The organism is Streptomyces sp. NPDC031466, from assembly GCF_055581265.1.
This window is the reverse complement of record NZ_JBVIJT010000003.1, coordinates 1-230,686: the sequence shown is the minus strand read 5'-3', so window position 1 is coordinate 230,686 and position 230,686 is coordinate 1. Positions and strand designations below refer to the sequence as shown.

Below are 230,686 nucleotides of genomic sequence, written 5' to 3'. Positions count from 1 at the left end.
TACAGGAAGTCGCCCGCGCGGCCCGTCACCCACTTCTCGCCGTTGTACAGCTCCAGTTCGCCGGAGAGGACGTAGAAGGACTCCGACATCGCCTTGTGGAAGTGGGTCTTGGCCCCGGCGGACCGCGGGCCCAGGTCCACCTTGTACAGCCCGAATTCGCCGCCGGTCGACTCGTTGGTGGCGAGGTAGTGGGTGGAGCCGCCGGGTGAGGAGATGTCCGCCGGGCTGTCGGCCGGGCGGAAGACCGCGTTCACTTCGCCCTTGTCGCGGTGGTAGCGGGCTTCCGGGTACTGCAGGTGTTCCGGGTACGACATGATGCGCTCCTCTTGGCAGATTCCACCAGCATGGTGGCTCCCGTCTCGCGAAGAGGGCATCGGACTTGCGGATGATCTTGAGTTGGCCCGGGCTGAGGGCTGGGGACCTAGTACCGCGGTGCCAGGTGGTGGGCCGTAGGGCCGCCGGGCGAGACGTTCGTGTGCGGACGTCGGCCTTCATGACCACAACGGGTCATGGAGGCCGACGTCACGCTCGCCCCGGAATTCGCCCACGGTGTCGCGCTGTCGGCGGGGGCGTCCGTGTCGCGTGTGCCGCGACTAGTTGTAGGTGATGTCCGACGCCGTGAACTTGCAGTACCTGCCGTCGGGGCCGCTGCCGGTCTGGACGGGCTCGGCACCGGTGTTGTTGCCGGTGAAGCGCAGGCAGGTCTTGATCTTCTTGTTGCCGTCACCGTGGACGCGGATGTTCCGCAGCGCGGCGGTGTCGCCGTAGTTGGTGTTGATGCCGACGATCGACGTGCCGGGGGCGGTGATGTCGGTGTCGTTGACGATGACGTCGCGCCGGTACTGCTTGGAGCAGTTGCCGCAGGTCCGCACGAGCTTGCCGAAGTCGGAGACCTGGAACTTGTTCACGACGAGCTTGCCCGCGCCGTTGAACTGGAAGACCTTGTCGTCGGCCTTCCGGGCGCCACCGCCCTGGACGGCGTACGTCGAGCCCGCCGAGGTCCCCTTGAACGTCGCGGCGTCCTCGCCGACGTCCTCCCACCAGACGTTCTGCAGCGTGCAGCTGCCCTGGCAGTGGATGCCGTCGGCAGCGGGCGCGCCGATGATGACGTTCTTCAGGGTCGCCCCGTCCTTCAGTTTGAAGAGGGGGTCCTGGCCCTCGTCCTGGCCGTCGCCGCCCAGCTCGCCGCTGCCGTAGTAGCGCTTGAGGCCGCCGTCACGGGTGCCGGAGACCTCGATGGTCTTGGAGACGGGCTGCTGCCCCTTGGCCTCGGGCCAGGTGCTCGCCGCCCCGGCGGTCGACATCAAGGAGGTGGTGACGAGGGCGGCGCCGGTCAGGCCGAGCGCGGCCGCCCCGCCGATGACGGCGCGGCGGCGGGTCCGGCCGCGACGGTGGCGTACGGGCCCGTTCGTGGTGGGGGTCATGTCCGGATTTCCTTCGGTGGACAGAAGTGTGCGTCTCCTGGTCGCCACCGGAAGCGGAAAGGTTGCCCTCATCCTCGCGGGTCCGCCGCGGGGGCGAAGTCGCCCTTCCATTCGTCGCGTTCGTCTGCCGTGCCGGCCCGGACCGTGTAGCGGTCGGCGTACGCGTCACGGTTGCCGCCGGGGTGGTTGTACTGCCCGGCGAAGACGTGCTCGCCCACCGGTACGGTGCGCCCCGCCTTGAGCGTCCACCGGTAGAGAAGGAAGCCGCCGCGCTCGGCCACCGTGACGTCGAAGTCGCCGACGGGCAGCGAGCGCCAGTTGCCGGTGTCGGCGACCTCGCCGGGCCGGGCGACGCGCAGCTCGACGGTGAGCGCGGTCAGCGGCTTCCTCGCCTTGACGGTGATGTCGCTCTGCGACCAGTACGTGCTGGAGCCGGGGTCGATCGAGCCGTCCGCCCACACCAGGTCCGCCCCGGGGCTCGGGGCGCCGGACCTCGGGGCGCCGGGCGGGGGCGTCTGGCCCGTGGACGCCCCCGCCGAGGGGCCCCGGGAGACGGGAGGCGCGGCCGGGGTGCTGTGCGGCGGCCGGGAGGGCGGGGGCGGGGGCGCGGTCCCGCCGGGTCGCGTGGCGGCGGGCGGCGCGTCCGGCGTCGCGCTGGTGGCGACGGACTGCGGGTCGGGGTCCCCGCGCAGCGCCGACGCCACCCCGTACCCGGCCACGGCGCAGACGGAGGCGACGGCGGCGGTCGCGGTGACCACGCGCAGCCAGGGGGCGCCCGCCCGGAGCGGCTTCGGCGCGCGTTCGGGCCGCTCGCCCGCCGCCATGCCCTGCTCGACGCGGGCCCGCATCCGCTCCCGGTCGGGGCGGTGCGCCTGGGCGGCGCCGCGCAGCTTCCTGCGCACTTCGTCGTCGTCCCTCATGTGCTTCCCCCCGTGTCCGCCGTGACCGCGCGCACCTGTGACCAGGCGGTGTGCGGACCGAGGCGTCGTTGCAGCTCGGCCATTCCCTTCGACGTCTGGCTCTTCACGGTACCCACCGAGATGCCGAGGGCCTGCGCGGTGTCCTTCTCGGAGAGGTCGAAGGCGTGCCGCAGCACCACGCAGGCCCGCTTGCGGAAGGGCAGCGCGCGCAGCGCCTCCCGCACGTCGACGACGGCCGGTACGTCGGGGTCCGCGACGTCCTCGCCGCGGCCCGACCAGAAGAGGGTGACGCGGCGGCGTTCCCGTACGGCGCTGCGGATGCGGCTGCGCGCCATGTTGGCGACGACGCCGCGGGCGTACGCGGCCGGGTGGTCGGCGGCGCGCACCCGGTCCCAGCGGTGCCACAGGGCGAGCAGCGCGTCGGCCGCCAGATCGTCCGCGCCGTCCGCCTCGCCCGTCAGCAGATGGGCCAGGCGGGCGAGTTCGGCGTAGTGCCGCTCGAAGAAGGCATGGAACTCGGCGGCCGCGTCGTCGGCGGCCGAAGGCATGGGTGTCCTCTTTCCCCCGGGCCCCGGCGCACCGCCCTCCGCGGTCCCGGGTGCCGTCTCCCTGTCGGAACCGGGCACTCTAACGGGTCGTTCCGTCCGCGAGGACACCGGGCAGGGTCACCTCCCCCACGCCGTCGGCGCTCGCGCGGCCGTCCACGGTGCGCACCTGGAAGGAGCGCCGGGTGCCGAGGGCGAGGACCGTGACGCCGTCGCCGTGCCGCCTCGCGCGAAAGACCGTCGCGGGCCGTCCCTGGAGGTCGGGGACGGTGGCCTCGGTGCCGTCGGCGGTGCCGGGTGCGGCGAGGAGGGGCAGGCCCTCCGGCCAGTCGCCGTCGGGGCGTTGCTCGTCGGCTGCGAGCGGCAGCAGGGCGCCGGGCCTGACGTACCGGGGCAGGCTGTCGAAGCCGTGGTTCTCGCGGCGCCGGCCGGGGCCCTGGACGCGCTCCCGGGTCAGGAGGTGGGTCCAGGTGCCCTCGGGGAGGTAGAACTCCACGTCGCCCTCGACCGTGAAGGCCGTGAACTTCATGGGGCGTCCTCCCGTGGTGCGGCGGCGGTGAAGGCGAGCCGGGCCAGGCGGACCGGGCCGCGCAGCCGTACGCGCAGGTCGCGCACCCCGGACACGACGAAGCGCGCGGCACTCTCGGCGTAGTGGTACGTGCCGCCGGTGGGCGCGACAGTGACGGTGGTGGCGGTGGCGCCGGCGATGAGATCGACGGCGCCCTCGCCCGCGGCCTCGATCCGTACGGCGTCGGTCCCGGGCCCGAAGTCGCAGTCCTCGAAGAGCAGTTCGCCCACCGTGCCGCCCACGGCCCGCACCGCGTCGCCCGAGGTCCTGGTCCGGTCGACGATCTCGGTGCCGCGCTGCGTGTCGTAGTCGGCCGCCGCCAGGCCGGCCCCCAGTACCGGCCTGGCGGCGAGTGGATCACCGGTGATCTCGACCGGCGCGTGCAGCCGGATGTCCCGGCTCGACGCCCCGGCGAACAGTTCGTGCGTGCCGGGCGCCACGCTCCAGTGGCCCCGGCGTACGTCCCAGAAGCCCAGGTCGCTCACGGGGAGCCGGAATTCGAGGCGGCGCGAGGAGCCGGGCGCCAGGTGGACGCGGCGGTGCGCGGCCAGCCTGCGGTGCGGGGTCACGACGGGGCCGCGGGGCGCGCGGGTGTAGAGCTGCGCCACCTCGTCCGCCGCGACGGCGCCGGTGTTGGTCAGGGTGAAGGCGACGCACAGGGTGTCGCCGTCGCGCTGGCAGGTCAGCTTCTCGTAGGCGAAGGAGGAGTACCCGAGGCCGTGCCCGAACGGGTACAGCGGGGTGCCGTCGAAGTACAGGTAGGTCTGCCGGGAGCCGATGATGTCGTAGTCGAGCAGGTCCGGCAGGTCGGTGTCGGCGGCGTACCAGGTCTGCGGGAGCCGTCCGGCCGGGGAGACGTCACCGGCGATGACGCGGGCCAGCGCGGTGCCCGCGGCCTGCCCGCCGTGCGCGGTCCACAGCAGCGCGGGCAGCTCGGCGTGGGCGTCGGCGACCGCGTACGGGTAGGCGCTGACCAGGGCGAGCGCGGTGCGGGGGTTCGCGGCGCGGGCCGCGCGCCACAGCCGTTCCTGGTGGGGCGGCAGGGCGAGGGTGGTGCGGTCCTGGGTCTCGCGGCCGTTGATGTGCGGGTCGTTCCCGGCGACGACGAGCACGGTGTCCGCGGTCGCGGCGGCGCGGGCCACGGCGTCCTCGCCGCGCTCCACGTACTCGACCGTGAAGCGCTCGGCGCGGTCGGCCGCGAGGGCTTCGCCCTGGACGGCAACCCGCAGGCCGTCGGCGGCGACACAGACATGGCCGCCCGTTCCCGTGTGCCTGAGGAGGTACTCGCCACCGTGCCCGCCGTCCTGCCCGTCCCGGCGTTCGCCCTCCGGTGCGACCAGTGCGAACGTCTCCTGGACGACCCAGCCGCCGGGCTGGTCGGCCGACGCGCACACGAAGCCGTCGTCGGCGACGGACAGGTAGCGCCCGTCGGGGGCCCGCAGCGTCCAGGCGCCCTCGCCCCAGTCGACGAGGGCGAACTCGGTGGCCCACGTTGCGTCCGCGCAGGTGCCGACCGGCGGCAGGTCGGTGCGGCCGGACAGGAGCGCCGGGTCGAGCGCGCCGGCGGCCACCCGCGCCTGAGCGGCGGCGGCGGAGGGCTCGGGCACCCGCAGCCAGCCTCCCGCGCACTTCAGGCGCACCCGGTCCACGCCTTCGGCGAACGTGACCCGCTCGGCGCCGAAGCGGGCGCGCAGCCCGTCGAGGACGGTGCTCCGGTGGATCAGCGTGCCGCTGTACCAGTCGGTCTTGCACTCGTCGGCGAGGAGTCCGACGACCGCGACACGGCCGCCGTCGGCGGACGGCGTGAGCGGCAGCAGGCCGTCGTTCTTGAGCAGGACCACGGCCTGTTCGGCGGCCTCGCGGGCCAGTTCCCGGTGCTCGGCCGTGTCGGCGTCGCGCGGGCTCGCGCCGCCGTAGGGCCCGCCGTCCGGGTCGAACTCTCCGAGCCTCAGGCGCACGGTGAGGTGGCGGCGTACCGCCGCGTCGATGTCGTCCTCGGTCAACAGCCCTGCTGTCAGGGCGCGGTGGACGCGTCCGATGATGATGTCCGAGTCGGTGCCGTGGTCGGTGAAGCTGTCGACGCCCGCCTTGAGCGCCGCGGCGACGGCCTCTTCGTGGGTGTCGAAGTAGTACTGGCTGTCCACGAGGTTGCTCGGCGCGCCCGCGTCGGAGCACACGAGCAGCTCCTCATCGGTCCAGCGCCGCAACTGCTCATCCAGGTGGGGCGATACGTGGTTGGGGCGGCCGTTGACGAGGTTGTAGGCGGGCATGACCCCGGCGACCGCGCCCGCCTCGACCACGCCGCGGAAGGCGCGCAGGTCGTACTCGTGCAGGACGCGCGGGCGGACCGAGGAGTTCGTGGTGTCCCGGCGGGTCTCGTTGTTGTGGGCGAGCCAGTGCTTGAGGACGGGCGCGGTGCGCCAGTACGTCGGGTGGTCGCCGCGCAGGCCGCGGGTGAAGGCGGCGGCCAGGGCCGAGGTCAGGTGCGGGTCCTCCGCGTACCCCTCTTCGTTCCTGCCCCACAGGGGGTGGCGCAGGAGGTTCACCGTCGGCGCCCAGACGTTGAGGCCGACGCGGTCGTCCCCGGCGCGCAGGGCGCGGGCCTCCACGGCGACGGCCTCGCCGACCTTGCGCAGCAGGTCGTCGTTCCAGGTCGCGCCGAGCCCGACGGCCTGTGGGAAGACCGTGGCGGGTCCCATCCAGGCGACGCCGTGCAGGGCCTCCTGGCCGGTGCGGAACGCCTCGACGCCGAGCCGGCCGAGAGCGGGCGCGAACTGGTGCAGGAGCGCGACGCGTTCGTCGACGGTCAGCCGGGACAGCAGGTCGTCCACGCGCTTTTCCGGCACGAGTCCCGGGTCACGGAACGGCGGCGGGCTCTCGGTCACGTGCGGGTCCCCTCGACGGACGGTGAAACAGCAGCAAATTTCTCGAAGCGCTTCGATGCTGGGTGTTACTCGATGTCCATGTCAAGGCAGGTGCATGGGAACACCCCGTGAACCCGCTTTATACCGGCCCCGGGTCAACACGGCGCGTCCGCGGGACAATTCGGCACGCACCCTTGTGAGGATCCCGGCGTTCACTTGATCTCCCCACAGGCATCGAAGCGCTTCATATCCGGCCGGCGATCACCGCCGTGTGTCCGGGCGCGCGCCACGAAGGGTTGACGCAATGGCGCCGAACTCCCCCTCCAGCGGCTCCGGTTCGCACCCCGCCGACTCCAGGCCGAACCGGAGAACCTTCCTCGGCCCCGTGAGCGCCCCTCACCGCGGCCGAACGATGCGGACGCCGGCGCTCAGGCGGGCGCGCTCCCCGTGCTGGCCCGCACCGTCAGCTGCGGGGCGATCAGCGTGACGTCGTCCTCGCCGTGTCCGGCCAGCTTGGCGACGATCCGCTCGACGGCCCTGCGCCCCATCTCCTCGGCGGGGATGGAGACCGAGGTGAGCCGTACGGAGGCCTGGAGGGCCACCTGGTCGGGGCAGACGGCGATCACGGACACGTCCTCGGGCACCGCGCGGCCCTGCTGGCGCAGCAGGCCGAGCAGCGGCTCCACGGCCGACTCGTTCTGCACCACGAAGCCCGTGGTGCCCGGCCGCTCGTCGAAGACCCGGGCGAGCGTGGCGGACGTCGGCCCGTACCCCGCCTCGCAGGGCCGGTGCAGCAGCCGCACCCCCAGCTCGCGGGCCCTGACGCGCAGTCCGTCGAGGGTGCGTTCGGCGAAGCCCGTGTGGCGTTCGTAGACGGCGGGGGCCTCGCCGATGACGGCGACGTCGCGGTGGCCGAGGCCGGCCAGGTGCTCCACGCACAGCGCACCCGTCGCCACGAAGTCGAGGTCCACGCAGGTGAGCCCGGCCGTGTCGGCGGGCAACCCGATGAGCACGGCCGGCCGTTCGCTCGCCCGCAGCAGCGGCAGCCGCTCGTCGTCCAGCTCGACGTCCATCAGGATCATGGCGTCGGCGAGGCCGCTGCCGGTGACGCGGCGCACGGCCGCCGCGCCCTCGTCGCCGGTCAGGAGCAGGACGTCGTAGCCGTGGCTGCGGGCGGTGGTGGCGACGGCGACGGCGATCTCCATCATCACCGGCAGGTACATGTCGGTGCGCAGCGGCATCATCAGGGCGATGACGTTGGATTTGCTGCTCGCGAGGGCGCGGGCGCCCGCGTTCGGGTGGTAGCCGAGCTGCTCGATGCTGCGCTCGACGCGTTCCCGGGTGCCGGTGGAGATCGACCGCTTGCCGCTGAGGACGTAGCTCACCGTGCTGGCCGAGACTCCGGCGTGCTTGGCGACCTCGGCGAGGGTGACCATGCGGCTCTCCTGGGTTGGGCGAAAAGGCGGTGCGACCGACCCTAGAGGGGAGCCCCTGGCCTGTCCATACGTTGAGTCGAAGCGCTTCGATTCGGTGGGGCAGGGAGGGGGTGCCCCTCCGCGCCCCTGTGCACCTGCGTGTCCCAACACCGGCGGATCAGCGTTCCTCATGACATGTAGTCACCGCCGCGGCGAGAAAAGGTTGCCGGGTTTCCGGAAAATCTCGGCGCGTTCGCCAGTCGAATGGATTCGACGACTCGGTTTCCGCGAACACCCTTGACAAGCCCAAGAGGCACAAGGATTTTGGGAGCGCTCCCACCCCCCATCGGAAGAAGGACATCGGCATGCGTTCTTTACCCGACCACGGAGAATCAGGGCCGGAACCGAGCCGTCGCAGAGTTCTGGCCATCGGCGCCGCGGCAGCCGCCATCCCGGTCGCCGCCGCCCTCGGACCCGCAGGTCGGATCGCGCACGGTCGAGGCCCCCGATCACGGCCATGAATCGACCTCGGAGACGTACAGCCATCTGATATGGCTCCAGGCCATGTACGGCAAGATCACCGGTGACTGGTCCCGGTCCAACTCGGCGTGGCAAACCATGCAGAAATTCATGATCCCCACCCGCGCCGACCAGCCGACGAACAGTTTCCACAATGCGGCGAAACCGGCAACGTACGCGCCCGAGCACGACACGCCCGCGCAGTACCCGGCGCGCCTGGACCCCTCGGTCGCCGCCGGGGCCGACCCGCTCGCGGCCGAGCTGAAGAGCGCGTACGGCACCGACGACATCTACGGCATGCACTGAAGCGCCCTCGGCGCGTACGCGGAGCTGCTCGAAAGCTGAGTGCCGCTCCCCCTTCCCCCCACCCGACGTGCGAAGGAACCCCCCATGCCTCCTGTGCTCCGCGCGCACAGAACACGCGTGCTCCCCGCCCTGTGCGGTTTGATCGGCGGGCTGCTCGTCGCCGGCCCGGTCGCGAGCGCCGACGACCACACTCCCGTGTCCGTGTCCGTGAAGGCCACTCCGTACGACTGGAAGAACGTCCGCGTCGACGGGGGCGGCTTCGTCCCCGGCATCGTCTTCAACCGCTCCGAACGCGACCTCGCCTATGCCCGCACCGACATCGGCGGCGCCTACCGCTGGCAGGAGTCGTCCGCGTCCTGGACGCCGCTGCTCGACTCGGTCGGCTGGGACGACTGGGGCCACACCGGGGTGGTGAGCCTCGCCTCCGACTCCGTGGACCCCGACCGGGTGTACGCGGCCGTCGGCACCTACACCAACGACTGGGACCCGGGCAACGGCGCCGTACTGCGCTCCACCGACCGGGGCGGGACCTGGCGCAAGGCCGACCTGCCGTTCAAGCTCGGCGGGAACATGCCCGGCCGCGGCATGGGCGAGCGCCTGGCCGTCGACCCGCACGACAACGACGTGCTCTATCTGGGGGCGCCCAGCGGCAAGGGCCTGTGGCGCTCCACGGACGCGGGTGCCACCTGGCGGCAGGTGACGAACTTCCCGAACCCCGGCAACTTCCAGCAGGACCCGAGTGACACGAGCGGCTACAACTCCGACAACCAGGGCATCGTCTGGGTCACGTTCGACGAGTCGACGGGCACGGGCGACGGGAAGACGCAGACCCTCTATGTGGGCGTCGCCGACAAGGCCAACTCCGTGTACCGGTCGACGGACGGCGGCGGCACCTGGTCGCGCGTCGCGGGCCAGCCGACCGGACTGCTCGCCCACAAGGGTGTCCTCGACGCGGAGAACGGCTACCTCTACCTCGCCTACAGCGACCGGGCCGGGCCCTACGACGGCGGCAAGGGCCAGGTCTGGCGGTACGCGACGAGGACCGGCGAGTGGAAGAACATCAACCCCGTCGCCGAGGCCGACACCTCCTACGGCTTCAGCGGTCTGAGCGTCGACCGGCAGCACCCGGGCACCGTCATGGTCACCGGCTACAGCTCCTGGTGGCCCGACACGCAGATCTTCCGCACCCGGGACAGTGGCGCCAACTGGACGCCGGCGTGGAGCTATTCCTCGTACCCGACCCGGCAGAACCGCTACACCATGGACATCTCCTCCGTGCCGTGGCTCTCCTGGGGCGCGCACCCCGCGCCGCCCGAGCAGAGCCCGAAGCTCGGCTGGATGACGGAGGCGCTGGAGATCGACCCGTTCGACTCCGACCGCATGATGTACGGGACGGGGGCCACGGTCTACGGCACGGAGAACCTCACCCGGTGGGACGCCCCGGGCGGCACGTTCACCGTGCGGCCCATGGTGAAGGGCCTTGAGGAGACGGCCGTCAACGACCTCGCGGCACCCGAGTCCGGGGCGCCGCTGCTGAGCGCGCTCGGCGACATCGGCGGCTTCCGGCACACGGACCTCACCAAGGTGCCGGCGCAGATGTACACCTCCCCCACCTTCTCGTCCACGACGAGCCTCGACCACGCGGCGGCCAGGCCGAGCACGGTGGTGCGTTCCGGCGACGCCGACGCGGCGCCCCACGTCGCCTTCTCGACCGACAACGGCGTCACCTGGTCCGGCGGCCAGGAGCCCCCGGGCGTCACGGGCGGCGGCACGGTGGCCGCGGCGGCCGACGGCAGCCGCTTCGTGTGGAGCCCCGCGGGCGCGGGCGTGCACACCGCCGCCGGACCCGGAGCCGCCTGGACAGCGGCGGGCGGCATTCCCCAGGGCGCGGTGGTCGAGTCGGACCGGGTCGACCCGAAGCGGTTCTACGGCTTCAAGTCCGGCACGTTCTACGTCAGTTCGGACGGTGGCAGCACCTTCACCGCGAAGGCGTCCACCGGTCTGCCGACCGAGGGGCCCGTGAAGTTCCAGGCCGTGCCCGGCAGGAAGGGCGACATCTGGCTCGCGGGCGGCAAGGCGGGCGGGACGTACGGCCTGTGGCACTCCACGAACGGCGGGACGAGCTTCACCCGGGTCGCGGGCGTCCAGGAGGCCGACACCATCGGCTTCGGCAAGGCGGCGCCCGGCGCCTCCTACCAGGCCCTCTACACCAGCGCGAGGATCGGCGGCGTGCGCGGCATCTTCCGCTCCACGGACGCGGGCGGGAGCTGGGTCCGCGTCAACGACGCCGGACACCAGTGGGGTTGGACGGGCGGCGCCATCACCGGCGACCCGAACGTCTACGGCCGGGTGTACGTGGGGACGAACGGCCGCGGCATCGTCCAGGGCGACACCGCGGCACGCTAGCCCCGCACGGCGGCGGGCTTCAGCCGCCGCGGAACTGGACGGCGTGCGCCGAGTCGCCCTGCTCGACGCCGCCCACGACGGCGCGGACCGTGTAGTCGGCCGAGTCGGGCGCCCCGGCGTGGAAGAAGTTGGTCGAGTCGGTGACCGGCGAGGCGTTGGCCTTCGTGGCGCCCCGGTAGACGTTGAAGGCCACACCGTCCGGGTCGGTGGCGAGCCAGCGCCAACTGAGCAGGTTGCCGCTGCCGTCGGGGACGCTGACGGCGCCGCGGTCAAGTCGCTCGGCCTGTCGGGCGGCCGGGGCGGCGGACGCCGCGGAGGACGCGCCGGGCAGTGCGGCGAGCCCGGTGGCGGCGACCGCCCCGGCCGTCGCGGCGCAGCACGCCAGGCGCCTCGACCTGCGTCCGCGGTGTGAAGGGGAGTTGCGCACGGGGGCCTCCCGGCGGCTGGGGTGAGGGGTTCAACCGGTCAGTCGCCGCCGTGCGCCCCCGGGTTGCCGCCGCTTGCACGCGCGGACCGTCAGCGGAGCCTTCCGGCGCCCGCCCGGTGACCCACCACGTACGGCACCGCCCGCGGATGGTCCACGTGCCGGCGCAGGTGCGGGGTCCAGCCGGCTCCGGGGCGCAGCGCCTCGTCGGGGAACTGCGCGTTGTGGGCGACGATCAGGTCGGTCCGTTCACCGTTGACGTAGTTGTGGTCGGCGGTGACCGGGGCCTCCTTCCACTTCTTCAGGACGCGCCCGGCGCCGATGCCGTCCGGCAGGGTGAACGCGTTGGCCTGGGCGACCAGTTGGGACTCGGCGCCGATCCCGAAGGCGTACTGGTAGCCGTCGCGCGGCGCGACGTAGTGGTTGTTGTAGACGTCGACCTTGCCGAAGCGCACGCGCGGAGCGCGCTCGACGATGTTCCGGAAGAGGTTGTGGTGGAGTGTGACGCGGAGCTTCCCGCGGTCGGTGCCGCCCGCGCCGTCGCTGTTGCCGATCATGAGCGTCTTGTCGTGGTCGGCGAAGACGTTCCAGGAGACGGTGACGAGGTCGGCGCCCCGCACGATGTCCAGCTCACCGTCGTGCCGCTGGTAGAGCTGTCCGTAGTAGGAGGGCAGCGAGCTGTCGGGGTGGGCGCCGTCAGTGAACGTGTTGTGGTCCAGCCAGACGTGCGTGGAGCCGTACACCACCGCGCTGTCGTACTCCGAGTTCCAGGCGCCCCGCTCGCCGTCCGTGGGGTCCCACTGCGGGAAGCAGTCCAGGGGGCTCTCCAGCGTGAGGCCGCGGACGACGACGTTGTCCACGCCCTTGATCTGGAGGCTGCCGCCGATGATCCGCGCGTTCCCGCCGACCCCGAGCACGGTGGTGTCGGAGGGGATGTACGCCTTGACGGCCGCCGCCTGCCGGGCCGCCGAGGCCGCGCGCAGCTCCTCCTGCTCACCGCTGACCGGTCGGTCCCTGCCCCACACCGCGGGGTCGTACGCGGCGAGGTACTTCGCGAAGTCGTACCCCTCGGCCGCGAACGCGCCGCAGCCGCCGATGCCGGTGGCGTCCAGCGTCCCCTTGACCCTGATGACGCGGGGCCCCGCGCCGCCGGCGGTGAGGGCCGTCGTGAACTGCTGCCAGGTGGTGACGGTGTGGGTACGGGCGGCGCCCGCGTCCGCGCCGCCGGTGGTGCCGCCGTCGGCGGAGGCCCAGCCGTCGCGTGCGGGCAGGACGTCGTGGGCTGCCGGGACGTGCCGGGCGGACGCCGGGTGCGCCGCCGCCGTGGACACCGTGGGCGCCGCGAGGGCGAGGGCCGCGCAGCTCGTGAGCAGGGTGGCACGAACACGTGTCGTCATGCGTCTTCCTCCGTCGGCCAGGTGATCCAGGACTCCGGCACCGTGGCGTCGAGGCGACGCAGGTCGCCCGGGGCGAGCACCCTGCGGTGCAGCAGTTCCACGGCGACCAGGCGGGCCACGGCGATCGCGCCGGGTGGGTTGAAGTGGGTGTTGTCCTGCTCGGACGCGGTCCAGTTGAAGTACCGCTTCGTCTCCTCGGGCCCGAGCTTTCCCCACAGGGCGAGGGAGAGCGCCTGGATGTCGAGGAGCGCTGCGCCCTCCTCGACCGCGAGGGCGCGCACGGCCGCCGGGTAGTCGCCGTGGGTGGGCACGGCGGCGCCGCCCGCGTCGAAGCGCCGGCGTTCCACGGAGGTGAGCAGCACGGGGCGCGCCCCACGCGCCCGGGCGCCGGCGACGTACTGGCGCAGGTACTCCTGGTAGGTCGACCACGGTTCGGTGTACCGGGCGGGGTCCTCCCGCTTCTGGTCGTTGTGGCCGAACTGGATCAGGAGGAGGTCGCCGGGGCCGATCGCTTCGAGGAGCGCGGCCAGGCGGCCCTCGTCGACGAAGCTCTTCGAACTGCGGCCGTTCACCGCGTGGTTGGCGACGGGGAACGCGGGGCGCAGGAAGAAGGGCAGGGCCATGCCCCAGCCCGTCTCGGGTGCGGCGGGGCGGTACTTCTGGGCGGCCGTGGAGTCACCCGCGATGAACAGGGTGCGGCGGCCGGGTCCCGCGGCGGTCACCGGTTCTGCTCCTTCCACTCCGCCTGCGCCTCGTTGAGCTGCTCGGCGAGGGAGTCGAGGAAGTCCTTCGCCGACATCTTGCCGAGCAGGACCTTCTGGAAGGCGGGCTCGTTCTCGGCCTTGCTGATGGTGTTCCAGTCGGGCAGGTAGTAGGGCAGTTGCACGATCTTGAGGGAGCCGTCCTGGAGGGCCTCGGCCGCCAGCTTGGTGGGCTCGGACTTCTTGACCCAGGGGTCCTTGGCTGCCTCGGCGTTGGCGGGGATGGCGCCCGCCGACTCGTTCCACTTGCTGTTGGACTCGTGCGAGGCGGCGAACTCGATGAACTTCCAGGCCGCCTTCTTCTTCTTGCTGGACTTGAACAGGCCGAGTCCGTCGACGGGGTTGGACACCTGGACGCGTACGCCCGCGTCGGTGGTGGGGTTCGGCAGGCCGCGGAACTTGTTCTCGCCGAGTGCCTTCACGTGGTCCTGGTAGGAGCCGAGGTTGTGGCTGAGCATGCCGATCTGGCCGCTGTCCCACTGGGCGACCATCTTGGTGAAGTCGTTGTTGAGGTCGGCGGAGGGCGTGGCCTTCTTGTAGAGGGACACGTACTTCTGCAGCGCGGCGACGTTCTTCGGGTCGTTGACGGTGGTCTCGTCACCGTCCCAGAAGTCGCCGATGCCCGACTGGCCGTACATCGCGTCGAGGGCCTGTGCGATGGAGCCCTCGCCGCCGCGGATGGTGTAACCGAAGCGGTTGTCGGCTCGGTCGGTGAGCTTGTCGGCGGCTTTGTAGAACTTCTTCCAGGTCGTCGGCGCGTCCAGGCCGGCGGCCTCGAAGAGGTCGGTGCGGTAGTACAGGACGCCGTTGCTCGCGGAGGTGGGGACGGTGTAGAGGTCGACGCCGCCGCCGGCCGCGCGGACGCTGTCGACCATCGCCGGGTTCAGCTCGTCGGTGAGGGGACTCTTCTCGACCCGCTCGTCCAGCGGCTCCAGGGCGTCCTGCGCGGCGATCCCGGCGAGCATCGCGGCGCCGACGCCGCCGACGTCGGGCAGGCCGCCGCCCCGGATGGCGGTGTCGTACTTGGACTGGACGTTCTCGGCGGGCACCCCGACGTACTTGACGTCGATGTCGGGGTTCTCCTTCTCGAAGTCCTCGATGATCTCCTGCCAGATGTCGTGCCGGACGGCGGTGTTGTTGTCCCAGAAGACGATCTCGCCCTTGCCGCTGCCCTCGCCGCCCTTGTCGCCCGCCGCGCCGCTGCCGTCGTCACCGCAGGCGGTGGCGGTCAGGGCGAGCGCGGTGGTCAGGGCGAGGGCGACACCGGCGCGGCGTCGGGTGCGGGGACTCTCGGGGGTGCGGGGGCTCTCCTGGGTGCGCTTGGAGTCGGTGGGCATCAGCGGCTCTCTTCTCGGGTTGCGGAGTGATTCAACGGGTGATCCGGAAGCGGGTGAACAGGGCTGTCCCGGTGGGTCCCTCGCCCGCGGGCGCCGCCGCGAACAGGCCGAGGAGCGCGCCGACCCAGCGCCAGGGCGTCGCGGCGAAGACCGGCCCGCCGGTGGGCCGCGGGCCCTCGCCCGTGTCGGCGGTGAAGCGGCAGCGGGCGCCCTCGGTGATCTCCACCCGCAGCCGGGCGGCGGCGCCGGGTGCCGGGCGCGGGGGCGCGGCGTCGCGCTCGGCCGCCGCGCCCGCTTCGGCGAACCGGTGCACGAGCCGCACCGCTCCGCCCTCGTCCCGCTCCAGGCCGACCCACGAGTACGCGTCCCCCAGTACGGCCAACCCAGCCCGAGCACCGGGAACTTCGGCGTCCAGACGCAGCTCGACCTCGACGGCGCAGGACCGCAGGGGCAGGCGCTGGGTGAGGGTGTGCGGCAGGGCGCGTACGTCGTCGGCGTGCGCCGAGCGGACGCAGGCCAGCCGCAGCCCGTCCCCCGAGTGTGAAGTGGCCCAGCCCGTGCGGGGGTTGGCGGTCCACTGCCACTGGGGGCCGTACCGTCCGCCGGGGAAGTCGTCACCGGTGGCGGGGGCGGACGGTGGCTGGGCGGGCAGGTCCGGTTTGCGGTGGACGGCGACGGGCTCGCCGTCGTTGCCGAGCACCGGCCAGCCGTCCGCGTCCCAGCGCATCGGCTGGAGGTGCACGACGCGGCCGTAGGCGCCGCGCTGCTGGAAGTGCAGGAACCAGTCCTCGCCGGTGGCGGTGCGCACCCAGCCGCCCTGATGTGGCCCGTTGACGTCGGTGGCGCCCTGTTGGAGGACGACGCGCTCCTCGTAGGGCCCGTGGAAGGCGCGGGAGCGGAAGGCGCCCTGCCAGCCGCTCGCGACGCCGCCGGCCGGGGCGAGGATCCAGAACCAGCCGTCATGCCGGTAGAGCTTGGGGCCCTCGACGGTGAACCAGCCCGGGATGCGGTCGCCGTCGACGAGGGTCCGCCCCTCGTCGAGCAGTTCGCGTCCGTCCGGGCTCATGCGGTGGCCGGTCAGCAGGTTCTTGACGCCGGAGCGCGACTTGGCCCAGGCGTGCACGAGGTACGCGGCGCCGCTCTCCTCGTCCCACAGGGGGCAGGGGTCGATGAGCCCCTTGCCCGCCTTCACGAGGTGGGGGCGGCTCCAAGGTCCCCGGACCCGGGGGGCGTTGACCTGGTACACGCCGTGGTCGGGGTCGCCCCAGAAGATCCAGAAGCGTCCGTCGTGGTGGCGCAGGGAGGGGGCCCAGACGCCGCGGTCGTGCTGCGGGGTGGCGTAGGCCTCGGCCGGTTCGAGGCGGTCGAGGGCGTGGCCGATCAGCGTCCAGTTGACCAGGTCGCGGGAGTGCAGCAGCGGGAGCCCGGGGGCCCGGCCGAAGCTGGAGGCGGTGAGGTAGAAGTCGTCACCGACCCGCAGGACGTCCGGGTCGGACCAGTCGGCGGCGAGGACGGGGTTGCGGTAGGTGCCGTCGCCGAGGTCGCCGGTGGCCTCGGAGCCCGTCGTCCCCGGGCCCGTGCTCACGCCGTCACCGCCTTGCGGACGAGGGCCGCCGCCTCGTCGCGGCCGAGGGCGCCGTCGGCCACGACGGTCACGATCCGGCGTACGAGTGTGTCGCGCGGGGCGAGCGGCAGCCGGTCCTCGTACGCCAGCGAGGAGCCGACGCCCGGGTATGCGGCGGCGCGCACGAACCACGGGTCGTGGCGGGTGCGTGCCGTGGCCCCGGCGAACACCAGCGTCCAGCCGTCCCCGGCCAGCGCCAGCCACGGCGCGCGGGCGGTGTGGGCGGCCGCCTCCCCCTCGCCGTGCGGGGTGCTGACCCGTGGGGGCGCCGCCTCCTTGGGCGCGCGCCAGAAGAAGCCGCCGTAGGCGGCGCCGGGGCGGCCGTTGGTGGCGGGACTGCCGAGGGACAGCTCGGCGCCGGTCGCGTTGGTCAGCGCGAAGGTGAGGTCCAGCGCCCAGGCGGTGTCCGTGAGGGCGACGGCGGCCACGGTGCGGCGCTCGCGCAGCAGGACCTCGTCGTGCGCCGTCCACGCGATGTCCTCGACAAGGCCGTCCGGGTCGCGCAGCTTGAATTCCTGGTGGCGCTGGACCCCGTGGTTGTCCAGCTCGGTCGGCCCCTGGCCGCGTACGAAGGTGCGCCCGCCCCAGAAGTTGCGTCCCGCCACGTCGGGCACGGCGACGCCGGCCCCGAGGTGGTGCGGGTGGTCGGCGGGGCTCAGCTCGGTGACGGGTGTCCCGGCGAGCGTGGTGACGGGGTGCAGGTGGGGGCGGGGCGACAGGCCCGGGGCCAGCTCGGGGCGGACGACGTAGCGGGCGACCGGGCGCCCGGCGCAGCGCAGGGTGACCGATCCGCCGGGCTGTCGCCCGGAACCGTTCGTGTGCCGCTGGGAAGTGCTCATGACGGGTTCACCTCGTCGTGAAGGTCGCCGTGGCGGGACGGCCGGGCCCAGGAGGCGCCCAGTTCGGAGTAGAGGCACTGGGTGTCGGCGGCGAGGGCGACCAGCCCTTCGATGCCCGGCACCACGCGGCGCTCCGCGCTCTCGCCGGGCGCGCCGTGCCACGCGTCGGCGGGCAGCGCGGCCGGGTCGGGCGCGAGCCGCACCGCTTCGACGACCCGCATGAAGGCGCCGGTGGCGGCGGGCGGTACGAGGAGTTCGGCGCGGCCCATGAGGTGCTGGACGAGGTTCTCCAGGAGGTCGGTCCTGCCGTACAGGGTCTGGGAGTCTTCGCTGTCGTCGGCGCCGCGCCGCACCTGCACGCGGTCCTGCCGGTACCAGCAGGTGACGCGTCCCTCGGTGCCGTGCACCACGACGTACGGCTCCTGCGAGGCGGGCGCGCAGAGTGTCGCGGCGACGGTGACGCGGCCGCCGCCGGCCGTGGAGATCCGTACGCAGGAGGTGTCGTCGGACTCGATGGCGTGGGCGCGGAAGAGTTCGCACTCCACGTCCGTGACGTCCTCGGCGGCGGTGCTGCCCGCCAGGGCGAGGGCGCCGGCGACGGCGTGCGCGAGGGGGTTGGTCAGGACGCCGTCGACCACGTCGAGGCCGTCGAGGCGGCGCCGGCCCGCCCAGGGCGCCCGCCGGAAGTAGGCCTCGTCCCGGACCCACAGGCCGGCCCCGCCCACGCCGGTCACCTCGCCGATCGCGCCGTCGGCGATCAGCCGCCGGATGGCGGGGAGCGCGTGGGAGCCGAGCGACTGGAAGCCGATCTGGACGGCGGTCCCGGCCGCGGCGGCCCCGTCCGCGATCTGTCGGAACTGCGCGTAGGAGGGGGCGGGCGGCTTCTCCAGGAGCACGTGGACGCCGCGCCGCGCGGCGGCGAGCGCCAGGTCGGTGTGGGTCGGGATGGGCGTGCAGATCACGGCGACGGCGGCACCGGTCGCATCGAGGAGCGCGGCGAAGTCGCCGGACTGCTCGACCGCGCCGAAGCCGACGAGTTCCTCCCCCATCAGCGGCTTCAGCTCGCAGACGCCCACCAGGCGGACCAGGCCGGCGCGCTGGAGGCGGCGGATGTTCTCCAGGTGCGCGCCGCCGTGGCCGCGTGCCCCCGCGAGGACGACGGGCAGCGGGAGCCGCAGACCCCCGGTCGCGGCGCTCATCCCTTCACCGCCCCGGCGCTGAACCCGGTGACGAGCCACTTCTGGATGAACGCGAAGACGATGACGACGGGCACGGCGGCGACCACACCCCCGGCGGCGAGCGCGCCGAGGTCCACGCTGTCGGCGCCCATCAGGGTGGCGAGGCCCACCGGGATCGTCTGCTTGCCCTGGTCGCTGAGGAACATCAGGGCGAACAGGAAGTGGTTCCAGCTGTGCACGAAGGCAAAGGAGCCGACCGCGATCAGACCGGGCCGCAGCATCGGCAGGACGACCGCGCAGAACGCCCGGAACCGCCCGCAGCCGTCGACCCAGGCGGCCTCTTCCAGGACGTAGGGCACGTTCTTGATGAACCCGCTGATGAGGATCATCGACAGGGGGAGCTGGAAGACGGTCTCGGCGACGACGACGCTGGCCAGCGAGTTGATCATCCGCAGCTCGGCGAAGATCTCGAAGAGCGGTACGAGCATCAGCGCGCCCGGGATGAACTGCGAGCACAGCAGCGCCAGCAGGAAGGCGCGCTTGATCCGGAAGTCGAAGCGGGCCAGGGCGTAGCCGCCCGCGAGGGCGACGAGTGTGGTCATCACCATGGAGACGACGCCGACGAGCAGGCTGTTCTGGAAGAACGTCGCGAAGCTGCGCTCGGTCCACACCTTGTCGAAGTGGTCGAAGGTCAGCGGCCAGGGCACGAGGGAGGTGGAGCCGGTGGGGCGCAGCGCGAAGAGCAGGATCCAGTAGAAGGGCACGAGGGTGAACAGGAGGTACAGCCCGAGGGGCGTGTAGATCTGCCAGCGGGGCGTACGGACGAGGGCGGTGGCGGTGGCGGTCATTTGTCCTGGCTCCCGAACTTGCTGAGCCGCAGATACAGCAGCGAGCAGAAGAGAAGGATCACGAAGGCGATGGCGGTCAGCGCGGACGCGTAGCCGAAGTCGTGCGAGTCGACGGCGATGGACGCGATGCGCAGGGGCAGCGTCGTCGTCTCGCCCGCCGGGCCGCCGCCGGTGAGGGTGTAGAGCAGGTCGACGTTGTTGAACTCCCAGACGGCGCGCAGCAGCGTGGAGAGGATGATCGCGTCCTTGAGGTGGGGCAGCGTGATGTGGAGGAACTGCCGCCAGCGGCTCGCGCCGTCCACCTCGGCCGCCTCGTAGAGGTCCTTCGAGACGGACTGGAGGTCGGCGAGGATGAGGATCGCGAAGAAGGGGACCCCGCGCCAGAGTTCGGCGACGACGACGGCGGGGAAGACCGTGCCGGTGTCCGAGAGCCAGGACGTCCCGTACGAGCCGATCCCGATGTCGGCGAGGTAACGCGTGACGCCTGTCTGGGAGTTGAGGATCAGCAGCCAGATGGTGGAGGTGAGGACACCGGAGACGGCCCACGGTGAGAAGACCAGGGCGCGGGCCGCCGCGCGGCCGACGAAGGTCTGGTTGACGAGCAGCGCGAGCACGAGGCCGAGCAGCAGTTGCAGCACGATCTCGACGGCCACCCACTGGAGGCTGAAGCCGAGGGTGGGCCAGAACTCGGGGTCGTCGGTGAAGGCGGTGACGAAGTTGTCCAGGCCCGCGTAGCCGTCACGCCACGGCTTGGTGGGGTTGTAATGCCGCAGGCTGTAGTAGAAGACGCTGACCACCGGATAGGCGATGAAGCCGAGCATCAGCAGGGCGGCGGGGGCGATCAGCAGGTAGGGGAGGCGGCGCGGCGTCGCCCCGACCCGCCGGCGGCGCCGCCTCGCCGGGTCGGGCGGCGGCTGGGCGGTGCTCGGCGGTGGCTTCGCCACGGCTGCGGCCTGGGCCATGACAGTTCTCCGATCGTGGAGGTGCGGGTGAAGCGCTTCGCGCACGGCGTTCGAGATGCCGGACGGGCGAGGGCGGACACGGACGGACGGTGACGAGCAGACGGTGGCGAGCAGACGCTGACGAGAGGTCAGCCGACGTACGGGTCCGGCACGGTGCCCGGCCTCGCCAGGAACGCGAAGTCGCAGCCCGTGTCGGCCTGGGTGATCTGCTCCGCGTAGAGCGCGCCGTACCCGCGCTCGTGGCGGGCGGGCGGCGGCGTCCACGCGGCGCGGCGGCGGGCCAGCTCCTCGTCCGGCACCTCCAGGCGCAGGCTGCGAGCCGCGACGTCGAGGGTGATCAGGTCCCCGGTGCGCACCAGCGCGAGCGGCCCGCCGACATGCGACTCGGGTGCGACGTGCAGCACGCACGTCCCGTAGGAGGTGCCGCTCATCCGCGCGTCGGAGATCCGCACCATGTCCCGTACGCCCTGTTTGAGCAGGTGGTCGGGGATCGGCAGCATCCCGTACTCGGGCATGCCCGGGCCGCCCCGGGGGCCCGCGCCGCGCAGGACGAGGACGTGGTCGGGCGTGATGCGAAGGGCCGGGTCGTGGATGGTGCGCTGCATCGTGCGGTAGTCGTCGAAGACGACGGCGGGGCCCGTGTGCCGCAGCAGCCGGGGCTCGGCCGCGATGTGCTTGATGACGGCGCCGTCCGGGCAGAGGTTGCCGCGCAGGACGGCGACGCCGCCCTCCCGCGCGACCGGGTCGGCCCGGGTGCGGATGACGTCCGCGTCGTGCACGCGGGCCCCGGCGAGCTGTTCGCGCAGGGTGTCGTGGGCCACGGTGGGCCGGTCCAGGTGCAGCAGGTCGGTGATGCGCGACAGGAAGCCGGGGAGCCCGCCGGCGAAGTGGAAGTCCTCCATCAGGTAGCGCTCGCCGCCCGGTCTGACGTTGGCGAGCACGGGCACGGTGCGGGCGGTCCGGTCGAAGTCGTCCAGGGTGAGCCGCACCCCGGCGCGCCCGGCCATCGCGATGAGGTGGATGACGGCGTTGGTGGAGCCGCCGAGCCCGAGGACCGTGGTGACGGCGTCCGCGAAGGCGTCGGGCGTCAGGATGTGGGACAGCCTGCGGTCCTCGCGTACGAGGTCGACGATCCGCAGTCCCGACGCCGCCGCCATCCGCTCGTGCCCGGAGTCGACCGCCGGGATCGAGGAGGCGCCGGGCATGCTCACGCCGAGTGCCTCCGCCGCCGCGGTGAGCGTCGAGGCGGTGCCCATGGTCATGCAGTGGCCCGCCGAGCGCGCCAGGCCGCTCTCCAGTTCGCCCAGCTCGCAGTCGCCGATGAGCCCGGCGCGGTGGTCGTCCCAGTACTTCCACATGTCGGTGCCCGAGCCGAGGGTGCGGCCCCGCCAGTGGCCGGGCAGCATCGGGCCCGCGGGCACGAAGACGGCGGGCAGGTCGACGCTCGCCGCGCCCATGAGCAGCGCGGGCGTCGTCTTGTCGCAGCCGCCGAGCAGCACGGCGCCGTCCACGGGATAGGAGCGGAGCAGTTCCTCGGTCTCCATGGCGAGGAGGTTGCGGTAGAGCATCGGGGTGGGCTTCTGGAAGGTCTCGCTGAGGGTGGCGACCGGGAACTCCAGCGGGAAGCCGCCCGCCTGCCAGACGCCGCGCTTGACGGCCTGTGCGCGCTCCCGCAGATGGGAGTGGCAGGGGTTGATGTCGGACCAGGTGTTGAGGACGGCGATGACGGGCTTGCCCAGGTGTTCCTCGGGGAGGTAGCCGAGTTGGCGGGTGCGGGCGCGGTGGCTGAAGGAGCGCAGCCCGGCGGACACGCTGTCGCCGAACCACTGGGCGCTGCGCAGCTGCCGCCCTTCGCCCTCGCCGTCCGCCGACGCCGTCACAGGGACCACCCCGCGACGATCGCGGCGACCTCGGCCCGTTCGGCGTCCGGCAGCAGGCTGCTGGGGGCGCGCACGTCGCGGCGGCACAGGCCGAGTACGGCGAGGGCCTCCTTGACGACGGTGACGTTGTGCGCGGAGCCGTCGGCCGCGCGCAGTTCCTCGAAGCGGCGGATCTGCTCCCACACCTTCATGGCCCGGGGGTGGTCGCCGGACCGAAGCGCTTCGATCATGTGCAGCGAAAGGCCGGGGGCGACGTTCACGAGCCCCGAGGTGAAGCCGGTGGCGCCCGCCGAGAAGTACGAGGGCGCGTACGGCTCGGCGAGCCCCGCGACCCACACGAAGCGGTCGAGTCCCGCGTCGCGGGCGAACCCGGCGAAGCGGGCGGCGTCCGGCACGGCGTACTTCACGCCGATGACGTTGGGGCAGTGGTCGGCGAGTTCGGCGAGGCGGGCGCCGGGCAGGCCCGCGTCCCGCAGATAGGGGACGACCCCCAGATCCGGAACGGCCTCGGCGATTGCCCGGTGGTAGGCGACCCAGCCCGCGTCGGAGACGTAGGGGTGCACCGGCTGGTGGACCATGACCATGCTCGCACCGTGTTCGGCGGCGTGCCGGGCGCCGGCGACGGCCGTGGGGAGGTCGTGCCCCACCCCGGCGAGCACCTCGGCCCGCCCGCGCGCCTGAGTTGCCGTCAACTCCATGACCTCGCGCCGCTCCTGGGGGGAGAGCGCGTAGAACTCGCCGGTGTTCCCGTTCGGGGTCAGGGTGCGCACCCCGCCGTCGAGCAGCCGTCGCAGGATCACCTCGTGGGCGGCCCGGTCGAGGGTGCCGTCCCGCGTGAAGGGCGTCACCGGGATCGCCACGACGTCGGCGAGTGCGGTGCGCTGCGTCTCGAACGTCACTGGAGTTCCCCTTCTCCGGGAAAGGCACGGCTCACGAACGACTCGATGTGGTCGTGCAGGGCGCGCGCGGCCCCGTCCTGGTCGCCGGCGACGGCGAGCCGCAGGATCTGCTCGTGCTCGGTGGCCTCACGCGCCCACGAGGGGTCGGCGGCCCAGGCCACGGCGGAGACGAGCGCCGCCTGGTCCCGGACGCCGTCGAGCAGCCGCCCGAGCAGCGGGTTTCCGCAGTCGACGTACAGCGCACGGTGGAACTCCCGGTTGGCCAGGGAGCGTTCGGCCGCGTCATCGGCGGCGGCGGCCCGCGCCAGGGCCTCGCGGGCGGCTTCGAGGGGGGCGCCGCGCAGCACGGTGCGGCGCAGCGCCTCGGGCTCCAGGAGCAGCCGTACGTCGTAGACCTCGCGCGCCATGGCGGCGTCGACGGTGCGTACGGTTGCGCCCTTGTACTGGCTCATCTCGACGAGCCCGGTGCCCGCGAGGGTCTTCAGCGCCTCACGCACGGGCGTCTTGGAGACCCCGTACGCGCGGGCCAGCTCCGTCTCGATCAAGGGCTGGCCCGGTCTCAACTCGCCCGTCAGGATGCGGTGTTTGATCGAGTCGAGCACGAACTGCGTGCGCGAGGGGATCGGGACCGGGGGCGGCGCCGAGGCCGGGGCGGGAGTCGGGACGGACGTCATGGGCACCCTCAGATCTCGCATATCGCGTCTCATATATGACGTACGAAGTACGACGCGTCGAAGCTAAGAGGGCGCCCGGGGTTCGTCAACGCTTCCGACAAAAGAAGTGCGACGGATTCCGCTGGGAGCCGGTGGTTCAGCGGTGTCCGAACAGCCGCGCTGCGGGCAGGAGTTGTCGGCCGTAGCCGAACAATGCCTGGTTCTCCCAGGCGTTGCCGGACACGGGGTCGGCGGGGTCCCAGCCGCTGCCCTCGACGGCGGTCCAGGCGGGCTCCCAGTACACGACGCCGAGTCCGCGCCCGCCGGGGACGGCCTCCACGACGTTCATGACGTCCCGGAGGTTCGCCGCCTGCCCGGCGGGGGTGGCGGGGTAGCCGGCGGCGAGCTGGTCGGGTCGCGCGACGTTGTTCTCCAGGTCGTCGGCGTTGGCCAGCGTGTGCGCGTAGGCGGTCTCCACGACCAGGACGGGCCTGCGGTAACGGGCCGCCGCGTCGTCGAGGTTGGCCTGGAGGGCGTCCAGGGGGCCGTGCCAGTAGCCGTAGTAGGACAGGGCGATGACGTCGAAGGGCACTCCGTGGGAGAGCGCCTGGTCGAACCACCAGCGCGTGCCCGCGTTGTCGCCGCCCTTGGCGAGGTGCAGGGCGACGCGTGTGCCCGAGGAGACGTCCTTCGCGGCCCGGGCCCCGGACTTCAACAGGCCCGCGAGCTGGGCCCAGTTGTCGGTGGAGCCCTCGGGCCAGAGCATGCCCGCGTTCAGTTCGTTGCCGATCTGCACCATGTCGGCCGTGGTCCCCTGCGCCTTCAGTGCGGCGAGGACGTCGTACGTGTGGTCGTACACGTCCTTCGTCAGCCGGTCGTACCCGTGCGCGGCCCAGGCGGCGGGCTTGTACTGCTTGCCCGGGTCGGCCCAGGTGTCGGAGTAGTGGAAGTCGATCAGCAGCTTCATGCCGCGCGCCTTGACCCGCCGGGCGACGGCGAGGACCTTCGCCCTGCTGTTGTAGCCGTCGGCGGGGTTCACCCATACCTTCAGGCGCGCGTAGTTCATGCCCGCGGCGCCCAGGATCGCCAGCGCGTCGCCGCTCGTGCCGTCCGCGTAGCGGTAGGTCGCGCCGTGCGCCTCGTTCTTCGCGAGCGTCGACACGTCACCACCCTTGACGGCCAGGCCGGTCGACCCAGGGGTGAGGGTGATGTCGTCGAAGTTGGCCCACTCCCCCGCGTGCGCGTCGGACACGAGGCGGACGGTGCAGGCCCCGCCGGTGACCCGGACCGAGGTGACCAGGCGGATCCAGCCGCCGTTCGAGGTGGGCGGCAGGTCGGCGCGCTGTTCGGAGCCGCCGCTCTTGAGGGCGATGTAGGCGGAGTTCTGCCCACCGCTGGAGCGGACCCACGCCGTCAGCGTCCAAGGGCCGTCGGCCAGACCGGTGAGGTACTGGTACGTCTCGGTCCGGTAGGCCGAGGACGCCCAGTGGGAGAGCCGCAGCCCGCCGCCGCGGCCCTGCGCCTCCGTGAACGCGGCGCCACCGGCGCCGTACGCCGACCAGCCCGCGAGTCCGCTCTCGAACCCGCCGTTGGCGAGGCCGCTCGCGGCTCGCGCGCCCTGCGCGGGCAGCGCCAGGGCGGCGGCACCCCCGAGGGCGGCGGCCAGCACGGCTCTGCGGGCCGGGGCGGTGGTGGGTGTTCCGTTGTTGCCGTGCATCGTCGATGTCCCTTCGACTTCGCGGTACCTGAGGAGTACCCGCGCCGCGGTCGGCGATCGGGGAGAGGAGGGGTGCGGCGGCGCCGTACGAAGGTCGGGTGCGGCGCCGCCGCCGTCCGGCCGGCAGTCCCCCACGGACCACGACCGGAGCAAAGGGGAGGGCCGGTCAGCCGTCCAGGCGCACCACGCGCACGGCCCCGGCGGGCACCGCGAGCCGGCCCGCCACGCGCTCCCCGGTGAGCAGCTCGCCGCCGGGGGCCGTCAGCGGCACCTTCACCTCGTCGCCGGTGTGGTTGATGGCGAAGAGGTACGTGCCGCCGTCGCCCGTCCGGGTCACCACCTCGACGTCGCGCGGGAGTTCGGGGCGCGGCTCGATCCCGGCGTCCGCGCAGGCGGCGGCCAGGATCGTGTCCAGGTCGCGCGCCGGGAGCCGCGTCGAGACGTACCACGCCGCGCCCGCGCCGAGCGCGTGCCGGGTGACGGCGGGCTGCCCGGCGGTGAGCCCGTCGGCGTACGTCCACACCGTCTCGGCGCCGCGCGGCACGACGCGCTCGCTCCACACGTCGCCGGACAGCTCGGCGCCGCCGGGGCCGGTGATCCGCGTCCGCTGCCCCGGGAGCAGCGGCGAGAACTCCTCGACGGTCAGCCCGAGCACGTCGCGCAGGGCGCCGGGGTAGGGGCCCGGGTGCACGGCGTCGTGCTCGTCGACGATGCCGGAGAAGTACGAGACGACGAGCGTGCCGCCGCCCTCGACGTACGAACGGAGGTTGCGCGCGGTGGCCTCGGTGGCGAGGTAGAGGGCGGGCACGACGACCAGGGGGTAGGCGCGAAGGTCGGTCTCCGGGTGCGCGAAGTCGACCGTGAGGTGCCGGTCGTACAGCGCCTCGTAGAAGCTGTCGGCGCGCTCGCGGGCGTCGTGGTCCTCGCTGGGCCGCCACTCCAGGGTCTGCGCCCACCAGGAGTGCCAGTCCCACAGCATGGCCGCGTCGGCGACGGTGCGGGTGCCGCGCAGCCCGGCCAGCGCGCCGACGTCCGAGCCGAGCCGCACCACCTCCCGCCACAGCCGCGAATCGGTGCCCGCGTGCGGCAGCATCGCCGAGTGGAACTTCTCCGCGCCGCGCCGGGACTGCCGCCACTGGAAGAACAGGGCGCCGTCGGAGCCGCGCGCGATGTGCCCGAGGGAGTTGCGGGCCATCTCGCCCGGCGCCTTCGCCGGGTTGCGGGGCTGCCAGTTGACGCCGCCCGCGGCGTGTTCCATGAGCAGCCAGGGCGCGCCGCCCGCCACGGAGCGCGTCAGGTCGGCGGCCATGGCGAGGTTGACGTGGGTGCGGCGGCCGTCGGTGATCAGGTAGTGGTCGTTGGAGACCAGGTCGACCTCGCGGCCCCAGGCCCAGTAGTCGACGGAGTCGCACTGGCTGAGGGCGGTCATGAAGTTGGTGGTGACGGGGATGCCCGGCGCGAGGCGGTGCAGGATGTCGCGCTCGCGGACGAAGTTCTCGCGCATCGTCGCGTCGGCGAAGCGCCGGTAGTCCAGGGCCTGGGCCGGGTTGCCGACGGTGGGCGTGGCGCGTGGCGGGTTGATCTGCCCGAAGTCGGCGTACCGCTGGCCCCAGAAGGCCGTTCCCCAGGCCTCGTTGAGGGCTTCGACGGTCTGGTAGGTGTGCTCCAGCCAGCGGCGGAAGTGAGCGGCGCAGCCGTCGCAGTAGCAGGCGGAGACGGGCACCCCGTATTCGTTGTGCACGTGCCACAGGGCCAGGGCGGGGTGGTCGGCGTAGCGGACGGCGAGCCGGGTGGTGATGTCCGCAGCGGCGGCGCGGTAGGCCGGGTCGCTGTGGCAGATGGCGCCGCGTGAGCCGAACTCGTGGCGGACGCCTTCCGCCGTGACGGGCAGTGCTTCGGGGTGTGCGCGGTAGAACCACGCGGGTGGCGCCACCGTCGGCGTGCCGAGGTCGACGCGGATGCCGTGCGCGTGCAGCAGGTCGATCAGGCGGTCGAGCCAGCCGAAGTCGTGGACGCCGGGGGCCGGTTCGAGCAGGGCCCAGGAGAAGATCCCGACGCTCACCATGGTGACGCCGGCCTCCCGCATCAGGGCGACGTCCTCGTGCCAGACGGATTCCGGCCACTGCTCGGGGTTGTAGTCCCCGCCGAAGGCAAGGCGGGCGAGGCCCTTGGGGGCGTGGTCCGGCATGGATCTCTCCCGAAGATGCGAACGACTGGCCCGATGGGGCCGTTGGATCTGTGAACGTACACATACGCCGTCAGCGGCGTCGGGCCAACATAACTGCAGAGTTACAACCATTGACAAGTGTCCTGGATGTTTCTCTACTGTGAACGCTCACAGAAGCATGGCAGGCACCCGCAGCAGGCGGGGCCCAGCTCAGGGGAGAAAGATCCATGCCGCAGAACACGCCACGCCGCCTCGCCGCGACCGCCGTCGTCCTCGCCCTCGGCGCCACCGCCCTCGCCGGCTGCGGTTCGTCCGACGACGACGCCGGCGGGGCCGGCGGCGGCCCGGTCTCACTGACGTACTGGACGTGGGCGCCCGGCATGGACAAGGTCGTCGACCTCTGGAACAAGGGCCCGGGCAAGGACGAGCAGATCAAGGTCACCGTCAAGAAGCAGGCCTCGGGCGACAACCTGGTCACCAAGATCCTCACCGCGCACAAGGCCCACCAGGCACCCGACCTCGTGCAGGCCGAGTACCAGACCCTGCCCACCCTCGTCAGCAACGACGCCCTCGCGGACATATCGGGCGAGGTCGGCGACGTGAAGGGCGAGTTCGCGCGGGGCATCTGGCAGCAGACCACGCTCGGCACGGACGCCGTGTACGCGGTGCCGCAGGACGCCGGGCCGATGATGTTCTACTACCGCGCCGACCTCTTCGAGAAGTACGGCCTCAAGGTCCCGAAGACCTGGCGGGAGTTCGCCGACACCGCCCGGGCGCTGAAGAAGAAGGCCCCGGACAAGGACCTCACCACCTTCTCCGCCAACGACGCGGGCCTCTTCGCCGGACTCGCCCAGCAGGCCGGCGCCCGGTGGTGGACCACCAAGGGCGAGAAGTGGAAGGTCGGCATCGACGACGCGGCCACGCGCAAGGTCGCCGACTTCTGGGGCGGCCTCGTGAAGGAGGGCGCCATCGACAACCAGCCCATGTACACGCCCTCCTGGAACAAGGCGCTCAACACCGGCAGGCAGCTCGCCTGGGTCAGCGCCGTCTGGGCGCCCGGCACCCTCACCACCGCGGCGCCCGACACGAAGGGCAAGTGGGCCATGGCCCCGCTCCCCCAGTGGGACTCCGGCGACACGGTGACCGGCAGCTGGGGCGGCTCCTCCACCGCCGTCACCACGGACTCGGAGCACAAGGTGGCCGCCGCGAAGTTCGCGAGCTGGCTGAACACCGATCCGAAGGCGCTCGCCGCGCTCGTCGAGGAGAGCGGCGTCTACCCCGCCGCCACGGACGCCCAGACCGGCGGCGCGCTCGCGAAGGCCCCGGCGCACTTCGCGAACCAGCCCGGCTTCTACGCGAAGGCCGCGGACATCGCGAAGACCACCGCCCCCGGCGCCTGGGGCCCGAACGTGAACGTCGCCTACACCACCTTCAGGGACGCCTTCGGCTCGGCCGCCAAGAACAAGTCGGACTTCGGCGCCGCCCTGCGGACCATGCAGGACGGCACGGTCGCGGACCTGGAGAAGCAGGGCTTCGAGGTCGCGCGGTGACGACCCCGACGCGAGACCAGCCGCACGGGGCGGCGCCCCGCCGCGGGCCGTCCGAAGCCGCCGGGGTCTCCAAGGCCTCTGCGTCCTCCGGGGATTCGGAAGCCGCCGGGGTCTTTGAGGCCTCCGGGGCTTCCGAGGCACGGGCGGCCCCCCGCGGGCCGTCCGGAGCGAGGGCGGTTCGCCGGACGTCGTACGGGCTGAGGGGCGCCCCGTACGGCTTCCTCCTCCCCGCGGCCCTCCTCTTCGCCCTCTTCTTCACCCTGCCCATCGGCTACGCGCTCTGGCTCAGCCTGCACAAGGTCGAGGTCTCCGGCCTCGGCCTCGGCCGCAATGCCCGCAGCGAGGTCTGGGCGGGCGTGGAGAACTACACCGCCGCCCTCACCGACCCCGAACTCCTGCACGGCGCGCTGCGCGTCCTCGGCTACGGCGCGATCGTCATCCCCGTGATGCTCGGCCTCGCCCTGCTCTTCGCGCTGATGCTCGACAGCGAGCGGGTACGGCTCACCTCCTTCACCCGGCTCGCGATCTTCCTGCCGTACGCCGTGCCGGGCGTCGTCGCCGCGCTGCTGTGGGGCTTCCTCTACCTGCCGGACGTCAGCCCCTTCTCCTACGTCCTCGACAGGCTCGGGCTGCCGCAGCCGGACCTGCTCGACGGCGGGCCGCTCTACCTCGCGCTCTCCAACATCGCGGTCTGGGGCGGCACCGGCTTCAACATGATCGTCATCTACACCTCGCTGCGGGCCATCCCCGCCGAGGTGTTCGAGGCGGCGAAGCTGGACGGCTGCTCACCGCTGCAGACCGCGTTGCGCATCAAGATCCCGATGGTGGCGCCCTCGCTCGTGCTCACCTTCTTCTTCTCGATCATCGCCACGCTCCAGGTCTTCAGTGAGCCGACCACGCTCAAACCGCTCACCAACTCCGTGCCCACCACCTGGAGTCCGCTGATGAAGGTGTACCAGGACGCCTTCGGCAAGGGCGACATCCATTCGGCGGCCGCCACCGCCGTGCTCATCGCCGTCGTCACGCTCGTCCTGTCCTTCGGCTTCCTGCGCGTCGCCAACTCCCGCACGAAACAAGGGGAAGCACGATGAGTTCTCCTGTGCTCGACAAGAGCCGCAAGTCCGCGCCGGCCGCGGGCGCCACCCCGGGAACCGCCCAGGGCCCGCCCGCGCCCCGCCGCGTCGCCCTCGTGCCGACCGCCGCGCTGCTGCTCGGGGCCCTGTACTGCCTGCTGCCCGTCGCCTGGGTGGTGGTCGCCTCCACCAAGTCGGGCAGTGAGCTGTTCTCCACCTTCACCTTCCTGCCCGGCACCGGATTCACCGGGAACATCGCCGATCTGAACGCCTACCGCGACGGCGTCTACTGGCGCTGGATGCTCAACTCCGCCCTCTACGCGGGTCTCGGCGCTTTGCTCTCCACGGCCGTCTCGGCCCTCGCCGGCCACGCCCTGGCCGTCTACCGCTTCCGCGGCCGCGAGAGCGTCTTCAACATCCTGCTCGCCGGCGTCCTGATGCCCCCGGTCATCCTCGCCGTCCCCCAGTACCTGCTGCTCGCGAAGGCGGACCTCACCGATTCCTACGCGTCGGTCCTGCTGCCGCTGGTCCTGTCCCCGTACGGCGTCTACCTCGCGCGGATCTACGCCGCCGCGGCCGTGCCCGGTGACGTGGTCGAGGCCGGGCGGATGGACGGGGCCGGCGAATGGCGGATCTTCACGCGGATCGCGCTGCCGATGATGGTGCCGGGGCTCGTGACGGTCTTCCTGTTCCAGTTCGTCGCCGTCTGGAACAACTTCCTGCTCCCCTACATCATGCTCAGCGACGACGAGAAGTTCCCCATCACACTCGGCCTCTTCACGCTCCTCGAACAGGGCTCCAACACCCCGGCGCTCTACACCCTCGTCATCACGGGCGCCCTGCTCGCCGTCATCCCGCTGATCGCGCTGTTCCTGGTGATCCAGCGCTTCTGGAGCCTCGACCTGCTGTCGGGCGCCGTAAAGTCATGACCATGAGCAAGCCGGAGCAGCGCCGCAAGGCGCCGACCATCCATGACGTGGCGCGGGAGGCGGGCGTCTCGCGCGGCACCGTCTCCCGCGTGCTCAACGGCGGGCACTACGTCAGCCCCGCCGCGCGGGAGGCGGTCGACTCCGCCATCCGCAGGACGGGTTACGTCGTCAACCGGCACGCCCGCTCCCTGATCACCGGCCGCTCGGACTCCGTGGGCTTCCTGCTCACCGAGCCGCAGGAGCGCTTCTTCGAAGACCCGAACTTCAACGTCCTGCTGCGCGGCTGCACCCAGGCGCTCGCCGCGCACGACATCCCGCTGCTCCTGATGATCGCGGGCACCGAGGGCGAGCGGCGGCGCATCACGCGCTACATCACCGCCGGCCACGTCGACGGTGTCCTGCTGGTCTCCAGCCACTCCGGGGACCCGCTGGCCGCCCGGCTGCGCGAGGCGGGCGTACCCCTGGTGGCCTGCGGAAAGCCGCTCGGCCAGGCGTCGAAGGTGGCCTATGTCGCCGCCGACGACCGGGACGGGGCCCGCGACATGGTCCGCCATCTGCTCTCGCTGGGACGCCGCAGGGTCGGCATGGTCACCGGCCCGTTGGACACCCCGGGCGGCACGGAACGCCTCGCCGGTTACCGCGAGGTCCTCGCCGAGGCCGGGGTGCGGGCCGACGACGCTCTCGTGGCCTCCGGCGACTACACCCGGGCCGGCGGCGAGGCGGGTGCCGTCGAACTCCTGCGCCGCGCCCCGGACATGGACGCCCTGTTCGTCGCCTCCGACCTGATGGCGCAGGGCGCGGTCGGGGCGCTCCAGCGGGCCGGGCGCCGGGTGCCCGAGGACATCGCCGTCGGCGGGTTCGACGACTCGTCGGCGGCCCTCGGCGCCCATCCGGAACTGACCACGATCCGGCAGCCGTGGGACCGGATCAGCTCGGAGATGGTGCGGGTCCTGCTCGCCCAGATCGCCGGCGAGGAGCCCGCGGCGGTGATCCTCCCGACGGAACTGGTGCGGCGGGGCTCCGCCTGATGTCCGCAGGGGGCGGCGGCCCTCGGCGCCCAGAAGGCGCTCTGACCCGCGGAGGCCGCAGCGGCTCTTTCCTCGCGCGTGATCACACGGAGGCCGCCCCCGCGTCCGGCGAACACCCGGGTGGGCGACCCGGGCGAGCGACGCGGGTCGAGACTTCTTCGAACACCGGCAGGCTCACCGGGTCCCCGTTCCCCGCCCTGCCCGCAGAAGACCTCGCGCGGCGTGCACGAGCGCGGCGTTGTCCCCGGCCGGGGAGCCGTCGGGCAGTACCAGGACGTCCTCGAGGCCGATCCGGGCGTCCAGACCATGCTGTGCGGCAATCCGCAGGACCGGCCATGCCCCGCCTTCTTCCCCGTGCAGCAGCACGGGCGTCGCCAGTTCTTCGCCCAGCTCCTTCACCAGGTCCGCGGCGGTGGCCCCCGCCGTTCCGGGGTCGGTGTCGGTGACCTCGGCGAGCACGCGCAACACCCTGACTGCAAGCGGGGAGGCAAGGAATCCGCGGGCCGCTTCGGTACCGGAGTAGATGCCTGCCTCGACACCGATGCCAAGGTCCAGCAACACAGAGGCCACCTCCTCGGCGCCTTCCTCGTGCCAGTTCACCGAGGCGTGATCGGGCAGCACCGACCACGAGCGGATGAGGCGGACCCGGTGCTGCGGATCGGGGGCCGCCCACGCCCCCGTGGTCACTCCGACCCGCACTTCCCTCGGCACAGCGGCACGCACAGCGGCGACCGCCTCGGCCACCGACTCAGGGGCCAAGGAATCACGGCCGTCGGCATCTTTGGGGTGCAGGTGAACGTCCTCGGCACCAGCTGCCACAGCTCTCCTCGCCTCGGCGGCCAGCTCTTCGGCCGTCACCGGAAGAGAGCGGCACTCGCTCCGATCACGGGCCCCGTTCAAACACACTTGAAGCATGGGCGAGACTCTGCCATGTGCCGCCGACATCCACCTCGGCGGACGGCCCGGACGACGTCCACGACGACGGTTTCTCAGGGCCTCAGGGAGTCGTGAGGACTCGTGAGGACGACGAGCTGCTGCGTCGCGCGGGTCATCGCGACGTAACGGTCGACCGCTCCCGCGATCCCCTCGCCGAACGCGTCGGGGTCGACGAGGACGACCAGGTCGAATTCCAGCCCCTTGGCCAGCTCGGGCGTCAGCGACCGCACGCGGGGCCTCTCCCGGAACCCGGGGGCGCCGATGACGCAGGCGATGCCGTCGGCGTGCGCGGCGAGCCAGGTACCGAGGACCTGTTCCAGGTCGGCGGCGGGGCCGTGGACGACGGGAACACCGGCGCTGCGGACGGACGTCGGCACGTTGGCGTCCGGGAGCGCCGCCCGGATCGCGGGCTCCGCCTCGGCCATGACCTCGGCGGTGGTGCGGTAGTTGATGCTCAGTGAGGTCACACTGACGCGGCCGAGCCCGGCCCGCCGCAGCCGCTCCTGCCACGACTCCGTGAACCCGTGCCGGGCCTGGGCGCGGTCGCCGACGACGGTGAAGCTCCGGGACGGACAGCGCTGGAGCAGCATCTGCCACTCGGCGTCGGTCAGTTCCTGCGCCTCGTCCACGATGATGTGCGCGAACGGGCCCGCGAGCAGGTCCGGTTCGGCGGTGGGCAGCGCGCTCTCGTCGATCAGGCTGTCCTGGAGGTCGCGTCCGCGCAGCATGCCGAGCGCGCCTTCGCTCTCGTCGATCTCGACGTTCTGGAGCAGGCTGTCCATGACGTCGGCCCGGCGGGCGCGTTCGGCGGCGACGGCGGCGTCCTGCCGCCGCTTGCGCGCGGAGGCCTCCGGGTCGCCGAGGCGGCGGCGTGCCGCGTCCAGGAGGGGCAGGTCGGAGACCGTCCAGGCCGCGGGGTCCGCGCGCTGCAGGCTGCGGACCTCGTCGGGGGTGAGCCAGGGGGCGCACTTGCGCAGATAGGCCGGCACCGTCCACAGGTCGCCGACGAGGTCGCTCGCCTCCAGCATGGGCCAGGCGCGGTCGAGGGTGGTGACCAGCTCGCGGTCCTGGAGCAGCGAGCGGCGCAGGAGGTGCGGCGGGGCGTCGCTGTCGTCCTTGTCCAGCAGGATCGTGATCAGTTCCTCGCGGATCTGCTCGCGCGCCTCGTTGTGCGGGGTGCCCGGTTCCACCGCCGCGAAGGCCGCCGCCCAGTCGTCGGGGCTCAGCCAGAGGTCGGACCAGTGGCTGGAGACGGTCATGCCCTCGGTGGGCGGCTCCTCGTAGATGCCGACGGCCGGCTCGATGGCCCGCACCATGTCCGCGGACGCCTTCAGGAGGGCCACCCGCGGGTCGCTCTCGGTGGCGGCCGTGGCGCCCTCGGCGACCAGGTCGCGCAGGACGCAGGTCTGCACGCCCTCCTCGCCGAGGCTGGGCAGGACGTCGGCGACGTAGGCGAGGTAGGGGCGGCTCGGGCCGACGAACAGCACCCCGCCGCGCCGGTGGCCGAGGCGGGGGTCGGCGTAGAGGAGGTGGGCGGCGCGGTGCAGGGCGACGACGGTCTTGCCCGTGCCGGGGCCGCCGTCCACGACGAGGGCGCCGCGGGAGCCCGCGCGGATGATCGCGTCCTGGTCGGACTGGATGGTGGCGAGCACGTCGCGCATCCGGCTGGAGCGGCTGGAGCCGAGGCTCGCGACGAAGGCGGACTGGTCGTCGAGCGCGGCGTGTCCTTCGAGGCCCCCGGCGGTGAACACCTCGTCCCAGTAGTCGCTGATCCGGCCGCGGGTCCAGCGGTATCTGCGGCGGCTGACAAGACCGGCGGGGTGGGCGTGCGTGGCCGCGAAGAACGGCTCCGCCGCCGGGGAGCGCCAGTCGACGAGCAGCCGGCGCCCCGTGCCGTCGGTGAGGCCGAGCCGTCCGATGTACACGGGCTCGGCGTCGTCCTCGCCGACGACGCGGCCGAGGCACAGGTCCAGGCCGAAGCGGCGCAGGGCCCGCAGGCGTGCGGTCAGCCGGTGGATCTCCGCGTCCCGGTCCATCGCCTCGCGGCCGATACCGCCGGGTGCCTTGCGGGTGGCCTCCAGGCGCTCGGACAGCTCGGTGATCGTCTCTTCGAGGCACGCCGCCACGGCGGCGAAGTGCCGCTCGTCGCCGGCGATCAGTGCCGGATCGGCCTTCGGGGCGAGGTGGTCGGGAAGATCGAACGCGCTGTCGTTGGTGGAGACGGGGGCAGGCGGTGTGACAGGGGCTTCGGCAGGCGAGCGCACTTCGTGGTTCTCCCGTTTTCGCAGGTCGTGGCGTGAGAACCGGGATTTTGCCGCACCGAGGGGGCCTTGCCGCAAGCCCCCTGGTGCGCTATAAGTTGAGAGTGGCGAGGAGTGTGCAGGCGCCTTTCACCCTCCCGCCGGTTCTCCGTGAGCCAGACGTCCCGCCGGGTGAGCCGGCCCTCCCGCGAGCTCCCCGTGCACCAGTGCCGCGAACTCCGTGGCTCCCAGCACCGACGTGTGCGTGTTGTCCCGTGCCTCCCGGTAGAGGTAGAGCGGTTTCGAGGCGTCGGGGCCCAGCCTCTCGACCCGTTGCCCGGTCAGTGCCGTCAGGTCGATGAGCGGCACGTCCAGCCGCGCTGCGGGGGAGCGCAGCTGCGCGGGGAGGTCCACGGCCCGCCAGGAGGCGATCCGCCCCTTCCCCCCGCGCCGCGCCCCGTGCTCTCCCGCACCGCACCCCCGCGACTTCCCGCACCGCACCCCGCAACCTTTCGGGCCCCGGCGGCAACCACTGACCGTCCCCTCGAAGCCCCCCCACCCCAGGAGTGGTTCATGGACCGCCCAGCGACCGTCCCGCCCGCCTCCCCCACCGCCCGCCGCCGGTTCCTCACGGGCGGCGCCGCCGCGCTCGGCCTCGCCGGGCTCGGCGTACTGCGCGCACCCGGCGCCCGGGCCGCCGGGCACCCGGCCGCCGCTGCCACCACCCTCTACATAGCGAGCGACTCGACGGCGCAGACGTACAACGCCTCCTCCTTCCCCCAGGCGGGCTGGGGCCAGCTGCTGCACCGCCACTTCACCCCGGCGGTCACCGTCGCCAACCACGCCATCGGCGGCCGCAGTTCGCGCTCCTTCATCGAGCAGGGGCGCCTCGCCACCATCCACCGGCTGATCAAGCCGGGCGACCATCTCTTCATGCAGTTCGGGCACAACGACGCCACCGCGAGCAGGCCCGAGCGCTACACCCCTCCGGCGGACTACAAGGAGTACCTGCGCGAGCACTACATCCGCGCCACCCGGGCCCGCGGGGCGACGCCTGTCGTCGTCACCCCCGTCTCACGCCGCGACTACAACCCGTCCACCGGCCGGTTCAACGTCTCCTTCCCCGCCTATGTGGCGGCCGCCAAGGCCGTGGCCGCGGAGGAGAACGCCCCGCTCGTCGACCTGTCCGCACTCTCCCGCGCCTACCTGGACGGGATCGGCGCGGAGGCCGCGAAGAAGGTGTTCCTGTGGCTCACGCCCGGGCAGTACCCGAACTACCCCTCGGGCGTGCAGGACAACACGCACTTCCAGGAGTACGGAGCCGCGCGGATGGCCCGCCTGGTCGCGCGGGCCGTCGCCGGGCTCGGCCTGCCCCTGTCCGGTGAGGTGGTGCCCGCGGCTCACGTCGGGTCCCATTGACACCTCGTCATATCGCGCGACCCACCACGAGCCACTTCGACGGCAGTTCGATGCGCGTGCCGTCCGCGGTGAACTCCGTCGTGTGCAGCGGGAGTTCACCGGACGCCACAATGTGCAGGCCGGCGCCGGCGACGTACGCGGGCACGTCCTCGTCGGTCACCTCGGCGGGCGTGAGGCCGTGGGCGAAGACCGGGGCGAGCTTCGGCGGCACGCCCTCGGGGCGCCGCGCGAGGCCCAGCAGGACGGGCCTCGCCGCCTCGGACAGCTCGACGAGGAAGGCCCTGCCGCGCTCCCCGACCAGCGTCGCGACCCCGTCGAGGAGCGGCTGGCGGTCGTCCGGTTCGCACTGGTGGAGGACACCGCGCATATAGACGTTCACATCGCCCAGCTCGGCGTGCAGCTGCTCCGCCTCGCCCTTCTCCACGGCGTCGAGCTGCCGGAAGTCCACCTGCCCCGCGGGATCGGCGAGCCGGGCGTGCGCGAGGGCGGCGGCGGACAGGTCCACGCCGAGGACGCGCGGGAAGCGGTCGGCGAGGAAGCGGGTCTGGGTGCCGTTGCCGCACCCCAGGTCCACCAGGGGCAGTCCGGCCGCCGCCAGGCAGGGCTCGAACAGGGCCAGCTGGGGGCCGACGGTCAGAGCGGGCTCGGCGTCCCAGAAGACGGACCCCGGTTCGTCGGGCGCCGCCCGCCAGAACGCCTCCCACGCCTCGCGATACCGCCTCGTGACACTCATGCCAGCTCCCCAGGGTGCGACGACAGCCGCCGAAGCCGACGACAAGATCGGTCTACCGCTCCCCGGGCCCCCGGGCAAGGCACCCGTACAATCCCGTACCACCTCGCACGGCGCACTCGGCCCCTCCCCCGCCGGGCCCGCGCTCCGCACGCCCCGCTTCAACCGGCTACCGGCGGGGCAGCGCCAGTTCGAACCAGACCGTCTTGCCGGAGTTCGTCCGACTCGTGCCCCACTCCTTGGCGAGCGAGCTGACGACCCGCAGGCCGCGCCCGAACTCGTCGCCGGGGCCCGCGCCGAGCAGCGTGGGGAGGGTGTGGTCGTCGTCCTCGACCTCGCACAGCAGCGTTCCGGAGCGCACCAGGCGCAGGTCGAGACGGCTGCTGCGGGAGTGCCGCACGACGTTGGTGACCAGCTCGCTGACGAGCAGCTCCGCGCTGTCGCCGAGGGCGTCCAGGGCCCAGGTCCGCAGCTGGGCGCGGATCAGCCGGCGGGCCCGGCCCACCTCGCCCGGGTCGGGGGCGAGGCGCCAGTGGGCGACGTCGTGCGCGGCGATGCCGTTCAGCCGGGCCATCAGGAGCGCCACGTCGTCCTTGCGGCCGCCGCCGGCCGTGTCGGGGAAGGTCGCGGCGAGCGCCCGGATGATCGTGTCGCAGGCCTCGTCCATGGAGGCGGCGGGGTGCGCGGCGGATTCGGTGAGCGTGGCGAGCCCGACGCCGATGTCCTCGCCGCGCACCTCCACGAGGCCGTCGGTGCACATCAGCAGCCGGTCGCCGGGCGCCACCCGCACGCGGACGGACTCGAAGGGGACGCCGCCGACGCCGATGGGCGCCCCGGTGGGCAGGTCGAGGAGTTCGCTGCGGCCGTCCGCCGCGCGGACGAGCACGGGCGGGATGTGGCCGGCGTTGGCGAGGTGGAGTTCCCCCGCGATCGGGTCGTAGACCGCGTAGAGGCAGGTGGCGAGGTAGTGCTCGCCGAGGCGCTGGGCGAGGTCGTCGAGGTTGCGCAGGAGTTGCTCGGGCGGCAGGTCGAGGGCGGCCATGGTCTGTACGGCCGTGCGCATCTGGCCCATCATCGCGGCGGAGTTCAGGCCGTGGCCCATCACGTCGCCGACGACGAGCGCGGTGCGGGAGCCGGGCAGCTTGACGGAGTCGAACCAGTCGCCGCCGACGCGGCCGAGGAGCGTGCCGGGCAGGTAGCGGGTGGCGATGTCGCAGCCGGACATGCGGGGCCGGATGTGCGGCAGCATGCTGTCCTGGAGGGTGTCGGCGACGGACTCCTGGTAGGTGTACATCCGGGCGTTGTCCAGCACGAGGCCTGCCCGCGCGGCCAGTTCGGCGCCGGTGACACGGTCCATGTCGTTGAAGACGGGCCGCTCGCGGTGGCGCAGCAGGATCATGAAGCCGAGCACCACGTTGCGGGCCTTCAGCGGTACGACGAGCATCGAGCGGTGGTTGATCAGCGGACGGATGTCACGCTTTTCGAACTGGGAGGCGATGGCGTTGCCCATCTCCTCGGTGATGCGCGGTACGAGCACCGGGTCGCCCGAGGTCATGCACTGGAAGAACGGCGTGTGGGCCGGGAAGGGCATGGACTCCCCGACCGGCACCACGTCGTCCCAGCGGCCGGGCTCGTCGGTGTGCTCCACGGCGACCCGGTGCCAGAGGGTGGTCTCGTCCGGCGGCCCCTCGGGGAAGCCCTCGCCCGCGACGACCTGTTCGCGCAGATAGGTGCCGGCGACGTCCGTGAACCGCGGCACGACGGCCCGGCTGACCTCCAGGATGGTGTGCGAGAGGTCGAGCGAGGAGCCGATGCGGCCGCTGACCTCGTTGAGGAATTCCAGGCGCTCGCGCACCGCCGCGTATTCGAGGTCCTCGCCCTCGTCGTCCACGCCGCTCGCGCCGTGCGCGTCCGTCGGCAGTCCGCGGGCGGCGGCCTGCTCGGCGCGCCGCTTGCGGGCCTTGCGCTCGGCCCGGCGGGCCACGCCCCAGTCGGGGGTGACGGGAATCCGGTCCTGCCGGCTGAACTCCAGGACCGGATAGCCCAGTTCGAGCACCTGGGCGACGATGCGGGAGCTCTCGTCCACGCTCATGCTCGGCAGGATCTCGGGCAGCCGGCCCGCCAGTTCCGCGGCGCCGGGGAAGTCGGTGTGCAGGGCGAAGCCGGGCGTGATCCGCTCGACCTGCTCGCCGCGCTCGTCCGCGCCGTCCTCGCTGTCGGACGGCGCCAGTCGGGCGGTGTCGGCGGCGAGCACGAGGAGCCGCTCGGGGCCGGGTCCGATCAGCGGGTAGGCCCACCAGAGCACGTCGACCCGCCCGTCCGCGCGCCCCGGTCCGGCCAGCCGGGCCCGTCCGGCGGCCGGGTAGCAGATCCCTCCGCCGAGGGAGGTCTCCAGGTCGGGGCCGAGACCGTCGTACGCCCCGCAGGGCTCGCGGTCCTCGGGGAGCGCGCCGTGGACGGGGAGCAGGTCGCCCGCGGGGCGGCCCACGGCCTCCTCCTTGGGGTACCCGAACAGGCGGCGCGCGCCGACACTCCAGTGCGAGACGAGACCCGCGCCGTCCACGACGACCACGGCCAGCGGGATGCGGCCGGCCACGGCACCCGTCGTCACCGGCTCGTCCGGAGTGCCTCGCTCCATGGCGCATGCTCCTTCCCGCGGCGGCGCAAGATCTGGGCCACCGGCAACCACCGTACGGCCGTCGCGGGTTGTCGTGCGGGGCAATGCCGGAATTGACCTCGGCCGGAATTCCCCCCGGCGTACGCCCCCCGCGGGCCGTCTTTGCCCGTACGTCAGTCCTCGTGCCCCAGTTGCAGGTCCCGCTCGGTGCGGCCGCCGCCCGCGACCTGGAGGACGGTGGCGACCGGCGGGTAGCCCGCCGCGATGACCGTGTACTCGCCGGACGACAGGTCGACGAAGCGGAAGGTGCCGTCCGCGCCGGTGGTCAGGGTGTCGACGACGTTGCCCGCGGCGTCGAGCAGTGTCACGCGCGCGTCCTCGACGGCCCGTCCGCCGCCCGCCCGCACGGTGCCGCGCAGCACGGCGCCGCCCGCCAGCTCCACGTCCTGGCGGGTCTCCCGCGAGGCCTGCACGGTGACGGGCAGCGCGGCGGGCCGGAACGCCGGGGCGCTCGCCGCGAGGGTGTACTCGCCGGCCACCAGCTCCGTGATGACATAGCCGCCCTCGCGGCCGCTGCGGGTGGTGGCGACGACCTCGCCGCGGACGTCGGTGAGGGTGACGGCGGCGTCCCTGACGGGCGTGCCGTCGGCGGTCACCACCGTCCCCGCGAGGCGTCCCGCGCCGCCGAGGACCACGTCCAGCTCGACGGGCCGCTCGCCGACGGTGACGGTGACCGCCTGCGGCTGGTGGCCGCCCGCCGCCGCGATCAGCACGTACGAGCCCGAGCCCGGCGTCGACAGGGCGTACCGCCCGTCCGCGCCGCTGGCGCCGCGCCCGATCTGCTGCCCGGCGACGTCGATGAGGGTGAGGGCCGCGCGGGGCACCACGCTCCCGTCGGGGTGCTGCACGGTGCCGCAGACCGGGATCCCGGCCGCGTACGCCGTCGTACGGGCGTGTGGGATCGGGGCGGGCTCGGCGGTGGGCGCGTCGGGGGAAGGGGCGCTGGACAACAGGGGGGTCTCCTTGAGGAAGAAGGCGAGCAGCGTACCGAGGACGAGCACCGGCACCAGGTAGAGGAAGATCCGCGGCATCGCGTCGGCGTACGCCTGGATGTAGCCCTCGCGCAGGGGCGCGGGCAGCGCGTGGACGAGCTGGGGGGTGACGGACTCGGGGTCGGGCAGGGAGGTGTGCGATCCGGCGGGCAGCCGGTCCTTCAGCGCGTCGGCGAGCCGGTCGGCGAAGAGGGTGCCGAAGATCGCGGCGCCCACGCTGCCGCCGATCTGCCGGAAGTAGTTGTGCGCGCTGGTCGCGGTGCCGAGGTCGGCGGGGCGGACCGCGTTCTGCACGGCGAGGATCAGCACGGGCATGACGAGGCCGATGCCCGCGCCGAGCACGGCCATCCAGACGCTGTATTCCAGCCGCGCGGTGCCGGTTTCGAGCCGGGAGAGCAGCCACATGCCGACGACGGACAGGACGCCGCCGAGCACGGGGTAGATCTTGTAGCGCCCGGTCCTGCTGATGAACTGTCCCGAGAGGATCGAGGCGCCCACGACGCCGCCCATCATGGGCAGCATCAGCAGGCCGGACTCGGTGGCGCTCGCGCCGTCGACCATCTGGAGGAAGGTCGGCAGATAGCTGGCGGCCCCGAAGAGGCCGACGCCGACGACCATGCCGATGAGCGAGGTGAGGTTGAAGACCGCGTCGCGGAACAGGCGCGGCGGGATGATCGGTTCCGGGGCGCGCCGCTCCACGACGAGGAAGAGCAGGCCCGTCACGACGGCGCCGGCGCCCAGGCCGAGGATGACGCGGTCGTCCCAGGCGTACCGGGTCCCGCCCCAGCTGGTGAGCAGCACCAGGCAGGTGGAGGCGGCGGCGAGCAGCAGCGCGCCGAGCACGTCGAGCCGGGCCCTGGCGGTGGGCTTGGGCAGGTGCAGCACCAGGGTGATCACGAGGAGGGTGACCAGGCCGAACGGCACGTTGAAGTAGAAGCACCAGCGCCAGGAGGCGTGGTCGGTGAAGAAGCCGCCGAGCAGCGGGCCGGCCACCGAGGCGAGGCCGAAGGCGGCGCCGATGAGGCCCATGTAGCGGCCGCGCTGCCGGGGCGGCACGATGTCCGCGATGATCGCCTGGACGCCGATCATGAGGCCGCCGGCGCCCATGCCCTGGAGGGCGCGGAAGGCGATGAGCTGGTCCATCGTCCGCGACCACCCGGCGAGCGCGGAGCCGACGACGAAGACGACGATGGCGAACTGGAAGACGCCCTTGCGCCCGAAGAGGTCACCGAGCTTGCCGTAGACGGGCAGGGTGATGGTGGAGGTGAGCAGGTAGGCGGTGATCGCCCAGGACATCCGGTCCAGGCCGTGCAGCTCACCGACGATCTTGGGGAGCGCGGTGGCGACGATCATCTGCTCCAGGGCGGCGAGCAGCAGGGCGAGCATCAGCCCGCAGAAGACCAGGCGCACGTGGCGCGGGCCCAGCTCGCGCGCGGGCGGGCCGGGCGCCGGGGGCGGCTGCTGCCCCGCTTCCCGTGCGCCGGGGGCCGGGGCCGCCTCTTCGCCCCGCCCCGCGGCCTTCACCAGCGTCGTCCCACCCACGTACCGCTCCCCTCGTCGCGCCTGCGCCGCCTGCTTTCTCGCATTGCGCGACAACGGTGAGCAAGCGCGACGAGTCGGCCTTTTCCCGGGCTACGCGGGCGTATGCGCCGGTCGGAGCCCTACGGCGTACAACGGAGCCGAACAGAAGACCACTCGAAACGGTGAGCGTGAAAAGCTACTTCTCCACCTCGGCGGCGAGGTTGGCGAGGACCGTGTCGTAGATCCGGCCGAGGCCCTTGGGGGCGAAGGTCCGCTCGAAGAAGCCCCCGATACCGCCCGCGCCGTTCCACACGCTGGTGACGACCACCCGTGCCTTGCCCTCGCCGGCCGGGGTGACCCGCCACGTCGTGACCATGGAGGAGTTGCGGTCCTTCTCGACCAGCTCGCCGTCGGTGGGCTCGGTGACCTCCAGGAGGCAGTCGCGGATCCGCTTGCTGGTGGCCTGGAGCTTCCAGTGGACGAGGGTGCCCTCGCCGTCGCCGCCCTCGCGCACCTCGTACTCGCTGAAGTGCTCCGAAAGGATCTTTTCGCGCGTGCCGTTGTAGTCGGCCAGTGCGTCGAAGACGTCGTCCGGCTGTGCCGCGATGATCCGCTCCGTGGTCGCCTCGACCTGCGCCATTGCTTCCTCCAGCACTTGGTTTCTCGGGGAGTTCAGGGAGAGCCAACCACCCTGCGCTCCGGCCCCCCAAATCGGGTCCCCGCCAAGGGCGCGCTCAGCCCGGCAGGAGGCGCAGCGAGACCCACAGCGCGAGGGTCGAAAGGGCGAGGGCGGCGGGCGTGGTGAGCAGGCCGAGGACGGTGAACTCCCTGAGCCCGACGCGGTGTTGGTGCTGATGGGCGATGCGGCGCCAGAGCAGGGTGGCGAGGGACCCGGCGTAGGTGAGGTTGGGCCCGATGTTCACGCCGATGAGCACGGCGAGGACCGCGCCGGGACCGGAGGGCGCGGCCAGCGGGACCAGGGCGAGGACGGCCGGCAGGTTGTTGATGACGTTGGCGAGGAGCGCGGCGAGGGCCGCGGTGCCCAGCAGCGCGGGCAGGGCGGTGCCGTCGGGCAGCACCCGCCCGAGCGCGTCGCCGAGGCCGTTGTCGACCACGGCCCGCACGACGACGCCGAGAGCGAGGACGAAGGCGAGGAACGGCAGCGAGGTGGCGCGCACGAGCGCGGCGGGGGTCGTGCGCCGCCGCACGAGGGCGCGCACGGCGAGCACGCCCGCGCCGGCCGCGGCGGCCCAGGCCGGATCGACGCCGAGGGTGGAGGCGACCGCGAACCCGGCGAGCGTCGCCGCGACGGTCACCAGGGCGAAGCGCGGCATCCGCGGGGGCTCCCCGCTCTCGTCGGCGTCGGTCGGGGCGTCGAGGTCGGCGGCGAAGAAGCGCCGGAAGACGGCGTACTCGACCGCGATCGCGACCAGCCACGGCAAGGTCATCAGGAGCGCGAAGCGCGTGAAGCTCAGGCCGGTGGCGGTGAACGCGAGGAGGTTCGTCAGGTTGGAGACCGGGAGCAGCAGGGACGCGGTGTTCGAGAGGTGGGCGCTCGCGTAGACGTGCGGCCGGGGCCGGGCGCCCATGCGGGTGGCGGTGGCGAAGACCACCGGGGTGAGCAGGACCACGGTGGCGTCCAGGCTCAGCGCCGCGGTGATCACCGAGGCCAGGCCGAAGACGGCGGCGAGCAGTCGGCGGGGCCGCCCGCCGGCCCGGCGCGCCATCCAGGTGCCGCAGGCGTGGAAGAGCCCCTCGTCGGCGCAGAGCTTGGCGAGCACGAGCACGGCGGCCAGGAAGCCGATCACCGGCCCGAGCCGGGCCGCCTCGTCGCGCACGTCGGCCGTCGTGATCGCGCCGGCCGCGATCACGACGGCGGCGGCCGGTACGGCGAAGACGGCCTCGGGGCGCCCGAAGGGACGCACGACGGCACAGATCAGGACGACGGCCAGGGCGGCGACGGACAGGAACTCGACGGGCATGCGTCCGATCATGCATCGTGCGTTCGCCCCGCCCGTCACCGGACCCGGCGATTCCGCTAGTGCGTGTCAGCGATCGGGCGGGACGCCGCCGGCGCGGTGGCGCGGAAGCGGGCGGTCGTGCCGTCGTCGCTCCAGCGGTGCAGCCCGGCCTTTTCGAGGACGCGGACGGATGCCGGGTTGGCGAGTTCCACCTCGGCGTGGACCGCGGTGATGTCCGGCGAGGCCAGGGCGTACGCGACGAGGGCGCGGGCGGCCTCCGAGGCGTGGCCGAGGCCGCGTCGGGAGGCGACGACGCCGTAGCCCAACTCCACGGAGCCCTCGTCCGGCGGCAGGAACAGGCTGATGGAACCGACCACCAGACCGCTCTCCCGTTCGACGATCAGCCGGTGGCCGTACGTGCCCGGGTCACCGGCCGCACCGGAGCCCCCGGCGATCTGCTCCGCGACGACGCCCGCGATCACGCGGTCGCCCTCCGCGGGGAAGTCCGGCGCCCACCCCGGCGACCGGCGGCCGGCGAGGACGTCGGCGACCTCGCCGCGCGACCAGGCCCGCAGGACGAGGCGCTCGGTGACCGGCTCGGCGGGGACGCGGGATCGGGCCGAGGAAGCCGAGGGAGCTGAGGGAGCCGAGGAAGAGGCAGCAGAAGAGCGAGAAGAGGACACGCGACACTCCAGGTCGTTTCGGGGACGACCGGGCCGCTCGTGGTGAGCCCTGCTTCTGTCAGGCTCGCGCGACCCGGACAAGGGCATGGCGACGAAGCGTCCGGCGGGCCATATTCATCGACCTCCCTCGTCGTCGCGGGTCGTCGCGCGGGTCGCGCTTGACGGGACGCTATCAAATCTCGGTGCGCAGACCTCCGGGTCGCACGATCAAGGGAACATGTGTTCTATTCTGGGGTCAGTGCTACCGAGGAGGCGTCATGCGCTGGGAGAATCTCTCCGACGGGCCGCGTCAGGGCACCGCCGATCCCGCGCTGTTCGGCGCGGACGCGGTGACGACGCGGACCTTCGACACCCCCGAGTTCGCCGGGATCACCTTCCACGAGATCCGGGCCCGCTCGATCGTGAACCGCGTGCCGGGTGCCTCCCGCATGCCGTTCGAATGGACGGTCAACCCGTACCGGGGCTGCACGCACGCGTGCGTCTACTGTTTCGCCCGCAAGACCCACAGCTATCTGGACCTGGACACCGGCCTCGGGTTCGACAGCCAGATCGTCGTCAAGGTCAACGCCGCCGAGCTGCTGCGGCGCCAGCTGGCCTCGCCCCGCTGGCACGGCGACCACATCGCCATGGGCACGAACGTCGACTGCTACCAGCGGGCCGAGGGCCGCTACCGCCTCATGCCGGGGATCATCGAGGCGCTGCGCGAGAGGGGCAACCCCTTCTCCATCCTGACGAAGGGCACGCTGATCCTGCGCGACCTCGATCTGCTGCGGCAGGCCGCCGCGGTGACCGATGTCGGCATCTCCGTCTCCGTCGGCTTCATCGACCAGGAGCTGTGGCGCACCGTCGAGCCGGGCACGCCCGCCCCCGAGCGGCGCCTGGACGTCGTGCGCACCCTGACCGGCCACGGCATCGACTGCGGGGTCCTGATGGCGCCGGTCATCCCCTTCCTCGGCGACCACCCCGATCAGCTGCGCGCCACGGTGCGGGCCATCGCCGCGTCGGGGGCGACCTCCGTGACACCGCTCGTCCTGCACCTGCGGCCCGGCGCCCGGGAGTGGTTCATGGCGTGGGTGGGCACACACCACCCCCACCTGGTGCGGCGCTACGAGCGGCTGTACGCGGAAGGCGCCTACGCCCCCAAGTGGTACCAGCGGCGCATCACACGGCAGGTGCACGAACTGGCGGAGGAGTTCGGCATCGGTCCCACGCGCGCGAGTGCCCCACGCCGCGTACGGGCACCCGAGGAGCCCGCGGCCGGGCCCACGCAGCTCACGCTGCTGTAGGCGGCGGGGCCGCCGCGGCACCGGCGTGCTCCTTTCAGGTAGTTCATCGGCGCAACCGCACCCCGTCGCCGTGATGTCCGGGACGATGCGCCAGAGGTCGTGGCGGGCACGGCCCGCACCCTCGCACTGGGAAGCCGATGAAGAAAAGCGCCATCGCCCTCTGTTCCCTCACCGCGCTCACCGCGCTCGTGGGGCCGGCCGTCGCCGCGCCACCCCTTGCCGAGCGGGCGCGCGCCGCGCACGCCCCGCTCGCGTGGCAGGCGTGCTCCACGAAGGCCCACCCCTCGCTGCAATGCGCCTCGCTGAAGGTCCCGCTCGACCACAGGGAGCCGGACGGCGAGCAGATCACCCTCGCCCTGTCGCGCGTACCGCACACCGCGGACACGTTCCAGGGGCCGCTTCTGGTGAACCCGGGCGGTCCGGGGGCCGGCGGCCTCGCCATGGCCGGCTTCGTGGCGAACGCGCTGCCGAAGAACGTGGCCGCGCAGTACGACGTCATCGGCTTCGACCCACGCGGCGTCGGCCGGAGCAGGCCGGCCCTCAACTGCCGCCCCGGGCACTTCGCCCCCGTCCGGCCCGACAGCCTTCCGCGCACGCCCGCGCTGGAGCGGGCCAACCTCGACCGGGCCCGCGCCTTCGCCCGGGGATGCGCATCGAAGCACGGGCACGTCCTGCCGTTCATCGACACGGTGAGCACGGTGCAGGACATGGACGCGATCCGCGCGGCCCTCGGCGCCGAGCGGCTCAACTACTTCGGCTACTCGTACGGCACCTACCTGGGTGCCGTCTACGGAAAGCTGTACCCGCACCGGGTGCGCCGCATGGCGCTGGACTCGCTGGTCGACCCCACGGGCGTCTGGTACGAGGGGAACCTGCGCCAGGATCACGCCTTCGACGCCCGCCACAAGGCGCTCATGGCCTGGATCGCCCGGCACGACGCGGCGTACGGACTGGGCAAGGACCCCGCCGGGATCGAGGCCAAGTGGTACGCGATGCGCGACGCGCTCGCCCGGAAACCCGCGGGCAAGAAGGTGGGCGCCGCCGAACTGGAGGACACCTTCATGCCCGGGGGCTACTTCAACGGCTACTGGCCGCGCCTGGCCGAGGCGTTCGCCGCGTACACGAACGACAAGGACGCCGGTCCGCTCCTCAGGGCGTACGAGAGCCTCGGCGCCACCGACGCGGCGGGCGAGAACAGCTACAGCGTCTATACGGCCATCCAGTGCCGCGACGCGCTGTGGCCCCACTCCTGGGAGACGTGGCGCGAGGACAACGCCCGGACGCACGCCAAGGCACCGTTCTCCACCTGGAACAACGCCTGGTACAACGCGCCGTGCGCCTTCTGGCCCACGTACCACCTCAGCCAGCCCGACGTCTCCAACTCCGCCCTCCCGCCGGTCCTGTTGCTCCAGGCCACCGACGACCCCGCCACGCCGTACGAGGGCGCCGTCACCCTGCACCGCAAGCTGGGCGGCTCCCGCCTCGTGGTCGAGCGGGGCGGCGGCAACCACGGCGTCTCACTGCGCGGGAACGACTGCCTCGACCGGCACTTGACGGCCTATCTGGCGAGCGGCGAAGTACCGGACGGGGGCGGCGCGCCGACCGCCGAGGCGGACGCCGTGTGCGACGCGCCGCCCGAGCCGAAGCCGGCCCGCGCCGGGCACGGCCCCGCCGGCGGCGGGCGCGGGGCGTCGGCGGTGCCGTGGCCCATCATGCGGGTCCGGGCGGACTGACCCACGTCGGCGCCCCGGCGCGCGGCGGGCCCGGCAGGCCGTCGGGGGAGGGCGCCGGGCCCGCCTCACTCCGGCAGTCGCGCCAGTGCCGCCGCCGCTGCCGCCGCCAGGCGGGGGTGGGCCCGGGCGTCGCTCAGCACCGGGCGGGCCCGGGCGTCACCCAGGGCGCCGAGGCCCTCCACGCAGGCGAGGGCGATCTTGCCGTAGGGGTCGTGCGGGGCGAGCCTGCGGCGCAGGGTGGTGATCAGCGCCGGGGCCGACTCGGGGGCGCGCAGCTCCGTGAGCAGCCGCACCGGGTGGAGGGCGTAGGCGACACGGAGTTCGTTCGTCGCGAGGGCCGCGGCCGCGCGGGCGGTGCGCGGGTCGCCGAGGCGGGCCAGGGCGTGGGCCGCGGCGGCGCAGCGCGGCGGATCCCGGTGGTTGAGGAAGAGGACGAGCGACTCGAAGGCCCTGCGGTCACCGGCGACACCGAGCCGCACCGCCGCCAACTCCCGCGCCCACAGCGGGCGGCCGGGTGAGACCAGTACGTCGGCCAGCTCGTCGAGGTCGCCGGTCGCGGCCAGCTTCTCGTACTCCCGCGAGGCCCCCGCCTCACGGCGTAAACGCTCCACTACCGTGCGCAACTCCTCATCCATGGCCGCGAGCCTAAGCCTTACCCGCCGGTCGCGACGTAGATCACAGAGGTCGGGGATCGGGACGGGCTGGCGCGCTCGTTACCCGGCGGTTAATCTCATGTGAGCGGGGCACACTCCCCGTGAGCACCTCCTCATGACGGCCTGGTGACGCAGCCGTCATGGATGCAAGTCGGTTCGGTACCGCGGGTATCCCGGATCTTCCGGTTATCCGCCCCAGTACGGCATGGCTCCGGGACAGAGCCGGCCGACCTCACCGGGCGTGGGCGCAGCGACGCCGCCCGGACACGACACCCGCCTTCCCGCACGCCCCGCGACAGTCACGTGTCCGCGTGCGCCCCTCAGTCGTCACTCTCTTACCAGGAGTCCACGCATGGACACTCCCCTGAACACGGTCGCCGTCATCGGTCTGGGCACCATGGGCACCGGAATCGCCGAGGTCCTGGCCCGCGCGGGCCGCGAGGTCATCGGCATCGACATCAGCCAGGCGGCGGCCACGCGGGCGGTGGCGTCCCTGGAGGCCTCCACCGCGCGCGCCGTGCGCCGCGAGAAGCTCACCGACGAGGAGCGGCGCGACATCCTCGCCCGCTTCCGCACCTTCACCGACCCACGGGCCGCGGCCGAGGCCGATCTGGTGATCGAGGTCGTCCCGGAGTCGTACGAGATCAAGCAGCAGGTCATCCGGGAGCTGGACGGCGTGGTGCGCCCCGAGACGATCATCGCGACCGGCACCAACGCGCTGTCCGTGACCCGGCTGGCCGCCGAATCGGCTCGCCCCGAGCGTGTGTTGGGCCTGCACTTCTTCAACCCGGCGCCCGCGATGAAGCTCGTCGAGGTCGTCTCGTCCGTGCTGACCTCCCCCGCCGCCGTCGCCTCGGTGACCGAGCTGGCGCAGGCCCTCGGCAAGGAGCCGGTCGCGGTCGGCGACCGGCCCGGCTTCGTCGCCGACGGGCTGCTCTTCGGCTACCTCAACCAGGCCGCCGCGATGTACGAGGCGAAGTACGCCTCCCGCGAGGACATCGACGCGGCGATGCGGCTGGGCTGCGGTCTGCCGATGGGCCCGCTCGCGCTGCTCGACCTGATCGGCGTGGACACGGCCCGTACGGTCCTCGAGGCCATGTACGCCGAGTCGCACGACCGGCTGCACGCGCCCGCGCCGATCCTCAAGCAGCTCAGCGAGGCCGGCCTGACCGGCCGCAAGACGGGCCGCGGCTTCTACACCTACGCCGCGCCCGGCAGCGCGGACGTGGTGCCCGACGCCCTGACCCCGCTGGCGGGCGAGGGACGCGTCGAGGGCCGCCCGGTGCGCTCCGTGGGCGTCGCCGGTTCGGGGACGATGGCGTCCGGCATCGCGGAGGTCTTCGCCAAGGCCGGCTACGACGTGGTCCTCGCCGCCCGCACCGACGAGAAGGCGCAGACGGCCAAGGCCCGGATCGGCAAGTCCCTCGCGCGCTCCGTGGACAAGGGAAGGATGACGGCCGAGGCCGCCGCCCTGACGCTGGAGCGGATCACCCCGGCCGGGTCCTACGAGGCGTTCGCCGACGTGGATCTGGCGCTGGAGGCGGTCGCCGAGGACCTGGAGGTCAAGCAGCAGCTCTTCCAGGCGCTCGACAAGGTCTGCAAGCCGGGCGCGATCCTCGCGACCACGACGTCCTCGCTGCCGGTGGTGGCCTGCGCCCGCGCCACCACGCGCCCGCGCGACGTGATCGGCATGCACTTCTTCAACCCGGCCCCGGCGATGAAGCTGGTCGAGGTGGTCCGCACCGTGCTGACCGCGGACGACGTGCACGCCACGGTCCGCGAGGTGTGCGCACGCGTCCGCAAGCACCCGGTGGACTGCGGCGACCGCGCCGGCTTCATCGTGAACGCGCTGCTGTTCCCCTACCTCAACAACGCGATCAAGATGGTCCAGGAGCACTACGCCTCGCTCGACGACATCGACGCCGCGATGAAGCTCGGCGGCGGCTACCCCATGGGGCCCTTCGAGCTCCTGGACGTCGTCGGCCTGGATGTCTCGCTGGCCATCGAGAAGGTGCTGCACCGCGAGTTCCGCGACCCGGGGCTGGCCCCGGCGCCGCTGCTCGAACACCTGGTGGCCGCGGGCTGCCTCGGCCGCAAGACGGGCCGTGGCTTCCGCGAATATGCCCGGCGCTGAGCCGGCCGGAGGGCGTCTGGGGGCGCGGGCGGACTGGGGCGGGCTGCTCGGGCCCTCAAGCGGCCCCGTCCCTCCGGAGCACCGCACCGCGCGTATGCAGTACGTTCGTGGCATGTCCAAGGCCGCCAAGTCCTCGCGCACGCCCGCCACGCCCGACGCCCCGGAGAGCGCCGCGGGCAGCCGTGCCGCCGCCCAACGGCTCAAGATGCGCAGGGAGCTGGCGGCCGCGGCCATGGAGCTGTTCGCGACCAAGGGGTACGAGGCGACGACGGTCGACGAGATCGCCGCGGCCGCCGGCGTCGCCCGCCGGACCTTCTTCCGGCACTTCCGCTCCAAGGAAGAGGCGATCTTCCCGGACCACGACGACACCTTGATCCGCGCGGAGGCGGTGCTCAACGCGGCGCCTCCGCACGAGCACCCGCTGGACACGGTGTGCCGCGGCATCAAGGAGGTCATGAAGATGTACGCGGCCTCCCCCGCGGTCTCCGTGGAGCGCTACCGCCTCACCCGCGAGGTCCCCACGCTCCGCGAGCGCGAGATCGCCTCGGTGGCCCGCTACGAGAGGCTCTTCACCCGCTATCTCCTCGGCCACTTCGACGAGCACGCCCACCACGACGGCAACGACGACCCGCTGCTCGCCGAGGTGGCCGCCTCCGCGGTGGTCACCGCCCACAACCACGTCCTGCGGCGCTGGCTGCGGGCGGGCGGGCAGGGCGACGTGGAGACCCAGCTGGACCACGCCTTCGCGATCGTGCGGCGCACCTTCGGCACGGGCATCGGCGCCGGGCGCGACTCCCTGCCCCCGGCGGGCGCGCCGACGGCGTCCGCACAGGGTGAGGTCCTGGTCACGGTGGCACGGACGGACGCCCCGTTGGACGAGGTCATGCGGACCATCGAGAAGGCGCTCAGAGAGCGTGCGTCTTAGCCCTTTTTGCCTAGTTCGTCCTGAGCTTTTGAGGGGCCGCTACCGGCTGGTAGCGGCCCCTTCGTCATGCAGTCACCCCCTCTGACCTGCACTGATCGATCATCGGTCAAAAATTAGTGGCACCCAGTGTCTTGCCGACTGGCACGCGGTGCCATACGTTGATGTTGTCCGGGCGGCCGGTGTACAGAGATCCTCCGTACACCGGCTGTCCCCGCAAGCCCCGGCTTGTGCGCCCGGACGCCTGCGTCACAGGCACCTCCCACGCCCCACCAAGGCGTCGCCGAGCACCACCCTTCGCCGAACCGACGGCACACCTCCCCCGCACCACCAGCACCCCGACGCAACCCTCAAGCAGCGCTACCGCAAAGCGCTTCTTCGCCGGAGGCAACACCGTGAAGGAAATCCTGGACGCGATCCAGTCGCAGGACGCCAAGTCCGCCGACTTCGCCGCTCTCCCCCTGCCCGACTCGTACCGCGCGATCACCGTGCACAAGGACGAGACGGAGATGTTCGCCGGTCTGGAGACCCGCGAGAAGGACCCGCGCAAGTCGATCCACCTGGACGACGTGCCGGTCCCCGAACTCGGCCCCGGCGAGGCCCTGGTGGCCGTCATGGCCTCCTCCGTGAACTACAACTCCGTGTGGACCTCGATCTTCGAGCCGGTCTCCACCTTCAGCTTCCTGGAGCGCTACGGCCGCCTCAGCGAGCTGACCAAGCGCCACGACCTGCCCTACCACATCATCGGCTCCGACCTGGCCGGCGTCGTGCTGCGCACCGGCCCCGGCGTGAACTCCTGGAAGCCCGGTGACGAGGTCGTCGCGCACTGCCTGAGTGTCGAGCTGGAGTCGAGCGACGGCCACAACGACACGATGCTCGACCCCGAGCAGCGCATCTGGGGCTTCGAGACCAACTTCGGCGGCCTGGCCGAGATCGCGCTGGTCAAGTCCAACCAGCTGATGCCCAAGCCGGACCACCTGAGCTGGGAGGAGGCCGCCTCCCCCGGCCTGGTGAACTCCACCGCCTACCGCCAGCTGGTCTCCCGCAACGGCGCCGGCATGAAGCAGGGCGACAACGTCCTGATCTGGGGCGCGAGCGGTGGACTCGGTTCGTACGCCACGCAGTTCGCCCTGGCCGGCGGCGCCAACCCCATCTGTGTGGTCAGCAGCCCCCAGAAGGCGGAGATCTGCCGCGCCATGGGCGCCGACGCGATCATCGACCGCAACGCCGAGGGCTACAAGTTCTGGAAGGACGAGCGCACCCAGGACCCCAAGGAATGGAAGCGCTTCGGCAAGCGCATCCGTGAACTGACCGGCGGCGAGGACATCGACATCGTCTTCGAGCACCCCGGCCGCGAGACCTTCGGCGCCTCCGTCTACGTCACCCGCAAGGGCGGCACCATCACCACCTGCGCCTCGACCTCGGGCTACATGCACGAGTACGACAACCGCTACCTGTGGATGTCCCTCAAGCGCATCATCGGCTCCCACTTCGCCAACTACCGCGAGGCGTGGGAGGCCAACCGCCTGATCGCCAAGGGCAAGATCCACCCCACGCTCTCCAAGGTGTACTCCCTGGAGGACACCGGCCAGGCCGCCTACGACGTGCACCGCAACCTCCACCAGGGCAAGGTCGGCGTCCTCGCCCTCGCCCCCCAGGAGGGCCTCGGCGTGCGCAACCCGGAGAAGCGGGCGAAGCACATCGACGCCATCAACCGCTTCCGCAACGTCTGAACGCCCTAAGGAGCAGCGGGACATGACAGAGCGCCAGAAGGACCGGCCGTGGCTCATGCGGACGTACGCCGGTCATTCCACGGCGGAGGCGTCCAACGAGTTGTACCGGCGCAACCTCGCCAAGGGTCAGACGGGCCTGTCGGTCGCGTTCGACCTGCCCACCCAGACCGGCTACGACCCCGACCACATCCTCGCCCGCGGCGAGGTCGGCCGGGTCGGCGTACCGGTCTCCCACCTCGGCGACATGCGACGGCTGTTCCAGGACATCCCCCTGGAGCAGATGAACACCTCGATGACGATCAACGCCACCGCCATGTGGCTGCTGGCGCTCTACCAGGTGGTCGCGGAGGAGCAGGGCGCGGACATCACCAAGCTCCAGGGGACGACGCAGAACGACATCGTCAAGGAGTACCTCTCGCGCGGGACGCACGTCTTCCCGCCGGTGCCCTCCCTGCGTCTGACCACCGACATGATCACGTACACGGTGGCCCACCTCCCCAGGTGGAACCCCATCAACATCTGCAGCTACCACCTCCAGGAGGCGGGGGCCACACCGGTCCAGGAGATCGCGTACGCGATGTCCACCGCCATCGCGGTTCTCGATGCCGTACGCGACTCCGGGCAGGTTCCCGAGGAGAAGTTCGGGGACGTCGTGGCCCGCATCTCCTTCTTCGTGAACGCGGGTGTCCGCTTCATCGAGGAGATGTGCAAGATGCGGGCGTTCGGGCGGATCTGGGATCAGGTCACGCGCGAGCGGTACGGCATCGAGAACCCCAAACAGCGCCGTTTCCGCTACGGCGTGCAGGTCAACTCCCTCGGTCTGACCGAGGCACAGCCCGAGAACAACGTGCAGCGCATCGTGCTCGAAATGCTGGCGGTCACGCTCTCCAAGGACGCACGCGCGCGTGCCGTGCAGCTTCCGGCCTGGAACGAGGCGCTGGGTCTGCCGAGGCCCTGGGACCAGCAGTGGTCCCTACGCATCCAGCAGGTCCTCGCGCACGAGAGCGACCTGCTGGAGTACGAGGACATCTTCGACGGCTCGCACGTCGTGGAGGCCAAGGTCGCCTCCCTGGTCGAGGAGTCCCTCGCGGAGATGGACCGCATCGAGCGGATGGGCGGCGCGATGGCCGCCGTCGAGTCGGGCTACCTGAAGTCCCAGCTCGTCTCCTCGCACGCCGAGCGCCGGGCGCGCATCGAGTCCGGCGAGGAGAAGATCGTCGGTGTGAACTCCTACGAGTCGACCGAGCCGAGTCCGCTCACCGCGGACCTGGACGGGGCGATCATGACGGTCGACCCGGCGGTCGAGGCGCGCGTGGTGAGCGCCCTCAAGGACTGGCGCGACAACCGCTACCAGCCGCCGTTCAACCACCCCCGCCCGTGCAAGGCCCTGGAGCGGCTCAAGGAAGTCGCCGCGGGGACGGGCAACCTCATGGAGGCCACCCTGGAGTGCGCGCGCGCCGGTGTGACGACCGGCGAGTGGGCCGGCGCCCTGCGGGAGGTCTTCGGCGAGTTCCGGGCGCCCACGGGCGTCTCCAGCGCTCCGGTGGCCGTCACCGCCGAGGCGGGCACGCCGCTCGCCCTGGTCCGCGAGAAGGTCGCCAGGACGGCCGCGGACCTCGGCGTCGGCAAGCTGCGCTTCCTGGTCGGCAAGCCGGGTCTCGACGGCCACTCCAATGGCGCCGAGCAGATCGCGGTGCGCGCGCGTGACGCCGGTTTCGAGGTGGTCTACCAGGGGATCAGGCTCACGCCCGAGCAGATCGTCGACGCGGCGCTCGCCGAGGACGTGCACGCGGTGGGCCTGTCCATCCTCTCCGGGTCGCACGCCGAACTCGTGCCGGACGTCCTGGTGCGCCTGCGCGAGGCGGGGGCGCGCGACATCCCCGTCATCGCGGGCGGCATCATCCCCCACAGCGACGCCGAGGACCTGTTGGCGGCGGGTGTCGCCGCCGTCTTCACGCCCAAGGACTTCGGCATCACGGAGATCATCGGCCGTATCGTCGACGAGATCCGGAAAGCGAACAAGCTCGACCCTCTGGAGGTCCCCGCATGACCCACCCCGTGAACCGGCTGCGCCCCCGCCGCTCGTGTCTGGCGGTCCCCGGCTCGAACCCGCGCTTCCTGGAGAAGGCCCAGGGCCTGCCGGCCGACCAGGTCTTCCTCGACCTGGAGGACGCCTGCGCGCCGCTCGCCAAGCCGGAGGCCCGGCACACCATCGTCAAGTTCCTCAACGAGGGCGACTGGACGGGCAAGACGCGGGTCGTGCGCGTCAACGACTGGACGACCGAGTGGACGTACCGCGACGTCGTGACCGTCGTCGAGGGCGCGGGCCAGAACCTCGACTGCATCATGCTGCCGAAGGTGCAGACGGCCGATCAGGTCGTCGCCCTCGACCTGCTGCTCACCCAGATCGAGAAGACGGTCGGCCTGGAGGTCGGCAAGATCGGCATCGAGGCGCAGATCGAGAACGCGCGCGGCCTCAACAACGTCAACGCCATCGCCGAGGCCTCCCCGCGCGTGGAGACGATCATCTTCGGCCCGGCCGACTTCATGGCCTCCATCAACATGAAGTCCCTGGTCGTCGGCGAGCAGCCGCCCGGCTACCCCGCGGACGCCTACCACTTCATCCTGATGAAGATCCTGATGGCCGCCCGCGCCAACAACCTCCAGGCGATCGACGGTCCCTACCTCCAGATCAAGAACGTCGACGGCTACCGCGAGGTCGCGAACCGCGCCGCCGCGCTCGGCTTCGACGGCAAGTGGGTCCTGCACCCCGGCCAGGTGGAGGCCGCCAACGAGGTCTTCTCGCCCTCGCAGGAGGACTTCGACCACGCCGAGCTGATCCTGGACGCGTACGAGTACTACACGTCCGAGGCGGGCGGCAAGAAGGGCTCGGCGATGCTCGGCGACGAGATGATCGACGAGGCCAGCCGGAAGATGGCGCTGGTCATCTCTGGGAAGGGCCGTGCGGCCGGAATGACCCGCACGTCCACGTTCGAGGCCCCGGAGGCGTAAGACACCATGCAGTTCGGCCGCACCTACGAAGAGTTCGAAGTCGGCGCCGTGTACAAGCACTGGCCCGGAAAGACGGTCACCGAGTACGACGACCACCTCTTCTGCCTGCTCACCATGAACCACCACCCCCTCCACATGGACAGCAACTATGCGGAGAAGACGACCGACTTCGGCAAGAACGTCGTCGTGGGCAACTACATCTACTCGCTGCTCCTCGGCATGTCCGTGCCCGACGTCTCCGGCAAGGCCATCGCCAACCTGGAGGTCGAGTCGCTCAAGCACGTGGCGCCGACCTTCCACGGCGACACGATCTACGGCGAGACGACGGTCCTGGACAAGACTCCCTCGAAGTCCAAGAGCGACCGCGGGATCGTCTACGTGGAGACCAAGGGGTACAAGCAGGACGGCACCCTGGTCTGCGTGTTCCGCCGCAAGGTGATGGTGCCCACCGAGACGTACATCAAGGAGCGCGGCGGCGAGCAGCCCGGCCGCCCGGAGCCGAAGAGCCAGGAGAAGTAGCCATGAGCCGACTCGCCCAGACCGCCGGTCTCACCGACGTCCAGCAGGAGATCCTGGCCACCGTCCGGGACTTCGTCGACAAGGAGATCATCCCTGTCGCGACCGCGCTCGAACACCGTGACGAGTACCCCCAGCAGATCGTGGACGGCCTCAAGGAGTTGGGCCTGTTCGGCCTGATGATCCCCGAGGAGTACGGCGGTCTGGGCGAGTCGTTGCTCACGTACGCGCTGTGTGTCGAGGAGATAGCGCGTGGCTGGATGTCGGTCTCCGGCATCATCAACACCCACTTCATCGTCGCCTACATGCTCAAGCAGCACGGCACGCAGGAGCAGCGGGAGACCTTCCTGCCCCGGATGGCGGCCGGCGAGGTGCGCGGGGCGTTCTCCATGTCGGAGCCGGGGCTCGGCTCCGATGTGTCGGCCATCACGTCCAAGGGTGTGCGGGACGGTGACGACTACGTCCTGAACGGCCAGAAGATGTGGCTCACCAATGGCGGAACGTCCACTTTGGTAGCCGTTCTGTGCCGAAGTGACGAAGGACACCCTGAGGGCACGGCGCCCCACAAGTCGATGACGACGTTCCTCGTGGAGAAGGAGCCCGGCTTCGGCGAGGTCCGGCCCGGTCTGACCATCCCGGGCAAGATCGACAAGATGGGCTACAAGGGCGTCGACACGACCGAGCTCATCATGGACGACCTGCGAATTCCGGCCAATCGGGTGCTCGGCGGGACCACCGGTCGAGGGTTTTACCAAATGATGGACGGTGTCGAGGTCGGCCGGGTGAACGTCGCGGCGCGTGGCTGCGGCGTCGCACAGCGTGCGTTCGAACTGGGCGTCTCATACGCCCAGCAACGCCACACTTTCGGCAAGCCGATCGCCCAGCACCAGGCGATTCAGTTCAAGTTGGCCGAGATGGCCACCAAGGTCGAGGCCGCCCATGCGATGATGGTGAACGCGGCACGCAAAAAGGACTCCGGGGAGCGAAACGACCTCGAAGCAGGGATGGCGAAGTACCTCGCCTCCGAGTACTGCAAGGAAGTCGTCGAGGACGCGTTCCGGATTCACGGCGGTTACGGCTTCTCGAAGGAGTACGAGATCGAGCGCCTCTACCGGGAGGCGCCGATGCTGCTGATCGGTGAAGGTACCGCCGAGATCCAGAAAATGATCATTGGTCGTCGACTGCTCGAAGAGTATCGGTTCCAGGGCTAGATGCCCGGTTTGGGGCGTTTTCTTCGCGAAGAAGATCACACCCTGTCAACACTCTTCAGCCGTCGACTCGGCTTCCTCGCTTGCCCAGTTGCGGCTCGCAACCGATACCATCCGGAGAAAGCCGCCGTCCCCCGTATCACCGCGCGGCATCATCCGCTACGAAGGTCATCCATGCCCCACAGCCAAACCTCTGCACCACGCGACGGCATTCTTCAGGGACGCCTTGCTCGCGGAGCATCGCCGTGGCTCCTGCCGACCGTCGCCACCGCGGCACTCAGCCTCGTCCGCGCGCGCCGCTCCAAGGGCGCCGCGGCCGTCGCCGTCCCCGTCACCGCTCTGGCGGCGGGAATGCTGTGGTTCTTCCGCGACCCCGAGCGCGAGATCGCTCAGGGCCGGGTCATCTCCCCCGCCGACGGCGTGGTGCAGAGCATCATGCCGTGGAAGGACGGGCGCACCCGCGTCGCCATCTTCATGAGCCCGCTGAACGTCCACGTCAACCGCGCTCCCCTCGCGGGCACGGTGACGTCCGTGGAACACATCCCCGGCGGGTTCGTCCCGGCGTTCAACAAGGAGAGCGAGAACAACGAACGCGTTGTCTGGCACTTCGACACCGAGCTCGGCGACATCGAGATGATCCAGATCGCGGGCGCGGTCGCCCGGCGCATCGTGCCCTACGTGCCCCAGGGCACGAAGGTGGAGCAGGGCGAGCGGATCGGCCTGATCCGCTTCGGCTCGCGCGTCGACATCTACCTCCCCGAGGGTGTCGAGGTGGACGTCGAGGTCGGGCAGAAGACCGTGGCAGGGGTGACTCGCATTGACCGTGGTTGATCCCGAGACACAGGCCGGCTGGGTGCCGGAGGCGGGGATGCGGGACGACGCGTCCATCGACGGCGACGAGATGCCGCTGTCCATGCGCCTGTCGATAGCGGACACCCTCACGCTCGGCAACGCCACGTGCGGGTTCATGGCGGTGTACTTCACCACCACGGGCATCCTCATCCCGTACGTCCAGGGCAGCACCGAGAGCGGCATGGCGCGGCACTCCGCCGCGACCGCCGTGATCCTCATGCTCTGCGCGGCCGTCTTCGACCTCTTCGACGGGCTCGTGGCCCGCAAGCTGCGGTCCTCGCCGATGGGCGCCGAGCTGGACAACCTCTCGGACCTGATCAGCTTCGGTCTGGCCCCGGCGTACTTCGTGCTCGTCTACGGCATGGTCGCCGACGACGCGCACCAGCGGGTGGCGGCGGTGGGTGCGATCGTGGTGCTCCTGGCGGTGGTGCTGCGGCTCGCGCGGTTCAGTTGCGTGACCGTGAAGGACGGCACCTTCCAGGGCATGCCCTCGCCCTTCGGGGCGCTGACGGTCGTCTCGATCGTGCTCCTGGAGCTGCCCTTCGTGGCGACGCTCCTCGCGATCATCGGCACGGCGTGGCTCATGGTCAGCCGCGTGGAGTACCCGAAGCCCCGCGGCCCCCTCGCGGTGGCCATGCTCGCCTGGATCGTCGCGGCCATGGGGCTGCTCGCGGCCTGGGCGTTCGACGCGCCGGGCGGTCAGCTGCTCCTGCAGACCGGCTGCGCCCTCCAGGCGGTCCTCGGCGCGGTGATCCCGCTCTTCGCCACGGCCCGCAGGGTGAACAACTTCCGCGACAACCGGCGTGAGGCCCGTGCGGCGCAGTTGCCGTAGCGGCGCCTGTACGTGGCCCAGGGGGCCTGAACCGTATGGTTCAGGCCCCCTTTGCGTGCCGCCGTTGATCGCCCTTCGGGCTCGTCCTCGAACGCCGGACAGGCTGACCTCTCAGCCCCCGGTGCTGTAACCCTTCGCCGCCTGTGACGCGCTCGGCCCGCGGACCACCTTCATGCCGCCCGTCGCCTTCTTGTCCGGCTGGAGGATCACGCTCTTTCTGGATGAGGGGGCCTTCGGGTCGGTGAAGTCCTGGGTGACGCCGAAGCCGGAGTCGAACGAGTCCAGGGTCAGCAGCGCCTTGCCGACGCCCTCGCGCGTGAGGTCCTTGTCCTCGCACGCCTTCTTCAGGGCCTCCCCGAAGACGGAGGCCGCCGTCCAGCCCGCGACGACGCCGTTGTCCAGGGAATCCTTCGGGTGGGCCTTGCGGTAGTCGGCGACGAGCTTCTTCGCCGCCGCCGTGTCCGCGCCGATGGGCAGGGTGGGCGAGGCGACGTAGTAGTTCTTCTCCAGGGCGGGGCCGGACTGCGTGGCCAGGAGCTGCGGGGCGAACGCCGAGTTGTTGCCGATGACCGGGACGTCGAAGCGGGCCGCCGCGGCGACGCCGACCAGGGACGCCGCCTGGCGCGGGCCCGCGCTGACCACGACGCCCTTGACGCCGGCCTTCTTCAGGGCGGAGACCTGGGCGGTCATGTCGTTGTCCGTCGGCTTGATCTTCTGCTCGACGACCGTGAGGCCCGCCTTCTCCGCCATGTGCTTCGAGCCCTTCAGGGCGCTCTCGCCGTAGTCGCCCTCGAAGTAGACGTGCCCGAGCCTGTCTCCCTTCTTGAGGCCCTTCTCCTTCATCAGGAAGTCGATCGCGTTGATCGTCTCCAGGTCGTACGTGGAGCCGATGACCCGTACGTACGGGCTGCCGAGCAGGTTCGCCGACCAGGCCTGGGGCAGCACCAGGCCCTTGTCCCCGGCGATGCGCTGCTTGACGGCGGCCACGAACGGCGAGCCGATGAACTGGGCGAAGCCGAGCACCTTCGGCTCCAGCTCGGTGTAGGCGGCGACGGCCTTCTGCGGGTCGTAGCCGTGGTCGCGGACGGTCAGCTTCAGCTGGTGGCCGCAGATGCCGCCGTCCTCGTTGGCCTGGTCGACGTAGAGCTGCTGGGCCTGGGTGACGCTCTTGCCGAGGGTGGCGTAGACGCCGGTCATGTCGGTGAGCACGCCCAGGTTGATGGTCTTGCCGGAGATGCCCTCGCCGGTCTTGACCCCGCCGGCCGCCTTGCCGCCCTCGTCGCCGTCCTGGGCCTTGGAACTGCACGCCGCGAGGGCGAGGAGGGCGGCGAGCGCGGTGGTGGCCGCCGTGGCCCTGGTCAGTGCGTTCATGCTGTCTCCCCTGGAGTGGCTGGAGTGCCTGGAGTCTTTCGAGTGCCTGGAGTGGGTTTGCCGCGCCGGGCGGCGAGCCTGACCAGGCCGCCGGGCAGGAAGAGGACCACCGCCACGACGGCGGCGCCGTACAGGTACCGGGACGCCTCGCCCGGTGAGACCCCGCCGGTACCCGGGGCCGAGACGAGGGGCAGCGCGTCGCTGTAGCGGGTCAGCAGCTGCGGCAGCAGGGAGACCAGGGCGGCGCCCGCGACCGCGCCGGAGACCGAGCCGAGACCACCGATGACGATCATGGCGAGGTACTCCAGGGAGAGCGTCATGCCGAAGTAGTCGGGCACGGTCCGCTGGAAGACCAGGGCGAGCAGCACCCCGGCGAGGCCCGCGTACATCGACGACAGGACGAAGACTCCGGCGCGGTAGCGGGCCACCGGGACGCCGATGACGCCGGCGGCGACGCGGTGGTCGCGGATGGCGTTCATGGCGCGTCCGGGGCGCCCGCGCAGCACTCCCCCGGCGAACAGTCCGCAGGCCAGGAGCAGCACCAAACCCGCGTACCAGAGCTTCTCGGCGGAGCCGAACGGCACGGCGGCGACGACGGTCTCGCTGTCGTCGAAGGTGAGGCCGAAGAGGTTCAGGGGCGGTACGTCACGCCCCGTGGAGCCGCCGGTCAGGTCGTGGGCGTTGAACAGCACGTGCTGCCCGATGAAGATCAGCGCGAGGGTGGCGATGCCGAGGTAGGCGCCGCGCAGGCGGCCCGCGATGGGGCTGAAGAGCCCGCCCGCGAGCCCGGAGAGGGCCACCGCGAGCACGGCGGCGAGCCACGTCGGCAACCCGAGCCCCGTCAGGCCGTCGCCGCCGTCCCCGGCGAAGACGCAGTAGCCGTAGGCGCCGACGGCGAGGAAGAAGGCGTGCCCCATGGAGAGCTGGCCGGTCGCGCCGGTGAGGAGGTTGATGCCGATCGCGCCGATGGCCGCGGCCATCGCGAACAGGCCCGCCTGGAGCCAGAAGCGGTCCAGGTAGAAGGGCAGGGCGAGCAGCAGGAGTGTGCCGGCCGCCCAGAGGTACGTACGGCGGTCGACGGCCAGGGCGCGGCCGCGGGAGCGCACCGCGGGGGTGAGGGTGTCAGACACGGGCGAGTTCCTTCGTGCCGAAGAGCCCGGCGGGCCGGATGAGCAGGATCACGGTCATCACCAGATAGGGCGCGAGGTCCCCGAGGCCGCGGCCGAGGAAGGTCAGCTCGCTCTGGTAGCCGGTGGCGAGGGACTCGGTGACGCCGACGACGAGGCCGCCGACGAGGGCCCCGGTGGTGGAGTCCAGGCCGCCGAGGATCGCGGCGGGGAAGGCCTTCAGGGCGGCCAGCGAGGTCGCGCGCTCCAGGCCCGGCGTGGGGAAGACCGTGAGGAAGAGCGCGGCCACGGCGGCCAGCGCGCCCGCCACCGCCCACGCGCCGAGCGAGACGCGGCCGAGCCGTACGCCCATCAGGGCGGCGGTCTCGGGGCTCTCGGCGGCGGCGCGCATGGCCACGCCCCAGGAGGTGTGGCGGAAGGCGAGCAGGAAGGCGGTGATGAGCAGGGCCGCCGCGACGAACGCGGCGATCCGGGTGTGGGCGAGGGAGATCGGGCCGAGGCTCAGCACGTCGTCGCCCCAGGGGTCGCCGAGCGGCAGGACGTCGGTGCCGAGGCGCCGGGTCAGCTCGGTGGTCAGCAGGATGTCGACGCCGATGGTGACGATGGCGAGCACGCTGGGGTCGGTGCCCCGGTAGCGGCGTATGACGAGGAACTCGACGGCCGCGCCGACCACGGCGGCGCCCGCGACGCCGACGAGCAGCGCCGGCCAGAAGCCGAGGTCGTCGTGGAGGGAGGCGGTGATGTAGCCGCCCGCGAGGAGCAGTGAGGCGTGGGCGAAGTTCACCACCTCGGTGGCGCGGAAGATGACGACGAAGCCGAGGGCGATGAGCGCGTAGACGGAGCCCATCGACAGGCCGTTGAGGAGGAGTTCGGTGAAGGTGGTCATGAGCGGGCGTCCCCCTCGTCGGTCCGGCCGTCCGCGCCGTCGGTGCGGTCGCCCTCGCCGAGGTAGGCGCGGATGACGGCCGGGTCGTTCTGTACGTCGGTGGGGGTGCCGTCGGCGATGCGGCGCCCGAAGTCCAGTACGGTCACCGTGTCCGCGAGCCGCATCACCACCCCCATGTCGTGTTCCACCAGGACGATCGAGATGCCGAGGCTGTCGCGGACGCCCGCGATGACGGCGGCCGTGCGGCGCCGTTCGTCGGCGGTCATGCCCGCGACCGGCTCGTCCAGGAGCAGCAGGCGGGGCTCCATGCACAGGGCGCGGGCCAGCTCGGCGAGTTTGCGCTGACCGTAGGGCAGGGATCCGGCGGGCTGGTCGAGGCGGTGTTCCAGGCCGACGAACGCGGCGATCTCGCGGACGCGTTCGCGGTGGCGGCGCTCCTCGCGGGCCGCGGCGGGAAGCCGCAGCCCGGCGGCGACGAAACCGGTGCGGGTCAGGCGGTGGCGGCCGAGGAGCAGGCTGTCGGCGACCGTGGCGCGCGGCGGCAGGGCGAGGTTCTGGAAGATCCGGGCGACGCCGAGCCCGGCGATCTGATGCGGGCGCATGCGGGTCAGTTCGTGCTCGCCGAAGCGGACGCTGCCGCTGGTGGCGCGGTAGACGCCGGACAGGACGTTGAAGCACGTCGACTTGCCCGCGCCGTTGGGCCCGATGAGGGCGTGCACGGTGCCGGGGCGGACGGTGAAGCCGACGGCGTCCAGCGCGGTGAGCCCGGCGAAGCGGACGGTCAGGTCGCGCACCTCCAGGGGCGGTACGGGCTGTGCGGTCATCGTCGGGCCTCCCAGCGGGGCAGCGTCGGCAGGGTGCCGAGGCCCCGGTTCGCGTCGGCCGCCGCGTCCTCGTCCACCACGCCGAGGTAGCGGCGGCGCACCTCGTCGGACGCGGCCAGCTCGTCCGCCGGGCCGGCCAGGGCGACCTCGCCGACGTCGAGGACGTACGCGTGGGAGGCGAGCCGCAGCGCGATCGCGGCGTTCTGCTCCACGAGCAGCACGGAGGTGCCCTGCGCGTTGATCTCCCGGACGGTGTCGGCGATGCGGGCGGCCATCAGCGGGGCGAGGCCGAGGGACGGCTCGTCCAGGAGGAGCAGGCGCGGCGAGGCCATCAGGGCCCTGCCGACCGCGAGCATCTGCTGTTCGCCGCCGGACAGCAGCCCCGCGCGCTGGGCGGCGCGCTCGGCGAGGACGGGGAACAGCTCGTGGACGCGGCGCAGGGCGGCCGCCTTGGCGGCGCGTGGGCCGGTGGCGCCGAGCGCCCCGGCGCGCAGGTTGTCGGCGACGGTCATCCGGGCGAACACCTGCCTGCCCTCCGGGACGTGGGAGATGCCGGCGGCCACGACGCGGTCCGGCGCCCACGCGTCGACGCGGGTGCCGTCGAAGTGGACGGTGCCCGAGGTGAGCGCGCCGCCCTGGAAGGCGAGGGTGCGCGAGAGGGCGCGCAGGAGCGTCGACTTGCCCGCGCCGTTGCCGCCGAGCACGGCGACGACGGTGCCGTCCGGCACGTCCAGCGAGACGCGGCGCAGGGCGCGCACGGGGCCGTAGCCGACGGACACCTCCCGTACGGCGAGTCCGGAACCTCGTATGTCGTGACCGCCCACGTACCAGCCCTCCGTTCCGCGCGGCCGGCGGCCGTCGCGTGGCGCTCACCCCAGCACCGCGGGAGCGGCCCGTCCACGGGCAGCGGGGGAAACGCTGCGGGGGACCAGCGGCGGCGCCCCGGCGTTGTGCACACGCACAACACCGCGTGTCAGGGGCCTGCGGGCGGGGCCCGGCCCGTGGCATCCTCCGCACCAAGGGCGTCCTGGAGCGTGGCGACGGGAGATCCATGACCGGGTTGGCGGGAGATCAGGACCGGGTGGGCGGGCGGGCGACGGCCGGGGGCGCGAACGGGCGCAGGCCGCGGACCGGACACGACTGGAGGCTCCTGAAGGAGGCGTGCACGGCGCTGCTGCCCCGGGTGCCCGAGCTGGTCGACGAGCATCTGCGGCAGCTGTCCGAGCACTCCCCGGTCTTCGGCCGCGTCCTGCCGCACGACGTGCACTGGCGTGAGGCCGAGGAGGCCATGCGGATCGGCATCGAGGCGATCTCGGCGCCCCGGGCCTCACCGCGCCGGGATCTGGAGCACGCGGAGGAGGCGGGCCGGCGCCGGGCCCAGCAGGGCCTGCCCCTGGACCTGTTGGTGCACTCGTACCGCAACGCGGGCTATCTGGTGTGGGACTCGCTCTTGGAGGGGGTGGCGGGCAAGGAACCCGAGAAGCTGGCGGTCCTGATGCGGTCGGCGACGATGGTGTGGTCGGCGGTCGACGCGCAGGCGGCGGTGGCGTCCGACGCGTACCGGGCCACGGAGCTGGAGCTGCGGCGGCGCACCGACGAGCAGTTGCAGGCGCTGCTCGACGCGCTCCTGGAGGGCGACGCGGCGCCGGGGCTCGCGGCGCGCGCGGCGGCCGGTCTCGACCTGCCCGAGCACGGCCCGTACGCGGTGGTGGTGCTGCGCGTGGAGCGGCGGGACGGGCGGGAGGCGTTCCACCGGCAGATCCAGCGGCCGGGGTTCCGTTTCGTCTGGCGGATGCGGACGGACTGTGAGGTCGGGGTGGTCGCGCTCGGCGCGGGCGAGGGACTCGACGGTCTGGCCCGGCTGCTCGCCGGGCGGTGCCCCGGGCCCGGCGGGATCAGCCCCGTGGTGGGCGGTCTGGCCGGCCTCGGTCACGCGCGGCGGCTCGCGGCGCTGGCGCTGCGCACCTGTGCGCCGGACGCGACGGGCATCGTGCGCCTCGACCAGCGGATGCCGTCCGCTCTGGTGGTGAGCCAGCCGGAGCTGGCGGGGCGCCTGGTCGCGGACGTGCTCGGCGAGGTCCTCGCGCTGGAACCGGCCGACCGCGCGGTGCTGTTGGAGACGCTGGAGGCGTGGCTGGCCTGCGAGGGCTCGGCGGGCCGGGCGGCGGGCCGCCTGTACTGCCACCGCAACACGGTCTTCAACCGCCTGCGCCGCCTGGAACAGCTCACGGCCCGCTCCCTGGCGAGGCCCAGGGACCTGGTGGAGGTGGCGCTGGCACTGGAGGCGCACCGGCTGACGCCGGGGTAGGCCCGCGGTGGGCCCGGGGGCTATCCCGCGCGCCCCGGACCGTCGAGCCAGGCCAGCGCGGCCGCCGTCAGAGCGGTGACGCCGGTGGTGAGGGTCGGCTCGACCAGCGGCGCGAAGAACGGGGAGTGGTTCGAGGGGATGTCCCGCTCGAAGGTGCCCGCTCGCCGCGCCGCGACCACCTCATCGGGATCGGCGCCGCCGAACAGCCAGTAGCAGAGCGGAACGTGCGGGTCGGCCGAGGTCGCGAAGACGCCGACGTCCTCGCTGCCGGTGACCTGGCCGGGGTCCACGATCCGCTCGTCGCCGAGGACGGCGCCGATCGCCGCCGTCGTCCTGGCGAGGGCGTCGGCGTCGTTCGTCACGACGGGGAACGCCTCGATCTCGGTGATCTCCGGCTCCCGCACCGCCCCGGCGGTGACCGCCTCGCCCTTGATGATCCGCTCGACGGCCGCGAGGATCTTGGTGCGGACCTCGGGCGTGTAGGTACGGATGTTGAGCTGGAGCTCGGCCTCGTCGGGAATGATGTTGTGCTTGGTGCCCGCCCGCAGCGCACCGACCGTGAGCACCGCGGTCTCGCCGCCCGCGATCTCCCGGGACACCACCGTCTGGAGCCGCATCACGGTGGACGCGGCCATGACGACGGGGTCGACGGTGGTCTCCGGGCGCGAGCCGTGCCCGCCCCTGCCGAACATCCGCACCCGCAGGGCGTCGGTCGCCGCGAAGGCGGGCCCCGCGTGCGCGCCGATCAGACCGGCGGGCAGCGGAGCGACATGCTGGCCGAGGACGACGTCGGGCGTGCCGAACCGCTCGTAGAAGCGGTCTTCGAGCATCTTCTCCGCGCCCCGCCCGACCTCCTCGGCCGGCTGGAACGCCGCGACGAGCCGGCCGGACCAGTCGGCGCGGGCGTCGGCGAGCAGCTTCAGCGCGCCGACCAGGCAGGTCACGTGCATGTCGTGGCCGCAGGCGTGCATCACGCCGTCGGTGCGGGACGCGTACGGCAGCCCGGTGGCCTCCGCCAGCGGCAGGGCGTCCATGTCGGCGCGCAGCAGGACGGTGGGGCCCGGCCCGTTCTCCAGGACGGCGACCACACCCGTGCGGCCCACACCGGTGGTGACCTCGTACCCGTACGAGGTCACGCGGCGGGCGATCTCGGCGGCGGTGCGGTGCTCCTCGAAGGACAACTCGGGGTGGGCGTGCAGATCACGGTAGAGATCGGCGAGGTCGCCCTTGAGGGCGTCGAGACCGAGCAGGGCGGTCGGAGTCCGTTCGGCGGCGGTCATGTCGCGCTCCTGTCCTGGGGTACGTCCGCCACCCTACGTACGGTCCCCGGCCCCGCCCGCGACGACCCGCACGCCCGGCGCCCGTCCTGCCGCACCACCGGCCCCGCCGGGCCGGGCGGGCTCAGACCAGGTAGTCCCGCCCCAGGTTCTCCGCCAGTGTCTCCAGGATGGGTCCCGCCTCCGCGATGCACCGCGCCACGTCCGGCTCGATGTCCGTGAGGACGTACGCACGGCGGAAGCCCGCCTTGCCGAGGGCCTCCGGGGGCAGCGCGAGGCGGCCGCAGACCGCGACGACCTCGACGCCCGCGGCGCGGGCCGCCGCGGCCACCCCGGCGGGCGCCTTGCCGTGCAGCGTCTGCTCGTCCAGCGAGCCCTCGCCGGTGATCACCAGGGTGGCCCGCTCCAGCGCGGGAGCGAACCCCAGGACGTCCAGCATGACCTCGATGCCCGGCCAGAAGCTCGCCCCGAGCCCGACGAGCGCGCCGTAGCCGATGCCGCCCGCGGCGCCCGCGCCCGGTGACTGCGCGTACTCGGCCGCCTTGGGGCCGATGGCCTTCTCCAGGACGGTCGCGAAGTGGGCGAGCGCCGCGTCGAGCGCGGCGACGTCCTCGGGGCCGGCCCCCTTCTGCGGCCCGTACACGGCGGGCGCGCCCTTGGGCCCGGTCAGCGGGTTGTCGACATCGCTGGCGAGCACGATGTCGACGTCCTTCAGACGCGGGTCGAGGCCCGCCAGATCGGCGGTGGCCAGCTCCTTGAGCGGGCCGCCGCCCGGCGCGACGAGCTCGCCGTCGGCGTCCAGGAAGCGCGCGCCGAGCGCGGCCAGCATGCCCGCGCCGCCGTCGGTCGTGGCGCTGCCGCCGACGCCGAAGACGATGCTGCGGGCCCCCGCGTCGAGGGCGGCGCGGATCAGCTCGCCGGAGCCGTACGTCGTGGCGGTGAGCGGGGCGAAGACGCCCTCGGGGAGCAGCTGGAGGCCCGAGGCCTCGGCCATCTCCACCACGGCGGTGCCGTCCTTCAGCGCGTACGCGGCCGTGACCTCGTCGCCGAGCGGCCCCGTGACCCGTACCTCCCGGCGCTCGAAGCCGCCCGCCACGGCCGCGGCGACGGTGCCGTCGCCGCCGTCGGCGACCGGCAGCGCCTCGACCGTCACGCCGGGGGCGGCGCGGTGGAGCCCGGCCGTCACCCGCTCGGCGACCTGTACGGCCGTGAGTGAGCCCTTGAACTTGTCCGCGGCGATGAGCACGTGCTGCGCCTGCTCGCGCGCCGTGTGCCGATCACGCCGCGCCTGCTGCTCGCGTCCCGTGGTCCTTGCAGCGTCCGCCACCTTGCGTTCCCCTTGCTTTCGGCCTTGCTCGTGTCAAGGCAGTCGCGCCGCTGCGACCTTAACCGCCAAAGGGGCTGCCTGCCCATGGCCGACCGCGGAGCGGGACGGCGAAACAGGGGCGAATGGGCGTATCCGCGCCCGTTCGGGGACGCTCGGCGCGAGGGCGGTCGACGTGGGGCGTCGGCGTTACGCTTCCCCGATGACCACTGAGGACTACACCAGGTACATCGCGGGTCTCCCGCGCGTGCTCGTCGGTGCCGCCGCCCTCTTCCGGGACGCGGGGGGCCGGGTTCTTCTCGTCGAGCCCAACTACCGCGAGGGCTGGGCGCTGCCCGGCGGGACCGTCGAGTCCGACGCCGGGGAGACGCCCCGCCGGGGAGCGCGCAGGGAGACGGCCGAGGAGATCGGTCTCGACGTCACCCTCGGGCGGCTGCTCGCGGTGGACTGGGTGCCGCCGGCCGGACAGCCGCGGCCGCCGCTGGTGGCCTATCTGTACGACGGCGGGGTGCTGGACGCGGAGCAGTTGCAGTCGATCAGACTCCAGGAGGCGGAGCTGTTGTCCTGGCGCCTGGTGGCGCCCAAGGAGCTCGCCGGGCTGCTGCCCGACGAGCTGGGCCGGCGCGTCGCCGCCGCGCTCGACGTCCTCGAGCGGGGCGAGGGCGCGGTGGAGCTGGAGAACGGGTACCGGGCCGGCTGACCCGGCGCCCGGCCGCCCGTCTCAGAACAGCGCGTCGGCGCCGCCCACGGCCCCGCCCTCGAAGGCGAGCAGTTGCTGCTTGCGGTCGAGCCCGCCGCCGTACCCGGTCAGGTTGCCGTTGGCGCCGACGACGCGGTGGCAGGGGACGATGACGCTGATCGGGTTCTTGCCGTTGGCCAGTCCGACCGCGCGGGAGGCGCCGGGCCTGCCGAGGAGCTCGGCGAGTTCGCCGTACGTGCGGATCTCGCCGTAGGGGATGCGCAGGAGCTCGTCCCAGACCAGGCGCTGGAACGGCGTGCCGTCGAGCCGCAGCGGCAGGTCGAACTCCTTCAACTCCCCCGCGAAATACGCCTGGAGCTGGCTGATCGCCTCGCCGAAGGGCGCCGGGTCGCGGTCGCCGAAGGTCTCCTGCGCCGGTCTGTGGCGCTGTTCGGTCATGTACAGGCCGCTCAGGACGCCGTCGGTGGCGACGAGGGTGAGCGGCCCGTAGGGGCTGTCGAGGACGGTGTGCAGGCGTTCCATGGTCATGTCCCTTTACGCGGGGATGGAGTTGATCGGGTGGTCGTCGGTGGCCCACAGGTACTGCACCGCGTACGCCCGCCAGGGCCGCCAGGCGGCGGCGCGCGCGGTGAGCGCGGCCGGGGTGTGCGGCAGGCCGAGATTCCGTGCGCTGCGCCGGATCCCGAGGTCGGTGGGGAGGAAGGCGTCGGGGTCGCCGAGGGCGCGCATCGCGATGGCCTCGACCGTCCAGGGCCCGAAGCCGGGCAGCTCGGTGAGGCGGGCGCGGGCCTCGCCCCAGTCGCTCTCCGCGCCGAGCCGCAGGCTGCCGTCGGCGAGGTGGCCGACGAGCGTGGTCAAGGTGGTGCGGCGGCTGCGGGGCAGGGCGAGGGCCTCGGGGTCCAGGGCGGCCAGGGCCCCCGGGGCGGGGAAGAGGTGGGTGAGGCCGCCCTCGGGGTCCTCGACGCGCTCGCCGTGCGCGGCCACCAGGCGCGCGGCGTGGGTGCGGGCGGCGGCCGTGGAGACCTGCTGGCCGAGGACGGCCCGCACGGCGAACTCGGCCTCGTCGACGGTGCGCGGCACGCGGCGTCCGGGCGCCTTGTCGACGAGCGGCGCAAGGAGCGGGTCGCCGCGCAACTGGTCGTCGACGGCGACCGGATCGGCGTCCAGGTCGAGCAGGCGGCGGCAGCGGCTGATGGCGTTGGTCAGGTCGCGCGGGTCGGTCAGGCTCAGCCGGCAGCCGATGTGGTCGGGGTGCGGGGTGAGCGCGACGACGCCGTGGCCGTAGGGCAGGCGCAGGGTCCTGCGGTAGGCCCCGTCGCGCCACTCCTCGACGCCGGGTACGCCGGTCGCGACGAGGTGCCCGAAGAGGTTGTCGGGGTTGAGCGGGGCGCGGAACGGCAGACGCAGCGAGAGGACGCCCGGCGTCGCGCGGGCCCTCTCCCCGAGCCGCTTCGGGGCGCGGGCGCGCAGCTCGCCGGGGGCGAGGGCGAAGACCTCCCGGACCGTGTCGTTGAAGGTGCGGATCGAGGAGAACCCGGCGGCGAAGGCGATGTCCGCCATCGGCAGCGCGGTCGTCTCGATGAGCAGCCGCGCGGTCTGGGCGCGCTGCGCGCGGGCGAGCGCGAGCGGTCCGGCGCCCAGCTCGGCGAGCAGTTGCCGCTCCACTTGGCGGGCGCTGTAGCCGAGGCGGGCGGCGAGGCCGGGGACACCCTCGCGGTCGACGACCCCGTCGGCGATGAGGCGCATGGCGCGGGCCACGAGGTCGGCCCGCTGGTTCCACTCGGGCGAGCCGGGCGTGCTGTCCGGGCGGCAGCGCTTGCAGGCGCGGAACCCGGCCTGCTGGCAGGCGGCGGCGCTCGGGTAGAACGTCATGTTCTCGGCCTTCGGCGGCACGACCGGGCAGCTGGGACGGCAGTAGATGCGGGTGGTGAGGACGGCGGTGTAGAACCAGCCGTCGAAACGGGCGTCCTTCGACTGGACGGCACGTACACACCGCTCGGTGTCGTGGTGCATACGGCGCTCGGTGTCGGTGTGCACGCGGGTCGCGGTGTCGGTGTGCATGCGGGCAAGCATCTCGGATTCCTCCGGACGTGACTGGCGAGAATCCGACATCAACCTCGTGGGCGCCGCGTGGCCGACGCCGGTCAGCCGAAACCCGCCCTACGCGTCCTCGGCGGCCAGTGCCGCGGCGAACGCGTCGTGGGCGGCCTGGTCGAAGAGTACGAACCGCACCTCGTCGAAGAGCGCCGGATCGGCGGCTTCCCGCACGGCCTCGACGGCGATGCGGGCCGCGTCGTCCAGCGGCCAGCGGTAGACGCCCGTGGAGATGGCGGGGAAGGCCACGGTGCGCGCCCCCAGCTCGGCGGCGACCCGCAGGGACTCGCGGTGGCAGGAGGCGAGCAGCTCGGAGCGGTCCTGGGACGCGGACCAGACGGGCCCCACGGTGTGGATCACGTGTCCGGCGTCGAGCCGTCCGGCGACGGTGGCCACGGCGTGTCCGGTGGGCAGCCCCTTGCCGTAGGAGGCGGCGCGCAGGCGTCGGCAGTCGGCGAGGATCTCGGGGCCGCCGCGCCGGTGGATGGCGCCGTCGACGCCGCCCCCGCCGAGGAGGGAGGAATTGGCGGCGTTGACGAGGGCGTCGGCGCGCTGGCGCGTGATGTCGCCCTGGACGAGTGTGATGGGTACGGTCACCGGGCTCTCCTCGGGAAACGGTTCAGGCATCGCGCAGCCTCTTCCACACGGCCTTCGCGGCGTTGTGCCCGGACATGCCGTGGACACCGGGGCCCGGCGGTGTCGCGGACGAGCAGAGGAACACCGCCGGATGCTTGGTCCCGTACGGGAAGAGGGAGGGCTTGGGCCGCAGCAGCAGTTGCAGTCCGCTCGCGGCGCCGCAGGCGATGTCGCCGCCCACGTAGTTGGCGTTGCGTGCGGCGAGTTGGGGCGGTCCCGCCGTGGCGCGGGCGAGGACGCGGTCACGGAAACCGGGCGCGAACCGCTCCAGCTGGCGCTCGATCGCGTCGGTCAGGTCCCCCTCCCAGCCGTTCGGGACATGGCCGTACGCCCAGAAGACGTGCTTGCCCTCGGGCGCGCGCGAGGGGTCGGCGACGCCGGGCTGCACGGTGATCAGGAACGGCGCGTCGGGGGCTCGCCCCGCGCGGGACGCCGCGTGCAGGGCCGCGCCGATCTCCTCCTTGCTCGCGCCGACCTGCACGGTGCCCGCGGCCCGGGCTTCCTCGGCGGTCCAGGGGACGGGGCCGTCGAGGGCGTAGTCGACCTTGAAGACTCCCGCCCCGTAGCGGAAGCCGTCGTAGGCGTTGCCGAGGCCGGCGATGCGGGCGAGCGCGGCCGGGGAGGTGTCGAAGACGTAGGCCCGGGCGGGAGGCAGGTCGTCGAGCCGTCTGACCTCGTAGTCCGTGTGGACGCTGCCGCCGAGGTCCTTCAGGTACGCGGTGAGCGCGTCGGAGATGGACTGGGAGCCGCCGCGGGCGACCGGCCAGCCCCGGGCGTGCGCGGCCAGCGCGAAGACCATGCCGACGCCGCCGGTGACGATGCCGTCGAGCGGTGCGATGACGTGGGCGACGAGGCCGGCGAACAGGGCGCGGGCCCGCTCGTCACGGAAGCGCCGCATCAGCCAGGTCGAGGGGGGCAGGCCCACGAGCCCGAAGCGGGCGAGGGTGACCGGGTCGCGGGGCAGCGCACTCATCGGCAGGGACATGAAGTCCCGCAGCAGCGTGTCCCATTTGGGGAGGAAGGGCTTCACCAGGCGGCGGTACGTCCCCGCGTCACGCGGCCCGAACGAGGCGGCGGTCTCGGCGACGGAGCGGGACAGCACGGCGGCGCTGCCGTCGGGGAAGGGATGGGCCATGGGCAGCCTCGCGTGCAGCCACTCGAGGCCGTACCGCTCCAGGGGCATGGCGCGGAACGCCGGGGAGTTGATGCCCAGCGGGTGGGCGGCGGAGCAGGGGTCGTGCCGGAACCCGGGCAGCGTCAGCTCCTCGGTGCGCGCCCCGCCGCCCACGGTGCTCCTGGCCTCGAAGACGGCCACGGAGAAGCCGCGGCGGGCCAGCTCGACGGCGGCGGTCAGCCCGTTCGGCCCCGCGCCCACGACGACGGCATCAAGCATCGACGGCACCTTCGGACTCCTTTGTCAGCCGATGGCCACTGGCGCCCAGGATAGGCCGCGGCGCCGACGCCATCGCCGCCGCGGCACCGTTCACGACTCCGATCACCCGGGTCGGGCGGTCGGGCTCAGGCCCCGCTCGGCCGGGCGTCGCGGGTGAGGGCCTCGCGGGTGAGGTTCTCGCGGGTGAGGAGGTCCACCACCCGGCGGGCCGTGGCCGCGTCCCGGGCCGCGGTGAACGGCAGGGCGTTCCCCCCGGCGATCTTGAACGGCTCGCCCGTCCGGGTCAGGGCGGCGCCCCCCGCCTCCGTGACGAGCAGCAGCCCGGCGGCGTGGTCCCAGGCCAGCTCCCACGAGAACGCCACCGCATCCAACTCTCCCTTCGCCACGGCGAGGTATTCGAGCCCCGCCGACCCGCACGGCCGGGGGCGCACCCCGTGCGTGCGCAGGCCGAGCAGCGCGTGCTTCTGCTCCTCGGTGGTGAAGTCCGGGTGGGAGGTGGCCACTTCCAGCTCCTCGCCCGGCCGGGGCGACCCCGCGGTCAGCGGCCGCCCGTCCAGCCGGGCACCCTTGCCGCGCACGGCGACGGCCATCTCGCCCAGCGCCGGCGCGTACGTCCAGGACGCGAGGACCTCGCCGCGCACCGCGAGGGCCACGAGCATGCAGAATCCGGGATCGCCCCGCACGAACTGCCGGGTCCCGTCGACGGGGTCGACGATCCACACGGGGGCATCGCCGCGTATCGCCTCGTACGTCGAGGGGTCGGCGTGCACCGCTTCCTCGCCGACGACGACCGAGCCCGGCAGGAGTGCGGGCAGGTCGACGGTGAGCTGCTCCTCCGCCCGGCGGTCGGCGATCGTCACGACGTCGTGCGGGCCGCTCTTCTCCACGACGTCGCCCTCGGCGAGCTGCCGGAAACGGGGGGTCACCTCGGCGGCGGCTGCCTTTCGCAGCGCCTCCTCCACGTCGCGTACGCCGTGCGTCAAGAACTCTTCGATCATGCGTCCATGAGAGCATGCCGCGCTGACAGCGCGTGGGGTCTCCCCCAACCGGGGGCTTCCTCCGCGTGAACGCTTGTCGCCATTGTGAGTGTTCTTGCCCGCCGCTTCGCGGCGGATGTTTCCTGCCCACCCACCCGTTTGCCCCGCATGGGAGCGTTGGCGCAGGGGCAGCAGGCCTACCGCCCCACCGCATATCCCTGCATCCCCCGCGCGTTCGCCGCGCCCGAAAGCACTCCGGTGTCAGGGTCCCGCGCCACCGCGCACAGGCGGCCCTCCGACCACGCGCCCGCGACCAGCACGTCATGCCCGCGCCGCCGCAGCTCCGCCACCACCTCGGGAGCCGTGCGGGACTCCACCGTCACGCTTCCGGGCCGCATCCCGCGGGGGTGGAAGGACCCGGGGAAGCTGTCCGTGTGCCAGCTCGGCGCGTCGATCGCGCCCTGGAGGTCGAGGCCGCCGCGCACCGGGTCCCGCAGCACCACCCCGAGGAAGAAGTGCACCTGCCACTGGTCCTGCTGGTCGCCCCCGGGCGTGCCGAAGGCCATGACCGGGACGCCGTCCTTCAGCGCCAGTGACGGCGTCAGCGTGGTCCGGGGGCGTCTGCCCGGCGTCAGGGAGTTCGGCAGCTCCTCCTCCAGCCACGCCATCTGCAACCGCGTACCCAGCGGAAAGCCGAGTTCCGGCACGACGGGGTTGGACTGGAGCCAGCCGCCGCTGGGGGTCGCGGAGAGCATGTTCCCCCAGCGGTCGACGACGTCGAGATGACAGGTGTCGCCCCGCGTCCCGCCGTCCCCGGCCACGGTCGGCTCACCGGCCCCGGCCCCCGCGTCGAATCCCCGCCCCGCCCCCTCCCCCGAGGCCACCGCGAGCGCGTGCGCGGAGAGCCTGGGCCGCCGCCCGCCGGGCGCGCCGGGCCGCAGCTCGTACGAGGCCGTGTCGTCGATCAGCGCCCGCCGCCGCGCGTTGTACGTGTCCGAGAGCAGGGCGTGGACGGGCACGTCCCGCGCACCGCCCGGCCCGGCGTCGCCGTACCAGGCCTCGCGGTCCGCCATGGCCAGTTTGCAGCCCTCGATCAGGAGGTGGACGTACTCGGCGGACCCGTACGCGGGCAGCTCGGCGACGTCACGCGGCAGCAGCGCCAACTGCTGGAGGAAGGCGGGACCCTGGCTCCAGGGACCCGCCTTGCACAGGGTCCAGCCGTTCCAGTCGTACGTGACCGGGTCCTCGTAGGACGCGGACCAGGCACGCAGATCCGCCGCCGAGAGCGTTCCCGCGTGCCGCTCACCGCTCGTGTCCATGGTGGGCCGCGCGGCCTGCCGCACGAGCGCCTCGGCGATGAATCCGCTCCGCCACACCTCGCGCGCGGCGTCGATCACCGCGTCCCGGGACGCCCCGTCCCCGGCCCCGGCCGCCGCCTCCGACAGCAGCCGCCGCCAGGTCGCCGCGAGCGCCGGGTTGCGGAACAGCCGTCCCGGGCGGGGCGGTTCGTCGCCGGTGGGTCCTCCGCGCAGATAGACCTCGGCGGACGACGGCCACTCCTTCACGAACAGTTCCCGTACGGTCTCCACCGTCTCGGTGACGCGCTCGACGGGTGCGTGGCCGTCCTCCGCGTACCCGATGGCGTACGTGAGGACATCGGCGAGGGACTTCGTGCCGTGGTCGCGCAGGAGCAGCATCCAGGCGTCGAAGGCGCCGGGCACGGCGGCGGCGAGCGGCCCGGTGCCGGGCACGAGGTCGAGTCCGAGGGATCGGTAGTGGGCCACGGTGGCGCCGGCGGGCGCGGGGCCCTGCCCGCAGAGCACCCGCACCTGGCCGCCCGCGGGCGCGAGGATGATCGGCACCTCGCCTGCGGGGCCGTTGAGATGGGGTTCGACCACGTGCAGGACGAACCCGGCGGCGACGGCGGCGTCGAAGGCGTTGCCGCCGTCCTCCAGGACGGCCATCGCCGACTGCGAGGCGAGCCAGTGGGTGGACGACACCATGCCGAAGGTGCCCTGGAGCGTGGGGCGGGTCGTGAACATAGGGCCTCTCACCTCGTGTTCTGGAACGTCGGCTGTCGGCCGAATGATCAGCGGTCAGCGGTCAGGAGCGTAGTGGCCGGGGCATCGGGGCTTCCCTTGTTCTCACGACAGGAGTGCGGAATGTTGTTACCATCCGGATGTTGTGGGCATCTGGTTGGTTCTTCCGGTTCTCCCCGTCTCGGCGTCCTCTCCAGAAGGGCTGACATGGCGACTCGGCGTCTGTACATGGTCAGGCACGGTGCGGCGGACGCCTTCGGGGCGCTCACCGAAGTGGGGCGGCGCCAGACGGAGTTGCTCGCGGAGCGCCTGGCCCGGCTGCCGATCGACGCGGTGTGGCACTCGCCGATGCCCCGGGCGGTGTCCTCGGCCCGGCTCATCGGCGAGCGGTTGAGCGGAGTCCCCGTACGGGAGGCGCCCGAGCTGACCGACTACATCCCGCACGTGCCGCGGAAGCCCCCGGCGGCCTGGGCCGGAGTGTTCGACGGTTACGACCCGGTGGAGGCCGCCAGGGGCGAGCGCCTCGCCGACGCGCTGACGGACCGGTTCGCCCGCCCCGCCGACACCGAGACGCACGAGGTGCTGGTCACCCACGCCTACCAGGTGGCGTGGCTGCTGCGGCACGCCCTGGACGCTCCGCGCGAGCGATGGCTGGGGATGAGCTGCGGGAACGCGGCGGTGACGGCCATCGAGTACTACACCGGCGCGGCCCCCTCGCTCGTGGTGTACAACGACATGAGCCACCTCCCCGCGAACCTCCGCTGGACGGGATTCGGGCCGGGCGCCCGGCCCTGAGCGACTGATCGAAGTCGCCGCCCGACGCGAGCAGTTGAACAGTGCCCCGTCCGCGTACGACAAGCCCGGGCCCGTGCCGGCACCCCGCGTTCGTACGGCACAAGGCCGGGGCGTGGAGCTAGGCCGCTTCCTCCCGTCTGCGCAGCCGAACACTTCTCGCCACGCGTCGCGCCCCGGCCGTACAGTGCCCGGAACGTGACAGGACGGCCCCCGGGCCTCCCGGGCGCCGCCCGTGGCCGGTCGCGAGGGCCCTGAGAACGAGGAGGGGCCTTGGAGAGTCTGCCTTCAGCACCGGAGGGCGTCCGCCGCCGGTTTCCGCGCCCGGCCGAACTCGCGCCTCTGCTGCGCCCCCGGCGTCCGGGGGGCGGTGGGGCCCGGCGGCTCGCGGCTGCCGCCGATGTGGCGGACCTGAGGGCGCTCGCCCGCCGGCGTACGCCCAGAGCCGTCTTCGACTACACGGACGGCGCCGCCGGCGAGGAGCTGTCGATGGCCCGCAACCGGTCGGCCTTCCGCCGGATGGAGTTCCGGCCCACCGTCCTGCGGGACGTCTCGGCGGTCGACACCTCGACGGTCCTGCTCGGTGAGACGTCCGCTCTCCCGATCGCGCTCGCCCCGACCGGCTTCACGCGGATGATGCACCACGAGGGCGAGATCGCCGTGGCCCGGGCGGCCGCCGCCCACGGCGTGCCCTACACGCTGTCGACGATGGGCACGACGGCCGCCGGGCCGCTGGCCGCCGCCGTGCCCGGCGTCCGCCGCTGGTTCCAGCTCTACTTGTGGCGCGACCGGGCCCGCAGCCTCGACCTGGTGCGCGGTGCCGCCGAGGCCGGGTACGAGGCGCTGATGCTGACCGTGGACACACCGGTCGCGGGGTCGCGGTTACGCGATGTGCGCAACGGCATGACGATCCCGCCGGCGCTGACCGCGCGCACCGTGCTGGACGGGGCGCTGCGGCCGCGGTGGTGGCTGAACCTGCTGACCACCCCGCCGCTGCGGTTCGCCTCGCTCTCACAGTGGCAGGGCACCGCCGCGGACCTCGGCAACCTGATGTTCGATCCCGCGGCGACCGCCGACGACGTGGCGTGGCTGCGGGAGGTCTGGCCGGGCAAGCTCATCGTCAAGGGCGTCCAGACGGCCGAGGACGCCCGGGTGATCGCGGGCCTCGGCGTGGACGCGCTGGTGGTCAGCAATCACGGCGGGCGCCAACTGGACCGTTCGCCGGTGCCGTTGGAGGAGCTGACGGCGGTGGTGCGGGCGGTCGACGGTGCCGCGGAGGTCTATCTCGACTCAGGCGTGCGCTCGGGCGCGGACGCGGTGGCGGCGCTCTGCATGGGCGCCACGGCCGTCCTGGTCGGCCGCGCCTACCTGTACGGCCTGATGGCGGGTGGCGAGGCGGGGGTGCGCCGGGTCCTCGACATCCTCACGGCGGAGTTCCGGCAGACCATGCAGTTGCTGGGCGTCACCTCGGTCGAGGAGCTCACACGGGACCGCGTCCGGCTGCGCGCCGGTTGAGCCGCGTGCCGGTTGAGCCACTTGCCCCCGGCGGGGCCGGTTCGTCCGGTCCCGCCGGGCACTTGTCCGCCGTCCTCGCCTACGAACCGTCCCTCCCGCCGCGCAGACGGTCCTGGATGATCCCGCCGATGAGGTGGAGCGTCTCCGGTTTGAGCATGCCGGCGTGGGAGCAGTCCATCCGCCGGTATTCCACCGGCCCGTCGACGTACTCGTGCCAGACGTCCGGTTCCAGCACGCTCTCCGTCTCCTGGGTGGCGGCGAACAGCACCATCTCCGTATCGACCCGCTGGTGCCGGTAGCGTCCGGTGATGTCGATGTTGTTCTCCATCACCCGCATGATGGTGAGGAACTCGCTCTCCTCGATGCTTCCCAGCACGGTGTTCGTCGTGCGGGCCACCGCCGCGAACTCCTCGAACGTCATCTCCTGGGTGGGGACTTCGACGGTGCTCACCCCCAGCAGTTCGAGGATGCCCCGGTAGTACTCCTCGTGCGCGTGCTCGGGGATGTCCTCCTGTGCGGCGGGTTTCGCGTCGAGGCAGACCATCAGCTCGACCCGTTGCCCCCGCTCGGCGAGCCGGGCGGCGACGGCGTGGGCGACGATGCCGCCGAAGGAGTGCCCCATCAGCCGGTAGGGCCCCTCGGGCTGGACCCGGATCATCGCCTCCACGCAGTCGTCGGCCACCTCCTCCACGGATCCCGGCAGGTTCCCGGGGTCGGACAGACCGCGGGCCTGGAGGCCGTAGAGGGGGATGTCGGCGTCGATGTGCGGCAGCAGGCCGGCGTAGTTCCAGCACATTCCGCCGCCCGAGTGCAGGCAGAACAGCGGGGCCTGACGGCCCTTGGTGCGCAGGGGCAGGAGAACCTCGAAGGCGGAGGACGACCCGGCGGCGCCCTCGCCGGACCCCTCGTCGAGGCGTCGGGCGAGTTCGGCGACGGTCGGCGCCTCGAAGAGGGCGCGCAGCGGCAGTTCGACGCCGAGGACGGCCTGGATCCGGCTGATGAGGCCGGTCGCCAGCAGCGAGTGGCCGCCGAGGTCGAAGAAGCCGTCGTCGACGCTCACGCCGGGTAGGCCGAGCACTTCGGCGTAGAGGGTGCACAGCACCTCTTCCCGCGGTGTGCGCGGCGGGCGCCCGGCCCGGCCGCCGTAGTCGGGGGCGGGCAGCGCCTTGCGGTCGACCTTGCCGTTGGGGCTCAGCGGCAGTTCGGGCAGGGCCGTCACCGCCGAGGGGACCATGTAGCCGGGGAGCCGGTCGCGCAGTGCCTCGCGCACGGCGGCCGCGGAGAAGCCGTCGGGGTCCTCCGGCACCACGTACGCCACGAGACGCGGATCCGTGCCGCCGTGCCGGTGGACGGCCACGAAGGCCTGGACGAGGCCGGGCAGCCGCAGCAACTCGGCCTGGATCTCGCCGGGTTCGACACGGAAACCGCGGATCTTCACCTGGTCGTCGGCGCGGCCGAGGTATTCCAGTTGCCCTTCGGCGTTCCACCGCACGACGTCACCGGTGCGGTACATACGTTCCCCCGGGCCGCCCAGCGGGTTGGCCACGAACCGTTCGGCGGTGAGCCCGGGCCGGCCCAGGTAGCCGCGGGCCAGGCCCGCGCCGGCCACGTACAGCTCACCGACGACGCCGTGCGGCACGGGGTGCAGACCGGCGTCCAGGACGTAGCCGGACAGTCCGAACAGGGGCCGTCCCATGGGGACGACGCCGCTCTCGCGGCCGGTCAACGGCGCGCTCATGGCCGCGCCGACGGTGGACTCGGTGGGCCCGTACGCGTTGATCATGCGGCGGCCGGGGGCCCAGCGTTCCGTCAGGTCGGGCGAGCACGCCTCGCCCGCCACCAGGAGAACCGCCAGGTCCGGGAAGGGTACGCCGGACCCCCGCGCGTCGAGGGTCGCGAGCACCGAGGGGGGAAGCGTCACATGAGTCACCCGCCGCCCGGCGAGCGTCTCCCCGAGGGCGTCGCCGGCCAGCGCGTCGGCGGAGGCCGCGACGAGGGCCGCGCCCGAGGCGAAGGCCATCACCAGCTCCCACACCGACACGTCGAAACTGGGCGAGGCGAACTGGAGGACCCGGCTGTCCGGTGCGAGCGCGAACGCGTCCAGTTGGGCCCGCGCCAGGTTGGCGAACCCGGCGTGGGTGACCTCGACGCCCTTGGGCCGGCCGGTGGACCCGGAGGTGTAGATGACGTACGCGGTGTGCGCGGGGTGGACCGGCACGCCCGGATCGGTGTCGGGCAGCGCCTCCTGGTCGACGCGGGCCGTCCAGTCGTCGTCGAGGACGACGGCGGGGTCCGCGTCGGCGAGCATGTACGCGATCCGCTCGGCCGGATAGTCCGGGTCGACGGGGACGTACGCGGCGCCGGTCTTGACCACGCCGAGGAGGGTGGTGACCAGCTCCGGGCCGCGCCGCATCCGCAGCGCCACCCGCTGCCCGGGGCCGACCCCGAGGCCCAGCAGGTGGTGGGCGACGCGGTTCGAGCGGCGGTCCAGTTCGGCGTACGACATTTCGCGGTAGGACGCCTCGTCGCGGCCGGAGATGGTCGCCACGGCGTCGGGTGCCCGTCCGGCCGCCGCCCGGAAGAGGTCCGGCAGGGTCACCGGGGGCAGGTCGGCGCGGTCGGCCCCGGACCATTCGAGCAGCGTCCCGCGCTCGTGCGGTGCGAGGATCTCCAGCGACCTGACCGGCAGTCGGGGGTCGTCGATCGCCGAGTCGAGCAGCCGCGTCCAGCGGGCGGTGAACGCGTCGATGGTCGCCGCGTCGTACAGGTCGGTGGCGTATTCGACGAGGCCGGTGAGGCCGGCCGGCTCGCCCGCCTCGTCGAAGGTCTCGGTGACGCTGACGAAGACGTCGAACTTGGCCGAGCCCGCGCCCGCCTTCTCGGCGCCCACCGTGAGACCGGGCAGGTCGAAGCGCGCGCCGTCGTCGTTCTGGAGGACGAGCACCACCTGGAACAGCGGGTGGTGGGCGGTGGAGCGCTGCGGGTTGGCCTTCTCCACCAGGTACTCGAACGGCAGGTCCTGGTGCGTGTACGCGGCCAGGCATGTCTCGCGCACCCGGGCCAGCAGCTCGGTGAAGGTCGGGTCCCCAGAGGTGTCCGTGCGCAGCACCAGCGTGCTGACGAAGAACCCGACCAGATCGTCCAGGTTCTCGTCGCCGCGGCCGGCGATGGGCGAGCCGACGGGGATGTCGTCCCCGGCGCCGAGCCGTGACAGGAGTGCGGCGAGGCCCGCCTGGAGGACCATGAACAGCGTCGAGTCCGCGGAGCGGGCCAGTGCGCGCAGCCCGGCGTGGCTCCCGGCGCCGATCCGGAAGGGTGTGACGTCGCCGCGGTAGGAGGGGAGCGCAGGGCGCGGCCGGTCGGGCGGCAGCGTGGCCTGCTCCGGCAGCCCCGCCAACTGGTGGGACCAGTAGGCGGCCTGTCGCGCGAAGAGGCTGTCCGGGTCGGAGTCGTCGCCGAGCAGGTCGTGCTGCCAGAGGGTGAAGTCCGCGTACTGGAGGGGCAGCGGGCTCCACTCGGGTCGTGCGCCGTCCCGGCGCGCGGTGTAGGCGGCGACCAGGTCACGCGTCAGCGGCCCCATCGACCAGCCGTCGGCGGCGATGTGGTGGATGACCACGACCAGTACGGACGTGTCGGGCCCGGTCACCAGCAGTCCGGCGCGGACGGGGATCTCGCGGTCCAGTTCGAACCCGTGCCGCACGATCCGGGCCACCCGCTCGGGCACCTGCTCCTCGCCGATCTCCGCCACCTCGACGTCGATCCGCGCCCGCTCCGGCCCGAGCACCGACTGGTGGGGCTGTCCGTCGGTGTCGGGGAAGACGGTGCGCAGGGGTTCGTGGCGTGCGACGACGTCGTTGAGCGCGCACTCCAGGGCTCCGACGTCCAGCTTCCCGGTCAGCTTCAGGACGAGCGGCATGTTGTACGTCGCCGACGCGCCCTCGAACTTGTACAGGAACCACAGCCGCCGCTGGGCGAACGACAACGGCAACACCCGCGGCCGCTCCCGCCGCGCCAACACCGGACGCGACCCCGCCTGCGACAACCTCCCCGCCAGCCCCGCCACCGTCGGCGCGTCGAACAACGCCCGCAACGGCAACTCCACCCCCAACACCGCACGCACCCGGCTCACCAACCGGGTCGCCAGCAGCGAATGACCCCCCAGATCGAAGAAGTCGTCGTCCACGCCCACCGCCGGTACGCCGAGGACGCCCGCGAACAGTTCGCACAGCACCTCTTCGGTCTGGGTGCGCGGCGCACGGGACGCCCCCGTCCCTCCGTACTCCGGTGCGGGCAGCGCGCTTCGGTCGATCTTCCCGCTCACGGTCAGCGGGAACTCGTCCAGCGCGACGATGGCCGACGGCACCATGTACCGGGGCAGATGCCGACTCAGCGACTCGCGCAGAGCGCCGAGGGAGCGGCCGAGCCGGTCCTCGGGGACGATGTAGGCGATGAGGCGGGTGTCGTCCTGGTGTGCGCGGGCGACCACCAGTGCCCGCGCGACGCCCGGTTCGGCCTCCAACGCGGCTTGGATCTCCCCGGGTTCGATGCGGAAGCCGCGGATCTTCACCTGGTCGTCGGCACGGCCCAGGTATTCGAGCTGACCGGCGGTGTTCCAGCGGGCGAGGTCACCAGTGCGGTACATGCGCGCGCCGGGGATGCCGAAGGGGCTGGCCGCGAAGCGTTCGGCGGTCAGTGCCGGGCGGCCGGCGTATCCGCGCGCCAGTCCGGGCCCAGAGACATACAACTCCCCCGGCACACCGGCCGGAGCGAGCCCGAGACGCTCGTCCAGTACGAACAGGGCCGCACCCGGCACCGGCCGCCCGATGGGCGCACCCTCGCCCGCCGTCAACGGATCACTGATCGCTGCCGCCACCGTGATCTCCGTCGGACCATAGGCATTGACCAGCCTACGACCGGGGGCCCACCGGGACACCAACTCGGGCGGGCAGGCCTCCGCGCCCACCCCGAGAGCGACGAGGCCATCAAGGCGTTCCCACGCCCCCTCGGGCAGCGTCGCGACCACCGAGGGCGGCAGGAACGCATGTGTCACCCCGCCTCCAGCGAGGGCTTCTTCCAGCTCCTCGCCCGCCAGGCCAGAACCCTCCGGAATGACCAGCGCCGAACCGGAACCCCACGCCAGCACCAGCTCCAACACCGACGCGTCGAAACTCAACGACGCCGTGCGCAGCACGCGACCGCCGGCACCGATACCCATCCGCTCCACCAGCCCGGCCGCGAAGCCGGCGATACCGGCGTGCGTGACCTCCACGCCCTTCGGGCGACCGGTCGAACCGGAGGTGTAGATGACGTACGCCGGGTGCGAGAACAGCAACGGCGTCCTGCGCTCGGCGTCAGTGATCTCCGCACCCGACAGAGCTGTGGTGTCGACGTCATCGAGCAGCACCACATCCGCCCGGTCTCCGGGCAGATCGCCCGCAGCCGCCCGCGTCGTCAGCACCAGACCCGGCCGCGCATCCTCCAGCAAAAAGCCGATCCGCGCCCCCGGATACTCCACATCCACCGGCACATACGCAGCCCCCGCCGAGACGACGGCGAGTACCGAGACCAGCTGCTCCACCCCCGCCGGAACCGCGACGGCCACCACGTCTCCGGGACCCATCCCCCGGCCGATCAGCCACCGCCCCAGCCGGTTCACCCGCACGGCCAACTCAGCGTACGAGAACGCCGTCTCGCCCCGAACGACAGCCACCGCCCCCGGGCACTCCCGCACCCGACCGGCGAAGAGGTCCGGCAATGTCACCGGCACTGGCGTGGCACCAGGCGCCGACCACCCCAGCAGCCGCTCCAGCTCATCCCCACCCAGCACATCAAGCTCACCCACCCGCGTGCCGGGTACGGCGACCGCTCCGCTCAGCACCCGCACCAGCCGGTCACCGAACGCCTCCACCGTGCCCGCGTCGTACAGGTCCGTCGCGTACTCGATCAGCCCGGACATGCCGTCGGGGTTGCCGTCCCGGTCGAACGTCTCTCCCAGGTTGACGGTGAGGTCGAACTGCGATCCGGAGACGCCCGGGTCCTCGAACTGGGCTCGGAGCCCCGGGAGTTCGAAGGCGAGGTCGGTGCTGTTCTGCAGCGCCAGCATGACCTGGGCGAGCGGGTGGTGGCCGGGCGAGCGCTGCGGGTTGAGCCGCTCCACCAGGTATTCGAAGGGGATGTCCTGATGGCCGTACGCGGCAAGACTCGTCTCGCGGATCTGGTTCAGCAGCTCGCCGAACGTCGGATCCGCCGCCAAGTCGGCACGTATGACCAGGGTGTTGACGAAGAAGCCGACCAGGTCGTCCAGTCCCTCGTCGGTGCGTCCGGCGATGGGTGAGCCCACCGCGATGTCCCGCCCCGCGCCCAGGCGCGAGAGCAGCGCCGCGAGGCCCGCGTGCAGGACCATGAACAGCGTCGCGTCCGCCGAGCGGGCGAGTTCCCGCAGCGCCGCATGCGTCGAGGCGTCGAGCGTGAAACTCACGGTGTCGCTGCGGTAGGAGGGGGTCGCGGTGCGCGGCCGGTCCGTGGGCAGGGACACGATGTCCGGCAGGTCGCGCAGGTGCTCGGTCCAGTAGGCGGCCTGGCGGCGCAGCAGGCTGTCGGGGTCGGTGTCCTCGCCGAGCAGGTCGTGCTGCCAGAGGCTGTAATCGGCGTACTGCACCGGAAGCGCGCTCCACTCCGGTTCGGCGCCGCCGCGCCGGGCCGCGTACGCGGAGGCGAGATCGGCCGCGAGGGGCGTCATCGACCAGCCGTCGGCGGCTATGTGGTGCATGACGAGCACCAGGACGGCTTCCCTGGGCCCGGTGGCCAACAGGCATGCGAACAGCGGGATTTCCCTGTCCAGCTCGAACCCGTGCCGGACGCAGGCCGCCACTCGGGAAGCCACCGCGTCTTCTGTCACCGGTTCGACGGCGAGAGCGAGGTGGGTCTCGGCGGGGGTGAGGATGTGCTGGTAGGGCTCCCCGTCGACATCGGGGAAGACCGTCCGCAGCGGTTCGTGCCGGGCGATCACGTCGTTGAGGGCCGCTTCGAGAGCGGCTGCGTCCAGCTCTCCTTCGAGCCGCAGGACGAGTGGGATGTTGTACGTCGCCGACGCGCCCTCGAACTTGTACAGGAACCACAGCCGGCGTTGCGCGAAGGACAGGGGAAGCCGCTGCGGCCGCTCGCGAGGTTCCAGCCTCGGGCGTGATCCCGTCGCCGACAGGTGGCGTACGACACCGGCGACCGTGGGCTGGTCGAACAGGGTGCGCAGGGGCAGGTCGACGCCGAGGACGGCCCGGATCCGGTTCACCAGACGGGTCGCCAGGAGGGAGTGCCCGCCCAGTTCGAAGAAACTGTCCTCGACACCGACCGCCGGCAGGCCCAGTACCTCGGCGAACAGGCCGCACACGATCTCTTCCTGCGGGGTCCGCGCGGCCCGCGAGGCGGTGAACGTGTACTCCGGGGCAGGCAGGGCCTTACGGTCCACCTTGCCGCTGACCGTCAACGGCAGCGCCTCCAGCACGACGAACGCCGCCGGCACCAGATGCGAGGGCAACCGCTCCCCCAGGCTGCGACGCAGGCCGGACACCAGCTCACCCGCCACCCGCGTACGCACCGGATCACTCGCCAGCCCCGCGAGCGAACGCGCCCCCACCGGGACGACCGCGTCCGACACCGCACCCGCACCCGCACCCGCACCCGGGGGCAGCAGGACCACGTCGAAGGTGTCGGACCGCCCCTGCCCCATGGTCACCACGGCGCCCCCACCCCGGGCCTCCGCCCAGGCGCACACCGCTTCCGGGTCGATCCCGCTCTCCGCGTCCAGCAGTTCCCGGACGCGCTCGATGGGCTCTCCGTCGGCCGTCGCCCGGGCGGCCGCGACTTCCCCGGTCAGGCGAGCGTTCGGCACCCCGGACACGCGTACGGGCAGGGCTACGTCCGCCAGGGCGTCCAGTGACTGAACGTCCCGGTCCCAGGCGAGGACCGGCACACCGGCCAGCGATAGGGGCCGCGCGGGTGCCTTGTGCAGGACTACGTCGTAGCGGTGCCGGGTCAGCTCGTTGTGGGCAGTGCCCCGCTTCCACCGCACGTCCACGCCCACCGTTTCCGGGCGTGCGGCCGCCCAGACGGCGAAGAAGTCGGGGTCGAGCAGCAATTCCTTCTCCGTCACCACGGCCTGCTCCACCGCCGCGCGCAGCCGATCGGTGTCCTCGATACCGGGCTGCCGGACCTGCACGGCCGTCTGCAAGGCCCGCAGCAGACCCCGGTGGCGCACATCGCCGACGATCAGCCGCCCACCCTCGGCCAGCAGCCCAAATGCCTGATCCAGCACCCGCTCCAAGTACTCCCAGCCCGGGAAGTACTGCACCACGGAGTTGATGACCACCGTGTCGAACCCACCAACGGGCAGACCGGTCACATCATCGGCCGCCTGACAGCGCACCTCCACGTGATCCCAGCCAAGGCCCGCCACCTGCCCGCGCAACCGCTCCACGACCGACGAGGAGAAGTCCGTCGCCCAGTACGACTCCACCCCCGGCGCCACATGCCCCATCAACAGCCCGGAACCGACACCGATCTCCAACACCCGGCGAGGCGCGAATCCCCGGATACGGTCCAGCACTTGATCGCGCCACTCCCGCATGTCCTCCAACGGGATCGGCTCACCCGTGTAGGAGCTGTTCCACCCCTCGAAGCCCTCCCCCAGCGCATCCAACTCGGCCTCGCCATAGACCGAGTCATAGATCTCCCGCCACTCCTCGACCTGCTCACCGGTCGTGCCGCCCTCCCCTGCTGCCGAGGGGACGATGTAGGCGACGAGGCGGGTGTCGTCCTGGTGTGCGCGGGCGACCACCAGTGCCTGCGCGACACCCGGTTCGGCCTCCAACGCGGCCTGGATCTCGCCGGGTTCGATACGGAAGCCACGGATTTTCACCTGGTCGTCGGCACGGCCCAAGTACTCCAGTTGCCCATCGGCGTTCCAGCGTACGAGGTCACCTGTGCGGTACATGCGCGCGCCGGGGGCGCCGAAGGGGCTGGCGACGAAACGCTCGGCGGTCAGTGCCGGGCGGCCGGCGTATCCGCGCGCCAGTCCGGGCCCCGAGACATACAACTCCCCCGGCACACCCGCTGGAGCAAGCGCCAAGCGCTCGTCCAGTACAAACAGGGCCGCACCGGGTACTGGCCGCCCGATGGGCGCACCCTCGCCCGCCGTCAGCGGATCACTGATCGCTGCCGCCACGGTGATCTCCGTAGGCCCGTACGCATTGACCACGCGCCGCCCGCCATCCGTCCACCGGGACACCAGCTCGGGCGGGCAAGCCTCCGCCCCCACCCCGAGAGCGACGAGGCCACCAAGGCGTTCCCACGCCCCCTCGGGCAGTGTCGCGACCACCGAGGGCGGCAGGAAAGCATGTGTCACCCCGCCTCCAGCGAGGGCTTCTTCCAGCTCCTCGCCCGCCGGACCAGAACCCTCCGGAATGACCAGCGCCGAACCGGAACCCCACGCCAGCACCAGCTCCAGCACCGACGCGTCGAAACTCAGCGACGCCGTACGCAGCACACGGCCGCCGGCACCGATACCCATCCGCTCCACCAGACCGGCCGCGAACCCCGCGATACCGGCGTGCGTGACCTCCACACCCTTCGGGCGACCGGTCGAGCCCGAGGTGTAGATGACGTACGCGGGGTGCGAAAGCAGCAACGGTGTCCTGCGCTCGACGTCAGTGATCTCCGCACCCGACAGAGCTGTGGTGTCGACGTCATCGAGCAGCACCACATCCGCCCGGTCTCCGGGCAGCTCGCCCGCAGCCGCCCGCGTCGTCAGCACCAACCCCGGCCGCGCATCCTCCAACAGGAAACCGATCCGCGCCCCCGGATACTCCACATCCACCGGCACATACGCAGCCCCCGCCGAGACGACGGCGAGTACCGAGACCAGCTGCTCCACACCCGCCGGAACCGCGACCGCCACCACATCCCCGGGACCCACCCCCCGGCCGATCAACCACCGCCCCAGCCGGTTCACCCGATCGGCCAACTCGCGGTAAGACAAGACCTCTTCGCCCCGGACGACAGCCACCGCCCCCGGGCACTCCCGCACCCGGCCGGCAAAGAGCTCCGGCAACGTCACCGGAACGGACACTTCGCCCGCCGCCGACCACCCGAGCAACCGCTCCCGCTCACCCTCCCCCAGCACATCAAGCTCGCCCACTCGGGTCTCCGGGCCGGTCAGTGCCTCGCTGAGCAGTCGCTCCAGCCGGGCCCCGAATGCCTCCACCGTGCCCGTGTCGTACAGGTCCGTCGCGTACTCGATGAACCCCGACAGGCCCGCCGGACGGCCCTCCTCATCGAAGGTCTCGGACAGGCTGACCGTCACGTCGAACTTCGCCGTACCCGTCCCCACCGATTCCGTCCGCACCCCGAGCCCGGGCAGCTCGAACCTGCCCTCCTCGTTGTTCTGGAGCACCAACGCCACCTGGAACAACGGATGCCGGCCCCCCGACCGCACCGGGTTCAGCCGCTCCACCACCAGCTCGAACGGCACATCCTGATGCGCGAACGCCTCCAGACACCCCTCACGCACCCGGCCCAACAACTCCGAGAACGACGGGTCGCCCGACACGTCCGTCCGCAGGACCAACGTATTCACGAAGAAGCCGACCAGATCGTCCAGGCCCTCGTCCGTCCGCCCCGCGACCGGTGAGCCGACGACGATGTCCGTTCCGGCGCCCAGCCGTGACAGGAGGCTCGCGAGGCCGGCGTGCAGCACCATGAACAGGGTGACGTCCGCCGACCGCGCGAGGTCCCGCAGTCCGGCATGCAGGCCGGCGCCGATCTCGAAGCCGAGCACCTCACCCTCGTACGAGGCCGAAGCGGGGCGCGGCCGGTCCACCGGGACCGTCGCCTCGTCCGGCGCGCCCGCCAACAGCTGTTGCCAGTACGCGAATTGGGACCCCACCACACTCGTCGGGTCTTCCACGTCCCCCAGCACCTCGTGCTGCCACACGGTGTAGTCCGCGTACTGCACCGGCAGCGGCGCCCACGCCGGGGCCGCGCCGCCCGACCGGGCCGCGTACGCCGCCACCAGGTCCCGGGCCAGCGGGCCAGCCGACCAGCCGTCCCCCGCGATGTGGTGCAGTACCAGCACCAGGATCGCGTCATCGCCGCCGGTGACGTCGAGCAGGTGGGCGCGGAGGGGCACGTCCCGGTCGAGGCGGAAGCCGTGCCGGATGGTCTCGGCGACGCGGTCGGTGACCGCGGCCTCCGCGACCGGTTCGACGGTCAGCGGCACCCGGGCCTCGTCGACCGGCAGCACGCGCTGGTACGGCCGGCCCTTGCTCTCGGGGAAGACCGTGCGCAGCGATTCGTGGCGTGCCACGACGTCGTTGACGGCGGTCTCCAGCGCCTCGCGGTCCACGTCGCCGGTGAGACGGAGGGTGAAGGGCATGTTGTAGGTCGCCGAGGGGCCTTCGAGTTTGTGCAGGAACCACAGCCGCTGCTGGGCGAACGACAGCGGCAGCAGCTCCGGGCGCGGCCGTGCCTCCAGCTCCGGACGCACCTCTCCTTCGGTCAGGTGGGCGACGAGGCGCGCGACGGTCGGGGCCTCGAACAGCACCCGCAGCGGCAGTTCCACGCCCATGACGCGGCGGACCCTGCTCACCAGGCGGGTCGCGAGCAGCGAGTGGCCGCCGAGGTCGAAGAAGCTGTCGTCCACCCCGACCGAGGGCACCCCGAGGAGGTCCGCGAACAGGGCGCACAGGATCTCCTCTTGTGGGGTGCGGGGTGCCGTGGCGGTGTGCCCGGCGTACCGCGGCGTGGGCAGCGCGGCGCGGTCGAGCTTGCCGTTGGGTGTCAGCGGCAGCGCGTCCAGCAGGATGACCGTGGACGGTACGAGGTAACCCGGCAGGACGTCCTGGAGGGCGGAGCGCAGCGACTCGGGAGTCGCCTCGGCGCCGGGGGTCGGGACGGCGTACGCGGCGAGCCGTGTCTCTCCCGCGTGGACGAACGGCGTGACGACCGCCTGGGCGACGGTGGGCAGCCGCCGCAGCGCCTCCTCCACCTCGCCCGGCTCCACCCGGAACCCGCGGATCTTCACCTGGTCGTCGGCCCGGCCGAGGTACTCCAGCTGGCCGTCGGCGTTCCAGCGGACGACGTCTCCGGTGCGGTACATCCGGGCGCCCGGCTCCTGGAACGGGCAGGCCACGAACCGCTCGGCCGTCAGCCCGGGCCGGCCGACGTAGCCGCGGGCGAGTCCGGGGCCCGCCACATACAGCTCACCGGGTACGCCCGGCGGTACCGGGGTCAGGCCGCCGTCCAGGACGAACACGCGGGCGCCGACGACCGGTGTGCCGATGGGGGCGTGCGTCCCGGTGAGGGGCCGGCTGGTGGTGGCGTAGACCGTGGCCTCGGTCGGGCCGTAGGCGTTGATCATCAGGCGTCCGGCGGACCAGCGTGCGGCCAGGGCGGGCGGGCACGCCTCGCCCGCGACGACGAGGGAGCCGAGGTCGGGCAGCGCGGACTCGGCACCGGCCGGGAGGGTGGCCAGGACGGACGGCGGGATGAAGAGGTGGGTGGCCCGGTGGGCGGCGAGCGCCGCGGCGAGCTGCTCGCCGACCAGGTGCTCGGTGCCGGTCTGCACGAGGGCGGCGCCGACGGTGAAGCCGGTCAGGAGTTCCATGACGGACACGTCGAAGTTGGACGAGGTGAACTGGAGGGTGCGGCTGCCCTCGGTGAGGCCGAAGCGCTCGGCGGTGGCGGTCAGCCCCGCCAGACCGGCGTGGGTGACGGTCACGCCCTTCGGGGTGCCGGTGGAACCCGAGGTGTAGATGACGTACGCGGTGTTGTGCGGGCTCAGGGGTGCCGTGCGGTCGGCGTCGCGGGGTGCCCGCTTCGGCTGCCGGTCCCACGCGGCGAGAGTGGCGGGGTCGTCGGTGAGGTGGAGCGGTGCCCGGACGTCCAGGGGCCGGGTGGCGAGCACCAGTGCGGGCCGGGCGTCGGAGACGAGGTACGCGATCCGCTCGGCGGGGTGTCCGGGGTCGATCGGCAGGTAGGCCGCCCCGGCCTTGAGGACACCGAGGATGACGGCGATCTGGGTGCGGGAGCGGTCGACGGCGACGCCGACCGGCGTCTCGGGGCCCGCGCCCCGCGCGATGAGCCAGTGGGCGATCTGGTTGGCGTGCGCGTCGAGTTCGGCGTAGGAGGTGGTGCCGTCGGCGTCGATCAGCGCGGGTGCGTGCGGGGTGGCGTGCACCTGCCTGGTGAACAGTTCGGGCAGGGTCGCCGTCGGCTCGGTGCGCGCCGAGGTGCCCCAGGTGGCGAGGGCGCGCCGTTCGCCGGCGTCGAGGATGTCCAGTGCGCGAAGGCGCCGGTGCGGATCGTTCGCGGCGGTGCTCAGCAGGCGGGTCCAGCGGGCCGCGAAGGCGTCCATGGTGGCGGGATCGTAGAGGTCGGTGGCGTATTCGATCGTGCCGGTGAGTCCGGCGGGCCCGCCGTCCGCGTCGAAGTCCTCGACCAGGTTGAGGGTGAGGTCGAACTGCGAGCCGCCGGCGGCCGGTTCGAGGAGCTGGGTGTGCAGGCCCGGCAGGTCGAAGCGCAGGTCCGTGTTGTTCTGCAGGGCCAGCATGACCTGGATGAGGGGGTGGTGGGCGGTGGAGCGCTGCGGGTTGAGCTTTTCCACCAGGTACTCGAAGGGGATGTCCTGGTGGGTGTAGGCGGCCAGGCTGGTCTCCCTGACCTGGGCGAGGAGGTCGGCGAACGAGGGGTCGCCGGAGGTGTCGGTGCGCAGGATCAGGGTGTTGACGAAGAAGCCGACCAGGTCGTCCAGGTTCTCGTCGGTGCGTCCGGCGATGGGTGAGCCCACCGCGATGTCCGTGCCCGCGCCGAGGCGGGAGAGCAGGGCGGCGAGGCCGGTGTGCAGGACCATGAACAACGTGGCGTCCGCCGAGCGGGCCAGCTCCCGCAGGGCGGTGTGCGTCGGGGCGTCGAGCGTGAAGGCGCTCTGGGCGCCGCGCTTGGAGGCGACGGGCGGCCGCGGCCGGTCCGTGGGCAGGCTCACGACCTCGGGCAGGCCGGCCAGGTGCTCGGTCCAGTAGGCGGCCTGGCGGGCGAAGAGGGTGTCGGGGTCGGTGTCGTCGCCGAGCAGGTCGTGCTGCCAGAGGCTGTAGTCGGCGTACTGCACCGGCAGCGCGGACCACCGTGGCCGCTCTTCCGCGCGGCGGGCGGTGTAGGCGCTCTTGAGGTCGTCGGCGAGCGGGCCGAGCGACCAGCCGTCCCCGGCGATGTGGTGGATGGTCAGCACGAGTACGTGGGTGTCGGGGCCGGTGCTCAGCAGGCGCGGCCGGACGGGGATCTCGCGGTCGAGTGCGAAGCGATGACGGACGCACTCCGCCACGCGTGCGTCCAGCTCATCGGCTGCGAGTCGCTCGGGCGCCAGCTCCAGAAGTACGTCGGCGGCGTCCAGGACGCGCTGGTGGGGCTGTCCGTCGGTGTCGGGGAAGACGGTGCGCAGGGGTTCGTGGCGCGCGACGACGTCGTTGAGCGCCCACTCCAGGGCTCCGACGTCCAGCTTCCCGGTCAGCTTCAGGACGAGCGGCATGTTGTACGTCGCCGACGCGCCCTCGAACTTGTACAGGAACCACAGCCGCCGCTGGGCGAACGACAACGGCAACACCCGCGGCCGCTCCCGCCGCGCCAGCACCGGACGCGACCCCGCCTGCGACAACCTCCCCGCCAGCCCCGCCACCGTCGGCGCGTCGAACAACGCCCGCAACGGCAACTCCACCCCCAACACCGCACGCACCCGGCTCACCAACCGGGTCGCCAGCAGCGAATGACCCCCCAGATCGAAGAAGTTGTCCTCGACGCCCACCACCGGCAGGCCGAGGACGTCCGCGAAGAGGGTGGCGAGGATCTGTTCCTGCGGTGTGCGGGCCGCCCGCCCGGAGGTGCCCGTGAAGTCGGGGGCGGGCAGCGCGGCCCGGTCGACCTTGCCGCTCGGTAGGCGCGGCACGTCGTCGAGGACGACGAAGGCCGAGGGCACCATGTGGTCGGGCAGCCGGTCGCGCACCGCGTCCCGTACCGCGGCCACCGACAGCCCGCCCCGCTCCTCCGGCACCAGATAGGCGACGAGCCTGTTCACGCCGTCCTGCTGTGCGTGGGCGGTCACCACCGCCTGGGCGACGTCCGGCCGGCCGCGCAGCACGGCCTCGATCTCGCCGGGTTCGACGCGGAAGCCGCGGATCTTCACCTGGTCGTCGGCACGGCCCAGGTATTCGAGCTGACCGGCGGTGTTCCAGCGGGCGAGGTCGCCCGTGCGGTACATGCGCGCGCCGGGCCCGGCGAAGGGACAGGCCACGAACCGTTCGGCCGTCAGGCCGGGCCGGCCGACATAGCCGCGCGCCAGGCCCGCCCCGGCGATGTACAGCTCCCCCCACATGCCCGCCGGGGCGAGGTCGAGGTGCTCGTCCAGCACCAGTCCGGCCAGCCCCGGCAGGGGGCGGCCGATCGGGACGACACCGGTGTCCGGGCCGGCCGGCACCGAGCTCATCGCGGCGCCCACGGTCGACTCGGTGGGTCCGTACGCGTTGATCATCCGGCGTCCGGGGGCCCACCGCGCCGCCACGTCCGGGGGGCACGCCTCGCCCGCGACGGCCAGGGTCGTCAGGTGGGTGAGCCGGTCCGGCCCATGGGTGTCCTCCAGGGTGACCAGGACGGACGGCGGGAGGGTCGCGTTGGTGATCCGCTCGCGGTGGAGCAGCTCGGCGAGTTCCTGTCCGGCGAGGCCGGTCTCCTCGGGGATCACCAGGGTGGCCGCGGCGCTGAAGGTGGTCACCATCTCGGAGACCATGGCGTCGAAGCTGGACGGCGAGAACTGCAGCACCCTGTCGCCGGGGCGCAGTGCGAACGCGGCCCGCTTGGCCGCCGCGAGCCCGGCGATCCCGGCGTGCGTCACCTCGACGCCCTTGGGGCGGCCGGTCGAACCGGACGTGTAGATCACGTACGCGGTGTACGCCGGGTCGACGGCGATGCCCGGGTCGGTGTCGGGGTGGTCCGTGAAGTCCTGTCGTACCCACGCGTCGTCGAGCACCACCGACGGCTCCGCGTCGGCGAGCATGTACGCCCGGCGCTCGGCCGGGTAGTCCGGGTCCACGGGCACATAGGCCGCGCCGGTCTTCAGCACGCCGAGCAGGGCGGCGAGCAGGCCGGGGCCGCGCCGCATCAGCAGCGCCGCCCGCCGGCCCGGCCCGAGGCCCTGGCCGGCGAGCCGCCGTGCGATCCGGTTCGACCAGGCGTCCAGTGCGGCGTACGTCAGCTCCTCGCCGCCGTGGGCGAGCGCGGGGGAGCGCGGGGCGCGCCGCACCGCCTCCGCGAAAAGGCCGGTCAGGGTGAGCGGTTCGGGCCGCGCCGTGCCGCGCGCGCCGGACCAGTCGAGCAGTTGCCGGCGCTCTTGCGGGGTGAGCAGGTCGAGGCTGTCGACGGGCAGGTCCGCGGCGTCCGCCGCGGTGGCCAGGAGCCGGGTGTACCGCGCCCCGAACGCCTGGACGGTGGCCGGGTCGTAGAGGTCGGTGGCGTACTCGATGAAGCCGGTGACGCCCGCCGGGTCGCCGTTCTCGTCGAAGGTCTCGCCGATGTTCAGCAGCAGGTCGAACTGCGAGCTGCCCTGTCCCGGGTTCTCCAGCCGTGCCTGGAGTCCGGGCAGGTCGAAGTCGACCTCGGCGGTGTTCTGGAGGGTGAGCATGACCTGGACGAGGGGGTGGTGGGCGGTGGAGCGCTGCGGGTTGAGCTTCTCCACCAGGTATTCGAAGGGGATGTCCTGGTGGGTGTAGGCGGCCAGGCTGGTCTCCCTGACCTGGGCGAGGAGACGGGCGAAGGTCGGGCGTCCCGAGGTGTCGGTGCGCAGGACGAGGGTGTTGACGAAGAAGCCGACCAGGTCGTCCAGTCCCTCGTCGGTGCGTCCGGCGATGGGCGAGCCCACCGCGATGTCGGTACCGGCGCCGAGCCGCGACAGCAGCCCGGCGAGGCCCGCGTGGAGCACCATGAACAGGGTCGCCCCGTTGGCCCGCGCCAGCTCCCGCAGGGCCGCGTGGGTCGAGGCGTCGATCTCGAACGGCAGCATGTCGCTCCGGTGGGACGCCTCGGCCGGCCGCGGCCGGTCGGTGGGCGGCGCCACGACGTCCGGCAGGTCGCGCAGGTGCTCGGTCCAGTAGGCGGCCTGGCGGCGCAGCAGGCTGTCGGGGTCGGTGTCCTCGCCGAGCAGGTCGTGTTGCCAGAGGCTGTAATCGGCGTACTGCACCGGCATCGCCGTCCACCGGGGCGGCCGGCCCTCGCGGCGGGCGGCGTAGGCGGTCACCAGGTCCTCGGCCAGAGGCGCCATCGACCAGCCGTCGGCCGCGATGTGATGCAGGGTCAGCAGCAGCATCGACTCGTCGTCCCCGGCGGTCAGCAACGTCGCGCGCAACGGCATGTCGCGGTCCAGCTCGAATCCGTGCCGGGCCAGGTCGTGCACCAGCCGCTCCCGCCGCTCCGGCGACCGCGCGTCCTCAACGGTGAGGGTGAGGCGGGTTTCGGCGGGGGTGAGGATGTGCTGGTGGGGCTCCCCGTCGACATCGGGGAAGACCGTCCGCAGCGGTTCGTGCCGGGCGATCACGTCGTTCAGCGCCGCTTCGAGAGCGGCTGCGTCGACTCGGCCGGTGAGTCGCAGGACGAGCGGGATGTTGTACGTCGCCGACGCGCCCTCGAACTTGTACAGGAACCACAGCCGGCGTTGCGCGAAGGACAGGGGAAGCCGCTGCGGCCGCTCGCGAGGTTCCAGCCTCGGGCGTGATCCCGTCGCCGACAGGTGGCGTACGACACCGGCGACCGTGGGCTGGTCGAACAGCGTGCGCAGGGCCAGGTCGACGCCGAGGACGGCCCGGATCCGGTTCACCAGACGGGTCGCCAGGAGGGAGTGCCCGCCCAGCTCGAAGAAACTGTCCTCGACACCGACCGCCGGCAGGCCCAGTACCTCGGCGAACAGGCCGCACACGATCTCTTCCTGCGGGGTCCGCGCGGCCCGCGAGGCGGTGAACGTGTACTCCGGGGCAGGCAGGGCCTTACGGTCCACCTTGCCGCTGACCGTCAACGGCAGCGCCTCCAGCACGACGAACGCCGCCGGCACCAGATGCGAGGGCAACCGCTCCCCCAGGCTGCGACGCAGGCCGGACACCAGCTCACCCGCCACCCGCGTACGCACCGGATCACTCGCCAATCCCGCGAGCGAACGCGCCCCCACCGGGACGAACGTATCCGACACCGCACCCGTGCCCGTGCCCGTGCCCGTGGGGACGAAGACCACATCCATGGTGTCCGCGCCACCGGACCCGACGCTCACCACCGCGTCCCAGCCCCGGGACTCCGCCCAGGCGCACACCGTCTCCGGGTCAAGACCGCTCTCCGCCTCCAGCAACTCCCGTACACGCTCGATCGACTGCCCCTCGGCCGCCGCCCGGGCGGCCCCGACCTCCCCGGTCAGGCGAGCGTTCGGCACCCCGGACACGCGTACCGGCAGCGCCACATCACCCAGCGCGTCCAGCGACTCGACGTCCCGCCCCCAGGCGAGGGCCCGCACACCGGCCAGCGAAAGACACTGAGCAGGGGCTTTGTACAGGACCACGTCGTAGCGGTGCCGGGTCAGCTCGTTGTGGGCAGTGCCCCGCTTCCACCGCACGTCCACGCCCACCGCTTCCGGGCGTGCGGCCGCCCAGACGGCGAAGAAGCCGGGGTCGAGCAGCAATTCCTTCTCCGTCACCACGGCCTGCTCCACCGCCGCGCGCAGCCGATCGGTGTCCTCGATACCGGGCTGCCGGACCTGCACGGCCGTCTGCAAGGCCCGCAGCAGACCCCGGTGGCGCACATCGCCGACGATCAGCCGCCCACCCTCGGCCAGCAGCCCGAACGCCTGGTCCAGCACCCGCTCCAAGTACTCCCAGCCCGGGAAGTACTGCACCACGGAGTTGATGACCACCGTGTCGAACCCACCAACGGGCAGCCCCGACACATCATCGGCCGCCTGACAGCGCACCTCCACGTGATCCCAGCCAAGGCCCGCCGCCTGCCCACGCAACCGCTCCACGACCGACGAGGAGAAGTCCGTCGCCCAGTACGACTCCACCCCCGGCGCCACATGCCCCATCAACAGCCCGGAACCGACACCGATCTCCAACACCCGGCGAGGCGCGAATCCCCGGATGCGTTCCACGACCGCGCGGCGCCATTCCCGCATCTCTGCCAGCGGGATCGGCTCACCCGTGTAGGAGCTGTTCCACCCCTCGAAGCCCTCCCCCAGCGCATCGGACTCGGCCTCGTCATACACCGAGTCGTAGATTTCCCGCCACTCCTCGACCTGTTCGCCGGTCGACCCTTCCGCGCCTGCCGATGAGGGCACGACATAGGCGACGAGGCGGGTGTCATCGTGATGGGGACGGGCGACGACCAGAGCCTGGGCGACGCCCGGTTCTGCTTCCAACGCGGCTTGGATCTCCCCGGGTTCGATGCGGAAGCCGCGGATCTTCACCTGGTCGTCGGCACGGCCCAGGTATTCGAGCTGACCGGCGGTGTTCCAGCGGGCGAGGTCACCTGTGCGGTACATGCGCGCGCCGGGGGTGCCGAAGGGGCTGGCCACGAAGCGTTCGGCGGTCAGTGCCGGGCGGCCGGCGTATCCGCGCGCCAGTCCGGGCCCAGAGACGTACAGCTCCCCCGGCACACCGGCCGGAGCAAGCGCCAGGCGCTCGTCCAGTACGAACAGGGCCGCACCCGGCACCGGCCGCCCGATGGGCGCGCCCTCGCCCGCCGTCAACGGATCACTGACCGCTGCCGCCACCGTGATCTCCGTCGGACCATAGGCATTGACCAGCCTACGACCGGGGGCCCACCGGGACACCAGTTCCGGCGGGCACGCTTCCGCGCCCACGGCCAGGCCCACCAGGTCGTGGAGGCGTTCCCAAGCGCCTTCGGGCAGTGTCGCCACCACCGAGGGCGGCAGGAACGCATGTGTCACCCCGCCTCCAGCGAGGGCTTCTTCCAGCTCCTCGCCCGCCAGACCGGAACCCTCCGGTATCACCAGCGCGGCCCCGGAACCCCAGGCCAGGACCAGCTCCAGCACCGACGCGTCGAAACTCAGCGACGCCGTACGCAGCACACGGCCGCCGGCACCGATACCCATCCGCTCCACCAGACCGGCCGCGAACCCCGCGATACCGGCGTGCGTGACCTCCACGCCCTTCGGGCGACCGGTCGAACCCGAGGTGTAGATGACGTACGCGGGGTGCGAAAGCAGCAACGGTGTCCTGCGCTCGACGTCAGTGATCTCCGCACCCGACAAAGCCCCGGTATCGACTTCGTCCATCAGCACGACACCCGGCACGCCCTCGGGCAGATCGCCCGCAGCCGCCCGCGTCGTCAGCACCAACCCCGGCCGCGCATCCTCCAACAGGAAACCGATCCGCGCCCCCGGATACTCCACATCCACCGGCACATACGCAGCCCCCGCCGAGACGACGGCGAGTACCGAGACCAGCTGCTCCACACCCGCCGGAACCGCGACCGCCACCACATCCCCGGGACCCACCCCCCGGCCGATCAACCACCGCCCCAAGCGGTTCACCCGCCCAGCCAACTCCGCATAGGACCAAGCCTCTTCACCGCTGATCACGGCAACGGCCCCCGGGCACTCCCGCACCCGGCCGGCAAAGAGGTCCGGCAACGTCACCGGCACCGGCACGGCACCAGCCACCGACCACCCCAGCAACCGCTCCCGCTCACCCTCCCCCAGCACATCAAGCTCGCCCACCCGCGAGCCGGGCCTGGCCACCGCCGCGCCCAGCAACCGCGCCAGCCGGGCTCCGAACGCCCTGGCCGTGTCCACGTCGTACAGGTCCGTCGCGTACTCGATGAACCCCGACAGGCCCGCCGGACGGCCCTCCTCGTCGAAGGTCTCGGACAGGCTGACCGTCACGTCGAACTTGGCCGTACCCGTCCCGACCTGCTCCGTCCGCACCCCGAGGCCGGGCAGCTCGAACCTGCCCTCCTCGTTGTTCTGGAGCACCAACGCCACCTGGAACAACGGATGCCGGCCCCCCGACCGCACCGGGTTCAGCCGCTCCACCACCAGCTCGAACGGCACATCCTGATGCGCGAACGCCTCCAGACACCCCTCACGCACCCGGCCCAACAACTCCGAGAACGACGGGTCGCCCGACACGTCCGTCCGCAGGACCAACGTATTCACGAACAGGCCGACCAGATCGTCCAGGCCCTCGTCCGTCCGTCCCGCGACCGGTGAGCCCACCACCGCTTCCTGGCCCGCGCCCAGCCGTGTGAGCAGTGCCGCCAGCGCGGCCTGCAACACCATGAACGGTGTCGCGTCCGCCGACCGGGCCAGACCGCGCAGTCCGGCGTGCAGGTCGGCGCCGAGTTCCAGGGGCAGCAGACCGCCCTCGTACGAGGCCGTAGCGGGGCGCGGCCGGTCGCCCGGCACCGTCACCTCGTCCGGCGCGCCCGCCAACTGGGTCTTCCAGTAGGCGAATTGCCGGGCCATTTCGCTGTCGGGGTCGTCCATGTCCCCCAGCACCTCGTGCTGCCACACGGTGTAGTCCGCGTACTGCACCGGCAGCGGCGCCCACGCCGGGGCCGCGCCGTCCGACCGGGCCGCGTACGCCGCCACCAGGTCCCGGGCCAGCGGGCCAGCCGACCAGCCGTCCCCCGCGATGTGGTGCAGTACGAGGAGCAGTACGGCGGCCGTGGGGTCGCCCTCGGTCCTGAAGAGCCATGCCTTGGCCGGGATGGCGGACGCGAGGTCGAAGGGGTGCCGGGCCGCCGCGCGGATCTCCGCGTCGAGGCGGTCCGGATCGACGGTGGCGGTGTGCAGCGTCAGGTGTGCCTCGGGCGCGGGCAGGACGCGCTGGAAGGGGCGGTCGGCGTGTTCGGAGAAGACGGTGCGCAGGGGCTCGTGCCGTGCGACCAGGTCGTTGACGGCGGCTTCCAGCGTGTCACGGTCGACGTCGCCGGTGAGGTGGAGTGCGAGCGGCATGTTGTAGGTCGCCGAGAGGCCTTCGAGTTTGTGCAGGAACCACAGCCGCTGCTGGGCGAACGACAGCGGCAGCAGCCCCGGGCGCGGCCGTGCCTCCAGCGCCGGGCGCACCCATCCCTCCGTCAGGCGGCCGACGAGGCGCGCGACGGTCGGGGCCTCGAACAGCACCCGCAGCGGCAGTTCCACGTCGAGCGCCTTGCGGACGCGGCTCGCCAGGCGCGTGGCCAGCAGCGAGTGGCCGCCGAGGTCGAAGAAGTCGTCGTCCACCCCGACCGAGGGGACTCCGAGGATGTCCGCGAACAGGCCGCACAGCACGGCTTCGGTCTCCGTGCGGGGGGCCCGTGACGGACCGGAGCCCTCGTACACGGGGGCGGGGAGCGCGGCGCGGTCGATCTTGCCGTTCGTCGTCAGCGGCAGCGCGTCCAGCAGGACGGCGGCGGACGGCACGAGGTGGTCGGGCAGGATGTGCCGCAGGTCGGCGCGCAGGGACGCGGGGGTCACTTCGGCGTCGGGGGCCGGGACCGCGTACGCGACGAGACGCGCGTCGCCCGTCGTGTGGGTGAGCGGCAGTACGACGGCCTGGGCCACGGCGGGGTGGCGCCGCAGCGCCTCCTCCACCTCGCCCGGCTCCACCCGGAACCCGCGGATCTTCACCTGGTCGTCGGCCCGGCCCAGGTATTCCAACTGGCCGTCGGCGATGCGGCGGACGACGTCTCCGGTGCGGTACATCCGGGCGCCCGGTTCGTCGAACGGGCAGGCGACGAAGCGTTCCGCTGTCAGGCCCGGCCGCTTCACGTACCCGCGTGCCAGGCCGGGGCCGGTCACGTACAGCTCCCCTGCGGTGCCTTCCGGGACAGGGGCCAGGGTGTCGTCCAGGACGAACACGCGGACCTCGGCCACCGGTGTTCCGATCGGGGGTCGTGCGCCGTCGTGGTCGGGGGTCGTGAGAGGTTCGGTCAAGGTGGTGGCGACCGAGCATTCGGTGGTGCCGTAGCCGTTGACCAGTTCGTGGTCGGCGGACCACCGGCGCACGAGGTCGGGCGGGCAGCTCTCGCCGCCGATGTGCACGCGGCGCAGGTGCGGCAGCGTGGACTCGGTGTCGGCGGGGAGGGTGGCGAGCACCGGGACCGGCAGGGTGACGTGGGTGATCCGTTCGTCGGCCAGGACGGCGGCGAGTTCCTCGCCGAGCAGGCGGTGCTGTGTGGGCAGGACGAGGGTGCCGCCGCCGGCGAAGGTGGTGAGCAGGTCCCAGATGGCCACGTCGAAGGTGGGTGGCGCCAGTTGGAGCACGCGGGATCCGGTGTCGGTGCTCTGGTGCGCGGCCGCCGTGGCGACGAGGGCGGCGAAGCCCGTGTGCGGGACACCGACCGGCTTCGGGGTGCCGGTGGAGCCCGAGGTGTGGATGACGTAGGCCAGGTCGCGGGGGAACAGCGGCCGGGTGCGGTCGCCGTCGCGGGGTGCCGTGGCGGGGCAGGCGGCGATGGCCGTGCCGGTGGCGGGGTCGTCGAGCGGGAGCAGCCGGGCATCGCCGGGCGGAAGGCGGCGGGCGAGCTCGGCGTGGAGCAGGACCGCCCGGGGGGCGCTGCCGCGCAGCAGGTGGGTGAGGCGTTCGGTGGGCTGCCCAGGGTCCAGTGGGAGGTAGGCGGCGCCTGCCTTCATGACGCCGAGGAGAGCGGCGATGTGCTCGGGGCCGCGCGGCAGGGCGACGGCGATCCGGTCGTCGGGGCCCAGGTCGTTGGCGATGAGCCACCGGGCGATGCGGTTGGCGCGCGCGTCGAGTTCGGCGTACGTCCAGGTGGTGGTGGCCGCGCTGACGGCGATGGCCCGGGGGGTCAGCGCCGCCCGGTTCTCGAAGATGTCGGGCAGCGTGGTGGGGTCGGCTGCCGCCCCCCGGGGTCCGCTTCCGTCCGTGGACCGACCGCTCGTGTTCGGCTCGTCAACGTTTCGCATGATGATGTCTTCTGCCCCTGGGGTCCGAGTGGTGCGCGGCGCGGCGGAGTTGTGGTGGACGTGGTGAGGGAGGCGGGCGGGGGTGCGGGTGCCGTCGGCGGCGGCCGTCAGCCTCGTGCGACGGCGACGGGGAAGGACCTGAGTCCGGCGATGCTCGGGTTCCGGTAGTACTGGAGGGGGCCGTCGGTCCGTTCGAGGACGGGGAACCGCCGCAGCAGCGAGGTGAGGGCGATCCGCAGCTCGGTCCGGGCCAGCGGCGCGCCCAGGCAGTAGTGGACCCCTTGCCCGAAGCCGACGTGCTGGTTGTGCTGCCGGCGGATGTCGAAGCGCTCGGGGTCCTCGAACTGCCGCTCGTCGTGGTTGGCGGACAGTGCGGACAGCGACACGAACTGTCCCGCCGGGATGCTGACGTCGCCGAGCCGGGTGTCCTGTGTGGTCAGGCGCAGGCTGTTCGGCACGGCGGGGCGGTAGCGGACCGACTCCTCGACGGCGGCCGGTATCAGGCCCGCGTCCCGGCGTACGGCGGTCAGCGTGTCGGGGTGACGGAGCAGTTCGAAGACGAGGCTGGCCAGTGAGCAGGCGGTCGTCACGTGCCCGCCGATGAGCAGCAGTTTGCCGATGTTGACGACCTCCTCCTCGGTGAGCCGTTCGCCGTCCACCTCGGCCTGGGCGAGCCTGCTGAAGAGGTCGTCCTTGGGGGTGGCGCACCGCAACCGGTAGTGCTCGCGCAGGTAGGCGAGCAGTTCGGCGCCCGCCGCGTCGATCGCCTTGACGAGGTCCTCGCCCGCCAGGTCGCCCGCCTCGAAGGAGAGCAGCCGGTCGGCCCAGCCGCGCAGCAACTCCCGGTCCTCGTAGGGGAGCCCGATCAGCTCGGCGATGACCATGACCGGCAGGGGGTCGGCGAGGTCGCGGGCCACGTCGATCTCGGACCGGTCGTCCACGGCGTCCAACAGGCGTTCCACGGTGGTCTCGATCTCCGGGGCGAGGCCGGCGACGGTCCGCTGGTTGAACGCCTTGCCGATCAACGCGCGCAGCAGCCGGTGCCTCGGCGGGTCCATCTCGGTGAGGCGGCCCTGGCCCCAGGCGTCCGACTTGCCCCACTCGGTCGGGTAGGCCCGCCACAGTTCGGAGGAGAAGGTGGCGTGGTCCAGGCTGGCGGCGGCGACGTCGGCGTACCGGAGGACCATCCAGGCGCCCGTCGCGGGGTCCTGGTGGACGGGACGCTCGTCCCGCATGACGCGGAACCAGTCCTGAAGCGCTTTTCCGTCGTCCAGGGAATAGGGCGGAGCGGGCTCCGCATTTCCCTGGGGCGTATAAGCGTGTGCTTCTTCTGGGCGCACGAAAAACTCCTTCTCCCCGCACATGAAGGAAACAGGACAAGTGACATTCGTCCCGAGACTCGATCACGGCCCGGTCGATGTCAAGATTTTGGAATGTGAACAGCCCCGGCTCTCATTGCGTTCAGGAGTGCGCCGCGAACGCAATAGCGCGTGCATTTTCGGATTTCGGCTCCGCTGCTAACGTCGCCCCATGACTCTTCCCGAGAATCGGCCATTCCGTTTCGGCGTCAATCTCGTCACGCCCGCACCGCGGCGCGCCTGGGCAGAAAAGTCCCGCAAGGTCGAGGACCTGGGATTCGATGTGCTCGGCGTGCCGGACCACCTCGGCGCACCCGCCCCGTTCCCCGCCCTGGTGGCGGCCGCCGAGGCCACCGAGCACATCCGGGTGACCACGTTCGTGCTCAACGCCGCGTTCCACAACCCGGTGCTCCTGGCCCGGGAGGTGGCCACCGCCGACCTGCTGACCGACGGCCGCCTGGAGGTGGGTCTCGCGGCGGGCTCCATCCGGCAGGGCACCGGTTCCGACGGGGTGCCGTTCCCGTCCGCCGGTGAACGCGTCGGCCTGCTGGAGCACACCGTGAAGGAGCTGCGCGCTCTGATGGTGAACCCCGAGCACGCGCCGCAGCCGGTGCGGCCGGGCGGCCCGCCGCTGCTGGTGGCCGGCAACGGCGACCGGGTGCTGCGGCTGGCCGCCGAACACGCCGACATCGTCGGCTTCACCGGGATCTTCGCGGGGCGCGGGGAGTTCCCCCAGCTCGCGAGCCCGGAGGAGCTGGGCGAGCGGGTGGCGCTGGTCCGCGAGCAGTTGGGCGCCCGGGTCGCGGAGGTGGAGCTGAACCTGCTGGTGCAGCAGGTGCTCGTCACGGACGATCCGCGGGGGACCGCCGAGGAGTGGGCGCGCCACCCGCTGGCCCACTTCACCCCCGAGCAGGTGCTCGCGGCGCCGGCCTGGCTGATCGGGTCGCAGCGGGAGATAGCCGACCGGCTGACGGAGTACCGGGAGCGGTTCGGCCTCAGCTACATCGTGGTCCTGGAGCCGTGGCTCGAGGCGTTCGCCCCCATCGTCGAGATGCTGAAGTGACGCGCTCCTGAGGCACCCGGTGCCGGGCGGGCGGGCTCACCGTCCGTCCGGCCGCGTACCGTCCCCGCCCGCTTCGAGCGCGTCCGCGGCGCGGCTGATCTTCTCCAGGGCCTCCTCGCGGAGTTCGAGCCCGTGCCGGTAGTACTCGCCCTGGCCCTCGGGGTGCTCGTGCAGGGCGTCACGGACGGCGAGGAGACCGGCCGGCCGGACCGGTTCGAGACGCGGCAAGGGACCGCCCACGGCGCCGTTGAGCAGGTCCACCGTGCGCCAGGCGAAAAAGTAGAAGGCGTCGGTGTACACCGACGCCCAGTCCCATGCCTCAAGGAATTGCTGACGCTCGTCGGCGGCGCTCTGCCTGGCGTCCGCCGATGCCCATGACGAGGAATCCAGAACCGCCACGACGGATTCCATCAGCATGTCGAGCTGTCCGAAACGGGTGTGGATTTCCGCCAACACCCCCGACGGAACGCGCCAGGGGGTGCCGGGCCTGTCCACCAGTCCCGCATATCGCTTCCACTCGTCGACCACAGGCTCATACACGAGGCCCGATTATGGCATGCGGGCGGCCGCGGTCGTCAGCCCTTTCCGGGTTCTTATTCCGGCCCGTCGAGGCCGTAGCGCGCCGAGGGGTCCGTGTGCCGCAGTTCGGGGGAGAAGTACGCCTTGAGCCGGGGCCTGCCGGGGCCCGGACGCCAGGCCACGTAGTTGTGGATGCCCCGGCCCGCGGCCGGCGGGCGGGACGCCACCTCGCGAAGCGCCCGCTCGTAGAGGCCGGCGGGACGGTGGCAGGCGGCCAGCGCCTCCTTCATCCGGTGGCGTACCGCCTCGTCGTCGGGGGCGTAGGTCCACATGGGGAGGTAGACGGTCGCCCCGACGGCCGTGGCGGGGCGCGCCCCGGTGAACGACAGGCAGGTGACCGGGGGCTGGGCGGAGAGGTCGGCGGCCGCCTCGGGCAGCATCGTCTCGCAGAACTTCCGTACGGGCGCGGGCGCGAACCCGGGGTGGGGCGCCATGAGTTCGGCGAGGCCCTCGGCGTCCGTGGCGTAGTGCCGGAAATACAGCTTCACCCGTGCCGCGGGATCCGCGGACAGGTCGAGCGAGAACATCACCGGCCGGTCGAGCCGCTCGCCACGCGCCATGTGGGCGCTCACCGCGGGCCAGGCCGCGCCGAGGCCGACGGCCGCCAGACCCCGCCGGCACAGCTCGCCGGCCCGCTCGGGGCCGGCGACGGCCGGGTAGAACCAGACCTTGAACTGGACGTCCCCGCTCCGTCGCACCTCGGCACCGAACATCGCGACGTGCTCGGTGGCCGGCTTCTCCGGCAGGTACAGGTCGGCGACCTGCGCCCACCGCCGCTCGTCCGTGCCGTACCGGCGGACCAGGGCCGCCATCGTGGCGCGGGCGGACACGACCCGGTCCACCGGGCGGTCCCCGGGGCGCAGGGCCTCCACGGCGAACTGCAGGGCCGGATCGTCGTCGAGGCCGATGGCGAACTCCACCGGCGAACCGTCGGACGACACGTCGGACTCGGGCAGTTGCGCGGCCGTGGCCGTGCCCCACGAGCCCGTCAACGTGTCGAAGGCCTCCACACACACGCCGCGCCGCCCCGGGCCGAGGGCGTCCGCCAGAGCGGCCAGGCGCGCCGCGCCCGCCGTCCTGGCGGACGGGGCCGGCCCGGTGTCCGTCCCGCTGCTCGCGCTCACCATCTCCATCGCCGCCGGCCTCCTTCGGGTCAGCCGAGCGCGAGCGGCAGCCGGGACAGTCCGCGCAGCGTGCCGTTCGGCCGCACCACGGGTTCGCCCGCCGCACGGGTGGCGGGGTGCCGCAGCAGGGCCGCCAGCGTCACGCGGGCCTCGATGCGGGCGAGGTTGAGGCCGAGGCAGGAGTGCGCGCCGCGGCCGAAGCCCAGGTGGTTGTTGGGCCTGCGGTCCAGCCTGAGCGTCTCGGGGTCGGGGAACTGCGCGGGGTCACGGTTGGCCGCGCCGATCAGCGCGGTCACCACCTGGCCCCGCTTGACGGTGACCCCGCCCACCTCGGTGTCCTCGGTGCAGGCGCGGGCCAGTGCCTGCACCGGGCCGACGTAGCGGATCAGCTCCTCGACGGCGGTGTCCAGCGGCACGTCGCCGCGCACCAGGGACTCCCAGGCGCCGGGGGTGGCGAGCAGGGCGGCGAGGGCGTTGCCGAGGAAGCGGCTGGGCACCTCGAACCCGGCGTGGAAGAAGGCGCGCACGGAGTTGACCAGGACGTCGTCGGCCTCGACGCCGGAGCCGGGCAGGCGGCGGACCACCTCGGGCAGGACGCCGTGCGGGCCGGGGTCGGCGAGCCAGGTGCGCACCAGGTCGTTGAAGTGGGCGCGGGCGCGCAGTCCGGGCTCTTCCGCGTCGGGGTCGAGCTGCGCGTCCATGCTGTGGTCGAGGTCGTCGTTGAAGCGGGCGAACGCCTCGTCGGTGGCGGGCGGTTCGACGCCGATGAACCGGGTGATGGCCCGCAGGGTGAACACGTCGGCGTAGTCGTGGATGAAGTCGAAGGACGGCCGCTCGGCCAGGCTGTGGAGCAACTGGTCGGCGTAGGCGCCGAGTTCCTCGCGCAGGGCGTCGAGGTCCTGTGTGCGGACCGCGTCGAGGGCGAGGTGGCGCAGCGGTGTCTGGTCGGGCGGGTCGAGGGTCTGGAGGCTGAGCAGGGTCGGCGGGGTGGGGATGCCGATCTTGCGGAAGTCGGTGCTGAACCGGTCGGAGTCGCGCAGGATCGCCGTGCAGTCGGCGTGCCGGGTCAGCAGCCAGGAGTCGATGTCCGCGTGCCAGTACACCGGCTGGGTCTCGCGCAGCCGCCGGTAGACCGGGTAGGGGTCGGCGAGCACCGCGGGGTCGAGGGGGCTGAACAGGGGGTCGGTGGCCTCAGGGGCGGGCGATACGGTCACGGCTGTCTCCGGTGTTGGCGCCGACACCGACGCTGACGGGCGGCTGGGGGTCCGGTCCGGTGGCCTCGCCGTCGGTCGTCGGAGCGTGTCCGGTGACCGGGCAGCGGCCGGGGGCCGGCGCTTGCAGGAAGGCGGGCGACGACTCGTGGTCGTCGTAGTAGCGGTGGAAGACGGGGGTCACCCCGCCCGAGAGCGGGGGCACGATCCAGGACCAGTCGGCGGGCACGGTGCGGCCGGCCTTCTCCTCGCGGCGCAGGTGGCGCAGGAAGCGCTCCGACTCGGTGTGGTGGTCGGTCATCGTGATGCCGTCCTGCTCGAACGACCAGAGCACCGCCACGTTCAGCTCGACGAGCGCCCGGTCCTTCCACAGGGTCCGGTCGCTGGTGCGGTCCAGGCCCAGCCGGTCGGCGACCTCGGGCAGCAGGTCGTAGCGCTGGGTGTCGACCAGGTTGCGGGCGCCGATCTCGGTGCCCATGTACCAGCCGTTGAAGGGGGCCGCGCCGTACCGCACACCGCCGATGTCGAGGACCATGTCGGAGATGACGGGCAGCGCGTGCCAGCGCAGGCCGAGGTCGGCGAACCAGTCGTGGTCGGGGTGGCGCAGCGGGACCTCCCGCACGGCGTCGGCCGGGAGGTCCAGGATCCGGGCCGCCTCGCCCGGTCCCTGGACCAGCAGCGGCAGGACGTCGAAGCGGGTGCCCGGGCCGCCGGGCCAGCCGAGCGCCCGGAGGCGGTCGGTGAGGTCGGCGGACGCCGGGTCGCCGGTGACGCGGCCGTCGGGGCCGCGGTAGCCGGCGTAGCGGATGAGCTGCGGGTTGTGGATGCGCGGCCCGGTGCCGTCGGGGCCGTCGGCCGCGAAGACGCTGATCGTGGGGCGGATGCGGCCGCCGTTGAAGGCCGTCCGCAGGTGTTCGACGCACGCGCGGTGGATGTCCTCGGCCGTCCGCAGGTGGCGCAGGTCGCGGACGACCAGGCCGGGCCAGTAGAGGCGGCCGATGCAGCGCCTGCTGTTGCGCCAGGCGACCTTGGCCCCGAAGGCCAGTTCCTCGGCGGTGTGCGCGTAGGTGCCGCTCTGGCGGATCTCGCCGCGGATCTCGGCCATGCGGTCGGCCGGCGGGCGCTCGACGGCGTTCTCCGAGCTGTAGAGCCGGATGAACTCGTCGGCGCGTGCGATCAAGCCTGGTATGTCGATGTCTGCGGGCCCTGCCATGCGCAACCCCCGTGGGCGGTGCCGTAGCCCGGCAGGTCGGACCTTGCCGGGCTACGGCCATACGTTCTCATCTCTGTTTTCAGTGCAGGTAACGCATATCGGTTCACCTCCCCACGCGGTCCGCTTTTCCATGGCACCTCCCCGCACCCCCGAATTTCTCGGGAGTGATGCAATCAATCGCTTTTCGAGAGGCGGGAAACTCGGGCAGTCGTCAATCTATGGTCCGGCCCGATCACCGTCAACAAAGGACTCGAACACCCGGGAATTCAACACGGGCCGAATGCGTCACCGCGCCATTTCGGGCGCGGGCGCGGGCCGGCGGCGCGGGTGGCTCAGAGCGTGACCGGGAGCGCGGTGAGGTGCCAGCTGCCGGGGTTGGGCAGCCGCGGCACCTCCTCGGGCGGTACGGCGAGCGCGAGGTCCGGGAAGCGGCTCAGCAGCGCCTCCAGCGCCACCTCGGCCTCGACGGCGGCCAGGGAGGCGCCGATGCAGTAGTGCGCCCCGTGGCCGAAGCCGAACTGGACCGCGGCGCCGGCGGGCCGGGTGATGTCGAGCGTGTCGGGGTCGTCGAAGACCCGGGGGTCGCGGTTGGCGGACGCGATCACCGCCACCACGGAGTCCCCGGCGCGCACCGGCGCGCCGCACAGGTCGAAGTCCTCCAGGACGTAGCGGATGGCGGTCAGCAGCAGCGGGGGCCGCCAGCGCATCAGCTCCTCGACGGCCCGGGGCATCAGGGAGGGGTCGGCGCGCAGCGCGGCGAGCTGCTCGGGATGGGAGAGCAGGGCCACCACGGAGTTGGCGATGAAGTTCGCGAGGTTGTCCTGGCCGGCGAAGACGGTGTGCCAGACCATGGTGATCAGCTCGGTGTCGCTGATCCGGTCCGCGTCCTCGGCCTGGGCCCGCAGCAGGTCGGAGACGAGGTCCTCGCCGGGTTCCGAGCGGCGCAGCCGGACGACCTCCTTGGCTCCGGCGACGGCGTCGCGCAGGGCCTCCTCGTAGGTCTGGCCGGAGCCCATCCGGGCGACGTAGCCGCGCCACCGGGGCCGGTCCGCCTCGGGGATGCCCATGACGTCGCCGACCACGTGGGTGGGCAGCGGCTGGGCGAAGTGTTTCAGGAGGTCGACGGTGCCCTGCTCGGCGAGGCCGGGCAGGGCGTCGAGCAGCCGGTCGGCGCTCTGCCGGATCATGTCGCGGCGGGCGGCGGCGCGGCGGGCGGTGAACGCCCGTACGGCGAGCTTGCGCAGCCGGCCGTGGTCGGCACCGTCCATGTGCGACATGGTCAGCATGTACGGACGTACGTCGTCCGGGATCCGCTGGTTCCAGCTGTCGGCGGTCATGGCCAGCCGCGGGTCGCTCAGCATCGCCTTGGCCTCGCCGTGGCGGGTGACCGCCCATATCGACCCGAATCCCGGCGCCATGAGGCGCACGACGGGGCTTTTCTCCCTGGCCTTCCCATAGGCGGAGATCGGATCACTCAGCACCTCGGGATCGACCATCGCGATCTCGGGGACGTCGACCCTGGAATTCTCACTGTTGAGCACGGCGCTCCCCCAATAAAATTCGGACGATTTCCGGTGCGGTGAGGACGATGCTATCCACGGTCACCACAGGCGGCAAACGTTCAAAATTACGGGGGAACGCCGATTGTCCGGCCCGAATAAGAGGCCTTTTTTCTACTCGCTCTTGTTGTAGCGCAGCAGGCTGAGCGGCACGAAGACGGCCAGCAGGACGGCGCAGGAGATCAGGGCGGGGCCAAGGTCGGCCGCCCCGTCCCCGCTCATGAGGGAGCGGCTCGCGGTGACGACGTACCCGATGGGGTTGATGTCGACGAACGCCTTCAGCCATCCGGGCATGGTGGTCGGCTCGGCGAAGATGTTGCTGGCGAAGGTCAGCAGGGAGAGCAGCAGCATGCCGAGCGCGGAGACGGCCTGCGGGGTGCGCAGCACCAGGCCGAGGAACGTCCAGATCCACGAGACGCAGAAGCCGAAGAGGACGGCGAGGAGCACACCGCCGGTGACGCCGAGCACGCCGCCGTCGGGCCGGAAGCCGAGCGCGAGGCCGACGGCGACCACGACGGCCGACGAGATCAGGTAGCGCACCACGTCGCCGACCAGGGCGCCGGTCAGCGGGGACGGCCGCCAGATCGGCATCGACTTGAAGCGGTCGAAGATGCCCTGCTGGAGGTCGGTGGTGAGGGCCACCCCGGTCTGGGTGGAGATGAACAGGACGCCCTGCACGAGGATGCCGGGCAGCAGGAACTGGAGGTACTCGCGGCTGCTGCCGGAGATCGCGCCACCGAAGAGGTAGGTGAAGATCAGCGTGAACATCACCGGGGTGAGGGTCGCGTTGAACATCTGCCCCGGTGAGCGCTTGATCTTCACCAGCGCGCGCCAGCCCAGCGTGAGCGACGTGGAAAGCGCTCCCGGGCGCTGCGCGGGGCGGGTGTCCTCGCCCAGGACGCGGTGCAGCCTTTCGTCCGCCTCGGTCGGGCGTGCGGCGGTCGTCATCGGCTCTCCTCGGTGGTGGCGGGCTTGCGGCCGGGCCCCCGGCCCGGCTTGCGGGCGGCGGGCACCTCGGAGGTGGGGGGCCGCCCGGTCAGCGCGAGGAACACCTCGTCCAGGCTCGGGCGGTCCATGGCGAAGTCGGCGACCTCGATGGTGCGGGTGAGCTCGCCGAGGGCGCGCGCCACGCTGCGGGGGTCGGTGCCGCGCGCGGTGAGCTGGGCCGGACCGGTGGTCTCCGCGGGCACGCCGAGGGCGCCGACCAGGATGCGGCTCGCCTCCGGCAGGTCGTCGGCGTCCGTCAGCTCGACGCGCAGGGAACCGCGCCCCACCGAGGACTTCAGCTCGCCGGGGGTGCCCTCGGCGACGAGCTTGCCGTGGTCGATGACCGCGACGCGCTGCGCGAGCTGGTCGGCCTCTTCGAGGTACTGGGTGGTGAGCAGGACGGTCGTGCCGCGTTCGACGGTGGCCCGGATGATGGCCCAGACCTCGTTGCGGCTGCGGGGGTCGAGTCCGGTGGTCGGCTCGTCGAGGAACATCAGCTGGGGCCGCACGATGAGGCCGGCGGCCACGTCGAGCCGGCGGCGCATTCCACCGGAGTAGCCGCGGGCCGGGCGGTCGGCGGCCTCGACGAGGTCGAACGCCTCCAGCAGATCGCGGGCGCGCTCCCGGGCGGCGGCGGAGCGGTAGCCGTGCAGCCGGGCGAGCAGCAGCAGGTTCTCCATGCCCGTCAGGTCGTTGTCGACGCTGGCGAACTGGCCGGTGAGGCTGACCCGTTCCCGTACGCGGTTGGCTTCGCGGACGACGTCGTGACCGAAGACCCGGGCGCTGCCCGCGTCGGGGGCGAGCAGGGTCGCCAGGATGCGCAGGGTCGTGGTCTTGCCCGCGCCGTTGGGTCCGAGGACCCCGTAGACGGCGCCGGCCGGGACGGACAGGTCGAGGCCGTCGACGGCCTTGGTGGCCCCGAAGGACTTCACCATGCCGACGGTCTCCACCGCGAGTTCAGTGCTCACATTCACCCTTGGGTTCGCTTGCGGCTGGGGTCTTGGGGGGCGGCGGGGCGGTGCCCGCGCCCGGGGTGCCGCGTCCGGCCCGTTTCTGGGCCGCCTGGGGGGACTTGAGCCCGAGGCCGTAGGCGATGTCCTGCCAGGTCAGTCCCATCTCCCGGGCGATGAACAGCAGGCTCGCCTCCAGTACGTCCAGGTCGGCGCGGGCGCGCGGGAGCAGTGTCAGGGCCGCCATGACGTCGGTCCTGTCCATCTCGGGCGCGTCGGCCGGTCGCCTGCCCCCGCCGGCCCAGGAGGCGATGAGGTGGACGGCCTCCTGGGCGGTGAGGCGGGCCGGCGGGCCGGTCGGCTCGGGCCGGTCGCCGGCGGCCAGGCGCTCGGCCACGTGCCGCAGCGCCACGTGCTCCCGGCGGGCGCGGGCGTGATCGGGGTCCTCGGCACGGTGCAGGGCGTCGGGCCCCTCCGCATGATCGGTCATGGGAGGAGACTGGCGACTTCAACCAGTGGTTGTCAACCAGAAGTTGAAACCCCACGGTTGAAACCCCCCGAACGGAGGACACGCGTCCGCCCTGCCTCGCAGGTCCCCTGGTCAACCGGGTCAGCCGGGTCAGCCGAGTGCTGCCGACCGGACGGGGGCGGCCGCTTCGGTGTGTGCGAACCGTGCCGCCGCGGTCAGGAACGCGTCGTTCTCGACGGCGGTGCCGACTGTTACCCGCACCCCCTCGCCGGCGAAGGCCTTGACCAGGATCCGCTGCTCGCGGCAGTGCGCGGCGAGGGGCTCCGCGGCCGAACCGGCTGGCAGCCAGAGGAAGTTGGCGCCGCTGACCGGCACGTCCCAGCCGCTGTCCAGCAGGGCGGCCCGCACCCGCTCCCGCTCCTCGACGAGGTGCCGGCAGCGCTCCCGGACCTCCGGCTCGCACTCCAGCGCGGCGGCCGCCGCCCGCTGCGCGAGGGTGCCGACCGCGTAGGGGACGGCGACGCGGCCCAGCAGTTCGGCCACCGGCGGGGCGGACAGGCAGTAGCCGATCCGCAGCCCCGCGAGCCCGTACGCCTTGGAGAAGGTGCGCAGCGCGACCACGTTCGTACGGCCCTGCCGCAACTGCTCGCGCACCAGGGCGAAGCCGTCGAGCGGGTCGGCCTGACGCCCGGTGAACTCCGCGTACGCCTCGTCCAGGACGACCAGGACGTCCGGCGGCACCGCGGCGAGAAAGCGCTCCACGTCGGCGCGGGACACGGACGTCCCGGTCGGGTTGTTGGGCGAGCAGACGAAGACCAGCCGGGTGCGGTCGGTGATCGCCGCGGCCATCGCCGGCAGGTCCAGGGCGTGCCCGGTGGTCAGCGGGACCCGGCGCACCACCGCGCCCGCCGTCCCCGCCAGGGACGGGTAGACCTCGAACGAGCGCCAGGGGATGAGCACTTCGTCACCCGCCGCGCAAGCGATCTGGATCAACTGCGCGCACAGGCCCACCGATCCCGGCCCCAGCGAGAGCGCGGCGGGCGGCACTCCATGGCGCTCGGCGAGCCGGGCGGTGAGGTCGGCCGAGGCGTTGTCGGGGTAGCGGTTCAGCCCCTGGACCGCGCCGGTGAGCGCGGCCTGCACGGCGGCGGGAGGGGCGAGGGGCGATTCGTTGCAGTCCAGGCGGATCATCCCCGACTCGGTGGCCCGTCCCCGGAACAGCGGCAGGCCGTCGAGGTCCGACCGGACCCGGGGCCGGGCCGCGGGCCGACGGTCCGGGCCCGAGGCGCCGTTCATTCGGCGCGGTCCTCGGCACCGGCCGCCGCGCCCATCGCGTCCACCAGGCTCTTGGGGCGCATGTCCGTCCAGTGCCGGTCTATGTACTCCAGGCACTCGGCCCGCGAGGCCTCGCCGAACACCGTGTGCCAGCCGGCGGGAATGTCGATGATCGTCGGCCACAGGGAGTGCTGAAGTTCGTCGTTGATCAGTACGACATACGCGGCGTTCTCGTCCTCGAACGGATTTGACATCGCCTCTCCGATTCTCTGTGTTCTTTTCTCTGGGATTGCGTCGGAAAGCCTCTCACGGGAGGTGCGGCGCAACAAGGCTGTTCTGTACGAGGCCCAGGAGTTCCGTCGCATTCTCGGCGAGAAAGAAATGGCCGCCGGGAAAGGCACGGAACGCGAAGGCCGCGCGGGTGTGCGGCTGCCAGTCCACGGCGTGTTCCGGCCCCGCCTTCGGGTCCTCGCGGCCCACGAGCACGGTGAGCGGCACCCCGACGCGCGCACCGGGCGGGCACCGGTAGGCGGCCAGCGCGCGGTAGTCGTCCCGCAGGGCCGGCAGTGCCTGCCGCAGCGCCTCCTGGTCGGCGATCAACCGGTCACCGGTGCCGCCGAGGGCCCGCACCTCGGCGAGGATCCGTTCGTCGGTCCACCGCGTCCGCCGGTCCTCCTCGCGCGGGCGGGACGGCGCCCGGCTGCCGGAGGCGAAGAGGTGCCCGACCGCTCCCGGCCGCTCCCGCTCCAGCAGCCGCACGGTCTCGAAGGCGACCAGCGCGCCCATGCTGTGCCCGAGGAAGGCGGTCGGCAGCGCCTGCTCGGCCAGGAGCGCGTCGGCCGCGCCGCGCGCCAGCCCATGGAGGTCGGTGACGGCCGCTTCCGTGCGGCGCCACTGGCGCCCCGGGTACTGGACGCCGATCACCTCCAGGCCGGGGGGCGCGGCGCGCGCCAGCGGGAAGAAGGCGCCGGCGGAACCGCCCGCGTGCGGAAAGCACACCAGGCGGGCTCGTGCGTCCCGGCCCGGATGGAAGGACATCGTCCAGGCGCCCGGGTCAGTGCTCATGGCCGGCCTCCCGCATTCCATCATTTTCCTCTCGGCCGGCATCCCTGTCCCCATTTCTGTTTCCGTATTCGTTTACGTTTCCGTTTCCGTTTCCGTTCGGGGGGTGGCCGACATTCGGCCAGTCCGGGCATTCCTCCCTCAGGTGGCCTGCCAGTGCTTTCGGGGACGGGAAGTCGTAGATGAGGGTGGAGAGCAGGGGGACGCCGGTCGCGGCGACGATGCGGTTGCGCAGTTCGACCGCCCCGAGCGAGTCGAAGCCGAGTTGGGGGAAAAGCGCGTCGGGCGCGACGGCCGCCGGTGAGTCGTGGCCGAGCACCGAGGCGGCCTCCGCGAGGACCAGGTCGAGCAGCGACCCGCGGGGAGCGGCGGTGGGAGGCGCGGCGGTCCCGGCGCCGTTCGCCGCCGCGGTGGTGTTCGCGTGCGCCGGCGCGGGGGTGTCGGGCCGGGCGGCGGGCGGGGGCGTGGTGAGGCGGGCCGCGACCACGACCGGCGCCGCGGTGGCCATGGCCTCGTCGAACAGCGCCAGCCCCCGGTCGGCGGACAGGGCGAGGATGCCCTGGCGGGCGAGCCGCTCGTGATCCTCGGGGCGCAGCCGTCCGGTGATGCCGCTCGCCGGCTCCCACAGCCCCCAGGCGATGGACCGGGCGGGCAGCGACCGGGCGTGGCGGTGCTCGGCCAGGGCGTCCAGGAAGGCGTTGGCGGCGGCGTAGTTGCCCTGCCCGGCCGAGCCGGTCACGCCGGCCACCGAGGAGAACAGGACGAAGGACGACAGGCCGAGGTCCGCGGTCAGTTCGTGCAGGTGCACGGCGGCGACCGCCTTGGCCCGGAGCACGTCGGCCAGCGCGGCCGGGGTCAGGGAGCCGATCGCCGCGTCGCGCGTCGTCCCGGCGGCGTGCACCACCGATCCGATGCGGATCCCCCGCCCGGACAGCTCGTCCAGGAGCGCCGCGAGGGCCTCGCGGTCTCCCGCGTCGCACGCGGCGACGGTGACGGAGGCCCCGAACCCTCTTAGTTCCACCGCCAGTTCAGCGCTCCCGGGGGTCGCCTCGCCGCGCCGGCCGATCAGGACGAGGTCCCGTACGTCGTGTCGCGTCACGAGGTGCCGGGCGACGAGGGCGCCGAGCGTGCCGAGTCCGCCGCTGATCAGTACCGCGCGGTCGGTGTCGAAGTCCCGGACGGTGAGGACCACTTTGCCGATGTGCCGCGCTTCGGCGACGTACCGGTAGGCGGCGGGGGCGTCGCGCACGTGGCGCACGGTGAGCGGCGGGGGCGTCAGTGTCCCGTTCGCGAAGAGCGGCAGGAGCGCGGCCAGCATCCGCTGGATGCCGTCCGGTCCCGCCTGCCGGATGTCGAAGACGGTGTACGCGGCGCCGCCGTGCGCGTTGGCCACCTCCTCGGGGTCGCGCGGGTCCGTCTTGCCCATCTCCAGGAATCGGCCGCCGGGTGCGAGGAGCCGCAGGGAGGCGTCGGTGAGCGGTCCGGCGAGCGAGTTGAGTACGACGTCCATGCCCGCGCCGCCGGTCGTGGCGCGGAAGGCGGCCTCGAAGGCGTCGTCGCGGGAGGAGGCGATGTGGTCGGGGGCGAGGCCCGCGTCGCGCAGCACCGGCCATTTCGCCGGGCTGGCGGTGGCGAAGACGTCCGCCCCCGCGTGCCGGGCGAGTTGGCGGGCCGCGAAGCCGACGGCGCCGGTCGCCGTGTGGACGAGCACCCGTTCCCCGGCGCGGAGCCGACCGAGTTCGACGAGCCCGTAGTACGCGGTGAGGAACGCCACCGGCACGGCGGCCGCCTCGGCGAACGACCAGTGCGCCGGCACGGGTACGAGCAACCGCTCGTCGGTGACCGAGACCGGGCCGATCCCGTCGAAGAGGCCCATCACCCGGTCCCCCGGCCGCAGTCGGCCCGCTTCGGGTCCGACCTCGACGACGACGCCCGCGCCCTCCACGCTCTGCCGCCCCCCGGCCTCGGGCACGCCGGCCCCGGGCTCGACGACGCCCAGCGTGAGCAGTACGTCGCGGAAGTTGACGCCGGCCGTGTGGAGCGCCACGCGCACCTGCCCCTTCCCCAGGGGCGCTTCGGCCTCCGGCCACTCCACCAGGGCCAGGTCGTCGGGGGTGCCGCGGCCGACGAAGTCCAGCCGCCAGGTGCCGTCGCCGGACGGCGCGTCGAGCAGCCGGCCGCTCGTGGGAGTCAGTTCCGGGGCCCGCATCTCGCCGTTGCGCAGGGCGATCTCGGGGAGGCCGGAGCGGATGGCCCCGGCGAGCCGCCGGGCCGACTCCTCGCTCGCGTCGACGTCGATCAGGCGGACCCGTCCCGGCTCCTCCCGCTGCGCACACCGGGCGAGCCCCCACACCGCGGCGGCCGCCACGTCCACGGCCGGGTCGTCGACGGCGGTGGTGACCGCCCCGCGCGTCACCAGGGCGATCCCGCACCGGGCGAGCGCCGGTGCCGCGAGGACCTCCTGGACCACGGCGAGCACATCGGCGGTCACCTCGCGGACTTGGTCCAGCGCACCCGTCGGGCAGGGGACGACCACGGTGTCGGGCACTTCGCCGGGTGCGCGCCGGACCAGTTCGGCGACGTCCGCACAGCGTTCCGCGTCCAGCGTGGGCAAGGCCTCCCATGGCGTACGGGTGGGGGCGGCACCCGGAACGATCAGCGCGTACCGGCCGGGCCGCTCGGTGTCCCCGGGCTGTTCCCCGGCCTCGCTCCCGGGGCGCCGGCCGGCCGCCGTCCAGGTCAGGCGGCGCAGCCGGCTGTCGTCCGCCGACGTCGACGGCGAGCGCAGGGCGAGGCCACCGACCGAGAGCACCGGGTGGCCGTCGGTGTCGGACAGTTCAAGGCCGACCTCGTCCTCCCTCACGGCGGTGAGCCGCACCCGCAGCCGAGGGGTGCTCGGGGGCGCGTGGTGGGTCATGTCCCGCCAGGTGAAGGGGACTCGGATGGCCGGGCCGTGGCCACCGGGGGCGGTGGCCCCGCTCGCGAGGCCGAAGAGTTCGATCGGGTGCAGGGCGGCGTCGAGCAGGGCCGGGTGCAGGCCGAAGAGCGCGGTCTGCGAGGCGATGGGCGCCGGCGGTTCGAGTTCGGCGCAGATGCCGTCGGCCGTGCGCCACAGGGCGCGCAGCCCCCGGAAGGCCGGCCCGTACGCGAGGCCCCGGGCGGCGAGGCGGGCGTAGTCGCCCTCGTGGTGCAGCGGCAGTGGCTCCGCACCGGACGGCGGCCACGTCACCGGCGGGACCGGGGCGGCGGAGCCGTCCGCGGCGGCCAGTACGCCGGTGGCGACGGGCTGCCAGGCGGGGGCGGGATCGGTGGACGGGCGGGCGTGGAGGGTGAAGGGGCGGTGTCCGGAGCCGTCCGCGGCGCGGGCCACCACCCGCAGTTCGATCGCCGCCCGGTGGGGTACGACGAGGGGGCTGGCCAGGACCAGTTCCGCCACCCGGCCGCATCCCGCCTCGCGCGCCACGCGCCAGGCCAGTTCGGCGAGTACGGCGCCCGGCACCAGGGCCTGCCCGGCCACCACGTGCTCACCCAGCCAGGGGAGTTCGGCCGGGTCGAGTCGCCCGGACCACACCAGTTCGCGGGTGTCCGGCAGGTCGAGCGGGCGGTCGAGCACCGGGTGGCCCGTGGCTCGCGGGCCGCTGTCCCCCGCCGGTTCGGCCGCGGGCTCCGTCGGGTTGAGCCAGTACCGCCTGCGTTCGAAGGGGTACGTCGGCAGGGTGGTCAGTTCACCGCCCCAGGCCCCGGCCACCGCGGGCCAGTCCACGTCGAGGCCGGTGGTGAAGCCCGCCGCGAGTCCGTCCACGGCCGTCCGTGCCTCGTCGCGGGCGCCGCGCAGCAGCGGCACCACGACGGCTCGGCCCTGTGCCTCGTCCCGCTCGGGGTCCTCGGCGAGATCGGTGAGGACCGTCGACGCCATGGACGACAGGGTGCTGTCGGGGCCGATCTCCACGAAGTGACGTCCGCCTTCCGCGCGGGCCGTGGCGATGCCGTCGGCGAAGCGGACCGGGCGCCGGATGTGGTCCGCCCAGTAGTCGGGCGACATCAGCTCCGCCGCCTCCGCCATCCGACCGGTCACGTTCGACACGAGCGGCAGCCTGGGCCGCCGGTACGTCAGCCCCGCCGCGACGTCCCTGAACTCGGCGAGGATCGGCGCCATGAGAGGCGAGTGGAAGGCGTGGCTGACCGTGAGCGCCGTGGTCCGGTGCCCGGCGGCCTTGAGCCGCGTGGCCACGGCCGACACCGCGTCGCCCGCGCCCGAGAGCACCACCGCCCGGGGGCCGTTGACGGCGGCGACGCCCACCTCGTCCGCCAGGCCGGCGAGCAGCGGTTCCACGTCGCTCAGGCCCGCACGTACCGCCACCATCGTGCCGCCCGAGGGCAGCGACTGCATCAACCGGCTGCGCGCCGCCACGAGTTGGGCCGCGTCCGCGAGGGAGAGGACGCCCGCGACATGTGCGGCGACCAGTTCGCCGACGGAGTGCCCCAGTACGATGTCCGGCCGCACCCCCCAGGAGCGCACCAGCTCGTACAGCGCGTACTCGACGGCGAACAGCGCGGGCTGGGTGAAGGCGGTCCGGTGCAGGGCCGCCGCCTCGGCGGACGCGGGGTCCGCGAAGACGACGGGGGCCAGCGGGCGCTCCAGGTGCGGGTCGAGGGCGGCGCACGCCTCGTCGAAGGCCGCCGCGTACGCCGGGAACCGCTCGTGCAGTTGCCTGCCCATGCCGGGCCGCTGCGTGCCCTGCCCGGCGAACATCAGGACCCGGCGTCCGTCGCCGGGGCCCACCACCCCCCGTACCGACGCGGCGGCGGAGCGGTCCTCGGCCAGCGCGGCGAGGCCGTCGAGGAGCCCGGCCCGGTCCTCGGCGACCACGGCCGCGCGGTGCTCGAACCCGCACTGCACGCGGGCCGCGGTGTAGGTGACCTCGGCGACACCGGGGACGGCGGCCGGGGCACGACCTCGCAGACCCCGCGTCGTGGACGGCGAGCCGGCCGGATCCCGGGTACTGGCCGGTGCGGCCGCCAGACCTTCCGCGCCTTCCGGCGAACTTGGCAGGCATTCGGCGCGGGACGGTGCATCTGGCAGGTCCTTGACGCCGGACGGTGAACTCGGCAGTCCCTCGGTGCCGGACGGCGCGCCGGGCGAGTCCGGTGCACCTGACGGTGCGCTCGGCGGACTCTGCGAGTCGGCCGGACCGCTCGGCAGGCCCCCCGAGCCGACCGGACCGATGAACGCCCTTCGCGTTCCCGGCCGTTCGCTCAGCAGGCCCCCCGGACCAGCCGATCCACCCGACAACCGCGAGCCGGACAGCCCGCCCGGCAGGTCCTCCGAGCCGGCCGGTCCACTCAACGCTGCCGACGTGTCGGACCGTTCGCCCGGCAGGTCCCCCAAGCCGGCCGGACCACTCAACGCAGCTGGCGTGTCGGACCGTTCGCCCGGCAGGTCCCCCAAGCCAACCAGTCCACTCGGCGCGTCCCACGTGGTGGGTCGTCCGCTCAGCAGGTCATGGAGGCGGCGGGCCTGCGTACGCAGCGCCGTCGGGGTCTTCGCCGACAGCACCAGCGGCAGCGCACCGTCGCGATGGTCGACCGCGGGGGCTTCACGCCCGTCCCGGCCCGCAGGGTCGTTCCGTACGTCCGCGACCGCGAGGGCACTCCCCGCGCCCCGGCCCACGGCGTCGCTCCGTGCCCCCGCGACCGCGGGGGACGACACCTCGGCAGGTGGTTCTTCGAGGATGACGTGCGCGTTGGTACCCGAGATCCCGAACGAGGACACCCCCGCCCGACGCGGCCTGCCCTCCACCCCCTCCCACGCGACCTCCCGCGTCAACAACCGCACCGAACCCCACTCCACCCCACCCACCGGCTCCACCACATGCAACGTCCGCGGCAACACCCCATGCCGCAACGCCTCCACCATCTTGATCACACCACCCACACCCGCCGCCGCCTGCGCATGCCCGATATTCGACTTCAACGACCCCAACCACAACGGCCGCCCCACCGGCCGCCCCCCACCAAACACCGACACCAAAGCACCCACCTCCACCGGATCCCCCAACACCGTCCCCGTCCCATGCCCCTCCACCACATCCACCCCCGACGCCGACACCCCCGCATCCACCAACGCCCGACGAATCACCCGCTGCTGCGCCACCCCACTGGGCGCCGTCAACCCATTCGACGCACCATCCGAATTCACCCCACTCCCCGCCACCACCGCCAACACCCGATGACCCAAACGCCGCGCCACCGACAACCGCTCCACCAACAACATCCCCACACCCTCAGACCACCCCGTCCCCGAAGCATCCGAAGAAAACGAACGACACCGCCCATCCCCCGACAACCCACCCTGCCGAGAAAACTCCACAAACGCACCCGGCGTCCCCATCACCGTCGCCCCACCCACCAACGCCACATCACACTCACCCGACCGCAACGAACCCACAGCCAAATGCAACGCCACCAACGACGACGAACACGCCGTATCCACCGTCAACACCGGACCCTCAACACCCAACACATAAGCCAAACGACCCGACAACATCCCCCCAGCAGAACCCGTCAACAAATACCCCCCAGACCCCCCACCCCCCTCCCACAAACGCGGCCCATACTCATAACCCATCCCCCCCACAAAAACCCCCACCCCACCACGCCCACGCAACGAACCCGGCGCCACCCCAGCCCGCTCCAACACCTCCCACGAGACCTCCAACAACAACCGCTGCGCCGGATCCATCCCCGCCGCCTCCCGCGGCGACACACCAAAAAACCCCGCATCAAACAAACCCACACCCTCAACAAAACCCCCCTCCCGCACACCACACACCTCACCCGACAACACCCCACCACCCCACCCACGATCCACCGGAAAACCAGACACCACATCCCCACCCGACACCACCACATCCCACAAACCCTCCGGCGAAACCACCCCACCAGGAAAACGACAAGCCATCCCCACAATCACCACCGGATCAGCGGAGGAATCCGTGTCCTTCGACGGCGTACGCGTTTTCGTGCGGACCGGTGCAATGGCCGGAGTGTTTTCGGCCGTCGGTTCTTCGGATGGCGGGTCCGCGAGCAAGGAACCCAGGTATGTGCCGAGGGCGGCAGGTGTCGGGTGGTCGAACACCACGGTCGGCGGCAGTTTGAGGCCCGTCACCTCACAGAGCCGGTTGCGCAGTTCGACGGCCAGCAGGGAATCGAAACCGGCCTCCCGGAACGCGAGCCCGGCGTCGACGTCACCGCTTCCGCCCCGCACCTCCCCCGCGATCGACAGGACGAGTCGACGGCTCTGAGTCGTCCGCTCGCCCTCCGGGAGTTCGGCCAGCCGTCGTGCCCACGGCGTCCCCGCCCGCCCGGCGGCGGCCGGCGCGGTGCCACCGGCATGAGCCTGTACGGCAGCCGAGGCCTGGACCGAAACCGGGGCCTGGACCGAAGCCGGGGTCTCGACGGATGCCGGATCGAGTGCTGCGGCGACCACGGTCGGCAGGCTCGGGTCAAGAGCGCGGGCGGCGTCGTACATGCGCAGCCCGCGGGCCGCGTCGAGCGGCCGCAGCCCGGTGCGGCGCCCGAGGCGTTCGACGTCGTGTGCTGTCAGCCGGCCCGCCATCCCGTCCGGCAGGTCCCACAGGCCCCACGCCAGCGAGCGGCCCGGGAGGCCGAGGTCGGCGCGGTGCCGGGCGAGGGCGTCGAGGAAGGTGTTGGCCAGGGTGTAGTTCCCCTGCCCCGCGGCGCCGAGCGTGCCGGTGGCGGAGGAGAACAGGTCGAAGAAGGCGAGCGGGGCGGAGCGGGTCAACTCGTGCAGGTGCCAGGCGGCATCGGCCTTCGGGCCGAGCACGCCGTCCAGCTGCTCCGACGTCAGCGACCGGATGGTGGCGTCCTGGACGACGCCCGCGGCGTGGACGATCCCGGTCAGCGGGTGCTCGGCGGGGACGGAGTCGAGGACCGCGGCGAGCGCCTGGCGGTCACCGCAGTCGCAGCCGGCGATGCGCACCTGGGCGCCCATGCCGCGCAGCTCGCGCGCCAGGTCGTCGGCTCCCTCGGCGCGGGGGCCGCTGCGGCTGGTCAGCAGCAGGTGCCGGACGCCGTGCCGGGCCACCAGGTGCCGGGCGATCCGGGCACCGAGCGCGCCGGTGCCGCCGGTCACCAGAACGGTGCCGTGCGGGGGCATCGGCGTGGGGACGGCCCCGGCGGCGTCCGGCGCCACGGCCCGGCGGGGTACGGGGGCCATGCGGGGAACCAGCAACATTCCGTCCCGCAGGGCGAGTTCGCCGTCCTCTCCGGCCGCCACGGCGGTCAGCACCTCGCGCGCCGGACGGGGCTCTTCGAAGATCCCGTTCAGGTCGAGGTCCTGGTCCAGGTCGAGGAGCACGAAGCGGCCCGGATGCTCCGACCGTGCCGTGCGGACCAGGCCCCACAGCGGCGCGTGGACCAGATCCACCGGCATCTCGGCGGGCCCCGCGCCCGCGCGTACCGCCCCTCGCGTCACGAGGACCAGCCGGGTGTCAGCGAACCGGCCGTCGGCCAGCCAGTCCTGAAGCAGCTTCAGCGTCCGGTGCGCCGCGCGGCGAACGGCATCGGGCACCCCCGCTTCCCCGCCCCCGGTGGGCGACGGCAGGCAGGGCACCAGGACGGCGGCGGGCGCCGGGGCGCCGGCGTCGAGACGCGCGCCCGCCTCGGCCACGTCGGCGACGACGGTGAGCCCCGGACGCGGGACGGATCCGAGCACCCAGCACGCGTCGACGTCCAGGGCCGCGTCCGACGCGGCGCCTGCCGCCGAGGGGCCCCACGTCACCTGCAGGAGCGTGTCGTCGGCGGGACCGTCCGCAGCGGCCCGCAGCACCAGCGTGTCCACGGCGGCCATCGGCGTGCCGTACTGGTCCGCGATCCGCAGCGACACCGTGTCCGGGCCGACGGGCGACACCCGTACGCGCAGTTCCGTCGCGTCACCGCCGTACAGCCGTACGCCGCTCCACGCGAAGGGCAGCCGCACGCGACCGTCGGTCGCGCCCTGCCACACGGTGGCGTGCAGCGCCGCGTCGAGGAGCGCCGGGTGCAGGCCATGGCCCGACGTGTCGGTGCCCTCGGGCAGCCGTACGTCGAGGTACACGTCCTCGCCGAGCCGCCAGGCGGCCCGCAGACCGCGGAAGGTGTCGCCGTACGCGTATCCGGCCTCGGCCAACTCCACGTATAGGCCCGACAGTTCGACGGGTGTGGCGCCCGGCGGCGGCCAGGCGGCGGGGGCGGGGTCCGCGGGGACCCGGGGGGCGCGTGGCGCGAGGGTTCCGGAGGCGTGACGGGTCCAGGCGCCGGATCGGTCCTCCTCGGCGCCTCGCGCGGCCGCTCCCTGGGCGCGGCCGGGACGCGCGTACACGGTGAAGGGCCGCTCGCCCGTCTCGTCGACGGCGCCGACGACGAACTGGAGCTCGACCGTCTTGCCGTCGTCGGGGACCCGGACCGGTGCCTCCTGCGTCAGTTCCGTGACCGTCGCGGCGCCGTCGAGTGCGGCGATGTGCGCGGCCAGTTCGACCAGCGCCGTGCCCGGCAGGACCGTGTGCCCGTCGATCCTGTGGTCGGCCAGCCAGGGGTGCGTGAGGGTGGACAGCGTGCCGGTGAACGCCTGCGCGTCGCGGTCCGCGAGCGTGACGGCGGTGTCGAGCAGCGCGTGCCCCCCGCTGTGCGCGGGGCGCGGCGGGTCGGCGTTCAGCCAGTACCGCTGCCGCTCGAACGGGTACGTCGGCAGGACGACCAGGGGACGCCTCGGGATGACCGCCTGCCAGTCGATCGGCATGCCTCGCGTGTAGGCGGCGGCCAGCGCGCCCAGGAGCCCGCCCGTGGCTTCCGTGCCGGGCTTCAGCGCGTCCAGTGCCGCCGTCGCCGGTCCGTCGGTCGCCTCCCTGTCGTCGGCGTCCCTGCCGGGGTGGGCCGTGCGGAGCCCAGAGGCGGCCGGCATCGCCAACAGGGTTCGACGGCCACCGGCGGTCACGTGCCGCAGCGCCGCGTCTAGTGCAGTCGGCTCCGGTACGGCGTGCAGCCAGTACTCGGTGGTCAACGCCCGCGGCCAGTCGAGTGGTTCGCCGGTCAGTGGCGAGCACAGGTCGATCTTCGTGCGGCGTGGGGTCACCGTGGCCACGGCCGCGCGCAGTTCCTCGGCGGGCCCCGGGCGCACGAAGGCCGCGCAGATGCGTGCCGCGTCGTCCAGTGTCAGTGCCCCGGCGACATGAGCGGCGACGATCTCTCCCACGCCTTGCCCCAGTACGGCGTCGGGCCGCACACCGCACCGCTCCCAGAGCCGCGCGAGGGCGGTTCCCACGACGAACGCCACGGCCTGCGGGGGCTCGGCGGGCCCCAACTCGCGGACGTCACGCCCGAGATGCACCGCCAGGGCGGCCGCACACTCGCCGACGCACTCGGCGAAGGCGGGGGCGGTGGCGAGCAACTGCCGTGCGGTGGAGGCGAGGTCGGGATGCGGAGTATCGGCCACACACTCCGTCGCCCCTGTTCCGGAGCCGCCGCCGGCTTCGGCTTCGGCGGTCGCGAGGTCGATTCCGGCACCGAAGACGAACACGGCCCGGCTGCGCCCGCTCGCGGTGCCGGTCAGCAGCAGGGGGTCCGGTCGACCGGCGGCCAGCGCGTCCAGCGCGGGCCGGTAGTCGCCGTCGGCCCCGGGCAGGACGGCGGCTCGGTGGTCGAACCCGGACTGTACGCAGGCAGCGGTGTACGCCACGGCCGACGGTTCGACAGGACCGTTGTGGTCGGCGGAATTCTGCGCACTGTCGGAAAGGAAGTCACCCAGACGCCGTGCCTGCGCCCGCAGGGCCGTCGGCGTCTTCGCGGACAACACCAGCGGCAACGCCAAGGCGTCGCCGGCCTCCCCGGCAACACGGTCCGGACCACCGCCATGGTTCCGGTCACCGGCACCGCCCCGGCCACCCGCATGGTTCCCCTCGCCGGCACCGCCCCGGCCACCCGCATGGTTCCCCTCGCCGGCACCGACCCGCTCACCCGCATCCCGCATGTCGCCGGCCTCGGCATGGCCGCCCGCATCGCGCCGGACGCCGCCGATCTCACCCGGGGCGCCGGCCCCGTCCGCGACGCCCGCACCCGGAACGTGCCCGGTACCTCGCGCGTCCCGGAGGATCGGTGCCACGCCCTTCGCCCCGTCCGCCGCCGTCTCGAACTCGTCGAACTCAGGTGGTTCTTCGAGGATGACGTGCGCGTTGGTACCCGAGATCCCGAACGAGGACACCCCCGCCCGACGCGGCCTGCCCTCCACCCCCTCCCACGCGACCTCCCGCGTCAACAACCGCACCGAACCCCACTCCACCCCACCCACCGGCTCCACCACATGCAACGTCCGCGGCAACACCCCATGCCGCAACGCCTCCACCATCTTGATCACACCACCCACACCCGCCGCCGCCTGCGCATGCCCGATATTCGACTTCAACGACCCCAACCACAACGGCCGCCCCACCGGCCGCCCCCCACCAAACACCGACACCAAAGCACCCACCTCCACCGGATCCCCCAACACCGTCCCCGTCCCATGCCCCTCCACCACATCCACCCCCGACGCCGACACCCCCGCATCCACCAACGCCCGACGAATCACCCGCTGCTGCGCCACCCCACTGGGCGCCGTCAACCCATTCGACGCACCATCCGAATTCACCCCACTCCCCGCCACCACCGCCAACACCCGATGACCCAAACGCCGCGCCACCGACAACCGCTCCACCAACAACATCCCCACACCCTCAGACCACCCCGTCCCCGAAGCATCCGAAGAAAACGAACGACACCGCCCATCCCCCGACAACCCACCCTGCCGAGAAAACTCCACAAACGCACCCGGCGTCCCCATCACCGTCGCCCCACCCACCAACGCCACATCACACTCACCCGACCGCAACGAACCCACAGCCAAATGCAACGCCACCAACGACGACGAACACGCCGTATCCACCGTCAACACCGGACCCTCAACACCCAACACATAAGCCAAACGACCCGACAACATCCCCCCAGCAGAACCCGTCAACAAATACCCCCCAGACCCCCCACCCCCCTCCCACAAACGCGGCCCATACTCATAACCCATCCCCCCCACAAAAACCCCCACCCCACCACGCCCACGCAACGAACCCGGCGCCACCCCAGCCCGCTCCAACACCTCCCACGAGACCTCCAACAACAACCGCTGCGCCGGATCCATCCCCGCCGCCTCCCGCGGCGACACACCAAAAAACCCCGCATCAAACAAACCCACACCCTCAACAAAACCCCCCTCCCGCACACCACACACCTCACCCGACAACACCCCACCACCCCACCCACGATCCACCGGAAAACCAGACACCACATCCCCACCCGACACCACCACATCCCACAAACCCTCCGGCGAAACCACACCACCAGGAAAACGACAAGCCATCCCCACAATCACCACCGGATCAGCGGTGTGATCTCCCACCGGATTGGCGATGGCTTTGCGGGTGGAGTCACGAGTGGGGTCAAGGGTTTCATTGATGGTGGAATTGCTGGTGGCGTCGCCCTGAAGAGTGGCCAGGAAATCCCCGAGGGCCAGCGGGGTCGGGTGATCGAATACCGCTGTCGAAGGAATGTCCAGGCCGGTCGCCTCGGACAACCGGTCCCGCAATTCCGACAACATCATCGAATCGAAGCCCGCGTCCCGGAACGCCGCTCCGCCGTCGAATTCACCGCCACCGAGCACCTCGCGCACCACCGAGAAGACGGTCTCCTCGGCGGAGACCTCGGCGCGGGGCGTGGTCCCCGACGGCGCGGACCCGGACACCGGGGACCCGGCCGTTTCCGCACCCGCCTCGGGCCACCAGTACGACTCCCGCTGGAAGGCGTACGTGGGCAGCTCGACGACCGTGGGCCGCGTGCCGGCGAAAGCGGGGCTCCAGTCGATCCGGACACCCCGTACGTGCAACTGCGCGGCGGTCGCCACGAGGTCCGGCCGGGCCAGTGCGCCGTCCGGGGTGCTCCAGACCCTGGCGTCCGGCGCACGGACGCCGAGCCGTCCCGTGGCGTCCAGCCACCAGGTGTCGGCGGCGGCCTCCCCGGTGAACTCCACGCTCTCCGACGGCACTTCGCCCGCGGCGACCAGACGGGCGCCCTCCTCCGGCGTCAGGAGACCACGGCTGACCGCGGCGGCCACCGCGCCGGGCCCGCGCGGGGCGCTCACCGCGTCGGGGCGGACACCGTACGCCCGCCAGACCCCCGCGAGCGCCAGCGTGACGGCGTACACGCAGGCCGCGGCTGCCTGCGGGCCGGACGTCTCGGTCCCGGTGCCGCGCAGCACCTCGGCGACGGACGCCAGGCCGTAGGGGGCGAACAGCGCGTCGTACTCGGCGAGGGCGGCGTCGAACCCGGGCGAGGAGGACAGCAGCGCGCGCCCGGCATCCAGGCACGCGTCGGCCGTCCCCGGGAACACCAGGGTCAACGGCCCGGTCGACGACGCGGCGCTGCCGGTGACGACCGCGTCCGTCGTCGTGCCGAGAGCCAAGGCGTCGAGGGCCGCCACGAAGTCCGCGCGGCCCGCCGCGACGACAACCGCCCGCTCGTCGAAGGCGGTTCGGGTGGTGGCCAGAGAGTGGCCGATGTCCTCGATCCGGCAGGCGGGGTGCGCCACGACGTGCTCCCGGAGCTTGCGGGCCTGGTCCCGCAGGGCCTGTGCGCCACGCCCCGAGAGCACCCACGGCACGGGCGGCGTCGGAGGCTGCCCGCCGTCGGCGGGCCGGCCCGGAGCGGGCGCGGCGATCGGCGTCGCCTGCGGCGCTGCCGAGACGACGACGTGGCAGTTGGTGCCGCCCATGCTGAAGGAGGACACCCCGGCCACCTGCTCCGCGCCCTGTGGCGCAGGCCACCGCTCGGCCCGCGTCTGCACGCGCAGGCCAAGGCCGTCGAGATCGATCTCGGGGTTGGCCGACTCGAAGTTGAGGCTGGCGGGCAGGACGCCGTGGGACAGGGCCAGGGTGACCTTGAGCAGGCCGGCGATGCCCGCGGCCGCCTCCAGATGGCCGATGTTGGTCTTGACCGAGCCCACCCGGAGCGGCTCGCGGCCGCGCCGCCGGGGGCCGAAGACCGCGCCGAGGGCGTTCGCCTCGATGGGGTCGCCCACCTTCGTGCCGGTGCCGTGGAGTTCGACGTACTGCACCTCCTCGGGGGTGATCCGCGCCTGCCGGTGGGCCGCGAGCAGGGCGTCGGACTGCGCCGCCGCGCCGGGTACGGTCAGCCCCGCGCCGTGGCCGCCGTGGTTGACGGCGCTGCCCCTGATCACCGCGTGGACGCGGTCGCCGTCGGCCAGCGCCTTCGCCAGCGGTTTGAGTACGACGAGACCGGCGCCCTCGCCCCGTACGAAACCGTTGGCGCGGGCGTCGAAGGCACGGCTGCTGCCGTCGGGGGACAGCCCGCCGAAGGCCTCCGCGAGTTCCGCGCCGTCCTCGGTGATGTTCAGCTGCACACCCCCGGCCAGGGCCAGCGACGACTCGCCGCTCCGCAGACTGACGCAGGCCAGGTGCGCGGCCACCAGGGACGAGGCCTGCCCCACGTCGACGGTGAGGCTCGGCCCGCGCAGGTCGAGGGCGTACGAGAGGCGGTTGGCGATGACGCTGCGGTGGGTCCCCGCCAAGGCGTGGTGGGTGAGCGGGGCCGCCCCTTCGCGCCGGATGACACCGGCGTAGTCGTTGGCCGAGACGCCGAGGAAGACGCCGGTGGAGCTGCCGCGCAGTGCGGCGGGGAGTGCTCCCGTCGATTCCAGGGCCTCCCAGGCCAGTTCGAGCGCCAGTCGCTGCTGCGGGTCCATGGCGCCGGCCTCGCGCGGCGATATGCCGAAGAAGGCGGCGTCGAACCGGTCGCGGCCGGGAAGCGTGCCCTCGTGCCTGCCGGTCTCGGGCGAGCGGCGGATGGCCGAGCGGCCCTCGTGCAGCAGGCGCCAGTAGTCGCCGGGCGCGGGGGCCTCGGGGAAGCGACACGCCATGCCGATGATCGCGATCGGCTCGTCCTGCGCCGTCTCCGGCTCCGTCATGCCGTCCGCCACGTGTGCAGCCACTGTCGTTCCCTGCCCCTTCTGATCCCACTGGTTCCGCTGATCCGCCGGTCCCGCTGGTTCCGCTGTTCGCACTGGTTCCGTTGATCGCACTGGTTCCGCTGGTCCTGTCGGGCCAGCTGGCCCCACGTCCCGTCCCGAAGGTGCGGGTGCCGCGCCCCTATCGGTGCGGGCGAGGCCTCACCACGCCACGCGCAACGAGCCGAGTCCCCGGGTGATCAGTCCGTCCTTCCACACGACGGCGGGCGCCGCGGGCTCGTCCTCGGCCAACCGCAACTCGGGGAAGCACGCGAACAGTTCGAGGAGCGCCGTGCGCACCTGGAGCCGCGCCAGCGGCGCGCCGAGGCAGCGGTGAATACCGTGCCCGAAGGTGAGATGGGCCGAGGACCTGCCGTCCCGCAGAAGGTCCGGTTCGGCGAATACCTTGTCGTCACGATTTCCGTGCAGCAAGGAGACCACCACCGCTTCCCCCGCACACACGCGGACATCTCCCAGTTGGACGTCCTCAAGAGCCACCCGCGGAAAGCTGATGGCCGTGGACGGGGTGACGCGGAGCAATTCCTCGACCAGTACGTCCGCCTGCGTCTCGTCCTTGACGAATTCACGGGGAATGCGCTCCTGGAGTACGGCGAGGACGGCGAGGCCGATCTGCCCGACGGTCGTCTCATATCCCGCCGTGAGCAGGGCGAGCCCGAGGCTGACGAGTTCGGCCTTGGTCAAGGAGTCGCCGTCGTGCGCCCGGATGAGGTCGGTGAGCAGGTCGTCGTCATCCCACCCCCGCTTGCGGTCGATGAGGGTGGACATGTAGTCGACCAGCAGAAGCCGCTGCCGGCTCTTCTCCAGGTCGCTGCTGGCGGTGATGTCGAAGAGCACCTCCACCCAGGAGTCGAAGATGCCCCGGTCCTGCGCGGGCACCCCGAGCAGGTTGCCCAGAACGGCCACGGGCAGTGGTTCGGCGAAGGAGGAGACTAGGTCGGCCGGGCTGCCGCGGCGGTTCATGGCCGCCAGCAGATCCGTCGCCGTCCCCCGCACCAGCGGGGCCATGCCGGTCATCTTGCCGGTGGTGAAGGCGGCCGCGACGATTTTGCGCAGCCGGGCGTGGTCGGTGCCGTCCAGGCTCATCATCGAGGTGGGCGAGGGCATCGCCGAGTTGAGCCGAGGGGCTCCCGGAGCCGCCGCGGCGGCCCTGCTGAAGCGCCGGTCGGACAGTACCCGGCGGCCCAGGGCGTAGTCGCTCACCAACCACATCTCGTCACCGGGAGGTGTGCGTATGCGCTTTACCGGAACGGTGTGCGCACCGGCCATGAATTCCGGTAAGGGACCCAGGTGATGGGGACGCAGTACGGCGGACAATCTGACACCTCGCCTTTTCTCCGGGACCGGCTCGACCCGCCAATTCACCTGTTTCGTGCAATATTTGGTGGCCCCGGTTCGAGCGTCAGCGTAGCCGCGCACAGAGGATGTGACCACGAACGCTCGGAAAGACACATCGAGTACGAGAGGTGACCCATGGATATCGCGACCAAGCAGGGCACATTCAGCACCGGCCTTCCCCATCTCGCCTTCGGTTCCGGGAAGCCGCTGGTCCACCTGTCCGGATTCACGATGACGCACACGGTGCCGCCGCCCGGTGCGCAGCGGCGCAGAGCGGCGCTGCTGGTGGCGCCGTTCGTCGCCGCCGGGTACGAGGTCTTCTGGACCAACCGCCGCCCGGGCACGCCGGTCGGCACGACGATCGGCGAGCTGGCCACGGAGCACGCCGAGGCCCTGCGCGCGCACTTCCCGGGTCCCGTGCCCGTGCTCGGCCACGGGACCGGGGGTGCGATCGCCCTGCAACTGGCGCTCGACCACCCCGACGTGGTCGACCGGCTGGTCCTCGCCTGCGCCGCGTACACCCTGGGCCCGGTCGGCAGGCGCTTCCACCGGGACCTGCTGGCGGCGGCCGAGCGCGGCCGCTCCGGCATGCACCGGGCGGCCCCCGCCCTCACCGCGAACCCCGTGCTGCAACGGCTGCTGATGCTTCCGCTGTGGCTGGCGGGACGGCTGGATCCGCCGCCGCGCGACATCTCCGACCTGAAGGCGACGCTGCTTGCCGAGGACGGCTTCGACGTCCGGGACCGGCTGGGCGAGGTGCGGGCGCCCACCCTCGTGGTGTGCGGCGGCCGCGACCGGATGTGGCCCCAGGAGATGTTCGACGAGACCGCGGCCGGGATACCGGGCGCCCGGCTGGTGCGGTACCCCCGCCGCGGCCACAACCTCCTGGGCACCCCGGAGTTCGCCCGTGACGTCCGCGCGTTCCTCGACGCGCCGTGAGCGCGGCGAGCGCCGACGGGCCGTAGCCGCCAGCCGTACGCACAAGTCGCACGTGCGGGCCCTGCGCACGGGCGACGCACGCAGGGACCGGTCGCACCTCGCGGCCGGTCCCTGCGTCATTCGGTGCTCCCCGCCGGGTGCGCGGGCGCGAGCCGGGGGCGGTGGCTCAGCCCGCCTCGGTCGGTCTCTCGGCCGTCCGTTCCGACAGCCTGTCCGCGAGACACTGCCAGGCGTTGGCGCACTCCCGGGCGAGGCGGGCCACCACTTCCTGGCGGTGCGGCGGCACCGCGTCCACGATGCGGGCCCAGCCGTCGGCGTCGACGGAGCTGACCCGCAGCGCGCGCAGCAGGACCTTGCCGGCCATGGTGAGCCGCAGCGAGGGGTCCTTGCTGAGGCTCACCAGCAGGACGTCGCTGGCCTGGCCGTCCGGCCGGAAGGAGCGCCGGGCCACCGCCCCGGAAGGGTTCTCCCGGGTGCCGGCCTGCCGCTGTTGCGGCGTGACCAGTGGTTCGCCCCGGTTGAGCCGGGCCCGCACGTCGCTGGCGGTGGCCGCCGAGATCCCCGCGAGCCTGGCTATCTCGCGCAGCGAGGCCTCCGGGTTGGCCCGCATCAACTCCCCCGCGCGCAGCCGTCCCTCGGCTCCGTTGCGCGGGCGCACCCGTCCGTCCCGGCCGATGCTGGCGTTCGGTTGCTCATTTTGCGCAGTCGTACGCTGCCGTACGGCGCCCACCGTGTTGGCGGCCAGGCCCACGACCTCGGCGATCCTGCGGTCGGACCACTGGGGGTGGGAGGCGACGATACGGGCCGCGGCGGCCTTGCGGTCGGACAGTGAAAGCGGCAGTCCGTGCTCGCTGTTGAGCTGGACCGCCAGGACGAAGGCGTCCGCCTCCGGGCCGTCGAAGAAGCGGACCATGATGCGGTCGTCGCCGCGCAGCAGGGCGGCGCGCAGGCGGTGCGCGCCGTCGATGACGTGCATCGTGGGGCGGTGCACCACGATGGGCGGGAGCGGTGTGTCCAGGGCCGCGAGCAGGTGGACGTGCTCCTCGTCCTCCCCGCCGATGCGCGGACCACCCGTCGTGCGCAGGGTCTCGACGGGGACGTACTCGGTGGCCGGCGACTGCGCGCCCCCGGTGCCCGGGGCCGCGCCCTCCCCGCCCTCACGTCCCGGAACATCGACACCGGGCACCGCCGCCGTCCGAACGGCATGGGCTTTTAACCTACCGATCATTGATCAATCACCTCGGGGTGCGTGGTTGAGAGGGCCGGAGGGCGATCGTGCGTCGGTGGAAATGGGCAGCCGGACGCGGCCGCTCCCGCTGTGACGTGTGGTTCCGCAGTGACTCAGCGACGCGTCAGGCCGAGCAGGCGGAGGAGATAAGTCGATAGAACGGCTACGGTTCGGCGGCCGGCCCGGGCGCCGCGCGGGCGCACCGCCTCACTTTTCCCCACACCGTTCCCGCGTCACGTCACCGCGATAATTCCGGCCGGGCGGAGACGGAAACGGAAATAGCCGTTACGGTGAAACAAAACCGCAGTCCGCGCAGCCGTCGCATACGAACCTCGCCCCCGTAGCAGAATATCCCCGTCCCGACGGATTCATTGCTCGCCCCTCGGTTACGGAACACCGTGACACTGCGCAAATTTGATCGCTTTCGGCCGATGTCTGTCAAGACGAAGCGCCTATGAGAGCATTCGGCACAGCCCTCACGGACTGCTGGTTTGAACCGCTTCCAACGCCTCTGACCCCGGTCACGCACGGGTGACACGGCGGCGACCCGGGTGCGTACCGAGCCTGTGGCCCGCGTGGTCCAGGCTGGCGAAACATGCGGTCATCACGTACGGAGGGCAGCGTTCCGATCCCGGCGGCGCACTTCGGCGAGCAGGTCCGGCCACCTGAACGGGGTGCCGCCGTGGGCCCGCCGGAGCCGGCGCAGCAAACGCCGGCGCGTCAGCCGGAATGCCACCCCGCACACCATCAACACAATTCCCGGCACCACCGCCATAAAGGAAAGCCCGAAAACGTAGCGGGGACGCGGTCTGTAGGCACCGAGGACGGCGCAGCGCGCGATGGCGTCCATCTCATCGCGACTGAGTAACTCATAAGCTGATCGTTCGGCCATCGATCGAGCATCCCAACGCCGGGGAAGTCGGGCAAGAATTCTTCGGGGGAAATTCGGCGGGGGCACGTCGGGCGAACGCCGGAAACCACTTTCCCGAGAATTAAACCTCTGCTTCCGGTCGAGGGCGGCGCCCCCGAGGGTCGCTGCCGCTGTCGCCCTGTCGACTTCTCCCTGCGGGACGGATGCGGCCGCCCAGCAAATCTCGGATGGTGCCACCATCGGGATGTTCCGTGTATCTTCCTTCGTGAGCGCCGACACTTGCGCTCCGGGGCCACAACGGCTAGGCGCCGAACGGCCACGCACCGACGGAAGGAGTCGCGGATGGGCCGGCTGACCCGGGCCCAGCAGCAGGAGCGCACCCGCGCCGCCGTGCTGACTGCGGCGCAGGCCGAGTTCACCGCATGCGGATACGCCGCGGCGAAGGTGGACCGGATCGCCGAGCGGGCCGAACTGACGCGGGGCGCGGTGTACTCGAACTTCCCGAGCAAACGCGCCCTCTATCTGGCGGTGCTGATCGACATGGTCGAGCGCGGCGCGGCCACGGAGCACGACGACGCCGTCGAGCTTCCCGGTCCGGCGTCCTCCGCCGGAGCCTCCACCGCCCAGGTGCTCGGCGCCTTCGCCCGGAGCTGGCTCGAACGGCTGCCGCTGGCCGAGCACACGCCCGCCGTCGGCCGCGTACGGCTGCGGGCCCTGGCCGAGGTGCTGGACGACGAACCCATTCGCGCCGCGTTCGGCCAAGTGACGCGCCTGGAGGCGCTGTTGCTGGCGCTCGCGCTGGAGTCCCTGGACTCGCACGCGTGCGCCGACGCGCCGCCCGCCCGACAGGTACGACGGGCCCAACTGGTCTTGCGGCTGCTGGACGGCCCGGGCGCCTCGGCGGATCCGGCACTGGGCTTCGGCGACCCCTTCGACATCGCCCAGGCATGCGCGCACCTGGCGGGGCTCCCCCTCGCCGACACCTGGAATCCGCCGCACCTGCCCTACGTCCCGCCCGCGCGAGCCTGTCGTGACCCGTGGCACCCGCCGCGGGAGCTGCGGGACCTGCTCGACGGGCGGCCGGTCGGCTTCGCCGGGGACGGTGTCATCACGGTCCTCGGCACCCGCCGCCTGGAAGCCGCGGAAGAGGCCGTCCGCGCCGCGCGGGCCGGTGATCTGATCACCGTGGCCGTCACCACGGCCGACCCCGCCGAGATCGGACGCCTCGTCCGGCTGAGAATCGGCGACTTCGCACGTAGCCTGTGGCGCGTGTTCGAACCCGAGGACCGGCCGCGCCTGCGTCTCGTCCTCGACGACCGCGGCCTGGTGGCGTCGGCCGTCGGTGTTCCCGACGCCGACGACGCCACCGAGTACGCGGTCCGCGTCCGGCACGACACGATCGTCACCCGAGCCCAAGGACCGGGTGCCGCGCACGCCGCGGCCACCTTCGACCGCATCACCGCAGACGTCTCCCACACCGAACCCGATGGGGCCGCGCCATGACCCAGCCCGTTTCCTCCAACGCCACCAGCACCGATCTGCTGGTCCTCCACGCCCTTCGCTGCATCGGCTTCTCGGGCCTGTCCGCAGTCGCCGGGGCGACGGGACTGTCCGAATCCGACGTCGAGTCGGAACTGATCGACCTCGCCGTCGCCGGACTCGTCACGCGCACCGCGGGCGACTTCGGCGGCTGGGGCCTCACGGACGCCGGCCGCGCCGCCGACGCCGAGCGGATCGCCGACGAGGTGGCGGCGGCCGGGGTGCGGCCCGCGCTCTCCGCGGCCTTCGACCGGTTCCTCGTCCTCAACCCGGAACTGCTCGACCTGTGCACGGCCTGGCAGACCCGCACCGTCAACGGCTCCATGACGATGAACGACCACAAGGACTCCGCGTACGACGCGCGGGTCCTCGACCGGTTCACGGAGTTCCACCAGCGTGCCGAACCGCTGTGCGCGGAGCTGTCCGCGGCGCTGCTCCGGTTCCAGCGCTACCCCGTCCGGCTCGGCGACGCGCTCGCCCGGGCCAGGTCCGGAGCGCTGGAGTACGTGACGGACAGCACCGCCTCGTACCACACGGTGTGGTTCCAGCTCCACGAGGATCTGCTGGCCACCCTCGGCATCCCGCGCCACTGAGCCCCCCGGCTCCCCTGCCCCCGGCTCCCCGGCCCGTGGCAGCCCGCTCCCCGCAGCCGAATCAGCAGAGGCGACGCAGAGGTGACGAAGCGATGACCTGGATCCACCCGCTCTCGGCAGAGGTCGAGGAGAGCGCGGACGTCCTCGGCGGCAAGGCGCACGGGCTCGTCGTGCTCCGGCGTCTGGGGCTGCCCGTGCCACCGGGGTTCGTGATCGGTACCCAGGCCTGCCGCGCCTACCTCCGCACCGGCCGGGCACCCGAAGGTCTGGACGCCGAACTGGCCGGCGCGGTCCGCGACTTGGAGGCCGCCACACACCGCACGCTGGGAGGCTCCGAACGCCCACTGGCCGTGTCGGTACGCTCCGGCGGCCCGGTGTCGATGCCGGGCATGATGAGTACCGTGCTCAACCTCGGACTCACCCCCGAGGCGACCGTCGCGCTGGCCGCGGAGAGGGGCGACCCGCACTTCGCGCTGGACTCACGGCTGCGGTTCCTGACCAGCTTCGCCTCCGAGGTCGTGGGCGTGGGCCAGGAGGCCCTGGCGGCCGTCGAACGGGCGATCGCCGGCCAGGAAGGCGAGGTGAGCGCCTTGGAAACGGCGATCCGCGAGGTCGAGCGGCTGATCCACGAACAGAGCGGTGAGCCCGTACCCGAGGACGCCGCACGACAGTTGAACCTGGCCGTCGAGGCGGTGTTCTCCTCGTGGGACACCCCGCGCGCCAAGACCTACCGCGCCCTGCACGACATCCCCGGCGACCTCGGCACGGCGGTCACCGTCCAGGCGATGGTGTTCGGCAACCGCGACGAGCGCAGCGGTACGGGCGTCGCCTTCAGCCGCGACCCCAACACCGGGGAACGGCTCCCGTTCGGCGAGGTCCTCTTCGGCCGACAGGGCGATGACGTCGTCTCCGGCACCTCGCTCACCGGCCCCCTGCACGAACTGGCCGAGCGGGAACCCGACGTGTGGGTGGGGTTGTTGGCGGCCCTGGACCGGCTGGAGGAGCACTACCGCGACGCCTGCTACGTCGAATTCACCTTCGAGGCCGGTGAGTTGTGGATTCTCCAGGTGCGCCCCGGGCGATTCGTCGGGCGTGCCGCGGTCCGGGTCGCGGTGGAGCTGGCCGAGGCGGGGACGATCGACCGCGCCGAGGCCCTGCTGCGCGTGGCGCCCCAGCACCTCGCCCAGGTGCGGACCCCGCGGATCACGGCGGTGGAGCCGGGCGACGTCCTCACCCGGGGGCTCGGCGCCTCACCGGGAGTCGCCGTCGGCCGGGTGGCCACCACGGCCGACAGCGCGGCACGGCTCGCGGCCGGCGGACCGGTCGTCCTGCTGCGCCCCGAGACCTCCCCGCTCGACATGCACGGCCTGGCCGCCGCGACCGGGGTCGTCACCGCGCGCGGCGGACCGACCAGTCACGCGGCCGTGGTGGCACGGGCGATGGGCAAGCCCGCCGTCGTCGGGGCCTCGGGTCTGACCGTCGACGCCGCCGAGGGCTGTGTCCGGGCGGGCGGCCGTACCCTGCCCGAGGGCACCCTGATCGCCCTCGACGGGACGAGCGGCGAGGTGGTCGTGGGCGAGCCCCGCGTCACCGCGGCCGCGACCGATCCCCATCTGCACCGGCTGCTCGACTGGGCGGACGCCGTCGCGGACGTCCCCACGGACGCCGTCGCGGACGGCCCCACCGCCGGCCGTGCCGAGGAGGACCGCCTGTCCGCGGCGCAAGAGGCCCTCCGCGCGACGGGCCACGGCACGCGCCCCTGAGCTGGGGAGCGGCCCCGCGATCAACCGCCCCGGCCGAACGCCCACGCGCGGCACCTCGTCTGCCAGGTTTCCGTCGTTCGCCGTCTGCGGACACGCGGTGGCCGGTCGCGCGGTTCCCCGCGCCCCTCGGGGGCGTACGGCCGCCGCCCCTCAGAAGGCCGGCGGGGGCACCTCCGGCAGCGGAACCGCCGCACACCCCCGCGTATCGGTGAAACGACCGATGTGCCGGTCACCGGAGCCCCGCCATAGTCCTCGGGAGATCGTTTGCGGACCGGCGTCGTGCCGGCCGCCCGGGAAAGGACGCTTCTGTGGACACGTACGCGGATCTGGTGTTCGTCGGCGGCCAAGTGGTCACCGTCGACGCGGAGTTCTCCGTCGCCTCGGCCCTGGCGGTGACCGGTGGGGTCATCAGCGCCGTCGGCGGGCGGGACGATGTCGCGCCGTTCGTCGGGCCCGGCACCCGCGTCGTCGAGCTGTGGGGGGCGACGCTGCTGCCCGGGATCAACGACTCCCATCTGCACGGATGCGCCTTCGGCATGGCGTCACCGCCGCTCTCCCTGGACCTCGGGCACCCCGCCGTGGCCTGTCTCGCGGACGTGGCCGACGCGGTGCGGGAGGCCGTCGGGCGCGTGCCGCGCGGGCAGTGGGTGACCGGGCACGGCTGGGACACCGGCTACCTCGCGGAGTGCGTCCGCGACCCCGCGCGGACGCCCACGCGGCGCGACCTCGACGCCGTGAGCCCGGAGCACCCCGTCGTCCTCTACTCCTTCTCCGGGCACGCCACCTGGGTCAACTCCAAGGCCCTGGAACTCATCGGGATCGACCGGCACTCCGTCGCGCCGCCCGGCGGGGCCATCGTCGTGGACGGCGCCGGGGAGCCGACCGGGCTGCTCCACGAGGGGGCCCAGGCCCTCGTGCAGAACGCGCTGCCCCCGCTGAGCCGGCAGGAGCGCACCGACGCCATCAGGTCGACCCTGCGCACGCTCGCCGGGCTCGGCGTCACCAGCTACACCGAGCCCGGGCTCGGGCCCGGCGGCGACGGCATCATGCGCGGCGCGCTCGGCACCGGAACCCTGGACGTCTACCGCCGGCTGCTGGCCGACGGCGAGCTGACCGCCCGCCTCGGGGTCCTGCTCCTGCCCACCGGCATGGCCGGCACCGCCGAGGAGTTCGCCCGTGCTCTCGGCACCCTCGGCGAGTACGGCGACACCGATCCGCGCCGCCTCGCGGTCCACGGCGTCAAGATATTCGCCGACGGCATCGTCCCCAACAAGACGGCCTGGATGCACGAGCCGTACGTCGGCGGCGGCTGCGGCGCCCTGTGCGTGGGCGGCGCGAGCGACACCGAGCGGACCGCCGAGATCGACGCCATGATCCGGTACGCCCATGTCGCGGGCCATCAGCTGGGCGTCCACGTCACCGGCGACCGGGCCTGCGACACCGTCGCGGACGCCTTCGCCGCGGCTCTGGCCGAGCACCCGCGGCCCGACGCCCGCCACTACCTCATCCACGGCGACTTCCTCACCCCGCACAGCATGAAGGTGCTGGCCGCGCATGACTTGGGCGTCAACATGAACCCCACCATCAAGTGGACCGTCGCCGACATGGAGGAGGAGTTCGTCGGCGCCGAGCGGGCCGCGTACGCCTGGCCCTACCGCGACGCCCTCGACGCCGGCGTGCGGGTCGCCAGCGGATCCGACGCCCCGGTCACCGACCCGGACTGGCGCCAGGGCATCGCCACCATGGTGCTGCGCGAGTCGAAGGCCGCCGGCCGGGTCAGCGGCCCCGAGCAGCGCATCGGCCTGGCCGAGGCGATCCGTACGTACACGATCGACGCGGCGTGGCAGGACTTCGCCGACGACTGGAAGGGCTCCCTGGAGCCGGGCAAGGTCGCCGACCTGTGCGTGCTCGACGGGGACCTGCTGGGCGCCGATCCCCACGACATCCCCCGGATGCCCGTCGTCCTGACGGTCATGGACGGGCGGGTCGTGCACGACACCCTGGGCGATTGACGTCCTCCGGGCACAAGATCATCCTTGGGGAATGGCAGCGAATCGGAGCACGGCGGACATCCTCGACGCGGCCGTCCACGTCCGCGCGGCCGCCCGGAGCGCCACGAACGGCGCGACCGGCGTCGACCCGGTCCTGACGGCGCTGTCGCAGGTGGTGGCGTACGACCACGCCTCCCTGGCCCGCTGGGACGCACGGCGCCGGCGCCACATCACCTTGGCCGGGAGCTACCCGGCCGAGGCCACGGCGTACATCGAGACCCGTCTCCACCACGACCCCGTGTTCGCCGTGCTCCGCGGGCCGGCCCGGGGCGGCCTCTGGCTCAGGGACGTCCCCCGGCACCTCCTCGCGGCGTCCCCCGGGTTCCAGGAGGTGCTCTCCCCCCTCGGCATCGCGGACGGGGTGGCCCAGTGCCTGTTCGCCGCCGACGGACGGTACGTCGGCATGCTGAACGTCAGCACCCGCCGGCCACGGCGCACCCCCGACCCGGCGCGTGCCGTGGTCACGCTCCTCACGGAGGCCCTCGCAGCGACCCTCGACACGGGTGCCCTTTCCACCGGAGCCCCGTCTCCGCACCTGCGGCCCGGCGGGCTCTCGCCGCGCGAGCTGGAGGTGCTGGCCGAGCTGACCGCCGGCCGCACCAACCGCGAGATCGCCGAGCGGCTCCACGTCACGCCCCGCACCGTGGGCACCCACATCGAGCACATCCTGGCCAAGCTCGACCTGCCCAACCGCGCGGCCGCCGCCGCCAGAGCGGCGGCCTGGGGCATCGCACCCGCCCCCTGACGGTCAGTCCAGGCCCCGGGCCCGCCGGAACCGGGCGAGCCCGTCGGCCAGGTCGACGAGCGGCTCCGGATAGTCGTGGCGCGCCCTCTCGGCGGCCGGCAGCTTCCACGGTTCGTGGACGGCGGCGCCGCGCACTCCGCCGAGTTCGGGCACCCAGCGCCGGACGTACGCGCCGTCCGGGTCGTACCGCTTGCCCTGGAGCACGGGGTTGAGGACCCGGTTGGGGCGGCTGTCGGTGCCGGTCCCCGCCATCCACTGCCAGTTCAGCTGGTTGTTGGCGAGGTCGCCGTCGACCAGCAGCCGCTGGAAGTGCCGGGCGCCCACCCGCCAGTCGACGTAGAGCGTCTTGGTGAGGAAGCTCGCGGTGAGCAGCCGGCCGCGGTTGTGCATCCAGCCCTCGTGCAGGAGCTGGCGCATGGCGGCGTCGATGACCGGATATCCCGTACGCCCCTCCTGCCACGCGCGGATGTCCCGCGCCGCCGACTCCGGTGAGCGCCAACGGTCGCCGCGCGTACGGTAGTCGGCCGTCGCCGCCCGGGGTCTGGCCGCGAGCACCTGGTGGTGGAAGTCGCGCCAGCACAGCTGGCGGACGAAGTCCTCGGCGCCCGGCGTCGCCCGGGAACGGGCCCCGTGGACGAGTTCGGTGCAGGAGAGCGTGCCGAAGTGCAGATGCGGCGACAGCTTGGAGGTGGCGTCGCCCGCCAGATCGTCGTGGCGTCGCCCGTACGCGTCGATGCCGCCGCGCAGCCAGGCCTTCCACCGTGCCCTGCCCGCGCTCTCGCCGCCGCGCGCGAGCCCCGGCGAGAGGCCCGCGACGGCGTCGCGCTCGGGAAGGGGGTCCGAGCGGACGTGGTCGGGGACGCGCACGCCGCGCGGGGCGCCGAGCACCGCGCGCGGCCCCTGGGCGGACCAGCGGCGGAAGTACGGGGTGAAGACGGCGAAGTGGTCGGAGTTCGCCGGGGTCACCCCGCCCGGCGGGAGCACGGTGATCACGCCGTCGTGGACGTGCAGCCGGCGGCCGTCCGCCTCCAGTGCCTCGCGCAGGCGCCGCTCACGACGGTGCGCGTACCGGCTGACGCCCGCCGCCAGGTGGAGGTCGTCGGCGGCCGCCTCCGCCATGACGGCCCGCACCTGCTCGACGAGGTCGCCGCCGCGCACCACCAGGCGCCCGCCGCGCTCCCGCAGCCGTCGGTCGAGGTCTGCCAGGCAGTCCGCGAGGAACGCCTGCCGGTTCGGCCCCGCGAAGCCGGTGCCCTCGATGGCCTGGTCGCGGACGAAGAGCGGGACCACGGCGTCGGCGCTCGCGAGGGCGGCGCGCAGCGGCGGATGGTCGTGGACGCGCAGGTCGGAGGTGAACAGGACGACGGAGGTGTTCATGGCGCTACTCCTGTGGGTCCGGCGCCGGTACGGCGGCCGGGGGCGGCGTCGAAGGTGACGCCTGTCTTTCGTCCCGCCGCGCCTCTTTGGAGGCGGCCTTGGCGATATTGCGGGCCATGCCGCCGAACACGACCGCGTGGAAAGGCGAGACGCTCCACCAGTAGGCGTGACCGAGGAGGCCGTGCGGGTGGAAGAGGGCACGCTGGCGGTAGCGGGTGCGGCCGTCGTGGTCGCGGTCGGCGCGCATCTCCAGCCAGGCCAGGCCGGGCAGCCGCATCTCCGCCCGCAGCCGCAGCAGCCTGCCCGGTTCGATCTCCTCGACCCGCCAGAAGTCGAGGGAGTCGCCGACCCGCAGCCGTGCCGCGTCCCGGCGGCCGCGGCGCAGTCCGGCGCCGCCGACCGCGCGGTCCAGCCAGCCCCGTACCGCCCAGGCCAGCGGGAAGGAGTACCAGCCGTTGTCGCCGCCGATGCCCTCGATGACCCGCCACAGGGCGTCCGGCGGGGCGTCGACGGTGATGTGGCGGTGGTCGGTGTAGAGGCTGCCGCCCGCCCAGTCGGGGTCGGTGGGCAGCGGGTCGCTCGGCGCGCCGGGCAGCGCCGCCGATGACCAGCGGGTGGTGACCTGGGCCTCTTTCACGCGCCGCAGGGCGAGGCTGAGCGCCTCGTCGAAGGGGACGGGGGTGCCGGGCGGGTCGGGCACGTACCGCGCGATGTCGTGTTCGTCGCAGACCACTTCGTGCCGCAGTGATTCGGCGAGGGGCCGGGCCAGCGCGCGGGGCACGGGTGTCACGAGGCCGATCCAGAGGCTGGAGAGGCCGGGGGTGAGCATCGGCACGCGCAGGATGAGGCGGTGCGGCAGCCCGGCGACCGTCGCGTACCGGCGCATCATCTGCTCGTACGTGATGACGTCGGGGCCGCCGATGTCGAAGGCGCGGTTCACGTCGGACGGCATGCGCGCGCTGCCGACGAGGTAGCGCAGGACGTCGCGCACGGCGATGGGCTGGACGCGGGTGCCGACCCAGCTCGGCGTGACCATCACCGGGAGCCGTTCGGTGAGGTGGCGCAGCATCTCGAAGGAGGCGGAGCCGGAGCCGATGATGACGGCCGCGCGCAGGACGGTCGCGGGGACCTTCCCGCGCAGGAAGATCTCGCCGACCTCCGCGCGTGAGCGCAGGTGCGGCGAGAGCGTCTCGGGCGGTACGTCCGCCGGGGTGAGGCCGCCGAGGTAGACGACCCTGCGTACGCCGGCGGCGTGGGCCTGTTCCGCGAAGGTCCGCGCCGCCTTCCTGTCGGTCTCCTCGAAGCGGTTCCCGGTGCCGAGGGCGTGCACCAGGTAGTACGCCACGTCGATGCCGCGCAGCGCCTCGGCCAGCGAGGAGGCGTCGGTGACGTCGCCCCGTACGACCTCCGCCCGCGGTGCCCAGGGGTGGTCGCGGAGTTTCTGCGGCGTACGGGCCAGGCAGCGCACGTGGTATCCGGCGTCGAGCAGCTCGGGCACCAGGCGGCCGCCGATGTACCCCGTCGCCCCGGTCACCAGGACATGCCGGCCCGTTTCGGCGCCCTCGCGCGCGTGCACGCTCACGGTCTCCTCCACCTGCTCGCCCTCACCCTCGTCCTGACGTCGGTCCGGCACCACGTGGTGCGTCGTCCTGTGCCCCATCTTCCGTCGGGGAGGACATTCCGGCATTCGGCTAGCGTTGGGGACGATTCGGAACAGCGAGCCGAGGGGCGAGGCGCCCCGCGGGCTTGGAGGAAGCACGGTGCACGGTGAGTACAAGGTCCCCGGCGGCAAACTGGTCGTGGTGGATCTGGACGTCGAGGACGGCGAGCTGCGGCGCACCCGCGTGGCCGGCGACTTCTTCCTGGAGCCGGACGAGGCGCTGGAGGCGATCGACGGCGCCCTGGACGGAGCCCCCGCCGACACGGACGCCGCGGGCCTGGCCGCCCGTATCGACGCGGCGCTCCCCGAAGGCACCGTGATGTACGGCCTGACGTCGGAGGGCATCGGGGTGGCCGTGCGCCGGGCGCTGGCCCACGCCACGGACTGGACCGACTACGACTGGCAGCTCGTCCACGAGGGGCCGCAGCCGCCCGCCCTGCACATGGCCCTGGACGAGGTGCTGACCCAGGAGGTCGCGGCGGGGCGCCGCCCGCCGACGCTGCGGGTCTGGGAGTGGGGCGCCCCCTCGGTGATCATCGGCAGTTTCCAGTCGCTGGCCAACGAGGTCGATCCGGAGGGCGCCGCCCGGCACGGGATCGATGTCGTGCGCCGCATCTCCGGGGGCGGCGCGATGTTCGTGGAGCCGGGCAACACCATCACGTACTCCCTGTCCGTCCCGGACGCCCTCGTGCAGGGGCTCTCCTTCCAGGACAGTTACGCCTATCTGGACGACTGGGTGCTCGGCGCCCTCGCCGACATGGGCATCAAGGCCTGGTACCAGCCGCTCAACGACATCGCGACGGACGCCGGGAAGATCGCGGGCGCCGCGCAGAAGCGCATGGTGGCGCCCGGCGGCGGCCCGGGCGCGGTCCTGCACCACGTGACGATGTCCTACGACATCGACGCGGACAAGATGCTCGACGTGCTCCGCATCGGCAAGGAGAAGCTGTCCGACAAGGGCACCAAGAGCGCCAAGAAGCGGGTGGACCCGCTGCGCCGGCAGACCGGTCTGCCGCGCGAGGCCGTCATCGACCGCATGATCGACTCCTTCCGTTCCCGGTACGGCCTCGCCCGGGGGAAGGTCACCGACGCGGAGCTGGCCCGCGCGCAGGATCTCGTACGGACCAAGTTCGGTACCGCCGAATGGACGGCCCGGGTGCCCTGAGCCGAACGGGGGCCTGCCCGCGGGGTGTTGACGCGCGCAGTAACATACATACATGCATGTAGGTGAAGGGAGAGTCACCCAGGCGGAGCGGCGCGCCCGCACCCGAGGCGCGCTCCTGGTCTCGGCCGCCCGAGGCCTGTCGCGCTACGGCTACGGCAACCTCGCGCTCGAACAGGTCGCCCGTGACGCGGGCTACACGCGCGGCGCCCTGTACCACCAGTTCAAGGACAAGCAGGACCTGACCCTGGCCGTGATCCGGTGGATCGGGGAGACCTGGCTCCAGGAGGTCGCGCCGCGCGTCGAGCGCGAAGCGCACCCGGTGGCGGCCCTGCTCACCCTGGCGCGCGGCCACGCCGTCTACTGCCGCCACACCGGCGCCCGGGTGGCGAGCGCGCTCCGGCTGGAGTTCAGCGGCCAGGACCATCCCGTCGGCCAGGAGATCGAGCAGGCGTACGAAAAGCTCGTCACGCGCTGCGCACGCCTCATCGAGGCCGCGCGGCGCACCGGCGCCCTGCCCGACGGCCCGCCGGCCAGGACCCTCGCCCTCGCCTTCGTCGGCGCGCTCGACGGCACGGTGATCGCCCTGGCCGGCCAGGAACCGTACGACGAGCTGCTCGCCGTCCGCGCCGTCGCGGGCGTCCTCGGGCTCGACCCCTTGTCGCACCGCCCCGCCGGGCGGCCGACCGACCAGACGGAGGCACCGGCATGAAGCTCCCGAAGAGCGCGCACACGTCCCGGCCGTGGCGGATCCACGAGATGACCCCCGACTTCCGCCTCTACGACGTGTGGGCACTGCCGACGCCCGGCGGCCCCGGCGACTTTCCGCTGCTGATCCAGGACACCGCCGACGGCGACACGTCGAACAGCCCGTCCCCGGTGGCCCGCGCTCTCTTCAAGATCCGCTGGAAGCTCGGCGAGCTGTTCGGCTGGGACGACCCGGCCACCGGCGTCGGCACGCGCGTGCCGACGCTGCGCGACCGGCTCCCGCAGGACCTGCGCGAGGGCCCGACCGGCCCCGAGTTCACGACGCTGCCCTTCAGGCCGGTCTTCCTGACGGACGACGAATGGGCGTCCGAGATGGGCAACCGCACCGTGCACGCGGTGCTGCACCTGACGTGGGTGCCGGACGGATCCGGTGGCCACCGGGGCCAGATGGCCGTCCTGGTGAAGCCCAACGGGCTCTTCGGGAGGGCCTACATGGCGGCCATCGCCCCGTTCCGGCACTGGCTGGTCTACCCGCCGCTGATGCGGAAGATCGACGAGCAGTGGCGGACGCACGGCGGACGTCCGGACGCGCCCCGCTCACCCGAGGCGCCAATCAGGTGAACTCGGGGATGAGCGAGGTGCCGTAGGCGTCGATGACGTCCTCCCGGGCGTCGTGCATCGCGTACACCGCGAACTGGTCGACGCCCAACTCCCTCAGCTCCCGCAGCCGTTCGCGGTGCGCCTCGACCGGACCGAGGAGGCAGAACCGGTCGACGATCTCGTCGGGCACGAACGCGGTGTCGGGGTTCCCGGCCCGCCCGTGGTGGCTGTAGTCGTAGCCCTGCCGCGCCTTGATGTACGCGGTGAGGGCCTCCGGCACGACCGAGGAGTGCTCGCCGTACCTGGCGACGAGGTCGGCCACGTGGTTGCCGACCATGCCGCCGAACCAGCGGCACTGCTCGCGGGCGTGCGCGAGGTCGTCGCCCACGTACGCCGGGGCGGCGACGCAGATCTTCACGTCGGCCGCCTCGCGCCCCGCCTGGGCCGCCGCGTCGCGCACCGCCTTGATCATGTACTCGGTCAGATACGGATCGGCGAGCTGGAGGATGAACCCGTCCGCCTTACGGCCGGCGAGCGCGAGCGCCTTCGGGCCGTACGCCGCCATCCACACCGGCAGCCGCCCGTCCCGCACCCAGGGCAGCCGCAGCGGCTGTCCTTCGACGTCCGCCTCGCGGCCCTCGGCGAGGTCGCGGATGACGTCGATCGCCTCGCCGAGCCGGGCCAGCGTGTGGGGCCGGCGGCCCGCGACGCGCATCGCGGAGTCGCCGCGCCCGATGCCGCAGACGGTGCGGTTGCCGTACATGTCGTTGAGCGTGGCGAAGGTGGAGGCGGTCACCTCCCAGGTCCTGGTGCCCGGGTTGGTGACCATGGGGCCCACCGTGAGCCGCGTGGTGTGTTCGAGGATGCGGCTGTAGATGACGAAGGGCTCCTGCCACAGCACCGCGGAGTCGAAGGTCCAGCCGTAGCGGAAGCCGTTGCGCTCCGCCCGCCGCATGAGCCCGACGACGGAGGAGGCGGGCGGGTCGGTCTGCAGCACAAGTCCGAAATCCACGGCGGGACCTCCTGGTCGGGGCGCTGGCCCACGTACCGAACCGATCTCCCGGGGTGCTCCGGGAAGGGACAATCGTGGACTTCCCCCCGGTCCTTGGCAAGAGGACCTCGCCGGGGTCAGCCGCCGGGTCGCCCGCCCGGTGGGACGCCGTGCACGGCAGTGAGCGCGGCCAGGTGCGCGTCGAGGAGTTCGACCTGGCGGGACGGCGGGAACGCCGGGGGGTCGAGCAGCGACTGCACCACCAGGCCGAGCACGAACGCCTGGGCGCCGGCGGCGATGCGCGCCGGGTCCCCGGGGGCCAGTTCACCGAGCCGCTGGGCCTGCTCGACCAGGTCGCGCAGCTTCTCGCGGCCCCGCGCGTACCTGCGGGCGTGGCCGGCGCTCAGCTCGGGGTCGGCGAGCGCGGTGTCCCAGGAGGAGACCCAGACGCGGTTGCTGTCGGTGGCCGCGTCCGTCAGCGGCAGGATGTCGAGGAGCGCGGCCCGTACGGCGGCCAGGCCCTGCCCCGCCGTACGCCGGGGGCGGGCGGCGGTGCGCCGGTCCAGCAGGTCCAGGGCGTGGGCGACCAGGTCGCGCTTGGTGCGGAAGTAGTGGGTGAGCAGGCCGGTGCTCGCGCCGAGTTCGGCGGCGACGGCGCGCATCGTCAGCCCGCCGAAGCCGTGCGCGGCCAGCACCCGCCACACCGCCTCGGAGACGTCGCGACGGCGGGCCTCGTGATCGCCCTTGGTACGTGGCATGCTGCTACGGTACATAACCGTAACGCTTGTTGTGTGAATGGGGTCCCGATGTTCTCCCTCCCGCTGCGGGGCGACGCCCACCTGCGCCCTCTGGAGATATGGCATGCCGAGGAGTTCGCCGCCCACCTGGACCGGGCGCGCGAGCACATCCGGCCCTGGGTGGGGAGCGCCTTCGTGGCCACCGGTGTGGACGGCGCCCGGGACACCCTGCGCCGGTACGCCGAACGGCAGGCCGCCGACGGCGCCCGCCTCTACGGCATCTGGCGGGAGGGCACCCTGGTCGGCGGCGTGTTGTTCGTGTCCTTCGACGCGGCGGCCGGCACCTGCGAGGTGGGCTGCTGGCTGGAACCGGCCGCCGAGGGCCGCGGCCTGGTCACGCCGGCGTGCCGGGCCCTGCTGGAGTGGGCGTTCACCGACCGCGGCCTGCACCGCGCGGAGTGGCGCTGCCGCGGCGACAACATCCGCAGCGCGGCGGTCGCCGAGCGCCTGGGCATGACCCTGGAGGGGGTGCAGCGCGAGGCCTGGCCCTACGAGGGCACGCGCCACGACAAGCAGAACTGGGCGGTCCTCGCCGCCGAATGGCCCCCCTCCGCCTGATCCCCGGTCGGCCGGTCGGGGGCCGCCTTTCCCTCCATAGGGTGGTTCGGCCCCCGCCCGGCGAGCCGCCTCGACGCGGGCCGCGGAGACTGGGCGGGGCGTCGCCGTACGCCCGGAAAAGAGGGGCGCCATGCCCGACAACGTGGTTCTCGTCGCCGTGCCCGAGCACCCTCGGGACGACGGCGCGGGCGTGGGCCAGCTGGCCAGGGTCCGTGACGCGCTCGCGTCCCAGGGTTTCGACGTGCGCCGGGTGGCCGGCGCCCGGGACGCCGAGGCGGTGCTCCGGACCGAGGCGGGCCTCGCCGCCGCGCTGGTGGCCTGGGACCTGCCCGCGGGGCCCGGCACGGACGGCCCGGGCGAGGACGGGGCCACCGGTGGCGCCGAGGTCCTGCGGCGCATCGGCCGGCGCTTCACCGGTCTGCCGGTCTTCCTCGTCATGGCGGACGAGGGCCTGCGTGAGCTGCCGCTGTGGGTCTCGCAGTCCGTGGTGGGGTACGTGTGGCCGCTGGAGGACACCCCGGGATTTGTCGCCGGGCGGATCGCGACCGCCGCCCGCGCCTACCGGGAAGCGCTCCTGCCGCCGTTCTTCAAGGCGATGCGCCACTTCGACGACGCGCACGAGTACTCCTGGCACACCCCGGCGCACTCCGGCGGCGTCGCCTTCCTGAAGTCACCGGTGGGACGGGCCTTCCACGACTACTTCGGCGAACGCCTCCTGCGCAGCGACCTGTCGATCTCGGTGGAGGAACTGGGGTCGCTGTTCGAACACACCGGCCCGATCGGCGAGGCCGAGCGCAACGCGGCCCGGGTGTTCGGCTCCGACCTCACCTACTTCGTGCTGCACGGCGACTCCACGTGCAACCGCCTGGTCGGCCACTTCAGCGTCACCCGCGACGAGGTCGCCCTGGTCGACCGCAACTGCCACAAGTCCGTGCTGCACGGCCTCGTCGTCTCCGGCGCCCGGCCGGTGTTCCTGATCCCCACGCGCAACGGCTACGGCCTCGCCGGGCCACTGCCCCCGGCCGAGATCGCCGCCGGCTCCGTGGCCGCGCGGATCGCCACGAACCCCCTCACCCGCGACCTGCGGACCCCGGACTGCCAGTACGCGGTGTTCACCAACTCCACCTACGACGGCCTGTGTTACGACGCCGCGACAGCCGCCAGGTCCTTCGCCGCCAGCACGCCCCGGCTGCACTTCGACGAGGCGTGGTTCGCCCACGCCCGCTTCCACCCGCTGTACGCCGGGCGGTACGGCATGTCGGTGGACCAGGAGAGCTTCCCCGGCCCCGAACGGCCCACCGTCTTCGCCACCCAGTCCACGCACAAGCTGCTGGCGGCGCTCTCGCAGGGCGCCATGGTGCACGTCAGGCCCGCGCCCCGGGCGCCCGTGGAGCACGACCGGTTCAACGAGGCCCTGATGATGCACGGCACGACCTCGCCGCTGTACCCGATGATCGCCTCCCTGGACGTGGCCACCGCGATGATGGACGGGGCGCAGGGACACTGGCTGGTCGACGAGGCGGTGAGCGAGGCGGTCCGCTTCCGTCAGGAGATGGTGCGCATCGGCCGCCGGATCCAGGCCGCCGGGGACCGGCCGCCCTGGTTCTTCGGCGTGTGGCAGCCCGGGACGGTGACGGATCCGGCCGGCGGCGCGCCGATGCCCTTCGACGAGGCGCCGGCCGATCTGCTGCGCACCGAACCCTCCTGCTGGCGGCTCGAACCGGGTGCGGACTGGCACGGCTTCCCGGGCCTGACCGACGGCTACTGCCTGCTCGACCCCATCAAGGTCACCCTGACCTGCCCGGGGATCGACGCCACCGGCCACATGGGCGACTGGGGCATCCCCGCCCGCGTGCTCACCGCCTACCTCGCCCAGCGCGACATCGTCGTGGAGAAGACCGACAGCTACACCACCCTGGTCCTGTTCTCCATGGGCATCACCAAGGGCAAGTGGGGCACGCTGCTCGACGCCCTGATGGACTTCAAGGCCCTCTACGACGAGGACACCCCGCTCGACCGGGTGCTGCCGGAGCTCGTCGCCGCACACCGGCGCCGGTACGCGGGCCTGACCCTGCGGGGGCTGTGCCAGGAGATGCACGACCAGCTGCGCTCGGCACGCCTGGTCGCCCTGCTGGACGACGCCTTCCAGCAACTGCCCGAGCCCGTCGCCCCGCCGCAGTGGTGCTACCAGCGGCTCGTCCGCGGCGGCACCGAACGCGTCCGGCTGGCCGACGCGGCCCACCGGGTCGCCGCCGCCATGGTCACCGTCACCCCGCCGGGCATCCCGGTGCTGATGCCGGGCGAGAGCGTCGGCGACCCGGGCGGCGCCCTGCTGCGCTATCTCACCGCCCTGGAGACGTTCGACCGCCGCTTCCCGGGCTTTCGCAGCGAGACCCACGGGGTGACGGTCGACCCCGACACCGGCGACTATCTGATCGAGTGCCTGCTCCCCCAGGAGGTTCAGCCCACGTACTGACAGGTGGAGCGCGGCGTGTACACGCCGTGCCCGGCCCGGCCCGTGTAGGCGCGGCGGTCGATGACGACCTCGCCGCGCGAGAGGACCGTCTCCACCTGTCCCATGACCCTCCTGCCCTCGTAGGCCGAGTAGTCCACGTTCATGTGGTGGGTCTCGGCGGAGATGACCTGTTCGGCATGCGGGTCGTAGATCACGATGTCGGCGTCGGAGCCCGGGGCGATGGTGCCCTTCTTGGGATAGAGGCCGAACATCCGGGCCGGGGCGGCGCAGGCGATCTCGATCCAGCGGCGGCGGCCGATGTGCCCGTCGACGACGGCCTGGTGCAGCAGGTCCATGCGGTTCTCCACGCCCGGCAGACCGTTGGGGATCTTGGAGAAGTCGCCTCGTCCCAGCTCCTTCTGCCCGGTGAAGCAGAAGGGGCAGTGGTCGGTGGAGACCACCTGGAGGTCGTTGGTGCGCAGGCCCCGCCACAGGGCCGCCTGATGCTCGCGCGGCCTCAGCGGCGTGCTGCACACGTACTTGGCGCCCTCGAAACCGGGCTCCGCGAGGTTGTCGGTGGACAGGAAGAGGTACTGGGGGCAGGTCTCGCCGAAGACGTCCAGGCCCTTGTCGCGGGCGGCGGCGATCTCGGCGACGGCCTCCTCGGCGGAGACGTGGACGACGTACAGCGGGGCTCCGGCGACCCGGGCGAGCTGGATCGCACGGTGCGTGGCCTCCGCCTCGAGCAGCACCTTGCGCACCTCGCCGTGGTGGCGGGGGTCTCTCTCGCCGCGGGCCAGCGCCTGTTCGACCAGGACGTCGATGGCGATGCCGTTCTCGGCGTGCATCATGATCAGTCCGCCGTTCACCGACGCCCGCTGCATGGCCCGCAGGATCTGGCCGTCGTCCGAGTAGAAGACCCCCGGATACGCCATGAACAGCTTGAACGAGCTGACGCCTTCCTCCACGAGGCGGTCCATCTCCTTGAGCGACCGCTCGTCGACGTCGGAGAGGATCATGTGGAAGGCGTAGTCGATGGCGCACTTGCCGTCGGCCTTGGCGAACCAGGCGTCGAGCCCTTCGCGCGGGCTGCGGCCGACGCTCTGGACGGCGAAGTCGACGATGGTGGTCGTCCCGCCCCACGCGGCCGCCCTCGTGCCCGTCTCGAACGAGTCCGCAGCGAACGTTCCGCCGAAGGGCAGCTCCATGTGCGTGTGCGCGTCGACACCGCCCGGGATCACGTACTTCTGCGCGGCGTCGATGACCCGCTCGGCGGTCCACCGCTGAGTTCCCGGCAGCGCCATGGCCACCACCCGGCCGTGCTCGACCAGCACGTCCGCGTGCACTTCCTCGGCGGCGGTGATCACCAGGCCGCCGGAGATGAGAGTCCGAGTCATACGCGAGCAGTCCCTTCACGTCGTGTCCGGCGAAGAGCACGGTCGACCGGCGGGCCGGCAGCCGGGCGGTGAACTAGGCGCTGTGCAGGGCCTGTTCGAGGATCGCGGCACCTTCTTCCGCCTCCGCGACGGTCAGCGACAGGGGTGGGGCGACGCGCAGCACGCTGGTGTTGTGGCCGCCTCCCTTGCCGATGAGCAGACCGCCCTCGCGGGCCGCTTCGAGGACGGCGGCCGCCGCCCGCTGGTTCGGCCGGTCGGTGCCGGGCTCGACCAGTTCGATGCCGATCATCAGGCCGCGCCCGCGCACCTCGCGCACGACGGGCAGTTGGGCGCAGATCGCCCGAACCCGCTCGATCAGCAGGCCGCCGACGCGCCGCGCGTTGCCCTGGAGGTCGTGCTCCAGGAGGTACGTGAGGTTGGCGAGACCCGCCGCCATGGTGACCGGGGAGCCGCCGAACGTCGAGATGGAGTTGGCGTCCAGGGAGTTCATGACCTCGGCCCGGGCGACGACACCGCCGATCGACATGCCGTTGCCGATGCCCTTGGCGAAGGTCAGCATGTCCGGCGGGCCGCTTGCCGCGTGGGCCTGCCAGCCCCAGAAGTGCTCGCCCGTGCGGCCCCAGCCGGTCTGCACCTCGTCGGAGATCCACAGGATGCCGTGCTCGGCCAGGACCTCGCGGAACGCCGCGTACAGCCCGTCGGGGGGTGAGGTGAAGCCGCCCACGCCCTGGATCGGCTCGGCGATCAGCGCCGCCACTCCCCCGCGCGCCTGTCCGAGCATGTCCCGCAGGTCGGCGACGCAGGCCTCGGTGAACTCGGCGTCACCCAGTCCGGCGTAGGGCCCCCGGCTGCGGACGCCCCCGTGCACGTACAGCGTCTGGAGCGGCGAGAGGCTGGTCGGGGACCACGACTGGTTGCCGGTGATGCCGACGGACGTGAACGAGCGCCCGTGGTAGCTGTTGCGCATCGCCAGGATCTGGTTGGAGCGGCGGTGGGCGGTGGCGAGCAGCAGGGCCGCGTCGTTGGCCTCGGTCCCGGAGGTCGTGAAGAAGACGCGGGCGTCGGGGATGCCGGACAGCGCCGCGACGCGCTCGGCGAGTTCGACCATCGGCCGGTTCAGGTAGAGCGTGGAGGAGTGGATGAGCCGGCCGGCCTGCTCGCTCACCGCCTTGGTGACCTCGGGCAGGGCGTGCGCGGTCATGGTGGTGAGGATGCCGCCGAAGAAGTCGAGGTACTTCCTGCCGTCGGCGCCCCACACGTGGCGGCCCTCGCCGTGGGTCAGTTCGAGGGGCCGCTGGTAGTAGAGCGCGAGCCACTCGGGCAGCACCGCCCGGTGGCGGTCGTACAGTTCACTCACGGCCGTACCAGCCCTTCATAGGCGTCGGGGCGTCGGTCCCGGTAGAACGCCCACTGTTGGCGCACCTCTTCGATGAGCCCGAGGTCGAGGTCCCTGATCACGAGTTCCTCCGCCTTGTCGCTCGCGGGTTCCCCGACGAACCGGCCGCGCGGGTCGACGAAGTAGGAGGTTCCGTAGAAGTCGTTGTCGCCGTACTCCTCCTGGCCCACGCGGTTGATCGCGGCGACGAAGTACTCGTTGGCGACGGCCGCCGCGGGCTGCTCCAGCTGCCACAGGTGCGCGGAGAGACCGCGGTGGGTGGCGGAGGGGTTGTAGACGATCTGCGCGCCGTTCAGGCCGAGTTGGCGCCAGCCCTCGGGGAAGTGGCGGTCGTAGCAGATGTAGACGCCGACCTTGCCGACGGCGGTGTCGAAGACGGGCCAGCCGAGGTTGCCCGGCTTGAAGTAGTACTTCTCCCAGAATCCCTTGACCTGGGGGATGTGGTGCTTGCGGTACTTGCCGAGGTAGCCGCCGTCGGCGTCGATCACGGCGGCGGTGTTGTAGTAGAACCCGGACTGCTCGACCTCGAAGACGGGGACGACGATCACCATGCCGGTCTCGCGGGCGAGGGCCTGCATGCGGGTGACGGTGGGGCCGTCCGGTACGGGCTCCGCCCAGCGGTAGTGCTCGGGCTCCTGGACCTGGCAGAAGTAGGGGGCGTTGAAGACCTCTTGGAACCCGATGACCTGCGCGCCCCGGCGGGCCGCCTCGCGGGCGTGCTCCTCGTGTTTGGCGATCATGGATTCGGTGTCGCCCGTCCAGGTCGCCTGGACTAGTGCGGCGCGTACGACGCTGACCATGAGCTGCTCCTTCACTGCCCCGGGAGGACGTGTCCTCCCGGCCTTGAGAAGACGTCAGAGAGCTTCTACGCCCGTAGATTCGGTACGTGGGCCAGGAGAACGTAAGCCCGTGGCGACGGGCTGAGCAAGACCATCGTCACCGACCGGCGGAGTCGATCACGTTTCGTACCCGTGCGGACGAGACGGGCGCGGGCGTCAGGCGGTGAACCCCGCCACGCGCAGGGCGTGCACGAGGTCCCAGTGGTGCGCCTCGGAGACCGCGCGGGCCGTCTCCAGGAGCAGCGGCACGAGGCGCTCGGGGTCGGTGTGCGCGCAGCGGGCCGCGTCCTCGGGGGTGCGGACGCGGACGTAGGAGTCGAGGAGCGCGCGGGCCTCGCGTTCGCGGCCCGCGTCGATCAGCGCGAGGAGTGCCTCGGCGATCTCGGGGGCGGGACGGGTCACGCCCTGGCGCAGCAGCGTGCGGCAGTCGTCGGCGCGGCCCGCGCCGGCGAGCGCGTCCGCCAGGGCGACCAGCCGGTCGGGCGGGAGCGAGGCGGCCTCCCACAGGAGGGTCGCCCAGTCGGCGGCGAGGCCGGCGTGGTCCAGCTCCTCGGCGAGCTGCGGCAGGTCGGCCGCGGGCCAGGCCGCCGCCTCCGCGAGGACGGCGTGTGCCTCGCCGGTGCGGCCCTCACGGCGCAGGCGCAGGAGGGTCTGGGCGATCCCGTCCTCTTCCGGGGGGAGGTCGGTGGCCGGCGCTTCGTCCGAGGGAACCTCGACGGCCCGCCAGTCGTGCCCCGAGGGAAGGTCGGGGGACCCCTGGTGGACCCGCGCGGCGGCGTCCTCCGGGCGGAGGCCGGGGCGCAGCCCGTGGAGGTGCGAGGCGCGGTCCTCGGCCGAGGGGAGGTCGGGGGCGTGCCACGCGGAGCGTTCCACCGCGTCCAGGCGGGCCAGCCGCTCCTGGAGTTCCACGCAGCGGGCGGTCGCCCGTTCATGGTCGTCCCGCACCCACGCCAGGTCGAGGTTGACGCGGTCGGCCTCCTCGGGGCCGGTGGCCTCGGCCAGTTGGCGGCTCAGTTCCGCCTGGCGCTCCAGGGCGAGCCGTTGCTCCCCGAGCATCGCGTCGAGCCGGGCGCGGAGCAGGTCGCGGGCGCCGGGCCGGGTGTCGTACGCGGTGAGCGAGGCGCGGTGCAGGATGCGGGCCCGGTCGGTCTCCCGCTGGTCCTCGGGGGTGCCCCGGTCCGCCGCCAGATCGTGGAGCAGCGCCTGCACCACGTCCCAGGGCGGCACTTCCGTGCCCTCCAAGCAGGCCCGCATGCCGTCCGGGTCGCGGTGCCAGAACACGCCGCACCAGCCGGTGGACTGGTCGAGCCGCCCCACCAGCTCCCGCAAGTACCTCGCGAACTCCCCCACCTGGTCCGGGAGTTGTCCCACTGTCATCAGTTCAGCACCGCCCCGTGGAGACCTGGAGTCTTCCGGTCCGGAAGATAACACCTGTCGTGTCACGGGACGGCTACACGCAGTTTTCCATGATAGTTCTCACGCCTCACGAGGCCCAGAGGGTCCAGAGGGCGTACGGAGATCATGGGGAGGGCGGGTGCGCCGGGGAGCCGCCCTACGCCGGCGCCGGCTCGCACCGCACGACCAGCTCGTCCAGCGAGAGACCCAGCACGGTGGCCAGCGCCGCCACGGTGAACAGCGCCGGCGTCGGCGCCCGGCCCGTCTCGATCTTCCGCAGGGTCTCCGCGGAGAGCCCCGCCTCCGCGGCCACGGAGACCATGCTTCGCGCGCCCCGCGCGTCCCGCAGCAGCCGCCCGAGCCGCTCGCCGCGCTCGCGCTCTTCGGGGGTCAAGGGTGTCCGCACCATGCGGCCATCGTACGGCCCCCATTTAAATACCGGTATAGTAATGGGCATGGTGGAACTCAAGACGGAACAATCGATCGACGCGATGCGTGAAGCGGGCCGCGTCGTGGCACAGGCGCTGACGGCGGTCCGGGAGGCCGCCGCGGTCGGCGTGTCCCTGCTCGACCTCGACGCGACCGCGCACGCCGTGCTCCGCGAGGCCGGCGCCTCCTCGCCCTTCCTCGGCTACCGCCCGGACTTCGCGCCGGTCCCCTTCCCCGCCGTCCTGTGCACCTCGGTGAACGACGCGATCGTGCACGGCGTCCCGACGGCGTACCGGCTGCGCGACGGCGACCTGGTCTCCGTCGACTTCGGCGCGCAGCTCGACGGCTGGGCCGGCGACTCGGCGATCAGCTTCACGGTGGGGACCCCGCGCCCGGAGGACCTGCGCCTCATCGAAACGGCGGAGCGCGCTCTGGAGGCGGGCATCGCCGCGGCGGTGGTCGGCAACCGCATCGGTGACATCGCGCACGCCATCGGCACCGTCTGCCGCGCGGCGGGGTACGGCATCCCCGAGGGGTTCGGCGGGCACGGCATCGGACGCCGCATGCACGAGGACCCGGGCGTGCCGAACGAGGGCCGCCCCGGCCGCGGCATGCCGCTGCGGCCCGGCATGGCGCTGGCCATCGAGCCGATGGTGATCGCGGGCGGCGGAGACGACTACCACCCGGCGCCGGACGGCTGGACGCTGCGCACGAACGACGGCAGCCGCGCGGCCCACGCCGAGCACACCGTCGCGATCACCGAGGACGGACCGAGGATCCTCACGGCCCTGTGACCCCCGGGCCGTGCTGCGGGGCCCGGGGTCGTGCGCCGAGGGCCGAGGGCTGTGAGCCGGGGGCCGTGCGCGGTGGGCCCAGGGCCGTGCGCCGGGGGCCTCGGCCGTGCGAGGCCCCGGCGCGCGGCGGTCACTCGGAGGGGTGCACCACCATCGCCGAGCCGCCGCCCCTGCGCTCCTTCTCCGCCGCCGCCAGCCACTTCCCGCCGGGCAGCCGCTGCACGCCCGTCGCCGCCCCGATCTCGGGGTTGCGCTTGAAGGAGTGGCCGAGCGCCTCCAGGGAGGTGCGCAGCCCGCTGTCCCACAGGCCCGGTTCCAGCTCGGTCTGCGCGGCGTTGCGCTGGCTCGCGCGCGGCGCGGCGATCGCCTCGACCAGGGGCAGGCCCCGGTCGACGAAGCCCGTCAGGGTCTGCAGCACGGTGGTGATGATCGTCGCGCCGCCCGGCGAGCCGAGCGCCACCACCGGCTTGCCGTTCTTCAGCACGATGGTCGGCGCGATCGAGGAGCGCGGGCGCTTGCCCGGGCCCGGCAGGTTCGGGTCGTGCACCGCTGGGTCGGCGGGCGCGAAGGAGAAGTCCGTCAGTTCGTTGTTGAGCAGGAAGCCGCGCCCCGGCACCGTGATGCCGCTGCCGCCCGTCGACTCGATGGTGAGGGTGTAGGCGACGACGTCGCCCCACTTGTCGGCCACCGTGAGGTGCGTGGTGTTCTCGCCCTCGTACGTCGTGGGGGCCGCCTTGTCCGCCGTCGCGCACGCGCGGGGTCGGCGCGGGTCACCGGGCGCGAGCGGGCTCTTGAGCACCGCGTCGTCCTTGATGAGGCACTCGCGGCTGTCGGCGAACCGCTGCGAGAGGAGTTCCTTGGCCGGTACGTCCTCGAAGGCGGGGTCGCCGACCCAGCGGCCCCGGTCGGCGAACGCGACGCGGCTGGCCTCGATGTAACGGTGCAGGTACTTCTTCTTGGAGGCCTTCGACAGGTCGGTGCGCTCCAGGATGTTCAGCGCCTCACCGACGGTCGTGCCCCCGGACGACGAGGGCGCCATGGAGTAGACGTCCAGCCCGCGGTAGGTGGTCCTCGTGGGCTCCTGCCGCTTCACGCCGTACGAGGCGAGGTCCCGCAGGGAGAGGTCGCCGGGCCGGACGACGCGGCCGGACGCCGGGTCCACGGGCGGCTTGTTGACGGTGCGCACGAAGTCCTTGGCGAGCTTGCCGTGGTACAGGGCGCCCACCCCCTTGCGGCCCAACTCCTCGTAGGTGCGGGCCAGGTCGGGGTTCTTGAAGGTGGAGCCGACCACCGGGAGCTTCCCGCCGGGCAGGAACAGCTTCGCCGAGGCGGGGAAGTCCCTGAACCGCTTCTCGTTCGCCTCGGTCTGCGAACGGAAGGTCGCGTCGACCTCGAAGCCGTCGCGCGCGAGGCGCTCGGCGGGCTTCAGGAGCGTGCCGAGCTTCTGGGTGCCCCAGGCGTCCAGCGCCGACTGCCAGGTGGCGGGGGTGCCCGGCGTACCGACGCCGAGGCCGCTGGTGACCGCGTCCGCGAAGGGGATCGGCCTGCCGTTCTCCAGGAACAGCCCGGAGTCTGCGGTGCGCGGGGCCGTCTCGCGGCCGTCGATGGTGCTCACCTTGTGGGTGCTGGCGTCGTAGTGGACGAAGTACCCACCGCCGCCGACCCCCGCCGAGTACGGCTCGGTGACGCCGAGCGCGGCGGCGGTGGCGACGGCCGCGTCCACGGCGTTGCCGCCCTTGCGCAGGACCTCGATGCCGGCGGCCGAGGCGTCCGGGTCGACGCTGGCGACCGCGCCGCCGTACCCGACGGCGACCGGCGCCTTCTTCGGGACCGCCGGGGTGTGTTCCGCCGAACGCGTGGGCGAAGGGGGCGTGGCGGCACCGACCGACACCAATACCCCTCCGACCGCCAATAGCGTCAGATTACGTGCGACAGCGCGACGCATTCGTACCTCCAGTCAACAGCCGTCCGCGCAGCGTAACTTCGCGCGCGCCCTTCCGTCAGGACCGCCTCGAACACTGCTCCGAAAGGCCGCTAGCATGCGCCCCCATGACTGAAGAGGTGCGCGATATCGTCCTCGGCCTCCTCGCCGTCGGCGTCGGTGCCGTCCTCGGCTGGCTCGCGCGCGGCCGGCTGCGAAAGCGCGGGCTCCGCCGCGAACAGGCCTTCTTCGGGCTGCCCGACAACGCCGAGTCGCTGCTCGTGGTCAACCGCGACGCGGGCGGCGGTGAGCTGATGGTGGTGCGCCACGACGTGTCCGCGCTCCTGGAGCTGGCCGCCGTCGTCAAGGAGTGCGGGGCGCACTTCCAGGTGGTCGCGCACGACGCGGCCCAGCAGAGCTTCGGCGAGCGCACCGAGTTCTGCGTGGGCAACCCGGTGGCCCACCGCCGGATGGCGGCCCACCTGCACTCGCTGCTGCCGGGCGTACGGGTGAACGCCGAGCCGGAGCCGGTCCCCGACCGGGGAGCGTTCCAGATCGGCGCCGAGCGCTACCGCCTGGAGGCCGGCCTGACGGAGTACGTCATCCTCGCGCGGCTCACCGCCGACCGGGGCGGTGACGCGCGTCCCGTCTTCCTCCTGTGCGGTCAGCGCGCGGTCACGAGCCAGGCGGCCGCCCGCTATCTGGCCCGCCACCACGAGAAGCTGGCGCGCAAGCACGGCGGCCGCTCCTTCGTGCTGCTCCTGAAGGTCGTCAACTCCCAGGCCTACGGACCGGACGTCGTCGAGCTGGTCGGGGACGTGACGCACGCCGCCCAAACCCCTCTGGCCGCCCCGGCCCGCGCCTCCCATCGCGGCAAGTGACACCCCCCGCACGGACCGTCGATCCCGCAAGGGCCATCTGTGACCTAGTAGTCAATTTCCGGACATGGGGCAACCCGTCCCCGCTCCGTGGCCTCTTTCGGTGCGGTCCACATTCGCATGGAGGTACGTTTCCTTGTCCCCGCAGAGCTCTTCGAGCCGCCGCCACCCCCTTCGCACCCGCCACGCGGCTGCCGCGGGCCTCGCGGCGCTCGCCGCCGCCCTGACCGCCTGCTCGGGCGGCAGCGGCTCGTCCGGTGGCGACGAGGCCGCCGAGAAGCCGAGGATCTCGGTGAACCTCACGGGGCGGCAGGCCGAGGCGGGCGCCCCGGTGACCGTGCAGCTGGCCGAGGGCAGGCTGAAGCAGGTGACCGTCACCGACGCCAAGGGCGCGAAGCTGCCCGGCGAGGTCTCGGCGAACGGCACCACGTGGACGTCGCGGCGCGTGGCGGCGCCCGGCACCGCCTACCGGGTCGAGGCGGTCGGTGACGGGGGCGGCAGCGCGAAGGCGTCCTTCGGGACGGCCGCGCCCGAGAAGGTCAACAAGGTGACGCTGGCCCCGGGCAAGGGCACCACCGTCGGCATCGCCCAGCCCCTGTCGATCACCTTCGACCACCCGGTGCGCAACAAGGCCGAGGTCGAGAAGCAGCTGAAGGTGACGACCTCGAACGGCACCACCGGCTCCTGGGGCTGGATCAAGAACTACGACGGCAAGGACCGCGTCGACTGGCGCCCCAAGGAGTACTGGAAGTCCGGCACGGAGGTGAAGCTGGACGCCCGGCTCAGCGGCGTCGACTCCGGTGGCGACGACTGGTTCGTCCGCGACTACGCCACCCGCTTCACCGTCGGCGGGAGCCAGGTGGTGAAGGTGAACCTGGACAGCAAGACCACGACGCTGGTGCGGGACGGCCGGACGGTCAGGTCGCTCCCGATGTCGGCGGGCACCCCCGGCGGCGAGAAGGCCTCCTGGGGCGGCACGTCCGTCCTGATGTCCAAGGAGGGCACCATCAACATGCGCTCCGAGACCGTGGGCCTCTCGGGCAGCGACAGCTACGACAAGATGGTCGACTACTCGATGCGGCTGACCTGGTCGGGCATGTACGCGCACGCCGCGCCCTGGAACGTCGCGTACTTCGGCAACACCAACCACAGCTCCGGCTGCGTCGGCATGAGCACCGGGGACGCGGGCTGGCTCTACCGCGAGGTGCGGCCGGGCGACCCCTTCGAGGTCACCGGCAGCGGCTCCAAGGGCATTCCGGACCCGGGCAACGGCTACGGCGAGTGGAACATCCCCTGGTCCGACTGGCAGGCCAAGAGCGCCTTGAGCTGACGGTACGTCCGTCAACAATCGTTACCGGGGCGTAACTTACCGACGGGTTACCCCCGGTAAAGCCCTGCGGTTACCGTCGGGTCACTTTGCACCGTCCAAGTGAGGAGTGACCCGTGGGACTGCCGCACCATGCCTTGCGTACGACCACCGTGGGAGCCGTGTCGGCGGCCCTCGTCGCCGGGGCCGGCCTCGGTCTCGCCCCGGCGGCCCAGGCGGCGCCGGCCGCCGCGCCGCGGGCCGCGAGCTCCGCCGACGTACGCTTCGTCGACATCCCCGGCGACGGCGGCACGATCCTCAAGGCGAACGTCTTCACGCCGAACGACGCGCGGCCCGGCGGGAGGTACCCCGCGATCGTGCTGCCCACCAGCTGGGCCATGCCGCAGATCGAGTACGTCGCCCAGGCCCAGAAACTGGCCGACTCCGGCTATGTCGTGGTCAGTTACAACTCACGCGGCTTCTGGCAGTCCGGCGGCGAGATCGAGACCGCGGGCCCGAAGGACCTCGCCGACGCCTCCAAGGTCATCGACTGGACGCTGGCGAACACCCCGGCCGACCCGTCGAAGGTCGGCATGGCGGGCGTCTCCTACGGCGCGGGCATCAGCCTGCTGGCCGCCGGGCACGACAAGCGGATCAAGGCCGTCGCCGCGCTGAGCGGCTGGGCCGACCTGATCGACTCGATCTACAGCGGGCGCACCCAGCACGCCCAGGCCGCCGCCCTCCTCGGCGGCGCGGGCGCCCTCACCGGCCGTCCGAGCGCCGAACTCCAGCAGACGCTCAAGGACTTCCTCGCCTCCAACCTGGACAAGGAGGACGAGATGATCGCCTGGGGCGCCAAGCGCTCCCCCGTGACCCGGCTTGACCAGATCAACGACAACGGCGCGGCCATCATGCTCGGCAACGCCTGGGGCGACACGCTCTTCCCGCCCAACCAGTACGCCGAGTTCTACGAGCGGCTGACCGGACCCAAGCGCCTGGAGTTCCGGCCCGGCGACCACGCGACGGCCGAGGCGACCGGCCTGCTCGGCCTGCCCAACGACACCTGGACCTCCACCCGGCGCTGGTTCGACCACTACCTCAAGGGTGAGGCCAACGGCATCGACGAGGAGCAGCCCGTCCAGCTCAAGTCCCGTTCCACGGGTGGCTACGAGGGCTACCCGGACTGGAAGTCGGTGGGCCCCACCCGCGCCAAGATCGCCATGGCGGGCTCCACCACGATCCGTACGAACGTCGACTCGGGCGCCAACGGCGGCCTCGCGATCCTGTCCAACGCCCTGGACCAGTTCCTGAAGATCCCGCCGACCGCGTCGGTGCCGCTGCTGCCGCGCCGCTACACGGGCGTGTGGCAGTCGGAGCGGTACTCCTCCACGCAGCGGGTGCGCGGGACGGCGAAGGTGCACACCACGCTCACCGGCACCGAGGAGAGCGGCACCCTCGTCGCGTACCTCTACGACGTGGGCCCGCTCGGCCTCGGCAAGCTGGTCAGCAACGCGCCGTACACCTTCCACGGCAAGACGCCCGGCAAGCCGTTCGGCGTGGACCTGGAGCTGTTCTCCACGGCCTACGACGTACCGGCGGGCCACCGGCTCGCCCTGGTCGTCGACACGGTCGACCCGCTCTACATCGAGCACAACCCGTCCGGCGCGCAGCTGACCTTCTCCTCACCGGAGGCGGACCCGTCATACGTGTCCGTCCCCCTGCGCGAGCAGTGATCTCCGGCTGCTGCCGGGTGGGCCTGCCTTCGCTACCGCCCGCCGGGCAGCAGCGTCCCTGGTTCGGCCGGCGCGACTTCCGCGGCCTCCGTCTTGGGATTGCGCCGCTGACGCTTGGACACCCACTGGGCGAACCACGACAGCAGCATGCACATCCCGATGTAGACAGGTGAGATCACCATGACCACGGGGATGAAGGGCAAATCGTAGTCGAGATTCGACGCGATCAGTTTCCCGGCGTGGAGGAACTCCTCGTAGGTGATCAGAAAGCCGAGCGAGGTGTCCTTGAGGGCCACCACCAACTGGCTGATGATGGCGGGCAGCATGGCGCGCAGGGCCTGGGGCACGAGGACGTGGGCCATGACCTGGGTCTTGCGCATGCCGAGCGCGTACGCGGCCTCCTTCTGGCCGCGCTCCATGGAGTTGACACCGGAACGGAAGACCTCGGCGAGGACCGAACCGTTGTAGAGCGTGAGCCCGGTGACGAGCGCGGGCAGCGGCTGCACCTTCAGCGCCACGAACACGAAGAAGATCATCACCAGGACGGGCATCGCGCGGAAGAACTCCACGAGGACGGTGGCCGCCCAGCGCACGGGCCGGTGGTCCGAGAGCCGGCCCATGGCGAGCAGCCCGCCGAGCGCGAGCGCGAGCACCGCAGAGATCGCGAACGCCTTGAGCGTGTTGCCGAGCCCCCGCAGGAGCAGTTCCTGGATGCCCTGGTACTCGAAGGGCGTCCACTTGGTGGAGGTGAACTGGTCGGTGTCGAACAGCAGATACACGAGCCAGCCCACGAGGGCGAGCACGGCCAGGGTGGAGAGCGCCCCGTAGAGCTTGTGCCGCCGTACCGTCTTCGGGCCCGGGAAGTCGTACAGGGCGGTGGAGTCGTGGGTGAGGGCTTTCATCGGGCGACTCCCCAGCGCTTTTCGAGGACATTGAAGATCGCGCTGATGGCGAGGGTGATGATGAGGTAGCCGAGGGCGATCCAGACGAACGTCCAGATGATGTTGTAGCCCAGCTCGTTGAGCGTCTTGTACGTGCCGAGCAGTTCGGTGACGCTGAAGGCGCCCGCGATCGCGGAGTTCTTGGCGAGCGCGATGAGGTTGGAGCCGACCGGCGCGATGACGGCCCGGAAGGCCTGGGGCAGGACCACCGTCGACAGGGTCTGCCCGAAGGACATCCCAAGGCTCCGCGCCGCCTCGCCCTGCCCCTTGGGCACGGTGTTGATGCCCGAGCGCAGCGCCTCGCAGATGAAGGCGGAGGTGTAGCAGCCGAGGGCGAGGACCGCGAACACCTTGAAGGGCAGCACGAGCCCGAAGCGCGGCAGGCCGAGCAGCACGGCGAAGAACAGCAGGGTGAGCGGCGTGTTGCGCAGGACCGTCACCCAGACCGTGCCGAAGGCGCGGAAGGAGCCGATGGGCGCGACGCGGAAGGAGGCCATCAGGAAGCCGAGCACGAGGGCCAGGAGCGAGGCGTAGACGGTCAGTTCGACGGTGCCGAGGAAGCCGTCGCCGAACGTGGAGAAGTTGTCTGTCAGTACGTCCACGGGGCCTCCTCAGTTCGCCGGGTAGCGGTCGATGGCGGGCGGCTTCGGTGCCGGTACTCCGGAGAGCCCGAGCGTGGCGTCGTAGGCCTTCTTCCAGTCGCCGTTCTTCTCGCCGGCGGCGAGGGCGTCGTCGACGGCGAGGCGCAGCGCGTTGTCGCGCCGGGGCACCCCGATGCCGTACGGCTCCTTCGAGAACGGCTTGCCGACCACCTTGAGTTCGTCGGGCACCTTGGCCGCGTAGCCGATCAGGATGGCGTCGTCGGTGGTGACGGCGTCGACCTGATAGGTCAGCAGGTTGTCGACGCAGACGGAGTAGGTGTCGTAGGCGACGAGGTCGGCCTTCGGGTAGTCCTGCTGGATGCGCTGGTAGGGGGTGGACCCGGCCGCCGAGCAGACGCGTTTGCCGTCGAGGTCGCGTGGCCCCGTGATGTCCTTCTCGTCGTGCCGCACGAGCAGGCCCTGGCCGGCCAGGTAGTACGGGCCGCCGAAGCCGACGAGCTTCTTGCGGTTGTCGTTGATGGTGTAGGTGCCGACGTAGAAGTCGATCTGCCCGTTCTGCAGGGCGGTCTCGCGGTTGGCCGAGGCGATGGTCCTGAACTCGATGCGCCGGGGGTCGAGGCCGAGCGACGCGGAGATCATCTTGGCGATCTCGATGTCGAAGCCGGAGTAGGTGCCCGTCGCGGGGTCCTTCTCGCCGAGGTAGGGCTGGTCCTCCTTGGCGCCGACGATGAACCGGCCCCGGCTCTTGGCCTTGCGCCAGGTCGACGACTGGGACAGCTCGAAGCCGGCCGCCACCCGGTACTCGGGGAGTTTCCCGGCCGCGGGGCCCTTCGTCGGCGGGCTGCCCTCCTTGCCGCAGGCGGCGCAGGCGAGTGCGGCGAGGACGAGTGCGGCCGCGAGCCGGGCCGTGCGCATGGTGTGTCTCTTCACGAGCGTCGCCCCCGTCAGTGCTTGAGGATCTTGGAGAGGAAGTCCCTGGCGCGTTCGCTCTCCGGGTGCGTGAAGAAGTCCTCCGGGGCCCGGTCCTCGACGACGCGGCCGTCGGACATGAAGACGACGCGGTTGGCGGCGGAGCGGGCGAAGCCCATCTCGTGGGTGACGACGACCATGGTCATGCCCTCGCGGGCCAGCTGCTGCATGACTTCCAGGACCTCGTTGATCATCTCGGGGTCGAGGGCCGAAGTCGGCTCGTCGAAGAGCAGGGCCTTGGGGTCCATGGCCAGCGCGCGGGCGATGGCGACGCGCTGCTGCTGGCCGCCGGAGAGCTGCGCGGGGTACTTGTCGGCGTGGGCGGACAGGCCCACGCGCTCCAGGAGTTCACGGGAGCGGCGGTCCGCCTCGTCCTTCTTGCGGCCCCGCACCTTGGTCTGGGCCAGCGAGACGTTCTGCAGAACGGTCTTGTGCGCGAAGAGGTTGAAGGACTGGAAGACCATGCCGACCTCGGTGCGGAGCCGGGCGAGCGCCTTGCCCTCGTCGGGCAGGGGCCTGCCGTCCAGCCTGATCTCCCCGGACTGGATCGTCTCCAGCCTGTTGATCGTCCGACACAGTGTGGATTTGCCCGACCCCGACGGGCCGATGACCACGACCACCTCCCCCTTGCCGACGGTGAGGTTGATGTCCTGGAGGACATGCAGCTCTCCGTAGTACTTGTTCACATCGCGCAGTTCGATCAACGGATCGACGGCCATGGCGAGACCTGCCCACTCTCAGCTGTGTACGTCCGCGCAAACTATCCACGTGAAAACGGGACCTAATGGACGACACGCATGTATGGGCATTAACCGTATTTGCGGCAACTGCGGTTAGGTCTCGGAGGCCTCGGAGTAGATCTGCGACAGCTCGGGCGCCCCCTGCACCGCCCAGTCGAGCCCCGCCTCGACGACCGGGATGTCCCGTCCGGACCTCAGCCGCACGACGGGGCTGCCGCCGGGCCACACGTGCCAGACGGCGCCCGGCACGGTGCGCACCACGACCGTCCCCAGGTACAGCCCGGCGTCGTTGCCGAGCCAGGGCAGCAGTTCCGGGTCGTCGCGCCAGCGGGGCAGCAGCTGGTCGAGGGCGGTCAGGGATGCCGGGGAGTCGTCCAGTTCGAGGCCGGCCGCGGCCGCCTGGGACCGCAGCAGCTCACACTCCGAGAACAGTTCGGCCACGGCGTCCGGGTTCCGCGCGAAGGCCGCCGCGAGCCCGTCGGCCGGGTCCGCCGCCACGTGCCGACGGCGCCACTTGGCGAGGAACGGAATGTTCATGATCGGCCTCTCCGTCGAGTGGCGCCACCGGTCGCGCGGTCGGACGCTGCCGCTGTGGTGTCCCAAAGGTAACCGGCATCAGTTGATCACGAAATCCTCCCATTCACCCTTCGGGGGCCGCCGGGTGGACCACCTGCGGGCACCACGGGGCGGGAGACGACGGCGGGTGATGACCGGACGTCACATGAAGCGGGCGGGCCGCGTGTTCGCATGCCCCGTGCGACGAGTTCGCGTCGTGTTCCCGCCCCGCTCATTGACGCGCCTCCGACGCCTCCTTAGCTTCATGGCGCATCCGTCATCACCCTCGGGAGGGCCCGTCGTGCGCCGACACAGCTGGGGAACGGCCGCCGTGCTCGCCCTGCTCGCGGGTGCCGTGCCCGTGGCGTCGGCGCGCACCACGGCCACTCCGCCCCGGCCGCTCCCCCTGGAGCGGCTCTTCGACAACAGGGCGGTCAGCGACGACGCCCGGCCCGGCGCCGCCGACTTCGACGGGGCGGGCGGCTCCCTCTCGGCGCGGGACCTGCGGGCCGCGGGCTGGACCCCCGGCCGCTCCCTGGACGTCGATGGGGCGCGACTCGCCCGGCCGCGCACCCGGCCGGGCGAACGGGACAACGTCCGGGCCGACGGCCAGTCGGTGCGGGTGCGCGGCCGGGGCGATGCCCTCGCCTTCCTGGTCACGGGCACCGGCGGCACGGCGAGTGGCACCGGGACGGTGCGTTACCGGGACGGCTCGCTCAGCCGCTATCGGCTCACCGCACCGGACTGGCGTTCGGGCCCGCTCGCCACGAAGACCGTCGCCCTGCCGCACATCAACACACCGGGCGGGCAGCTCGCCGAGAAGGCACGGCTGTACGTGGTGACCGTGCCGCTCGTCCGGGGGCGCGAGGTGGCCTCCGTCACCCTGCCGCCCGACCCGGGCACCCCTGACCTGCACGTGTTCGCCCTTTCGGTGCGGGCGCGGACCAAGGGGTGGACCGGCAGTTGGTCGGCGGCGAGCGCCGGGTACACGGCGGTGGGGCCCTGGAGCGACCGCACCGTACGGCTCGTCGTCCACACCAGCGCGGGCGGACCCCGGGTGCGCGTCCGGCTGGACAACACCTTCGCGGCGGCCCCGGTACGGATCGGCGCCGCGACCGTGGCGGTGCAGCGGGCCGGGGCCACGGCCACGGGCGTACCGCGGCGGCTCTCCTTCCGGGGCCGGGCGGGCACCGAGATCCCGGCGGGCGCCCAGGCGGTCAGCGATCCGCTCGACTTCCGGGTGCCCGCGGACACGAACCTGCTGGTCAGCTTCCATCTGCCCGGTCCGGTGGCGACGGCGCCCGTGCACAGCCAGGCCGTCCAGCGCTCGTACGTCAGCGGGCCGGGCGACCACGCGGCGGACACCTCCCCGGCCGCGTACACCTCGACGATCACGACGTGGCCGCTGCTCACCGGTGTCGACGTGGGCGGCGGACCCGGTTCCGTGGTACTCCTCGGCGACTCCATCACCGACGGCGTGAAGTCGACGCAGGACGCCAACCGCCGCTGGCCCAACATCCTCGCCACCCGGCTCCTGAACCAGTCGGAGGTCCCGCGCTACGGCGTCCTCAACCAGGGGATCTCGGCCAACCGCGTGGTCGCCGACCGCTATCCCGGCGACGGCGTCTCCACCGACACGGGCGGGGTCAGCGCCCTGCACCGCCTCGACCGCGACGTCCTCGCGCAGACGTCGGCGCGCACGGTCGTGGTCTTCGAAGGGGTCAACGACGTGCGCTGGGGGGCCTCGGCGCGGGAGGTGATCGCGGGCCTGCGGGAGATCGCGGAGCGTTCCCGGGCCAGGGGGCTGCGGGTGGTGGCGGCGACGATCGCGCCCTGCGAGGGCGAGTCGCTCTGCACGGCGGCAGCGAACACCCGGCGGGAGGCGGTCAACGCGTACCTCCGTGGCGGCGGGGACTTCGACGCCGTGCTCGACTTCGACGAGGTGCTGCGCGACCCCGCGCACCCGGCGCGGCTGCTCCCCTCCTATGACAGCGGGGACCATCTGCATCCGGGGGACGCGGGGCTCGCGGCGCTCGCGGACTCGGTGGACCTGCGCCTGCTGGGGCCTCTCTTGCGGATCAGGCCGGACGCCGCGAGCCCGGCGAGATCCGCAAGAGAGGCCCTGTTGCCCTGAGGGGGCTCAGACGTCCAGGTCGACCACCACCGGCGCGTGGTCGGAGGCGCCCTTGCCCTTGCGCTCCTCGCGGTCCACGTACGAGTCGGTGACGGCCTTAGCGAACGGCTCGTTGCCGTACACGAGGTCGATGCGCATGCCCTTGTTCTTCGGGAAGCAGAGCTGGCGGTAGTCCCAGTACGTGTACGGGTGGTCGTACTTCAGGGGGCGCGGCACGATGTCGGTCAGGCCCGTCTCGCGCAGGGAGGCGAGGGCGGCGCGCTCGGCCGGGGTGACGTGCGTGGCGCCGACGAAGAGCGCCGGGTCCCACACGTCGTCGTCGGTCGGCGCGACGTTGAAGTCGCCGAGGACGGCGAACGGGCGCGAGCCGCCCGCGTCCCCGGCGACAGCGGCCTTCAGGGCCTCGAACCACTGGAGCTTGTAGGCGTAGTGGGCGTGGTCGACCTCGCGGCCGTTCGGCACGTACACCGACCAGAGGCGGACCGGGCCGCAGGTGGCGGAGACGGCGCGGGGCTCGTCCGCGCCCTCGTACCCGGGGTCGCCCGGCATGCCCCTGACGATGTCCTCCAGGCCGACCCGCGAGATCAGCGCGACGCCGTTCCACCGGCCGGTGGCGTGGACCGCCGACTCGTAGCCCAGCTCACGCAGCTCGGCGGCCGGGAAGCCTTCGGCCGTCGTCTTGGTCTCCTGGACGCACAGCACGTCCGTGCCGGTGCTCTCCAGCCAGGCCAGGAGCCTGGGCAGCCGAGCGGTGATCGAGTTCACGTTCCAGGTCGCGATGCGCATGCCTCACAACCTACCGGCCGCCACCGACAGTCAGAGTTCGGCCGTCTCCCCCGGCGTCAGGCGCAGGTGCTCGGCACCGCCCAGGGACCCGATCAGGTTGTCGTAGACGGGCCGGGCGAGGTCGGTGAGGAGCCCGTCGTGGATGTCGTAGGCGCGCTGCGGCCTGACCTCCCGTACGTAGTCGATCACCTCGGAGATCTTGCTCCAGGGCGCCATGACCGGGAGCAGCAGTGTGTGCACGGGCTGGTCGGGGACGGTCAGGGCGTCGCCGGGGTGGAACACCGAGCCCTCGACGAGGTACCCCACGTTGGTGATGCGCGGGATGTCCGGGTGGATCACGGCGTGCAGCTCGCCGTGCACCTGGACGTCGAACCCGGCGGCCGTGAAGGTGTCGCCGTGCCCGACGGTGTGCACGCGGCCCGGGAAGACGGCCGTGAGCTGGTCCGCGACCGACTTCAGCGTCCAGATCTCGGTGTCGGGGCGGGCCTCCATGGCGGTGCGCAGCCGGCCCTCGTGGAAGTGGTCGGCGTGCTCGTGGGTGACCAGGATCGCGTCGGCGCCGAGGGCCGCGTCGTCCTCGCTGTAGCCGCCCGGGTCGATGACCAGCGTGCGTCCGTCCTTTTCGAGATGCACGCACGCGTGGGACTTCTTCGTGAAGGTCATGCGCTTCGCGCGCGAGGGAGAGCTGTCCGCGGTGTTCGTCATGCCAGTCATCCCCCCATCCTGCTACTCCGGAGGCGTGGTTTCCTCACGGATCACGGCCTGGGCGACCTTGAAGGCCGAATTCGCCGCGGGAACACCGCAGTAGACGGCGGCCTGGAGCAGCACTTCCTTGATCTCGGCCGGGGTGAGGCCGTTGCGCAGGGCGGCACGCGTGTGGAAGGCCAGCTCGTCGAGGTGGCCGCCGGCGACGAGGGCGGTGAGGGTGACGCAGCTGCGGGAGCGGCGGTCCAGACCCGGGCGGTTCCACACCTCGCCCCAGGCGTAGCGGGTGATGAGTTCCTGGAAGTCGCCGGAGAAGTCGTCGGCGGCGGCCAGCGCCCGGTCCACGTGGGCGTCGCCGAGCACCTCCCGGCGGACCTTGAGCCCCGCCTCGTACGGGTCGCTCCTGACCGGGCCGGCCACGGCCTCGGGCTGCTCCGGCGAGGCGATCTCCGCCAGGGGTGCCACGGGTGCCATGGGCGTCACGGGGGCCGCGGGCGGCGGAGTCGGGACGGGCTTGCCGAGCGGCGGTGTGATGATCGCCGTCTGCGTGTCCTGCCAGGCCGTGGAGAAGTGGCGCACGAGCAGGTCGGTGACGGCCGCGGGCTGCTCCACGGGCGCGAGATGCGAGGCGCCGGGCACGACGGCGAGCCGCGAGTCGGGTATCCCGGCGACGAGGGTGCGGGCCTCGCCCTGGCCGGTGACCTGGTCCTCCGAGCCGACGAGGACCAGCGTGGGTACGCCGATCCGGCCGAGCTCGGCGCGGACGTCGAAGGCGGCGAGGGCCTCGCAGGCCGCGATGTAGCAGCCGGGGTCGGTGGTGCGCACCATCTGCACGGCCCAGTCGGTGATCGCGGGCTGCGCGGCAGCGAATCCTGGCGTGAACCAGCGCTCGGGCGCGGAGCGGGCGATGGGGTCGAGGCCGTTGCTGCGCACGATCACGCCGCGCCGGCGGAACTCGTCGGCGGTGCCGAACCGCGGTGACGCGGCGATCAGCGCCAGCGAGGCGACCCGGTGCGGATGCCGCAGCGCCAGCTCGGCGCCGATGGCCCCGCCGAAGGCGCAACCGGCGTACCCGAAGCGCCGCACGCCCAGCTCGTCGAGGGTCGCGAGCAACCGCCCGGCCAGCTCCCCGACGGACCCGCACGGGTGTGCGGGGGCGCCGCCGTGCCCGGGCATGTCGAAACGGAAGACCCGCCAGTGCCGGGTCAGCTCGGGTATCTGGCGGTCCCACATGTGCCATGTGGTACCCAGTGAGGCACCAAGGATCAGGACCGGGGCGTCTTCTGGCCCGTCAAAGCGGTATTGCAGGGTGTTCATCGGTGTCTCACTCACGCCCCAGACCCTCTCATCCGTCACCCGCACTCCCTCATCCAGGTCTGCCCCGGCCCCGGCGCGCGGCCACGTACGCCCGGATGATCCGCGCCGACCACGCCCGCCGCAGCCTGCGCCCGCACGCCGAACGCCTGGCCCAGACCGCGCTCGCCCCGCCCCCCTTACCCAGCCCCCCTACCGCGAACCGTGCTGCCTCCGGCATCCGTCGGGGACACCGGCGAGGAAGCCCTCGACGAGGGACGCCTCCTGCTCGCCACGGCGACCGCGCACCCCGCCGAGACCAGCCAGATGCGCCGACTCGTACCCGAGGACTCCGCGCTCCCCCTGGACGCGGCACTGTGGCAGTGCCTCACCAACCCTCACTTCACGGCGGCGAAGCGGTCGATCCGAACGCGTACTCGGAGACGCGCAGTCCGGTCCGGTGGCCGAAGGTCGTGACCGCGTGAGGTGTCCTTGTGTGAGGGGCGAGAAGGCGGTCGCGCGGGGTTGGGGAGGCGAGCGTCACCCCGCGTTCAGCTGGGGTGCCGCGGACAGGCTCTGCTTGACGTACCGGCTGGTCTCGTCGGCGAGGATCTCGGGCAGGCCGGTCTCGATGCCGTTCAGGGCCTGGGCCGCGACGTCGGCGGCGGCGACCTTCTGATCGGCGGGCACGTCGGCGGCCATGTCGGTGTCCATGTAGCCGACATGCAGCGCCGAGACGGTGATACCGCGCGGTGCCAGCTCCTCGCGGGTCGCGTCGCTCAGCGCCCAGGCGGCGGCCTTGGAAGCCGCGTAGGAGCCGAGGCCGGCCGGGTGGAACCAGGACAGGGCGGACAGGACGTTGAGTACGGCGCCGCCGCCGTTGCCCTCGATGACGGGGGCGAAGGCGCGGGTCGCGGCGAGCGGGCCGAAGAAGTTGGTCTCCATCTCCCGGCGCACCTGGGCCACGTCGCCTCCGACCAGCGTCGCGCCGGTCGAGATGCCCGCGTTGTTGATCAGCAGTGTCGCGTCGGACGCCACGCGGGCGGCCTCCCGTATCGACGCCTCGTCCGTGACGTCCAGCCGCAACGGGATGACACCCGGCACGTCGACCGTCTCGGGGCGGCGGGCCGCGCCGTACACCTTCGCGCCGCGCTCGACGAGCTGGGCGGCCAGGTGTCGCCCGAGCCCTCGGTTGGCGCCGGTGACAACCACGATTGTGTTCTTCAGTTCCATGCTCGCTCCTGTCCTCGCGGGCGCCGTCGGCCACCCGCAACGAATTAGATTACACACACAATCTAAGCATGGGTCTACGATAGATGCCAGTCGACATCCAAGTGGGAGATGGTCATGGGCCGCGTATCGCAGGCACAGGCGGAGGAAAATCGCAGGCGGGTGGTGGACACCGCGTCCCGCCTGTTCCGCGAGCAGGGCACGCAGGTCAGCGTCGTCGACCTGATGAAGGCGGCCGGCCTGACCCACGGCGCCTTCTACAAGCAGTTCGCCTCCAAGGAGGCGCTCGTCGACGAGGCGACCGCCCACGCCTTCGCCGAGCTCACCCAGCGCTACAGCGCCGGGCTCGAGCAGCACGACGGACAGCGCGAGGCCGCCCAGCAGGCGCTGATCGACACCTACCTCTCCGTCGAGCACCGCGACGCCCCGGCGGACGGCTGTCCGGTCGCCGCGCTCGCCACCGACATCGCGCGTGAGAGCGGGGGGAGCGACGCCCGTCGCGTCTACGCCGAGGGGGTGGCCGACTTCGCCGACTTCCTCGCCGGTGACGACCAGGACGGCATCGCCCGCCTCTGCACCCTGTTCGGCGCGCTGGTCCTGTCCCGGGCCACCAAGGACTTCCCGCTCTCCGAGGAGATCCTCGCCGCCGCGCGCGCAGCCCTGACGGAAGCAGACTGATCAGGGGCGTGGTGCGGGTGCACGTCGCAGGCAGGGGTCAGCCAGCCCTCAGGGGCCGACTCCTGCGGTCGTGTCGAGGCAGCGCAGCGCCGGCAACTTGGAGATTCCAAGGTCACACTCCGCATACCCGAGGCCGGGGGCCCGCGGTCGGAATGCCGACGCGTCGAAGTGATCTACGACTCTCGCGCAAATCAATGCCCAACAGGTAGTGTTCAAGAGCGTTGATGATCACCTCGGCACTGCTGTGGCCGGGTAAAGGTACTTGGGGTAGAGGTAGTTGTGGTGGTAACGGGCAAGATCCTGCGGTTTGATGACACGCGCGGTTACGGCTTCATCGCTCCCGACGACGGGGGTGAGGACGTCTTCATGCACGCGAACGACCTGCGTGACGACAAGTACCTCTTCCGAGCCGGTCTGCGGGTCGAGTTCGAGGTGGAGGACGGAGATCGCGGCCTGAAGGCCTGCAACGTCCATCTCCTCGAGAAGCCCGCCCAGCACACCGCACCCGCGAGGCCGATCAGCACGGTGGTGCGCGACGAGGACGACGAGAGCCTCTGTGATGTCCTGTCCCGTGCGGACTTTCTCCAGGAGTTGACAGAGGCCCTGATCCAGGGCGTACCCACCCTGACCGCCGCTCAGATCCAGCAGGCGCGGCGGTGCGTCCTGGAGCTGGTCCAGACGCACAACTGGGTGGAGCCGTAAAGAAATCAACAGAAGCGGGTCGCGTGTTCCAGCGCGGCTCGCTGTTCTGTCATGCATACCGGGGGAAGGCACGTTGGTGATGAGACCGCTGTCCATCGAGGGCACCTGGTTGTTCGAGCCTCAGCTGTTCGACGACACTCGGGGCACCTTCGCAGCGTGGTACCAAGGGGACGTTTTCCAGCAGGCCACCGGCCGCAGCATGCCGCTCGGCCAGGCCAATCTTTCGACCACCCGCCGCGGGGCCATTCGCGGCATCCACTTCGCCGATGTACCACCGGGCCAGGCGAAATACGTCACCTGCGCGAGCGGCACGGTGCGCGACGTGGTGGTCGACCTACGGGTCGGGTCGCCGACCTTCGGCCGCTGGGAGGCGGTGGACCTGGACGACCAGAGCCACCGGGCACTTTTCCTGGCCGAGGGCATCGGGCACGCCGTGCAAGGGCTCACCGAGGAAGCCACGATCGTCTACATGTGCTCCACCGGCTATGTCGCGGAACGCGAGCGCGCGATTCACCCGCTCGACCCGGATCTCGGTATCGAGTGGCTCCCTGGCATCGAGCCCATTCTCTCCGCCAAAGACACCGTTGCGCCCACCGTGGCTGAGGCCCAGGCGGCCGGGCTGCTGCCCGTTTACCAGCCCTGAATATCCCGGTCTGGCAGTACAGAGCAGGCAAACGCAGCGCAACGCATCTCAGCGAGGAGTACCGTGAAGGCGCTTGTCCTTTCCGGAGGTTCCGGAACTCGTCTACGCCCCATTACCCACACCTCCGCCAAGCAGTTGGTGCCGGTAGCCAACAAACCGATTCTCTACTACGTCCTCGAAGGAATAGCGGAGACCGGGATCAGCGAAGTCGGCATCATCGTAGGTGAGACCGCCGACGAGATCCGCGGGGCGGTGGGTGACGGCTCCCGGTTCGGCGTCGAGGTCACCTACATTCCGCAGGAAAAGCCACTCGGCCTCGCCCACGCCGTCCTGACGGCGCGTGAATGGCTCGGTGACGACGACTTCGCCATGTATCTCGGCGACAACTTCCTGCTCAGCGGCATCACCCAGCAGACCGAGCAGTTCCGGGCGACACGGCCCGACGCGCAGATCATGCTCACCCGGGTCCCCGACCCGACCGCATTCGGTGTCGCCGAAATGGACGCGGACGGCCGGGTGACCGGCCTGGAGGAAAAGCCGGATTTCCCCAAGAGCGATCTCGCGCTCGTCGGCGTCTATTTCTTCACCCCGGCGGTGCACGAGGCGATCGACAACATATGTCCTTCCGCGCGCGGCGAGTTGGAGATCACCGACGCGCTGCAGTGGCTCATCGACCAGGGGCGCCGAGTGGACTCCTCGATCGTCACCGGTTACTGGAAGGACACCGGGAACGCCACCGACATGCTGGAGGTGAATCGTTCCGTCCTGGATCGCCTCGAACACCGCGTCGAAGGTTCGGTGGACGAGCAGAGCGAGCTGGTCGGCAGGGTGGTCGTGGAGCCTGGGGCCTCGGTCGTGCGCTCGCGGATCGTCGGCCCGGCGATCATCGGCAACGGCGCCCGCGTCGAAGGCTCGTACGTGGGGCCCTATACCTCCGTGGCCGACGACTGCTCGGTCGTCGACAGCGAGATCGAGTACTCCATCATCCTGCCCGGCGCGACCATCGACGGCGTGGGCCGCATCGAGGCCTCGGTCATCGGCCGTGCCGCGGAAGTGACCCCCGCGCCGCGCACCCCGCAAGCCCACCGCCTCATACTCGGCGACCACAGCAAGGTCCAGATTCGCGCATGAAGATCCTCATCACCGGCGCCGCCGGGTTCATCGGCTCCCACCTGGCCCGGCTGGTCCTCGGCTCCGAGCGGCCGCTGGGCGACGATGTCCAGGTCACCGTCCTGGACAAGCTCACGTACGCGGGAAGCCTCGACAACCTCGCCCCGGTGCGCGAGGCCCCCGGCTACACCTTCGTCCACGGCGACATCGCCGACCCGGCGCTCGTGGACCGGCTCATGCCGGGGCACGACTCCGTCATCCACCTTGCGGCCGAGTCCCATGTGGACCGCTCCATCGACTCCGCCCAGGCCTTCGTGCACACCAACGTGGTGGGCACGGGCGTGCTGCTCGACGCCGCGCTGCGGCACGGGGTCTCCCGGTTCGTCCACGTGTCGACCGACGAGGTGTACGGATCTGTCGAGTTCGGCTCCGCGACCGAGGAGGACCGCCTCCAGCCCAGCTCGCCGTACTCGGCCACCAAGGCGTCGAGCGATCTGCTGGCCCTGTCCTACCACCGCACGCACGGGCTCGACGTCCGGGTGACGCGTTGCTCCAACAATTACGGTCCGTACCAGTTCCCCGAGAAGGTGATTCCCCTCTTCGTCACCAACCTTCTGCGGGGCCGCAGCGTCCCGCTGTACGGGGACGGTGAGAACGTGCGGGACTGGCTGCACGTGGACGACCACTGCCGCGGCCTGCTCGCGGTACTCACCGGGGGCCGGGCGGGCGAGATCTACAACATCGGCGGCGGTACGGAGCTGTCCAACAAGGAGCTCACCGCGCTGCTGCTGGACGCCTGCGGCGTGGGCTGGGAGCGCGTCGAGTGGGTCGAGGACCGCAAGGGGCACGACCAGCGGTACTCGGTCGACTGGAGCAAGATCCGCCGCGAGCTCGGCTACCGGCCGGCGCACGCCTTCACGGCCGGGCTCGCCGAGACGGTGGACTGGTACCGCGCGCGGCTCTGAGACATACGCACCGACGCCGGGTCCCCGCAGCGCGATCGCTGCGGGGACCCGGCGTTTGGCCGTGCGGGAGGATCAACGGGCGGCGGACGCGTCCCGCTCCCCCGACGCCTGGCCGTTCACGTACCCCTCGATCAGCTCGCAGGTGGTCTCGACGCCACGGTCGCCGACGATCCGCGGGCCGAGGGCCGCGGCGCGCTCAGCGATGCGCGGGTCGCTGAGCACGGTCGACACCGAATGGTCGAGCAGCTCCTGGGTGAGCTTGGTCAGCGGCACCGGCTGCGACGAGACGCCCATCTCCAGGAGCCTGGCCGCCCAGTACGGATGGTCGGCGAAGCACGGCAGCACCACGTTGGGCACTCCCGCCCGAAGCACCTCCGCCACCGTGCCGGGGCCGCCGTGGTGGATGACCGCGGCCGTACGCGGGAAGAGCCAGCTGTAGTCCATTTCGCCGGCACGGAACACGTCGTCCGGCATATCGCCCTCCGGGCCGTCCACCAGGACCATCCGGCGGCCCGCCTTGCGCACCGCCTTGAGCACCCGCTCGAAGGTCTCCTCGCCGTAGACGGGCCAGGTGCTGCCCAAGGTCAGCGCGACCGGCGGCTCCCCGCTCTCCAGGAAGTCCACCAGCTCCGCCGGGGGCTCCCACGGCCGGTCCCAGAACCAGTAGCCGGTCACATGGGCGCGGGCGGGCCAGTCGGACGGCGGCACGACCACGCTCGGGCTGGTCGCGTGGAACACCGGGTACTCGACGCCCAGCTTCTTCGCCGGCGAGCCACCACTCAGCGGGGGCAGCCCCCTGTTCTTGCGGAACTTGTTCACCGGTCCTCGGTTCATCGCCCAGTCGAGCTGCCCGGCGAGGGAATGGCTGAACCGGGCGTACGGGGCGCCCAGCGGCAGCTCGGGGAAGCCGAAGGCGGGGAACCGGCCGGTCGGCACGATCGGCCACCAGGCGACGGTGCCCCAGGGCACGCCCGGATCCGCGTAGCCCGCGCCCCGGGTGAGCATCGCGTTGACCATGAAGTCCGCGCCCTGCGTCGCCTCGTGCATCGCGTCGAGTGCCGCGACGACCTCGTCCTGGGTCGGCCGCGGGATCGCCCGGCTCGCCCTGACGATGGAGGGGCTCTTCCGCAGCGCCTTGATGACCCCGGGCATTTTGAAGTAGTTCCCGGTGCTCCCCGGGATCTCCCGGAAGTTCAACCCGGCGTGCTCGACCATCCCTTTGAAATCCGTGGTGGTGGCCAGGTCCACCTCGTGCCCACGGGCCCGGAGCCCGGTACCCAAAGCGAGGAATGGTTGTATGTCGCCTCGTGACCCAAAGGCGAGGAGTGCAACCTTCATGCCGTTCTCCGTAACTGGTGGCCATGCCCATTCGGGAGCTTTCAGCAGGCGCAGCTCCCCCGATTTACAAAACAAGATCATCCTCGTGGCAGCAAAGGCCCACGCACAAGCCGAGCTTGACCGGGCGCCGTGTGAAGTCAGTCACCCCGTACGGGAGTTCACCCGCCGATACGATGAGTGCACTCAGCATGTCTGCGCAGGCGCATTTGCCCGCACCCATTGCACAACGAAATTCCTACGAGGGGGAACTCACCGTGAATGGCACGTGGTTGGTCACTGGTTCGGGAGGACTGCTCGGCCAAGACGTTTTGACCGGCCTACGGGAGGCGGGGGAGACCGCGACGGGCTTGGACCATAAGGCCCTGGACATCACCGACGCACACGCGGTGCGCGATGTGATGGCGAAACACCGGCCCGCGATCGTCGTCAACTGCGCCGCGTTCGCCGCACCGGACAAGGCGGAGAGCGACGAAGAGGGCGCGCTGCGGATCAATGGCGAGGGCACCCGTATTCTGGCGACCGCCTGTGCGGAGTTCGAGGCGCGCCTCGTCCATGTTTCCACCGACTACGTTTTCGCCGGCGACGATTCCGGCGGCGTCGCGGTGCCCTTTGCGGAGGACGCCCCGACCCGCCCCATCAACGCCTACGGCCGCACCAAGGTCGCCGGGGAGCGTGCGGTGCTCGAATGCCTGCCTGAGACGGGTTACGTCTTCCGGACCGCCTGGCTGTTCGGCGCGGGCCGCACCAACTTCGTACGCACGATGATCCGGCTGGAGCGCGAAAGGGACCAGGTGGAGGTCGTCGCCGACCAGTACGGTCAGCCGACCTGGACCGTGGACGCCGCCGACCAGCTGATACGGCTGGGGCGCGCCGCGCTCGACGGGCGGGCCCCCGCGGGCGCCTACCACGGGAGCGCGGGTGGCCAGGCCAGCTGGTACGAGCTCGCCCGGGAGGTCTTCCGACTGCTCGGCGCCGATCCCGAGCGGGTGCGGCCGAGCACGGGGGCGGCGTTCGGCCGCCCGGCGCCGCGGCCCGCGTACAGCGTGCTGGGGCACGCGCGCTGGCAGGCCGTTGGCATCGAGCCGATCCGCCACTGGCAGGCGGGGCTCGAAGCGGCCTTCCCCTCGCTGGTGCGGGCCGAGGACGCGGCGCTGCCGGTCTGACATGCGCGATGATGCCGGGCGGGCTGGGGTTTCCAGCCCGCCCGGCACCCGCGCACCGGCGTCAGGCGCGCAGAACGCGGTCCAGGTGCGCCTCGATCTCGTCCGCGGCCCGGCCGGCGCCACCCGCCTCGCGGGTGACGCGCCGCATCTGCGCGACGTTCCGGCCGATCTCCGCGTCCCGCGTCACCTTCAGCACCGCTTCGCGCAGCCGCTCGGGAGTGACCTCATCACGCCCGATCCGTACGCCGAGGCCCAGCTCGGCGGTTCTGCGCGCGGTCATCTCCAGCTCCACGGCCTGCGGCACGGCCACCATCGGGACGCCGAAGTGGAGGGCCTCCATGGTGCTGCGCACACCCCCGTGCGTCACGAAGGCACTGGCGTACTCCAGCACGGCGAGCTGGGGTACGTGCTGATGCGCCTCGATGTTCGGCGGCAGCGGGCCGAGGTCGGCGGGGTCGACGTGCCGGCCCACCGCCAGCACGACGTGCCATGGCTGCTCCGCGAACGCCTCGACGCACATCCGGTAGAACTCGGGGCGCTCGTTGAACAGCGTGCCCAGCGCGACGAGCAGCACCGGGGCACCACTCTCCGGCGGCGTCCACGCGCCCTGGGTGCTCGGGTCGGCGAGGCTCGCCCCGACGAACGCGTACCGCTCGTCGAACGTCTCCGCCGCGGGCTGGTAGTCCTTCGGCAGGAACACCAGGTTGAGGTCCTCGACCACACCGAAGAAGTCCGCGGGCGTGGCCTCCCCCATCCCGTACGAGGCCCGGAACTCGGCCAGTTTCGTGCCGAACTCGATCAGCGCGGGGTGCTGCGGGTCGAGGGTCGGGAATTCGGCCGCCAGCTGCTGGGCGACCGAGAAGTGCTCGTTCGACGCGAACAGCGGGATGAACTGGACGGTCGGCCGCTGCCACTTGTGGGCGAGCGCACGCGCCGCGGAGTGCATCAGCGTGTCATAGACCACCACGTCCGGCAGGTCACCGTCGTAGGCGGGCTCGGCGCCGGTCGCCGCCGCGACGTTCTCGACCAGGTACTTCAGGGGTCCCCCGGCCATCTCGTCGGCGGAGACCTGCGAGGGCGCGCTCCGGCCCGCGGGCCAGGTGGACTCGTACCGCACCACCTCCACGCCGGTGGCCGCCACCGCCGCGGAGAACTCCTCGGTCGTGACGTAGGTGACCCGGTGCCCCCTCCTCGCCAGGTCGGCGAGCACGGCCAGCGTGGGATTGACATGCCCCCAGAAGGGCGCACCAAAGAATGCGATGTGACGCTTCAACGCTTCAACTCCATGATCCATTCTTCGACGGCTCGCCCGGTCGAATCGGTGTGCTCCTCCATGAGGGAGAAGTGATTTCCCGGCACCGCCTTGACCGTGTGGCCCAGCTTCCAGGTGATGTGCAGACCCTCGTCATCGCCGAGAGTCCCACCGGCGGTGGGCAGTTGCTCCGTGGCCCTTACCAGCAGGGTGGGCGTCTCGATCACTTCAGGACGCCAGTCCTCGAGAATGCGGTGGTACCCGCCCATGGCCGTCAGGCGAGTCGCATTCATGATGTCCCCACCGAGCTTTTCCTCACGGTCGAAGACCACACCGAGCATGGCCGTGCTGGCCTGCTCGCTCACCTCGTCGCCCGGCCACGGCGTGTCCAGGAGCGCGAGCCCCGCAGGACACCGCTCCCCCAGCCTCTCCAGGCGCGTGGTGACGGCATGCGCGATCTGCCCGCCCGCGGAATGCCCGACGAGCACGTACGGATCGTCTCCCGCCTCGCGCAGTACAGCCTCCGCGAGCAGTGCGGCGAGTACCTCCATGCTCTCCGGGAGGAAATCGCCCCGCATGTATCCCGGCAGCGGCAGCACGGAGACGTCGCGGTGACCGTGGAAATGCCTGGCGAAACGCGAGTACTGCTGCGGACCGGCCGTCGCGACCACGGCGGGGAAACAGAACAGCCGCGTCGCGGCGTCACCCGCGGACAGCCGCACCGCGTCGGGAACGTGTTCGGCCACAGAGGCACTGCCGAAGGTCGGACGGAAACGCGAAGCCGCCACGATCAGGTCGTTGCCCACGGAATTCCGTCCAGTGGCGAAGGCCTGCCTGAAGAGCGCCACAATGCCGTCCTGCGCCTCCACGTCGAAGGCGGCTCCAGCACCGTGCGGCTCGGCTTCGGACCGCCGTTCACCGGCCCCGGCCAGTTCCCGGCGCAGATAGGCGACCACCGCGGTGGGCGTGCTGAAGTCGAACAAGAAGGCGTTCGGCAGGCTCAGCCCCACCGCCGCGCTCAGCCGGTTGCGCAGCTCGACGGCGGTCAACGAGTTGAGGCCCCGCTCGAAGAAGCCGTGGTGGAGCTCGATCTCGTCCGGCGAGTCGTGCCCGAGGACCGTCGCCGCCTCAGCACGGACGAGTGCGAGCAGCGCGGCCTCCTGTTCCTCGTCCGGCAGACCCGCGAGGCGCTGCGCCGGCGAGAGCCCACCGGCCATCTGCTCGACCTCAACGGTACGACGGGCCGGAGTGCGTACGGCGGGCGCGCCCTGGGCACCGGACGGCACGGGCTCACGCGCCCCCGCGAGCTCGGCGATGGCCTCCAGCGCCTGGGTTTCCAGCCGGACCAGCGTCAAGGAGTCCACCGATGCCACCGGCGCACCAGTGGCATCGGCCATCTGGACGGTGAACGTGTCGGGCTCGCTTCCGCTGATCCGCACCCGCAGCGTGGACGCACCGACCGCGTGCAGTGCCACGCCTCGCCAGGTCGCGGGCAGCCATACGGCCTGCTCCCGTCCGTCGGCGTCCTCACCTGCGCCGGAAGCCACTCGCAACGCGTGCACAGCGGAGTCGAGCAGGGCCGGGTGGATGCCGAACCGACCGGCATCGACCTCCTGGTCCTCGGGCAGGGCGACCTCCGCAAGGATGTCCTCGCCGTGCCGCCAGGCCGTACGCAGCCCCGCGAAAGCCGGGACGTAGCCGACGCCTGCGGAGTTGTGGCCGACGCCTGCGGAGCTGAGGTCGACACCTGCGGAGCTGAGGGCCCCGTACAGATCATCCGGCTCCAGCTCGACCGCGCCCGCCGGCGGCCACACTCCGAGCTCCCAGCCCGGCTGCGGCGTACGCTCGGCAAGCGTGCCCTCGGCGTGCCGCGTCCACCCTTGCTCAGCAGCCGCGCCCTCCGGCCGCGCATGGATGTTCAGCGCGCGACGGCCGTCCGCGTCCGGCTCGGCGACGGTCAGCCGGAGCTGAACACCACCGCGCTGCGGCAGGACCAACGGGGTATGGAGCGTCAGCCGCTCCACCACCTCGTAGCCGACCTGGTCCGCCGCGCGGATCGCCAGCTCCACGAACGCCGAGCCCGGCAGCACCGCCGCGCCGCGCACCGTGTGATCGGCCAGCCAGCGGTGCGTCCGCACCGACAGCCGTCCGGTGAACAGGAACCCTTCGGAGTCCGGCAGCTCCACGGCCGCGCCCAGCAATGGATGCTCCGCCGAGCCCAGCCCCAGCGCGGAAGCCGCCCCCGTACCTGAGGCCAGCACGTCCGGGGTGTCGAGCCAGTAGCGGCGGCGCTGGAAGGCGTACGTCGGCAGATCGACGCGCGACGCGCCCGTGCCGGCGAACACCTCGGCCCAGTCCATGGCCACGCCCTGGGTCCAGGCCCGGCCGAGACCCGAGAACAGCGCCTGTGTTTCGGAGCGGTCGGAGCGCAGGGCGGGTACGAACACCGCGTCGGTGACGATGTCGGCACCCATGGCGCTCAGCACGCCGTCGGGGCCCAGTTCGAGGAACGTCGAGATGCCCTGCTCGGCAAGGACGGTCACGCCATCCGCGAAGCGCACAGCCTGACGGACATGGCGGACCCAGTACTCGGCCGAGCCCAGCTCGTCGTTCGTGGCCAGCTTCCCGGTCACGTTGGAGACGACGGGGATACGGGGCGCCGCATAGGCCAGGCTTTCGGCGACGGTACGGAAGTCGTCCAGCATCGGGGCCATACGCGGCGAGTGGAACGCATGCGAGACGTCGAGGCGCTTGGTCTTACGGCCCTGGCCGCGCAGCACCTCCGCGACGGCGAGAGCGGCGTCCTCGTCACCGGAGACGACCACAGCAGTCGGCCCGTTGACCGCGGCGATGCCGATCCGGTCCCCATACTCGGCGAGGAGAGGCGTGACCTCCTCTTCAGTGGCCTGGAGGGCGATCATCGCCCCGCCGGCGGGCAGTGCCTGCATCAGCCGGCCACGAGCCGCCACCAGCCGCACCGCGTCCTCCAATGAGAACACCCCGGCCACATGAGCCGCCGCGACCTCACCGATGGAATGCCCACCCACGAACTCGGGCACCACACCCCAGGACTCGACCAGCCGGAACAGCGCCACCTCAACCGCGAACAAACCGGCCTGCGTGAACACCGTCTGCCCCAGCAGACCCCCATCCCCGAACACCACCTCACGAACCGACCGCCCCACATGCCCGGCCAGCTCCTGATCCAGCAACCCGCACACCTGGTCAAACGCTTCCGCGAACACCGGATACAGGCCGTACAACTCACGGCCCATCCCCACCCGCTGACTGCCCTGACCCGAGAACAACACCGCCAACCGACCAGAACCCACACCCTGACCGACGACAACGCCAGGAGCCGACTCACCCCGCGCCAACGCGCCCAGCCCGACGCGCAGAGCATCCCGACCGTCACCGATCACCACAGCCCGGTGCTCGAAAGCAGAGCGCGCCGACGCCAGAGACCAGCCCACATCCACCGGCGACAACTCACCATGCGCCTCGACGTGGGACAGCAGACGCTCCGCCTGACCCCGCAGCGCCTGGGCACCACGCCCCGACACCACCCACGGCACCACCGGAAGCGTCACCGCTGGCCCCGCGGGCTCCTCGGCCACCACCGGCGCCTGCTCCAAGATGACGTGCGCGTTCGTACCGCTCACACCGAACGAGGAGACACCGGCGCGACGCGGCCGGTCACTCTCCGGCCAGGCCCGCTGCTCGGTCAGCAGCTCAACCGCACCCGCCGACCAGTCCACTTGCCGCGACGGCTCATCGACGTGCAGGGTCTGCGGAAGCTCGCCGTGCCGCATGGCGAGCACCATCTTGATCACACCGGCGACGCCCGCGGCGGCCTGGGTGTGGCCAATGTTCGACTTCAACGAACCCAGCCACAGCGGCCGGTCCTCCGGCCGGTCCTGACCGTACGTCGCCAGCAGCGCCTGCGCCTCGATCGGGTCACCCAACGTCGTACCCGTACCGTGCGCCTCCACCGCGTCCACATCGGCGGCCGAGAGCCGGGCATTCGCGAGCGCCTGGCGGATCACCCGCTGCTGCGACGGACCGTTCGGCGCCGTCAACCCATTCGACGCACCATCCTGATTCACCGCAGAACCACGCACCACCGCCAGCACCGGGTGGCCGTTGCGGCGGGCATCCGACAGCCGCTCCAGCAGCAGCATGCCCGCGCCCTCGCCCCAGCCCGTACCGTCCGCATCCGCGGAGAAGGCCTTCACGCGGCCATCCGCGGCGAGGCCGCGCTGACGGCTGAACTCCACGAATCCCGCAGGCGTCGACATCACCGTCACACCACCGGCCAGCGCCAGCGTGCATTCGCCCTGGCGCAGCGCCTGAGCGGCCAGGTGCAGGGTCACCAGCGACGCCGAGCACGCCGTGTCGACCGTGACCGCGGGGCCCTCCAGGCCGAAGGTGTACGAGAGCCGCCCGGAGACCACGCTGGCCGCGCTGCCCGTGCCGAGGTAGCCCTCAAGGCCCTCCGGCGCGTGCTGCAACAGGGCGATGTAGTCCTGGCCGTTCGTACCGGCGAAGACGCCTGTACGGGTACCTCGCAGGGACTGCGGGTCGATACCGGCCCGCTCGAAGACCTCCCACGAGGTCTCCAGCAGCAGCCGCTGCTGCGGATCCATGGCCAGGGCCTCACGCGGCGAGATCCCGAAGAACCCGGGGTCGAACTCGGCGGCCTCGTGCAGGAAACCGCCTGAGCGGGTGTAGCTCTTGCCCCGCTGGTCCGGGTCCGGGTCGTACAGGCCCTCGACGTCCCAACCTCGATCGTCCGGGAAGTCGGAGACCGCGTCAGCGCCCGATGTCAGCAGGTCCCACAGCGCTTCGGGCGTCTCGACGCCGCCGGGGAAGCGGCAGCTCATGGCCACGATGACGATGGGGTCCTCGTCCGCAGGCGCTGCCACGGACCCGGCGGTTTCCGTGTCGTCCTCGGTGCCGATGAGCTCGTTACGGAGGAACTGGGCGAGCGCCGTGGGCGTGGGGTAGTCGAAGACCAGCGTGGCGGGCAGCGTCAAACTGGAGGCGGCCTGCAGCCAGTTGCGCAGCTCGACGGCGGTCAGCGAGTCGAAGCCCAGTTCCTTGAAGGCCTTGCCCGGCACGATCGCATCGGTGTCGGCGTGCCCGAGCACGGTCGCCACCTGCGTGCGCACCAGCTCAAGCAGCGTACGGTCCTGCTCGGCCAAAGAAAGGCCGAGCAGCTGGTCGCGCAGTGCGGACGTTGCGCCGGTCTCCGTCGCCTTGCCGGTCGTGCTCGCTGCTTCCAGGGCCTCGCGGGCTTCGAGGATGTCGCCGATCAGCGGGGCTGGACGGACTGCCGTGAACGCCGGCGCGAACCGCTCCCAGTCCACATCGGCGACCGCTACGCAGCGGTCCTGGCGCTTCAGTACCTGGTCCAGCACCGCGATCGCGTCGTCGGGCGCCATCGACGCGATACCGCCGCGCCGCATGCGCTCCTCGGTCACCCCGTCGGTCGCCATACCTCCGTCGGCCCAGGGTCCCCAGGCCACGGACGTGCCCGGCAGCCCCAGCGCACGACGTTGCTCCACCAACGCGTCGAGGAACACGTTCGCAGCCGCGTAGTTGCCCTGACCCGCCCCACCAACAGCCCCGGCAAGGGACGAGAACAGCACAAACGCCGAGAGATCAAGGTCCTTGGTCAACTCGTGCAGATGCAGCGCGGCATCAGCCTTGGCGCGCAGGACGCTCGCGAACCGCTCGGGGGTCAAGGACTCGATGACTCCGTCGTCCAGCACACCGGCGGCGTGGATCACGGTCGTCAGCGGATACGCGGCGGGGATCGAGGCCAGCAGTTGCCCGAGCGCGGCCCGGTCGGCCACATCACAAGCGGCCACCGTCACCCCCACACCCAGCGCCTCCAGCTCACCGACCAGCTCACAGGCGCCGGGGGCTTCCAGACCACGGCGACTGGTCAGTACGAGGTGCTCGACACCACTACGGGCCAGCCAACGGGCGACATGCCCGCCCAGCGCACCCGTACCACCGGTGATCAGGGCCGTGCCCCTGGTCCGCCACTCCTGGCCAACACCGCGGCCACCAGCCCGCACCAAACGACGACCAAAGACACCAGCCGAGCGGACCGCGACCTGATCCTCACCACCAACGCCCGCCAGCACGCCCGCCAGCCGGCCCACCGCACGCTCGTCGAGCGTCTCGGGGAGATCCACCAGACCGCCCCAACGCTCCGGGTGTTCCAGACCCACCACCCGGCCAAGCCCCCACACCTGCGCCTGCACCGCACTCACCAGCGACTCAGACTCACCCACCGAGACCGCACCACGCGTCACCGCCCACAGCGGCGCCTCCACCCCCACATCCCCCAACGCCTGCACCAACACCAACGTGCCCGCCAACCCCACAGGGACACCGTCACGCACAGCCTCATCCAACGCCACCAGCGACAACACACCACCCACAGAAGCCCGGTTGGTGACCACCTCGGATATGGACTGCGCGAGCCGCGTCCGGTCTGCGGCAGGCTCCACCATCAGACGCAATACCTCGGCACCCCGGCCCTCCAGCCCGCGCACCGTCTCCTCAACCCACGGCTCACCGGCCACACCCGCGGGAACCGCCAGCAGCCATGTCCCCGACAGCACCGCCGACGACTCAACCGGCACCGGCTTCCAACCGATGCGATAACGCCAGCCATCCAGCCGAGACCGCTCCTGCCGCTGCCGCCGCCACGACGACAGCGCCGGCAACACCGCACGCAACGACTCATCACCAGAAACATCCAGCGTCGAAGCAAGCGACTCCAAATCCTCCCGCTCCACCGCCTCCCAGAACCGCGCCTCCACCTCATCCACACCAACCACCCCAGCCGACACCGGAGCCTCCAACCAGAACCGCTCACGCTGGAAGGCATACGTCGGCAAATCCACCCGCGACGCACCCGTACCAGCGAAGAACGCAGCCCAGTCCACGGCCACGCCGTAGGTCCAGGCCCGGCCGAGGCCCAACAGCAGCATCTGGGCTTCGTCCCTACCCGAGCGCAGCACCGGCACGAAAACCCCATCGGTGACGGATTCCGCGCCCATGGCGCTCAGCACGCCATCAGGACCGAGCTCGAGGAACACGGACACGCCCTGCCCAGCGAGGGTGGCAGCCCCATCCGCGAAGCGGACTGCTTCCCTGACATGCCGGACCCAGTACTCGACCGAACCCAGCTCGTCGTTCGTGGCCAGCTTCCCGGTCACATTCGAGACGACCGGAATACGCGGCGCCGCGTAGGTCAAGGACTCGGCAACCGCACGGAAGTCATCCAGCATCGCGTCCATACGCGGCGAATGGAACGCATGCGAGACCTCAAGACGCTTCGTCTTACGACCCTGACCGCGCAGCGTCTCCGCGACAGCAAGAGCGGCGTCCTCATCACCGGAGACAACCACCGAACTGGGCCCATTGATCGCCGCGATACCGATCCGGTCCCCGTACTCGGCGAGGAGAGGCGTGACCTCGGCTTCGGTGGCCTGCACGGCGATCATCGCCCCGCCGGCGGGCAGTGCCTGCATCAGCCGGCCACGAGCCGCCACCAGCCGAACCGCATCCTCCAGCGAGAACACCCCGGCCACATGAGCCGCCGCGACCTCACCGATGGAATGCCCACCCACAAAGTCGGGTGCAACACCCCAGGACTCGACCAGCCGGAACAGCGCCACCTCAACCGCGAACAAACCGGCCTGCGTGAACACCGTCTGACCCAACAGACCCCCATCCCCGAACACCACCTCACGAACCGACCGCCCCACATGCCCGGCCAGCTCCTGATCCAGCAACCCGCACACCTGGTCAAAAGCTTCCGCGAACACCGGATACAGGCCGTACAACTCACGGCCCATCCCCACCCGCTGACTGCCCTGACCCGAGAACAACACCGCCAACCGACCAGAACCCACACCCTGACCGACGACAACGCCAGAAGCCGACTCACCCCGCGCCAACGCACCCAACCCAGCCAGCAGAGCATCACGATCACCGACCACCACAGCCCGCTGCTCGAAAGCAGAGCGCGCCGACGCCAAAGACCACCCCACATCCACCGGCGACAACCCAGCATCGCCCTCAACACGCGACAACAGCCGGGCCGCCTGACCCCGCAACGCACCCACACCACGCCCCGACACCACCCACGGCACCACCGCGGGTATCACCGATGCCTCCACCGGCTCATGCGGCTCCGACTCGACCTCAGGCGCCTGCTCAATGATCACGTGCGCGTTCGTCCCGCTCACACCGAACGCCGACACACCCGCCCGCCGCGGCTGGTCACTGTCCGGCCACTCCCGCTGCTCGGTCAGCAGCTCGACCGCGCCCGCCGACCAGTCCACCTTCGCCGACGGCTCATCCACATGCAGGGTCTGCGGAAGCTCACCGTGCCGCATCGCCAACACCATCTTGATCACACCGGCGACGCCCGCGGCGGCCTGGGTGTGACCGATGTTCGACTTCAACGAACCCAACCACAACGGCCGCCCCTCCGGCCGATCCTGACCGTACGTCGCCAACAACGCCTGCGCCTCGATCGGGTCACCCAACGTCGTACCCGTACCATGCGCCTCCACCGCGTCCACATCGGCGGCCGTCAGCCGCGCATTCGCGAGCGCCTGGCGGATCACCCGCTGCTGCGACGGACCATTCGGCGCCGTCAACCCATTCGACGCACCATCCTGATTCACCGCAGAACCACGCACCACCGCCAGCACCGGGTGGCCGTTGCGGCGAGCATCCGACAGCCGCTCCAACAGCAGCATCCCCGCGCCCTCGCCCCACCCCGTACCGTCCGCAGCATTCGCGAATGCCTTGCAGCGGCCGTCCGTCGCAAGCCCCCGCTGACGGCTGAACTCCACGAAGGCCACGGGGGTGGACATCACGGTCACCCCGCCTGCCAGAGCAAGCGAGCACTCACCCTGCCGCAGCGCCTGAGCGGCCAGGTGCAGCGTCACCAGCGACGCCGAGCACGCCGTGTCAACCGTGACCGCGGGGCCCTCAAGGCCAAGGAAGTAGGAGAGCCGCCCAGACACGACACTGGCCGCGCTGCCCGTGCCCAAGTACCCCTCAAGCCCCTCGGGCGCGTGCTGGAAAAGGGCCGCGTAATCCTGGCCGTTCGTACCGGCGAAGACACCGGTGCGGCTGCCCTTCAGTGAAGCCGGGTCGATGCCCGCGTTCTCGAACGCCTCCCACGAGGTCTCCAGCAGCAGTCGCTGCTGCGGATCCATCGCGAGCGCCTCGCGCGGCGAGATCCCGAAGAACCCGGGGTCGAACCCGGCAGCCTCGTGGAGAAAACCGCCTTCTCGCACGTACGAGGTTCCCGAGCGCTCCCGGTCCGGATCGTAGAGGCCCTCCACGTCCCAACCCCGGTCCATCGGAAATTCCGAAACCGCGTCGGTCCCCGAGACGAGCAGCTCCCAGAACTGCTCCGGCGAACTCACTCCCCCCGGGAAACGACAGCTCATTCCGACGATCGCGATCGGCTCCCGCGCAGCCGCCGCGATCTGCCGGTTCTGTTGCCGCAGCCGTTCGTTCTCCTTGAGAGACGTACGCAGCGCTTCGAGAATCTTCTCAGGAGACGTGTTCATTGCCAGCTCCACATGTCAGGCACTTCAGGAATCAGTACTGTCAAACGCCATGCGAAGCAGGCTTTCAGCGTCCATGGAATCGATGGAGTCGATGGTCTCCTCATTGCCTTCGTCCACAGCCACGCCAACCTCTTCGTGGAAATCGGCCAATTGCAGCAAGACTTCCATCAATCCTGCGTCCCGAAGCTTAACCAGGGGTATCGACGCCAATGCTTCCCGAATGCGGACCTCCTGAGGCCGCAATTCGGCCTCGTCGCCCCCCGCGGGGAAGAGCTGGTCCCGAAGGGCGTCCACGAGGGCCGTGGGGGTGGGGTAGTCGAAGACCAACGTGGCGGGCAGGGTCAGGCTGGTCGCCGCCTGGAGACGGTTGCGGAGCTCGACGGCGGTCAGCGAGTCGAAGCCGAGCTCCTTGAACGCCCGACCGGCAGCAACCGCGTCAGTGCCGGCGTGCCCCAGCACCGCGGCGACCTGCGTACGTACCAGTTCGAGCAGCGCCCTGTCCCGTTCGGCCGGGCTGAGGTCGGCCAGCTTCTCGCGGAGCGCGGCAGCGGTGTCCGCCTCCATGCCCGGCGTGTCGCGGACTGCCGCTTCCAGGATCTTGCGGACCTCGGGGATGTCGCTGATCAGCGGTGCCGTACGCACTGCCGTGAACGCCGGCGCGAACCGTTCCCAGTCCACGTCCGCCACCGCGACACCGCCCTCGTTACGGTCGAGCACCCCGCCCAACACGGCGATCGCGTCGTCCGGAGCCATCGACGCGAGTCCGCCGCGCTGCATCCGTACTTCGCCCATACCGTCCACGGCCATACCGCCGTCGGCCCAGGGTCCCCAGGCCACGGACGTGCCCGGCAGCCCCAGCACACGACGCTGCTCCACCAACGCGTCGAGGAACACGTTCGCAGCCGCGTAGTTGCCCTGACCCGCCCCACCAACAGCCCCGGCAAGGGACGAGAACAGCACAAACGCCGAGAGATCAAGGTCCTTGGTCAACTCGTGCAGATGCAGCGCGGCATCGGCCTTGGCGCGCAGGACGCTCACGAACCGCTCGGGGGTCAAGGACTCGATGACACCGTCGTCCAGCACACCGGCGGCGTGGATCACCGTCGTCAACGGATACTCCGCAGGCACCGAAGCCAACAGCTCAGCCACTGCAACCCGGTCAGAGACATCGCACGCGGCGATCGTCACCTTCACTCCAAGCCCCAGCAACTCCGACTCCAGCTCCTTCGCACCCGGAGCATCAGGGCCACGGCGACTGGTCAGTACGAGATGCTCGACACCACGCGACACCAGCCAGCGGGCGACATGCCCGCCCAGCGCACCCGTACCACCGGTGATCAGGGCCGTGCCACTAGCCCGCCACTCCTGGCCAACACCACGGCCACCAGCCCGCACCAGACGACGACCGAAAACACCGGCCGAGCGGACCGCGACCTGATCCTCACCACCGGCACCGGCACCGGCCAGCACACCGGCCAGACGGTCCGCGACACGCTCGTCGAGCGTCTCGGGGAGATCCACCAGACCGCCCCAACGCTCCGGATGCTCCAGACCCACCACCCGGCCAAGCCCCCACACCTGCGCCTGCACCACACTCACCAGCGACTCAGACTCACCCACCGAAACCGCACCACGCGTCACCGCCCACAGCGGCGCCTCCACCCCCACATCCCCCAACGCCTGCACCAACACCAACGTGCCCGCCAACCCCACAGGGACACCCTCACGCACAGCCTCATCCAACGCCACCAGCGACAACACACCACTCACGGCCCCGCCGGCCGCCTCGGATATGGCCTGCGCCAGACGCGAACGATCACCATCCATCTCCACGACCAGACGTCGAACCTCGGCGCCCCGGCTCTCCAGCCCGCGCGCCGTCTGCTCAACCCACGGCTCACCGGCCACACCCGCGGGAACCGCCAGCAGCCATGTCCCCGACAGCACCGCCGACGACTCAACCGGCACCGGCTTCCAACCGATGCGATAACGCCAGCCATCCAACCGAGACCGCTCCTGCCGCTGCCGCCGCCACGACGACAACGCAGGCAACACCGCACGCAACGACTCATCACCAGAAACATCCAGCGTCGAAGCAAGCGACTCCAAATCCCCCCGCTCCACCGCCTCCCAGAACCGCGCCTCCACCTCATCGACTGACCCCCCAGCCGACGCCGGAGCCTCCAACCAGAACCGCTCACGCTGGAAGGCATACGTCGGCAAGTCGACACGAGACGCGCCAGCGCCCTCGAAGACCCGAGCCCACTCCACGGCCATGCCCTGCACCCAGACCTGCGCCAAGCCCGACAACAGGCTCTCGGCTTCGGACCGACCGGACCGCAACACCGGCACGAAAACCCCATCGGTGACGGATTCCGCGCCCATGGCGCTCAGCACACCATCAGGACCCAATTCGAGGAACGTCGAAATGCCCTGCTCGGCGAGCGCGGCCACGCCATCACCGAAACGCACAGCCTGACGGACATGCCGCACCCAATACTCAGCCGAACCCAGCTCGCCAGAAGCAAGCTTCCCGGTCACATTCGAGACGACCGGAATACGCGGCGCCGCGTAGGTCAAGGACTCGGCAACCGCACGGAAGTCGTCCAGCATCGCGTCCATACGCGGCGAATGGAACGCATGCGAGACATCAAGACGCTTGGTCTTACGACCCTGGCCGCGCAGCACCTCCGCAACAGCAAGGGCAGCGTCCTCGTCACCGGAGACAACCACCGAACTGGGCCCATTGACCGCGGCGATGCCGATCCGGTCCCCATACTCGGCGAGGAGAGGCGCGACTTCATCTTCGGTGGCCTGCACGGCGATCATCGCCCCGCCGGCGGGCAGTGCCTGCATCAACCGGCCACGAGCCGCCACCAGTCGAACCGCGTCCTCCAACGAGAACACCCCGGCCACATGAGCCGCCGTTATCTCACCGATGGAATGCCCACCTACGAACTCGGGCACCACACCCCAGGATTCGACCAGCCGGAACAGTGCCACCTCGACCGCGAACAAACCGGCCTGCGTGAACACCGTCTGACCCAGCAGACCCCCATCCCCGAACACCACCTCACGAAGCGACCGCTCCACATGCCCGGCCAGCTCCAGGTCCAGCAGCCCGCACACCTGGTCAAAAGCTTCCGCGAACACCGGATACAGGCCGTACAACTCACGACCCATCCCCACCCGCTGACTGCCCTGACCCGAGAACAACACCGCCAACCGACCAGAACCCACACCCTGACCGACGACAACGCCAGGAGCCGACTCACCCCGCGCCAACGCACCCAACCCGACCCGCAGAGCATCCCGATCACCGACCACCACAGCCCGCTGCTCGAAAGCAGAGCGCGCCGACGCCAACGACCAGCCCACATCCACCGGCGACAACCCAGCATCGCCCTCAACACGCGACAACAGCCGGGCCGCCTGACCCCGCAACGCACCCACACCACGCCCCGACACCACCCACGGCACCACCGGAAGCGTCACCGACGGCCCCTCGGGCTCGTCCGACTCCAGCGCGCTCGCAGGCGCCTGCTCGATGATGACGTGCGCGTTCGTGCCGCTCACGCCGAACGACGACACACCCGCCCGCCGCGGCCGGTCACTCTCCGGCCACTCCCGCTGCTCGGTCAGCAGCTCAACCGCACCCGCCGACCAGTCCACCTGTTGTGAAGGCTCATCCACATGCAGCGTCCGCGGCAACACCCCATGCCGCATCGCCAACACCATCTTCATCACACCCGCCACACCCGCAGCAGCCTGCGCATGACCGATGTTCGACTTCAACGAACCCAACCACAACGGCCGCCCCACCGGCCGATCCTGACCGTACGTCGCCAACAACGCCTGCGCCTCGATCGGGTCACCCAACGTCGTACCCGTACCATGCGCCTCCACCGCATCCACATCGGCCGACGACAGACCAGCACTGGCCAACGCCTGGCGGATCACCCGCTGCTGGGCCGGGCCGTTCGGGGCGGTCAGGCCGCTGCTCGCGCCGTCCTGGTTGACCGCGCTGCCCCGGATGACCGCGAGCACCGGGTGCCCATGGCGGCGGGCGTCAGAGAGCCGCTCGAGCAGCAACATGCCCGCGCCCTCGGCCCAGCCGGCGCCGTCGGCCGCGTCGGAGAAGGACTTGCAGCGACCGTCCGCGGCAAGGCCACGCTGGCGACTGAACTCCACGAACGCCATCGGGGACGACATCACCGTGACACCGCCGGCCAGTGCGAGGGCGCACTCTCCACGGCGCAGGGCGTGCGCCGCCAGGTGCAGCGCCACCAGCGAGGACGAACACGCCGTGTCGACCGTGACCGCCGGGCCCTCGAGACCCAGGGTGTAGGCGATACGGCCGGAGGCGACGCTGCCCGCGCTGCCGTTGCCCAGGTAACCCTCGAAGCCTTCTGGGGCGGCCTGCAGCCGGGACACGTAGTCGCTGTACATCACGCCGGCGAAGACGCCCGCCTTTGAACCACGTACGGAGGATGGGGCGATGCCTGCGTGTTCGAACGCCTCCCACGAGGTCTCCAGCAGCAGGCGTTGCTGCGGATCCATCGCGAGCGCCTCGCGTGGCGAGATCCCGAAGAACCCGGGGTCGAACTCGGCGGCGTCGTACAGGAAGCCGCCCTCACGCACGTAACTCTTGCCCTGCCGGTCCGGGTCCGGGTCGTAGAGGTTCTCGACGTCCCAGCCGCGGTCCATCGGAAAGTCGGAAACGGCGTCGGTGCCGGCGGCCACCAGGTCCCAGAGTTCCTCGGGCGAGCCCACGCCTCCCGGATAGCGGCAGCCCATGCCCACGATCGCGATGGGCTCGGACTCCTTGGCTTCCATTTCCTCCAGCCGCCGACGGGTCTGGCGGAGGTCGGTGGTCGCCAATTTGAGATAGGTGCGAAGCTTCTCCTCGCTGGCCATCCGGGATCAGCTCCTCACGGTAACGGCGAATACGGCGGTGTGCACGGTCACGCTCATGTGGTTCAGGACTTCCTCAGCTCGTTCTCGAGAGCGCTGAACAGCTCTTCATCTGTCGCCTCGTCGAAATCGCCGTCTTCATCGAGATCGCTCGTCGTTCCCTCGGTGTCGCCCAGCTTCGCCAGGAGGGCCTTCATACGGACCATGACTTCGACTCGCTTGTCGTCGTCGGCGGCGACGGCGGAGAGCACCGACTCCAGCCGGTCGAATTCCTCGACCAGCGAGGTCCCGGTCTCGACTCCGTCCAGACGGATTTCGGTGCGCAGCAGTCCGGCGAGCGCGGTGGGCGTCGGGTAGTCGAAGACCAGGGTCGCGGGCAGTCGCAGCCCGGTGGCGGCGTTCAGGCGGTTGCGGAGCTCGACCGCGGTCAGCGAGTCGAATCCGACCTCGAGGAAGCCCCGCCCGGGTTCCACCGCGTCGTGTGTGGCGAATCCGAGCACAGCCGCGGCCTGCGCGCGCACCAGGTCCAGCAGTGCGCGTTCCCGTTCGGCGTCGGAGAGGCCCGCGAGCCGCTGCTTGAGCATGGAGTCATCGGCCGCCGATCCCGCTTCCGCCGTGCGCCGCGCAGGTACGCGGATCAGACCGCGCATCATCACGGGGACGGCGTCGGCGGTGACCGGGCGCCGCAGCGCGGCGGCTTCGAGCTGCATGGGCAGCAGCAGTGCCTCGTCGATGCCCTGGGCCGTGTCGAAGAGTTCCAGGCCCTTCTCGGTGCGCAGCGGGGTCATGCCGCCGCGCGCCATGCGCTGGATGTCGGCGTCGGTGAGGTCGCCGGTCATACCGCTGCTCTGCGCCCAGAAGCCCCAACCGAGCGAGACGGCGGGCAGGCCCTGAGCCCTGCGGTGGTGCGCGAGGGCGTCGCCGAACACGTTCGCCGCGGCGTAGTTTCCCTGCCCGGGACTGCCGAAGGTGGCGGCGGCCGAGGAGAAGAAGACGAACGCCGAGAGGTCCAGGTCGCGCGTCAGCTCGTGCAGGTGAACCAGCGCGTCGATCTTGGGGCGCAGCACCTGGTCGACGCGTTCCGGGGTCAGCGAGGAGATCACTCCGTCGTGGAGCACACCGGCGGTGTGCACGACGCCGGTCAGCGGGTGCTCCGCCGGTACGGAGGCGAGGAGTTCGGCCAGCGCCGCACGGTCGGCCACGTCGCACGCCGCCACCGTGGCCTCCGCCCCGAGCTCGGCGAGCTGTGCCACCAGCTCGTCGGCCCCCTGGGCGGCGGGTCCGCTCCTGCTCACCAGCAGCATTCGGCGCACGCCGTGCTCGGCGACCAGGTGCTTGGCGAACACGCCGCCCAGCGTCCCGGTCGCACCCGTGATCAGTACCGTGCCTGAGCCGAACGCGCCCGCTCCGGTTTCCGTGCCCGCCTCGTCGGTCCGGGCAGGGATCGGGACCCGCGCCAGTCGCGGCACCCGTACCTCGCCCGCGCGCAGCGCCACCTGCGACTCGTCCTGGGCTACCGCCCACGCCACCGCCGCGGGCAGAGCCTGCCACGACGGCTCCGAGTCGTCGGTGTCCAGGAGGACGAAGCGGCCGGGGTTCTCCGACTCCGCCGAGCGCAGCAGACCCCACACCGGGGCCGCCGCGAGGTCCTGTACGTCCTCGCCCGTGCCCGTGGACACCGCGCCCCGTGTCACCACGACCAGCCGCGACTCGGCGAACCGCTCGTCAGCGGCCAGCCACTCCTGCGCCAGGGTGAGTGCTTGGTGCACCGCGTCGCGCGCGGCGTCAGCCGTGGCACCCGGGGTGGCGTCGATCCGAGGCGCGCAGCTGAGCAGGACCACCTCTGGACCGGGCTCGCCCTCCGCGAGGCTGTCGCCGAGCGAGGCCAGGTCCTCGTACGGCTTGGCCGAGACGCGTGTGCCGCTCAGCGCGGCCGCCAGGCCGAGGCGGTCGTCGCCTACGAGGGCCCACCGGTCGGTGGCCGGGGCGAAGGCGTCACCGGAGACCGGCCGGTTGATCCACTCGATGTGGAAGAGCGATTCGTGCTGACCGCCTTGGGCGACGCCGAGCTGCTGCGGGTCGACCGGGCGCAGCACGAGGGACTCGGCCTTGGCCACCGGGGCGCCAGTGCCGTCGGCGACCGCCACGGTCATCGCGTCCGTGCCGGCGGGCGTCAGGGACACCCGTAGCACCGCGGCGCCCGCGGCGTACAGGGACACCCCGCGCCAGGCGAACGGCAGCCGCGCCCTGGGCGCTTCGGCTCCGTCGCCGCCTGCCCTTTGGGAGTCGACCATGCCGAGCCCGACGGCGTGCAGCGCCGAGTCGAGCAGGGCCGGGTGAACACCGAAGCGGGCGGCGTCGGACTGGTGGTCCTCGTGGAGCACGACCTCGGCGAAGATCTCCTCACCACGCCGCCAGGCCGCGCGCAGCCCCTGGAAGACCGGTCCGTAGCCGTGCCCGACCTCGGTCAGCGCCTCGTACAGCCCCTCGGTGGCCACGGCGGTCGCGCCCGCGGGGGGCCACGCCGCCAGGTTCCACGAGGCGGCGGGCGCGCCGACCGCCAGCACTCCGGTGGCGTGGCACGTCCAGGGCTCGCCGGCGGCCTCCTCGTCGCGCCGCGAGTAGACGCTCAGGGTGCGACGGCCGGTCTCGTCCGGTTCGGCGACCGTGAGCCGCAGCTGCATGCCGCCGCGCTCGGGAAGGATCAGCGGGGCCTGGAGCGTCAGTTCCTCGACCACGTCGCAGCCGACCTCGTCGCCCGCGCGGATGGCCAGTTCCACGAACGCGGTGCCGGGCAGCAGCACGGTGCCGCCCACCGCGTGATCGGCGAGCCAGGGGTGCGTACGCAGCGACAACAAGCCCGTGAACACGACGCCTTCGGAGTCCGGCAGCTCCACGGCGGCGCTGAGCAACGGGTGCTCCGCGGAGCTGATCCCGAGGCCCGAGGCCGCGCCCGCGCCGACCGTGGCGCCGGCGGTGTCCAACCAGTAGCGCTTGCGCTGGAAGGCGTAGGTGGGCAGGTCCACCCGCGAAGGCCGGGCCTCCTCGAAGGCCTGTGTCCAATCGACAGTCACGCCCTGGACGTAGGCCTCGGCGAGGGAGGTCAGGAAGCGGTCGAGACCGCCTTCGTCACGCCGCAGCGAGCCGAGCGCCACTGTGCCGTCCGCGCCACGCGCCTCGGCGGTCTCCTGCACTCCGACCACCAGGACCGGGTGCGCGGACACCTCGATGAAGACCGCGTCACCTGCCTCCAGAACGGTGCCGATGGTCTCCTCGAAACGAACCGTGTGCCGCAGGTTGCGGTACCAGTACGCGCCATCCATACCAGCGGTGTCGATGACTTCACCCGTCACCGTGGAGTAGAGCGGGACCTGGGCCGACGTCGGCTCGATCCCCGCCAGCAGCCCTGCCAGCTCGTCCTCGATGCGCTCGACGTGCGAAGTGTGCGACGCGTAATCCACCGGAACCTTGCGCGCCCGGACATCCTGGGCCTGGCACTGGGCCAGCAACTCATCAAGCGCCTCGCCCTCACCGGCAACCACCACCGACGCCGGCCCGTTCACCGCCGCGACCTCGATCCGGCCGCCGAACGCCTCAAGCCGAGACTCCACCTCCGCCAACGGCAACGCCACCGACATCATCCCGCCAAGCCCCGCCAGTCCACGGGCAATCGCCTGCGAACGCAGCGCCACCACCTTCACCGCATCCCGCAACGACAACGCACCCACCACATACGCGGCCGCGATCTCGCCCTGCGAATGCCCCACCACCGCAGCCGGCTCAACACCGTACGAACGCCACAACGCGGCCAGCGACACCATCACCGCGAACGACACCGGCTGAACCACATCCACCCGCTCCAACGAGGGGGCACCATCCGCCTGCCGCACCACCGACTCAAGATCCCAGTCGACAAACTCCGCCAGCGCCCGCCCGCACTCAGCGAACCGGTCGGCGAACACCGGCGCGCGGTCCAGCAGCTCGACCGCCATTCCGGCCCACTGTGAACCCTGACCCGGGAAGACGAACACGGGCCTGCCACCCGCGGACCCCAGGCCGGAGGCAGGCGTCTCGACCACGCCCGCGGCCGTGGCGCCCTGCGCCACCGCGCGAAGCCCGGACACCAGCGCGTCCTGGCTCTCACCCACCACCACCGCACGGTGCTCGAACTCCGCCCGCCCGGACACCAATGACCAGCCCACATCCACCGGTGACAACTCACCATGCGCCTCGACGTGCGACAACAGACGCTCCGCCTGCCCCCGCAACGCCTGCGCACCACGACCCGACACCACCCACGGCACCACCGAGGAAGCCACACCCGACTCCACCGGCTCCGCCGGCTCCTCGACCACCACCGGCGCCTGCTCCAGGATGACGTGCGCGTTCGTGCCGCTCACACCGAACGAGGACACCCCCGCACGACGCGGCCGGTCACTCTCCGGCCAGGCCCGCTGCTCGGTCAGCAGCTCGACCGCGCCCGCCGACCAGTCCACCTTCGGTGACGGCTGGTCCACGTGCAGGGTCCGGGGCAGGGCCCCGTGCCGCATCGCCAACACCATCTTGATCACGCCGGCGACGCCGGAAGCCGCTTGGGTGTGGCCGATGTTGGACTTCAGCGAGCCCAGCAGCAGCGGCCGCCCCTCGGGGCGATCCTGACCGTACGTGGCGAGCAGTGCCTGCGCCTCGATCGGGTCGCCCAGTGTCGTACCCGTACCGTGCGCCTCCACCGCGTCCACATCGGCGGCCGTCAGCCGCGCGTTCGCGAGCGCCTGGCGGATCACCCGCTGCTGCGACGGACCGTTCGGCGCCGTCAACCCATTCGACGCACCATCCTGATTCACCGCAGAACCACGCACCACCGCCAGCACCGGGTGGCCGTTACGGCGGGCGTCCGACAACCGCTCCAGCAGCACCATCGACGCACCCTCACCCCAGCCCGCGCCATCGGCTGCCGCCGCGAAGGACTTGCAGCGGCCGTCGGGCGACAGGGCGCCCTGGCGGCTGAACTCCACGAACGCGGCCGGGGTCGACATCACCACCACGCCACCGGCGAGCGCGAGCGAGCACTCGCCCTGCCGCAGCGCCTGCACGGCGAGGTGCAGCGCCACCAACGACGACGAACAGGCCGTGTCGACCGTGACCGCCGGGCCTTCGAGGCCGAAGGTGTAGGACAGACGCCCGGACATCACGCTCGCCGTGGCCGCCGTGGCCAGATACCCTTCGGCGGCTTCCATGGCCTCGGTCAGCAGCAACGTGTAGTCCTGGCCGTTGGTCCCGGCGAAGACACCCGTCCGGCTGCCGCGGACCGACGTGGGGTCGATGTCGGCGCGTTCGAAGACCTCCCATACGGTCTCCAGCAGCAGGCGTTGCTGCGGGTCCATGACCAGGGCCTCACGCGGCGAGATCCCGAAGAACGCCGGGTCGAACTCAGCGGCCCCGTGCAGGAAGCCGCCCTCCCGCACGTACGAGGTACCGGGCCGCTGAAGGTCCGGGTCGTACAGGCCATCGAGATCCCAGCCGCGGTTGGCCGGGAAGTCCGAGATCGCGTCGGTGCCCGAGGCCACCAGGTCCCAGAGCCCTTCCGGGCTGTCGACTCCCCCGGGGAAGCGGCAGCTCATGGCCACGATGGCGATGGGGTCGTCCTCCGCGGCCCCCGCCACGGACGAGAAGTCGGCCGCCTCGTCCTCCGCGTCGCCCACGACCTCCGAACGCAGGTACTGAGCGAGCGCGGCGGGGGTGGGGTAGTCGAAGACCAGCGTGGCGGGCAGCGTCAGCTCAGTGGCGGCCTGGAGGCGGTTGCGGAGTTCGACCGCGATCAGCGAGTCGAAGCCCTGTTCCTGGAAGGCCCGGCTCCCCGCCACGGCCTCCATGTTCGGGTAGCCGAGCACCGCCGCGACCTGGCCGCGGACCAGGTCGAGCAGCTTCTTGTCCTGTTCTGCGGGGGAGAGTCCAGCGAGTTGCCCCCGCAGGCCGGAGGCGGCCTCGGACTCCGCGGTCGCGGCGCCGGCCGCGTCCAGTACGCGGCGGGCCTCCGGGACATCGCCGATCAGCGGGGCGGGCCGGACCGTGGTGAAGGTGGGGGCGAACCGCTCCCAGTCCACGTCAGCGACCACGGCACAGCCGTCGCCTCGGACCAGCAGCTGACCGAGGGCCGTCACCGCGTCGGAGGGCGCCAGCGCGACCATCCCACCACGCTGCCGACGCTCCTCGCCCGCCTTCTCGGCGGCGATTCCGGCCTCGGCCCAGGGTCCCCACGCGACGGACGTGCCCGGCAGACCGAGTGCACGGCGCTGCTGCACGAGCGCGTCGAGGAAGGCGTTGGCGGCGGCGAAGTTGCCCTGGCCAGGATTGCCCACAACCCCGGTGAAGGAGGAGAACACGACGAACGCGGAGAGGTCGAGGTCCTTCGTGAGTTCGTGCAGGTTGAGCGCGGTGTCGGCCTTGGCGCGCAGGACGCCCGTGAAGCGCTCGGGGGTCAGGGACTCGATGACTCCGTCGTCCAGCACACCGGCGGCGTGGATCACGGTCGTCAGCGGATACGCGGCGGGGATCGAGGCCAGCAGCTGCCCGAGCGCGGCCCGGTCGGCCACATCACAAGCAGCAACGGTGACCTTCGCCCCCAGGGCCTCCAGCTCACCGACCAGGTCACAAGCGCCGGGGGCGTCCAGGCCACGGCGGCTGGTCAGTACGAGGTGCTCGGCACCGTTACGGGCCAGCCAGCGGGCGACATGCCCGCCCAGCGCGCCCGTACCACCGGTGATCAGGGCCGTGCCACTGGTCCGCCACTCCTGGCCAACACCACGGCCACCAGCCCGCACCAGACGACGACCAAAGACACCGGCCGAGCGGACCGCGACCTGATCCTCACCACCAATACCCGCCAACACGCCCGCCAGCCGGTCCACGACACGCTCATCCAGCGTCTCGGGCAGATCCACCAGACCGCCCCAACGCTCCGGATGCTCCAGACCCACCACCCGGCCAAGCCCCCACACCTGGGCCTGCACCGCACTCACCAACGCCTCAGACCCACCCACCGAAACCGCACCACGCGTCACCACCCACAACGGCGCCTCCACCCCCACGTCACCCAACGCCTGCACCAACACCAGCGAACCCGCCAACCCCACAGGAACACCGTCACGCACGGCCTCGTCCAGCGCCACCAGCGACAGAACACCACTCGCAGAAGCGCCGGCCGCCGCCTCGGATATGGACTGCGCGAGCCGCGTCCGGTCTGCGGCAGGCTCCACCATCAGACGCAATACCTCGGCACCCCGGCCCTCCAGCCCGCGCACCGTCTCCTCAACCCACGGCTCACCGGCCACACCCGCGGGAACCGCCAGCAGCCATGTCCCCGACAACACCGCCGACGACTCAACCGGCACCGGCTTCCAACCGATGCGATAACGCCAGCCATCCAACCGAGACCGCTCCTGCCGCTGCCGCCGCCACAACGACAACGCAGGCAACACCGCACGCAACGACTCATCACCAGAAACATCCAGCGTCGAAGCAAGCGACTCCAGATCCCCCCGCTCCACCGCCTCCCAGAACCGCGCCTCCACCTCATCCACACCAACCACCCCAGCCGACACCGGAGCCTCCAACCAGAACCGCTCACGCTGGAAGGCATACGTCGGCAAATCCACCCGCGACGCACCCGTACCAGCGAAGAACGCAGCCCAGTCCACGGCCACGCCCTGCACCCAGACCTGCGCCAAGCCCGACAGCAGGCTCTGCGCCTCAGGTCGCTCTGCCCTCAGTACCGGAACGAAAAGGCCCTCATCAATGATGTCGGCACCCATGGCGCTCAGCACGCCGTCGGGGCCCAGTTCGAGGAACGTCGAGATGCCCTGCTCGGCAAGGACGGTCACGCCATCCGCGAAGCGCACAGCCTGACGGACATGGCGGACCCAGTACTCGGCCGAACCCAGCTCGTCGGACGTGGCCAGCTTCCCGGTCACGTTCGAGACGACGGGGATGCGGGGCGCCGCGTAGACCAGGCTTTCGGCGACGGTACGGAAGTCGTCCAGCATCGGGTCCATACGCGGCGAGTGGAACGCATGCGACACCTCAAGACGCTTCGTCTTACGCCCCTGACCGCGCAGCACCTCCGCAACAGCAAGGGCAGCATCCTCGTCGCCGGAGAGGACTACCGAGCTAGGCCCATTGATCGCGGCGATGCCGATCCGGTCCCCATACTCAGCGAGGAGAGACGTGACCTCCTCTTCAGTGGCCTGCACGGCGATCATCGCCCCGCCGGCGGGCAGTGCCTGCATCAGCCGGCCACGAGCCGCCACCAGCCGCACCGCGTCCTCCAGCGAGAACACCCCGGCCACATGAGCCGCCGCGACCTCACCGATGGAATGCCCACCTACGAACTCGGGCACCACACCCCAGGATTCGACCAGCCGGAACAGCGCCACCTCAACCGCGAACAGACCAGCCTGCGTGAACACCGTCTGACCCAGCAGACCCGCATCCCCGAACACCACCTCACGAACCGACCGCCCCACATGCCCGGCCAGCTCCTGATCCAGCAACCCGCATACCTGGTCAAACACGTCCGCGAACACCGGGTACTGGCCGTACAGCTCGCGGCCCATTCCGACCCGCTGGCTGCCCTGACCCGAGAACAACACCGCCAACCGACCAGAACCCACACCCTCATCCGGCCCCCTCACCACACCCGGCGCATCCTCACCCCGCGCCAACGCACCCAACCCAGCCAGCAGAGCACCCCGGCCGTCGCCCAGCACCACAGCACGGTGCTCGAAAGCAGAACGCCCCGACGCCAGCGACCACCCCACATCCACCGGCGACAACCCACCATCACGCTCCACACGAGACACCAAACGCCCCGCCTGACCCCGCAACGCACCCACACCACGCCCCGACACCACCCACGGCACCACCGCAGGCACCACCGACGCCTCCGCCGGCTCCTCGACCACCACCGGCGCCTGTTCCAGGATGACGTGCGCGTTCGTACCGCTCACACCGAACGCCGACACGCCCGCCCGACGCGCCTGACCCGTCTCAGGCCACGGCTGCTGCTCAGCGAGCAACTGGACGGTGCCGACCGACCAGTCCACCTTCCGCGTCGGCTCATCCACGTGCAGCGTGCGGGGCAGCACGCCGTGCCGCATCGCCAGCACCATCTTGATCACACCGGCGACTCCGGAAGCCGCTTGGGTGTGGCCGATGTTGGACTTCAGCGAACCCAGCCACAGCGGTCGCCCCTCCGGCCGCTCCTTGCCGTATGTGGCAAGGAGCGCGTCGGCCTCGATCGGGTCACCGAGCGTCGTGCCCGTGCCGTGTGCCTCCACCGCGTCCACATCGGCGGCCGTCAGCCGCGCGTTCGCGAGCGCCTGGCGGATCACCCGCTGCTGCGACGGACCATTCGGCGCCGTCAGGCCATTCGACGCGCCGTCCTGGTTCACCGCCGAGCCCCGCACGACCGCGAGCACCGCGTGGCCGTTCTTGCGGGCATCGGACAGCCGCTCGAGGAGCAGCATGCCCGCGCCCTCGCCCCAGCCCGTACCGTCCGCGCCGTCCGCGAACGACTTGCAGCGACCATCCGCCGCGAGCCCCCGCTGACGGCTGAACTCCTCGAACGCCGTCGGGGTGGACATGACCGTGACGCCACCGGCGAGGGCGAGCGAGCACTCGCCCTGCCGGAGCGCCTGGACGGCCTGGTGCAGCGCGACCAGCGAGGACGAGCACGCCGTGTCGACCGTCACCGCCGGGCCTTCGAGGCCCAGGAAGTAGGAGAGCCGTCCGGAGAGTACGGCGCCGGAGCTGCCGGTCAGCATGTGGCCCTGGACGTCCTCGGGGAGGGTACCGAGTGCGGAGCCGTAGCCGGAGGGCGTGCCGCCGACGAAGACACCGGCCTTAGTGCCCTTGAGTGAGGTCGGGTTGATTCCGGCGCGCTCGACCACCTCCCACGTCGTTTCGAGCAACAGCCGCTGCTGCGGGTCCATGGCCAGGGCCTCGCGCGGCGAGATCCCGAAGAAGGCCGGGTCGAACCGGTCGGCGTCGTGGACGAATCCGCCTTCGCGTGCGTAGCTGGTGCCCGCCGCGTCGGGGTCCGACCCGTACAGCTCGTCGAAGTTCCAACCCCGGCCCTCGGGGAATCCGGAGACCGCGTCACCGCCGCTGGACAGCAGTTTCCACAGGTCCTCCGGACTTCCCACACCACCCGGGTACCGGCAGCTCATGGCGACGATCGCGATTGGCTCCCGCTCTCCCGCTTCCCGCTCCTGAAGACGCTTGCGCGTCTCGTGCAGGTCAGCCGTAACCCACTTGAGGTATTCGCGGAGCTTTTCTTCGTTCGCCATTTCAGCCTTTGCCTGTTTCGGTGATTCGCCGGACGCTGTTACAAGTCGCTCAGGACTTGCCGAACTCTTGATTGATGAATTCGAACAGATCGTCGTCCGATGCCGACACGAGCTGGTCTCGCGTATCCGGCGCGTCGTTCGATTCGCCCTGCATCTCGCTCAACTTCGACAGCAGGATCTGGAGTCGGGTGGTGACCTCGGAGCGGAGTTCTTCCTTTTTCGAGAGCGTCGCGGAAGCGGATATCGCCGCTTCCAGCTTGTCGAGTTCCGCCAACGCGGTCTCTCCGGAGGCTGCTTCGGAACCGACCAGTTGTGCGCGCAGGTAGTCGGAGAGATCCGTGGGTGTCGGGTAGTCGAAGACCAGTGCGGCGGGCAGTCGCAGCCCGGTGGCGGACTGCAGCCGGTTGCGGAGTTCGACGGCGGTCAGGGAGTCGAACCCGAGCTCCTTGAACGCCTGGCTCGCGCCGACCGACTCGTGCTCCACATGGCCCAGTACGGCCGCGGCGTGGGAGCGCACCAGGTCCAGCAGCATGCGATCGCGCTCGGGCTCCGTCACCCCGGCGAGCTGCTGGGCGAGCGACGAGGAGGACTCGCCGTCCGCCTGCTCGGCGTCGCTGTGCTCGGCCCGCAGGAAGTCCTGGACCTCGGGCAGTTCGTCGAGCAGCGGCCGTCGCCGCGCCGCCGTGAAGCCCGGTGCGAAGCGCGCCCAGTCCACGTCCGCGACCACCGAGTTGGCCTCGCCGTGGTCCAGCGTCTGCTGGAGCGCCGCGATGGCGAGCTCCGGGTCCATGGCGAGCACACCGCGCCGCCGCAGCTGCTCCTCCGCCTCGCGGTCGGTGGCCATGCCGCCGCCCGCCCAAGCGCCCCAGGCCACGGCGGTCGCGGCCTGGCCACGGGCGCGGCGGCGCAGTGCGAGCGCGTCCAAGTGGGCGTTGGCCGCGGCGTACGCGCCCTGGCCTCCGCTGCCCCAGACGCCCGCGTTCGAGGAGAAGAGCACGAACGCGTCGAGCTCGTCGCGCGCCAGCAGTTCGTCCAGGTTGATGGCGCCCGCGACCTTCGCCTCCGCGGCGGCCGCGAACGCGGCCACGTCGGTCTCGTCGATACGCGCGGAGCGCACCACGCCGGCGGCATGCACCACCGACCGTACGGGCGAGCCTTCAGCCCTCAGCCCGTCCAGCAGCGCTGCGACCGCGGCACGATCCGCGACGTCGCATGCGGCCACCGTCACACGCACACCGACCCCCGTCAGTTCTGTCTCCAGCTCAGCGGCGCCCGGTGTCTGTGCGCCGCGGCGGCTGGTCAATACCAGGTGTTCCGCACCCCGGTGCGCGAGCCAACGGGCGACTTGCCCCCCGAGCGCACCGGTGCCACCTGTGATCAAGACCGTACCCTGCGGCTTCCAGTCCCGTACAGGACGAATATCACCACGCGGGTCGTGCACCAGGCGGCGTACGAACAACCCCGATGCCCGTACCGCGAGTTGGTCCTCGAAGTGTGTCGGAGCTCCCGCGAGGACCTCGCCGAGTCGCTCCGCGGCAGCCGGAACGCTCAACTCCGGAAGGTCGATCAAACCGCCCCAGCGCTCCGGGTGTTCCAGCCCGACGACCCGGCCGAAGCCCCACAGCTGCGCCTGCGCCGCGCTGATGGTTGCCTCGTCCCCACGTTGCGTGGCCACCGCGTTCCGCGTCGCCAGCCACAGCGGCGCGTCGAGCCCCGCGTCACCCAGTGCCTGCACCAGCAGCAGTGTGCCTGCCACGCCGCGGGAGACCGAGTGTGCCGGGTGCGGGGTCTCGTCGAACCCGATCAGCGACAGCACGCCGCTGACCTCGTCGCCGTCGGCGGTGGTGGACACGAGAACCTGGCGCACCCGCTCGGCCAGCTGGACGCGGTCGTCTTCGGCCGCGTCCCATGTGACGCGGGCGACCTTGGCTCCGCGCTCGGTGAGCGCCCGGGCCGCGGCGGCCACCCAGTCGGTGTCCACGTGTCCCGCCGGGATGGCCAGCAGCCACGTACCGGCGAGCGCCGCCGAGGTCCGCTCGGCGGCCAGCGGCTTCCAGGTGACCCGGTAGCGCCAGGCGTCGAGCGTCGACTGCGTACGGCGCTGCCGGTGCCAGGAGGAGAGTGCGGGCAGCAGGGAGCTCAGCGAGGACTGCTCCTCGGTGCCTTCGACCGCGAGCGTCGTGGCCAGGGACTCCACATCGCCGCGCTCGACTGCCGCCCAGAAGCTCCCGTCCAGGCCCTCCACGCGCCCCTGGGAGCCGCTGCCCGCGGGCAGGGGGGTGACGTCCAGCCAGTAGCGCTTGCGCTGGAAGGCGTACGTGGGCAGATCGACGCGGGACGCGCCGGTCCCGGTGAACGCCGCCGTCCAGTCCACGGGCACACCCTGCACGTAGGCCTCCGCGAGCGAGGCGAGGAAGCGGTCGAGACCGCCCTCGTCGCGCCGCAGGGTGCCGGTGACCACCGGGGCCGCACTGTGCTCCCCCTCCAGGGCCTCCTGAATGCTCATGGTGAGCACGGGATGCGAGCTGACCTCGACGAACGCCCCGTAACCCTGGGCCACGAGCTCCCTGACGGCCGACTCGAAGTGCACGGTTTGCCGCAGGTTGCGGTACCAGTAGTCCGCGTCGACAAGCGTGTCTCCGAGCCAGTCCCGGTCCACCGTGGAGTAGAGCGGGACCTGGGCCGACGTCGGCTCGATCCCCGCCAGCAGGCCCGCCAGCTCGTCCTCGATGCGCTCGACATGCGAAGTGTGCGACGCGTAATCCACCGGAACCTTGCGCGCCCTGACCCCCTCAGCCTGGCACTGGGCCAACAGCTCATCCAGCGCACCCGGATCACCGGCCACCACCACCGACCCCGGACCATTCAACGCCGCAACCTCGACCCGGCCACCAAACGCCTCAAGCCGAGACTCCACCTCAACCAACGGCAACGCCACCGACACCATCCCGCCAAGCCCCGCCAACCCACCGGCAATCGCCTGCGAACGCAGCGCCACCACCTTCACCGCATCCCGCAACGACAACGCACCCGCCACATACGCGGCCGCAATCTCACCCTGCGAATGCCCCACCACCGCAGCAGGCTCAACACCGTACGAACGCCACAACGCGGCCAGCGACACCATCACCGCGAACGACACCGGCTGGACCACATCCACCCGCTCCAACGAGGGGGCACCATCCGCCTGCCGCACCACATCAAGCAACGACCAGTCCACATACGGCGCGAGCGCCACCGCACACTCGTTCATCACCTCGGCGAACACCGGAGAAGCATCGAGCAGACGGGCACCCATACCCGCCCACTGCGAACCCTGACCCGGGAAGACGAACACCACCCGGTCAGCCGTCCGTGTCACGCCGTCCACCGGCCCTGTCACGACGCCCGGTACCGACTCACCCCACGCCAGGGCGCCGACCCCGGACACCAGTGCGTCCAGGTCCCCGCCGACGACGACGGCCCGGTGCTCGAACTCCGACCGTGCGGACACCAGCGACCAGCCGACATCGACCGGCGACAGCCGGCTGTCGCTCGGGACGTGTGACAGCAGCCGGCCCGCCTGCTCCCGCAGCGCCTGCGTGCCACGGCCCGAGACCACCCACGGCACCACCGCGGGAGCCGCACCCGGCTCCTCGGTCCGCTGAGGCTCGGCCGCCTCGGGGGCCTGCTCGAGGATGACGTGCGCGTTCGTCCCGCTCACACCGAACGAGGAGACACCGGCGCGGCGCGGGCGGTCACTCTCCGGCCAGGCCCGCTGCTCGGTCAGCAGCTCGACCGCGCCAGCCGACCAGTCCACCTTCGTCGACGGCTCGTCGACGTGCAGGGTCTGCGGAAGCTCGCCGTGCCGCATGGCGAGCACCATCTTGATCACGCCGGCGACGCCCGCGGCGGCCTGGGTGTGGCCAATGTTGGACTTCAGCGAACCCAACCACAGCGGCCGGTCCCCCGGCCGGTCCTGACCGTACGTCGCCAGCAGCGCCTGCGCCTCGATCGGGTCACCCAACGTCGTACCCGTACCATGCGCCTCCACCGCATCCACATCGGCCGACGTCAGACCAGCACTGGCCAGTGCCTGGCGGATCACCCGCTGTTGCGAGGGACCGTTCGGCGCCGTCAACCCATTCGACGCACCATCCTGATTCACCGCCGAACCACGGACCACAGCGAGCACCGGGTGGCCGTTGCGGCGGGCATCCGACAGCCGCTCCAACAGCAGCATGCCCGCGCCCTCACCCCACCCCGTACCGTCCGCATCCGCGGAGAAGGCCCGGCAGCGGCCGTCACGAGACAGCGCCTGCTGGCGGCTGAACTCCACGAACACCGTCGGCGTCGACACCACCGTCACACCGCCCGCGAGCGCGAGCGAGCATTCGCCCTGCCGCAGCGCCTGAGCGGCCAGGTGCAGGGTCACCAGCGAGGAGGAGCACGCCGTGTCGACCGTGACCGCGGGGCCCTCCAGGCCGAAGGTGTACGAGAGCCGCCCGGAGACCACGCTGGCCGCGCTGCCCGTGCCGAGGTAGCCCTCAAGGCCCTCCGGCGCATGCTGCAGCAGCGCCGCGTAGTCCTGGCCGTTGGTCCCCGCGAAGACACCGGTGCGGCTGCCCTTGAGGGAGGCCGGGTCGATACCGGCCCGCTCGAAGACCTCCCACGAGGTCTCCAGCAGCAGCCGCTGCTGCGGATCCATGGCCAGGGCCTCGCGCGGCGAGATCCCGAAGAACCCGGGGTCGAACGCGGCGGCCTCCTCCAGGAAGCCGCCCTCCCGTACGTACGAGGTTCCCGGCCGCTCGCGGTTCGGGTCGTAGAGCCTTTCCACGTCCCAACCACGGTTCGTCGGGAACTCGGAGACGGCGTCACCGCCCGCGGCCAACAGCTCCCACAGCTGCTCGGGAGAGCTCACCCCACCCGGGAAGCGGCAGCTCATCGCGACGACGACGATCGGGTCGTCGTCCGCCGCGACGGCTCCCGGCGAGGCGTCGGCCGCCGCCCAGCCGGGCTCCTCGACGATCTCAGCCAGCAGGAACCGGGCGAGTGCGGTCGGGGTGGGATAGTCGAAGACCAGCGTGGCGGGGAGGTTCAGGCTGGTCGCCGCCTGGAGCCGCTTGCTGAGCTGGAGCGCGGTCAGCGAGTCGAAGCCAAGCTCCTTGAAGGCCTTGCCCGGCACGATCGCATCGGTCTTGGCGTGCCCGAGCACCGCAGCCACCTGCGTGCGCACCAGCTCAAGCAGCGTACGGTCCTGCTCGGCCGGGGAAAGACCGAGCAGCTGAGCACGGAGAGCGGAGGAGGACTGGACGTCCTCGCCGGCTATTCCGGCCCCCGCCTGTTCCAGTGCCTTGCGGGCCTCGGGGATGTCGCTGATCAGCGGGGCTGGACGGACTGCCGTGAACGCCGGTGCGAACCGTTCCCAGTCCACGTCGACGACCGCCGCGTACGTCGCGTCGCGGTCGAGCACCTGGCCCAGGGCTGCGAGCGCCTCAGCGGGGTCCATCGCGGCGAGACCGCCGCGCTGCATCCGGTCTTCGTGGCTGCCACCGACCGCCATTCCGGCCTCGGCCCAGGGTCCCCAGGCCACGGACGTGCCCGGCAGTCCCAGCGCACGGCGCTGCTCCACCAACGCGTCGAGGAACACGTTCGCAGCCGCGTAGTTGCCCTGACCCGGGTTGCCCACGGCACCGGTGAAGGACGAGAACACGACGAACGCGGAGAGGTCGACGTCCTTCGTGAGTTCGTGCAGGTTGAGCGCGGCGTCGGCCTTGGCGCGCAGGACGCTCGCGAACCGCTCGGGGGTCAACGACTCGATGACACCGTCATCCAGCACACCGGCGGCGTGGATCACCGTCGTCAACGGATACGCGGCCGGAATCGAGGCCAGCAGCTGCCCGAGCGCGGCCCGGTCGGCCACATCACAAGCAGCGACAGTGACCTTCACCCCCAGACCCACCAACTCCGACTCCAGCTCCTCCGCACCCGGAGCATCAGGGCCACGGCGACTGGTCAGTACGAGATGCTCGACACCACGCGACACCAGCCAGCGGGCGACATGCCCGCCCAGCGCACCCGTACCACCGGTGATCAGGGCCGTGCCACTAGCCCGCCACTTCTGGCCAACACCGCGACCACCAGCCCGCACCAGACGACGACCAAAGACACCGGCCGAGCGGACCGCGACCTGATCCTCACCACCGGCACCGGCACCGGCCAGCACACCGGCCAGACGGTCCGCGACACGCTCGTCGAGCGTCTCGGGGAGATCCACCAGACCGCCCCAACGCTCCGGGTGTTCCAGACCCACCACCCGGCCAAGCCCCCACACCTGCGCCTGCACCGCACTCACCAGCGACTCAGACTCACCGACCGAGACCGCACCACGCGTCACCGCCCACAGCGGCGCCTCCACCCCCACATCCCCCAACGCCTGCACCAACACCAACGTGCCCGCCAACCCCACAGGGACACCCTCACGCACAGCCTCATCCAACGCCACCAGCGACACCACACCACTGACGGCCCCGCCGGCCGCCTCGGATATGGCCTGCGCCAGACGCGAGCGATCACCATCCATCTCCACGACCAGACGTCGAACCTCGGCGCCCCGGCTCTCCAGCCCGCGCGCCGTCTGCTCAACCCACGGCTCATCGGCCAGACCCGCGGGAACCGCCAGCAGCCATGTCCCCGACAGCACCGCCGACGACTCGACCGGCACCGGCTTCCAACCGATGCGATACCGCCAGCCATCCAGCCGAGACCGCTCCTGCCGCTGCCGCCGCCACGACGACAGCGCAGGCAACACCGCACGCAACGACTCATCACCCGACACATCCAGCGTCGAAGCAAGCGACTCCAGATCCCCCCGCTCCACCGCCTCCCAGAACCGCGCCTCCACCTCATCGACTGACCCCCCAGCCGACGCCGGAGCCTCCAACCAGAACCGCTCACGCTGGAAGGCATACGTCGGCAAGTCGACACGAGACGCGCCGGCGCCCTCGAAGACCCGAGCCCACTCCACAGCCATGCCCTGCACCCAGACCTGCGCCAAGCCCGACAACAGGCTCTCGGCTTCGGACCGACCGGACCGCAGCACCGGCACGAAAACCCCATCGGTGACGGATTCCGCGCCCATGGCGCTCAGCACACCATCAGGACCCAATTCGAGGAACGTCGAAATGCCCTGCTCGGCGAGCGCGGCCACGCCATCACCGAAACGCACAGCCTGACGGACATGCCGCACCCAATACTCAGCCGAACCCAGCTCGCCAGAAGCAAGCTTCCCGGTCACATTCGAGACGACCGGAATACGCGGCGCTGCGTAGGTCAAGGACTCGGCAACCGCACGGAAGTCGTCCAGCATCGCGTCCATACGCGGCGAGTGGAACGCATGCGAGACGTCGAGGCGCTTGGTCTTACGGCCCTGACCGCGCAGCGTCTCCGCGACAGCAAGGACAGCGTACTCATCACCGGAGACGACCACAGCAGTCGGCCCGTTGATCGCGGCGATGCCGATCCGGTCCCCATACTCGGCGAGGAGAGGCGCGACTTCATCTTCGGTGGCCTGCACGGCGATCATCGCCCCGCCGGCGGGCAGTGCCTGCATCAACCGGCCACGAGCCGCCACCAGCCGCACCGCGTCCTCCAACGAGAACACCCCGGCCACATGAGCCGCCGCGACCTCACCGATGGAATGCCCACCTACGAACTCGGGCACCACACCCCAGGACTCGACCAGCCGGAACAGCGCCACCTCAACCGCGAACAAACCGGCCTGCGTGAAGACCGTCTGACCCAGCAGACCCCCATCCCCGAACACCACCTCGCGAAGCGACCGCTCCACATGCCCGGTCAGCTCCTGGTCCAGCAGCCCGCACACCTGGTCAAACGCTTTCGCGAACACCGGGAACTGGCCGTACAGCTCGCGCCCCATTCCGACCCGCTGACTGCCCTGACCCGAGAACAACACCGCCAACCGACCAGAACCCACACCCTCATCCGGCCCCCTCACCACACCCGGCGCATCCTCACCCCGCGCCAACGCACCCAACCCAGCCAGCAGAGCACCCCGGCCGTCGCCCAGCACCACAGCACGGTGCTCCAACACCGCACGCCCCGACGCCAGCGACCACCCCACATCCACCGGCGACAACCCACCATCACGCTCCACACGAGACACCAAACGCCCCGCCTGACCCCGCAACGCACCCACCCCACGCCCCGACACCACCCACGGCACCACCGGAAGCGTCACCGACGGCCCCTCGGGCTCGTCCGACTCCAGCGCGCTCGCAGGCGCCTGCTCGATGATGACGTGCGCGTTCGTGCCGCTCACGCCGAACGACGACACACCCGCCCGCCGCGGCCGGTCACTCTCCGGCCACTCCCGCTGCTCGGCCAGCAGCTCAACCGCACCCGCCGACCAGTCCACCTGTTGTGAAGGCTCATCCACATGCAGCGTCCGCGGCAACACCCCATGCCGCATCGCCAGCACCATCTTCATCACACCCGCCACACCCGCAGCCGCCTGCGCATGACCGATGTTCGACTTCAACGAACCCAACCACAACGGCCGTTCCTCCGGGCGATCCTGACCGTACGTCGCCAGCAGCGCCTGTGCCTCGATCGGGTCACCGAGCGTCGTACCCGTACCGTGCGCCTCCACCGCATCGACCTCGGCCGACGTCAGACCAGCACTGGCCAGCGCCTGGCGGATCACCCGCTGCTGCGAGGGACCGTTCGGCGCCGTCAGACCATTCGAGGCACCATCCTGGTTCACCGCAGAACCACGCACGACCGCCAGCACAGGATGACCGTTACGGCGGGCGTCCGACAGCCGCTCCAGCAGCAGCATCCCCGCGCCCTCGGCCCACCCCGTGCCATCCGCGCCGTCCGCGAACGACTTGCAGCGACCATCCGCCGCGAGCCCCCGCTGACGGCTGAACTCCACGAACATCGTCGGGGTGGACATCACCGCCACACCGCCCGCCAGGGCGAGTGTGCATTCCCCCTGGCGCAGCGCCTGCGCCGCCAGATGCAGCGCCACCAGCGAAGACGAGCACGCCGTGTCCACCGTCACCGCAGGACCCTCAAGGCCCAGGGTGTAGGCGATACGGCCCGAGACGGCGGCGGTCGCGTTGCCGGTCAGGTAGTAGCCCTCGCTGCCCTCGATGAGCTGTTGCATGCCGAGCGCGTAGCCTTGCGACGACGCTCCGGCGAACACGCCGGCCTGGCTGCCCTTGAGCGAGGCCGGGTCGATGCCCGCGCGCTCGAACGCCTCCCACGAGGTCTCCAGCAGCAGCCGCTGCTGCGGATCCATGGCCGAGGCCTCACGCGGCGAGATCCCGAAGAACGCCGCGTCGAAGTCCGCGGCGTCGTGCAGGAAACCGCCCTCCCGCGCGTACGAGGTGCCGGACCGCTCCGGGTCCGGGTCGTAGAGGTTCTCCACGTCCCAACCACGGTCCACGGGGAACCCCGAGATCCCATCGCCACCGCTCGCGACGAGGTCCCACAGCTCCTCGGGCGAGCCCACACCGCCCGGATAGCGGCACCCCATCCCCACGATCACGATCGGGTCATCATCGCCCGCCGCCCCGGCCACCGGTGCCACGGCCACCGCACCCCGCTCACCCAGCACTTCAGCGAGCAGGTGCCGGGCCAGCGCGACCGGCGTCGGGTGATCGAACACCAGCGTCGCGCCCAACCGCAACCCGGTGGCCTCATTCAGCCGGTTCCGCAGCTCCACCGAGGTCAGCGAGTCGAAGCCCAGCTCCTTGAACGCCCGGCTCTCCTCCACCGCGTCCGCCGAGCCGTGCCCGAGGACGGCTGCGACGTGGCCGCGTACCAGTTCCAGCATCATGCGAGACCGTTCGGCTTCGCTGATCGCCGCGAGTCGGTGCGCCAGCCCGGAGCCCGCGCCACCACCCGTGGCCTCGACCGCCCGTGAGCGGCGCACCGGGGACCGGACAAGGCCCCGTACGATCGCGGGCATTCCCGCACCCGCCGCCCCCATCGCCACCGCGTCCAAACGCAGCGGCATGACGAGAGCCTCGTCCATGCCCGTGGCGCCGTCGAAGAGGGCGAGGCCTTCTTCGGACGACAGCGCCACCATGCCGGAGCGCGCCATGCGGGCCAGGTCGGTGTCGTTCATATGGCCTGTCATGCCGCTGCGCTGGGCCCAGAAGCCCCAGGCAAGCGACACCGCCGGCAGCCCGGTGGCCTTGCGGTGCTGCGCGAGCGCGTCCAGGAAGACGTTGCTCGCCGCATAGTTGCCCTGGCCCGCGCTGCCGAAGATGCCGGCGGCGCCGGAGAACAGCACGAAGGCGGAGAGGTCGAGATGCTTCGTCAGCTCATGCAGGTTCCACGCCGCGTCCACCTTCGGGCGCAGCACCGCTTCGAACCGCTCCGGAGTGAGTGCCGACACCAAGCCGTCATCCAGCACACCCGCCGTATGCACCACGCCCGTCAACGGAGAGTCCGCCGGAACGCTCCCCAGCACCTCGGCCAGCGCCTCCCGGTCCGCCACGTCACACGCCGCGACCCGCACCTCGGCGCCCAACCCGGTCAACTCCGCCACCAGCGCGTCGGCACCGGGAGACTCAGCCCCACGGCGGCTCACCAGCAACAACCGCCGCACCCCATGCCCGACCACCAAATGCCGGGCCACCAGCCCGCCGAGCGTCCCCGTGCCACCCGTGACCAGCACGGTCCCGCCGTCACCGAGCGGAGCGGGCAGGGTGAGGGCGACCTTGCCGATGTGCTTGGCATTGCTGAGGTGGCGGAACGCCTCCGGGGCCCGGGAGATGTCCCAGGTGGCGACGGGCAGGGGCGTCAATACGCCTTGCTCGAACAGGTCGAGCAGCTCGGTGAGCATCTCCTGGATGCGGTCGGGGCCCGCCTCGGACAGGTCGAACGCCTGGTACGCCACTCCAGGGTGCGCGGCGGCCACTTCCGCCGGGTCCCGCTTGTCGGTCTTGCCCATCTCCAGGAAGCGTCCGCCGCTCGGCAGCAGCCGCAGCGAGGCGTCCACGAACTCCCGGGCCAGGGAGTCCAGTACGACGTTCACGCCCCGGCCCCCGGTCTCGGCCAGGATGCGTTCCTCGAACTCCAGCGTGCGCGAGTTGGCGATGTGCGCGTCGTCGAGGCCGGAGGCGCGGAGCGTTTCCCACTTGCCCTCGCTGGCCGTGCCGAAGACCTCCGCGCCCCAATGCCGGGCCAGCTGCACCGCGGCCATGCCCACACCACCGGCGGCCGAGTGCACCAGCACCGACTCGCCGGCCCGCAGGTCGGCGAGGTCCCGCAGCCCGTAGTACGCGGTCAGGAACGCGAGGGACACGGACGCCGCCTGCTCGAAGGACCAGTCGGTCGGCATCGGCGCGAGCATCCGCCGGTCGCTCACGGCGAGCGGGCCGAAGGAACCGGAGAACAGACCCATCACCCGGTCTCCGGGGGCCAGGTCGGTGACTCCGGGACCGACCTCGGCCACGATGCCCGCCGCCTCGCTGCCCATGACCTCCTGGTCGGGTACGACGCCGAGTGCGAGCACCACATCGCGGAAGTTGAGCCCGGCCGCCCGTACCCGGACCCGGACCTCCCCCTCGGCGAGGGGCGCAGCCGCCGGCGGGTACTCCAGCAGCCGCAGGTTGCCGAACGAGCCCTTGTTCGGCACTTCAAGGCGCCATGCGGACACACCGGCGGGCGGTGTGAGAACCGCGCCGTCACGCGCGATCCGCGCCATGCGGGGCACCCGCACCTCACCGGCGCGCAGCGCCACCTGCGTCTCGTCCTGGGCCATCGCCCACTCGACCGCGGCGGGCAGCACCTCATCGGAGGCATCGTCGGTGTCGGTGTCGAGCAGCAGGAAACGACCCGGGTTCTCGGACTGCGCCGACCGCAGCAGCCCCCACACCGAGGCCGCGGCCAGGTTCCGTACGTCCTCGCCGGGCTCGGTCGACATCGCGCCCCGGGTGACGGCCACCAGGCGCGACCCGGTGAACCGCCCGTCCGCCAGCCAGGTCTGCACGACCTCGAGCATCCGGAACAGGCCCGTGCGCACATCCTCGGCCATACCCCGGTCCGTGGCCGGGGGTACGCAGGGAACCAGCACCACAGGCGGCACCGTGCCGCCGGCGGCGACGGCCGCGCCCAGCGCGTCCAGGTCCTGGTACACCACTCCCCCGGCGTGCAGGGCGGCGAGCGGCAGGTCCCCCTCGGGGCCGCCCAGCACGGCCCACGTCGCGGCCGTCGCCGTAGCGCCCGAGGCGATGTGCGGAACGGCCGTCCAGTCCACCCGGTACAGGGACTCGTGCTGCTCCCCGCCACGGGCCGCGGCCAGCCGGTCGGGGTCCACCGGCCGTACGACCAGCGAATCCACCGCGGCCACCAGGTCGCCCGCGCCGTCGGCCACCGTCACGGACACCGCGTCGGCGCCGGTCGGGGCCAGGGCTACCCGCAGCATCGCGGCGCCCGTGGCCCGCAGCGTCACACCACGCCAGGCGAACGGCAGCCGCGCCTGTCCGTCGTCGGGGAAGAATCCGCCGAGGCGCAGCCCGTGCAGGGCCGCGTCGAGCAGCGCCGGATGGATGCCGAAGCGCGCGGCCTCGACCTGGTGGTCCTCGGCGAGCGCCACCTCGGCGAACACCTGGTCCCCGCGCCGCCAGGCCGCCCGCAGGCCCTGGAAGGCCGGGCCGTAGCCGTATCCGGCGGCGGCGAAGCGCTCATACAGGTCATCGGTCCCGACCGCGACCGCGCCCTCAGGCGGCCACACACCCGCGAGCTCCGCGGCCCGCTCCGCCGAGGCGCCCGGCCGCGCGCTCGTGCCGAGCACACCTGTGGCGTGGCAGGTCCACAGTTCCTCACCCGAGGCGTCGCCCGCGCGTGAGTAGATGTTCAGGGACCGCTGCCCCGAGTCGTCCGGCTCGCCGACCGTCAGCTGCAGTTGCACGCCGCCGCGGGCCGGGAGGATCAGCGGGGCCTGGATCGTCAGTTCCTCGACGACCTCGCAGCCGACCTGGTCGCCCGCACGGATGGCGAGCTCGACGAACGCGGTGCCGGGCAGCAGCACGCTGTCCGCCACGGCGTGATCCGCCAGCCAGGCGTGTGTCTGGAGCGACAGTCGGCCGGTGAGCAACAGACCGCCCTCACCGGCGAGTTCGACGGCCGCGCCGAGGAGCGGGTGCTCGGCGGAGCCGAGCCCGAGGCTGGACACGGTGCCACTGCCGGCCGCTCCGGCCTGCGGCTCCAGCCAGTAGCGCTTGCGTTGGAAGGCATACGTCGGCAGATCCACCCGCGAGGCGCCCGCACCGGTGAACACCTCGGCCCAGCCCACACCCACGCCCCGCACCCAGACCTGCGCAAGACCCGACAGCAACGCCTCGGCCTCAGGGCGCCCCGACCGCAGCACCGGAACGAACGCCCTGTCGGCGACAGTCTCCGGACCCAGGCCGCTCAGCACCCCATCGGGGCCCAGCTCAAGGAAGGCGGACACATCCTCTGCGGCCAGACTGGCCACACCATCGCTGAAACGGACAGCCTGACGGACATGGCGGACCCAGTACTCGGCCGAGCCCAGCTCGTCGTTCGTGGCCAGCTCCCCGGTCACGTTGGAGACGACGGGGATACGGGGCGCCGCATAGGCCAGGCTTTCGGCGACGGTACGGAAGTCGTCCAGCATCGGGGCCACACGCGGCGAGTGGAACGCATGCGAGACGTCGAGGCGCTTGGTCTTACGGCCCTGGCCGCGCAGCACCTCCGCGACGGCGAGAGCGGCGTCCTCGTCACCGGAGACGACCACAGCAGTCGGCCCGTTGACCGCGGCGATGCCGATCCGGTCGCTGTACTCGGCCAGGAGAGGCGTGACCTCCTCTTCAGTGGCCTGGAGGGCGATCATCGCCCCGCCAGCGGGCAGTGCCTGCATCAGCCGGCCACGAGCCGCCACCAGCCGCACCGCGTCCTCCAATGAGAACACCCCGGCCACATGAGCCGCCGCGACCTCACCGATGGAATGCCCACCTACGAACTCGGGCACCACACCCCAGGATTCGACCAGCCGGAACAGCGCCACCTCAACCGCGAACAAACCGGCCTGCGTGAACACCGTCTGCCCCAGCAGACCCCCATCCCCGAACACCACCTCACGAACCGACCGCCCCACATGCCCGGCCAGCTCCTGATCCAGCAGCCCGCACACCTGGTCAAACGCTTTCGCGAACACCGGGAACTGGCCGTACAACTCACGGCCCATCCCCACCCGCTGACTGCCCTGACCCGAGAACAACACCGCCAACCGACCAGAACCCACACCCTGACCGACGACAACGCCAGGAGCCGACTCACCCCGCGCCAACGCGCCCAGCCCGACGCGCAGAGCATCCCGACCGTCACCGATCACCACAGCCCGGTGCTCGAAAGCAGAGCGCGCCGACGCCAGAGACCAGCCCACATCCACCGGCGACAACCCAGCATCGCCCTCAACACGCGACAACAGCCGGGCCGCCTGTGCCCGCAACGCATCCACGCCGTGACCCGACACCACCCACGGCACCACCGGAAGCGTCACCGCCGGCCCCGCGGGCTCGCCCGACTGCGCCTCGACCGCGGGCGCTTCCTCGATGATGACGTGCGCGTTCGTGCCGCTCACGCCGAACGACGACACACCCGCCCGCCGCGGCCGGTCACTCTCCGGCCAGGCCCGCTGCTCGGTCAGCAGCTCAACCGCACCCGCCGACCAGTCCACCTGTTGTGAAGGCTCATCCACATGCAGCGTCCGCGGCAACACCCCATGCCGCATCGCCAACACCATCTTCATCACACCCGCCACACCCGCAGCAGCCTGCGCATGACCGATGTTCGACTTCAGGGAACCCAGCCACAACGGTCGGCCCTCGGTACGCCCTTGCCCATACGTCGCCAACAACGCCTGGGCCTCGATCGGATCGCCCAACGTCGTCCCCGTACCATGCGCTTCGACAGCATCGACCTGGGCCGACGTCAGCCCCGCGCTGGCCAGTGCCTGGCGGATGACGCGCTGCTGGGACGGACCGTTCGGTGCGGTCAGACCATTGGACGCACCATCCTGGTTCACCGCCGAGCCACGGACGACCGCGAGCACCGGATGACCGTTACGCCGCGCGTCCGACAGCCGCTCCAGCAGCAGCATCCCCGCACCCTCGCCCCACGCGGTACCGTCGGCGCCGTCCGCGAACGCCTTGCAGCGGCCGTTGGAGGCGAGCCCGCGCTGCCGGCTGAACTCCACGAACGCCTCGGGCGTGGACATCACCGTGGCGCCACCGGCGAGTGCCAGCGAGCATTCGCCCTGGCGCAGCGCCTGAGCGGCCAGGTGCAGGGTCACCAGCGAAGCCGAACACGCCGTGTCGACCGTGACCGCGGGACCCTCCAGGCCGAAGGTGTACGAGATACGGCCCGAGACCACGCTCGCCGCTACGCCGGTCGCAAGGTAGCCCTCCGACTGCTGGGGCGCCCGCCGCAGGAGTGCGGCGTAGTCCTGGCCATTGGTGCCGACGAACACACCCGTCTTGCTGCCGCGCAGCGACGCCGGGTCGATCTGCGCGCGCTCGAACGCCTCCCACGAGGTCTCCAGCAACAGGCGTTGCTGCGGATCCATCGCGAGCGCCTCGCGCGGCGAGATCCCGAAGAACGCGGGGTCGAACCCGGCAGCCTCCTCCAGGAAGCCGCCCTCCCGTACGTACGAGGTACCGGAGTTCGCGGGATCCGGGTCGTACAGGGTCTCCAGGTCCCAGCCCCGGTCGGTCGGGAACTCGGAGATCGCGTCACCGCCGGCGGCGAGCAGGTCCCACAGCTGCTCCGAGGAGTTCACGCCTCCCGGAAAGCGGCAGCTCATGCCGACGATCGCGATCGGCTCCTGCTCGCCGGACTCCATTTCCTGGATGCGTTGCCGTGCTTCGTGCAGCTCGCCAGTCACTCGCTTAAGGAAATAGCGAAGCTTTTCCTCGCTGCTGTTCGTCACGCGACATCACCCCAGAAAATCAAGAATTTGTTGCTGATCAAGTCAAAATATGCAGGGATCAAGTCACGAAATCCCGAGCTCATTACTGATGAAATCGAATACTTCGTCGTCTGAAGCCGAATCGAACTTCTCGGCCCCAGCGGGCGCGGTGTCGCCTTCTTCCTCCGCGCTGCACAGCTTCAGGATCGCCTTGATACGTAGCGCGATTTCGCCACGCGCGGTTTCATCGGCGGCCATCTCAGCAATGCCTGATTCCAGTTTCTCGAGGTCGCCGAGAATGACGTCAAAACGCTTCGGACCGTCCTGTTGCAACTCGCCGAGCAGGTAGTCGGAGAGTGCCTTGAGCGTCGGGTAGTCGAAGACCAAGGTGGCCGCTAGGCGCAGACCGGTGGTCTTGCTGAGCCGCTTGCGGAGCCGGACGGCGGTCAGCGAGTCGAAACCGAGGTCCTTGAAGGCTCGCCCAGCGGGGATGCCCTCGGCGTCCGCGTGTCCGAGCACCGCGGCGACCTGCGTGCGTACCAGTTCGAGCAGCATCCGGTCCTGCTCCGCCGGAGCGAGCCCGGCCAGCTGTTCCCGGAGCGCGGCCGCCGTGTCCGCCGCCGGACTCGCGGACGCGGCACCGGTCGACTCCAGTGCCTTGCGGGCTTCAGGGATGTCACTGATCAGCGGGGAGGGCCGCTCGGCTGCGAAGTCCGACGCGAACCGTTCCCAGTCCACGTCGACGACCGCCGCGTACGTCGCGTCGCGGTCGAGCACCTGGCCCAGGGCTGCGAGCGCCTCAGCGGGGTCCATCGCGGCGAGACCGCCGCGCTGCATCCGGTCTTCGTGGCTGCCACCGACCGCCATTCCGGCCTCGGCCCAGGGTCCCCAGGCCACGGACGTGCCCGGCAGTCCCAGCGCACGACGCTGCTCCACCAACGCGTCGAGGAACGCGTTCGCAGCCGCGTAGTTGCCCTGACCCGCCCCACCAACGGCCCCGGCAAGGGACGAGAACAGCACAAACGCCGAGAGATCAAGGTCCTTGGTCAACTCGTGCAGGTGCAGCGCGGCGTCCGCCTTGGCGCGCAGGACGCTCGCGAAGCGCTCGGGGGTCAGGGACTCGATGACTCCGTCGTCCAGCACACCGGCGGCGTGGATCACGGTCGTCAGCGGATACGCGGCGGGGATCGAGGCCAGCAGTTGCCCGAGCGCGGCGCGGTCGGCCACATCACAAGCAGCGACAGTGACCTTCACCCCAAGCCCCAGCAACTCCGACTCCAGCTCCTCCGCACCCGGAGCATCAGGGCCACGGCGACTGGTCAGTACGAGATGCTCGACACCACGCGACACCAGCCAGCGGGCAACATGCCCGCCCAGCGCACCCGTACCACCGGTGATCAGGGCCGTACCACTGGCCCGCCACTCCTGGCCAACACCGCGACCACCAGCCCGCAACAAACGACGACCGAAAACACCGGCCGAGCGGACCGCGACCTGATCCTCACCACCAACGCCCGCCAGCACGCCCGCCAGCCGGCCCACCGCACGCTCGTCGAGCGTCTCGGGGAGATCCACCAGACCGCCCCAACGCTCCGGGTGTTCCAGACCCACCACCCGGCCAAGCCCCCACACCTGCGCCTGCACCGCACTCACCAGCGACTCAGACTCACCCACCGAGACCGCACCACGCGTCACCGCCCACAGCGGCGCCTCCACCCCAGCGTCACCCAACGCCTGCACCAGCACCAACGTGCCCGCCAACCCCACAGGGACACCGTCACGCACAGCCTCATCCAACGCCACCAGCGACACCACACCACCCACAGACGCCCGGTTCGCGACTACCTCGGATATGGACTGCGCGAGCTGTGTCCGGTCTGCGGCAGGCTCCACCGTCAGACGCAGTACCTCGGCACCCCGGCCCTCCAGCCCGCGCACCGTCTCCTCAACCCACGGCTCACCGGCCACACCCGCGGGAACCACCAGCAGCCATGTCCCCGACAGCACCGCCGACGACTCAACCGGCACCGGCTTCCAACCGATGCGATAACGCCAGCCATCCAACCGAGACCGCTCCTGCCGCTGCCGCCGCCACGACGACAACGCAGGCAACACCGCACGCAACGACTCATCACCAGAAACATCCAGCGTCGAAGCAAGCGACTCCCAATCCTCCCGCTCCACCGCCTCCCAGAACCGCGCCTCCACCTCATCCACACCAACCACCCCAGCCGGCGCATCAAGCCAGAACCGCTCACGCTGGAAGGCATACGTCGGCAAATCCACCCGCGACGCACCCGTACCAGCGAAGAACGCAGCCCAGTCCACGGCCACGCCCTGCACCCAGACCTGCGCCAATCCCGACAACAGGCTCTCGGCTTCGGACCGACCGGACCGCAGAACGGGGGCGAACACCCCGTCCACCACGACTTCCTCGCTCATGGCACTGAGCACGCCATCGGGACCCAGTTCGAGGAACGTCGAGATGCCCTGTTCGGCAAGGGCGGTCACGCCATCCGCGAAGCGGACTGCTTCCCTGACATGGCGGACCCAGTACTCGGCCGAGCCCAGCTCGTCGTTCGTGGCCAGCTTGCCGGTCACGTTGGAGACGACGGGGATGCGGGGCGCCGCGTAGGCCAGGCTCTCGGCGACGGTACGGAAGTCGTCCAGCATCGGGGCCATGCGCGGCGAGTGGAACGCATGCGAGACGTCGAGGCGCTTGGTCTTACGGCCCTGGCCGCGCAGCACCTCCGCGACGGCGAGAGCGGCGTCCTCGTCGCCGGAGACGACCACAGCAGTCGGCCCGTTGACCGCGGCGATGCCGATCCGGTCCCCATACTCGGCGAGGAGAGGCGTGACCTCGGCTTCGGTGGCCTGGAGGGCGATCATCGCTCCGCCGGCGGGCAGTGCCTGCATCAGCCGGCCACGAGCCGCCACCAGCCGAACCGCATCCTCCAGCGAGAACACCCCGGCCACATGAGCCGCCGCTATCTCACCGATGGAATGCCCACCCACAAAGTCGGGTGCAACACCCCAGGACTCGATCAGCCGGAACAGCGCCACCTCGACCGCGAACAAACCGGCCTGCGTGAACACCGTCTGACCCAGCAGACCCGCATCCCCGAACACCACCTCGCGAACCGACCGCTCCACATGCCCAGTCAGCTCCTGATTCAACAGCCCGCACACCTGGTCAAACACGTCCGCGAACACCGGGAACTGGCCGTACAACTCACGGCCCATCCCCACCCGCTGACTGCCCTGACCCGAGAACAACACCGCCAACCGACCAGAACCCACACCCTCATCCGGCCCCCTCACCACACCCGGCGCATCCTCACCCCGCGCCAACGCACCCAACCCAAACCGCAAACCAACACCATCACCGACCACCACAGCCCGGTGCTCCAACACCGCACGCCCCGACGCCAACGACCACCCCACATCCACCGGCGACAACCCACCATCACGCTCCACACGAGACACCAAACGCCCCGCCTGACCCCGCAACGCACCCACACCACGCCCCGACACCACCCACGGCACCACCGCAGGCGCAACGGAGTCCCCGGGCTCCACGTCAATCGCGGGTGCCGCCTCGATGATCACGTGCGCGTTCGTACCGCTGATGCCGAACGAGGAGACCGCAGCACGGAGCGGTCGGTCGCTCTCCGGCCACTCCCGCTGCTCGGTCAGCAACTCGACCGCACCCGCCGACCAGTCCACTTGCCGCGACGGCTCATCCACATGCAGGGTGCGCGGCAGCACCCCATGCCGCATCGCCAACACCATCTTCATCACACCCGCCACACCCGCAGCAGCCTGCGCATGACCGATGTTCGACTTCAACGAACCCAACCACAACGGCCGTTCCTCCGAGCGATCCTGACCGTACGTCGCCAACAACGCCTGCGCCTCGATCGGGTCACCCAACGTCGTACCCGTACCATGCGCCTCCACCGCGTCCACATCGGCCGACGACAGCCGCGCGTTCGCGAGCGCCTGGCGGATCACCCGCTGCTGCGACGGACCGTTCGGCGCCGTCAACCCATTCGACGCACCATCCTGATTCACCGCAGAACCACGCACCACCGCCAACACAGGATGACCGTTACGCCGCGCGTCCGACAGCCGCTCCAGCAGCAGCATCCCCGCGCCCTCGGCCCACCCCGTGCCATCCGCGCCGTCCGCGAACGACTTGCAGCGACCATCCGCCGCGAGCCCCCGCTGACGGCTGAACTCCACGAAAACCGCTGGCGTCGACATCACGGCCACGCCACCGGCCAACGCCAACGAGCACTCCCCCTGGCGCAGCGCCTGCGCCGCCAGATGCAGCGCCACCAGCGAAGACGAGCATGCCGTGTCCACCGTCACCGCAGGACCCTCAAGACCCAGGGTGTAGGCGATACGGCCTGACGCAACGCTGCCCGCGCTGCCGTTGCCCAGGTAGCCCTCGAAGCCCTCAGGGGCGATGCGCAGCCGGGAGCCGTAGTCGTTGTACATCACTCCGGCGAAGACGCCGGTCTGGCTGCCCTTGAGCGAGGCCGGGTCGATGCCCGCGCGCTCGAACGCCTCCCACGAGGTCTCCAGCAGCAGCCGCTGCTGCGGATCCATGGCCATGGCCTCACGCGGTGAGATCCCGAAGAACCCGGGGTCGAACTCGGCGGCGTCGTGCAGGAAACCGCCCTCCCGCACGTAGCTCTTGCCCTGCCGGTCCGGGTCGGCGTCGTACAGGCTCCGGAGATCCCAGCCGCGGTCCATCGGGAACTCGGAGACCGCGTCGGTGCCGGCGGCGACCAGGTCCCACAGCTCCTCCGGCGAACCCACGCCACCCGGATACCGACAGCCCATGCCGACGATCACGATCGGGTCCTCGTCGCCCGCCGAGGCGGCCACCAGGACCGCCACCGCGCCCTGCTCGCCGAGCACTTCAGCGAGCAGGTGCCGGGCCAGCGCGACCGGCGTCGGGTGGTCGAACACCAGCGTCGCGGGCAACCGCAGCCCGGTCGCCTCATTCAGCCGGTTCCGCAGCTCCACCGAGGTCAGCGAGTCGAAGCCCAGCTCCTTGAACGCCCGGCCATCCTCCACCGCGCCCGCCGAGCCGTGCGCCAGCACCGCCGCCACGTGCCCGCGCACCAGCTCCAGCATCATGCGCGACCGTTCGGCCTCGCCAACGGCCGCGAGTCGCTGCGCCAGCCCGGAACCACCGGCACTGCCCGTGGCCTGGATCGCCCGCGTCCGGCGCACCGAGGGCCGCACGAGACCCCGCACGATCGCGGGCACTCCCCCGCCCGACGCCCTCAGCGCCGCCACGTCCAGGCGCACCGGCATGATCAACGCCTCGTCCGCGCCGATCGCGGTGTCGAAGAGCGTGAGGCCCTCCTCGGAGGAGAGCGCCACGAGGCCGGAACGCGCCATGCGCGCCAGGTCCGCGTCGCCGAGCTCCCCCGTCATCGCGCTGCGCTGGGCCCAGAAGCCCCAGGCCAACGACACGGCGGGCAGCCCGGCCACCTTGCGGTGCTGCGCGAGGGAATCGAGGAAGACGTTCGCCGCCGCGTAGTTGCCCTGACCGGCGCTGCCCAGCGTGCCCGCCGCCGAGGAGAAGAGCACGAAGGCGGACAGGTCGAGGTCCTTGGTGAGCTCGTGCAGGTTCCAGGCCGCGTCCACCTTCGGACGCAGCACCGTCTCGAAGTGCTCAGGCCCCAGCGCGGACACCAGACGGTCATCCAACGCACCCGCCGTGTGCACCACAGCCGTCAACGGATGTTCATCCGGAACAGACCCCAGCAACTCGGCGAGCGCCCCGCGATCAGCGACATCACACGCCGCCAGCCGCACCCGGGCACCCAACCCGGTCAGCTCCTCGATCAGCCCGTCCGCCCCCGGCGCGTCCGCCCCGCGCCGACTGACCAGCAACAACTCCCGCACACCGTGCTCAGCGACCAGATGCCGAGCCACCAGACCACCCAACGTGCCCGTAGCACCCGTCACCAGGACCGTGCCACGCTCATCGAGCGGTGGAACGCGGTGGTCGGCCGGCGGCGCGGCGGCTCGCACCCACCGCGGTACGCGTACCTCGCCCGTGCGAACAGCCAGCTGCGGCTCGTCCGCGACAGCGTCGAGCAGCGTCGCGGCCGACAAGAGACTCGCGTCGGTGTCCAGCAGGACGAAGCGGCCCGGGTGCTCCGACTGTGCCGAGCGCAGCAGGCCCCAGATCGGGGCCGCCGCCAGATCCCGCACGTCCTCGCCCGGCCCCGCCGAGACCGCACCGCACGTCACCACGGCCAGCCGCGCCGCGGCGAACCGCTCGTCCGCCAGCCAGTTCTGGACCAGCGCCAGCGCCTGGTGGGCGGTGTTCCGTACGGCCGACGGCATGTCCTCCGGCGGGGAAGCCAGCGGGGCCAGGACCAGGGGCGGGACCTCGACCGCGCCGGTGTCGATCGCCGCGCCGAGCGCGTCGAGGCTCTCGTACGCGATGCCCCCGGCCTCGTCGAGACCGGACCCCGCGAGTCCCTCGGGCGCGCCGATAAGCGCCCATGCGCCGGGCCGCTCAGCGCCGCCCAACACCGAGTCCGGCAGCGTGGTCCACTCCATACGGAACAGCGAGTCGTTGTGCCGCGCCCCCGCGAGCTGCTCGGGGTCGATCGGGCGCAACACCAGGGACTCGGCCGCCGCCACCGCGGCGCCCGTGCCGTCGGCCACCGTCACCGACACCGAGTCGGCGCCGACCGGGGCGAGGGAGACCCGCAGCTCCGACGCACCCGCCGCGCGCAGCGTCACCCCGCGCCATGCGAACGGCAGCCACACCTGCTCGGCGTCGTCGAAGAACGCGCCGAGACGCACACCGTGCAGGGCCGCGTCGAGCAGCGCCGGGTGGATGCCGAACCGGGCGGCCTCGGCCTGCTGCTCCTCGGCGAGCGCCACCTCGGCGAAGATCTCGTCCCCGCGTCGCCAGGCCGCCCGCAGCCCCTGGAAGGCCGGCCCGTAGTCGTAGCCGGCGGCGGCGAAGTCCTCGTACAGCGAATCGGTGTCCAGCGCGACCGCGCCCTTGGGAGGCCATTCCGTCAGGTCACCCACGGGCGGCACCGT

General features: G+C 71.9%; 128 protein-coding genes and 3 pseudogenes (1 of these 131 cut by a window edge). 45 read left to right on the top strand and 86 right to left on the bottom strand.

Annotation, left to right across the window (positions count from 1 at the left end):
* From ACZ5GP_RS07020 to ACZ5GP_RS06990, 7 genes are all read right to left on the bottom strand, one after another.
* On the bottom strand, positions 1 to 314 hold the 5' portion of the coding sequence (locus ACZ5GP_RS07020) for a cupin domain-containing protein (protein WP_468749807.1). It extends 205 nt beyond the left edge of the window; 314 of the gene's 519 nt are visible here — the first part of the coding sequence; it begins with the start codon at positions 312 to 314; its stop codon lies beyond the left edge, outside the window.
* Positions 315 to 593: 279 nt separating this feature from the next.
* On the bottom strand, positions 594 to 1,424 hold the full coding sequence (locus tag ACZ5GP_RS07015) for a pectate lyase (protein ID WP_468749806.1): 831 nt from the start codon (positions 1,422 to 1,424) through the stop codon (positions 594 to 596).
* A 68-nt stretch (positions 1,425 to 1,492) separates the two neighbouring features.
* Positions 1,493 to 2,344 (bottom strand): hypothetical protein, encoded by an 852-nt coding sequence (locus tag ACZ5GP_RS07010; protein ID WP_468749805.1) that lies wholly within the window; start codon positions 2,342 to 2,344, stop codon positions 1,493 to 1,495.
* Positions 2,341 to 2,892 carry a SigE family RNA polymerase sigma factor gene (locus ACZ5GP_RS07005; RefSeq protein ID WP_468749804.1) on the bottom strand — a complete coding sequence of 184 codons (552 nt, stop codon included), beginning with the start codon at positions 2,890 to 2,892 and terminating at the stop codon, positions 2,341 to 2,343. The genes ACZ5GP_RS07010 and ACZ5GP_RS07005 overlap by 4 nt, the downstream gene beginning before the upstream one ends.
* Before the next feature lie 79 nt (positions 2,893 to 2,971).
* A complete protein-coding gene (locus ACZ5GP_RS07000; RefSeq protein ID WP_468749803.1) occupies positions 2,972 to 3,418 on the bottom strand; it encodes a hypothetical protein in 447 nt (148 codons plus the stop codon).
* Positions 3,415 to 6,342 (bottom strand): glycoside hydrolase family 3 C-terminal domain-containing protein, encoded by a 2,928-nt coding sequence (locus tag ACZ5GP_RS06995; RefSeq protein WP_468749802.1) that lies wholly within the window; start codon positions 6,340 to 6,342, stop codon positions 3,415 to 3,417. The genes ACZ5GP_RS07000 and ACZ5GP_RS06995 overlap by 4 nt, the downstream gene beginning before the upstream one ends.
* 407 nt (positions 6,343 to 6,749) lie before the next feature.
* Positions 6,750 to 7,757 carry a LacI family DNA-binding transcriptional regulator gene (locus tag ACZ5GP_RS06990; RefSeq protein WP_468749801.1) on the bottom strand — a complete coding sequence of 336 codons (1,008 nt, stop codon included), beginning with the start codon at positions 7,755 to 7,757 and terminating at the stop codon, positions 6,750 to 6,752.
* A gap of 474 nt (positions 7,758 to 8,231) precedes the next feature.
* Here ACZ5GP_RS06990 and ACZ5GP_RS06985 point away from each other — a divergent pair.
* Positions 8,232 to 8,558: pseudogene (locus ACZ5GP_RS06985) on the top strand (glycoside hydrolase family 48 protein); the annotation flags it as partial.
* A gap of 87 nt (positions 8,559 to 8,645) precedes the next feature.
* Positions 8,646 to 10,967 carry a WD40/YVTN/BNR-like repeat-containing protein gene (locus ACZ5GP_RS06980; protein WP_468749800.1) on the top strand — a complete coding sequence of 774 codons (2,322 nt, stop codon included), beginning with the start codon at positions 8,646 to 8,648 and terminating at the stop codon, positions 10,965 to 10,967.
* 22 nt (positions 10,968 to 10,989) lie between these two features.
* Here ACZ5GP_RS06980 and ACZ5GP_RS06975 read toward each other — a convergent pair.
* The 14 genes and pseudogenes from ACZ5GP_RS06975 to ACZ5GP_RS06910 all read right to left on the bottom strand — a co-directional run.
* Positions 10,990 to 11,394: pseudogene (locus ACZ5GP_RS06975) on the bottom strand (rhamnogalacturonan endolyase family protein); the annotation flags it as partial.
* Positions 11,395 to 11,483: 89 nt separating this feature from the next.
* Positions 11,484 to 12,788 carry a pectate lyase family protein gene (locus ACZ5GP_RS06970; RefSeq protein WP_468749799.1) on the bottom strand — a complete coding sequence of 435 codons (1,305 nt, stop codon included), beginning with the start codon at positions 12,786 to 12,788 and terminating at the stop codon, positions 11,484 to 11,486.
* Positions 12,785 to 13,510, bottom strand: coding sequence for a rhamnogalacturonan acetylesterase (locus ACZ5GP_RS06965; protein WP_468749798.1), 726 nt, complete (start codon positions 13,508 to 13,510; stop codon positions 12,785 to 12,787). Before ACZ5GP_RS06965 ends, ACZ5GP_RS06970 begins: the two co-directional genes overlap by 4 nt.
* Complete coding sequence (locus ACZ5GP_RS06960) at positions 13,507 to 14,886, bottom strand: ABC transporter substrate-binding protein (RefSeq protein ID WP_468749797.1); 1,380 nt, start codon at positions 14,884 to 14,886, stop codon at positions 13,507 to 13,509. Before ACZ5GP_RS06960 ends, ACZ5GP_RS06965 begins: the two co-directional genes overlap by 4 nt.
* Before the next feature lie 31 nt (positions 14,887 to 14,917).
* Complete coding sequence (locus ACZ5GP_RS06955; protein ID WP_468749796.1) at positions 14,918 to 16,471, bottom strand: glycoside hydrolase family 43 protein; 1,554 nt, start codon at positions 16,469 to 16,471, stop codon at positions 14,918 to 14,920.
* Positions 16,468 to 17,349: a DUF6807 domain-containing protein gene (locus ACZ5GP_RS06950; RefSeq protein ID WP_468749795.1), complete on the bottom strand. Its 882-nt coding sequence runs from the start codon at positions 17,347 to 17,349 to the stop codon at positions 16,468 to 16,470. Before ACZ5GP_RS06950 ends, ACZ5GP_RS06955 begins: the two co-directional genes overlap by 4 nt.
* Positions 17,346 to 18,548 (bottom strand): Gfo/Idh/MocA family protein, encoded by a 1,203-nt coding sequence (locus tag ACZ5GP_RS06945; RefSeq protein WP_468749794.1) that lies wholly within the window; start codon positions 18,546 to 18,548, stop codon positions 17,346 to 17,348. Before ACZ5GP_RS06945 ends, ACZ5GP_RS06950 begins: the two co-directional genes overlap by 4 nt.
* Positions 18,545 to 19,375 carry a carbohydrate ABC transporter permease gene (locus ACZ5GP_RS06940; protein WP_468749793.1) on the bottom strand — a complete coding sequence of 277 codons (831 nt, stop codon included), beginning with the start codon at positions 19,373 to 19,375 and terminating at the stop codon, positions 18,545 to 18,547. Before ACZ5GP_RS06940 ends, ACZ5GP_RS06945 begins: the two co-directional genes overlap by 4 nt.
* The gene (locus ACZ5GP_RS06935; protein ID WP_468749792.1) at positions 19,372 to 20,337 is read right to left on the bottom strand and encodes a carbohydrate ABC transporter permease; all 966 of its coding nucleotides are present in this window, start codon (positions 20,335 to 20,337) and stop codon (positions 19,372 to 19,374) included. The genes ACZ5GP_RS06940 and ACZ5GP_RS06935 overlap by 4 nt, the downstream gene beginning before the upstream one ends.
* A gap of 128 nt (positions 20,338 to 20,465) precedes the next feature.
* The gene (araD, locus tag ACZ5GP_RS06930; RefSeq protein WP_468750151.1) at positions 20,466 to 22,217 is read right to left on the bottom strand and encodes an L-arabinonate dehydratase; all 1,752 of its coding nucleotides are present in this window, start codon (positions 22,215 to 22,217) and stop codon (positions 20,466 to 20,468) included.
* Positions 22,214 to 23,116 (bottom strand): dihydrodipicolinate synthase family protein, encoded by a 903-nt coding sequence (locus ACZ5GP_RS06925; protein WP_468749791.1) that lies wholly within the window; start codon positions 23,114 to 23,116, stop codon positions 22,214 to 22,216. The genes araD and ACZ5GP_RS06925 overlap by 4 nt, the downstream gene beginning before the upstream one ends.
* Positions 23,113 to 23,790, bottom strand: coding sequence for a GntR family transcriptional regulator (locus ACZ5GP_RS06920; RefSeq protein WP_468749790.1), 678 nt, complete (start codon positions 23,788 to 23,790; stop codon positions 23,113 to 23,115). The genes ACZ5GP_RS06925 and ACZ5GP_RS06920 overlap by 4 nt, the downstream gene beginning before the upstream one ends.
* Positions 23,791 to 23,926: 136 nt before the next feature.
* Complete coding sequence (locus tag ACZ5GP_RS06915; protein WP_468749789.1) at positions 23,927 to 25,486, bottom strand: glycosyl hydrolase 53 family protein; 1,560 nt, start codon at positions 25,484 to 25,486, stop codon at positions 23,927 to 23,929.
* Positions 25,487 to 25,652: 166 nt separating this feature from the next.
* Positions 25,653 to 27,674, bottom strand: coding sequence for a beta-galactosidase (locus ACZ5GP_RS06910; protein WP_468749788.1), 2,022 nt, complete (start codon positions 27,672 to 27,674; stop codon positions 25,653 to 25,655).
* A gap of 206 nt (positions 27,675 to 27,880) precedes the next feature.
* Between ACZ5GP_RS06910 and ACZ5GP_RS06905 the strand changes: the two genes are divergently transcribed.
* The 4 genes from ACZ5GP_RS06905 to ACZ5GP_RS06890 all read left to right on the top strand — a co-directional run bounded on the left by ACZ5GP_RS06905 (position 27,881) and on the right by ACZ5GP_RS06890 (position 32,233).
* Positions 27,881 to 29,203 (top strand): ABC transporter substrate-binding protein, encoded by a 1,323-nt coding sequence (locus ACZ5GP_RS06905; protein ID WP_468749787.1) that lies wholly within the window; start codon positions 27,881 to 27,883, stop codon positions 29,201 to 29,203.
* A gap of 197 nt (positions 29,204 to 29,400) precedes the next feature.
* Positions 29,401 to 30,294 (top strand): carbohydrate ABC transporter permease, encoded by an 894-nt coding sequence (locus tag ACZ5GP_RS06900; protein WP_468750150.1) that lies wholly within the window; start codon positions 29,401 to 29,403, stop codon positions 30,292 to 30,294.
* On the top strand, positions 30,291 to 31,205 hold the full coding sequence (locus tag ACZ5GP_RS06895) for a carbohydrate ABC transporter permease (protein WP_468749786.1): 915 nt from the start codon (positions 30,291 to 30,293) through the stop codon (positions 31,203 to 31,205). The genes ACZ5GP_RS06900 and ACZ5GP_RS06895 overlap by 4 nt, the downstream gene beginning before the upstream one ends.
* Entirely contained in the window at positions 31,202 to 32,233 is a 1,032-nt protein-coding gene (locus tag ACZ5GP_RS06890) for a LacI family DNA-binding transcriptional regulator (protein WP_468749785.1), read from the top strand. Before ACZ5GP_RS06895 ends, ACZ5GP_RS06890 begins: the two co-directional genes overlap by 4 nt.
* 174 nt (positions 32,234 to 32,407) lie before the next feature.
* Here ACZ5GP_RS06890 and ACZ5GP_RS06885 read toward each other — a convergent pair whose 3' ends face one another.
* The 3 genes from ACZ5GP_RS06885 to ACZ5GP_RS06875 all read right to left on the bottom strand — a co-directional run bounded on the left by ACZ5GP_RS06885 (position 32,408) and on the right by ACZ5GP_RS06875 (position 35,823).
* Complete coding sequence (locus ACZ5GP_RS06885; protein ID WP_468750149.1) at positions 32,408 to 33,148, bottom strand: 3-keto-5-aminohexanoate cleavage protein; 741 nt, start codon at positions 33,146 to 33,148, stop codon at positions 32,408 to 32,410.
* A 74-nt stretch (positions 33,149 to 33,222) separates the two neighbouring features.
* On the bottom strand, positions 33,223 to 35,433 hold the full coding sequence (gene helR, locus ACZ5GP_RS06880; RefSeq protein ID WP_468749784.1) for an RNA polymerase recycling motor ATPase HelR: 2,211 nt from the start codon (positions 35,431 to 35,433) through the stop codon (positions 33,223 to 33,225).
* Positions 35,434 to 35,559: 126 nt separating this feature from the next.
* Entirely contained in the window at positions 35,560 to 35,823 is a 264-nt protein-coding gene (locus tag ACZ5GP_RS06875) for a hypothetical protein (RefSeq protein WP_468749783.1), read from the bottom strand.
* Between the two features lie 159 nt (positions 35,824 to 35,982).
* On the opposite strand from ACZ5GP_RS06875, the gene ACZ5GP_RS06870 reads away from it, so the two are divergent.
* Positions 35,983 to 36,828 (top strand): rhamnogalacturonan acetylesterase, encoded by an 846-nt coding sequence (locus ACZ5GP_RS06870; RefSeq protein WP_468749782.1) that lies wholly within the window; start codon positions 35,983 to 35,985, stop codon positions 36,826 to 36,828.
* 7 nt (positions 36,829 to 36,835) lie between these two features.
* Here the strand turns inward: ACZ5GP_RS06870 and ACZ5GP_RS06865 are convergent, their stop codons facing one another.
* The 6 genes from ACZ5GP_RS06865 to ACZ5GP_RS06840 form a co-directional block, all read right to left on the bottom strand.
* Positions 36,836 to 37,561: a class I SAM-dependent methyltransferase gene (locus ACZ5GP_RS06865; RefSeq protein WP_468749781.1), complete on the bottom strand. Its 726-nt coding sequence runs from the start codon at positions 37,559 to 37,561 to the stop codon at positions 36,836 to 36,838.
* A gap of 166 nt (positions 37,562 to 37,727) precedes the next feature.
* A complete protein-coding gene (locus tag ACZ5GP_RS06860) occupies positions 37,728 to 40,196 on the bottom strand; it encodes a SpoIIE family protein phosphatase (protein ID WP_468749780.1) in 2,469 nt (822 codons plus the stop codon).
* A gap of 152 nt (positions 40,197 to 40,348) precedes the next feature.
* The gene (locus ACZ5GP_RS06855; protein ID WP_468749779.1) at positions 40,349 to 42,769 is read right to left on the bottom strand and encodes an MFS transporter; all 2,421 of its coding nucleotides are present in this window, start codon (positions 42,767 to 42,769) and stop codon (positions 40,349 to 40,351) included.
* A gap of 175 nt (positions 42,770 to 42,944) precedes the next feature.
* Entirely contained in the window at positions 42,945 to 43,388 is a 444-nt protein-coding gene (locus ACZ5GP_RS06850; RefSeq protein WP_468750148.1) for an SRPBCC family protein, read from the bottom strand.
* 94 nt (positions 43,389 to 43,482) lie between these two features.
* Entirely contained in the window at positions 43,483 to 44,730 is a 1,248-nt protein-coding gene (locus ACZ5GP_RS06845) for an SLC13 family permease (RefSeq protein ID WP_468749778.1), read from the bottom strand.
* 56 nt (positions 44,731 to 44,786) lie between these two features.
* Positions 44,787 to 45,392, bottom strand: a complete 606-nt coding sequence (locus tag ACZ5GP_RS06840) for a GNAT family N-acetyltransferase (protein ID WP_468749777.1) — start codon at positions 45,390 to 45,392, stop codon at positions 44,787 to 44,789.
* Between the two features lie 257 nt (positions 45,393 to 45,649).
* Here ACZ5GP_RS06840 and ACZ5GP_RS06835 point away from each other — a divergent pair, with 257 nt between their 5' ends.
* Together ACZ5GP_RS06835 and ACZ5GP_RS06830 are read left to right on the top strand one after the other, a co-directional pair.
* Positions 45,650 to 46,678 carry an Rv2578c family radical SAM protein gene (locus ACZ5GP_RS06835; protein WP_468749776.1) on the top strand — a complete coding sequence of 343 codons (1,029 nt, stop codon included), beginning with the start codon at positions 45,650 to 45,652 and terminating at the stop codon, positions 46,676 to 46,678.
* 137 nt (positions 46,679 to 46,815) lie between these two features.
* The gene (locus ACZ5GP_RS06830) at positions 46,816 to 48,411 is read left to right on the top strand and encodes an alpha/beta hydrolase (protein WP_468749775.1); all 1,596 of its coding nucleotides are present in this window, start codon (positions 46,816 to 46,818) and stop codon (positions 48,409 to 48,411) included.
* Positions 48,412 to 48,476: 65 nt separating this feature from the next.
* Here the strand turns inward: ACZ5GP_RS06830 and ACZ5GP_RS06825 are convergent, their stop codons facing one another.
* Positions 48,477 to 49,046 carry an adenylosuccinate lyase gene (locus ACZ5GP_RS06825; protein WP_468749774.1) on the bottom strand — a complete coding sequence of 190 codons (570 nt, stop codon included), beginning with the start codon at positions 49,044 to 49,046 and terminating at the stop codon, positions 48,477 to 48,479.
* A gap of 370 nt (positions 49,047 to 49,416) precedes the next feature.
* Between ACZ5GP_RS06825 and ACZ5GP_RS06820 the strand changes: the two genes are divergently transcribed.
* The 9 genes from ACZ5GP_RS06820 (at position 49,417) to pssA (ending at position 60,273) form a co-directional block, all read left to right on the top strand.
* Positions 49,417 to 51,198 (top strand): 3-hydroxyacyl-CoA dehydrogenase family protein, encoded by a 1,782-nt coding sequence (locus ACZ5GP_RS06820; protein WP_468749773.1) that lies wholly within the window; start codon positions 49,417 to 49,419, stop codon positions 51,196 to 51,198.
* Between the two features lie 94 nt (positions 51,199 to 51,292).
* Positions 51,293 to 52,123 carry a TetR family transcriptional regulator gene (locus ACZ5GP_RS06815; protein WP_468749772.1) on the top strand — a complete coding sequence of 277 codons (831 nt, stop codon included), beginning with the start codon at positions 51,293 to 51,295 and terminating at the stop codon, positions 52,121 to 52,123.
* A gap of 392 nt (positions 52,124 to 52,515) precedes the next feature.
* Positions 52,516 to 53,853 carry a crotonyl-CoA carboxylase/reductase gene (gene ccrA, locus ACZ5GP_RS06810; protein WP_468749771.1) on the top strand — a complete coding sequence of 446 codons (1,338 nt, stop codon included), beginning with the start codon at positions 52,516 to 52,518 and terminating at the stop codon, positions 53,851 to 53,853.
* Between the two features lie 22 nt (positions 53,854 to 53,875).
* On the top strand, positions 53,876 to 55,903 hold the full coding sequence (locus ACZ5GP_RS06805) for a protein meaA (RefSeq protein WP_468749770.1): 2,028 nt from the start codon (positions 53,876 to 53,878) through the stop codon (positions 55,901 to 55,903).
* Complete coding sequence (locus ACZ5GP_RS06800; RefSeq protein ID WP_358585396.1) at positions 55,900 to 56,865, top strand: HpcH/HpaI aldolase/citrate lyase family protein; 966 nt, start codon at positions 55,900 to 55,902, stop codon at positions 56,863 to 56,865. Before ACZ5GP_RS06805 ends, ACZ5GP_RS06800 begins: the two co-directional genes overlap by 4 nt.
* A gap of 6 nt (positions 56,866 to 56,871) precedes the next feature.
* Positions 56,872 to 57,384, top strand: a complete 513-nt coding sequence (locus ACZ5GP_RS06795) for a MaoC family dehydratase (protein ID WP_468749769.1) — start codon at positions 56,872 to 56,874, stop codon at positions 57,382 to 57,384.
* Positions 57,385 to 57,386: 2 nt separating this feature from the next.
* On the top strand, positions 57,387 to 58,592 hold the full coding sequence (locus tag ACZ5GP_RS06790) for an acyl-CoA dehydrogenase family protein (RefSeq protein ID WP_468749768.1): 1,206 nt from the start codon (positions 57,387 to 57,389) through the stop codon (positions 58,590 to 58,592).
* A gap of 171 nt (positions 58,593 to 58,763) precedes the next feature.
* Positions 58,764 to 59,420 carry a phosphatidylserine decarboxylase gene (locus ACZ5GP_RS06785; protein ID WP_468749767.1) on the top strand — a complete coding sequence of 219 codons (657 nt, stop codon included), beginning with the start codon at positions 58,764 to 58,766 and terminating at the stop codon, positions 59,418 to 59,420.
* The gene (gene pssA / locus ACZ5GP_RS06780) at positions 59,407 to 60,273 is read left to right on the top strand and encodes a CDP-diacylglycerol--serine O-phosphatidyltransferase (protein ID WP_468749766.1); all 867 of its coding nucleotides are present in this window, start codon (positions 59,407 to 59,409) and stop codon (positions 60,271 to 60,273) included. The genes ACZ5GP_RS06785 and pssA overlap by 14 nt, the downstream gene beginning before the upstream one ends.
* 111 nt (positions 60,274 to 60,384) lie before the next feature.
* On the opposite strand, the gene ACZ5GP_RS06775 is transcribed toward pssA, so the two are convergent.
* From ACZ5GP_RS06775 to ACZ5GP_RS06755, 5 genes are read right to left on the bottom strand one after another with little or no spacing between them, the layout of a single operon-like run.
* Positions 60,385 to 61,644 carry an ABC transporter substrate-binding protein gene (locus ACZ5GP_RS06775; RefSeq protein WP_468749765.1) on the bottom strand — a complete coding sequence of 420 codons (1,260 nt, stop codon included), beginning with the start codon at positions 61,642 to 61,644 and terminating at the stop codon, positions 60,385 to 60,387.
* On the bottom strand, positions 61,641 to 62,774 hold the full coding sequence (locus ACZ5GP_RS06770; protein ID WP_468749764.1) for a branched-chain amino acid ABC transporter permease: 1,134 nt from the start codon (positions 62,772 to 62,774) through the stop codon (positions 61,641 to 61,643). The genes ACZ5GP_RS06775 and ACZ5GP_RS06770 overlap by 4 nt, the downstream gene beginning before the upstream one ends.
* Positions 62,767 to 63,657, bottom strand: coding sequence for a branched-chain amino acid ABC transporter permease (locus ACZ5GP_RS06765; protein ID WP_468749763.1), 891 nt, complete (start codon positions 63,655 to 63,657; stop codon positions 62,767 to 62,769). The genes ACZ5GP_RS06770 and ACZ5GP_RS06765 overlap by 8 nt, the downstream gene beginning before the upstream one ends.
* Positions 63,654 to 64,481, bottom strand: a complete 828-nt coding sequence (locus tag ACZ5GP_RS06760; RefSeq protein WP_468749762.1) for an ABC transporter ATP-binding protein — start codon at positions 64,479 to 64,481, stop codon at positions 63,654 to 63,656. Before ACZ5GP_RS06760 ends, ACZ5GP_RS06765 begins: the two co-directional genes overlap by 4 nt.
* Entirely contained in the window at positions 64,478 to 65,290 is an 813-nt protein-coding gene (locus tag ACZ5GP_RS06755; protein ID WP_468750147.1) for an ABC transporter ATP-binding protein, read from the bottom strand. Before ACZ5GP_RS06755 ends, ACZ5GP_RS06760 begins: the two co-directional genes overlap by 4 nt.
* Before the next feature lie 242 nt (positions 65,291 to 65,532).
* On the opposite strand from ACZ5GP_RS06755, the gene ACZ5GP_RS06750 reads away from it, so the two are divergent.
* Positions 65,533 to 66,789, top strand: coding sequence for a PucR family transcriptional regulator (locus tag ACZ5GP_RS06750; RefSeq protein ID WP_468749761.1), 1,257 nt, complete (start codon positions 65,533 to 65,535; stop codon positions 66,787 to 66,789).
* 20 nt (positions 66,790 to 66,809) lie between these two features.
* Here the strand turns inward: ACZ5GP_RS06750 and ACZ5GP_RS06745 are convergent, their stop codons facing one another.
* Together ACZ5GP_RS06745 and ACZ5GP_RS06740 are read right to left on the bottom strand one after the other, a co-directional pair.
* The gene (locus tag ACZ5GP_RS06745) at positions 66,810 to 68,069 is read right to left on the bottom strand and encodes an amidohydrolase (RefSeq protein ID WP_468749760.1); all 1,260 of its coding nucleotides are present in this window, start codon (positions 68,067 to 68,069) and stop codon (positions 66,810 to 66,812) included.
* A 121-nt stretch (positions 68,070 to 68,190) separates the two neighbouring features.
* Positions 68,191 to 69,312: a glycerate kinase gene (locus ACZ5GP_RS06740; RefSeq protein WP_468750146.1), complete on the bottom strand. Its 1,122-nt coding sequence runs from the start codon at positions 69,310 to 69,312 to the stop codon at positions 68,191 to 68,193.
* Between the two features lie 280 nt (positions 69,313 to 69,592).
* Between ACZ5GP_RS06740 and ACZ5GP_RS06735 the strand changes: the two genes are divergently transcribed.
* On the top strand, positions 69,593 to 70,090 hold the full coding sequence (locus ACZ5GP_RS06735) for an NUDIX domain-containing protein (RefSeq protein ID WP_468749759.1): 498 nt from the start codon (positions 69,593 to 69,595) through the stop codon (positions 70,088 to 70,090).
* A gap of 21 nt (positions 70,091 to 70,111) precedes the next feature.
* Here the strand turns inward: ACZ5GP_RS06735 and ACZ5GP_RS06730 are convergent, their stop codons facing one another.
* From ACZ5GP_RS06730 to ACZ5GP_RS06705, 6 genes are all read right to left on the bottom strand, one after another.
* Positions 70,112 to 70,612, bottom strand: a complete 501-nt coding sequence (locus ACZ5GP_RS06730) for a methylated-DNA--[protein]-cysteine S-methyltransferase (RefSeq protein ID WP_468749758.1) — start codon at positions 70,610 to 70,612, stop codon at positions 70,112 to 70,114.
* Between the two features lie 12 nt (positions 70,613 to 70,624).
* Positions 70,625 to 72,103, bottom strand: a complete 1,479-nt coding sequence (locus tag ACZ5GP_RS06725) for an AlkA N-terminal domain-containing protein (RefSeq protein ID WP_468750145.1) — start codon at positions 72,101 to 72,103, stop codon at positions 70,625 to 70,627.
* A 147-nt stretch (positions 72,104 to 72,250) separates the two neighbouring features.
* Positions 72,251 to 72,781: an O-acetyl-ADP-ribose deacetylase gene (locus ACZ5GP_RS06720; RefSeq protein WP_468749757.1), complete on the bottom strand. Its 531-nt coding sequence runs from the start codon at positions 72,779 to 72,781 to the stop codon at positions 72,251 to 72,253.
* 22 nt (positions 72,782 to 72,803) lie between these two features.
* Positions 72,804 to 74,213 (bottom strand): phytoene desaturase family protein, encoded by a 1,410-nt coding sequence (locus tag ACZ5GP_RS06715; protein WP_468749756.1) that lies wholly within the window; start codon positions 74,211 to 74,213, stop codon positions 72,804 to 72,806.
* Between the two features lie 125 nt (positions 74,214 to 74,338).
* Positions 74,339 to 75,211, bottom strand: coding sequence for an inositol monophosphatase family protein (locus ACZ5GP_RS06710; RefSeq protein WP_468749755.1), 873 nt, complete (start codon positions 75,209 to 75,211; stop codon positions 74,339 to 74,341).
* A 176-nt stretch (positions 75,212 to 75,387) separates the two neighbouring features.
* Entirely contained in the window at positions 75,388 to 77,232 is a 1,845-nt protein-coding gene (locus ACZ5GP_RS06705) for a gamma-glutamyltransferase family protein (protein WP_468749754.1), read from the bottom strand.
* Between the two features lie 204 nt (positions 77,233 to 77,436).
* On the opposite strand from ACZ5GP_RS06705, the gene ACZ5GP_RS06700 reads away from it, so the two are divergent.
* Entirely contained in the window at positions 77,437 to 78,024 is a 588-nt protein-coding gene (locus ACZ5GP_RS06700; protein ID WP_358588778.1) for a histidine phosphatase family protein, read from the top strand.
* Positions 78,025 to 78,294: 270 nt separating this feature from the next.
* Complete coding sequence (locus ACZ5GP_RS06695) at positions 78,295 to 79,536, top strand: alpha-hydroxy acid oxidase (protein ID WP_468749753.1); 1,242 nt, start codon at positions 78,295 to 78,297, stop codon at positions 79,534 to 79,536.
* A gap of 79 nt (positions 79,537 to 79,615) precedes the next feature.
* Here the strand turns inward: ACZ5GP_RS06695 and ACZ5GP_RS06690 are convergent, their stop codons facing one another.
* Both ACZ5GP_RS06690 and ACZ5GP_RS06685 read right to left on the bottom strand, forming a co-directional pair.
* Positions 79,616 to 103,531 (bottom strand): non-ribosomal peptide synthase/polyketide synthase, encoded by a 23,916-nt coding sequence (locus ACZ5GP_RS06690; protein WP_468749752.1) that lies wholly within the window; start codon positions 103,529 to 103,531, stop codon positions 79,616 to 79,618.
* A 107-nt stretch (positions 103,532 to 103,638) separates the two neighbouring features.
* The gene (locus ACZ5GP_RS06685) at positions 103,639 to 104,871 is read right to left on the bottom strand and encodes a cytochrome P450 (protein WP_468749751.1); all 1,233 of its coding nucleotides are present in this window, start codon (positions 104,869 to 104,871) and stop codon (positions 103,639 to 103,641) included.
* 190 nt (positions 104,872 to 105,061) lie between these two features.
* Here ACZ5GP_RS06685 and ACZ5GP_RS06680 point away from each other — a divergent pair, with 190 nt between their 5' ends.
* Positions 105,062 to 105,952: an LLM class F420-dependent oxidoreductase gene (locus tag ACZ5GP_RS06680; RefSeq protein ID WP_468749750.1), complete on the top strand. Its 891-nt coding sequence runs from the start codon at positions 105,062 to 105,064 to the stop codon at positions 105,950 to 105,952.
* A 36-nt stretch (positions 105,953 to 105,988) separates the two neighbouring features.
* On the opposite strand, the gene ACZ5GP_RS06675 is transcribed toward ACZ5GP_RS06680, so the two are convergent.
* The 13 genes from ACZ5GP_RS06675 to ACZ5GP_RS06615 form a co-directional block, all read right to left on the bottom strand.
* Positions 105,989 to 106,492 carry a hypothetical protein gene (locus tag ACZ5GP_RS06675; protein ID WP_468749749.1) on the bottom strand — a complete coding sequence of 168 codons (504 nt, stop codon included), beginning with the start codon at positions 106,490 to 106,492 and terminating at the stop codon, positions 105,989 to 105,991.
* 53 nt (positions 106,493 to 106,545) lie between these two features.
* Positions 106,546 to 107,664 (bottom strand): tryptophan dimethylallyltransferase family protein, encoded by a 1,119-nt coding sequence (locus ACZ5GP_RS06670; protein ID WP_468749748.1) that lies wholly within the window; start codon positions 107,662 to 107,664, stop codon positions 106,546 to 106,548.
* Between the two features lie 20 nt (positions 107,665 to 107,684).
* On the bottom strand, positions 107,685 to 108,869 hold the full coding sequence (locus tag ACZ5GP_RS06665; protein WP_468749747.1) for a cytochrome P450: 1,185 nt from the start codon (positions 108,867 to 108,869) through the stop codon (positions 107,685 to 107,687).
* Positions 108,847 to 110,079: a nitric oxide synthase oxygenase gene (locus tag ACZ5GP_RS06660; RefSeq protein ID WP_468749746.1), complete on the bottom strand. Its 1,233-nt coding sequence runs from the start codon at positions 110,077 to 110,079 to the stop codon at positions 108,847 to 108,849. Before ACZ5GP_RS06660 ends, ACZ5GP_RS06665 begins: the two co-directional genes overlap by 23 nt.
* A 332-nt stretch (positions 110,080 to 110,411) precedes the next feature.
* Positions 110,412 to 111,620, bottom strand: a complete 1,209-nt coding sequence (locus ACZ5GP_RS06655) for a cytochrome P450 family protein (RefSeq protein WP_468749745.1) — start codon at positions 111,618 to 111,620, stop codon at positions 110,412 to 110,414.
* Between the two features lie 132 nt (positions 111,621 to 111,752).
* The gene (locus ACZ5GP_RS06650) at positions 111,753 to 112,586 is read right to left on the bottom strand and encodes an ABC transporter permease (protein ID WP_468749744.1); all 834 of its coding nucleotides are present in this window, start codon (positions 112,584 to 112,586) and stop codon (positions 111,753 to 111,755) included.
* Positions 112,583 to 113,560: an ATP-binding cassette domain-containing protein gene (locus tag ACZ5GP_RS06645; protein WP_468750144.1), complete on the bottom strand. Its 978-nt coding sequence runs from the start codon at positions 113,558 to 113,560 to the stop codon at positions 112,583 to 112,585. Before ACZ5GP_RS06645 ends, ACZ5GP_RS06650 begins: the two co-directional genes overlap by 4 nt.
* Before the next feature lie 22 nt (positions 113,561 to 113,582).
* A complete protein-coding gene (locus tag ACZ5GP_RS06640; protein ID WP_468749743.1) occupies positions 113,583 to 114,065 on the bottom strand; it encodes a DNA-binding protein in 483 nt (160 codons plus the stop codon).
* 129 nt (positions 114,066 to 114,194) lie between these two features.
* Entirely contained in the window at positions 114,195 to 115,340 is a 1,146-nt protein-coding gene (locus tag ACZ5GP_RS06635) for a histidinol-phosphate transaminase (protein WP_468749742.1), read from the bottom strand.
* Positions 115,337 to 115,573: an MbtH family protein gene (locus ACZ5GP_RS06630; RefSeq protein ID WP_361083824.1), complete on the bottom strand. Its 237-nt coding sequence runs from the start codon at positions 115,571 to 115,573 to the stop codon at positions 115,337 to 115,339. The genes ACZ5GP_RS06635 and ACZ5GP_RS06630 overlap by 4 nt, the downstream gene beginning before the upstream one ends.
* A 52-nt stretch (positions 115,574 to 115,625) precedes the next feature.
* Complete coding sequence (locus tag ACZ5GP_RS06625; protein ID WP_468749741.1) at positions 115,626 to 116,384, bottom strand: thioesterase II family protein; 759 nt, start codon at positions 116,382 to 116,384, stop codon at positions 115,626 to 115,628.
* Complete coding sequence (locus tag ACZ5GP_RS06620) at positions 116,374 to 131,445, bottom strand: SDR family NAD(P)-dependent oxidoreductase (protein WP_468750143.1); 15,072 nt, start codon at positions 131,443 to 131,445, stop codon at positions 116,374 to 116,376. The genes ACZ5GP_RS06625 and ACZ5GP_RS06620 overlap by 11 nt, the downstream gene beginning before the upstream one ends.
* A 201-nt stretch (positions 131,446 to 131,646) precedes the next feature.
* Positions 131,647 to 132,714: a cytochrome P450 gene (locus ACZ5GP_RS06615; RefSeq protein ID WP_468749740.1), complete on the bottom strand. Its 1,068-nt coding sequence runs from the start codon at positions 132,712 to 132,714 to the stop codon at positions 131,647 to 131,649.
* Positions 132,715 to 132,975: 261 nt separating this feature from the next.
* Between ACZ5GP_RS06615 and ACZ5GP_RS06610 the strand changes: the two genes are divergently transcribed.
* The gene (locus ACZ5GP_RS06610; RefSeq protein ID WP_468749739.1) at positions 132,976 to 133,779 is read left to right on the top strand and encodes an alpha/beta fold hydrolase; all 804 of its coding nucleotides are present in this window, start codon (positions 132,976 to 132,978) and stop codon (positions 133,777 to 133,779) included.
* Positions 133,780 to 133,945: 166 nt separating this feature from the next.
* Here the strand turns inward: ACZ5GP_RS06610 and ACZ5GP_RS06605 are convergent, their stop codons facing one another.
* A complete protein-coding gene (locus ACZ5GP_RS06605) occupies positions 133,946 to 134,965 on the bottom strand; it encodes a streptomycin biosynthesis protein (RefSeq protein WP_468749738.1) in 1,020 nt (339 codons plus the stop codon).
* 1,255 nt (positions 134,966 to 136,220) lie between these two features.
* On the opposite strand from ACZ5GP_RS06605, the gene ACZ5GP_RS06600 reads away from it, so the two are divergent.
* The 5 genes from ACZ5GP_RS06600 (at position 136,221) to ACZ5GP_RS06580 (ending at position 142,569) form a co-directional block, all read left to right on the top strand.
* Positions 136,221 to 137,381: a TetR/AcrR family transcriptional regulator gene (locus tag ACZ5GP_RS06600; RefSeq protein WP_468749737.1), complete on the top strand. Its 1,161-nt coding sequence runs from the start codon at positions 136,221 to 136,223 to the stop codon at positions 137,379 to 137,381.
* The gene (locus ACZ5GP_RS06595; RefSeq protein ID WP_468749736.1) at positions 137,378 to 138,010 is read left to right on the top strand and encodes a transcriptional regulator; all 633 of its coding nucleotides are present in this window, start codon (positions 137,378 to 137,380) and stop codon (positions 138,008 to 138,010) included. The genes ACZ5GP_RS06600 and ACZ5GP_RS06595 overlap by 4 nt, the downstream gene beginning before the upstream one ends.
* 92 nt (positions 138,011 to 138,102) lie before the next feature.
* On the top strand, positions 138,103 to 139,773 hold the full coding sequence (locus ACZ5GP_RS06590; protein ID WP_468749735.1) for a pyruvate, phosphate dikinase: 1,671 nt from the start codon (positions 138,103 to 138,105) through the stop codon (positions 139,771 to 139,773).
* A gap of 308 nt (positions 139,774 to 140,081) precedes the next feature.
* Complete coding sequence (locus ACZ5GP_RS06585) at positions 140,082 to 141,785, top strand: amidohydrolase (protein ID WP_468749734.1); 1,704 nt, start codon at positions 140,082 to 140,084, stop codon at positions 141,783 to 141,785.
* 31 nt (positions 141,786 to 141,816) lie between these two features.
* A complete protein-coding gene (locus tag ACZ5GP_RS06580; RefSeq protein WP_468749733.1) occupies positions 141,817 to 142,569 on the top strand; it encodes a helix-turn-helix transcriptional regulator in 753 nt (250 codons plus the stop codon).
* Positions 142,570 to 142,572: 3 nt separating this feature from the next.
* Here the strand turns inward: ACZ5GP_RS06580 and ACZ5GP_RS06575 are convergent, their stop codons facing one another.
* Positions 142,573 to 143,946, bottom strand: a complete 1,374-nt coding sequence (locus ACZ5GP_RS06575; RefSeq protein ID WP_468749732.1) for a cryptochrome/photolyase family protein — start codon at positions 143,944 to 143,946, stop codon at positions 142,573 to 142,575.
* A 4-nt stretch (positions 143,947 to 143,950) separates the two neighbouring features.
* A complete protein-coding gene (locus tag ACZ5GP_RS06570; RefSeq protein ID WP_468750142.1) occupies positions 143,951 to 145,522 on the bottom strand; it encodes an SDR family oxidoreductase in 1,572 nt (523 codons plus the stop codon).
* 184 nt (positions 145,523 to 145,706) lie between these two features.
* Between ACZ5GP_RS06570 and ACZ5GP_RS06565 the strand changes: the two genes are divergently transcribed.
* From ACZ5GP_RS06565 to ACZ5GP_RS06555, 3 genes are read left to right on the top strand one after another with little or no spacing between them, the layout of a single operon-like run.
* A complete protein-coding gene (locus tag ACZ5GP_RS06565; protein ID WP_468749731.1) occupies positions 145,707 to 146,771 on the top strand; it encodes a lipoate--protein ligase family protein in 1,065 nt (354 codons plus the stop codon).
* 52 nt (positions 146,772 to 146,823) lie between these two features.
* Positions 146,824 to 147,480, top strand: a complete 657-nt coding sequence (locus ACZ5GP_RS06560) for a TetR/AcrR family transcriptional regulator (RefSeq protein ID WP_468749730.1) — start codon at positions 146,824 to 146,826, stop codon at positions 147,478 to 147,480.
* Positions 147,477 to 148,097 (top strand): DUF2867 domain-containing protein, encoded by a 621-nt coding sequence (locus tag ACZ5GP_RS06555; protein WP_468749729.1) that lies wholly within the window; start codon positions 147,477 to 147,479, stop codon positions 148,095 to 148,097. Before ACZ5GP_RS06560 ends, ACZ5GP_RS06555 begins: the two co-directional genes overlap by 4 nt.
* Here the strand turns inward: ACZ5GP_RS06555 and ACZ5GP_RS06550 are convergent.
* Positions 148,090 to 149,088: a TIGR03842 family LLM class F420-dependent oxidoreductase gene (locus ACZ5GP_RS06550; protein ID WP_468749728.1), complete on the bottom strand. Its 999-nt coding sequence runs from the start codon at positions 149,086 to 149,088 to the stop codon at positions 148,090 to 148,092. The genes ACZ5GP_RS06555 and ACZ5GP_RS06550 overlap by 8 nt on opposite strands.
* A gap of 116 nt (positions 149,089 to 149,204) precedes the next feature.
* On the bottom strand, positions 149,205 to 149,825 hold the full coding sequence (locus ACZ5GP_RS06545; RefSeq protein WP_468749727.1) for a TetR/AcrR family transcriptional regulator: 621 nt from the start codon (positions 149,823 to 149,825) through the stop codon (positions 149,205 to 149,207).
* 48 nt (positions 149,826 to 149,873) lie between these two features.
* On the opposite strand from ACZ5GP_RS06545, the gene ACZ5GP_RS06540 reads away from it, so the two are divergent.
* Complete coding sequence (locus ACZ5GP_RS06540; protein WP_468749726.1) at positions 149,874 to 150,422, top strand: GNAT family N-acetyltransferase; 549 nt, start codon at positions 149,874 to 149,876, stop codon at positions 150,420 to 150,422.
* A gap of 130 nt (positions 150,423 to 150,552) precedes the next feature.
* Positions 150,553 to 152,898, top strand: a complete 2,346-nt coding sequence (locus ACZ5GP_RS06535; RefSeq protein WP_468749725.1) for an Orn/Lys/Arg family decarboxylase — start codon at positions 150,553 to 150,555, stop codon at positions 152,896 to 152,898.
* Here ACZ5GP_RS06535 and hydA read toward each other — a convergent pair.
* The 5 genes from hydA to ACZ5GP_RS06510 all read right to left on the bottom strand — a co-directional run bounded on the left by hydA (position 152,883) and on the right by ACZ5GP_RS06510 (position 158,313).
* Entirely contained in the window at positions 152,883 to 154,274 is a 1,392-nt protein-coding gene (hydA, locus tag ACZ5GP_RS06530) for a dihydropyrimidinase (RefSeq protein WP_468749724.1), read from the bottom strand. The two genes, ACZ5GP_RS06535 and hydA, sit on opposite strands and share 16 nt — an antisense overlap.
* Before the next feature lie 73 nt (positions 154,275 to 154,347).
* Positions 154,348 to 155,631 (bottom strand): aspartate aminotransferase family protein, encoded by a 1,284-nt coding sequence (locus tag ACZ5GP_RS06525; protein WP_468749723.1) that lies wholly within the window; start codon positions 155,629 to 155,631, stop codon positions 154,348 to 154,350.
* Positions 155,628 to 156,470 carry a nitrilase-related carbon-nitrogen hydrolase gene (locus ACZ5GP_RS06520; protein ID WP_468749722.1) on the bottom strand — a complete coding sequence of 281 codons (843 nt, stop codon included), beginning with the start codon at positions 156,468 to 156,470 and terminating at the stop codon, positions 155,628 to 155,630. Before ACZ5GP_RS06520 ends, ACZ5GP_RS06525 begins: the two co-directional genes overlap by 4 nt.
* A gap of 195 nt (positions 156,471 to 156,665) precedes the next feature.
* Positions 156,666 to 157,886, bottom strand: a complete 1,221-nt coding sequence (locus ACZ5GP_RS06515) for a hypothetical protein (RefSeq protein WP_468749721.1) — start codon at positions 157,884 to 157,886, stop codon at positions 156,666 to 156,668.
* Between the two features lie 175 nt (positions 157,887 to 158,061).
* Positions 158,062 to 158,313: a helix-turn-helix domain-containing protein gene (locus ACZ5GP_RS06510; RefSeq protein ID WP_358590449.1), complete on the bottom strand. Its 252-nt coding sequence runs from the start codon at positions 158,311 to 158,313 to the stop codon at positions 158,062 to 158,064.
* 46 nt (positions 158,314 to 158,359) lie between these two features.
* Between ACZ5GP_RS06510 and map the strand changes: the two genes are divergently transcribed.
* Complete coding sequence (gene map / locus ACZ5GP_RS06505; protein WP_468749720.1) at positions 158,360 to 159,127, top strand: type I methionyl aminopeptidase; 768 nt, start codon at positions 158,360 to 158,362, stop codon at positions 159,125 to 159,127.
* A gap of 130 nt (positions 159,128 to 159,257) precedes the next feature.
* Here the strand turns inward: map and ggt are convergent, their stop codons facing one another.
* Complete coding sequence (gene ggt / locus ACZ5GP_RS06500; RefSeq protein WP_468749719.1) at positions 159,258 to 161,072, bottom strand: gamma-glutamyltransferase; 1,815 nt, start codon at positions 161,070 to 161,072, stop codon at positions 159,258 to 159,260.
* A gap of 104 nt (positions 161,073 to 161,176) precedes the next feature.
* Here ggt and ACZ5GP_RS06495 point away from each other — a divergent pair, with 104 nt between their 5' ends.
* The 3 genes from ACZ5GP_RS06495 (at position 161,177) to ACZ5GP_RS06485 (ending at position 164,965) form a co-directional block, all read left to right on the top strand.
* The gene (locus tag ACZ5GP_RS06495) at positions 161,177 to 161,929 is read left to right on the top strand and encodes a hypothetical protein (RefSeq protein ID WP_468749718.1); all 753 of its coding nucleotides are present in this window, start codon (positions 161,177 to 161,179) and stop codon (positions 161,927 to 161,929) included.
* 133 nt (positions 161,930 to 162,062) lie between these two features.
* Positions 162,063 to 163,256: a L,D-transpeptidase gene (locus ACZ5GP_RS06490; RefSeq protein WP_468749717.1), complete on the top strand. Its 1,194-nt coding sequence runs from the start codon at positions 162,063 to 162,065 to the stop codon at positions 163,254 to 163,256.
* Between the two features lie 113 nt (positions 163,257 to 163,369).
* Complete coding sequence (locus ACZ5GP_RS06485; protein WP_468749716.1) at positions 163,370 to 164,965, top strand: alpha/beta fold hydrolase; 1,596 nt, start codon at positions 163,370 to 163,372, stop codon at positions 164,963 to 164,965.
* Positions 164,966 to 164,997: 32 nt separating this feature from the next.
* On the opposite strand, the gene ACZ5GP_RS06480 is transcribed toward ACZ5GP_RS06485, so the two are convergent.
* The 5 genes from ACZ5GP_RS06480 to ACZ5GP_RS06460 all read right to left on the bottom strand — a co-directional run bounded on the left by ACZ5GP_RS06480 (position 164,998) and on the right by ACZ5GP_RS06460 (position 168,754).
* On the bottom strand, positions 164,998 to 165,867 hold the full coding sequence (locus ACZ5GP_RS06480; RefSeq protein WP_468749715.1) for an amino acid ABC transporter permease: 870 nt from the start codon (positions 165,865 to 165,867) through the stop codon (positions 164,998 to 165,000).
* Complete coding sequence (locus tag ACZ5GP_RS06475; protein WP_468749714.1) at positions 165,864 to 166,508, bottom strand: amino acid ABC transporter permease; 645 nt, start codon at positions 166,506 to 166,508, stop codon at positions 165,864 to 165,866. Before ACZ5GP_RS06475 ends, ACZ5GP_RS06480 begins: the two co-directional genes overlap by 4 nt.
* Positions 166,509 to 166,517: 9 nt before the next feature.
* Positions 166,518 to 167,423 carry a glutamate ABC transporter substrate-binding protein gene (locus ACZ5GP_RS06470; protein WP_468749713.1) on the bottom strand — a complete coding sequence of 302 codons (906 nt, stop codon included), beginning with the start codon at positions 167,421 to 167,423 and terminating at the stop codon, positions 166,518 to 166,520.
* A 29-nt stretch (positions 167,424 to 167,452) separates the two neighbouring features.
* A complete protein-coding gene (locus ACZ5GP_RS06465) occupies positions 167,453 to 168,196 on the bottom strand; it encodes an amino acid ABC transporter ATP-binding protein (RefSeq protein ID WP_468749712.1) in 744 nt (247 codons plus the stop codon).
* Between the two features lie 114 nt (positions 168,197 to 168,310).
* Entirely contained in the window at positions 168,311 to 168,754 is a 444-nt protein-coding gene (locus tag ACZ5GP_RS06460; protein ID WP_468749711.1) for a DUF6278 family protein, read from the bottom strand.
* A gap of 283 nt (positions 168,755 to 169,037) precedes the next feature.
* Between ACZ5GP_RS06460 and ACZ5GP_RS06455 the strand changes: the two genes are divergently transcribed.
* Positions 169,038 to 170,906, top strand: coding sequence for a GDSL-type esterase/lipase family protein (locus ACZ5GP_RS06455; RefSeq protein ID WP_468749710.1), 1,869 nt, complete (start codon positions 169,038 to 169,040; stop codon positions 170,904 to 170,906).
* A 6-nt stretch (positions 170,907 to 170,912) separates the two neighbouring features.
* On the opposite strand, the gene ACZ5GP_RS06450 is transcribed toward ACZ5GP_RS06455, so the two are convergent.
* The 4 genes from ACZ5GP_RS06450 to ACZ5GP_RS06435 form a co-directional block, all read right to left on the bottom strand.
* Positions 170,913 to 171,692, bottom strand: coding sequence for an exodeoxyribonuclease III (locus ACZ5GP_RS06450; RefSeq protein ID WP_468749709.1), 780 nt, complete (start codon positions 171,690 to 171,692; stop codon positions 170,913 to 170,915).
* A gap of 30 nt (positions 171,693 to 171,722) precedes the next feature.
* Positions 171,723 to 172,355: an MBL fold metallo-hydrolase gene (locus ACZ5GP_RS06445; protein WP_468750141.1), complete on the bottom strand. Its 633-nt coding sequence runs from the start codon at positions 172,353 to 172,355 to the stop codon at positions 171,723 to 171,725.
* A 63-nt stretch (positions 172,356 to 172,418) separates the two neighbouring features.
* Complete coding sequence (gene pcaDC, locus ACZ5GP_RS06440; RefSeq protein WP_468749708.1) at positions 172,419 to 173,729, bottom strand: bifunctional 3-oxoadipate enol-lactonase/4-carboxymuconolactone decarboxylase PcaDC; 1,311 nt, start codon at positions 173,727 to 173,729, stop codon at positions 172,419 to 172,421.
* A 501-nt stretch (positions 173,730 to 174,230) separates the two neighbouring features.
* Positions 174,231 to 174,923 (bottom strand): SDR family oxidoreductase, encoded by a 693-nt coding sequence (locus ACZ5GP_RS06435; protein WP_468749707.1) that lies wholly within the window; start codon positions 174,921 to 174,923, stop codon positions 174,231 to 174,233.
* A 114-nt stretch (positions 174,924 to 175,037) separates the two neighbouring features.
* Here ACZ5GP_RS06435 and ACZ5GP_RS06430 point away from each other — a divergent pair, with 114 nt between their 5' ends.
* The 5 genes from ACZ5GP_RS06430 (at position 175,038) to rfbB (ending at position 179,018) form a co-directional block, all read left to right on the top strand.
* Positions 175,038 to 175,598 (top strand): TetR/AcrR family transcriptional regulator, encoded by a 561-nt coding sequence (locus tag ACZ5GP_RS06430; protein WP_468749706.1) that lies wholly within the window; start codon positions 175,038 to 175,040, stop codon positions 175,596 to 175,598.
* Between the two features lie 282 nt (positions 175,599 to 175,880).
* The gene (locus ACZ5GP_RS06425; protein WP_468749705.1) at positions 175,881 to 176,300 is read left to right on the top strand and encodes a cold-shock protein; all 420 of its coding nucleotides are present in this window, start codon (positions 175,881 to 175,883) and stop codon (positions 176,298 to 176,300) included.
* Positions 176,301 to 176,379: 79 nt separating this feature from the next.
* Positions 176,380 to 176,943, top strand: a complete 564-nt coding sequence (locus ACZ5GP_RS06420) for a dTDP-4-dehydrorhamnose 3,5-epimerase family protein (protein WP_468749704.1) — start codon at positions 176,380 to 176,382, stop codon at positions 176,941 to 176,943.
* 63 nt (positions 176,944 to 177,006) lie between these two features.
* A complete protein-coding gene (locus ACZ5GP_RS06415; protein WP_468749703.1) occupies positions 177,007 to 178,074 on the top strand; it encodes a glucose-1-phosphate thymidylyltransferase in 1,068 nt (355 codons plus the stop codon).
* Positions 178,071 to 179,018, top strand: coding sequence for a dTDP-glucose 4,6-dehydratase (rfbB, locus tag ACZ5GP_RS06410; RefSeq protein ID WP_468749702.1), 948 nt, complete (start codon positions 178,071 to 178,073; stop codon positions 179,016 to 179,018). Before ACZ5GP_RS06415 ends, rfbB begins: the two co-directional genes overlap by 4 nt.
* Positions 179,019 to 179,090: 72 nt before the next feature.
* Here the strand turns inward: rfbB and ACZ5GP_RS06405 are convergent, their stop codons facing one another.
* Entirely contained in the window at positions 179,091 to 180,356 is a 1,266-nt protein-coding gene (locus ACZ5GP_RS06405) for a glycosyltransferase (RefSeq protein ID WP_468749701.1), read from the bottom strand.
* A gap of 254 nt (positions 180,357 to 180,610) precedes the next feature.
* Here ACZ5GP_RS06405 and rfbD point away from each other — a divergent pair, with 254 nt between their 5' ends.
* Entirely contained in the window at positions 180,611 to 181,519 is a 909-nt protein-coding gene (rfbD, locus tag ACZ5GP_RS06400; protein WP_468750140.1) for a dTDP-4-dehydrorhamnose reductase, read from the top strand.
* Between the two features lie 61 nt (positions 181,520 to 181,580).
* Here rfbD and ACZ5GP_RS06395 read toward each other — a convergent pair whose 3' ends face one another.
* The 6 genes and pseudogenes from ACZ5GP_RS06395 to ACZ5GP_RS06370 form a co-directional block, all read right to left on the bottom strand.
* Positions 181,581 to 182,792, bottom strand: a complete 1,212-nt coding sequence (locus tag ACZ5GP_RS06395) for a macrolide family glycosyltransferase (protein ID WP_468749700.1) — start codon at positions 182,790 to 182,792, stop codon at positions 181,581 to 181,583.
* Positions 182,789 to 192,382 (bottom strand): annotated as a pseudogene (locus ACZ5GP_RS06390) (type I polyketide synthase); the annotation flags it as partial. The gene ACZ5GP_RS06395 and the pseudogene ACZ5GP_RS06390, both read right to left, overlap by 4 nt.
* A gap of 30 nt (positions 192,383 to 192,412) precedes the next feature.
* Complete coding sequence (locus ACZ5GP_RS06385; RefSeq protein ID WP_468750139.1) at positions 192,413 to 197,269, bottom strand: type I polyketide synthase; 4,857 nt, start codon at positions 197,267 to 197,269, stop codon at positions 192,413 to 192,415.
* Between the two features lie 98 nt (positions 197,270 to 197,367).
* Positions 197,368 to 207,648, bottom strand: coding sequence for a type I polyketide synthase (locus ACZ5GP_RS06380; RefSeq protein WP_468749699.1), 10,281 nt, complete (start codon positions 207,646 to 207,648; stop codon positions 197,368 to 197,370).
* A 49-nt stretch (positions 207,649 to 207,697) separates the two neighbouring features.
* Positions 207,698 to 223,618 (bottom strand): type I polyketide synthase, encoded by a 15,921-nt coding sequence (locus tag ACZ5GP_RS06375; RefSeq protein WP_468749698.1) that lies wholly within the window; start codon positions 223,616 to 223,618, stop codon positions 207,698 to 207,700.
* Positions 223,619 to 223,681: 63 nt separating this feature from the next.
* A partial coding sequence (locus ACZ5GP_RS06370) for a type I polyketide synthase (protein WP_468749697.1) occupies positions 223,682 to 230,686 on the bottom strand: 7,005 nt, incomplete at its 5' end.

Coding starts and splice junctions, on each gene's coding strand:
- ACZ5GP_RS07015 (WP_468749806.1), bottom strand. CDS start 1,424: ATGACCCCCACCACGAACGGGCCCGTACGCCACCGTCGCGGCCGGACC.
- ACZ5GP_RS07010 (WP_468749805.1), bottom strand. CDS start 2,344: ATGAGGGACGACGACGAAGTGCGCAGGAAGCTGCGCGGCGCCGCCCAG.
- ACZ5GP_RS07005 (WP_468749804.1), bottom strand. CDS start 2,892: ATGCCTTCGGCCGCCGACGACGCGGCCGCCGAGTTCCATGCCTTCTTC.
- ACZ5GP_RS07000 (WP_468749803.1), bottom strand. CDS start 3,418: ATGAAGTTCACGGCCTTCACGGTCGAGGGCGACGTGGAGTTCTACCTC.
- ACZ5GP_RS06990 (WP_468749801.1), bottom strand. CDS start 7,757: ATGGTCACCCTCGCCGAGGTCGCCAAGCACGCCGGAGTCTCGGCCAGC.
- ACZ5GP_RS06980 (WP_468749800.1), top strand. CDS start 8,646: ATGCCTCCTGTGCTCCGCGCGCACAGAACACGCGTGCTCCCCGCCCTG.
- ACZ5GP_RS06970 (WP_468749799.1), bottom strand. CDS start 12,788: ATGACGACACGTGTTCGTGCCACCCTGCTCACGAGCTGCGCGGCCCTC.
- ACZ5GP_RS06960 (WP_468749797.1), bottom strand. CDS start 14,886: ATGCCCACCGACTCCAAGCGCACCCAGGAGAGCCCCCGCACCCCCGAG.
- ACZ5GP_RS06950 (WP_468749795.1), bottom strand. CDS start 17,349: ATGAGCACTTCCCAGCGGCACACGAACGGTTCCGGGCGACAGCCCGGC.
- ACZ5GP_RS06945 (WP_468749794.1), bottom strand. CDS start 18,548: ATGAGCGCCGCGACCGGGGGTCTGCGGCTCCCGCTGCCCGTCGTCCTC.
- ACZ5GP_RS06940 (WP_468749793.1), bottom strand. CDS start 19,375: ATGACCGCCACCGCCACCGCCCTCGTCCGTACGCCCCGCTGGCAGATC.
- ACZ5GP_RS06935 (WP_468749792.1), bottom strand. CDS start 20,337: ATGGCCCAGGCCGCAGCCGTGGCGAAGCCACCGCCGAGCACCGCCCAG.
- ACZ5GP_RS06920 (WP_468749790.1), bottom strand. CDS start 23,790: ATGACGTCCGTCCCGACTCCCGCCCCGGCCTCGGCGCCGCCCCCGGTC.
- ACZ5GP_RS06915 (WP_468749789.1), bottom strand. CDS start 25,486: ATGCACGGCAACAACGGAACACCCACCACCGCCCCGGCCCGCAGAGCC.
- ACZ5GP_RS06910 (WP_468749788.1), bottom strand. CDS start 27,674: ATGCCGGACCACGCCCCCAAGGGCCTCGCCCGCCTTGCCTTCGGCGGG.
- ACZ5GP_RS06905 (WP_468749787.1), top strand. CDS start 27,881: ATGCCGCAGAACACGCCACGCCGCCTCGCCGCGACCGCCGTCGTCCTC.
- ACZ5GP_RS06895 (WP_468749786.1), top strand. CDS start 30,291: ATGAGTTCTCCTGTGCTCGACAAGAGCCGCAAGTCCGCGCCGGCCGCG.
- ACZ5GP_RS06890 (WP_468749785.1), top strand. CDS start 31,202: ATGACCATGAGCAAGCCGGAGCAGCGCCGCAAGGCGCCGACCATCCAT.
- ACZ5GP_RS06885 (WP_468750149.1), bottom strand. CDS start 33,148: ATGCTTCAAGTGTGTTTGAACGGGGCCCGTGATCGGAGCGAGTGCCGC.
- ACZ5GP_RS06870 (WP_468749782.1), top strand. CDS start 35,983: ATGGACCGCCCAGCGACCGTCCCGCCCGCCTCCCCCACCGCCCGCCGC.
- ACZ5GP_RS06865 (WP_468749781.1), bottom strand. CDS start 37,561: ATGAGTGTCACGAGGCGGTATCGCGAGGCGTGGGAGGCGTTCTGGCGG.
- ACZ5GP_RS06860 (WP_468749780.1), bottom strand. CDS start 40,196: ATGGAGCGAGGCACTCCGGACGAGCCGGTGACGACGGGTGCCGTGGCC.
- ACZ5GP_RS06850 (WP_468750148.1), bottom strand. CDS start 43,388: ATGGCGCAGGTCGAGGCGACCACGGAGCGGATCATCGCGGCACAGCCG.
- ACZ5GP_RS06845 (WP_468749778.1), bottom strand. CDS start 44,730: ATGCCCGTCGAGTTCCTGTCCGTCGCCGCCCTGGCCGTCGTCCTGATC.
- ACZ5GP_RS06835 (WP_468749776.1), top strand. CDS start 45,650: ATGCGCTGGGAGAATCTCTCCGACGGGCCGCGTCAGGGCACCGCCGAT.
- ACZ5GP_RS06830 (WP_468749775.1), top strand. CDS start 46,816: ATGAAGAAAAGCGCCATCGCCCTCTGTTCCCTCACCGCGCTCACCGCG.
- ACZ5GP_RS06825 (WP_468749774.1), bottom strand. CDS start 49,046: ATGGATGAGGAGTTGCGCACGGTAGTGGAGCGTTTACGCCGTGAGGCG.
- ACZ5GP_RS06820 (WP_468749773.1), top strand. CDS start 49,417: ATGGACACTCCCCTGAACACGGTCGCCGTCATCGGTCTGGGCACCATG.
- ACZ5GP_RS06815 (WP_468749772.1), top strand. CDS start 51,293: ATGCAGTACGTTCGTGGCATGTCCAAGGCCGCCAAGTCCTCGCGCACG.
- ACZ5GP_RS06805 (WP_468749770.1), top strand. CDS start 53,876: ATGACAGAGCGCCAGAAGGACCGGCCGTGGCTCATGCGGACGTACGCC.
- ACZ5GP_RS06800 (WP_358585396.1), top strand. CDS start 55,900: ATGACCCACCCCGTGAACCGGCTGCGCCCCCGCCGCTCGTGTCTGGCG.
- ACZ5GP_RS06795 (WP_468749769.1), top strand. CDS start 56,872: ATGCAGTTCGGCCGCACCTACGAAGAGTTCGAAGTCGGCGCCGTGTAC.
- ACZ5GP_RS06790 (WP_468749768.1), top strand. CDS start 57,387: ATGAGCCGACTCGCCCAGACCGCCGGTCTCACCGACGTCCAGCAGGAG.
- ACZ5GP_RS06785 (WP_468749767.1), top strand. CDS start 58,764: ATGCCCCACAGCCAAACCTCTGCACCACGCGACGGCATTCTTCAGGGA.
- ACZ5GP_RS06775 (WP_468749765.1), bottom strand. CDS start 61,644: ATGAACGCACTGACCAGGGCCACGGCGGCCACCACCGCGCTCGCCGCC.
- ACZ5GP_RS06765 (WP_468749763.1), bottom strand. CDS start 63,657: ATGACCACCTTCACCGAACTCCTCCTCAACGGCCTGTCGATGGGCTCC.
- ACZ5GP_RS06760 (WP_468749762.1), bottom strand. CDS start 64,481: ATGACCGCACAGCCCGTACCGCCCCTGGAGGTGCGCGACCTGACCGTC.
- ACZ5GP_RS06750 (WP_468749761.1), top strand. CDS start 65,533: ATGACCGGGTTGGCGGGAGATCAGGACCGGGTGGGCGGGCGGGCGACG.
- ACZ5GP_RS06745 (WP_468749760.1), bottom strand. CDS start 68,069: ATGACCGCCGCCGAACGGACTCCGACCGCCCTGCTCGGTCTCGACGCC.
- ACZ5GP_RS06735 (WP_468749759.1), top strand. CDS start 69,593: ATGACCACTGAGGACTACACCAGGTACATCGCGGGTCTCCCGCGCGTG.
- ACZ5GP_RS06730 (WP_468749758.1), bottom strand. CDS start 70,612: ATGGAACGCCTGCACACCGTCCTCGACAGCCCCTACGGGCCGCTCACC.
- ACZ5GP_RS06725 (WP_468750145.1), bottom strand. CDS start 72,103: ATGCACCACGACACCGAGCGGTGTGTACGTGCCGTCCAGTCGAAGGAC.
- ACZ5GP_RS06715 (WP_468749756.1), bottom strand. CDS start 74,213: ATGCTTGATGCCGTCGTCGTGGGCGCGGGGCCGAACGGGCTGACCGCC.
- ACZ5GP_RS06710 (WP_468749755.1), bottom strand. CDS start 75,211: ATGATCGAAGAGTTCTTGACGCACGGCGTACGCGACGTGGAGGAGGCG.
- ACZ5GP_RS06705 (WP_468749754.1), bottom strand. CDS start 77,232: ATGTTCACGACCCGCCCCACGCTCCAGGGCACCTTCGGCATGGTGTCG.
- ACZ5GP_RS06700 (WP_358588778.1), top strand. CDS start 77,437: ATGGCGACTCGGCGTCTGTACATGGTCAGGCACGGTGCGGCGGACGCC.
- ACZ5GP_RS06690 (WP_468749752.1), bottom strand. CDS start 103,531: ATGCGAAACGTTGACGAGCCGAACACGAGCGGTCGGTCCACGGACGGA.
- ACZ5GP_RS06680 (WP_468749750.1), top strand. CDS start 105,062: ATGACTCTTCCCGAGAATCGGCCATTCCGTTTCGGCGTCAATCTCGTC.
- ACZ5GP_RS06670 (WP_468749748.1), bottom strand. CDS start 107,664: ATGGAGATGGTGAGCGCGAGCAGCGGGACGGACACCGGGCCGGCCCCG.
- ACZ5GP_RS06660 (WP_468749746.1), bottom strand. CDS start 110,079: ATGGCAGGGCCCGCAGACATCGACATACCAGGCTTGATCGCACGCGCC.
- ACZ5GP_RS06650 (WP_468749744.1), bottom strand. CDS start 112,586: ATGACGACCGCCGCACGCCCGACCGAGGCGGACGAAAGGCTGCACCGC.
- ACZ5GP_RS06645 (WP_468750144.1), bottom strand. CDS start 113,560: ATGGTGAAGTCCTTCGGGGCCACCAAGGCCGTCGACGGCCTCGACCTG.
- ACZ5GP_RS06640 (WP_468749743.1), bottom strand. CDS start 114,065: ATGACCGATCATGCGGAGGGGCCCGACGCCCTGCACCGTGCCGAGGAC.
- ACZ5GP_RS06635 (WP_468749742.1), bottom strand. CDS start 115,340: ATGAACGGCGCCTCGGGCCCGGACCGTCGGCCCGCGGCCCGGCCCCGG.
- ACZ5GP_RS06630 (WP_361083824.1), bottom strand. CDS start 115,573: ATGTCAAATCCGTTCGAGGACGAGAACGCCGCGTATGTCGTACTGATC.
- ACZ5GP_RS06625 (WP_468749741.1), bottom strand. CDS start 116,384: ATGAGCACTGACCCGGGCGCCTGGACGATGTCCTTCCATCCGGGCCGG.
- ACZ5GP_RS06620 (WP_468750143.1), bottom strand. CDS start 131,445: ATGACGGAGCCGGAGACGGCGCAGGACGAGCCGATCGCGATCATCGGC.
- ACZ5GP_RS06615 (WP_468749740.1), bottom strand. CDS start 132,714: ATGTGGTTGGTGAGCGACTACGCCCTGGGCCGCCGGGTACTGTCCGAC.
- ACZ5GP_RS06610 (WP_468749739.1), top strand. CDS start 132,976: ATGGATATCGCGACCAAGCAGGGCACATTCAGCACCGGCCTTCCCCAT.
- ACZ5GP_RS06600 (WP_468749737.1), top strand. CDS start 136,221: ATGGGCCGGCTGACCCGGGCCCAGCAGCAGGAGCGCACCCGCGCCGCC.
- ACZ5GP_RS06595 (WP_468749736.1), top strand. CDS start 137,378: ATGACCCAGCCCGTTTCCTCCAACGCCACCAGCACCGATCTGCTGGTC.
- ACZ5GP_RS06590 (WP_468749735.1), top strand. CDS start 138,103: ATGACCTGGATCCACCCGCTCTCGGCAGAGGTCGAGGAGAGCGCGGAC.
- ACZ5GP_RS06580 (WP_468749733.1), top strand. CDS start 141,817: ATGGCAGCGAATCGGAGCACGGCGGACATCCTCGACGCGGCCGTCCAC.
- ACZ5GP_RS06575 (WP_468749732.1), bottom strand. CDS start 143,946: ATGAACACCTCCGTCGTCCTGTTCACCTCCGACCTGCGCGTCCACGAC.
- ACZ5GP_RS06560 (WP_468749730.1), top strand. CDS start 146,824: ATGCATGTAGGTGAAGGGAGAGTCACCCAGGCGGAGCGGCGCGCCCGC.
- ACZ5GP_RS06555 (WP_468749729.1), top strand. CDS start 147,477: ATGAAGCTCCCGAAGAGCGCGCACACGTCCCGGCCGTGGCGGATCCAC.
- ACZ5GP_RS06545 (WP_468749727.1), bottom strand. CDS start 149,825: ATGCCACGTACCAAGGGCGATCACGAGGCCCGCCGTCGCGACGTCTCC.
- ACZ5GP_RS06540 (WP_468749726.1), top strand. CDS start 149,874: ATGTTCTCCCTCCCGCTGCGGGGCGACGCCCACCTGCGCCCTCTGGAG.
- ACZ5GP_RS06535 (WP_468749725.1), top strand. CDS start 150,553: ATGCCCGACAACGTGGTTCTCGTCGCCGTGCCCGAGCACCCTCGGGAC.
- hydA (WP_468749724.1), bottom strand. CDS start 154,274: ATGACTCGGACTCTCATCTCCGGCGGCCTGGTGATCACCGCCGCCGAG.
- ACZ5GP_RS06520 (WP_468749722.1), bottom strand. CDS start 156,470: ATGGTCAGCGTCGTACGCGCCGCACTAGTCCAGGCGACCTGGACGGGC.
- ACZ5GP_RS06515 (WP_468749721.1), bottom strand. CDS start 157,886: ATGACAGTGGGACAACTCCCGGACCAGGTGGGGGAGTTCGCGAGGTAC.
- ACZ5GP_RS06510 (WP_358590449.1), bottom strand. CDS start 158,313: ATGGTGCGGACACCCTTGACCCCCGAAGAGCGCGAGCGCGGCGAGCGG.
- map (WP_468749720.1), top strand. CDS start 158,360: ATGGTGGAACTCAAGACGGAACAATCGATCGACGCGATGCGTGAAGCG.
- ggt (WP_468749719.1), bottom strand. CDS start 161,072: ATGCGTCGCGCTGTCGCACGTAATCTGACGCTATTGGCGGTCGGAGGG.
- ACZ5GP_RS06495 (WP_468749718.1), top strand. CDS start 161,177: ATGACTGAAGAGGTGCGCGATATCGTCCTCGGCCTCCTCGCCGTCGGC.
- ACZ5GP_RS06480 (WP_468749715.1), bottom strand. CDS start 165,867: ATGAAAGCCCTCACCCACGACTCCACCGCCCTGTACGACTTCCCGGGC.
- ACZ5GP_RS06470 (WP_468749713.1), bottom strand. CDS start 167,423: ATGCGCACGGCCCGGCTCGCGGCCGCACTCGTCCTCGCCGCACTCGCC.
- ACZ5GP_RS06465 (WP_468749712.1), bottom strand. CDS start 168,196: ATGGCCGTCGATCCGTTGATCGAACTGCGCGATGTGAACAAGTACTAC.
- ACZ5GP_RS06460 (WP_468749711.1), bottom strand. CDS start 168,754: ATGAACATTCCGTTCCTCGCCAAGTGGCGCCGTCGGCACGTGGCGGCG.
- ACZ5GP_RS06455 (WP_468749710.1), top strand. CDS start 169,038: ATGGCGCATCCGTCATCACCCTCGGGAGGGCCCGTCGTGCGCCGACAC.
- ACZ5GP_RS06450 (WP_468749709.1), bottom strand. CDS start 171,692: ATGCGCATCGCGACCTGGAACGTGAACTCGATCACCGCTCGGCTGCCC.
- ACZ5GP_RS06445 (WP_468750141.1), bottom strand. CDS start 172,355: ATGACCTTCACGAAGAAGTCCCACGCGTGCGTGCATCTCGAAAAGGAC.
- ACZ5GP_RS06435 (WP_468749707.1), bottom strand. CDS start 174,923: ATGGAACTGAAGAACACAATCGTGGTTGTCACCGGCGCCAACCGAGGG.
- ACZ5GP_RS06430 (WP_468749706.1), top strand. CDS start 175,038: ATGGGCCGCGTATCGCAGGCACAGGCGGAGGAAAATCGCAGGCGGGTG.
- ACZ5GP_RS06420 (WP_468749704.1), top strand. CDS start 176,380: ATGAGACCGCTGTCCATCGAGGGCACCTGGTTGTTCGAGCCTCAGCTG.
- rfbB (WP_468749702.1), top strand. CDS start 178,071: ATGAAGATCCTCATCACCGGCGCCGCCGGGTTCATCGGCTCCCACCTG.
- ACZ5GP_RS06405 (WP_468749701.1), bottom strand. CDS start 180,356: ATGAAGGTTGCACTCCTCGCCTTTGGGTCACGAGGCGACATACAACCA.
- ACZ5GP_RS06380 (WP_468749699.1), bottom strand. CDS start 207,648: ATGGCGAACGAAGAAAAGCTCCGCGAATACCTCAAGTGGGTTACGGCT.